This window comes from Pantoea sp. USMM079, assembly GCF_037153115.1.
GTDB classification, from domain to species: Bacteria; Pseudomonadota; Gammaproteobacteria; order Enterobacterales; family Enterobacteriaceae; genus Pantoea; species Pantoea communis.
In genome coordinates, this window is record NZ_JBBCKX010000005.1 from 57,672 (window position 1) to 256,920 (window position 199,249).

Consider the following 199,249-nt stretch of genomic DNA (forward strand, 5'->3'; position numbering starts at 1 on the left):
CGCTGGCCGAACTCTATGCCGACCCAAACATCAACGTGGTCTCCTACTGGACCATGGGCTTTAATCAACATACGCGCGGCGTGTGGGCCAATAACCTGTGCTACAACATCCATCTGCTGACCGGAAAAATCTCGCGCCCCGGCACCGGTCCCTTCTCGCTCACCGGGCAACCCTCCGCGTGCGGAACCGCACGTGAAGTCGGCACCTTCTCGCATCGCCTGCCCGCAGACATGGTGGTGAATAACGATAAGCACCGTGCGACGGCTGAGAAACTGTGGAAGCTGCCGCAGGGCACCATTCCCGCCAAAATCGGCCTGCATGCGGTCGCTCAAGATCGCGCGCTGAAAGACGGCAAACTGAATGCGTACTGGGTGATGTGTAACAACAACATGCAGGCGGGCCCGAACCTGACGCAGGAGCGCATGCCAGGCTGGCGTGATGCACGCAACTTTATCGTGGTGTCCGATCCTTATCCCACCGTCAGTGCTTTGTGTGCGGACTTGATCCTGCCGACGGCAATGTGGGTGGAGAAAGAGGGCGCTTATGGCAACGCCGAGCGTCGTACCCAGTTCTGGCATCAACAGGTGAAAGCACCGGGTGAAGCCAAATCGGATCTGTGGCAGATGGTGAATTTCGCTAAGCGTTTCCGCGTGGCAGAGGTCTGGCCGGAAGCGTTGATTGCCCAACAGCCAGAGCTGCGGGATAAAACCTTGTATGACGTGCTGTACGCCAACGGCCAGGTTAATCAATTCCCGTTGAGCGAAGTGGCCGATGATCGACTGAACGACGAGGCGCGCGATTTTGGCTTCTACATCCAAAAAGGCCTGTTTGAAGAGTATGCCAGCTTTGGTCGCGGACACGGTCACGATCTGGCGCCATTCGATGCCTATCATGAAGCGCGCGGATTGCGCTGGCCGGTGGTGAATGGCAAAGAGACGCGCTGGCGCTACCGCGAAGGCTTTGACAGCTACGTCAAAGCGGGCGAGGGCGTGCGTTTCTATGGCAAACCAGATGGCAAAGCCACCATTTTTGCCCTGCCGTATGAGCCACCCGCTGAAGCACCGGACGCCGAGTACGATATGTGGTTCTGTACCGGCCGCGTGCTGGAACACTGGCACACCGGCACCATGACGCGTCGCGTGCCGGAGCTGCATCGTGCCGTGCCGCAGGCGCTGCTGTATATCCATCCGCTGGACGCCAAAGATCGCGGTTTCCGCCGTGGCGAGAAGGTCCGCGTGGTATCACGCCGTGGCGAAACCGTGGCGACTGTCGAAACGCGCGGACGTAATCAACCGCCAAAAGGGCTGGTGTTTATGCCGTTCTTTGATGCTGGCGTGCTGGCCAACAACGTCACGCTGGATGCCACCGATCCGCTATCGAAGCAGACCGATTACAAAAAATGCGCCGTTAAGCTGGTCAAAATTTAAGGCAGGATGTAATGAAACCCTTATTTACTCTTATCACCGTTGCTGCCCTGACGCTGGGCGGCGTGGTTTACGCGGGTCATGGCGTGGATCTCACACAATCCCCGGAAGTCACGGCCACGCAGCAGGGCACGATCCATCAGCCTAAAGAGCAGAGCCGCAAACCGCTGAACTACGTGAATCAGCCGCCGGTGATCCCGCACAGCGTCGATGGCTACCAGGTGACGAAAAACGTCAACCGCTGCCTGCAGTGCCACGGCACGCAAAGTTACCTGACCACCGGCGCACCGCGCGTGAGCCCAACACACTTTACCGATCGTGATGGCCTGGTGAGCAGCACGGTATCGCCGCGCCGCTACTTCTGTTTGCAGTGCCACGTCCCGCAAACCGATGCTAAACCGGTGGAGGAGAACACCTTTAAACCGGCTAACGGCTTTGGGCAGTGAGGTTATCAATGAAACAGAGATTATTACGCATCTGGCGCTGGTGGCGACGCCCCAGCCGCTTAGCACTCGGCACGCTGCTGATTTTGGGTTTTGCCGGTGGGATTATTTTCTGGGGCGGTTTTAATACCGCAATGGAGATGACCAACCGCGAGCAGTTCTGCATTGGCTGCCATGAGATGCGCAACAACGTGTATCAGGAGTATATGCAGACGGTGCACTACAACAACCGCAGCGGTGTGCGTGCAACCTGCCCGGATTGCCATGTGCCGCACGAATGGGGTCCGAAAATGCTGCGCAAATTGCAAGCCAGCAAAGAGGTGTACGCCAAGATCTTCGGCCTGATCGACACACCGCAGAAGTTTGAAGAGACGCGTATCGAGCTGGCACAGAATGAGTGGCGCAGGATGAAGAACAATAATTCGCAGGAGTGCCGAAACTGCCACAACTTCGAGTATATGGATTTCACCGCGCAGAAGACGGTGGCAGCAAAAATGCACAGCAAAGCGGTGGAGGATGGGCAAACCTGTATTGATTGCCACAAAGGAATTGCGCATCACCTGCCGGATATGAGCGAGCAGAAGAACGGTTTTTGATTTTCGCATTGTCATCAATTCGCGCGATAAATCGCGCCGCTACTTCTCTCTGCACCTTGTCGTAGCGGCGCAACGTATTGCGCGACCGTTCTCGCCCTTCATTGCGCACTGGCCGCACGAATTCAGATAGTTTTCCCTGCACCTTGTCGTAGCGGCGCAACGTATTGCGCGACCGTTCTCGCCCTTTATTGCGCACTGGCCGCACGAATTCAGATAGTTTTCCCCGCCGCTAACGCCTATTATCTCAGGCTCCCTCATTAAGCGGTGGAGCGGCCATGTCGTTAAAGATCAACATCATTAAAGATAAGTTACTGTCAGATAATTACTTTATCCTGCGTAACTTCACCTACGAACTGACCCGTAGCAACGGCGAAGTCATCCGCCACAAACGCGAAGTCTATGATCGCGGCAACGGCGCCACCATCCTGCTTTATAACCGCGATAAAAATACCGTGCTGCTGATTCGTCAGTTCCGCATTGCGACTTACGTTAACGGTAATGCCAGCGGTGAATTGATTGAGACCTGCGCGGGGTTGCTGGATAACGACACGCCGGAAGATTGCATCCGCAAAGAAGCCATCGAAGAGACCGGTTATGAGGTCGGCAAGGTCGAGAAGCTGTTTGAAGCCTACATGTCACCGGGTGGCGTAACAGAAATCGTCCATTTCTTCGCGGCAGAGTATAGCGATGCAATGCGCGCCAATGCCGGTGGTGGCGTAGAAGATGAAGAGATTACCGTGCTGGAATTGCCTTTTCCGCAAGCGCTGGCGATGGTGAAAGATGGCCGCATCCTCGACGGTAAAGCGATTATGCTGCTGCAATATGCGCAGATTGCAGGTTGGTTAAAAGCCTAACCGGTGCATCACTAAGGGCGACTTTCATGGCCGCCCACAGTCATTCAAGCCATCACTTCCAACGGCTCAGGCACACACTCCGGATGGGCCTGCATACGCGCCAGCGCTTCGGCGTACGACGGCATTGAATTAGCCGCACCAGAACGCTCGACACACAACGAAGCAAACGCCGAAGCGAACAGAGCCGCTTGTGGCAGTTCATCGCCAGACGCTAAACGCGCTGCCAGCGCACCGTTAAACGCATCGCCCGCGCCGGTGGTATCCAGCGGTTGTGCCGGGAACAGCGGAATGCGCAGCGGCTGCTGTTCCGCATTGGACAACAGGGCGCCCGCCATCCCCAGGGTAATAATCACCTGACGCGCGCCTTTGCGGTGCATCACTTCTGCGGCTTTCTGCGCACTGGCAAAATCCGTCACCTTTACGCCGGTAATCTGCATCGCTTCGGTGCTATTGGGCGTCAGTAAATCCACCTTCGCCAGCAGTGCATCACTCACTTTTTGCCACGGCGCCGGGTTTAAAATCACAAAGGTGCCACCCGCACGCGCATTATCAATCATGCGCTGAATAGCATTCAGGTTGTTCTCTAGCTGCACCAACAAGATATCTGCTGCGGCTACCGTAGGCTGACAGCGCGACACTTCCGCCGCCGTCACCGTGGTGTTCGCGCCTGGGAACACCGAAATCATGTTCTCAGCATCATCCCCGGCCACATAAATCAGTGCGTTGCCGGTAGGCTTCTCTTTACAGGTAAACAGCGTAATCGCATCAAAGCCGGTTTTCTCGAGGTGACGGCGGGCGAAAGTGCCAAAATCATCATTACCGACCTTGCCGATATAGTGCACGCGCGCCCCGGCACGCAGCGCCGCCGTGGCCTGGTTTGCGCCTTTGCCGCCCGGTCCCATCATGCTGTTATGGGCAGTCAGTGATTCACCCGGCATCGGGAAACGGTTCATCACCGCGACGACGTCGAGGTTGAACGAGCCAAACACACACACTTTTCCTTTCATCATGCACTCCTGAACAGGCGTTCGGCGGCTAAACAGGCACCGCGACAGCCGGTGTGATCGGTGGATTGACTAAACACGATCTTCAAATTGTCACGCGTGGCCGGTGGACGCAGATGCTGCTGAATCTGACTGCGTAACTGCGCCAGCGGGAAGTCCGCCATCGCCAGTACGCCACCGCCCAGAATCAGGTATTCGGGATCGAGAATATTCATCTCGGTAGCAATCAGCTGTGCCAGACGATACACAAACGCCTGCAGTTCCGGATGGTCGCCATGTTGCGTAAACAGCGCCGACATATCGGTGTTAGGCACGTTAGCCTTAGCCCAGTGACTCAACCAGTTGCCAGAAGTCACCGTCTCCGCACAACCCCGATTGCCGCACGGGCAGGGCAGATCGTTCCCGGCAATCGGCACGTGGCCCAATTCCCCCGCGCCGCCGTGCTGGCCGTGATAGAAGCGGCCATTGATCCACAGACTGTTGCCCATGCCGGTACCGGGATACAAACCTACCGCGATATCCGGCAACTGATCCAGCTGCATTAAATCCCACATCATCAGATGGTTAACATCTTTATCCATCGCCACCGGCACGCCTAAACGTTCAGTGAGGATCGCCGCCACTGGCTGATGATCCAGCGCCTGAATAAACGGCAGCGAAATCACCTGCTGACGATCGCGGCTGAGAATGCCGGGCAATCCCAGCATCACGCCGCTCACCGGTTGCTGCTCCAGTGTTTCACTGATTAACTGCCCGAGTGCCGTCAATGCGTCGGGCTGCTGCGCCCAGCTGGCCGTCGGCACCTTGCGGAAGCTGGACCAGATGCGTCCCTCTTCCATCAGCTGCAGACGTGTGCTGGTGCCGCCAATGTCGATGCCCAGCCAGCGTGGAATCATGCGGATACCTTCGCCAGGCCCTGAGCTTCATCAATGCTGTCACGCATCATGTCCCAGGCCGTTGCCAGATCGTCATGGATGTTAAACAGGCCCGAGGTACCGACGATCAGCACTTCTGCACCTGCTCCAACCAGCGTGTTGTAAGTGCGCGTGTTGCAGGAACCATCGATCTCAATCAGATATTTGTGGCCATGCTGCTGCTTCAGGGCTTTCAGTTCCTGCACTTTGGCGACCATTTCCGGGATGAATGGCTGTCCGGCATAGCCAGGATCCACGGTCATCACGGTGATTTTGTCCAGCAGATGAATATAGTGATGGATAAACGATACTGGTGTGGCCGGGTTCAGCACCACGCCGACTTTCTTGCCAAAGCTGCGAATCAGGTTGATCACGCGGAACGCATCGCGGTTGATGGTTTCTGCATGTGGGCAGATGTAGTCGGCACCCGCTTTGGCAATCACTTCAATGAAGTCGGTCGGGTGTTCCACCATCAAATGCACATCCAGCGCCACTTTGGTGTGTGGACGAATCTGCTCAATAAAGAACGGCGACAGCGTGATGTTCTTAACGTAGTGACCGTCCATGATATCGATATGGAGGAAGTCTGCGCGGGAGTCCAGCACTTCCAGCTGGTGCTTGATCTCCATCAGATTCATACACATCAACGACGGGGAGACTTGAATACGCATTAGACTTCCTTTTTTTCGGTCAGAGGATTAAGGGCCGCAGCGAGCTTGCTCAGCTTGACGGCACGATGTTCATTAAAACGGGCTTTGAATTGTTTGAAGGCCAACACCACAATCAGCACTGCGCCCCACATCGCCAGGCTTACGTGCTGGCTGATGTTCATCAGATTGAAACCGGTAGAGAGCACTTGCAGGGCAATTAGCGCCAGTACCACACCCGTAACGCGGCCGAAGCCACCGTTCGGGTCGGTGCCGCCGAGAATAATCGCCAGCACGGTCAGCAGCAGATATGCATCGCCGTAGCCCATACGCGCTGAGTTAAAGCGCGCCATCATGATTAATCCGGCTAACACGCACAGCAGGCTGGAGATGACGTACACCAGTACCACCATGCGATGCGTGTTGATGCCGCTGAACCAGGTGGCGTTAATGTTGCTGCCGCCCATGTAGATGCATTTACCGGCGCGGGTTTTGCCCAGGAACAGCGCCAGCAGCGCAGCGGCAATCAGGAACACCCACAGTGGCAGCGGCATACCCAACAGCGTGTTGGAACCGAGTGCCTGCACCACCGATGGCATGCCGCTGACAGCGGCACCTTTGGTCAGCCAGATGCCGATGCCGTTCAGCGTCATCATGGTTGCCAGCGTCACCAGAATCGGGTGAGCACCAATTCGCGTCACCATCACACCGGTGATGACACCGATAAAGGCAGCAATCAGCATTGCGCCGACGATGGCGATAAACAGCCACAGCAGTTGCTGACCGGTGCCGGCATCGGCGGGCAGGGCGCTCATTAGCGTCCAGGCGATAAACAGTGCGGTCAGGTTAGCGGTAGCGATAATCGCCAGGTTCAGGCCGCCGCTGAGGATGGCGATAAACATTGCCAGCGTTAGCAAGCCCAGTTCCGGCAGCTGGAACGCCATACTCATAAAGGTCGAGTCGGTCATAAAGCGGCCCGGCAGCATGAAGGTGAAGATTGCCAGCGCCAGCGCAATCAGCAGCATCAGGCCAATATTGGTGCCGTCCGGACGCAGAGCAGAGAGTGATTTCATGTGAATGCTCCTGTCAGACGAAACTGACGTCAGTTTCTTTACGTTTTTTGTAGTGAGTCACGGCAATCGCCACCATGATCACGCCGCCTACCACGATGTTCATGAAGTAGTTGGAGACGCCAATCAGGTTGAGGCCGTTCTTCAGGATGGCGATCAGGAACACGCCCATCAGCGTGCCGCTCACCGTGCCTTTACCGCCCATCAGGCTGGCACCGCCGAGTACCGTGGCCGCCAGTACATCCAGCTCGCCACCGACTAACGCATTCGGCACCACTTCACCCATGCGATACACCTGCACCAGCCCGCCAATCGCCGCCATCGCACCGAGCCAGCCGTAAGCGAAAACGTGAATCAGACCGACGCGAATCCCGATACGGCGTGCGGATTCGGCATCGCCGCCCACCGCATACAGCTGGCGGCCGAGGTTGGTTTTGTTGAGCAGCAGCGCGGTAAGTCCGGCAATCACCAGCATGGTGATCAGCGGCAAACCAATCTGGAAACTGTTGCCTTGCCAGGTGAAGGGCAGCACGCTGCGCAGCGTGATCCACCAGTCCGGCAGGGAATAAAGGCTCTTACCGCCGGTCACCCACATCAGCAGACCAAACAGCAGCGACTGCATACTGATGGTGATGATGATCGACACCACGCGCAGCGAGGTAATCAGCAGGGCGTTAATCACGCCAAAGGTGGTGCCGCAGACAATCGCCAGCAGGATGCTCAGCGCCGCGTTATCAAACTGGAACTGCACAAACAGCGAAGCGATCAGGTATTGCACCACCGACGCCACGGCGGCGAAGGAGATATCGATCCCGCCAGTCACCAGCACCACAAACAGGCCGAGGGCAAAAATACCGGTCACCGCGTAACTTTCGGCCAGATCCAGCAGGTTCTGTACGGAGAGGAACTGGTCGCTGGCCACCGAGAAAAACAGGATGAAAGCCAGCAGCACCCACGCCAGCCAGCCTTGACTGGAGTGCGGGCGTAAACGAGAAAAATCAGGCATTGATCACCTCCGCCAGCTGTTCTTGCTCAACGGTATCGGGTTGGTATTCGGCATGAACGGTGCCATCACGGAAGTGCAGAATGCGGTCGCAGTTGTACCAAACCTCTGGCACTTCATCGGAAATCAGAATGATCGACAGACCTTCCTTCGCCAGCTCGTGGATCAGTTGATAGATGCTGGCTTTAGCGCCGACATCCACACCCACGGTCGGCGAGTCCAGAATCAGAATGCGCGGCTGGGTCAGCACCCATTTCGCCAGCACAATCTTTTGCTGGTTGCCGCCGGAGAGGGTAGAGATCGCCAGATTGGGATCGGCCACGCGCACACCGAGCTGTTGAATCCATTGCAGGATCAGCTTGTTTTTGCGGTACTCGTCGATGATGTGAAAACGGTTTTGCAGTTTGTCGAGGATCGGCAGCACCATGTTGTCGGCCACCGATTGCTGCTGTACCAGACCGAGGGTTAAGCGGTCTTCGGAGACATAACCGATACCGGCTTTGATGGCATCTTCATGGCCCCGGAAGCGCACTGGCTTGCTGTCGAGCCAGATTTTGCCGCTATCGGGTTTGGTCATGCCAAACAGCGACAGCGCCAGTTCGGTACGACCGGAGCCGAGCAGGCCGCACAGGCCGAGTACTTCGCCCTGATACAGCTTGAAATTGACGTCATGGTATTGACCGGCGCGTGTCAGGTTCTCGACTTCGAGAATGGCGCGGTCGGCATTACGCGTTGGCGCTTTCAGTTGATAATCGAGTTTCAGCCCGGTCATCAGTTCAGTCAGATGATGTGGCGTCATCTCTTTAGCCGGCCAGCAGCCCATCTTGCGTCCGTCACGGATCACGGTCACGCGATCCGAAATCTCTAATACTTCATCCAGACGGTGGCTGACGAACACCACGCAGATGTTTTTGTCTTTCAGGTAGCGCACAGTGCGCAGCAGTTGGTTTACTTCGGTGCGGGTCAGAGAAGCCGTCGGTTCGTCCATGATCACCAGACGCGCATCAGCGACCAGTGCACGGCAAATCGCCACCTGCTGACGTGCAGCAATCGACAGCGCCGAGACTTTCTCATCCAGATCGAGATCGAATTTCAGTTCTTCAATAATACGGGTTGCCGTTTCACGCAGCTTCGCCTTGCGGTGCCAGCCGAGCAGGCCATTAAGGTTGTGCTCAAAGGCGATGTTCTCGGCCACGCTCAAATTCGGGAACAACGACAGATCCTGATAAATCACCTGGATACCGAAATCACGCGCCTGACGGGTGGTCAGACGCGGGAAGGTCGGGCCATCACCCAGGGTAATGCGGCTGCCACTGTCCGGGGCGTGTACCCCGGAAATGACTTTGATTAAGGTGCTCTTGCCACAGCCGTTGGTGCCAGCCAGGCAGTGCACTTCGCCCGCCAGTAAGCTCAGCGAGATATCGCTCAGTGCGCGGTTGCCACCAAAAGTTTTCGACAGGTTGTCGAGCGCAATTAACGTCTGTGGGATCACCTCTTTCATCATTACAGCCCCATTTTCACCAGTTTTGGCAGGTTTTCTTTATCCAGGCTTTCGGTGTTGTTACCGAGGATGGTGTGGGTCGCCTCGTCAACTTTCACTTTGCCCAGACCGTCGATGGTCATACCGTCGGTGATCGGCTCTTTCTTCTGCATCATGTCGGCGATACGCACGAACACTTCGCCAGCGGTTTGCGGGTTCCAGATGTAGCCGCCTTTGATCGCGCCACGCTGCACCAGTGAAGCACCCTGGCCTGGGCTGAAGGCGCCAATGACGCACACCTGATCAATCTTGTTGCGGTTCATCACTGCACGACCGGCACCGATTGGGCCCTGTGAGCCGAACGCCATAATGCCTTTCAGATCCGGGTATTTGGACATCAGTTCGTTAGTGGTACGGATAGAGTCATCCAGCGATTCGCCGACGCCGAACTTGTCGGTCACCATCTGCATTTTTGGATAGTGCTCTTTCTGGTAGTTCAGCGCGGCATCGGTCCACTGTTGGTGCAATGGCACAGTCAGGCTGCCGACGTACATGGCGTATTTGCCCTCTTCATGCATGCATTTCGCCAGTGCTTTCATATGGTTGATGCCGTGTGTCGGGGCATCCACCAGTTCGAAGTCCCAGTTCGCGCCTTTCTGATCCGGTGATTCGTGGGTGATCACCTGAATGCCGGCTTCACGTGCACGTTTCAGTACCGGTTCCAGCACTTTCGGGTCATTCGGCACTACGCCGATAATGTCGACTTTCTGCGCAATCAAATCTTCAATCGCACGCACCTGCAGGGCAGGGTCGGCGGCGGTTGGGCCTACCATCCATGCATCAATGCCGCGTTTCGCCGCTTCACTCTTGATGCCCGCTTCCATGGCGTTGAACCATGGAATACCGCCAATTTTCACCACGATGCCCATGCGTAATTTGTCAGCAGCGTGCGCGCCGGTAGCGGCAAACAGAGCAAGCAGAGAACAGGCGATAAGATGTTTTTTCATAAAGACTCCGGATTAATTTTTTATAAGCTGCATTGAATTGTTGCGCTGTGAGCAATCAATAATATTGACGCCGTTCCAGGCTAATTCTTGTTCCAGCTCTTTGTCTTTTAATTGGTCAGTGATGAGAAAGTCCACATCGCGATAATGACAAATACGCGCGAATGAGGGCCGCAGGAATTTACTGGCATCCAGCAGCAGATGTTTTCTTTCTGCTGCCAGTAACATCTGTTGTTTTAAATGTGCGTTGTTTTCGTTACCTTCACGTAAATAACCGTCATTGCCTAAACTGCTACAGGAAAAAAAGATCTTATTGATCTGAAATTCCCGTAAAGGCTGCTCAGCGACAACACCGTGGAAATCCTCATAACGGTCAGAATATTCTCCCCCCAGACAGATGGTGCGGATACTGCCGCGCGCCGCAAGGGTTTGCACAATTCTGATAGAGTTGGTTAATACCGTTAATTCAATATCCGGTAGCTGTCGCGCCAAATACCAGCAAGTGGTGCTACTGTCGAGTAATATACAATCGCCGGGGCTGATGAAATCGAGTGCACGTTTGGCTATTGCCATCTTTGCATCTACATGTTCATTCATGCGCTGGCGGAAAGATAATTCATACTCGTTAACACCCCTCGTATTCCCCTGAATGTTAGCGGCTTGTCGTTTTGCTGGTACTGCACCGCCGTGGCTACGTTGCAACAGCCCACGTTTCTCCAGCTGAGTTAAATCACGACGAATAGTTTCTTGCGAAACCTGACACAACGTGACTAATTCAGCGACAATAACCCGACCATTTAAATTTAGTTCGTCAATAATTCGCTGCTGTCTTTCAATCGGCAACATGACTTCCCTCCGATGGCTATAAAGTACTGGATACCGCAGCGGGAAAATGTGGACTGCGCACGAGTCCGCAGTGGTCAAGATGCCCGGCGACGTTAGAGTGATATGGGTTAAATTTTTATGTAAATGAGATATCTATTTTTCATGTAATAGAGATCTGATTCACATAAACACGCGTGTTAGCGCTAAATCGGGGGATCGGTAGCAAACAATTATTACCGTATGAAAACACCTTATCATGACCGAGTATGACCGTTTGTGTGTATTTGACCGATTTGTGATGTGCGCAAAATTGTTTTTAGCTAAACCGCCTCTAAGGGTATGACGTCAATCAAACAGCTGTTTGAGCCATGAGCACGCTTTCAGATAATCATCACTCCACAGTCCGACGAATCCGATTGAGCGGAAATCAGTCGAAATGGATGATGGAATTCTTGCTTCTCCAGCCTCAGATCGCCCTCAGGCGACGGCTTTTTCAGCAGTTAGTACCGCTTTTAGGGCCAGCTCACAGTTTCGGCCTGCTGACCACGTTGTCGTTACGCTATGATTTCCTTTCAAGGAATTTGGGGACCTTTTTTTTTGATGTCTTATTGGATGAAGTCGCTGCTTTTATTGCCCTTTGTGTTTGTCGCGTGCGTTCAGGCTGAGCCATTGCAAAAGTCATTTTCTGACTGGCAGCTCACCTGTAACAACGCGGCTTTTTGCGTGGCACGCAGCTTTCCGGGGGACAACGGATTAGTGATGACCCTATCACGTGGCGCTGGCGTTAACGATCGCCCGCTGCTGCGTATTGATTACGGTAGCGCATACAGCGGAGAGCTGCCCGGCGGACCGCTGAAGGAAAATTTGCTGCTGGATCAACGTCGCCTGACGCCAGACCTCAAACACTGGAGCGTGGAGCCACACCATCTCGCCACCAGTAATGCCATCGCCATCGACGAATTTCTGGCGCAAACGCTGGATGCCCATACTCTGCAGCTGACCTATCAGGCTAAAGCCACTATCCCACTCAGCGGCATGAAAGCCGCGCTATTGTTGATGGATGACGTTCAGGGGCGGGTAAATGGCGCCAGCGCCTGGGTGAAGCGGGGCGATCGCGCGCCATCGGACGTTCCCCCTGTGCCGCAGGTACCGCAACTGCCCGCTCGCTTACCGCAGCCAGCGCCGTTAACTCAGGAAGAAACCAGCGGGTTAATTGATTACGGTACCTGGCGGGTTAACACCGACAACTGTTCGCTCGATCCGCTGAGACGTGAAGTGAGTGTAGCGCCGCTCACCGACACCAAAGCGCTGCTTTTGATCAGTTGTGAAGCCGGTGCCTATAACGTGATTGATTTGGCCTTTGAGGTGACGCGTAGCCAGCCTTACGTTGCTCGCGGGCTGACGTTGACCTTGCCATTCACGCCACCCGGACGCAGTGACAATCAGATGGAGTTGGTGAACGCTGAATTCGATGCCAGCAGCGGTTTGCTTTACACCTTCAGTAAAGGCCGCGGTCTGGGAGATTGTGGTGTCGCCACGCGTTGGCAGTACGACGGAAATGACTTTGTGCTGGCAGAGTATGCTGAAGAGAAAACCTGTGACGCATGGCATAGCAGTGATAAATGGCCCACGCTGTGGGTCAGCCAGCCCCCGTCATAATTCGCACTGCAGATGCGTTGGCTGTTTTCATTCACCCCAGTCACTTACTGATGTAAGCTCCTGGGGATTCATTCAATTGCCGCCTTTCTGCATCACGAACTATCTAGGGAGAAGGTATGGCATTGATCATCATCGGTGAGCCATTTTGATTGCCCACCAACTCCGCCAACAGATTATTCACGCCATCGCTCATCGGTGTGAAGCGTGACAGCGGTGAACGCGTCACCACCACAAATACTCCGACGTTATTCTGTGGCACCATCGCCATGTAAGTAATAAAGCCGCCGCCGCCGCCGGTTTTTTCGATAATCCCTGGACGTCCCTCTTTTGGCCCCATATACACCCAGCCCATGCCTAAGGCATCGGCACGGCCAGGCACATCCATACCTTCCACTTTGGTCAACTGGTCACGGCGATAGATCAGCGTTTGCAGACGATCAACCTGCGGCGTGCGGTGATTAACCGCCGAGTTGAGGAATTGCTGCATCCAGCGGCCCATATCATCCGGCGTTGAATACACGCCACCGCTGCCAATTGCCGCCAGGGTGTTATTGCACGGGCTGGCCCCTTTCTCAGGGATCATCAGGCGTTGGCACTGATCGGGGGATGGCGTAAAGGTGGTGTCTTTCATTCCCAGCGGACGCGTCACCAGCTGTTGCAGCAGGGCGGGATAAGGCGTGCCTGCCGCTTTCGACAGCGCATCACTCAACAGGTCAAAGCCGAGGTTGGAATAGGAGGCTTGTGTTCCCGGCGTGGCTTTCAGTTGCGCACCCTGCAGCCACTGCCAGCGATCGGCTTTGGTTGGCCAGACAAACACGGGACGATGCGGTTTTCCGCCCGGCTGTTCGCGCGGCAGGCCACCGGTATGGGTGGCGAGGTTGATCAGGCGAATCGGCTGACCGTTGTAATTCGGGACGCGTGCGCCAGCCGGAGCATACTTGCTCAACGGGTCATCAAGGCGAATCTGTCCGCGTTCCGCCATTTTGACCATCACTTCGCTGGTCATCAATTTGCTCAGCGAGGCGATACGAATCACGGAGTCGAGCTGAGGGCGCACGTTATTGCCAGGGCTGGTATCGCCAAAGCTGGCAAATACGCGCTGATTGCCATCAATGGCCACCAGCGCCATGCCGGTTGCGCCGCTGCCATAGAAGATGTGCTCGGCATAACGATCAACGATCTGCGAGGCCAGCAGCGGATCGGCTACCGTCTGCGCCATGCTTTTTAATGGAAGCACTGAAACCATTAAGGCCAGTAAAAAAGGAGTACGTTTTTTCAACGGGAAAGCGTCCGCAACAGGATTCGGAGGAAAGCTTATAGTAATCAGTTTGTGCGAGGCGTGAAGAGGGAAGGGAGGATTTTTTTCTGTATCAGGCTGTGATCAAAAAACGGCCCTTACGTCAAAAGACGCAGGGCCGGATCGATTAGTGCGGCTTGAGTAATGCTTCGGTATGGCTCACGATATTTTCCACCGTAAAGCCAAATTCCGGGAACAGCTTGCCTGCCGGTGCAGACTCACCGAAGGTGGTCATGCCGACAATCGCGCCATCCAGGCCGACATACTTGAACCAGTAATCGGCGATACCCGCTTCTACCGCCACGCGCGCTTTTACGCCGGAGGGCAGCACCGATTCGCGGTAGGCTGCATCCTGCTTGTCGAATACGTCGGTGCAGGGCAGAGACACCACGCGCACCTTGTGCCCGCTGGCACCGAGTTTATCCGCCGCGCCCAGCGCGATTTCAATCTCAGATCCGGTGGCGATGATGATCGCTTCTGGCGTGCCCGCGCAATCCTGCAACACATAGCCGCCTTTGGCGATATCGGCCACCTGTGATTTGCTGCGCTCTGGCTGCAGCAGATTTTGACGCGACAGAATCAGCGCGGTCGGGCCATGGTGGCGCTCAACGGCGGCTTTCCACGCCACGGCGGTTTCCACCTGATCGCACGGACGCCAGACGCTCATATTTGGCGTCACGCGCAGGCTGGCGAGCTGTTCCACCGGCTGGTGCGTTGGGCCATCTTCGCCCAGACCAATCGAGTCATGGGTATACACCAGCACCTGGCGCGCCTTCATCAACGCCGCCATACGCACCGCATTACGCGCGTATTCGACAAACATCAGGAAGGTGGCAGTGTAAGGAATAAAGCCGCCGTGATGGGCAATACCGTTGCCAATTGCCGTCATACCAAATTCGCGCACGCCGTAGTGGATGTAGTTACCAGCGATATCTTCTTTGATCGATTTCGAACCCGACCAGATGGTGAGGTTACTCGGCGCGAGGTCAGCAGAGCCGCCCAGCAATTCGGGCAGCAGTTTGCCGTAAACTTCCAGCGTATTTTGCGAAGCTTTACGGCTGGCGATTTTTTGCGGATTGGCCTGCAACTCATCAACAAACGCCTGAGTCGCCTCACTCCATTGCGCGGGCATCCCCCCGTCCAGACGGCGGCTAAACTCAGCGGCGAGATCTGGATGTGCCGCTTTATAGGCCGCAAACTTCTCATCCCAGGCTTTCTCTCGCTGACTGCCGGCTTCTTTGGCATCCCACTGTTGATAAATTTCTTTCGGGATTTCAAACGGTGGATAGTGCCAGCCGAGTTTTTGACGGGTTAAGGCCACTTCCTGCTCGCCCAGTGCCGAGCCGTGTGACTCTTCTTTACCGGCTTTATTCGGCGACCCAAAACCAATGACCGTGCGGCAGATAATCAGCGAAGGCTTGTCGGTGACACTCTGCGCTTCTTTGATGGCGGCTGCGATAGCTTCCGGATCGTGCCCATCAATGCCTGCTGCACTGCCGACGACATGCCAGTTGTAGGCCTCGAAGCGTTTGTGCGTGTCATCGGTGAACCAGCCTTCGGTTTCACCATCAATTGAGATGCCGTTATGATCGTAGAAACCAATCAGTTTGCCGAGGCCGAGGGTGCCGGCCAGCGAGCTGACTTCATGTGAAATACCTTCCATCAAACAGCCATCGCCCATAAACACATAGGTGTAGTGATCGACGATGTCGTGGCCGGGACGGTTAAACTGCGCCGCCAGGGTGCGCTCGGCAATGGCCATGCCCACCGCATTGGCCAAACCCTGTCCCAACGGACCGGTGGTAGTTTCCACGCCTGGCGTATAGCCAATTTCCGGATGGCCAGGGGTTTTGGAATGCAGCTGGCGGAAGTTTTTTAGCTCTTCCATCGGCAGATCGTAACCGGTGAGGTGCAGCAGGCTGTATTGCAGCATCGAACCGTGGCCGTTGGAGAGGATAAAGCGGTCGCGGTCAGCCCACGCCGGATTGTTGGGATTGTGTTTGAGAACGTCGCGCCATAGCACTTCGGCGATATCAGCCATTCCCATCGGCATACCGGGGTGACCGGAATTTGCTTTCTGTACCGCATCCATACTCAAAGCACGAATCGCGTTAGCCAACTCTCTGCGTGAAGACATAGGGTACTCCCTTGTGATTGGGCAATAGCGGACGGGCAGACGCCCGTCCGGCGTGAGAAGTGTGGTGATTTACAGGCGTGATGCCAGCACATCTTCCAGCTTCTGCTGGTCGATGGCGAATTGACGGATGCCGTCAGACAGTTTTTCCACTGCCATCGGATCCTGGTTATGTTCCCAGCGGAACTCCGCTTCAGAGAGCGGAGCAGGCTGGTGGAAGCCTTCGGTTGATGGCTCCAGCTTGCGATCCAGCGGTGCATCGCTGTTCGCCAGCTCTTCCAGCAGGTTAGGGGAGATGGTCAGACGGTCACAACCGGCCAGCGCCTGAATCTGCTCAACCTTACGGAAGCTGGCTCCCATGATCACGGTGCTGTAACGATGCTTTTTGTAGTAATCGTAGATACGACGCACAGATTTCACGCCAGGATCTTCATCCACCACATACGGGTCGAGCGGTTTGCGTGAGTTGTACCAGTCATAAATACGGCCGACGAACGGGGAGATCAGGAACACGCCCGCTTCGGCACAGGCACGCGCCTGCGCAAAGGAGAACAGCAGCGTCAGGTTACACTGGATACCGTTCTTCTCCAGTTCTTCAGCGGCTTTGATCCCTTCCCAGGTTGAGGCCAGTTTGATCAGGATGCGCGAACGATCAATGCCGTTCTCTTCATACATCCGCACCAGTTTCTCCGCTTTGGTGACACACATGCCACGATCGAAGGAGAGGCGCGCATCCACTTCGGTCGACACACGGCCCGGTACGCTTTTCAGAATTTCCATACCGAGGTTGATCGCCACTTTGTCACTGGCGTTGATGATTTGCGTCTCTTTGCTGCCGCCCTGTTTTTTCGCATAGTCGATAGCGTCATCAATCAGATGTTTATAAGCATCGAGACCGGCAGCTTTCAGGATCAACGAAGGGTTTGTGGTCGCGTCTTCCGGGTGGTAATGGCGAATGGATTCGATGTCGCCGCTGTCCGCCACCACGGTGGTGAACTGTTTCAATGCATCTAGCTGGTTCATCGCTTAACTCCTTGATTAGCAATAATGTGGGCAAACGAGTCGTGCCCTTTCCTGTTGAGTCGTGGCTCAACACAGTGCTACAGACGTTGCACGAAGAAAATGCGTTTTCTCTGATTGTGGCGCTGAAGGGCATCTGTCACGGAAGGGGGTGCCTGATCGGTTCAGCTACGTGTTTTGCCACCATTAAGGATAGCAGGCTGCGCCAAAGCCGCAGGCGAAGCCGTGGCAATCTGTGCCCTCGTTCTTTGAGCGCCTTCACCCTCTTTTGTGCCGCAGATTCCTATACTGGTGTTTTTTCAGCCGTGCCAAAGGATGCCAAATGGACGATCAACTCAAGCAAAGTGCGCTCGATTTCCACCAATATCCCACTCCCGGAAAAATTCAGGTTTCCCCCACCAAACCGCTGGCGACGCAGCGTGATTTAGCGCTGGCCTATTCGCCGGGCGTGGCGGCACCTTGCCTGGAGATTGCTGCCGATCCGCTGGCGGCGCACAAATACACCGCACGCGGCAATCTGGTGGCGGTGATTTCGAACGGCACGGCAGTGCTCGGTCTCGGCAATATCGGTGCGCTGGCCGGTAAGCCGGTGATGGAAGGCAAAGGAGTATTGTTCAAGAAATTCGCCGGCATTGATGTGTTCGATATCGAAGTGGATGAGCTGGACCCGGATAAGTTGATTGAGGTGATCGCCGCGCTGGAGCCGACCTTTGGCGGCATCAACCTTGAAGATATCAAAGCGCCTGAGTGCTTTTACATTGAGCAGAAATTGCGTGAGCGCATGAAGATTCCGGTGTTTCACGATGATCAGCACGGGACCGCGATTATCTGTACTGCGGCGGTGCTCAATGGTTTGACCATCGTGAAAAAGGCCATCTCAGATGTGCGGCTGGTGGTGTCTGGCGCAGGCGCGTCGGCGATTGCCTGCCTGAATTTGCTGGTGGCGCTCGGCATGCAGAAGCACAACATTGTGGTGTGTGATTCCAAAGGGGTGATTTACCGCGATCGTGAACCCAATATGACGCCGACCAAAGCCGAGTACGCCATAGAAGATAAAGGCGCGCGTACGCTGGATGAGGTGATTGCCGGTGCGGACATCTTCCTCGGCTGCTCGGGTCCGAAAGCGATGACGCCAGAGATGGTGAAGAAAATGGCACCCAATCCACTCATTCTGGCGCTCGCCAATCCCGAACCGGAGATCATGCCGCCGCTGGCCAAAGAGGTACGGCCGGATGCGATTATCTGTACCGGACGTTCAGATTTCCCCAATCAGGTGAACAACGTGCTGTGTTTCCCGTTTATTTTCCGCGGGGCGCTGGATGTGGGTGCCACGGCAATTAACGAAGAGATGAAACTGGCGGCGGTGCATGCGATTGCGGCCTTAGCGCAGGCCGAGCAGAGCGATGTGGTGGCCTCCGCCTATGATGATCAGGATCTGAGTTTTGGACCGGAATATCTGATCCCGAAACCGTTCGATCCGCGTTTGATTGTGCAGATCGCGCCTGCTGTGGCGAAAGCGGCGATGGAGTCCGGCGTGGCGACGCGGCCCATCGCTGACTTTGATGCCTATCGCGAGCAGCTCACCGAATTTGTGTATAAAACCAACCTGTTTATGAAGCCGATTTTCTCGCAGGCACGCAAAGATCCGAAACGCGTGGTGATGGCCGAAGGGGAGGAGGTGCGCGTGCTGCATGCGACGCAGGAGCTGGTATCACTGGGGCTGGCGAAGCCGATTCTGATTGGTCGCCCAAATGTGATTGCGATGCGTATCCAGAAGCAAGGATTGAAGATTGAAGCGGGCAAGGATTTTGAGATCGTCAACAACGAGTCCGACCCGCGTTTTAAAGAGTACTGGAATGAGTATTACCAGATCATGAAGCGTCGTGGCGTGACGCCGGAAACCGCCCAGCGTGCGGTGATCGGTAATCCAACTTTGATCGGCGCGATCATGGTGCATCGTGGCGAGGCTGACGCGTTAATTTGCGGCACCATCGGCGATTACCGCGAGCATTACGATGTGGTGGAGAAGGTGTTTGGTTTCCGCGACGACGTGAAAGTCGCCGGGGCGATGAACGCACTGCTGCTGCCAAGCGGTAACACTTTTATTGCAGATACCTATGTGAATGAAGATCCCAGCGCGGAACAGCTGGCGGATATCACGCTGCTGGCGGCCGAAACGGTGCGTCGCTTTGGTATTGAACCGCGCGTGGCGCTGCTGTCGCACTCCAGCTTTGGCACGTCTAATGCGCCGGGGGCGCGTAAAATGCGCGAGGCGTTGGCGCTGATTCAAAGCCGTGCGCCGGAACTGGAGATCGACGGTGAGATGCACGGCGATGCGGCGTTGGTGGAGAGTATCCGCCGTGAACTGATGCCCGACAGTCCGCTGAAAGGCACGGCTAATTTGCTGATTATGCCGAACGTGGAAGCGGCGCGTATTAGTTATAACCTGTTGCGTGTGTCGTGCTCGGAAGGCGTGACGGTGGGGCCGGTGTTGATGGGAATTAGCAAACCGGTGCATGTATTGACGCGGATTGCATCGGTTCGGCGCATTGTGAATATGGTGGCGTTAGCGGTAGTGGAGGCGCAGACCGAGCCGTTGTGATGTGATGACGTGGCTAAAGGCTAAAGGCTAAGGGCTAAGGGCTAAGGGCTTAAGGCCTGGGGGGTTGGTGTGGGCCTTAGCCCCTCTGCTGCTGCCGGGCAGTCCTCGCGCCGCTAACGCGGTGCCCTCGGCTTCCACGTCGTGCCTACGGATCGTTCGGGGATCGACCATCCCTGGTCGGCCCCGAACTGATCCACGCATCCCTGCGTGGATCTCCTGGCCCAACGTAAAAGCCTCAGCGCTGCGGATAGCCCTTGCAGCAGCAGAGGGGCTAAGGCCATCAACATTTGTGCCCTTTTTGGCAAAATGCTGAACGCCGCGAGTCGTATTTGTCGTTGCATCGAAAAGCCTCGATGGACTGGAGAGGGGGCTCTTTTCAACAGCACGTAATGGAATTTAGTAGCAGGCTGGGGCCGCTTGGGGGCTGGCATTTCGCAGCGCTGAAAAGAGTGAGGATGCCAGGATAGCCCGCAGGAAGCGGGCGTAAGGCAGACGAACGGCGTGAAGGTACCGCGTCAGCGGCGCGAGGACCGGCAGCCCCCAAGCAGCTCCAGCCAGCGTTATCATCAGATCCAATACGCAGCTTCAAACAGTGTTAAATTCAGATCCTACATGCAGCTAAGGGCAGCATTATCCGCAGTCCAGACGGCATTGCCTTACGATCCACCAACCAGCATTAACACCTGCTTGTATTAAAAAAGGTTATTCACCTAATCCCAGCCAATCCTTCACCGGCAAGAAATCGCTGTAGAGTGCCGCTTCTGGCGTGCCAGCTTCGGTTTGATAATCATATTCCCAGCGCACCAATGGCGGCATCGACATCAAAATCGATTCGGTGCGGCCGCCGGTTTGCAGGCCGAACAGCGTGCCGCGATCCCACACCAGATTGAATTCGACATAACGCCCGCGACGATAGAGCTGGAACTGACGTTCGCGATCGCCCCATGGCAGCGCCTTGCGCTTCGCGACAATCGGTAAATAGGCATCCAGATAACCCTTGCCCACTGCCTGCATAAAATCGAAGCAGTGATCAAAGTCTGGCGTATTCAGGTCATCGTAAAACAGCCCGCCGATGCCGCGCTGTTCATTACGATGCTTGAGGTGGAAATAGTCGTCACACCATTTTTTGTAGCGCGGATAGACGTCTTCACCAAACGGCTGGCACAGGTCAAACGCGGTTTGATGCCAGTGCAGCGCATCCTCTTCGAAACCGTAATAGGGCGTGAGATCGAAACCGCCGCCGAACCACCATACTGGATCGGCACCCGGCTTCTCGGCAATAAAGAAACGCACGTTGGCGTGACTGGTGGGGATGTACGGATTTTCCGGGTGGACGACGAGTGACACGCCCATGGCTTCAAAACTGCGGCCGGCCAGTTCAGGGCGATGTGCGGTGGCAGAGGCGGGCATCTGATCGCCGTGTACGTGGGAAAAATTCACGCCTGCCTGCTCAAACACCGCGCCGTTGCGCAGTACGCGACTGCGTCCGCCGCCGCCGCCTGGACGCTGCCAGTCATCTTCGGCGAAGGTCGCTGTACCATCGGCTGCTGCCAGCTGGGCGCAAATTTCATCCTGTAGCGTCAATAAAAACGCTTTGACGCGGGAAATATCGGGATTGCTCATGAGTCACTCGTTCCGGAAATTTGCCGCGATTCTATCACAGGACAGAGCTACGCCTGGCGACGATCGTACTCGTTGAAGTAATTGACGATACCGTCGGCAATCGCGCTGGCAATCTTCTGGCGAAAGGCAGTGGTACCCAGCAGTTGCTCCTCACGCGGGTTGGTAATAAAGGAAGTTTCGACCAGCACTGACGGAATTGAGGGCGACTTCAACACCGCAAACGCCGCCTGCTCGGTGTGCTGGCTGTGCAGATGATGCACTGGGCGAATTTGATCCAGTACGTGTTTGCCCAGCGTGAGACTATTGCGGATGGTGTCCGTTTGCACCAGATCGAACAGAATCTGGTTCAGGTAGTTATCTTTCTCCTGCACTGCCGCGCCACCGACCTTATCGGCATCGTTTTCGCGCTGTGACATGTAGCGCGCCATGGCGCTACTGGCACCGCGGTTCGACAGTGCGAATACTGACGCGCCGTTGGCATCCGGGCTGGTGTAGCCGTCGGCGTGGATCGACATAAAAAGATTGGCACCGTGCTGGTGCGCGATTTCCACGCGTTGATAGAGCGGAATAAAGTGATCGCTTTCACGCGTCAGTCGCACTTCCACTTTAGGGTGATTTTGCAACAGCGTACGCACGGTGTTGGCGATTGCCAGTACGATATGTTTCTCTTCTGAACCTTCTTCGCCCACCGCGCCCGAATCAATGCCGCCGTGACCGGGATCGATCATCACGATGCGTTTGCCGTTAGTGGCCGGTTTCGGCGGCGTGTGACCTTTGCTGACGCGCAAATCGGCGCTCTCTTCTTTCGCCATCACCGCGCGCGGTGACAGCACCGCCAGCGCCAGGCCAGAGAGAATCAACTGGCGGCGATTGGTCAGCCGCTTCAGCAGTGAAATTTTACTCATAATGGGGTCCCTGACAGAAAATCCTGCCCAGTGTTATATCGTAACAACTGCCTTGCGGCGACTTCACAACCATTTCAGCGCATTACTTTGTATTACACGTTACTAACAGCAATTTAGCCGTTTTTTTCCACCGTTGCGCGGCGGGAGGGTTGCGCCTGGCAAAGAATGCGTGATAATCAGCGAATTGTGCTTAATAGCAGGGTAACGCCGATGGAAATCCGCTCATTCCGCCAGGAAGATTTTGAAGAAGTGATCACGCTCTGGGAGCGTTGCGATCTGTTACGTCCGTGGAACGATCCGGAACTGGATATCGAACGTAAAATGAACCACGATCCGGAGCTTTTTCTGGTGGCGGAAGTCGGCGGCGAAGTGGTCGGCACGGTGATGGGCGGTTACGATGGCCATCGCGGATCGATCTACTATCTGGCGGTGCATCCCGATTATCAGGGGCGCGGCTTTGCTAATGCATTGATGAATCGCCTGGAGAAGAAGTTAATCGCGCGCGGCTGTCCGAAAATCAATCTGATGGTGCGTGAAGAGAACGATCAGGTTCTCGCCTTCTACGAGAAACTCGATTACGAGCCTGTGGACTCGGTGTTACTGGGTAAACGTTTAATCGAAGACCGCGAGTATTAAGCTGCCAATGATGGGGCTGAAATATTTGCCAGACGAATACGATGCAAAAGGGCAGCTACGGCTGCCGTTTCTTTTCTGGCTGATTCTGTTATTGCAGGCGCGCACCTGGATGTTACTGGTGATGGCGGGCGCGTCCCGTCAGCAGGGTAACGATCTGCTGGCGCTGTTCTATCCCGATCGTCAGAGCTTTTGGATTGGATTGGCGCTGGGCATTCCGGCGGCGATGGGCTTACTGTTGACCGGCTATCGTCAACGCTGGCCGCGACTGTGGCAGACCTGGCGACATGTGCTAAGTGTGTCGTTGTTGATCAGCCTGCTGTCGCAGGGCTACTGTCTTTGGCAAGGCGCTTTTCCTGATTCCCCGCTGCCGCTGTTGTTAACCCTGTTTGACCTGCTGGCGCTGGTCTGGCTGCAAACCCATCAGCGCCTGCGCGACTGTTTTCTGCCGGAACATCACATCGAATAAACTTTTTGCCGGTTTGCGACTCCAACAGGCACGCCAATCGGCACAAGAGATCAAGGAGCATTCATGAAAGTTGTTCGTCCCGCACTGCTGGTTAGCGCCATGATGCTGGCAGGTTGCGCCAGTTCAGGTTCCTCTACCGCCTCCAGCGCGAGCGAAAGCCATTGGTATAATCCGCTGAGTTATCACTGGTCGGCACTCAATCCAATGAACTGGTTTGGCGGCTCGCTAACCGTGACCGAACAAGGCGTGGCAGGCTTAAGCAGCACCACCCCGATGTCAGAAGCGGCGATCGGTAAAGCGCTGAACAATGATTATCAGCTGCGTCAGGGCATGCGCACGCAGAATGGCCAGGTGGTTGATTTCTGGCAGGCGCTGGAAGATGGCAAAGTGAAACTGGTGATCAACGGCCAGAGCAGCGTTGAACGCGTTGAAGTGATGGATGCCGATGCAAAGAGTGCAGACGGCAGCAAGATTGGCGATCTGTTTAGCGCCAAATTCAGCAAAGCCTTCGACAACTGCAAACTCACTACCGGATTAGATGCGCGCGATGTTGAGTGCCGTGCTCCGGGCAGTCAGCACATCTCTTATGTCTACAGCGGCGAAGGGCATGGACCAGAGGGATTGATGCCGGCTGACGACACCTTGAAAAGCTGGAAAATCAGCAAAATCGTCTGGCAGCGCTAAGCAAAAAATAATTGCGTTAACGCACAATCACTGTGTGGCTTTCCGGTATGATATGGGCGAAAAATCGTCCTAACTTTCATGCCGGAGAGCAGTGCAGTGTCTCAATTCCAGAGCGGGATCCTGTTGGAACACCGCCGTTTCGCCATTTGGCTAGAAGCTCGTATTACGGGCGATCTCGATGCTGTCCGCCAGGGGAGCAAAACCTTCCTGCAACAACTCGATGCGCTGCAACAGAAATTTGCCGATGCCGGACTGGGCGCGGTGATCGCCTTTGGCGATGCGCTGTGGCGCGATCTGCAAGGTGCGGATTCAGCGCCAGAATTGAAAGCCTTCTCCCCATTGGGCAAAGGCATTGCACCCGCCACGCAACGCGATCTGCTTATCCATATCCAATCTCTGCGTCATGACGTGAATTTCTCGCTGGCACAGGCGGCATTAGCGGCCTTTGCTGACGCCGTGAATATTGAAGAAGAGACCCACGGCTTCCGCTGGGTGGAAGAGCGCGATCTTTCCGGCTTTGTTGATGGCACGGAAAACCCGCAAGGCGATGCGCGTCAGCAGGTGGCAATTATTGCTGAAGGCCCGGATGCCGGTGGCAGCTATGTTTTCACTCAGCGCTGGGAGCACAATCTCAAACTGTGGAATCGTATGGCAGTGGAAAAGCAGGAAGCGATTATTGGCCGCACCAAAGTGGATAATGAAGAGTTGCCGGGCGATCAACGTCCCGCCACCTCGCATCTCAGCCGCGTTGATTTGAAAGAAGAGGGCAAAGGGCTGAAGATTCTGCGCCAGAGCCTGCCGTATGGTTCGGCCAGCGGCACTCATGGCCTGTATTTCATCTCGTACTGCAACCGCTTGTATAACATCGAGCAGCAACTGCTGAGCATGTTCGGCGAGCGTGACGGCAAAATGGATGCGATGCTGCGCTTCACTAAGCCGGTAACGGGCAGCTACTTCTTTGCGCCTGCGCTGGATGCCCTGCAAGCGCTGTAATACGCCAGTGAGCGGCCTTGCGTGCCGCTCACCACGAATCCCGTCTGTTGCATAATCTCTCCCGCCGTCTTATGCCTTTTTAGACTTTGAAATCCCCAAACGATATATAAAACCGTTACTGGTTTGCCCTGAGTTATAAATACACTGACAGCATCTAATGGCATTGGCGATTTCGCCGACGAGCAGGGTGCAGCATGACACTTCCGATTGCGAAAAAATGGATGAGCGGAATCGCCTTGTCACTGGCGTTAGCCGGTGCAGCGCAGGCAACAGAGTTGTTGAACAGCTCTTATGATGTCTCGCGCGAGCTGTTCGTTGCCCTGAATGCGCCATTTGAACAACAGTGGAATGCTGCGCACCCCACTGACAAGCTGACGATTAAACAATCGCATGCCGGGTCATCAAAACAGGCACTGGCTATCTTGCAGGGCCTGCGCGCGGACGTGGTGACTTACAACCAGGTGACGGATGTGCAGGTGCTGCATGATAAAGGCAACCTGATTCCAGCCGACTGGCAAACTCGTCTGCCGAACAACAGCTCACCGTTTTACTCCACCATGGCTTTTCTGGTACGCAAAGGGAACCCTAAGCAGATCCATGATTGGTCGGATCTGGCACGAGACAACGTGAAGCTGGTATTCCCGAATCCAAAAACCTCCGGTAATGGCCGTTATACCTATCTGGCCGCCTGGGGCGCAGCCGACCAGGCGGATGGTAAAGACAAAGCCAAAACCGAAGCCTTTATGACGAAATTCCTGAAAAACGTCGAGGTGTTTGATACCGGCGGCCGTGGCGCGACGACCACCTTCGCCGAACGCGGTTTAGGGGATGTGCTGATCAGCTTCGAATCGGAAGTGAACAACATCCGCAATCAGTACGGCAAAGATGACTACGAAGTCATCGTGCCTAAGACCAATATTCTGGCGGAGTTTCCGGTGGCGTGGGTCGACAAAAACGTCGAGCACAACGGCACCGCTGTCGCGGCCAAAGCCTATCTGAATTTCCTCTATTCCCCTGAGGCGCAGAAAATCATTACCGATTTCTATTATCGCGTGAACAATCCACAGCTGATGGCGGAACAGAAAGACCGCTTCCCGCAGACCGCGCTGTTTAATGTGCAGGATGCCTTTGGTGGCTGGGATAACGTGATGAAAACCCATTTTGCCAGCGGCGGTGAGCTGGATAAATTACTGGCAGCGGGGCGCGGTTGATGTTTGCTTTAGCGCAAAAGCGCGTGCTGCCAGGGTTCGGTCTCAGCCTCGGCACCAGCCTGCTGTTTACCTGCCTGATCCTGCTGTTGCCGATCAGCGCACTGCTGATGCAACTGTCCAACATGACACTGGCACAGTATTGGGATGTGGTTACCAATCCGCAGCTGATTGCGGCGTATAAAGTCACGCTGTTGTCAGCGGGCGTGGCGTCCATCTTCAATGCGTTCTTTGGCATGTTAATGGCGTGGATTCTGACCCGTTACCGCTTCCCCGGCCGCGCGTTGCTGGATGGCTTGATGGATCTGCCGTTTGCATTGCCTACCGCCGTTGCCGGTCTGACGCTGGCGGGGTTGTTCTCGGTGAGTGGTTGGTATGGTCAATGGCTGGCTCATTTCGATATTAAAGTCTCCTACACCTGGTTGGGCATTGCGGTGGCGATGGCCTTCACCAGCATCCCGTTTGTGGTGCGCACCGTGCAACCAGTGCTGGAAGAGTTAGGCCCGGAATATGAAGAAGCAGCGGAAACCCTCGGAGCGACACCGTGGCAGAGTTTCCGCCGAGTGGTGCTGCCGGAAGTGGCGCCCGCGCTGTTAGCCGGCACGGCGTTATCTTTCACGCGCAGCCTGGGTGAGTTTGGTGCGGTTATCTTTATTGCGGGTAACATCGCATGGAAAACCGAAGTCACCTCGCTGATGATTTTTGTTCGCCTGCAAGAGTTTGATTATCCGGCGGCCAGTGCTATCGCCTCGGTCATCATGGCCGCTTCGCTGCTGTTGCTGTTCGCGATTAACACCTTGCAGAGCCGCTTTGGCCGTCGCTTAGGAGGCCACTAATGGCGGAGATTTCGCAGATTAATCACGCTGAGCGTCAGCCGGTGAACTGGGGGAAATGGCTGCTGATTGGCGTGGGCGCGCTGGTCTCTTTCCTGCTGCTGGTGGTCCCGATGATCTCCATCTTTTGGGAAGCCCTGAGCCAGGGGGTTATTGCCTCGCTCTCTAATTTAAAAGATGGTGACATGCTGCACGCCATCTGGCTGACGATTCTGGTGGCGCTGATTACCGTGCCGGTCAATCTGGTGTTCGGTACGCTGCTGGCATGGCTGGTAACGCGCTTTACTTTCCCTGGCCGCCAACTGCTGCTGACGCTGTTTGATATTCCTTTTGCCGTGTCACCGGTGGTGGCGGGGCTGATGTATCTGCTGTTCTGGGGCATCAACGGCCCGGCGGGTGGTTGGCTGGATGCGCACAACATCCAGATTATGTTTGCCTGGCCGGGCATGGTGCTGGCCACTATCTTCGTGACCTGTCCGTTTGTGGTGCGCGAACTGGTGCCGGTGATGTTGAGCCAGGGCAGCAATGAAGATGAAGCCGCGGTGCTGTTAGGCGCATCGGGCTGGCAGATGTTCCGCCGCGTGACGTTACCAAACATTCGCTGGGCGCTGATGTACGGCGTGGTGCTTACCAACGCCCGTGCCATTGGTGAGTTTGGTGCGGTCTCGGTGGTATCGGGATCGATTCGCGGTGAGACCTACACCTTACCGCTTCAGGTTGAATTACTGCATCAGGATTACAACACGGTTGGCGCCTTTACCGCGGCTGCATTGTTGACCCTGATGGCCATTTTGACGCTGTTTCTGAAAAGCGTGGTGCAGTGGCGATTAGAGCATCAGCAGAAGCGCCAACAGGAGGAAAATCATGAGCATTGAGATTAAACACATTAACAAAGCGTTCGGCCGTACGCCGGTGCTAAACGATATCTCTCTGGATATTCCTACCGGCAAAATGGTGGCGCTGCTGGGGCCGTCGGGCTCGGGCAAAACCACGCTGCTGCGCATCATCGCGGGTCTGGAGCATCAGAACAGCGGGCAGATTCATTTCCACGGTAAAGATGTCAGCCGCATTCACGCGCGCGATCGTCAGGTCGGCTTCGTGTTCCAGCACTATGCGCTGTTCCGCCATATGACCGTGTTCGATAACATCGCCTTTGGTTTAACCGTGTTGCCGCGCCGCGAGCGCCCATCCGCCGCTGAAATCAAACAGCGAGTGACGCGCCTGCTGGAAATGGTGCAGTTGGCGCATCTCGCCAATCGTTTCCCGGCTCAGCTTTCGGGTGGACAGAAGCAGCGCGTGGCATTGGCGCGTGCGCTGGCAGTGGAACCGCAGATCTTGCTGCTGGATGAACCTTTCGGCGCGCTGGATGCGCAGGTGCGTAAAGAGCTGCGTCGCTGGCTGCGTCAGTTGCATGAAGAGTTGAAATTCACCAGCGTGTTTGTGACGCATGACCAGGAAGAGGCGATGGAAGTCGCAGACAGCGTGGTGGTGATGAGTCAGGGCAATATCGAACAGGTCGGCACGCCGGATGAAGTCTGGCAGGAACCGGCCACCCGCTTTGTGCTGGAGTTCCTCGGCGAAGTGAATCGCTTCGACGGTGAGGTACACGGTTCACAGTTCCATGTGGGGGCGCATCGCTGGCCGCTGGGCTACACGCCCGCGCATCAGGGCGAAGTTGAGCTGTTCCTGCGTCCGTGGGAAGTCGATATCTCACGTCAGAGCAGCCTGGAAACGCCGCTGCCGGTGCAAGTGCTGGAGATCAGTCCACGTGGCCACTTCTGGCAATTAGTGGTGCAGCCGATCGGCTGGCAGGGTGAGGTCTTCTCCGTGGTCTATGACGGCGATCACACCGCTCCGATTCGCGGTGAACGCCTGTTTGTTGGCCTGCAGCAGGCACGACTGTACAACGGCACGACGCCGTTGCGTCCGGTTGCCTTTGCCGAAAGCGCCTGATATTTTTGACACTCCTTCGGGCGGGACTTTCCCGCCCGATTTATTTGCCTCTCTTCTGTCTGGAATCAAACCGTGACCACACTGGAAAATACCATCGGTAATACGCCGTTGATCAGGCTGCAACGCCTGACGCCCGATAACGGCAGTGAAATCTGGTTAAAGCTGGAAGGCAATAATCCGGCCGGTTCGGTAAAAGATCGTGCGGCCTGGTCGATGATTCACCAGGCGGAACTGCGCGGTGACATCAATCCGGGCGATACCCTGATTGAGGCCACCAGTGGCAATACCGGTATCGCACTGGCGATGATCGCGGCGATGAAAGGCTATAGGTTACGCCTGCTGATGCCGGATAACATGAGCCAGGAGCGGCAGGACGCGATGCGTGCCTACGGCGCGGAATTGATTCTGGTGACGCGCGAACAGGGCATGGAAGGCGCACGCGATTTAGCGCAAGAGATGGCCGATCGCGGTGAGGGCCGGGTGTTGGATCAGTTCAATAATCCCGACAATCCCCTCGGCCACTATCTCACCACCGGCCCGGAAATCTGGCAGCAGACGCAGGGCCGCATGACGCATTTTGTCTCCAGTATGGGCACCACGGGCACCATCACCGGCGTTGGACGCTATCTGAAAGAGTTTGCACCCGCCGTGAAAGTCATTGGTTTACAGCCGCAGGAGGGCAGCAGCATTCCGGGCATTCGTCGCTGGCCTGAAGCTTATCTGCCGGGGATTTTCCGTCCTGAGTTAGTGGATGAGGTCATCGATATGGCGCAGCTGGAAGCCGAAAAAACCATGCGTGCGCTAGCGCAACGTGAAGGGATTTTCTGCGGCGTGAGTTCTGGTGGCGCGGTGGCCGGTGCGCTGCGCATCGCTAATGCCCATCCCGGCAGTGTCGTGGTGGCGATAGTTTGCGATCGCGGTGACCGCTATCTCTCCACCGGCGTGTTCCACTGATCTTCTCTTCCCCGCATTTTATCTGGCCTGCGCGTGCTGTTGTGGTGCGACCGGGCCATTTTTGTCTATAGTCTCCCTGATAATCCTCTGGTGTTGGCACTGTAAGGATCGAGTAAAATCGGCTGCGCTCATTGCCAACTCAGGCCAAAATAGCGGCAATTTTGTACGAGAGATAAAGATGAAAATTCTGCTTGTTGATGACGATGTAGAACTTGGCACCATGCTGAGCCAGTACCTGATTGCGGAAGGCTTTGAAACGCAACTGGTTTTAACCGGAACCGCCGGGATTGAAGGGGCGCTGTCGGGCAACTATACCGCGATGATTCTCGACATTATGCTGCCGGATATGAGCGGTATTGATGTGCTGCGTCAGGTGCGCCAGAACAGCCGTTTGCCGGTGATCATGTTGACGGCGAAAGGCGACAATATCGATCGCGTTATCGGCCTGGAAATGGGTGCGGATGATTATGTACCAAAGCCATGCTACCCGCGTGAGCTGGTGGCGCGTCTGCGTGCCGTACTGCGTCGTTTCGAAGATCAGGCACCGGTTCAGGACAAAAAAGAACTGCTGCGCTGGGGTGAGCTGAGCCTGAATCCGGCCACACGCATCACGGAATGGCAGGGCAAAGCCTTTGATCTGACCGCGTCAGAATTCAACCTGCTGGATCTGCTGCTGCGTGCGCCCGATCGCGTGGTGTCGAAGGACGAATTGTCAGAAAAAGGGCTCGGTCGTCCGCGTGAAGCTTACGATCGCAGCGTGGATGTGCACATCAGCAATATCCGCCAGAAGCTGGCCGCGCTCACCGCCGACAGCATCAACATTGAAACTGTGCGCAGTATTGGTTATCGCATTCGATGAAACACAGCTACCGCGGCCGCATGTTCTGGAAGATCTTACTGGGCTTCTGGATCGTATTTGTCATCATCAGCCAGCTGCTGTGGCTTGGTTTTACGCTTTCCGGTAATCGTCACGAACCACCCGAAATTGTGGCTATCCGTCGTATTGTGAATTTACAGATGGCGTCCGCAGTTTCTGTATTGGAGCGCGGCGGACCGAGTTCACTGGATGACATGATGGCCGATTGGGAACCCAACGACCGCCAGTTCTTCTCAGTCATCCAGCATGATAAACCTGCCGCTACGCCCGGCAATGCGCCGCCGGAAACCTTCAGTGAACCTTTCCATGGTCCGTTCCCGGATATCATCGTCCGTTGGGTGAAAGGGCAGGATGGCAAAGAGTACGAGCTGCGTTACGACGTTAAAGGATTGCGCGAGGATAGTTCGATGGGTGGCGGTGGCCCGCGACGTATCCTCAACATCCCAGAGCCGATGTTCACCTTTGCCGGGGCGCTAGGATTACTGTTCAGCTTATTACTGGCCTGGAACCTGACGCGCCCAATGCGCCAGCTGCGTGAAGGCTTTGCCCGCGTATCCAGCGGCGATTTGTCGGTGCGACTCTATCCGGTCATGCGTCGTCGCCATGATGAACTCTCCAGCGTGGCGCAAGACTTTGATGCCATGGTGGAGCGCCTGGATACGCTGGTGAAGGCGCGTGAGGAATTACTGCACGACATCTCCCACGAACTGCGTTCACCGCTGGCGCGCCTGCAACTGGCAACCGGTCTGGCGCGGCAAACGCCGGAATCAGTGGAATCCTCTCTGAACCGCATCGATGAAGAAGCGCGTCGTCTCGACAAGATGATTGGCGAATTGCTGACGCTATCGCGTGCGGAACATGAAAGTATGCCGGGTGAGCAGTATTTCGATCTCACTGGCCTGCTGCACGCGGTGGTCACGGACGTGCGCTATGAGGCACAGATTCCGGGCGTAAAAGTCGACTTTCAGGTCGATGAGAACGCCGACTACACCGTGCACGGCAATGCCGAGTTGATTCGCCGTGGTGTAGAGAACGTCCTGCGTAATGCGTTGCGCTTCTCGCACAAAGGCCAGCATATCAGCGTGAGGCTACAGGCGGAGAATCAATGGCTGGCGATTCGCGTGCGCGATCAGGGCCCGGGCGTTGACGACGAAAAGCTTTCCAGCATCTTCGATCCCTTCGTACGCGTTAATTCGCCACTGATGGGCAAAGGATACGGCTTAGGGCTCTCCATCGTGCGTAAGGTGATTCTGGCGCACCACGGTGAGGTACAGGCGGTCAATCGCCCTGAAGGTGGCTTAGAGCTAACGTTACGATTGCCACGCTGGAAGCAAGACTGAAGGCTTAAGCGCTCACAATCTAACCGCGTTCTTGTGAATCCATAGCAGCGCGCCCATGCAGTCCGGTTAGCACAGGCAAGCGCGCAATGCATTGCGACTCATACTACGAACCTATTCGCACTAAGCCGTGCATCTAACGCAGTAAAAAGCAGCACGCACTGTGTGGAGTAGGGCAGGACGACCGGGCAGAGGAGCAAAGCGTCCCTCGCCATGGATGGCGAGGGACGAGGCCCAGGGATGGTTTATGCCGTCTTTGCGATCTGCCCGGTCGTCCTGACCGACCGCACTAGCCCTAACGCCACTGCACCATCCCTAACGCCACCGGACCCTGCAGTTCCAGCCAGCCACACAAACAAAAACGGCACCCATTGGGTGCCGTTTTTACTATCCAGACGCTGCTTACTTCTTGATGCGGATAACCGGGGTTTCACCCACAGTTACCTGACCGGAGAGTTTGATCAGATCTTTGATTTCGTCCATGTTCGAAATCACAACCGGCGTCAGCGTGGATTTTGCTTTCTCTTCCAGCAGTGGCAGATCAAACTCGATCACCACGTCGCCTTTTTTCACTTTCTGGCCTTCTTCAGCGATACGCTTAAAGCCTTCACCTTTCAGTTCAACCGTATCGATACCGAAGTGGACGAACAGCTCGATGCCGTTGTCAGACTCGATTGAAAAGGCGTGGTTGGTCTCAAAAATCTTGCCGATAGTACCATCAACCGGTGCAACCATTTTGTTGCCAGTCGGTTTAATGGCGATACCATCACCCACGATTTTCTCAGCAAATACCACATCAGGTACGTCTTCGATATTCACGATTTCGCCTGACAGAGGCGCAACGATATCAATAGTCCCTGACGCGCTCTCTGATTTTTCGCCAAAAAGTTTAGAAAACAAACCCATGATCTTCTCCTAAGCAGTAATTTGGGGCCAGCGTCTCGTGGATCAGCAGAGCGTTTTTTCTTTAATGAACTTGTTCACCAGGTTCATTAAATCTTCCGCTGTGGGTTGAGCCAGAGCCTGCTCCGCCAATGCCTTCGCATCTTCGAAATTAGTATTACGAATAATCTTCTTGATGCTCGGGATTGAAATGGCACTCATGCTGAATTCGTCCAGCCCCATTCCCAGTAACAGTAGTGTAGCACGTTCATCACCAGCCAGCTCACCACACATGCCGGTCCATTTCCCTTCGGCATGTGATGCGTCGATCACTTGCTTAATGAGGCCCAAAACAGATGGCGTCATTGGGTTATAGAGGTGTGAAATCAAATCATTACCACGATCGACCGCCAGAGTATACTGCGTCAGGTCATTTGTCCCAATACTAAAGAAGTCGACTTCTTTCGCCAGATGACGCGCAATCACCGCTGAAGCCGGTGTTTCCACCATAATGCCCACTTCAATGGTCTCATCAAAGGCTTTGCCTTCTTCGCGCAGCTGGGTTTTCAGCAGTTCCAGCTCGGCCTTCAGCGCACGCACTTCTTCCACCGAAATGATCATCGGGAACATAATGCGCAGTTTGCCGAAGGATGAGGCACGCAGGATAGCGCGCAACTGTGCATGCAGAATCTCTTTACGATCCATCGCGATACGAATCGCACGCCAGCCGAGGAACGGGTTGTCCTCTTTTGGCAGGTTCATGTACGGCAGATCTTTATCGCCGCCGATGTCCATGGTACGCACGATAACGGCTTGAGAACCCATGGCTTCCGCCACCGCTTTGTAAGCCTGGAACTGCTCTTCTTCGGTGGGCAGTGAATCACGGTCCATAAACAGGAATTCGGTACGATACAGGCCCACGCCTTCCGCACCGTTGCGCTCTGCACCGGCGACATCGCGCACGGTACCAATGTTGGCGCACACTTCCACCTGATGGCCGTCCAGCGTGATAGCGGGCAGATCTTTCAGTTTCGCCAGTTCGTGCTTTTCAGACAGGTATTGCGTCTGAATCGCTTTCAATTCTTCTTGTTCTGCATCGGTAGGATTAACGTAAATCTTGTTATTCACGCCATCGAGGATCAGGAAGTCACCGTTTTTGATTTGCGTGGTGACGTTACCGGTACCGACAATCGCTGGGATCTCCAGAGAACGCGCCATGATGGACGTATGCGAAGTACGGCCACCGATATCGGTGATAAAGCCCAGCACCTTCTTCAGGTTCAGCTGTGCGGTTTCTGACGGCGTTAAATCTTTCGCCACCAGAATAGATTCTTCTGCGATAGCACCCAGGTCGACAATATGCAGACCGAGGATGTTTTGCAGCAGACGCTTACCGATGTCACGCACGTCTGCCGCACGCTCTTTCAGGTATTCGTCGTCGAGTTCTTCCAACGCCTTGGCCTGGCCATCAATGACAGAGTACGCCGCAGCGTCAGCCGTTGCGTGATCTTTCTTAATCAGGTCGATGATTTCCTGCTCAAGCTCTTCGTCTTCGAGCAGCATGATGTGACCTTCAAAGATCGCCGCTTTCTCTTCACCGAGGGTTTCACCGGCTTTGACACGGATGGCTTCGAGCTGTACTGCCGCTTTGCCACGTCCATCAAGGAAGCGTTGAACTTCTTGCTCAACCTGATCGTCAGTAATTTTTTTACGGCTGATGACGATCTCATCTTCCTTCAGCAGAAGTGCTTTGCCGAAAGCGATACCCGGTGATGCTAAAATGCCTGAAATCATAACCCTACCTTTTAATCACGATGGCTCATTGACCCAATGCGTTGCCACTGTCGCGGAACAGTACTCTAAGGAAGCAAGAACGCGGACAGGTTGTCCGCGATCAAGATATTTGCACTCAATGGGGCAAAGGAGTCGGTTTAGTTGCTTGCCTGAGCGGAATTACTCCAGCTCAGCCATCAGTTTCACCAGGTGCTCAACCGCTTGCTGCTCATCTTCACCTTCAGCAGACAGCGTAACAACCGTACCCTGAGTCAGACCCAGAGTCTGCAGTTTGAACAGGCTTTTTGCGCTGGCAGATTTGCCATTAGAGGTCACAGTGATGTCTGACTGGAAAGCCTTAGCTTCTTTCACGAACTGAGCTGCAGGACGGGTATGAAGGCCGTTAGGTGCGGTAATGGTAACTTCTTGCTGGAACATTCTATTTCCCCAACTTTATCAGGTTTGGTGTTATGGATCTAAAGTCTAGCCTGGAGCCGTCACTTTAGCCTGTATAGGTGCGCTGGTGTGGCATTAAGCTGACCAAAAAATGCGCTTAGTAATGTGCGTCTTTCAGCAGCAGATCAAAAACTGTGCGAAAAGGTCACCTTGCTAAGTATGCCGTGATTCGCCGTTTCGCCAAATCAGTAATTCCATTCAGCTTGATCCACTTCAAAGCCAGATTAATTTCAGGCACCGAAATAATTGGGAGCTTAAATACCAGAGCCGCGTCATTGAAATCAATCTGTCTGGTGATAAAAGTGAGATCTGCGCCACAAAAAAGCACCCATTCGGGTGCTTTTTTCATCGTTTTCAGACTATGGCGGTTACTGCTGCAGCTCTTTTTCAGTGAACAGATCGGCAAACAGGGCGGTACTTAAATAGCGCTCGCCAGAGGAGGGCAGGATCACCACAATATTCTTATTGGCGAATGCTTCGTCTTCCTGCAGTTTCAGTGCTGCAGCCACTGCCGCACCTGAAGAGATACCGGCCAGAATGCCTTCTTCTTCCATCAGCTGACGCGCGGTGCTGATGGCTTCTTCGTTGGTAATCGCAACGACCCGATCAACCAGTTTCAGGTCAAGGTTGCCAGGAATGAAACCTGCGCCGATGCCCTGAATTTTGTGTGGGCCCGGCTTGATCTCTTCACCCGCGATAGCCTGAGCGATAACCGGAGAGTCAGTCGGCTCTACGGCTACAGTGATTAAGTCTTTTTTGCCTTTGGTGTTCTTGATGTAACGGCTCACGCCTGTCAGCGTGCCGCCGGTGCCCACGCCCGCAATGAACACATCCACTTCACCGTCGGTGTCTTCCCAGATTTCCGGGCCGGTGGTTTTCTCATGGATCTCCGGGTTAGCCGGATTGCTGAACTGCTGCAGCAGCACAAATTTATCCGGATCGCTGGCAACGATTTCCTCGGCTTTAGCAATGGCACCTTTCATACCTTTTGCGCCTTCGGTCAGCACCAGATTCGCGCCCAGTGCTTTCAGCAGCTTGCGACGTTCAACAGACATGGTCTCTGGCATGGTCAGCGTGAGTTTGTAACCGCGAGCGGCGGCCACGTAAGCCAGTGCAATACCGGTGTTACCGCTGGTTGGCTCAACCAGTTCAACGCCCGGCTTTAAGATTCCGCGTTTTTCTGCGTCCCAAATCATATTGGCACCGATACGGCATTTGACGCTGAAGCTCGGGTTACGCGATTCGACCTTCGCCAGGATGCGTCCATTACCGATGCGGTTCAGTCGAACCAGCGGCGTATGACCAATTGTCAGAGAGTTGTCTTCATAGATCTTACTCATAGCTCGTCCTTAACTGTATGAAATATTGGGAACCCTCAGAGCATACCTGTTCTTCCGGTGTGCGGAAGGAAAGAAATCGCATATCTATATAGCCCACAACCATAAGCCTTACGCAAAAATGCATAAGGCTTTTTGAAGCTTTAGTGACGTGCATGCTGTAGGCGGTAGCGATCAACCCACATCGCAGTCGCGCCACATACGGCCACTGGCATGATGGCCAGATTCAGAATCGGTATCATGGTGAACAAACTGACCAGCGCGCCAAATTGCATGTTCGCCGTTTTATGCTGACGTAACGCACTACGCATCTGCTGAAAACTCACTTTGTGGTTATCAAACGGATAGTCGCAGTACTGCACCGACAGCATCCACGCGCTAAACAGAAACCATAATACCGGTGCCACCGTTTGTCCAAAACCGGGGATAAAGTAAAGCAGCAGCAGTCCCAGTGCACGCGGTAAATAGTAGCCAAGCTTCTGTAATTCGCGCTTCATGATGCGCGGGATATCTTTAACCATCGCCATCCAACCGCTATCCGGCAGCGGGTGACCGGTGAGGCGACCTTCCAGTTGCTCAGCCAGCAATCCACAAAAGGGGGCGGCAATCCAGTTCGCGATGGTGGAGAAGAAGTAGCTGAATACCAGCACAATCGATATGACGGAAAGCGGCCACAGCAAATAACTGAGCCACTGCAACCAATCAGGGATATGTGACATCAAGGCCGGAATCCACTCTCCGAGCCGTTGAAACAGCCAGATAAAGGCGCCTCCCAGCAGCAAAATGTTCACCAGCAGAGGAATAATGACGTAACGACGAATGCCAGGCAGACGTACCAGTCTCCAGCCTTCGGCAAAGTAATGAATACCATTTAATGATGAGGGCGATTTCTCAACGGGCATAGCGAGCCTTTCTCCTTTATGTGGCGGCGCGAACATCATAACCTGGCTTTTTGTCGGTGGCAGGCGCACTTTGCGCGAAAAATCAGCAAAAAAGCGTGGGGCAGCTATCTTATTTGTCAGAAAATACTGCACAGACTTGCACTTGTTTAGCTGGGCAAATACAGTTAGAGGATAAAGTTTGCCGTGGTGGCAAGGTATTGGAACAACAGAGAATACAATGATGCAGGATTTGCGTCTGATATTAATCGTTGTTGGCGCGATCGCCATAATAGCGTTGCTACTTCACGGACTGTGGACCAGCCGTAAAGAGCGCTCTTCCGTGTTTCGCGATCGCCCGCACAAACGTCTGAAACAGCGCGAAGAAGCGGATGAAGATCTGCTGAGCGAAGAAGATGATGATGGTGTCGGCGAAGTGCGTGTCCGTCGTAATCGTGACGCGCATGTCGAATCCGAATTCGACGCACCTGTGACGAAGCCTGTCAGCGCGCCACGTGCGCCTGAACCTGCGCGTCAGCCATTCCCGCGTCATGAAACCCCATTGATGGGTGATCCGCTGCTGGATGATGAGCCGGAAGTGCGTCAGCCTACCCCTGCGCCTCAGCAGCCGGTAGCAAGACCGGCGCCAGCGCCGCAGCCAAAACCTCAGCCCCAGCCCGTTCAGGCCGATCCGTTATTGGATAATGAGCCACTGTCACCGACTCAGCCTGCGCCTGAATTCCAGGCTGCTGAAGAGCCAGAATACGAAGAAGAAGTGCCGGTTGCTCATGAAGAACCTCAGAAGCCTGCCGCTTCTACCCAGAGAAAAAATGAAGCGGTACTGGTGCTGCATGTTGCCGCCCACGCCGGCGGTGAACTGAACGGTGAAGCTCTGTTGCAAGGTATTTTGCAAGCGGGCTTCCAGTTTGGTGAGATGAATATTTTCCATCGTCACCTGAGCCCAGCGGGCAGCGGCCCTGTGCTGTTCAGTCTGGCAAATATGGTGAAACCGGGTTCCTTTAATCCCGATACCATGGGCGATTTCAGCACGCCAGGTATCTCCATCTTTATGATGGTGCCGTCGTATGGCGATGCGAACCAAAACTTCAAGCTGATGCTGCAATCTGCCCAGCGTATTGCGGACGATGTCGGCGGGGTTGTGCTGGATGATGAGCGTCGCATGATGACGCCACAGAAGCTGGAAACTTATAAAGCGCGTATTCGCGAAGTTATCGGCTGATAGCCGCGAGCAAAATCAAATATTAACGAAACAACCCCCGCATGTCGGGGGTTTTTTATCGGATAAAACACTATGAAATCGGTTCAGGAGCAGATCACCGCGCTGCGCACCTCGTTACGTCACCATGAGTACCTCTATCACGTGATGGATACGCCGGAAATTCCGGATGCAGAATATGACCGACTGATGCAGCAATTGCGTGAACTGGAAGCGGCACATCCCGATCTCATTACCCCGGATTCGCCGACTCAGCGCGTGGGCGCAGCACCGCTGGCCGCCTTCGAACAGGTGCGCCATGAAGTGCCGATGCTGTCACTCGACAACACTTTCGATGAAGCCGGTTTCCTGGCCTTTAATAAACGTGTGCAGGATCGCCTGAAAAGCAGCGATGATTTGACCTACTGTTGCGAACTGAAGCTGGATGGTCTGGCGGTCAGCCTGTTGTATGAAGATGGGCTGCTGGTGCGTGCGGCGACACGCGGTGATGGCACCACGGGCGAGAATATTACCGCCAACGTGCGCACTATCCATGCCATTCCGCTGCGCCTGCACGGCGACAATATTCCTGCACGTGTCGAAGTACGTGGTGAAGTCTTTATGACCGAAGCGGGCTTCGAGAAACTCAATGAGGATGCACGTCGCACCGGCGCGAAAGTGTTTGCCAACCCGCGCAACGCCGCGGCGGGATCGCTACGTCAGCTCGATCCGCGCATTACCGCTAAACGTTCTCTGACTTTCTTCTGTTACGGTTTCGGCCTGCTGGAAGGCGGTGACATGCCCGCCAGCCACTGGCAGCGTCTGCAGCAATTTAAAGCCTGGGGTTTACCGGTCAGCGACCGTATTCGTCTGGCGCATACCGCGGAAGAGGTGCTGGAATTTTATCGTCAGGTTGAGCAGGATCGCCCGACACTCGGATTCGATATTGATGGCGTGGTCATCAAGGTCGATTCGCAGGCACTGCAGGAACAATTAGGCTTTGTCGCCCGCGCCCCGCGCTGGGCCGTTGCTTTTAAATTCCCGGCGCAGGAGCAGATGACCTTCGTGCGCGATGTTGAATTCCAGGTGGGACGTACCGGCGCGATTACGCCTGTTGCGCGTCTGGAGCCGGTGCAGGTAGCCGGCGTGGTGGTGAGTAATGCCACACTGCACAACGCCGATGAAATCGCGCGTCTTGGCCTGCGCATTGGCGACAAAGTGGTGATTCGCCGCGCCGGAGATGTGATTCCGCAGGTGGTCAACGTAGTGGAATCTGAACGACCGGATGATACCCGTGAAATCGTCTTCCCCAGCCATTGCCCGGTGTGTGGCTCGGATGTCGAGCGCGTGGAAGGCGAAGCCGTTACCCGTTGTACCGGTGGGCTGATTTGTGGTGCCCAGCGTAAAGAGGCGCTCAAACATTTTGTTTCTCGTCGTGCGATGGATGTTGACGGCATGGGCGACAAAATCATCGATCAGCTGGTCGAAAAAGAGTACGTACAAACACCTGCCGATCTGTTCCGTCTGACGGCGGGCAAGCTGACGGGACTGGATCGCATGGGGCCGAAATCGGCACAAAATGTGGTGGATGCGCTCGAAAAAGCGAAACTCACCACGCTGCCTCGCTTCCTGTATGCGCTGGGGATTCGTGAAGTCGGTGAAGCCACTGCGGCCAATCTGGCCAATCATTTTGGCGATCTTGAGAAGGTGATGAACGCCGATCTGGATGCGCTGATTGCGGTGCAGGACGTGGGTAAAGTCGTGGCCGCGCATGTGCGCAACTTTATGGAAGAAGAGAGCAATCGCGAAGTCATCCGCGAACTCACCCAAGAGGTGGGCGTGCATTGGCCACAGCTGGAAGTGGTAAATGTTGAAGAGATCGACAGCCCTTTTGCTGGCAAGACCGTGGTGCTGACCGGATCGCTGTCACAGATGAATCGCGATGATGCCAAAGAACGTTTAGTTGCGCTGGGCGCGAAAGTGAGCGGCAGCGTGTCGAAGAAAACAGACTTACTGATTGCTGGCGAAGCTGCGGGTTCCAAACTGGCGAAAGCGCAGGAGCTCGGTATTCCGGTGATTGACGAAGCGGAAATGATTCGGCTGCTGGGAGCCTAACGTGGACAAACATCAGCTGGTTGAAATCGCCAATACCGCTATGCCGTTCGGCAAGTATAAAGGCCGCATGCTGATTGATGTGCCAGAAGAGTATCTGCTGTGGTTTGCGCGTAAAAACGAATTTCCGGCAGGGAAGCTGGGCGAGCTGATGCAGCTGACCCTGGCGATCAAAATAGAAGGATTGCAGGGGTTAGTTAAACCGCTGAAGCGCAGTGAATAACAAAACGGCCCGCAATTGCGGGCCGTTTGCTTAGGATTTTTGTGCTTCGACTTGCTGCTGTGCCAGCCGCTTCTCATTGCCCGCTTTATAGCGTTGAGCGATGAAGGAGCAGACCATCAACTGCACCTGATGGAAGATCATCAGCGGCAGCACGATAATCCCCACTGAGCTGGCCGGGAACAGGATATTGGCCATTGGCACGCCATTGGCGAGACTCTTTTTCGAACCACAGAACAGCACCACGATTTCATCGGCGCGGCTGAAACCAAACAGACGCGAGGCACCCAGGTTAATCGCCAGCGCGGCAAACAGAATCAGCACGCTGCCTGCCAGAATCCACAACAGCGTATCCACACCCACGCGATGCCAGATACCATTGACCACCGCTTCACTGAACGCGGAGTAGACCACTAACAGAATCGAGGTCTGGTCGGTTTTACCAATCAGGCTGCGATGTTTTTCCACCCAGTCGCCAATCCAGCGACGTGACATATGACCAATCACAAACGGCACCAGCAGTTGCAGCATGATTTTGCCAATCTGCTCCAGACCGTTGCTCGGCGCATCGCTATGGACGTTCATCACCAGATTCACCAGCAGCGGCGAGATGAATACGCCCAGCAGGCTGGATGCCGAAGCGGCACAAACCGCAGCCGCCACGTTCCCCCCCGCCATGGAGGTGAAGGCAATCGCAGACTGCACGGTGGCAGGCAGAATACACAGATAAATGAAGCCGGTATAAATCTCTGGCCCGACGTTCACCGGATGCCACCACACCAGCAGCAAGCCAAGAATCGGGAACACCACGAAAGTGCTGCACATGATCCACAGATGCAAACGCCAGTGGCTGCTGCCGGCAATGATTTTCTCGCGTGACAGCTTGGCACCGTGCATAAAGAACAGCAGGGCGATGGCGGCGGTGGTCAGGTATTCAAAGAAATCGACAAACCCGCCTTTGGCCGGGATGAAGCTGGCCAACAGCACAGTGATGATAAGTTTGACCATCATCGGGTCGAGTCGTAAAAAGCCCATTGTTACAATCCGGTTAAAATAAAAAAGATGGTGCTGATTGTGCGCCAGCCAGGTTTAGAAATAAAATTGATTTATTGCATCAATCTATGAGCGATATCGATGAATTACACCTTACGTCAGTTACGCACCTTTGTGGCTGTGGCGCAGCAGGGCAGTTTTAGCCAGGCAGGGCAGGCGATTGGGCTCAGCCAGTCGGCGGTCAGCCACAGTATTAAAGAGCTGGAAGCGGAAATGGGCGTGCGTTTGCTGGATCGCACCACGCGTGAAGTGATGCTGACGGAAGCGGGGCACCAGCTGGCATCGCGGCTGGAACGTTTGCTGGAGGAGTTAAACACGACGCTGCTGGATGTGCGCAGTTACGGTGAGCAGCGCAGTGGCACCGTACGTGTTGCCGCCAGCCAGACACCTTCGGCAAATCTAATGCCGCAGTGTCTGGCGAGTAGCCAGCAACGTTATCCGGATATCCGCGTCATCCTGCACGATCGCGCTCAGCAGTCAGTGCTGCAAAGCGTGCGCAATGCGGAGGTGGATTTTGGCATTGTCATCGGGCCGCTAGGGGATGCCGATCTGGATTACGAAGCGATTTTGCAGGAGCCGTTCTTATTGTTGTGCCATGCGGATGATGTTTTGGCCCAGGTCGAGCGAGCGGAATGGACGATGCTGGCGGGGCGCAACCTGGTTTTGCAGGATTATGCTTCAGGAAGTCGTCTTCTGGTGGATGCGGCGCTGCAGCAGTTATCGATTCAGGTGCAGGTGGTGCAGGAAATTGGTCATCCCGCCACGCTGTTTCCGATGGTGGAAGCCGGTATTGGCATCAGCATTTTGCCTGCGCTGGCGTTACCGCTGCCGGCGGGGCGGAAACTGACGGTGCGACGCCTCTATCCGGAAATCCATCGAAATCTGATGCTGATTAAACGCAAAAATCGCTCTCTGACACCCGCTGCGGAAGCGATCTGGCAGGAAGTGCGCCAACAAGCAGGCCTGCTGGCGCAACAACGTGCTCTCAAACCGGCGTTTTAGACGTAAACGTTGATCTGATTGGTCTCGGTCGGACGGTTAATGCCATCGGCTTTCTGGGCGCTGGTGGCACTTTCCGTCGTGGGCTGCTGTGCTTCTTGTTTCTGTTGTGCTTTTTCTGCTGCCTGCTGCTCGATTTGTGCAATCTGCGCTTCAATCATCTGAATCTGCGATTGCAACATCTGTTCCTGTTCAGATTTTTGCTCATCTGTCAGGGAGTCATCACTGGATAAATCTCTAATTTCTTTGGTGATGCTTTGAATCTGTTTATTCAGGCTGGCAATTTCTGACGTTGAACCGCTACCGCTGCTTGCGGTACTGACACTGCTAACACTTGAGATAGTAGACATGGTTTTCTCCTTGCAATAGACCATTATCGTTATCGGCAAGGGGATAAAACGGCTTGAGCACACAAAGCGTTAAGTGTTTGCAAAGGTTTTGTGAGGGTGGGTAAATAGCAGATAGCAAAAAGGCGCCTTTAGGGCGCCTTTCTACATTGGTGGGTCGTGCAGGATTCGAACCTGCGACCAATTGATTAAAAGTCAACTGCTCTACCAACTGAGCTAACGACCCGAAGTGGTGGGCGATGACGGGCTCGAACCGCCGACCCCCTCCGTGTAAAGGAGATGCTCTACCAACTGAGCTAATCGCCCACTTCGGAACTGCTTAACAAGAGTGTCATCTGACTAAGATATGGTGGGCGATGACGGGCTCGAACCGCCGACCCCCTCCGTGTAAAGGAGATGCTCTACCAACTGAGCTAATCGCCCATATCTTACTCTTCAAACTCTTGTACACTGCGAGCCACTTTTAGAGTGGTGGGTGATGACGGGCTCGAACCGCCGACCCCCTCCGTGTAAAGGAGATGCTCTACCAACTGAGCTAATCACCCCCGCTGTGTGGAGTCGCATTATAGGGATCCTTCGAAGTGAGTCAACGCTTTTTAAAACATAAATGTGCGTTCGCTTTAAATTTAGGCAGCATGCCGCGCTTTTAGCCAATGTGCTGGTTTTATTAGCAGAAAAACGCACTTCAATCTGTGATGCCGCCGCGAGAGTCATTGAGGAAAGCGTCCCACCTGCTAGAATATGCGCACTGTTTTTTCGCGTTAACCCGTTTTTTTGTCATCCAGACAAAGAAACCTGCGCATCTAAGGCAATGCTGAATGAAAATCAAAACTCGCTTCGCACCCAGCCCAACGGGCTACCTGCATGTGGGCGGTGCCCGTACTGCTCTTTATTCCTGGCTTTATGCTCGCCATAACAATGGCGAATTCGTTCTGCGTATCGAAGATACCGATCTGGAACGTTCAACGCCGGAAGCCATTGAAGCCATCATGGATGGCATGAACTGGCTCAACCTGCAGTGGGATGAAGGCCCGTACTATCAGACGAAGCGCTTTGATCGTTACAACGCGGTCATCGATGAGATGGTAGAAGCAGGTACGGCTTATAAATGCTACTGCTCTAAAGAGCGTTTAGAAGCGCTGCGTGAAGAGCAGATGGCGAAAGGCGAGAAGCCACGTTATGACGGCCGTTGCCGTGATAGCCATGAACATCATGCGACGGATGAGCCTTGCGTGGTGCGTTTCCGTAACCCACAAGAGGGTTCGGTGATTTTCGATGACCAGATCCGTGGCCCGATTGAATTCAGCAACCAGGAGCTGGATGATCTGATCATCCGTCGTACCGATGGTTCACCGACCTACAATTTCTGTGTGGTGGTGGATGACTGGGATATGGGCATCACTCACGTGATCCGTGGTGAAGACCACATCAACAACACGCCACGCCAGATCAACATCCTTAAAGCGATTGGTGCAGAAGTGCCAACTTACGCGCACGTCTCCATGATCCTGGGTGATGACAGTAAAAAGCTGTCGAAACGTCATGGCGCGGTGGGTGTGATGCAGTACCGTGATGACGGTTATCTGCCGGAAGCGCTGCTCAACTATCTGGTGCGTCTGGGCTGGTCACATGGCGATCAGGAGATTTTCAGCGTGGCAGAGATGGCCGAGCTGTTTACTCTGGATGCCGTGAGCAAGTCTGCCAGTGCGTTTAACACCGAAAAACTGCAGTGGCTGAACCATCACTACATTAATACGCTGCCGCCAGAATACGTGGCAACGCAGCTGCAGTGGCACATCGAGCAACAGAATATCGATACCCGCACCGGTCCGGAACTGGCGAAGCTGGTGACGCTGCTGGGTGAGCGTTGCAAAACGCTGGTCGAGATCGCGGCCTCTTGTCGTTACTTCTATGAAGAGTTTGAAGCCTTTGATGCTGACGCGGCGAAGAAACATCTGCGCCCTGTTGCGCGTCAGCCGCTGGAAGTGGTGCGTGACAAACTGGCTGCGCTGAGCGACAGCGAGTGGAATGCCGAGAATGTGCACAATGCGATTCAGGGTGCTGCTGATGCGCTGGAATTGGGTATGGGCAAAGTGGGCATGCCACTGCGCGTGGCGGTCACCGGTGCAGGCCAGTCTCCGGCACTGGATGTGACGGTCGAAGCGATTGGCCGCAGCCGCAGCGTAGCCCGTATCGAAAAAGCGCTGGCCTTCATTGCTGAGCGTGAAGCCCAGGCTTAATTGAGTTAGCGGCAGCCTGTAACGTTGCCGCTTCACTTATCGCGGGCATTAAAAAAGCCGGGTGCATGATGCGCCCGGCTTTTTTTAATCTTCTTTAATTCCTAGCCGTTCCAGCACGCCACTTATCCCTTCGCGCAGCAGCAATGCAGCCAGTTGATCTTGCTCAGCGGTCGTCATTTGCTGGACAGAATTAATTAATAACGCAGGTAACGTATTTTGTTGAGCACCGTAATTGGCCGTCGGCTCGGTCGCGTGGCGGGTAGACTGAACAAAGCTTTTTACACGCTCATCAATATGAATCAATCGCGCCTTACCACCCTGTACACCGGGCTTGGGCGTGGTTGTCCAGTTTTCGCGTTTGATCCATTTATTCACCGTTTGCCGACTGTAGCCCGTTTCCAGCGCGAGCTCCTCGGGGGTGAGCCATTCCTTTTTCACGATGCTGTCCCTGTTAAATACATTAGCTGTACATATTACAACAAAACGTAACGGGGAAAAGTAATCAGGCAGGAAAATGCCTCTTGTCTGATGACAAAAGGCATAAATCGGATATTAAGCTTCGCTGGTTTCAGCTTGTGCAGGACGGAAAGCAAGGAAATAGGTGAGACCAACAAATATTGCACCGCCCACGCCGTTGCCGAGGAAGACGGCAATCACGTTTGGCGCAAAGTCTGCCCAGCTCATTTGTCCGGCAAAAATCGCGGCGGGCACAATAAACATGTTGGCTACCACGTGCTGGAAGCCAATGGCCACGAAGGCCATCACCGGGAACCACATGCCAAAGATTTTGCCGACCATATCTTTACTGGCGAAAGCTAACCACACCGCCAGACACACCAGCCAGTTGCAACCAATGCCGGAAATGAAGGCGTGCAGGAAATCCGCATTCACTTTGGCATGCGCAATTGCCACGGTCTTTTTCAGATAATCGCCTTCGGTCATACCGAGCATATGACCAAAGAACCAGGCGACCGCGATGCTGCCAATAAAGTTGGCAATGGTGACCCAGAACCAGTTGCGCAGCACGCTAAAACCGCTAATGCGGCGGGCGAACCACGCGATCGGCAAGGTCATCATGTTGCCGGTCAACAGTTCACCACCGGCCAGAACGGTTAGAATCAGGCCAACCGGGAACACCGCCGCGCCGAGGAAGCCGCCAAAGGAGCCCCATTCAGCAGGCAGTTGGTTGATAACATGCAGATCCAAAAGAAAACCAGTGGCAATAAAGGCACCGGCCATAAAACCAAGGATCAATAAGGTGGAAACAGGCAAACGGCTTTTAGCCACGCCCGCTTGAATCGCCAGTTGGGCGATCTCTTTCGGTGTATGCAGCGACATATTTCACTTTTCTTTTATTGAACAAGGGGAAAATGCTGGCCGGTCAAAGAGTGATATACCCTGGAAGGTTGACCGGTTAATTAGCGCGCTAAGTTTTACACTTACCCGTAACGAACACAAGATTATTCCTAACATCTTTAACCCTGATTTAACCTCGGTTGCAGGGTGTTAAATGCGAAAATACGTTAACGGAATGCACAGTTGCGTTGAAAAAAAGCCATTACGGTAGGGCGTTGCCGCCTTTTTCAGCGATTGAACACAGAACGAGAATTTGGCGTTGACACTCAGGGAGCGGTTTCATATGATGCCGTCCGTCGAGTTAAATCGGCTGTTTTTCGGTGCTGGGGGTATAGCTCAGCTGGGAGAGCGCTTGCATGGCATGCAAGAGGTCAGCGGTTCGATCCCGCTTATCTCCACCAAATCGTTTTTAACGATGCACTGAAAAAGATTTCCAGATGTGGGGGTATAGCTCAGCTGGGAGAGCGCTTGCATGGCATGCAAGAGGTCAGCGGTTCGATCCCGCTTATCTCCACCAAATCTCTGTTCGTCCTGAACAATAGCATCACAATCTAACACTGACTGAATTCATAATTGCTCATTTCGTATGCAGAATGGCGTCATTATTCGTGTGACGACAACTCCCAGCGTTCTGAAATGCGCCCATCTTTTGATATCAAGTTTCTCGACGAATTGCGCCGTAAATCGCGCGTGCTTCTTCCTGTGCGCTGAGATGATCTCACCCATTCAGCACCAGCTGCTCATTAGGGGCGCAATGAATCGCACCGCAGCAGCTTCTCACGCGCTGAGATGATTAAATCCGTTCAGCATTCAGCACTGCATCAGAGTGCGCCATAAATCGTGCCGCCAGAGCTTAGTGTGCACTGAAATTATGCACAATCTGGTCGCGGCGCAATTCATGGCGCTAAGAATTAAGCGGTTGCGGCTTGTTCTTGTGCAGGCAACACGCGGAAGCCGTGCGTGCCATCACGATCCAACTGCGCCACCAGACCGTATTCCCAATCGAGATATGCCTGCATCACAGCAGGTGCGATATCGGTGCCTTCATACGGACGACGATAGCGATCAATCGCCGGAGACAGCAACTGTTGGTCGCCTTGCTCGGTGGGCAGTTGCGCTGCGCGCCAGGCTGCATTGCCGCCCTCCAGTACAAACACCGGCTTGCCGGTGAGTTCTGCCACCTGTTCAACCGCATATCCGGCCAGCAGGCTGCTGCCACAGGTCAGAACATAACGTCGTGCCGCTGGCAGTGCGGATTTGCCCTCTTTTTGCAGCGTTGAACGTAGCAGCCAGCCCGCGCCTGGAATATGGCTGTTGAGGTGATTGGCGCGCGTGGTGAAGTCCAGTACCTGGGTCTGACCTTCTTCCAGCCACTCCGCCAGTTGCTGCGGAGAAATAAACTCGGGCTGCGCAACCGCAGGAACCTGCGCTTTCCAGGCACCGGTGGCACTGAAATCACTGGCCTGCAGCTCTTCCAGCACCGAGACCTGCCAGCCAAGCTGCGCCAGCCAGGAGGCGGTCATATTGGCGCGTACACCATCGTCATCAATCAGTACAATCCGCGCGCCACGCACGCTGGCGTAATGGTCAGTTTCCTGCACCAGCTGTCCGCCTGGAACATGACGACTGCCGGGCAGATGACCCGCCGCATACTCGTCAGCGTCGCGCACATCAAACAGGTAAGTGGTGCGCGGTTCCTGCTGCCAGCGCTTGAGCGTTGCCAGTGGAATACGTTCTACGCCAGCGCGATCGGCAATGCCTCGTGCGTGACTCGCCGCCTGGCGCTGTGCGGTTTCACTGGCATCACCGTAACGGCGTGACTGACCTTTATCCAGATCGTGGCCTGCCAGCGTCCAGCCAATCGTGCCGTTGCGCAGCGCAAACACTGGATTACGGATACCGGCATTAACCAGCGACTGGGTGCCGATGATGCTGCGCGTGCGGCCCGCACAGTTCACGATCACCGTGGTTTCCGGTGATGGCGCGATATCGCGCACGCGCAACACCAGCTCACCGCCCGGCACGCTGGTAGCGCCTGGAATGCTCATGGTCTGGTATTCATCAAAGCGGCGCGCATCCAGCACTACCACATTGGCGTCGCTGTTGATTAAGCTGTGCACTTCATCAGCTGACAGGGAAGGGGTGTGATTGTGATGTTCAACCAGTTCACCAAAGGCTTTGCTCGGTGAATTCACGTCAATAAACAGCTCCCCGCCGGCTGCCTGCCAACCCGTTAAATCCTCTTTTAACAGCGCCACATTGCTGTAGCCCAGCGCGGCAATACGCTCTGCTGCTGCCTGTGCCAGACCCTCGCCGTTATCATATAAAGTGATGGCTGTTGTGGATTGTGGAATGCGGTCCAATAGCTCCAGCTCCAGTTTGGAGAGCGGGATATTCACCGCAAACAGCGGATGGCCGGTGGCAAACAGTGCTTCGTCGCGCACATCAACAATCGCCACTTCCTGCTGCTGACGCAGAGCCTCAAGAATGTCCGCCGCCTGGCGGAAAGGGAAAACGGGTTTACTCATGTGATAGATCCCAAATGTTCGGTAAGTAACGGTTGCTGTAACCGGAGATAAACTGTTTTTCACTGCCGTCTTCGCGATACACCGCGCGTTTGACCGCGCCAATGTTGGCGCCATACACGTGGATGCTGATTGACACGCGATCGTCATAGGCATTGCTGACGCGATGAATATCCCCCACGGTGGGAGAGACGGCTTCGACGTTGCCGGGATCAAGCCGTATCGGCGCACCTTCTGGCTGCAGGCCGTTCGGCCCGGGCTGCCAGGATTGCGATATCTCCGCACCGCGCAGCATGCCAATTAATCCCCATACGCGATGGTCGTGAATCGGGGTTTGCTGGCCAGGCCCCCACACGAAGCTCACAACTGAAAAGCGCTGCCGGGCATCGGCGTACAGCAGATATTGTTGATAGTGTTCGGGATGCGGCTGAGAGTAAGCCTCGTCCAGCCAGTCGTCATGTTGGATCAGCTCGCCCAGCCAGGCGCTGCCCTGTTGCAAAACAGTGGCTTCATCGGGATTCTGGTCGAGCAACGTAGCCAGATTACCGACAAAGTCGCGTAAACGATGATGCTGATAGGCACTCATGATTTATCTCCCGGCGCGCTTTTAGCGACCTGATTGGCCTGAGCCGACAAACTAAAATCAAAGGCTTTACTGACATCGATCGCTTTCGGCAGCACCTGATAGCGATGGAAGAATTCAGCCGATTTTTGCAGGGTGGGGATCAGGCTGGCATCAAACACCAGCGGTCGAATGCGCGCATCGGCTATCCAGCTGCTGGTAATGTTAGTGGGCATATTGAGTGTTTTACCCAGCACGCTGGCGAACTCCTGCGGATGTTGCTGCGCCCAGATTTGTGCCTTAGCCAGGCGCGCCAGCAGATCGGCAATGGCTTTACGTTTACCTGCATCATTGATCGCTTCATCACGCGCCAGCGCATACGAATAGCCCGACATAATGCCTTTGCCACCGCCGTCAGCGACGCGCACCGTACCATCGACGGCGGTGGAGGTGGCGATATACGGCTCCCACGGCGCCCACGCGGATACGGCGCCGGAGGTCAAGGCGGCTCGGCCATCAACAGGTCCAAGGAATCGCAGCGTGACATCGTCTGGTTTTAATCCCGCACGCTCTAGCAAGCCAAGCAGCAGATAGTGGCCCCAGCCGCCACGATTCACCGCGATCTGCTTGCCTTTCAAATCCTGCAAACGGTGAATCCCGGCATCTGGACGCGTCAGCAGCGCGATACTGTCAGGATTGTTTTGCCATGCGCCAACCGCTTTGACCGGCGCGCCAGCCGCAAACACAAACAGGAATGGCAGATCACCGGTAAAGCCGACATCCAGTGCACCGGCATTTAATGCTTCCTGCACCGGTGCACCCGAATCAAAGGCGGTGAGTTTCAGATCGTAGGGCAGATTATTAAGTTCACCTGACGCTTTTAACGCGGCAAAACGATCCCCCTTAACATCGCCCAGGCGCAGTGTGACTTTATCAGCAGCGAACAGCGGAATGAGCGTGGAGAGCGCCAGCGCAACGCCGGTAAAGAGAGTTGCCAGCCGCATCAGGCGCTCCTTTTGTTAGCGGCGTTTAGCGCCGCGACTTTCTCACGCGTCAGCGGAATCAGCTCCTCGCCATATTCCACCGCATCATTCAGCGGATCGAAGCCGCGAATCAGCACACTGTGAATTCCCAGGCGATAGTAATCCAGCAGCGCATCGGAAACCTGATCGGCGGTGCCTACCAGTGCGGTGGAGTTGTAGCCACCCTGTACCAGTTTCGCCACGCCGGTCCATAACACTTTGTCCAGACGATCGCCTTCGTTGGCGGCAGCCAGCAAACGCTGAGCGCCAACACTTTGCGGCTTGGGTTTACCAAAGGCGAAGCCGGTCTCTTGCAACTGCTTCTCGGCCAGTTCACGGATATGCTCGGCACGTTCCCAGGCCTCTTTCTCGGTTTTCCCGATAATTGGACGGAACGAGATATTGAAATCAATCTCACGCCCGTGCTGAGCCGCAGCGGCTCGCACATTGCGCACCGTCTCTTCCGCACCTTTCAGCGGTTCGCCCCACAGGGCAAAGACATCGGCATGGCGCGCAGCGACATCAATCGCTTCCTGAGACGATCCACCAAAGTATATCGGCAGCTTTTTCTGCGCAGGTTTGATGGCGGAAAACGCCTGCTCAGCCTGGTAAAAATGTCCCTTGTGATCATAAGGCTGGCTGGATTCCAGACTCTGCTTCAGCACGGCAAGAAACTCATCGCTGCGCGCATAGCGTTCGGCTTTATTCAGGAAGTCACCATCACGACGCTGCTCGACATCGCTACCGCCGCTGATGATATGCACGGCCAGCCGACCACCGGTCAGTTGATCCAACGTTGCCAGCTTGCGTGCGGCCAGTGTCGGTGCGACAAAGCCCGGACGGTGTGCCAGCAGGAATTTTAGTGTTGAGGTGTGTGCCGCAGCATGTGCGGTCACCAGAAAGCCGTCGGGTTGATCGGACCAATAGCCCACCAGAATGCGATCAAATCCCGCTTCTTCATGGGCGCGGGCGAAACGCGCGATGTAATCTTTATCGAACAGCGGACCGCTGGCGGGAATGATTTCGGAAGCCAGGCGGTGGCCAATCATGCCAAGAAATTGAATGCTCATACGATTCTCCAGATGTGACGTTATGGAGAAAAGCTACGGGCGCAGGCAACCGGGACGGAAATTCAATATTGTGAAAAGGTTTTGCGTCAGGCGGGGAAGCGGCGAATGACGGGGATAAAAGGGGTGAAATGCAAGATAGAACAGAAAGGCATAATTAAGAAGAGAAGGGCGAGCCGCAGCTCGCCCTGAACATCAGAAGGCCAGAACCAGACCGGCGATAGCGGCAGAGAGCACGCTCACCAGGGTTGAACCGTACAGCAATTTCAGGCCGAAGCGAGAAACCACGTTGCCCTGTTCTTCGTTCAAGCCCTTAATCGCACCCGCCACAATCCCGATGGAAGAGAAGTTAGCGAAGGAGACGAGGAACACAGACAGGATACCTTCCGCGTGCGGTGACAGCTGACCAGCAATCTTCTGCAGATCCATCATCGCCACGAATTCGTTAGAAACCAGTTTGGTTGCCATGATGCTGCCGACCTGCAGCGCTTCGCTGGACGGCACGCCCATCACCCACGCAAACGGGTAGAACACATAACCCAGCACACCCTGGAAGCTGATGCCGAAGATCAGGTCAAACAGCGCGTTCAGGCCAGAAATCAGGGCGATAAAACCAATCAGCATGGCGGCAACGATGATCGCCACTTTGAAACCGGCAAGGATATATTCGCCCAGCATTTCGAAGAAGCTCTGACCTTTGTGCAGATCCTGCAACTGCAGATCTTCTTCGCTATCGACGCGGTAAGGGTTGATCAGTGACAACACAATGAAGGTGCTGAACATGTTCAATACCAGCGCGGCCACCACATATTTCGGCTGCAGCATAGTCATATAAGCGCCGACGATGGACATGGAAACTGTCGACATTGCCGTAGCAGCCATGGTGTACATGCGACGCTGTGACATTTTGCCAAGGATATCTTTATACGCGATAAAGTTTTCTGACTGTCCCAAAATCAGAGAGCTTACGGCGTTGAAGGATTCCAGTTTGCCCATACCGTTGACTTTTGACAGCACGGTACCGATGCCGCGGATCACCCAAGGCAGGATACGGAAATGCTGCAAAATACCGATCAGCGCGGAGATAAACACGATCGGGCACAGAACATTCAGGAAGAAGAACGCCAGGCCTTTGTCGTTCATGTTGCCGAATACGAAGTTAGTCCCTTCGGCAGCATACTTCAGCAGATGATCAAACAGACCCGCAAACCCTTTGACGAAGCCGAGGCCCGCTTCAGAGTTAAGGAAGAACCACGCCAGCAAAACTTCGATCACCAGAAGCTGTACGATGTAACGAATACGGATGCTTTTACGATCGTGACTGACCAGTAAGGCCAGTACGGCTACCACCACTAATGCCAAAAGAAAGTGCAAAATATGGGACATGTCGGCTCCAAATTTGAGGAGGGTTGTATTTTGTTGCGTATTCTATGTAACGCGTTACTTAAAAACGAGATCAAAACCACATTATAAGTATTCGGTATCGACAAATTTCTAAGAATAGTCTCACCGCTCACAACCTCTTCACAAAGCCTTCACAAGAAATATCCATAAAAACATTGTCTATAAAATAACCCGGGAGTAGAGTGATTCCTGTTGCAAACATTTTGGCAAGAACTGGCTTTACCGCAAGGTATAGCAATGGCTATACTTCATAGCACCATCTATTATTACGATAACTATAATCAAATTTCACTTGCCTTGAGCGCCCGTTAAGCTGCATGGGTCAACAAGCGTTAGGACAGGGTCCACACTATGTCAGAAAGTCGCACTGCTGAGCGCGCCGCTCGCGGAGCCAGAAAAATCAAGCTCGCGCTGCTTGGCCCTGCCTTCATCGCGGCAATTGGTTATATCGATCCCGGTAACTTTGCCACCAACATTCAGGCGGGTGCGGCCTACGGCTACAAACTGCTGTGGGTGGTGGTCTGGGCCAATGTGATGGCGATGCTGATTCAGCTGATGTCAGCCAAACTTGGCATCGCCACCGGTAAAAACCTTGCCGAGCATATCCGCGATCGCTTTCCACGCCCGGCAGTGTGGTTCTATTGGGTGCAGGCGGAAATCATCGCCATGGCCACTGACCTCGCCGAATTTATTGGTGCGGCACTCGGCTTTAAATTATTGCTGGGGATTTCGCTACTGCAAGGCGCCGTGCTCACCGGCGTCGCCACCTACCTGATTTTGATGCTGCAAAGCCGGGGGCAGAAGCCGCTGGAGTTGGTGATTGGCGGCCTGCTGTTGTTTGTCGCCGCTGCCTATATTGTTGAGCTGTTTTTCTCGCAGCCGAAAGTGAGTGAATTGGTCACCGGTATGGCGTTGCCTTCGCTGCCCACCTCTGACGCCGTGTTCCTCGCTGCCGGTGTGCTGGGTGCCACCATCATGCCGCATGTGATTTACCTGCACTCGGCACTGACGCAACACGGTAACATTGGCAGCAAAGCGGATCGCTACTCGTCCACTAAACTCGATGTGGCGATTGCCATGACCATTGCCGGCTTTGTCAATCTGGCGATGATGGCGACTGCGGCGGCAGCTTTCCACTTCAGCGGGCACACCAGCATTGTGGATCTCGACCAGGCGTATTTGACGCTGCAACCTTTGTTGGGCCGCGCAGCAGCCATTGTGTTTGGATTAAGTCTGGTGGCGGCAGGCTTGTCTTCTACCGTGGTGGGAACACTGGCGGGACAAGTCGTGATGCAGGGCTTTATTCGCTTCCATATTCCGCTGTGGCTACGTCGCACCATCACCATGCTGCCTTCCTTTATCGTGATCTGGGCCGGATGGGATCCAACGCGCATTCTGGTGATGAGCCAGGTACTGTTGAGTTTCGGTATCGCACTGGCATTGATCCCGCTGTTGGCCTTTACCGGCAACCGCGAGTTGATGGGCGATGAGATGGTCAATTCGCGCCTGATGCAAAACGCCGGACGCCTGATAGTGGTGCTGGTGGTGGCATTGAATCTCTATCTGTTGGTCGGTGAGGCGCTCGGCTGGTAACGCTTCGGCTGGTCATGACGAAAAAAAGAAAATCCCGGCTATCAGGCCGGGATTTTTGTATTAATGGTGGTGGTGATCATGCCTGTCATCATGACGATGGTCATGGCGCCAATGCTCACGGCGTTCCCGCTCATGCCAGCGGCGTTCACGCTCACGTTCGTAAGCCTGATGGCGACGCCACTCTTCATGACGCCACCAGCGGTGATCGCTGTAGCGATAACGATCATTCCACCAGCGCGGCTCACGCCAGCGGCCGCCATCCCAATAGTAACCTCGACGGTCGCGATCGCCGAGATGCAGCGTGACACCCGGAGCCAATGTAAGGGTGGCGCTGTTGGCTTCTGCTGTGTGCATCGCCAGGGGTGAAAGTGTTGCCAGCAAGGCGGCAAACAAAATTGCACGTTTCATAACTTCTCCTTTTCAGTGGCTTATCACTGCCACCGTTGCGCTAGTGTGCCACATCGGTCCAGTGTTGCCTTGAGAGTGAGTCTGAAAACGTTGCGGGAAATCTGAATTGAGAATTTTCTGCTGCGGAAAATACCCGGCCTGAGCCGGGTAGGTAAGCGTTTACACTAATATGTTATGAATCGCTTCGATCTCTTCAGTTGTCAGCTCGGGCTGGCTTAGCATCTTAACGGCATCATCAATTTGCGCAGTTTTACTTGCACCAATCAGCACCGAAGTCACGCGTGCATCACGCAGCACCCAGCTCAGCGCCATTTGCGCCAGCTTCTGCCCACGCTGTTGGGCGATCGCCTGCAGCTTACGCACTTTTTCCATCTTCTCTTGCGTCAACTGGCTCTCATTAAGGAATTTACTGCCGCTGGCGGCACGGGAGTCCTCAGGGATGCCTTGCAGATAGCGATCGGTCAGCACACCACCCGCTAGCGGAGAGAAGGCGATGCAGCCGACGCCATTATCACCCAGCACATCCAGTAGACCTTGCTCTTCCGGTGCACGTTCGAACATGGAGTATTTCGGCTGATGAATCAGGCAAGGCGTGCCCAGATCGCGCAGAATGGCAATCGCTTCGGCTGCTTTATCTGCCGGGTAATTGGAAATGGCGGCATACAGCGCTTTGCCCTGACGCACCACCTGATCCAGTGCGCGCATGGTCTCTTCCAGCGGCGTTTCCGGATCGGGACGGTGATGATAAAAGATATCGACATACTCCAGCCCCATGCGTTTCAGGCTCTGATCCAGACTGGAAATCAGATACTTGCGCGAACCCCAGTCGCCGTAAGGGCCGTCCCACATGGTGTATCCGGCTTTGGTGGAGATCACCAGCTCATCGCGCAGCCCGGCAAAATCTTCGCGCAGAATGCGACCAAAATTGGACTCCGCAGAACCCGGCGGGGGGCCGTAGTTGTTGGCAAGGTCGAAGTGCGTGATGCCGCGATCAAAGGCGTGGCGCAGTAATTCACGGCTATTATCGACGCGCGTGCTGTCGCCAAAGTTGTGCCATAAACCCAGCGAAATGGCCGGTAATTTCAGGCCAGTACGGCCACTGCGACGATATTGCATCTGTTGATAGCGGTCGGGATGAGGAAATACAGACATGCAGCGTTCCTGTCTCAAAAGGGGAGAAAGTGACATCAGCATAGCAGTGTATGCGTTTACACTAAGCCGAAACGCGCCGAAGATCGCAACTTACAGAATTTTCTGTCGTCGTAACGATTGCTTGCCACAAATCACCATGCGCTGATGGTGAAAATCTCGCCAATTCAGCCACATCGCTGATACTTCGATCATCCCCTTAAGAAGGAGCTGTCGATGAAAACCCTCAACGTTGGCGACTATTTACTGCACCGTTTACAGCAAGCTGGCATCCGTCATCTGTTCGGTGTGCCGGGTGATTACAATCTGCAATTTCTCGACAGCGTTATCGCTCATCCTGAGATTGCCTGGGTCGGTTGCGCCAATGAACTCAATGCCGCCTACGCGGCGGATGGCTACGGTCGTTGCAACGGTGCTGCTGCACTGCTCACCACGTTTGGCGTGGGTGAACTGAGTGCGATTAATGGGATTGCGGGCAGCTATGCCGAATATGTCCCGGTGATTCATATTGTTGGCGCGCCAGCCAGTCGTGCGCAGCAGCAAGGTGACTGTGTACATCATTCACTGGGGGACGGCGACTTCCATCATTTCCTGCGCATGGCACAAGAGGTAAGTACCGCCAGCGCGGTGCTGACTGCGGATAATGCGGTTGAAGAAATTGACCGTGTGATATCGGAAGCGCTTAACCAGCACCGGCCCGGCTATCTGCTGCTGGCGGTGGATGTCGCGGCGACGGAGATTACGGTGCCTGATGCTCAGCCCGTTGCGCCTGTCCATCAGGAGACCGCCGTTGCGACAGCTTTTGCTGCCGCCGCTGAACGCTTACTGGCTCCTGCACAGCGCGTGGCGTTACTGGCCGATTTCCTCGCTTCGCGTTGGCAATTGCAATCGCCGCTGTTTGCACTCCGCCAACTACGCGCCATTCCCGCCGCTACATTACTGATGGGCAAAGGCGTGCTCGATGAACAGCAGCCCGGCTATGTGGGTACCTACGCTGCCGAAGGCAGCAGCGATGCGGTGCGCCGGGCCATTGAAGAGACGGATGTCACGCTGTGCGTCGGCGTGCGGTTTACCGATACCCTGACCGCCGGTTTCACCCAGCAGTTACCCGCAGAGCGCGTTATCGACCTGCAACCGTTTCACGCCACGGTGGGCGAAGAATGCTTTGCGCCGCTTAGCATGGCGCAAGCCCTCGCCGCATTATTGCCCGTTTATCAACGCCACTGCGTACATTGGGCACTGGCCGACACTGCATCTTGCGAAGAAATTGAGCAAAACGATGATGCGGTAATCAGTCAGCACACATTCTGGCAGGCGATGCAGCGCTTCCTGCTGCCGGGTGATATCATCCTGGCCGATCAGGGCACGGCCGCCTTTGGTGCCGCCGCGCTGCGTTTACCACCGGGCGCAGAATTGCTGGTGCAACCGCTATGGGGCTCGATTGGCTATACTCTACCGGCGACCTTTGGTGCACAAACGGCACAACCTGACCGACGCGTCATTTTGATTATCGGTGACGGTTCAGCGCAGCTGACGATCCAGGAGCTGGGTTCAATGCAGCGTGACGGGCAACAGCCGATTATCTTCCTGATCAATAACGACGGTTACACGGTTGAGCGGGCGATTCACGGCGCTGAACAGCGTTACAACGACATCGCACAATGGAACTGGACTGCGCTGCCACATGCGATGAGCGTAGAGTGTGCGGCACAAAGCTGGCGAGTGAGCGAAACGGTGCAGTTAACGGCGGTGATGGAGCAATTAATGCGTCAGCGTCGCCTGACGCTGGTGGAAGTGGTGATGGAAAAACAAGATCTGCCGCCGCTGTTGCGTAAAGTCACTGCAGCTCTTCACCAGCGCAACGGCGGCTAGCCACTTTCCGGCTTAGGCTTTGTTGTTTTAGACCAGGCGGTGCCTGAAATCCTCACGTACACTCGTTACGCTTCGGTTTCTCCGCATCGTCCGTTTCCTGTGAGGCTGCGTCGATAACGCCTGACGTGATAAGCCCGCAGTTTCGGAAAGTTGCCTCTATACAGTGAAGCCGCGGATTGTCAGGCTGTGCCACGCACCCGAAGTGTTTACGCCCATCGTGCTGGTGGGCGTTATTGTTTTATTGGCAGGCTCTTATATAGTGTCCTGCAATTGTTTATGACCCAAGCGGAGCAGCAGAAGAATGACAAAATACGCCCTGGTCGGCGATGTGGGCGGTACCAACGCCCGTCTCGCCCTGTGTGAGGTGGAAACCGGTGCCATCTCCCAGGCCAAAACATTCTCAACATCAGACTACGACAATCTCGAAGCGGTGATTCGTGCTTATCTCGACGAACAAAAGCTGGACATTAAGCATGCCTGTATCGCAATTGCCTGTCCTATCACCGGTGATTGGGTGGAGATGACCAATCACGATTGGGCATTCTCAACGCGCGAGATGAAAGAACACCTGGCATTCGACAGCCTGGAAATCATCAATGATTTCACCGCCGTGTCGATGGCCATCCCGATGCTGACCGACGATCAAGTGATTCAGTTTGGCGGCAAAGCGCCGGTAGAAGGCAAGCCGATTGCCATTTACGGTGCCGGCACCGGATTGGGCGTGAGCCATCTGGTGCACGTGGATAAGCGCTGGATCAGCCTGCCGGGCGAGGGCGGTCACGTTGACTTCGCCCCGAACAGCGAAGAAGAGGGTGAAATTCTCGAAGTGCTGCGTGCGGAACTGGGTCACGTGTCGGCGGAGCGCGTGCTGTCAGGATCCGGTCTGGTGAATCTCTATCGCGCCATCGTCAAATCTGATAGCCGTGAGCCTGAAAACCTCAAGCCGAAAGATGTCACCGAGCGTGCATTAAAAGATAGCTGCATTGATTGTCGTCGCGCGCTGTCGCTGTTTTGCGTGATCATGGGGCGTTTCGGTGGCAACCTGGCACTCAATCTCGGCACCTTTGGTGGCGTGTACATTGCGGGGGGAATCGTGCCGCGCTTCCTCGACTTCTTTAAAGCCTCCGGCTTCCGCGCCGCGTTTGAAGATAAAGGCCGCTTCCGTGATTATCTGGTCGATATCCCGGTGTATATGATCACGCACGATCAGCCAGGCCTGCTGGGCGCGGGTGCACATTTGCGCCAAACGCTGGGTCGCGTGCTGTAATCTGTTCCGGCGAGCAGCGTCCTGCTGCTCGCTTTACAACCTCATCAACTGGCGAAACGCCTTCACCTTGCTGCGGCTCACCGGCACTTGCGCATCCAAATCGCGTAACTTCACCAGATAGGTATTGTTAAACCACGGCTCAATCTCACGAATTTTACTGAGATTGACGCAGTACGATCGATGACAGCGGAAAAAGAGCGGTTCCGGCAGGCGACTGCAAAATTCACTGATCGCCATCGACATCACATACGCTTCGCGGCGGGTATAAACAAACGTCAGTTTTTCGTGCGCTTCAACATAATAGATATCGTTGATATCTGTCACGATAATGCGCTCATCTTTCACCAGATTAACGGTTTGCGGCGCGCTTTGCTGAGTGGATGGCTGTGCGAGGTGCTGCTGTGCACTGGCCTCCAGCTTGTTCAGCATGGTGATAATACGCGACTCATGATAGGGCTTAAGGATGTAGTCAAACGCATCCAGTTCAAACGCATCCACCGCATGCTCTTTCCATGCGGTGATAAACACTATCAACGGCTTATGCGCAAATTGGTTAATGTTTTGGGCCAGCAGCATGCCATCCAGCGAAGGAATATTAATGTCGAGAAAAATGACATCGACGCGATGGTTTTGCAGATACTTCAGCACTTCCAGCCCATCATCAAAACAGGCTTCGATAGTGATCTGACTGTGCTGCTGGATCATCCAGCTCAACTCTTGCTGAGCAAGAAACTCGTCTTCGACGATAATGGCTTTCACGCGCTGGGTTCCGTGATATGGCTCAACGGTGCAGCCAGACGCTGACCGTTTTTGCTCAGAGTGAAGGCGATTTCCGTTCCCGGATGATGACGCGTGATGCTCAGACCCTGACCGGAAAGCAGTTTCACCCGATGATGCACATTAAGCAGCCCGATTTTGTTACCCGGCATCTCATCGCGTGCCACCCGGCCAATGACCTCTTCACTGATACCCGCGCCCGTATCGCGCACCGCAACGCGCACATAATCACCGAGGTCTTTCACACTCAATGTCACCACCCCTTTGCCACGGCAGGGCTGAATACCGTGCACAATGGCATTTTCCACCAGAGGCTGAATCAGCAAACTTGGCAGCGTGAAGTGCAGATCTTCATCAATGTCATAAATCATCGACAGCTTATCGCCAAAGCGCGCCTGTTCAATCGCGATGTAATCCTTCACCTGCCACAGCTCTTTTTTAATATCGATCAGCTCGTCATCGTTCAGCTCAAGGTTGTAGCGTAAATAGCGCGAAAGATTGATCACCAACTGACGTGCCGTATCTGGATTGAGACGAATGGAAGAGGAGATAGCATTCAGCGCGTTAAACAGGAAGTGCGGGTTAATTTTGCTCTGCAACGCACGCAGTTCCGCTTTGTTCGCCATCTCTCGTAACTGCTCCGCGCGAGATACCTCCAGCTGGGTGGAGATTATTTGCGACAAACCAATAGCCATCTCTTTTAGCGATCCGGTAATGCGATGTGCACGGCGATAATAGATTTTTAGCGTGCCCGTCACTTCCCCTTTTTCCCAAAGGGGAATAACCAGCATCGAGTGAATATCTTTGGTGCGATGCGCCTCATCATTATTCTTGATAATGATTTTGCCGCTCGCGATCGACTGCGCCGTGGTAGGGCTGATGCCATCATCCCCGTTGTGATAGTTATGCTCACCGTAACCAACATAGGCGAGAATCTGCTGAGTATTGGTGATGGCTACGGCATCGGCATGAATATCGCTGCGAATGATATCGCACACCTGACGCAACGATTTGCTATTCACCTGACGAAACAGCGGCAACGTTTTATTGGCTATCTCCAGTGCCAGCTTGGCCTGGCGCGCCGCGATCGCCTCCTTTTCTCCTTCCACGCTCTGCACTAACAGCACAATCAAGCCAATGCTTGATGCACCGAGAATCATCGGTAAAGCGATCTCAGAAACAATCGAAAAGCCCAGCGCCATCGGTCGAGCCCACAGCACAATCAGCAACATGGTGAGGGTTTCGCACAGCATGCCGCCAAGAATACCGGCGCGCCAGTGCTGCTCTTTGCTCACGCGGCGATTAATGACGCCAGAAGCGACACCGGCAATGATACTGGTAATCAGGCAAGGTACGGCCGTGACGCCATCCATATCGATCAGATAACGATGGATGCCCGCGATCACCCCGGTAGCGATACCAACCCACGGGCCAAAAAGAATGCCGCCGGACATCACCGCAATCACCCGCACGTTCAGCAGCGAGCCATCGACGTTAATGCCCGACCAGGTACTGAACAGTGCAAACAGCGAGAAAATCGCCGTCACCACCACTTTCTCTTTAATCGAATGCTCATCTTTTTGCAGCAGCTGACGGAATACCCGCGTGCGGGTAAGGAAGAACAGACAAATCAGCATCAGCGCAGCGCGGTCAAATACCGCCAGCAGCATGTCGAAGTGGGAAGGCAAGGGCATCTCTCGGAGTGAACCTGGGTGAGGGTATGATAAAAAATGTGATCAAGATCTGCCAGCGCCGCGACACCCGCAAAACGCTTCTCATGGTTTAGATCAATTTTCCGGCCAAATTCTCACTGGTGTTTTAAAACAGCAACGCATTCAGCTCAAGGCCAGAACGGGCCAGCCCGAAGAGCAAAGCGTCTGGGCCATGGATGGCCCAGCCGATCTGCAGGGATGCGTGTTGTCTTTGCGATCGGGCTGGCCCATTCTGGCCCTGGCACCCAACCAACAGCGACTATCAACTCAATTCAACTCAACTCAACTCAACTCAACTCCCAACTCCTAAAATCCCCCACACTCCCCAAAAAGAGGAAAACTTGAGTAATAAAAAGAGGATTAGTTATCCCTACGCAGAACGCTGGTTGTAAATCACGCGGTTTGCTATGTTGCCATGAGTTATTTCGCGGAGCGCAGCAATGCAACTTCTTACCCCTCGCTTGTCCCTGACACGCTTACAACCCGAAGACTGGCAAATCTTCAAAGCCGTACACGAAGATCCCGGCACCATGACCTGGGTCAGTGAAATCCCTGACGAAAACGACATACGCCAGCGCTTCACCGAACGCCTCGCGCCCTGGCAAGTCACCAGCTTCCACATGCTGTGCCTGGTGGCACGCCTGCGCGAAACCAATGAACCTATCGGCCTGTTTGGATGCAGTGCCGAATGGCAACCTTATCGACAGGCCGAGGTCGGCTACATGCTCTGCCATCGCTTCACCGGAAACGGCTATGGCAGTGAAGCGCTCAAGGCACTGTGCGACTTCTTGCTACAGGCAGAATTTCATAAACTCAAAGCGCTGGTCATAGAGGGGAATTGGCCGTCCCGACGCATTCTGGAAAAGAATGGTTTCACACTTGAGGGCACCCTTCGGGATAATTATCTGCTAAACGACCAATGGGTAAACGATTGGGTGTTGGGTCGCCTAAATCCGCAACATTAAAAAAATATTCTGTTGCTCTCGACAATTCTGTTATCAGCGCGTTATGTTCTTACCTCGGTCACCGCAGTGACCAGCGTCGCTCGGACGGTCCGGGCGCCTACGTAAACCAGAGGACATCATGGCTGATAACAGCACACCCCGTCGTTTCTCGCGTATTGAACGCCTTCCCCCGTATGTATTTAACATCACCGCTGAATTGAAGATGGCTGCGCGTCGGCGCGGCGAAGACATCATCGATTTCTCAATGGGGAACCCGGATGGACCCACGCCGCCACACATCGTGGAAAAACTCTGTCAGGTAGCGCAACGCGAAGATACGCACGGTTACTCCACCTCGAAAGGTATTCCTCGCCTGCGTCGCGCCATCTCGCGCTGGTACGCAGATCGCTATCAGGTAGAGATCGATCCCGAATCAGAAGCCATTGTCACCATCGGTTCCAAAGAAGGGCTGGCGCACCTGATGCTGGCGACGCTCGATCATGGCGACACTGTCCTGGTGCCCAATCCGAGCTACCCGATTCATATTTACGGCGCAGTGATTGCCGGTGCGCAAGTGCGTTCCGTGCCGCTGGTGGCGGGCGTAGACTTCTTCAACGAGTTGGAACGCGCTATCCGCGAAAGTTATCCGAAACCGAAGATGATGATCCTCGGCTTCCCTTCGAATCCCACTTCACAGTGCGTCGAACTCGACTTCTTCGAACGTGTAATTGCGCTGGCGAAACAGTACAACGTGCTGGTCATCCACGATCTGGCTTACGCCGACATCACCTATGATGGCTGGAAAGCGCCGTCGATCATGCAGGTGCCGGGTGCGCGCGACGTAGCGGTGGAATTCTTTACGCTGTCGAAAAGCTACAACATGGCAGGCTGGCGTATCGGCTTTATGGTGGGTAACAAAGAATTGGTATCCGCGCTGGCGCGTATCAAAAGCTACCACGATTACGGCACCTTCACCCCGCTGCAGGTCGCGGCGATTGCCGCACTCGAAGGTGATCAGCAATGCGTGCGTGATATCGCCGAGCAGTATAAACGCCGTCGCGATGTGCTGGTGAAAGGGCTGCATGAAGCGGGCTGGATGGTCGATCTGCCAAAAGCCTCAATGTACGTCTGGGCGAAAATTCCCGATCACTATGCGCATCTCGGTTCGCTGGAGTTTGCCAAACTGCTGCTGCAGGAAGCCAAAGTGTGCGTCTCACCGGGCATCGGCTTTGGTGACTACGGTGACACCCATGTGCGATTTGCCCTGATTGAAAATAGCGATCGTATTCGTCAGGCGGTACGTGGCATCAAAGCCATGTTCCGTGCGGATGGTATTTTGCCGGGAACGGTAAAAGCGCTGGAAGAAGAAGAGTAAAACTAAGAAGGGCGACTTTGGTCGCCCCGCCTGGCAGGATTTATTTGAGCATCAGCACGAAGGTGCCTACCCAGATTAACAGGAAGAAAGAAACTCCCATCAAAGCATATCTCACAAAACGACTCCTCTGAGCGGTTACCATGCTGGTGATCCCACTCCAGCGTAACCCGAACAGAATAAGAGAAAGGTGAAGTTCATAATCGCTGCACGCTTTCTTCTCAGGTGGTTCCAAGCGAACTCAGAACAGGATCGAGCGCTAATTTACGCGCAATCGATCCGAAAATAAATAGGCCAGTTCTGAGAGATTGCTCACATTTTCATCGGGCGTCAATTTCCGGTATCGCGGACATGCCCACACGCAGTTGTGCCAAATCGGGTTGGTTGGCATCCAGCACAATTTTCACCGGTAAACGCTGCACCACCTTGGTGTAATTACCGGTGGCATTGTCCGGTGAAATGGCGGAGAAGGTCGCGCCCGTCGCCGGTGCAATGCTGTCAACATGACCGGTAAAGGTCTTGCCAGGCAGCGCATCGACTCTCACCACCGCTCTCTGTCCCGGCTGCACATCGGCCAGCTGAGTTTCAAGATAGTTGGCGGTGATATAGGTTTGCTGCAAGGGCACCACCGCCAGCAAACGCGTTCCGGCGCTAACGTAAGCGCCCAATCGCACCGAACGCTGACCCACCATACCGTCTACCGGTGCCACAATCCGCGTATAAGAGAGATTCAACTTCGCCTGATCCACGCTGGCCTGCGCTGCTGTCACATCGGCCTCTGCCTGACGCACGGCCGCTTGTAACACACCAACCTGTTTCATCGATGCAGCCAGTGCAGCTTCACTCTGGCGCACAGCAGCAGACGCTGAACGTTGGGTTGAACTGGCTTTCTGCTGCTCATCTGCGGCAATGGTGCCGCTTTTATACAGCTGGTTATAACGCGCCGCACTCTGTCCTGCGTATTGCGCAGACGCCTGGCTCGCCGCTAAGGTCGCTTTGGCTTCATCAATGGTGGATTGCTGCTGCTCCAGTTGAGCCTGGCTGCTCAGGCGTTTGGCATCGCTGACCTGCAAATTCGCCTGCGCCGTTTCCAGCGCCACGCGGTAATCGCGATCGTCAAGCGTGGCTAGCAGTTCACCCGCTTTCACTCGCTGGTTATCCTGCACATTCACACTGGCGATATAGCCGGACACTTTCGGCGCCACCAGGGTGTAATCCGCATTTACATAGGCATCATCAGTGTGATGATCGTTGCCGGTCATTGATGACCAGACAAAAAAGGCCATGGCCAGCAACACGATTAATAGGGCACTCAACAGCACCGTTCTTTTCAAGGCAAAAGCTTGCATATCAGTTATCTCGACGTCGTCGTAACAGGTTGAATCAGGGTTTGTGGCGGCCAGACACGTTTTGGCAACCAGGCAGTCAGTAGTAAAAGCAGGGCGGCGAAACCAATCAGCATTTGGTAGCAGTCACTCAGGCTGAGCACCATCGCCTGATGCTTCAGCAGGGTCGCGAAACCGCTCAGGTTCTCTGCGCTACTGGCGCTGCCATCCGGTAATAAAGGAAAGCTGCTGCTGGATTGGGCGATGCTGGGCGCGGTCATCAGCCAGGGGCGACTGGCGGCATTGCCCACCAGCACGCTGGAGTGAAACTGTTCCCGGTGGCTGATAAACCATTCCACCAGGGTGCTGGCGGCAATGCTGGAGAAACCGCGCACCGTATTGAACATCGCGGAGGCAAATGGGCCTTCCGGTGGCGCAACCACGCTGGTGGCGCTCATCAACACCGGCAGAATCACCATCGGTTGACCGAAAGCCTGCAAAATTTGGATGACCCAGAAATTCTGTCGCGCCCAGTCACTGGTAATGTTCATGCCCATCAGGCAGGAGATCACCAGCAGCGTCACGCCAGCAGTTAGCATCCAGCGGCAATCAATCCAGCGGATATTGAGCAGTGCTGCCACCAGTGGGGCGATCAGTAATTGCGGCAAGCCGATGGTTAACGCCAGCGGCGCGAATTGCAGTGTGCGAAAACCTTCTACCTGGCCAAGATAGGCCGAGGGCAGTGCGGATCCGGAAAGCGACAGAATCAATACGCCCGCCAGCGCCAGCAAACCGTGTGCGAGATTGTGACGGCGCAGCATCTGCAATTTGAACAGCGGCAACGGGTGAAACCATTCATTAATAAAGAACACAGTCAGCAATGCCAGCGCGCTCAATAATAGCGCCGCAAACAGCGGTGAACTGAGCCAGTCAAGGCGTTCCCCTTGCGTCAGCGCCAGAATCAGCAGCGCCATGCCTGAGCAACCAGTCAGCATGCCGAACAGGTCTATCTGCTTAAAACGCTCGAAGCGCAGCGGGTCTTGAGGTAAGCCCCAGCCAATCAACAGCATGGCGATCAGCATTGACGGGATAACTTGCCAAAACACGAACATCCAGCTCACTTCATCGGTCCAGAAAGCGGCGAGTGTGGCGGCGAGATTGGGACCAAAGGTGGCGGTTAGCGCGTAGGCACCAAGGCCATAAAGTTTGATCGGCGGCGGCAGAAAACGCAGTGCCACGGTCATCAGTAACGGTGGCAATGCACCGCCAAACAGACCCTGAATCACGCGCAGCGCAATAAACAGCGTGGCGTTCGGCATTAAAGGCAGCAGCAAACCGCACAGCATAAAGCCAGCGGAAACCGCCAGAGCAAAACGACGCAGGGAAAAGGTCACGGCAAACCACGGCGCGATCATCATCGCGGCCACTTCTGCCGCCTGATAAGCGGAAATGATCCAGCTGCCTTGATCGTAGCTAATGCTGATGGCGGCACGGATGTCCGCCAACGCAATATCCGTCACGCGGTCATTTAATCCGGAGGTGAGCGCAGCAATCAGCACGCCAACCAATCCCAGCGCCAGGCGCAGGGTAAACGGATGGGGAGCCGGAGCCGCAACAGGCTGGGCGTTCATAACAGGTGTCTCGTTTTATTATTGATGCAGTGTATTGCGATGTGATACATGTCGCATCTTACATCTCGGTATGATGTATTGCAATGTGATACAGGGTGTAAAAGTGCGGTCATTCGCGCTAAAGTAGGGCAGGCCAAAAAGGAACGCACAATGGTTGAACTTCCCTCAAGCCGTGAGGATGAAAAAGCGGGTGGCATTCAGGTCATCGCGCGTGCGGCAAAAATTCTGAATGCGCTGGGTGAACATCCGGGCGGCATGAGTCTGGGCGAAATTGCGCAGGTGGTCGATCTGCCACGTTCAACGGTGCAGCGTATTATCGCCGCGCTGGATAGCGCACAACTGGTACGCAGCAGCGGGGCGGGCGGGCTTCGTCTGGGACCGGCACTGCTCAAGCTGATCTCCAGCGTGCACAGTGATGTGGTCGAAATCGTCCGTCCGTTTCTGGAACAACTCTCCGCCGATATCAACGAAACCGTTTCGCTGGCACGCGCCAGTGGCACGCAGTTAGCGATTGTTCACTATGTGGTGGCATCCCGGGAATTGCGCGTGGTGCCACGCATCGGTTTGAATCTCCCGCTCTACAGCACTTCAGGCGGTCGTGCACTGCTGGCACTGGAAAGTGATGAAGATGTGCGCGTGATGGTCGGCGAAGCGTATAAAGAGTTGACCGAAATGACGGTGAAAACCTTGCCACAACTGCTGGAGCTGATTGCTGAGGTGCGTAACAGCGGTCTGGCCATTGATCGTGGCGAAACGCTTGAAGGAATTTCCACCATGGCGGTGGCGATTGACACGCTATTCGGTCGCTTCTCCATTTCGCTGCTGGTGCCGACGGCGCGTTTTCATAAACAGGAAGCGCGTTATCGTGATGAAATCATGAAATGCAAAGAGGCGCTGATTCGCGAAATTGGCAAAATGACCGCTGTGGAAGGATAACCAACTGATGAAAACCTTGCTGATGGCCATTGATAATTCACCGGTGGCAGAAAAAGTCATCGCGTTAACCATTGAACAGGCGCTGGCGCAACAGGCGCAGGTCACGGTGTTGTGCTGTGTCGATCCCGCTTATTCCTCCTGCAATCAGCCGATCGAAATTGATGCGGGCGAAGATCCGGATGATTTCGTCGCGGCAAAAGATGAACAAAACACCGCTGAAATGGTGGTGCGTCACGCGCTGGCCCCGCTACTGCGTGCCGGGGTGGCTGCCAAAGGTTTGATTCTGGCTGGTGAAGCCGCGGAAACCATTGTGGCGCAGTCCAATGCACTGAAGGCCAGCATGATCATCATCGGTCGCCGTCATCTTTCTCCTTTTAATCGCTTACTTAAAGGTTCGGTGAGTGCGGCTGTGATTGAGCGCGCCAACTGCCCGGTTCTGATTGACGTTCGCAAGGATTAATCACGCTCCATGTTTTCCCTCTTACCTATCACGCTGGCGGCGTTTGCGCTGCTGGCGGTGATTATCATCGTTCTGATCCGCACCACGGCACTCCGCTTATGGCAGGGGTTAGTGCTGTTTTTACTGCCGTTAATCCTGGCGAACATGCTGTGGTTTAGCTGGTTACATCCACGTCAGGAGCGACAGGCGCTGGAAAGCGAGGTGGCAAATCAGTTAAGCCTCGCACCCGGCTATCGTCAGCTCAAAACACAGGAGCCGGCGCTGTGGCAAATGCTTAATCGCGAGTTACTGCACAAGCGTATGGAAGGCGTGCCTGCTGACCAGGCGCTGGGCGAGTTACGTGGATGGCTGATGGATCTGGTTAATCAGCGTATGGCGCGTGCAGATGACGAGACGCTGCTCAATTATTTGCGTGTGTCAGTGCAGGAGATGCAGGCACTGCAGCAACCGGAGCCACAACGCTGCTTCCGCTTCCTTTACCCGCAGGTAAATGGCGGCATCAATTTGCAACAAGCGCTGTCACCGACGTTGTATCAGCGAGATGCCCTGGCGTTAGATTTACTGCTGCAAAACAGTACGGGTGAAGAGCGGCCGATAGATCAGCAGGGCGCGCAACGTGATTTGCAAAGCGTCGTGGAAAAACTTTACGGCAAGTGGGGTGATAAGCTCCAGCAACTCAACATGCCTGCTGATACTGCCGTCGATCGCAGCGCCATGTGCGCCATGTCGATTGATCTTTACAGCGGCATTCTCGCATTGCCTGCCAAACAGTCCGCCAACCTTTTGCGTAAGATGGTCAGCCTTACCGGTTAGGTTTACGCGTAAAAAAAAGCCCGCTCAGCGCGGGCATAAAGGTCACTTTCCGTTTTTTTTCTCGTGTCACCTGGTGTGGTGCAGACTTCGTGCTGTCTGAAAGCATCATGGCATCGGTTAAGTGATATGAAAAACCGTTTGATTTTATTGATTTGATTGGTAAAAACTTTTTAAAAATGACTATTTCGCGCCAGTTTCCTATAGATGCGTGCGGCATTGGCATTTAGACTGCTTCGCCTGGAAGAGGACACCCTAATGAAAAAAATGCTTATTAGCGCACTCGCGCTTTTTATGCTGGCCGGTTGTAGTGTCAGCAAACCCGGTGGATTTGAACGTGTCGATGAAGATAAAAGCTCAAATACCGTGCAATATCGTTATGACCCGCAAACGTTGAATAAAGATGCGATGGAAGTCGATCTGGCGAATTATTGTAACCAGCGTGGATTTGATAAAGTGGAATCGCTGCCGGCACAGGACAGCCATCTGCCCGGATTAAAGAAAGCCTGGTATCAATGTAATTACGCGGTAAAAAGCTAAAAGAAAGGGCGGGATAAATTCCCGCCCTTTTTGTTTTTTTATTATGTGCTGTGTGTGCTTTGCCCAATTACCAATGGCGACCATGATAACCATGGTCATGATGCCAGCCGCCACCGTGGCCCCAGCCCGGTCCGCGACCATATCCGTCATGAACGATACAACCACTCAACATCGTCATAATGGCAACAACCGAAGCAGCTTTAATAAGTGTTTTCATGGAGAGTCCTCCTCTTTTCCAATGAAGCCAGATTACCGGGGAAAAGTGGAGTGAAGATGCAGTAAATGTAGAGTTATTTCTGGATCTATTACCAGATATGTCAATTTAAAGCTAAAAACGTCAAGGCGGGAAATAAACCAATCAGATAAAACCGAATGCCTGATGATAATAACGCGAATAATCTGAAATGCAATCCTAAATAACAGCCGTTCTCAACTCTTAAAACATTACGCAGAAAAGATGGAGAAAATAGGTGCCGCACAGTGATGCGGCATCTGTTGAGATTAATTATGCAGCAAAGGTTCAGTCACGTTTTGACGATTTGGCAGACGGATGCTGAGCGACAACACCAGTGAAATCACCAGCAGTGTCATGATCAAGCTGAAGGTCACGGTAAAACCACCAAACACGGAAGCCACCAGTGAACCCATCACGCTGCCGATACCGAATCCCAGGTAAATCAGCCCGTAATTTTTCGTCAGATTATTGAGACCAAAGAAATCGCTGACCAGGGAAGGGAACACGGTGATGGTGCCACCAAAGCTAAAGGCAACACAGGCCAGTGACAGGAAGAAGGTGGTTTCATTCATCCGGGTAAACAACAAAATGCTCATGCCCACCAGTGAAACGATCTGTGCCAGTGAAATGACGCGAATACGTGCCATTTTATCGGAGAGTACGCCGAGAATAAGACGACCACTCAGGTTAGCAATCGCGATGACAGTCACGGCATTAGCAGCGGTTTGCGTGGTCAAATGGACCATCCCTTCGCCGATGTCTTTCGCTACGCCAATCACATACAGACCGCTCATGCAGGCAGTGAGGAACATCAGTGCCAGCATCCAGTACTGTGGCAAGCGTACGGATTGCGCCAGCGTGTAATCTTTTTCCAGCACTTTCGCGTTACCGCTGCTTTGCTGGATAGGGGCATCACGCATCATCAGCGCACCCACAATGATCATACTCATCGCCAGCACACCCCAAATCATAAAGGTGTTCTCCAGACCATAAGAACTGAGCAACGCGCCACAGATAAATTTGAAGCCGAGGCTACCTAAGCCGTAAGCGCCAATCGAGCAGGCGGAGATTAATCCTTTGCGCTCCGGGAACCACTTCACGCAGTTTGACAGCGTCATCAGGTATCCTGCGCCATCCGCTAAACCGACCAGGATGCCGGCGCTGAGATACAGCATCATCAGGTTATCGGCATGAGCGGTCAGCCAAAAGCCAATCGCCATTAAAATCCCGGCGCCGATGGTGACGTTACGCACACCAAAGCGCTCCTGTAATTTTCCCGCCAGTGACGATGCAATCGCCAGGCCCAGGCTGAGTAAACCAAACGAGAAGGCAACCTGACTGATTGGCGCATCAAGCTTATGCGCCAACTGGCCGTTAAACAGGCTCCAGGTGTAAACCGAACCCAGTGCAAACTGAGTGATGATGGTGCCGATAAGGGTAAGCATGCGGGTGCGCTGCAACTGCGCGGATAGTTCTGTTTTCATTTTTATCTCTCCCCTCAGGGAATGCGGAATCTGCAGCGATAATAGGCAGCTTACGCGCGCGTGGGGCGAAGCAGGGCATCAAGAGACAGGATGAAGGAATGAAATGCAGTAATACGGGTATGAATGGCATTGGGTCACAGTGATGTCAATTTAAGCGTAGCGGTTGCCATGGGTAAGCATGTGTAACCGGGTGTTATAAGCGTACCGATTTCACTGCAAGATGACAGTTTTTTGCCAGGCTTAAGATTCACTCAATAGGAGGAAATATGACAGACCGAGCATATGAATCCGCGTCAAGCGAGGATGAAGTTTGCTGCATCATCGGTCAGGCGGTGATCGAGTTAAGCGATGAGCATCAGCCTGTGAATAAATCCACGCTGTCGCTGAAATTACTGGCTATGGCCGATCGCGACAGAGATGATGAACGCGTTCTGCTTTACTGGATTGCCAGAAAAGCCATCAATAAACCTCACCAGCTCAATATCGGCGTTCAGGGCTGGCGCTAGAGGACCAAAGAGCGGGCGCAATGCCCGCTCTCGCTATTCATGCCAGGCGTAATTTGCGTGCCGTGGGCCAGCGCACAAACATCACCATATTCCCCATCAGAATCATCGACAGACCCACGATGGCATTGCCGTGCCACTGATATCCCTCATAAATAGTCGACAACGTCAGTGCCACCAATGGGAAAAGCAGTGTGCAGTAGGCGGCCTGGCTGGCTCCGATACGACCGACAAGTGTGAAATAAGCGCCAAATCCCAGCACAGAGCCAAAAATGGCCAGATAACTCATCGAACCAAGCCACTGCAAATTCAGCGCAGGCGCTAATGAATCGCCATTCAATAGTGCGATGATTGCCATAACAATTGCACCATATAACATGGCATAGCTGTTGGTAGTTAGCACATCACGTTGACGGCGCTGATGGCGAGTCGAAATCATGTTACCCAATGAGAATCCAAGCGTGCCCAACGCGCTCAGCCCAACGCCCCACAGCAGTTGCGGAGCCGGGTGTGCTGCCTGAATGTCATTCCAGAACAAGGCAACAATTCCCCCCAAACCAAGCACGGCCGCGGGCAACAGGCGAAACGGTGGGCGCTGACGGAAAAAGATCCAGCTGTTGAGCGCGTTATACAGCACGGACATGGAGAAGATGACCGATTCCAGGCCACTGCTGATCCACGCTGCCGCATGATAGAAACAAACGAAGTTGAAGCCAAATACGCAACAGCCTTGCAGTAAGCAGAAAAGGTGATCCTGCTTATCCAGCGGGCGCAGGCGTTTAATCAGCTTCAGGATCACCAGCATCAGTACTGAGGCCAGCAAAAAGCGCCAGAATACCGCCACCAGAACCGGCGTGTTAGCCGCTTCTTGTTGCAGGAATATTGCAATCCAGGTCGTGCCCCAAATCAACACCACCGCAAGGTACAACATAATGTTCATCGCATTCTCTCCAGCAAAATCATTGCCTGAAGTGTGACGATCATGATGGCCATCTGCTTGCACGCGGTTGCGCGCGAATTGCAAAATCTTGCGCTTTTTACACGGATGTCCTGCGTTGGCCTGTTTTCTGGCCGTGGAGATCCGTAAACTGTGCGTTATTAACCTGTGAGTGGATGCCTTTGATGCCCGATTATCAAACCTTCGACATGCTGCAGCGCCATAAAGCGCAATTGCACGATAGCGTGCAGCTTTCGGGTGGCATCAAGTTGGCGGCCTGGTTTAATAGTGGCGATCGTGTCACTAATCTTAGCGATCACCATACGCTCAGCCTGTATACCGCGGATGGCTATGACACCTGGCATAAAACTCAGCATGGTTGGCGCAACGGCGGTGGTCCGGATCGCTTCTGCCTGATGCCTTCTGGTATTGAATCCACCTGGGATTTACGCGCCGATTTGTCGTTCGTGCATCTCTACTGTACTGACGAGCACTTGCGTCATCTTGGCGAACAGATTTGGGATCGCAGCCCCGCCCAACTTAACCTGCATGAAAAGATCTTTGCCGACGACGATCGCATCACGCAACTTTATCGCCATTTCCTGCTGAGCGTTGACTGGCAGCAACCCGCCAATCAATTGATGCTGAGCAGTGCCTCAACGTTGTTAATGACGCATCTTTTGCAGAGCTACAGTGAAGTGCAGTGGCAGGTGCCACAGGTGCGCGGCGGATTAGCCCCCGCGGTATTGCGGCGCGTGTTGGCTTTTATTGATGCACAGTTGGATCAGCCGTTGACGCTGGCGCAATTAGCTGCGGAAGCTTCATTGAGTGAGTATCACTTTGCTCGCATGTTCCGCAGCAGCGTGGGCGAAGCGCCACATCAGTTCGTGATGCGTCGTCGTATGGATACCGCACTGCAACTGCTAAAGTTCAGCGCTCTGCCGTTAACTGAGATCGCGCTGCGCTGCGGTTTCCACTCTTCCAGTCACTTCAGTAACCGTTTCCGCCAGTTGCATGGTGTCACCCCTTCCGCATGGCGCCAAAACGCGCACCAGCTTTGATTCCGCTGTAATTACCTGAAACAGCCAGTTTCTACCTTCGAGAAACATCTCAGATTCATTCACTCTCATGCTAATTGTGATGAACTTTTCTTCGCCTTAGATACAATGCCATCCATTAACATGTTGTTTTTGATGTGATAATTACATGTTTAGCTTATGCGGAGTGGTAACGATGGAAATGCGCGTTTCAAAGCTTGAAGCCGATGTATTTGAAATGAAGGCAGATATTAAAACGTTGAAAACCGATATGGAAACGGTGAAAACCGACCTGGCGGTGATCAAGTCTAACTACGTAACGAAAGCCGATTTACATCAGGAAATCGCTAAAACTCATGTAGAGATCGCCAAAATTCACATAGAGATGACCAAACAAACCAAATGGATCCTGGGTGGAATAATGAGCGCGGCTGGACTCAGCTTAGGTATAGCGCGCTGGCTGTTTTAAGGGATTAGACCTAAAGCCAATATGAGGGAATGATGAACACCGCAAGCTGCCCTTCGTCACATCCAACGTCCATTCGGATTCGCATGTTTACCAGGAGTAGATTTCTGCCTGGGGATGGCATTGCTTATGATCAGAATTATAGTTACCAGGCTGGAGGAAACATGTTTGAAGCGCGCGTTGTAAAACTTGAATCTGACGTCAGTCATATTAGACGTGATGTTGAAGAGCTAAAGGCCGATGTAAAATCAATCGATAGAAACATGGCTGCCGTGCTTGAAAAACTAGAAGGTCTTAAAGAGTCACTCGTTAAAAAGCCTTCGACAGATGCAGTTGATAAAAAGATCTCTGAAGCGAAGTTGGCTGTTTTACTCGGTGTTCCAGCCTTAATCGCTATTGGCACTACGGTCTACAAGTTGATAGCGCATTTCTATTTCTCATGAATACCCGTAGCCGTCTTGGTTTAGTTAAACCCACCGCCACTCATCAAAAATCTTTGCGTGCCAATGATTCGGCGATTGGCTTATATAAAGGGGGATGAGGAGGGCAGCGAACGGCGATATGGTGTCCCCTGCAGGAATCGAACCTGCAACTAGCCCTTAGGAGGGGCTCGTTATATCCATTTAACTAAGGAGACGCGGCGCGCAGTATAGCGTACCGACCAGCAGAATTTAACCGTGTAAATCCTGTTTGCTCAATCTATCAACAATGTCGTGCCACAGATCACTGTTGTTTCTTCTGCGCTTTCTCTTTGCGCTTCTGTTCCGCCTTCGCTTTGGCCTTCGCCGCCTCGCTCATATCGTTGCGAATTTGCGCATGGCTAATCAGTGCAAAAATCAACGTGCCGCCGGTGATATTTCCCAGCAGGGTAGGCAGCGCAAACGGCCAGAGAAAATCCTGCCAGGGCAGTGTGCCGGCAAACACCAGATACAGCACTTCCACTGAACCCACCACGATATGCGCCAGATCGCCGAGGGCAACCAGCCAGGTCATCATCACAATCACCACGATTTTGGCCGCGCCCGCGTAAGGGAACATCCAGACCATGGTGGCGATAATCCAACCTGAAATCACGGCATTGGCAAACATTTCGCTGGGGGAGTTGTCCATCACCTTTTCGCTGATCACGGTGAAGGCCTGGCGAGTTGCCTCGTCAAAAATCGGCATATGATTAAACGCCAATGCGCCGAGCGCCGTACCGATCAAATTTCCTGCCAGCACTATGGCCCACAGACGCAATAACAGCATGAAATTACCGCCAGTGGGTTTGTGCATAACCGGTAATACCGCAGTAACTGTATTCTCAGTGAACAGTTGCTGGCGCGCCATAATGACGATGACAAAGCCGAAGGTATAACCCAGATTCTCCAGCAGGAAACCGCCTGGCACATCGGCCAAATGCACATGGAAAATCCCTTTTGCCATCAGCGAAGCGCTCATGGAGAGCCCCGCAGCCACGGCAGACCATAATAAGGCCATGCCGTCGCGCTCTAGCTCTTTCTCGCCATCCTGGCGGATCTCTTCATGAATGGCAGCAGCCCGTGAGGGCAGGGCATCTTCATCCACTTCAATCTCTTTCCCCTGGTCCTTTTCGTCGCTCTCGACATCATTGTCATGTTCTGAAATGGATGGTGATTGCTTCATGTTTTCCCCTGGTGATAATGCCAACGCGTAATAAGCGTAGACGGTTTTTTCAAGAGCGAAATGTTACGAAGATTCAATTTAAGAGTAACAAGATTTTAACTGAGGCGATTTTTTGCGCAATTCCTTGATCTGATGCGCACGAATACCCCCTTTGGGGGAAGTGAGAGCTACCTCACAGACTTCGGCCCACAGATTCATTGTGGTATTATCCCCGCCTTATTTCACAGCTGCGATTCCCTCTTTCATGCTCGAAGTCATTAATCTCTCATGCGTTCGTGATGAGCGAACCCTGTTTCATGGTCTGAGCTTCCAAGTGCAACCGGGTGACATTGTGCAAATTGAAGGCCCTAACGGGGCAGGAAAAACCTCACTGCTGCGTCTGCTGGCTGGATTAAGCCGGGCAGAAGAGGGCGAAGTGATGTGGCAATCGCAGCCGATTCGTCAGCAGCGCGAAATATGGCATCAAAACTTGCTCTATCTTGGCCATCATCCTGGTGTGAAGTCGGTACTCTCACCTCTGGAAAACCTGCATTTCTGGCACGGCGATCGTGATGAAGAAGTGATTTTCGACGCGCTGGAGCAGGTGAACTTGCTGGGATATGAAGAGGTGCCGGTTGCGCAGTTGTCCGCAGGTCAGCAACGGCGTGTAGCCCTGGCTCGCCTGTGGCTCAGCCCGGCAAAAATCTGGATTCTGGATGAACCGCTCACGGCCATTGATAAAGGCGGCGTGGAAAAATTAATGGCGCGTTTCGCTGAACATGCCGATAACGGAGGCGCAGTGATTTTGACTACCCATCAGGATTTGCCTGATGAGAGTGAACGCGTGCGCAAAATCCGCCTCATCTCGGAGTGGGCTTGATGTTAGGTCGCGTGATTCAGCGTGAGTTGAAAATTGCATTTCGCAGCGGTGCCGAGGTGATTAACCCGCTGTGGTTTTTCCTGATTGTTATCACGCTGTTTCCGTTAGGTATCGGGCCGGATCCTCAGCAACTGGCGCGCATTGCGCCAGGCGTGGCGTGGGTTGCGGCATTGTTAGCCTCACTGCTGGCGCTTGAACGACTGTTCCGTGATGATTTTCTGGATGGTTCGCTGGAGCAACTACTTTTGCTACCGACACCGTTGCCCGTCACGGTGCTGGGAAAAGTGATTGCTCACTGGCTGATTACGGGCTTGCCACTGATTTTACTGTCGCCGCTGGCGGCACTACTCCTGTCACTGGATTTTGCTGGCTGGCGCGCGATGGCGCTGACGCTTTTACTCGGCACGCCAACCTTGAGTTTTCTTGGTGCGATTGGCACCGGTCTGACCGTTGGGCTGCGGCGTGGCGGCGTACTTCTGAGTTTACTGGTATTGCCGTTGTCGATACCTGTTCTGATCTTTGCCAGCGCGGCCATCGATGCCGCCGGTCAGGGATTGCCGATCGGAGGCTATCTGGCAATTCTTGGCGCGATGCTGGCAGTGAGCGCAACACTTTCGCCGTTTGCTACTGCTGCGGCTTTGCGCATTAGTCTGCATTAATCCGTGCTGCCCCAGAGCAGCCGGTATCCGAATTCTTTTTATTGTGAGCTATGCAAATGTGGAAATGGTTACACCAGTGGGCGAAGCCTGAGCGGCTTTACCAGCTATGCGGTCGCTTAATTCCGTGGTTCGCCGTGCTTGGCGTGGCAACGCTGCTGCTTGGTTGGGTGTGGGGCTTCGGCTTTGCACCGGCCGATTATCAGCAGGGCAACAGCTTCCGAATTATGTACATTCACGTGCCAGCCGCGATGTGGTCAATGGGCGTTTACGCATCCATGGCGATTGCCGCGTTTATCGGCCTGGTGTGGCAGATGAAGATGGCGGATCTGGTTTCGGCAGCGATGGCGCCTATTGGTGCGGTGTTTACTTTTATCGCGTTAGTGACGGGTTCCGCCTGGGGCAAACCGATGTGGGGCACCTGGTGGATTTGGGATGCGCGCCTAACCTCGGAACTGGTGCTGCTGTTCATCTATATGGGCGTGATTGCGCTCTATCACTCGTTTGAGGATCGTCGCACCGCCGGTCGTGCCGCAGGCATTCTGATTCTGGTGGGCGTGGTTAACTTGCCCATCATCCACTTCTCGGTACAGTGGTGGAACACCTTGCATCAGGGATCGTCAGGCATTTTGCAGCAGGCAATTGCGCCGAGTATGCGGACGCCGCTGCGTTGGGCCATTCTCGGTTATCTGCTGGTGTTTGGCGCGCTGACGCTAATGCGCCTGCGTAACCTGATCCTGTTCAGCGAGCGCCATCGTCCATGGGCGATCGATGTGGCTCAGGGAGGGCGCAAAGCATGACACCGGCTTTCTCATCATGGAGCGACTTCTTCGCCATGGGCGGCTATGCCTTCTATGTCTGGCTCGCCGTCATCCTCACGTTAATCCCTTTATTCGGTCTGGTGCTGCATACCCTGTTGTTCCGCCGCCGTTTGCTGGCAGAAATTCGCCAGCGTCAATCCAGGGAGCGCCGCATTCGCGCGGCCAAGTCGAAAAAAGCTGCCAGTGAAGCAGCAGGAGAAACCGTGTGAATATCCGTCGTCGTAACCGCCTGTATGTGGTGGTCGCGATTTTGGTCGGCTTAGGCCTGGCCACATCGCTGGTGATGTATGCGCTGCGTTCCAACATTGACCTGTTTTACACCCCGAGTGAAATTCTGTACGGCAAAGGTGAAGCGCATCAGATGCCGGAAACCGGGCAACGTCTGCGCGTCGGCGGCATGGTGATGCCTGGCAGCGTGAAGCGCGATCCGAAAACGCTGGCTGTCTCTTTCAAGCTGTATGACGCCAACGGCGTGATCAGCGTAAGTTACGAAGGCATCTTGCCGGATCTGTTCCGTGAAGGGCAGGGCGTGGTGGCGCTGGGCGTGCTTGAAAGCGGCAACCTGGTCAATGCCAAAGAAGTGCTGGCAAAACATGACGAAAAATACACCCCGCCAGAAATTGAAGATGCGATGAAGAAAAACCACACAGGACCTGCAGCGACTTATCAGCAGGCAGGTGCTCAATCATGATGCCGGAAATTGGCAGCTTTCTGCTTTGCCTGGCGCTGGGACTCGCGCTGCTATTAAGTATTTATCCGTTGTGGGGCGCAACCCGTCAGGATGCACGTTTGATGGCGATGGCACGTCCGCTGGCGTGGGGCATGTTCGCCTGTATCGTTGCCGCCTTCGTGGTGCTGGTACATGCGTTTATCGTTAACGATTTCAGCGTGGCCTATGTCGCCACCAACTCCAACACCTTGCTGCCGGTTTACTACCGCATCGCAGCCACCTGGGGCGCGCATGAAGGTTCACTGCTGCTGTGGGTGCTGTTGCTCAGTACCTGGACGGTAGCCGTCGCGATTTTCAGTCGCGGCATGCCGCAGGATGCACTGGCGCGGGTGTTGTCAGTCATGGGGATGATCAATCTCGGCTTCCTGCTGTTTATTACGCTCACCTCGAATCCGTTTACTCGTACCCTGCCGAACTTCCCGGTTGATGGCAGCGACCTCAATCCGATGCTGCAGGATATCGGGCTGATTTTCCATCCGCCTCTGCTTTACATGGGGTATGTCGGTTTCTCGGTGGCATTTGCGTTTGCTATTGCGTCATTGATGGCAGGGCGTCTCGATACCGCATGGGCGCGCTGGTCACGCCCGTGGACCACCGCAGCCTGGGTTTTCCTGACCATTGGTATCGTGCTCGGTTCTGCGTGGGCCTATTACGAACTGGGCTGGGGCGGCTGGTGGTTCTGGGATCCGGTCGAGAATGCTTCGTTCATGCCATGGCTGGCCGGTACGGCGTTGATGCACTCGCTAGCGGTGACAGAAAAACGGGGTAGCTTCAAATCCTGGACGGTGCTGCTGGCGATCACGGCATTCTCATTAAGCCTGCTGGGCACTTTCCTGGTGCGTTCAGGCGTGCTGGTGTCAGTGCACTCATTTGCTTCCGATCCGGCGCGCGGCATGTTCATTCTCGCCTTCCTGGTAATCGTGATTGGTAGCTCGCTGCTGCTTTATGCCATCAAAGGTGGCAAGGTGCGCAGCCGCGTGCAGAGCGAAGCCTGGTCACGCGAATCCTTCCTGTTGGGTAATAACGTTCTGCTAATTGCGGCCATGCTGGTGGTGCTGCTGGGCACGTTGTTGCCGTTAGTCCATAAGCAGCTTGGACTGGGCAGTATTTCTGTCGGCGAACCCTTCTTCAACACCATGTTTACCTGGTTGATGGCACCGTTCGCTCTGATGCTCGGCATTGGGCCGCTGGTGCGCTGGCGTCGCGATGAGCCGCAGAAGTTGTGGAAACGCCTGGGTGTCGGTTTGCTGGTCACACTGATCTTGTCGATCGCGCTGCCGTGGCTGCTGCAGGACCGCATTGAAGCGATGACAGTGATTGGCTTGCTGATGGCGATCTGGGTGATTCTGCTGACGCTGATGGAACTGCACGAGCGCGCTACCCATCGCCACAGCTTCTTCAAAGGCCTGCGTCATTTAACCCGCAGCCATTGGGGCATGGTGCTGGGTCATTTAGGCGTTGCCGTAACGGTGGTGGGTATCGCTTTTAGCACGCAGTACAGCGTTGAGCGCGATGTGCGCATGAAGTCAGGCGATACCGTGGATATCCACAACTATCACTTCATTTTCCGCGACGTACACAATTTGCAAGGACCGAACTACAGCGGCGGTGTCGCCATTATCGATGTGACGCGTGACGGAAAATTTGAAGCGGTACTGCATGCTGAAAAACGGTTCTATACCGCAGCCCGTACCATGATGACCGAAGCGGCAATCAGCGGTGGTTTCACTCGCGATCTCTACGCGGCATTGGGCGAAGAATTGGATGACGGTTCCTGGGCGGTGCGCATCTATTACAAACCGTTCGTGCGCTGGATTTGGTTCGGCGGCGTGTTTATGGCGGTCGGCGGCCTATTGTGCCTGCTGGACCCACGTTATCGTTCGCGCAAAAAAGCGCAGCAGGAGGAGCTGGCATGAGCAAGAAAATCATGTTCATCCCGTTAGTGCTGTTTCTGCTGCTGGCGGCCGCGCTGTTGTGGCAGTTGTCTCGCAACGCTAATGGGGATGATCCCACGCGTCTGGAATCGGCGCTGATTGGTAAGCCGGTACCGGTTTTCAAACTGGAAGCGCTCGATAAGCCGGGCAAAATCTACGATCAGCAAGTTCTGACCGACGGCAAACCGATCCTGCTCAATGTCTGGGCCACCTGGTGCCCGACATGCCGTGCTGAGCATCAGTATCTCAACACGCTGGCCGAGAAGGGCATTCGCGTCGTCGGGCTGAACTACAAAGATGATCGCACCAAAGCGGTCACCTGGCTGAACACGCTGGGCAACCCTTACGCGCTGAGCCTGTATGACGGTGACGGCATGTTAGGTCTGGATCTCGGCGTCTACGGTGCGCCGGAAACCTTCCTGATCGACGGCCACGGTATTATTCGTTATCGCCATGCGGGGGATATGAATGATCGCGTGTGGAACGAAGAAGTGAAACCACTGTGGGATAAATACAGCAAGGGGGCCGGTGCGTGAAAAGGCTTCTATTGTTAATCGCGGGCATTCTGCTCAGCACCAGCCTGTGGGCTGCCATTGATACTTACCAGTTCGATTCGGTACAGCAGGAAGAGCAGTACCGCGATCTCACCGGTTCGCTGCGTTGCCCTAAGTGTCAGAACAACAGCATTGCCGACTCCAATGCGATGATTGCCGCAGACATGCGTCTGAAAGTGTATGAGCTGATGAAGCAGGGCCAAAGTCGCCAGCAGATCATCGATTATATGGTGGCGCGCTACGGCAACTTCGTCACTTATGAACCACCGGTTACCCCTTCAACGCTGATTTTGTGGGTGGGGCCGGCGCTGTTTGTGGTGCTGGGCGGCTTGATTATTATTCTGCGCAATCGCCGGGGGAAAACCCGTAGCGATCTCGATGACGATGAACAACAACGCCTTGCGGCGATTCTTAAGCGTGACGGGAAGCCGTAATGACTGGATTCTGGATTACCCTGATTATTTTGCTGGTGGCGGCCTCGGCGCTGTTTCTCAGTGCAGGCTGGCGTCAACGTCAAGCCACTAGCGGCGATCGCGATCGTCTGAATACCGATTTCTACCAGCAGCGCCTGCGCGAATTAGCGCGTGATGAAGAGGAAGGCGTGGTTGCCGAGCGCCCGGAGATGGTGCGTGAACTGCAACAAACGCTGCTCACCGATGTGCCGAACGAGCACGCCGCGCGCATCCATAGCAGTAGCCGTTGGGTGCTATTGCCGGGACTGATTGTATTGTTGCTGGTGTCGGTTGGCTTTTACCTGAAGACAGGTGGACTGGCGCAACTGGCCGGTTGGGTTAGCGTGCAGCAGGAATACCCCCAGTTGCGCGCCCGTGTGATGGATCCCAAAGCGGCGCCCTTAACCATGGAAGAGTTGGCTCGCCTACAATTAGGGTTGCGCACCGCTCTGCAAGACGATCCGCAAAACCTCAATGACTGGACGATGCTGGGCCGCCTTGGCATGGTGCTGAATAACGCGACGAATGCCAGCCAGGCCTTCCAGCGTGCATTGCAACTGGCACCTGATAATCTGGAACTGCAGCAGGATTATGCCGAAGTCCTGACGCGCTCCAGCGATCCGCAGGACAACCGCCAGGCCAATGTGATGCTGAAAGATCTGCTAAAACGCGACCATAGCAACGTGCGCACCCTAAGCTTGTTGGCATTTAATGCTTTTGAGCAGCAGCAATATGATCAAGCGATTGGTGCCTGGCAGGTGATGCTGAAGCTTCTGCCCGCGGGTGACAAGCGCATTACCATGATAGAGCGCAGCATTGAACAAGCGAAAACTGATGCGGGACAGCAAAATAGTCACCTGGCATTGACGGTGAGTTTAACTCCGCAGGCAGAAAAAATGTTACCGCAAGGCGGAGTGTTGTATATTTCTGTGTCTGACGGTGTTTCACCGGTGCCTGTGGCTGTGAAGCGTTTACCGCTGAGCCATTTCCCGTTATCGCTCACGCTGGATGACAGCAACGCCATGATGCCCGATCGCCTGCTTTCGGCGCAGCATCAGGTGCAGGTCAGGGTGCGTATTTCGCGCGATGGTAGCGCCAATCCTCAGTCGGGAGACTGGTTTGGCTTAAGCGCGATCACCCCCTGGGATGGTCATCAGCAACTGGCTGTGGAGATTAATCAACAGCAGCCCTGAAGCGATACATTATTCAACCGCACAGGGAGATAAGAATGAATAACCGCCTGACCGGTCTGGCGCTGGCCAGCTTGCTGCTGGTGGGATGTGCCAGTTCCAAACCGGCCGATCCAACGCAGCCTGCCCAGCGTAGCGATCCGCTCGAAGGCTTTAACCGCACCATGTTTAACTTCAACATGAACGTGCTGGATCCTTATGTGGTGCGCCCGGTTGCGGTTGCCTGGCGCGATTACGTGCCGGTGCCTGCGCGCAGTGGTATGAGTAATTTCCTCGGCAACCTGGACGAACCGGCCAGCATGCTGAACTCGATTCTGGTGGGTGAACCGCGCCAGGCAGGAATCCACTTCACGCGTTTCTTCCTCAATACCGTATTGGGCTTGGGCGGATTTATCGATGTGGCGGGCAAAGCGAATCCTGAACTGGCGCGAGAAGTTCCGCACCACTTCGGTAGCACGCTGGGTCGTTACGGTGTGGGCTACGGTCCTTATGTGGTTCTGCCGGGTTATGGCAGCTTCACGGTGCGTCAGGATGGCGGCGACTATGTCGATACGCTTTATCCGGTACTGAGTTGGCTGACCTGGCCGATGTCGATTGGTAAATGGACACTGGAAGGTGTGGAAACACGTGCACAGCTGTTGGATTCCGATGCCATCCTGAAACAGCAGCAGGATCCGTATGCGTTTATCCGCAACGCCTACTTCCAGCGTAATGATTTCCTCGCCAACGGCGGGAAGTTAAAACCGGAAGAGAATCCGAACGCCAGTGCGATTCAGGATGATTTGAAGGACATCGATTCACAGTAATGCCGAATATGGCAGATCTGAAATGGCGACCTTAAGTGTCGCCATTTTTTTAGCTAATTAGTATTAAGTTATGATTAATTAGTCATAGTTAGAATCGCTTCACAGTAATTTTTGGACCTATTCCAATTCCCTTGCTTTTGTACGTTTAAGGTCACAATTACTTAACAAAGTGAACAATACCACTGGCTGACCATTTTCCTGCTCGCTAACGTAGGGTGAATTAAAACGATGTTTTATTTCATTTATTGAGCAAGGAATCGCCATGACGGACAGCACTTCTACCGCAACGAAAACGGCAATACCCGAGCATGAAAGCGCTCAGATGACACTCAGTGTGGGCCAGCGTTGGTTCCAGTTGATGCTAGTGGTTTTAGCCGCAGGGACGATTTATCCGCTTCTCTATCTACGCCAGTATTATCAGCCGACATTGATCGCCTATTTCAGCATCAACGATCTGCAACTTGGCCAGCTCTACTCGATGCTTGGCACTGTATTTGTATTGAGTTATTTACCCAGTGGTTGGCTGGCGGATCGTATTGCCCCGCGCATCCTGATCTGTTTCTCCCTTTTCGCGACCGGACTACTGGGCTTTCTTTATGCCAGCCAACCGCCTTTCCCAATATTGATGCTGATCTTCGCCAGTTGGGGACTCACCACAGGATTAACCTTCTGGTCCGCTGTCATCAAGCGTGTGGGCGCTATTGCTCAGTCTAATGAGCGCGGCAGGTTTTTCGGCATACTGGATGGCGGGCGTGGCATGGTTGAAGCTTCTCTCGCCACGGTCGCGGTGGCTTTGTTTGGCTGGTACGCTTCCCAGGGTTTGGAGCAAACGGGCTTCCGCCATGTGATCCTGATGTACGCCACACTTTGCGTGGTTCTAGCCTTCATTCTCGCTTTTATCCGTGATCCTTCAGTTACAGCGTCTCAGCCACGGGTAGTCGCTCGTCAGGGCAGTCTGTGGCAGGATTTTAAAACCATCGCGGGCAAGCCTAATCTTTGGTTACTTGCCAGCGTGGTGTTCTGCGGTTATCAGCTGTTTTGGTCAACGTACAATTTCTCCGCGTATTTAAGAACATCTGATTATGGTGTCACTGCGGCACTGGCCGCGTTTATTACCGCTGGGAAAATGTGGATGCGCCCGATTGGGGGTATTGGCGGTGGCTGGCTGGCGGATAAAACTTCACGTGCTGGCGTGCTTTGTGGCGTGCTGATTTGTGGTGCTTTGGGCGTCACAGGGCTGATTTTACTGCCATCAGGCATTCCGCATGGGGCCTTAATTGCATTTGTGCTGTTGGTGGGGATGTTCGCCTATGCCGTGCGCGGGCTTTACTGGGCATTACTCGATCGCTGCGATATCCCACCTCACTGTACCGGCTTAGCCATTGGTTTAGTTTCCGTCATTGGCTACTCGCCCGATATCTATCTTCCACTGCTCAGCGGTTACCTCACGCAACATTTTCCTGGCGCGACAGGATACCGATTTTTCTTTGCCTACATCGTTTTTATCACGCTATGCGGCGCTTTTGGTGCCTGGCGTTTACACGTTCGTTTTAAAACCAAAGAGGAAGCCTGATGAAAGTTATCTCAATGGAAACCCATGTGGTTGCCGTCCCTCCACCGCATTTGGGTGGCATGTACTGGCTGTTTGTGAAGTTGAAGACCGATGATGGCATCGAGGGCGTGGGAGAAATTTATGCTGCAACCTTTCACCCGGACGCGATGGTGCCGATCATTCAGGACGTGTTTGAACGCTATCTGTTAGATCAGGATCCGCATCACACCGAACGGCTGTTTCGCCAAACCTACTCAAGTGGTTTCACCCAAAGGCCCGATCTCACCATGATGGGCGTAGTGAGCGGCCTGGAGATGGCCTGCTGGGATATTATCGGTAAGGCGGCGAACAAACCGGTTTATCAACTGCTTGGTGGTTTGGTTCAGCCACGTTTACGCTCCTACACCTATCTGTATCCCACTAATGCGCGAGGAGAATATGATTATGATGATCCAGATCTGGCTGCGGAGTGCGCCGCCGAGAATGTGAGGAAAGGCTTCACCGCCGTGAAGTTTGATCCTGCCGGGCCTTACACAGCCTACTCCGGTCATCAGCTTTCGCTGGAAGTGCTGGATCGTTGTGAGCTGTTCTGTAAGCGCATCCGCGAAGCAGTGGGCAGCAAAGCCGATCTGTTATTTGGCACGCATGGTCAGATGGTGCCTTCATCTGCCATTCGCCTGGCTAAGCGGCTGGAAAAATTCGATCCGCTGTGGTTTGAAGAACCTGTCCCGCCGGGACAACCCGAAGCGATGGGCGATGTCGCGCGGCACACTTCCATTCCCATTGCGGCAGGTGAGCGCCTCACCACCAAATACGAATTCCACCAACTGCTGCAGGCCGGGGCTGCCAGCATCTTACAGATGAATGTGGCGCGCGTCGGTGGATTGCTGGAAGCGAAGAAGATTGCTGCATTGGCAGAAGTGCATTACGCGCAGATTGCCCCACATCTCTATAACGGTCCGGTTGGCGCCGCCGCCAGTATCCAACTGGCCGCCTGTACGCCCAACTTCCTTATCCAGGAGAGCATTGGAACCTGGGATGGCTTCCACGCGACCATCCTTAAACAGCCGATTCAATGGGAAGAGGGCTACATCATCCCTTCAAATGAACCGGGCTTAGGCGTGGAGTTGAATATGGACGTTGTGGCGCAGCACTCGCCGTACCGTCATCGGCGTTTGCATCTGCAAATGGGGGAAAGCCCAGCCGATGTGAAGGATCTGGCGCCGGCAAAAGGATAGCGCAATAAAAAACGGCGACATCACTGTCGCCGTTTTTCACACTGTTTTCAGCATCAGAACTTGTAGTTAAAGTTCGCGCCGTACAGCCAGGCTTTACCTTCGGAGTTAAAGGTGTAAGGGCCTTCTTTCACCGTGACTTTCTGGCCGTGCATGTAAGAGATACCAAGGTCGACTGACGCATTTTCGTTGAAGGCGTAAGAAGCACCGGCACTCAACCACAGACGGTCCTGATCCGGAATTGAGATTGAGCGTTTATCGGCAGGAACCGGGCTGTCATCAAACGCGATACCAGTACGGAACGTCCAGTTATCGTCGTAGAAGTAAGTGGTACCCAGCGCGATGCGATACGCATCCTTGAAGCCTTCATCTTTATAGAACAGCGTCTGACCGTTGCTGCCCGTGGCCTTCAGCTCCTGGAACTGGCTCCAGCTGGTGTAGGTCAGGCTATAGTGTACGGCCCACTGTGGTGCCACTTTATGCCAGCCCGACACTTCCCACATCTCTGGCAGGTTCAGCGTGAGTGAACCCGGAATGGTCTGGCCGCTGGTGCCGTAAGGCAGACCTAAAGCAATCGCCTGCGGTGTACCGTTGTAAGCGGTGGGAATGCTGCTCTTGTAATCGCCGTCAAAGTCAATTTTGACTTCTGAACGATAGGTGAAGCCGAAGCGGTTGTTCTTATCCACTTCATACAGGATGCCAGCGTTCCAGCCGTAACCCCATTCATCACCTTTCAGGTGGGCAACCTGAGTATCCGCTGGCATGCCGACGCGAGCGCCGGCTTCACCCGCATAACGTTCGATTTTTGCTTTAGCGTAAACCGCATCAAAGCCAACACCAAAGCTGAAGTGCTCGTTCAAACGATAAGCGGTGCTAAGGTTAAAGTTACCGGTCATCAGGTCGGTTTTACCACCGTAACCGCCGGCGGTGTAACCGTCATTGAACTCTGTCGCCAGACCATAGTTAGAGGTGACGGATGCGCCTACCCACCACTGATCGTTAATCGGATGAACGTAATGGAGGTTAGGGATCCACTGATTCGGTGCGATGTTTTTCGCATTCAGGCTGTTGCCGGTTGGGCTCTGGCCGCTGATATCCACTTCCGGATCAATATAAACGGTACCGATGGAGAAAGAAGGGCGATCCATCAATGCCATGGTCGCCGGGTTACGACTGGCAGATGCGGCGGTATCGCCCATCGCACCTTCACCCGAATAAGCACGACCTAAACCAATTGCTGAGAATTCATTAAGTTGAAAGCCTGCGGCGTAAACTTGGGAAGAGATAAGCGCCACTGCAGCTGCCACAGCTGACTTTGCAAACAGGTTCTTATGGTTCATGACCACAACCTCATCTAGATTTATTATTAAACGTTGTTACGTCGCGTAACAAAGGACGGCGGATTGTAGGGACTGATGACAAAGGCACATATCAGACCAGTGCGACGAGTATAGGTCTGACCTGTGTATTTGTTGCAATAATGTTTTTTAAATATTTCCGGTTTGATCGATAAAATCAGATCTGCTTAACAAAATCTTGTCGATGCCCATCTAGCATAGCGGTCAAATTTGTTCTGGATCAATTTTTAGTGTGATATTCGTCACTTAGCCGCTGAGTGATAGAAGCCAGGCCGCGCGGGGCGTACACTTTGTGTCAGAAAATGATCCGATTGTGTCGATTTATCGTCAGGAGAAAACAATGACTGATGCCATTAAAAAATGCAGTGCCACGGAAACGGCGGCGTGCTGCTGCGTAGATGTAGGCACCGTAATGGACAATACCGATTGCACGGCGAGCTGGTCTGGCGCTTTTGCCGATCGTCATGCGGCTGAAGCGATGCTGAAGCACCTGACGGACAAAGCGCGTCAGGTTGAATCCGAGCCTTGCGAGATTCACGCAGAATTCGTTGAAGAAGCGCCAGGCCTACGCCTGAATGTTGATTTCACTTTTGCCTGCCAGGCCGAAACCTTGATTTTTCAACTCGGCTTACGCTAATCCTGTCGCTGCCGGAAGCCCTTCCGGCAGCGTTTTCTCTTTTTCGTGTCTTCCCTCGCACTTTTTTTCTTCAGTTATTGGCGACTTAGCAACACCTGGTTAACACTGATGATCAGGTCAGACCTGTTTGGCAATGATGCTACGGTCGTAAATTACAGGTGAGTGCAATGAGCAAAGCGCAGCCGCTGCTGACGCGTCAGGGCGAACGAATCGCCATAACCCATGGATTACGCACGCCTTTCGCCCGTCAGGCGAGTGATTTTCATGGCATTCCCGCGCTGGAGTTGGGGCGCATGGTGGTGTCAGAGTTGATGGCGCGCAGCGAATTGCCGGTCGACGTTATCGATCAACTGGTATTTGGCCAGGTGGTGCAAATGCCGGAAGCGCCCAATATTGCGCGCGAAATCGTGCTGAGCAGCGGATTGAGCGTGCACACTGATGCGTACAGCGTCAGTCGCGCCTGTGCCACCAGTTTTCAGGCGGTGGCGAATGTGGCGGAAAGCCTGATGGCGGGTACCATTGATGCGGGCATTGCCGGTGGTGCAGACTCCTCATCGGTACTGCCTATTGGCGTCAGCAAGACGCTGGCGCGCGCGCTGGTCGATCTCAACAAAGCACGAACCTTCAGCAAAAAGTTGCAAATCTTACGCCGTCTGCGCCCACGCGATCTGTTGCCGGTGCCGCCTGCGGTTGCAGAGTATTCCACCGGCTTACGCATGGGGGATACCGCCGAACAAATGGCGAAAACCCACGGCATCACACGTGAACAACAAGATGCTCTGGCGCTGCGCTCACATCAGCACGCAGCACGTGCCTGGCAGTCAGGCGTGCTGGCGCAGGAAGTGATGGCGGCCTTTGTACCGCCATGGAAAGCACCAATTGAGCAGGACAACAACATTCGCTTTAACGCCAGCGCTAGCGACTACGCAAAATTGCGACCGGCCTTTGATCGTCGCCACGGTTCCGTCACGGCAGCCAACAGCACACCGCTGACCGATGGCGCGGCCGCGGTGATTTTGATGCGTGAAGGCCGCGCACGAGAGCTTGGGATTACCCCGCTTGGCTATCTGCGCAGCTACGCGTTTACTGCGATTGATGTCTGGCAGGATATGTTGCTGGGTCCCGCTTATGCCTCTCCGCTGGCGCTGGATCGCGCTGGCATTACCCTCAACGACCTGACGCTGATCGATATGCACGAAGCCTTTGCGGCACAGACGCTGGCCAATCTGAAAATGTTCCGTGATGAGCGTTTTGCGCGAGAGGTACTGAATCGCCCGCATGCCTTGGGTGAAGTGAATGAAGAACGTTTCAATGTGTTGGGCGGCTCCATTGCTTACGGCCATCCGTTTGCTGCCACTGGCGCGCGTATGATCACCCAAACGTTGCATGAACTGCGGAGACGCGGCGGAGGATTAGGACTGGTGACCGCCTGTGCAGCGGGCGGATTAGGCAGCGCAATGGTTCTGGAGGCCGAATAATGAGCGCATCTGCATTCCATTTACACATGCGCCTCGATCATGTCGGCATCATTACCATCGACGTGCCGGGCGAAAAGATGAACACGCTGAAAGCGGAGTTTGTCCCACAAATAAAAGCGGTGCTGGCTGAAGCGCGCAGCAATCCGAAGCTGGCGGGATTAGTGCTGATTTCGGGTAAAAGCGATAACTTTGTCGCCGGTGCGGACATCAGCATGATCGCCGATTGCCAGACGGCAGAAGAAGCGGAAGCTTTAGCCCGCCAGGGGCAAGAGGTAATGGCGGAGATTGCGGCGCTGCCTTTCCCGGTGGTCGCGGCGATCCACGGTACCTGTCTCGGCGGCGGGCTGGAGTTGGCGCTGGCCTGCAGCGCACGTATCTGTACGCTGGATGATAAAACCCGCCTGGGGCTGCCGGAAGTGCAGTTGGGTCTGTTACCTGGCTCAGGCGGGACGCAGCGTCTGCCAAAACTGATTGGGGTGCCGCAAGCGCTACCGCTGATTCTGAGTGGTAAGCAGCTGCGTGCTAAACAGGCACTGAAACTGGGTATCGTTGACGATGCAGTGCCTCAATCCATCTTGCTGGAAACGGCGATTGCGCGTGTGCATAAAGGAAAGGTTGTTCGCCGTGAGTTGTCACGTCGCGATCGTCTGATGCAGGCGCCACTGGCGCGCTCGCTGTTATTCGCGATGGCAAAACGGCAAACCGACCGCAAAACGCAGGGGAATTACCCGGCGGCGGATCGCATTCTGCAAGTGGTGCGCACGGGGTTGGAGCAGGGCAGCCACGCCGGACACGCGGCGGAGGCGCGCGCCTTCGGCCAGCTGGCGATGACCCCTGAATCTGCGGCACTGCGCAGTCTGTTTTTTGCCTCGACCGCGATCAAGAAAGAAGCGGTGGCCGAGGCTGAACCGCGCGCATTAAAACACATCGGCGTGCTCGGTGGCGGATTGATGGGCGGGGGTATTGCCAGCGTAACGGCGCTGAAAGCCGGTTTTCCGGTGCGAATTAAAGACGTCAATCTCAATGGTGTGAACCATGCATTGCAATACAGCTGGGACCTGCTGAGTCAAAAAGTGAAGCGGCGCCAGCTGAAACCCGCTGAGCGTCAACAACAGATGGCGCGCATCAGCGGCGGTATCGATTTTCAGGGGTTCAGCCAGCGCGATCTGGTGATTGAAGCGGTATTTGAGGATTTGACGTTGAAGCAGCAGATGGTAGCGGATATCGAAAGTCATTGTCAGCCGCACACTATCTTTGCTTCCAACACCTCTTCGTTGCCGATTGGTGATATTGCCGCCAACGCGCAGCGCCCAGAGAATGTGATTGGTCTGCATTACTTCAGCCCGGTGGACAAAATGCCGCTGGTGGAGGTGATTCCGCATGCGGGCACCTCGGCTGAAACGCTGGCGACCACGGTTCAGCTGGCGCGTCAGCAAGGCAAAACAGCGGTGGTGGTGGCCGATAAACCCGGTTTTTACGTCAACCGCATTCTCGCGCCCTATATAAATGAAGCCATGCGCTGTTTGCTGGAAGGGGAGCCGGTGGACCATATCGATCGCGCGTTAGTGAAGTTCGGTTTTCCTGTCGGGCCGTTACAGTTGCTGGATGAAGTGGGCATTGATGTCGGCAGCAAAATCAGTCCGATTTTGCTGCAGGCTTATGGCGAGCGTTTCAGCGCACCCGAGGCGGTCAATGCCATCCTGGCTGATGGCCGCAAAGGGCGCAAAAACCAGAAAGGATTTTACCTTTACAACGCGGCTCGCTGGCCGGGAAAACGCAAAGTGGATGCCTCAATCTATGACCTGATTAGCGTCAAACCGCAGGCAAAGCAGAGCGAAGAACAGATTGCGCAACGCTGCGTGATGATGATGCTGAATGAGGCCGCACGCTGTCTGGATGAGTCCGTGGTGCGCAATGCTCGGGATGGTGATATCGCGGCGGTATTTGGCATCGGATTCCCGCCTTTTCTCGGCGGGCCGTTCCGCTATATGGATCAACGCGGCGTCAGCCAAATCGTCAATACATTACGTGCATTAATGCAGCAACATGGTGATCGTTTCGCGCCCTGTGGCGCTTTAATGGCAATGTCAGAAGCGCAAACGAATTTTTACACTTCTGCACAAATATGAATAGGCGCACAGATTCAGCGGGTTAGTTATGGTGCCATGAAGAAGGTGGTGCGGCACCATTCTGAGATGTGCTTATTTAATAAACAACCGGTTGACTATACTGAAGCCATTGGGGTAAAACACAGCGTTCATTCGCAGAATGAAGCGTCTGGTGCTGTGGTACCCGACGATATCGACAAACAACAGCGGTGCTTTATGCAAGTTTTTATCATGCGTCATGGCGATGCAGCTCTGGAAGCAGCGAGTGATTCAGTGCGCCCACTCACAATCTGTGGCTGTGACGAATCGCGCCAGATGGCGAGCTGGCTAAACGGCCAGGCGCTGGATATCGAAAGGGTGTTAGTGAGCCCTTATCTCCGTGCAGAGCAGACGCTCGCCACGGTTCGTGAGGCACTGAAGCTGCCAGAAGGGCAGGACGTGCTACCAGAACTGACGCCAGGTGGCGATCCGGGCATGGTGGCCTGTTATCTGCAGGCGCTGGCGCAGCAGGGTGTGAAATCAGCCTTAGTCATTTCGCATCTGCCGCTGGTGGGCTATCTGGTGTCAGAGCTTTGCCCGCAGGAAGCGCCACCGATGTTTGCTACGTCGGCAATTGCTTATGTGAACTTTGATGCAGACGCCTGTGAAGGCAAACTGGAGTGGCAGGTCAGCCCGTCAAAACTGGCCAAAGCGATGTAATGTCGCCAAAAGTCATATCTCTATGGGCCGCCTTCTGCGGCCCTTTCCTTTTTAAGGATTAAGGCAGCTCCGGTGGTTGCCACTCTTCGACTTCAATCAGCACCAGCAACGCGGCATCGCCGCCAAACAGCTTAGGTGCCTGGTGAAATGCCATCACATGCGGATGTTGCGCCAACCACAGCGGTGTTTGCTGCTTGAGGATGTGCTTGCCGTGTCCGGTCATTACGCTGGCACAGAACAGATGTTCACGGCGGCAGGCGGCAATGAGCGCCCCCAGCTCTTGTTTGGCCTGCTGCTGTCTTAAACCATGAAGATCGAGAAAAATTTCCGGCGTGTAATCGCCGCGTCGCAATTTCTTCAGCTCGTAATGACTGACATCCGCGCGCACATAACGCATCGGCCCCTCGCTGGAGAGCAAAGGCTGAAACTCATCTGAGAAGTAGTGAGTGTTATCGGCTTGCTCGGAAAGCAGTCTTTTCAGCGGGACTTCGCGGGTTTTCACTACCGGTTTGTGCACGATAGTGTCTTGTTTCAGCTTACGCGTTCCGCTCATCAACTCACGAAACAGCGCCTGATCGTCCTGGTTTAGGGGCGTCTTCTTACTCATGGCTCAAAATAGGGTTAGAGGGCTGGTTAACAGCCGGTGGCATACCTTAACGCTTAGCGTTAACAAATGTCAGCTTTTTCGCCTCGCTGCGCTGAATTCTGCCCGGCTTCGTGGCACACTATCGGCCGATTGATTTTAAGGCCTGCGGAGGGCTACGTGGACAAGATTTTCGTCGATGAGGCAGTGAGTGAACTGCACACCATTCAGGATATGCTGCGCTGGGCTGTCAGCCGTTTTTCGGCGGCAGGCATTTGGTACGGCCACGGCACGGATAATCCCTGGGACGAAGCAGTCCAACTGGTTCTGCCCACGCTCTGGCTGCCGCTGGATATCCCTGAAGATATGCGCAATGCGCGCCTGACGGCCAGCGAGCGTCACCGCATTGTTGAACGTGTGATTCGCCGCGTTAACGAGCGCATTCCGGTGGCTTATCTCACCAACAAAGCCTGGTTCTGTGGTCACGAGTTCTATGTCGATGAGCGCGTATTAGTGCCGCGTTCACCGATTGGTGAGCTGATTGAGAACCGTTTTGCCGGTCTGGTTGGTGAACAACCGCACCACATTCTCGATATGTGTACCGGCAGTGGCTGCATCGCGATTGCCTGTGCTTATGCCTTCCCGGAAGCGGAAGTCGATGCGGTGGATATCTCCACGGATGCGCTGGCGGTGGCGGAGCAAAACATTGAAGAACATGGGTTGATCCACCACGTTACGCCTATTCGTGCCGATCTGTTCCGTGGTCTGCCGCAGGTGAAATATGATCTGATCGTCACCAATCCACCGTACGTGGATGCGGAAGATATGGACGATCTGCCGAATGAATATCGCCACGAACCGGAACTGGGCCTGGCAGCAGGCAGTGATGGTCTGAAGCTGGTGCGCCGAATTCTCGCCTGTGCGCCGGATTATCTGAGTGAGCAGGGCGTGCTGATTTGCGAAGTGGGCAACAGCATGGTGCATATGATGGATCAGTACCCGGATGTGCCGTTTACCTGGCTGGAGTTCAATAACGGCGGTGACGGTGTGTTTATGCTGACGCGCGAGCAGATCGTCGCGGCACAGCATCACTTCTCCTTCTACAAAGACTAAAAATGGGGCGAGACATCGCCCGCAACATCGCAACAAGGAACCACAATGGCCGGTAACAGCATTGGACAAGTTTTTCGCGTAACCACCTTTGGCGAGTCGCATGGTATTGCGCTGGGCTGCATCGTTGATGGCGTGCCGCCAGGCATTCCTCTTACGGAAGCGGATATTCAGCACGATCTCGATCGCCGCCGCCCGGGCACATCGCGCTACACCACCCAGCGCCGTGAACCGGATCAGGTGAAAATTTTGTCCGGCGTGTTTGAGGGCGTCACCACCGGCACCTCTATCGGCCTGCTGATTGAAAATACTGATCAGCGTTCACAGGATTACGGCGCAATCAAAGATCTGTTCCGCCCCGGCCATGCGGATTACACCTACGAGCAAAAATATGGCCTGCGCGACTATCGCGGCGGTGGCCGTTCCTCTGCGCGTGAAACCGCGATGCGCGTGGCGGCGGGTGCGATTGCCAAAAAGTATCTGCAAATGAAGCACGGCATTCAGGTACGTGGTTATCTGGCACAGATTGGTGATGTAGCCTGCGAGCTGAAAGACTGGAGCATTGTTGAAGAGAACCCGTTCTTCTGCCCGGATGCTTCGAAGCTGGAAGCGCTGGATGAACTGATGCGCGGCCTGAAGAAAGAGGGTGACTCGATCGGCGCTAAAGTCACGGTGATGGCAGAGAACGTGCCACCGGGACTGGGCGAGCCGGTGTTTGATCGTCTGGATGCCGATCTGGCGCATGCGCTGATGAGCATTAACGCAGTGAAAGGCGTGGAAATTGGAGACGGTTTCGCGGTGATTAACCAGCGCGGTAGCCAGCATCGCGATGAGATTCGTGCCGACGGTTTCCAGAGCAACCACGCGGGTGGCATTTTGGGTGGCATCAGCAGCGGCCAGACCATCAGTGCGAACCTGGCAATGAAACCGACTTCCAGCATCACCGTGCCGGGTAAAACCATCACCCGTGAAGGCGAAGAAGTGGAGATGATCACTAAAGGTCGCCACGATCCTTGCGTGGGCATTCGCGCGGTACCGATTGCCGAAGCGATGATGGCGATTGTGTTGATGGATCACCTGCTGCGTCAGCGTGCGCAGAACGGTGACGTCAACAGCAGCGTTCCGCGCTGGTAAGCCACGGATGCGCCGCCTGCTCACCACCGTTGCCGCGCTGTTGTGCAGTGCGACCGTGTTTGCTGCCACGCCCTGGCAGCAAATCCATCAGCCCATTGCTGGCAGCCCACAGTCGATTGGCGGGTTCGCCAACGGCTGTATTGTCGGTGCACAGCAACTGCCACTCAATTCACCCAATTATCAGGTCATGCGTCAGGATCAGCGGCGTTATTTCGGCCATCCCGATCTGATTGCCTTTATTCAGCGTCTCAGTACCCAGGTGCATCAACTGCAGCTGGGGCAGGTGTTGATTGGTGATATGGGCATGGCGGCCGGCGGGCGCTTCAGCAGTGGGCATGCCAGCCATCAAACCGGGTTGGATGTCGATATCTGGTTGCAGCTGCCGCAAAACCGCTGGACGGCGCAGCAGCTGCTGAAGCCACAGCCACTGGATTTGGTGGCACCGGATGATAAACAAGTGATTGCGCGTCATTGGCAGCCGCAGATCGACAGCCTGATCAAGCTGGCGGCGAAAGATAATGAAGTGACACGTATCTTTGTCAATCCGGCGATTAAAAAGCAGCTTTGTGCGGATGCCGGAAGCGATCGTGCATGGCTGAATAAAGTGCGCCCGTGGTTTGCCCATCGTGCCCACATGCACGTGCGTCTGCGCTGTCCGGCAGGCAGTCTGGAGTGTGAAGATCAGGCTGCACCGCCGCCGGGTGATGGTTGTGGTGCAGAGTTAGACAGTTGGTTCCTGCCGAAAAAACCGGGTAGCACGCCGCCTGTGAAGAAAACGCCGCCGCCGTTGCCGCCATCCTGTCAGGCACTATTAGATCGTCATTTACTCTAGCCTTGACGCTTCCTGTTGCAGCAGCATTGGCAACGTTCTCTCTCCCAGGCACAGATGTTTGTGAGACCAGGAGAGAGCACGGATGCCCAGCCTGCAATAAGAATGGTCGGGTTAACTTTACGAGAAAAAAATGGACCTCTTTGTTGTTAGCCCACTATTGCTGGGCGTGTTGTTTCTGGTTGCGGTGCTGGCAGCGTTTATCGACTCCATCGCCGGCGGCGGTGGCTTACTCACCGTTCCTTCATTACTCGCTGCGGGACTCTCTCCTGCTCAGGCTTTAGCCACCAATAAGTTACAGTCGGTGGGCGGTTCTTTCTCTGCCAGCCTCTACTTTGTGCGGCGCGGCGCGGTGAATCTGCGCGAACAGCGGCTGAACATTGCCATGACCTTTATCGGTGCGGTGTGTGGCACGGTGCTGATTCAGCATATCCAGGCGGATGTACTACGACAGATTTTGCCGCTCCTACTGATCAGCATCGGTTTATGGTTCCTGTTAATGCCGCGGCTGGGCGAGTCGGACCGTGAGCATCGCCTGCAGGGGATCGCTTTTGCGCTGGTCGGCGGTGGTTGCGTCGGTTTTTACGACGGCTTTTTTGGTCCGGGTGCCGGTTCATTCTATGCATTGGCGTTTGTGACGCTATGTGGCTTCAATCTTGCCAAGGCCACCGCCCACGCCAAAGTCCTAAATTTCACCTCCAATTTCGGCAGTCTGCTGTTCTTTATGTTCGGCGGAAAGGTAGTGTGGGGCACGGGCGTGATCATGTTGATTGGCGCATTCGTGGGCGCGCGTATCGGCGCCAGACTGGTGCTGAGCCGGGGTCAGAAGCTGATCCGCCCGATGGTGGTGACTGTATCCGCTATGATGAGCGCCAAATTATTGTGGGATAGCCATGGCAGCGCGTTGCTGGCGTGGATAGCCACGCTGTAAAGCAGTACTCGTCAAGAACGGCTGCCAATGCGACAATGGCGCTAATTTTTTTAAAGATTAAAATATTATGAGTACAGAACATCATTACCAGCAGCTGGTGGATATTTTTGATGGCTGCTTTGTTGAAGACTTTCAGACCCGTCTAATTAAAGGCGATGACGAACCTATCTATCTTCCAGCGGATGAGGAATCGCCGTGGAACCGCGTGGTGTTTGCTCACGGTTTCTACGCCAGCGCGCTGCACGAAATTTCTCACTGGTGTATTGCCGGTGAAGCGCGCCGCAAGCTGGTGGATTTTGGTTATTGGTACTGCCCGGATGGGCGGGATGCGCAAACGCAAAGTCAGTTCGAGTCAGTGGAAGTCAAGCCACAGGCGCTGGAGTGGCTGTTCTGTGTCGCGGCGGGCTTTCCCTTCAATGTCAGCTGTGACAACCTCGAAGGCGATTGTGAACCCGATCGCATCGCGTTCCAGCGCAAGGTCCATGCTCAGGTGATGACTTATTTTGAGCAGGGTATCCCGGCACGTCCGGCACGTTTTATCGATGCGTTAGCCAGCTATTACGGTACGCCAGCGCTGACGGCGGCACACTTCCCGTGGCCGGAAGATCTGTGATTCGCAAACATATTATTAATGACCCAAAGTCACCCGCGTTGCAGCATAACGGCGAATGAACGACCCCCGGGAACGCGAACCAGCGTGTAACGGGGCAAGAGCGTGAAGCCAGCGCAGTAGCGGCGCGGCGTATCAAGGGCAATAAGGAACAAGACGATGATCGTAGAATTCGAATCCCGCATCCTGGCATTGATTGACGATATGGTTGATCACGCCAGTGACGACGAGCTATTTGCCGGTGGCTATCTGCGTGGTCATCTGACCCTGGCGGTGGCTGAGATTGAAATCAGCGGTGAGCACACACCCGAAGCGCTGCAAATCCATGTGACCAACAGCCTGCAAAATGCGATTGCGGCGGGTGAACTGTCACCGCGCGATCAGGCGCTGGTGATTGGCATGTGGGATAATTTGTTCCAGCAGGCGCGTCAGACCGCCTGATAAGTCGGGGCGGCCGCTCGCCCCGCCATCCTAGCGTCCCGCTTTCTTACCTTTCAGCAGTTTTCTTACCCAGTAACGATTCGGATTCAATGCCGCCAGCGTGGTGATATCCAGCGGTTGCGGCTCACCACTCATCTGTGCCGCCAGTACTTCCGCCGCCAGCGGCGCGCTGCACAAGCCGCGTGAACCCAGCGCACCCAGCACAAATAAACCGGCATGAACCGGTGCATCGGCAAGGGTTTCACCCCGTGCTCGCTGCCCCGGCAAATCAGCATATTGCGCCAGCGTTGCGGCGTAATCAGGCGCGCTGCCACTCATCGGTAAGTGATCGCGCGTGGCGCAGCGCACGCCAACACGCGCCTCGTTATCACTGATATCCACCTGCTGTGGCCACTCTGCATCCGGCAGGCAGTTCACCAGGCGCTGGCGATTTTCCTGCTGATCGTCAGCACGGAAATCGGTTGTGGTATCGCCGCGATGGTAGCTGGCCCCGATGCAGTGGGTGTTGAAATTCGGGCTGACTGGCGTGAGATAGCCGTCATAGCAGAGTACGGTATTTAACGCGCCCAGCTCAGGATTGGTCGGCACATGACTGACCTGACCCGCCACCGCGTAAACGGGCAAGTCTTTGCTTTGCTCAATTTCCAGCAGCGCATGGCCATTGGCGAGCACCACCTGCTGATGATTTACCGAGGGTTGCTCGCTGAAGTTCAGGGTCCACCCCTCAGTCGTCGTTTCCAGCGTGGTGACGCGATGCAGCCAGTGCAGGCGTAAACCCAGGTTTTGCGCATGCTCCAATAGGTTGCTGGTCAGTTGCGACGGAGAGAGCCAGCCGCCCTGAGGATAGAAAATGCCACCACTACCGGTATCGACGCCCGCTAATTGCTGCGCGTCCTCCTGACTTACGCCGTACGCCACATCATGCGGCAATCCCATCTCCAGCATCTGGGCAATTTTATCGGCACTTTTACTGTCCCAGCCGAGTTGCAACACACCGCTCCAGTCATGCTCGAACATTACCGATAGCTGGTCGTACAAACGGCGGGCAAAGGTGAACGCTGCAGGGAAAAACGTGGCGAGAGCGGGATCGTGCTGATTAAGCAGCGGGTAAAGTGCGCCCTGACGATTGCCGGAAGCACCCAGCGCGGGCGCAGCATCGGCGCAATAAAGTGTGACCTTCCAGCCGCGGCGCAACAGCGCCAGCGCCAGTACGGCACTCGCCACGCCACCGCCAACCAGCGCCACTTCCTGAGTGCGAGCCGCAGGGCGGGCATACCACGGTTGGCTATGGGGCAGGGCAGCAACCTGCTCCATTACGCCCGTTAGCATTTCGCGTTTGTGACCAAAGCCTTTGCGCTTAGCCACGGTAAAACCTGCTTCTTGTAATCCCCGACGGACAAACCCTGCCGAGGTGAAGGTCGCCAGCGTCCCACCCGGCCGGGCCAGACGGGCCATGGCGGCGAATAGTTCCGGCGTCCACATCTCCGGATTTTTAGACGGCGCAAAACCATCTAAAAACCATGCATCCACCTGAGCATTAAGACTGTCATCAAAGGTATTAATTAGCGCGTTAATATCACCGAGCCAGAGATCGAGCGTGACTTTACCGTTGTTGAACAGTAAACGCTGGCAACCCGGCAGCGCCTGTGGCCACTGTTGCTGTAACTGTTCTGCCCAGTGCGCCAGCTCAGGCCAGTGTGCGTGCGCTGCGACCAGATCGGTTTGCGTCAGTGGGAATTTTTCGCAGCTAATGAAGTGCAGACGCTTAAGTGTCGCGTCGGGATGTTCGCTACAGAAGCGATCGAACGCTTGCCACAAGGTAAGAAAGTTCAGACCTGTCCCAAAACCGCTTTCCGCGACAATAAAAATATCGCGAGAATGTTGAGCGAAACGGAGAGGAATTTGGTTGCCGTTGAGGAAAACATAGCGCGTCTCCTCCAACCCGTTGTCGTTGGAGAAATAGACGTCATCGAATGCTCGGGAAACAGGTGTACCCTGATCATTCCAGTTTAATTGCGCGTGTTCAACCGGGGCTAATTTCACGGGAAAGGCTCGTTTTTCAGGCAGTGGCGCGATTTTAACGACTGCCGTCACATGACGCAAATTTACAAAAGGAAATGGCTGATCGGACTTGTTCGGCTTACAACTGTAAGCTAGAGTGCACGTCAATCCAAAAGAAGTGGAATGAGGACTATTGAATGAAACGTGCAGTGATTACTGGCCTGGGTATCGTTTCCAGCATTGGTAATAACCAGCAAGAAGTGCTGGCTTCTCTGCGTGAAGGCCGTTCGGGTATCACCTTCTCTGAAGAGATGAGAGATATCGGTATGCGCAGCCACGTATGGGGCAACGTCAAACTGGATACCAACGGGCTCATCGATCGCAAAATCGTGCGTTTCATGAGTGATGCTTCAATCTACGCTTACCTGTCTATGGCGGAAGCGATTCAGGATTCCGGCCTGACTGACGAGCAGTATCAGAACAACCCACGCGTGGGTCTGATTGCCGGTTCAGGCGGCGGTTCTCCGCGTTATCAGGTGTTCGGTGCTGACGCAATGCGTGGCCCGCGCGGCCTGAAAGCCGTTGGCCCTTATGTGGTGACCAAAGCCATGGGTTCAGGTGTATCAGCTTGTCTGGCTACCCCATTCAAAATCCACGGTGTGAACTACTCAATCAGCTCTGCTTGTGCTACTTCCGCACACTGCATCGGTAACGCGGTTGAGCAGATTCAGTTGGGCAAACAGGACATCGTGTTTGCTGGCGGCGGCGAAGAGCTGAGCTGGGAAATGGCCTGTGAGTTCGATGCGATGGGCGCACTGTCCACCAAATACAACGAAACGCCAGAAAAAGCCTCTCGTACTTACGATGCGAACCGTGATGGTTTCGTGATCGCTGGCGGCGGCGGCATGGTGGTGGTTGAAGAGCTGGAACATGCTCTGGCACGTGGCGCACACATTTACGCAGAAATCGTTGGCTACGGCGCGACTTCTGACGGTGCTGATATGGTGGCACCATCAGGCGAAGGCGCAGTGCGTTGCATGAAGATGGCGATGCAGGGCGTTGACACCCCAATCGATTACCTCAACACCCACGGTACTTCTACACCTGTCGGTGATGTGAAAGAGCTGGGTGCGATTCGCGAAGTGTTTGGTGACAACTCACCGTACATTTCTGCTACCAAAGCCATGACCGGTCACTCACTGGGTGCAGCGGGCGTGCAGGAAGCGATCTACACCTTGCTGATGCTGGAGCATAGCTTCATCGCACCAAGCATCAACATCGAAGAGATTGATGAAGCGGGTAAAGGCCTGAACATCGTGACGCAGCCGACTGAAAAAGCGCTGACCACCGTGATGTCCAACAGCTTCGGTTTCGGCGGCACCAACGCCACCTTAACCATGCGTAAGCTGCCAGCTTAATAGCGTGATCACCGTTTTCCAGGGGCCGGTTTATCCGGCCCCTGTTGTTTTTGACAATTCACCCGCCGCTTGCCTACACTCTTCACATCTTGCCTGAAACAAAATAATCGTTTGCGCACAGTATGAACCAAACAACCCGTTTTCGCCTGAATACAGGGTGCGAACGTATGTTGGTTTTGCCTGTCGTGCACGCTCTGAACAAGGAGTTCATACCATCATGACCACGGCTGCTGATACGCAGACGCAATCTGTGCTGCCTTTGGGTTGCATATCCTTTGCGGTATTTCTCACTTATTTAACCGCAGGGCTGGCGCTCCCGGTTATCCCGCTGTACGTGCATCAGGAATTGGGCATGAGCAACCTGATGGTGGGTGTGGCGGTGGGCATTCAATTCTTCGCCACGTTGCTGACGCGCAGCTTTGCCGGACGCCGAGCCGATCAGCACGGTGCCAAGCTCACCACCCAACACGGTATGATCGCCATCGCGCTGGTGGGCGTGGCGTATCTGGCGGCGGCGATGCTGCCGGTTTCGCCGTGGGCAAAATTTGGTTTGCTGGCAGTGGGGCGTTTGTTACTCGGATTTGGTGAAAGCTTGCTGCTCACCGGTAATCTGACCTGGGGCATGGGGTTGGTGGGAAGCAAACGATCCGGCCTGGTGATGTCGTGGAACGGTATGGCGATTTATGGATCGCTGGCGGCGGGCGCGCCGCTGGGTTTGTTGATCAATCAACATGGCGGATTCGCGGCACTCGGTGCTGTCGCGCTGCTGTTGCCACTGCTCTCGCTGGCGATCAATAGCTGGGTCACTAAAGTGCCGGTGGTGGGTGGCGAACGTCCTTCTCTGTTCAGCGTGGTGAAAACCATCTTCCAACCCGGCATGGCGCTGGCGTTACAGGGCACCGGCTTCGCCGTGATCGGCACTTTTACCTCGCTCTATTTTGCCGCAGAAAACTGGGGCAATGCCGGTTTTGCCCTGACCGCATTTGGCTGTGCTTTTGTATTGGTGCGTGTTTTCTTTGGCGGCCTGCCGGATCGTCATGGTGGCGTCCGCGTCGCAATGATCTCGCTGCTGGTGGAAACTGCCGGTTTGCTGGTGCTGGCGTGTGCAAGCTCTGGCTGGATGGCGCTGGTAGGCGCCGCGCTCACCGGCTGCGGCTGTTCACTGATTTTCCCGGCGCTCGGCGTCGAGGTGATCAAACGTGTCTCGCCGCAAATTCGTGGCACGGCGCTGGGCGGTTTCTCTGCTTTCCAGGATATCGCTTACGGTGCCAGCGGCCCACTGACCGGCCTGCTCGCCACGGCGTTGGGTTATGGCTCGGTCTACCTTGCGGGTGCCTGCTGCGCAGCCCTGGGCATTCTCGTCACCTGGTCGTTTGCGCGTAGCGCGACAACAGCGTAACCAGCTTATCGCAGGCGCTGACAATCTCACCTGGCGTCAGCGCGGCAAAGCCCAGCAGCCAGCCCGATTGCGGCTGACTGTTGCTGTACAACGGCGACAGACGTGGCAGCAGCAGACCGATTTCCCTCGCCTGTTGCGTGAGCTGTGCTTCCTCACCCTGATGCAATGCTACCGTCAGCTGTAGCCCGCCAGACGCCTGTAGCGGCGTCAACCACGGCTGCAGGCGCGTGTTGATCTGCTCCAGCAATCGGTCGCGGCGGCTGTGGTAAAGCTGGCGCATCAGCCGCAGGTGGCTGGCAAAATGGCCTTGTTGGAGGAACTCAGCGGTAATCGCTTGTGGCAACAGCGCGCTGTGCCCATCCAGAATGCTGCGCGCGCGACCCATGGCATCTACCAGTGCTGGCGGCACGACCATCCACGCCAGCCGCAGGGAAGGGAAGAGCGTTTTGGAAAAAGTGCCAAGGCAGATAACCCGGCTGTTATCCTCCAATCCCTGTAAGGCGGGAAGCGGGCGATCGTCATAGTGAAACTCACTGTCGTAATCATCCTCAATTAACCAGCTTTGCTGCTGGTGCGCCCAGTCGAGCCACTGCAGGCGGCGGGCAAGGCTCATCGCGGTGCCGGTGGGATAGTGATGTCCCGGCGTCAGATAAACCAGCCTTGCGTCTCCTTCAAGCGGCATCGCTCCTTCGCTATCCAACGGCATCGCACGGCAGTGTGCACCCGCAGCGAGGAAAGCGTTACGCGCGCCGGGATAGCCTGGCTCCTCAAGCCACACTTCATCATTGGCATCCAATAACATCAGTGCCAGTAACTGCAGGGCCTGCTGTGAACTGGTTAGGATGACGACTTGCCCGGCAGCACAGCGCACCCCGCGTGATAACGCCAGATAATCTGCCACCGCCTCACGAAGCGGCATAAAGCCCAGCGGATCGCCATAACCCATCACCTGGCTGCCCAGCGAGCGCTGAACGCTGTTACTGATCCGGCGCCATTGCGTATGCGGGAAAGCGCGTAATTCAGGCGAACCGGCGGCAAACGCATGGGGGAACGGCGGATCCTGGCAGCCACCGGTTGCTAATATTTGCTCACCACGCCGTGAGAAACGAGGTGAGTTATGTGCGGGTGTGGTCGCCGCCCGTGCAGGCATTGCAATCGATACAAAAGTCCCCCGACCCGCCCGCCTCTCCAGATAGCCTTCACTCTCCAGCTGCGCATAAGCGGCTTCCACCGTCACCCGCGACAGCGACAAATCCTCGGCTAACTGACGGCTGGAGGGTAAGCGTTGTTGATGGTGCAAATGGCCGCGGGTTATGGCCTCACGTAGCGTATGGCATAAACGTTCACGTAAGCCGCCGGATGACGTGTGATTAAACAGGGCTAAAAAAGAGTGGCGCATGCTGGTCTTATCACTGTGTGAAAAGTGGTATCAGATTGCAGACCACTTTGCCGTAAACTCAGGGAAAATTACACAAGGAGAATGCGATGTCATCAGTCTTACTCTTCCCGCCCGCGGATCCTCAGGAAAGCGTGGCGTATCTGCAGCACAAACTGAGTTATTACACCGATGCCTGGGATTTGGCAGAGGATCTGGCGCAAGGCGTCAATGCGATAGTGGTGGTTGATGCGCGATCCACTGATGTCTATCAGGCAGGGCACATCACCGGGGCGATTTCGTTTCCGCATCGCACTATGAATGCCGACTCCACCGCACAGTTGGATCGCAGTAAGGTGTATATCACATACTGCGATGGCATCGGCTGCAACGGTTCGACTAAAGCGGCATGGAAACTGGCTTCGCTGGGTTTTCAGGTCAAAGAGTTGATAGGTGGACTGGATTTCTGGAAACGCGATGGGCATCCATTAACGTGGGGAACATCGCCGGGCGAGTGGCCACAGGCCGCACCCGGCGCGCACTGTGGCTGCTAAATTACAGGAACAGCCAGAGTAAAAAGAAGAACAGTGCCAGGCCCAGAATCAATGTCAGTGCCGGGCGCTGAGCCAGTGGGCGCGGTAATATCTCGATCCACGGCGACCAGATCGGCTGGGGGCGCAGATCGCTGGCGGCGTGCGGCTGCTCCAGCGTTTTCTCGACGCGGCGGCTAAACAGCAAGTTGAGAAGATCTTGCGTTTGCGCGGGCGTCAGTACCGTCTGCGGCGTGGCCTGAAAGCGCTGCTGGCTGTAATCCTCCAGCAGCCGTTGCTCGTCATGCGTCAGCGGCTGCTTCAGCGAAGTTTCCAGCATTTGTAAGGTCGGTGCGCTGTGTTGACCCAATGTCTGACGTACCTGCAAATATTGTGTCAGCAGCGGGAAGTGGCGAGAGGGAATTGGATCGCCACTCTTCAGATTGACCAGTTTCAGCGCTTCAGACAGCAGCTTGACCGGTGATTCGCCGGTCGTGGCCGCGAGACGCGTAACCTGTTGATTCAGCGATTGCTGTTCAGCTGGCAGCAGCGTGCGATCGGACGCGCGCGTTTGCTGCGGCTGCGGGATCGCCATCTGCCCATTTTGCAGCATGGTCAGCACCTGATGTAACTGGTCTTGCGACAGCGCACTCAGCACCGTTTGGTTAAATTGCTGACGAATAAAATCACTCACCGCCTGGCGATTATTGCCCTGCGGCAGCTTCTCCAATAGCTGCTGCAACAGCTGACGCGTGGCAAGGCTGTTCTGTACCTGGGTTAAACGCCCATTCAAATGCTGCTCGGCAGCAGGAAAATGACGCGATTGCAGCTCAGCATCATTCTTTACGCCCACTTCATGGCGTACGCCAGCCCACAATTCCGGAGCTTTCAAGGTGCTGAGTGACATGATGCGCACAATCAGACGTTCCAGCGTGGTGCGCTGGGCAGGGGAGAGTGGCTGTTCGCCCGCCGGTCCGCCAGGACGAGTGGGGCCAGTCGCGTTAGTGAGCGTTGTACGATCGCCCGCGGGCACACCGGGACCGCTGAGAGGTTGCATGGCGGAATCCTTGAAAAACGAGGTCAGATCCGGGTGCGCCGGAAAAAAGAGGCCATATGATAGCAAAAGCCCCCGGGAAATCCACGGGGGCAGTGAGGGGAAATCGCGTCAGTTCTGGATTTATTCAGCTTCAGCCAGTTTGAGACGCTTACGACGCCAGCGTTTCCACAGTGGCGGCACGATCAGGACAGCGATCGCCAACACCAGCAACACTTTGCAGATCAGGCTTTCCCATAGAATCGGTAGGTTGCCGTTACTGATGGAGAGCGCACGGCGCAGGTTTTGCTCCAGCATCTCTCCCAGTACGAAGCCCAGAATCAGCGGCGACATCGGGAAATCCATTTTACGCAAGATATAGCCAAAGATACCCAGTCCGACCATCAGCAACAGATCAAAAGTGGTACTGTGTACGGCGTAAACGCCCACTGCAGAGATCGCGGCGATGGCGGGTACCAGGAACCACAGCGGGATGGTCAGCATGCGGGCGAAGATGTTGATCATCGGGATGTTCATGATCAGCAGCATGACGTTGCCAATCAGCAATGCTGCAATCAGACCCCAGACGATATCCGGCTGTTCGGTAAACATCGCCGGGCCGGGTGTGATGTTGTACAGCGTCAGCGCACCGACCATCACCGCTGTGGTGCCGGATCCCGGAATACCCAGCGTCAGCATCGGAATAAAGGAGCCGCAAGCTGAGGCGTTGTTGGCCGCTTCAGGCGCTGCCACACCGCGAATATCCCCTTTACCAAACTGGTCACTGCCGCTGATTTTCTTCTCGCTCATATAAGCGATGGCACTGGCGATGGTGGCACCGGCGCCGGGCAGTACGCCAACAAAGAAGCCGATAAAGGAGGAACGTAAGGTGGCACCGGTTGCCTGCGCCGCTTCTTTCATGTTGAACATCATGCGGCCACTGGCGCGAACCACTTTCTGCCCGCTGCTGGTGGATTCCAGCATCAGCAGTATTTCACTGACAGAAAACAGCCCGATCACCACGACCACAAACTGGATACCGTCGGAGAGGTGCACGCTGTCGAAGGTGAAACGATAGACGCCGGTATTGGCATCGACGCCAACGGTGGCCATACCCAAACCGATCAGCGCGGCTAAAAACGATTTCAACGGATTGTGGCTCATCATGCTGCCCAGACAGGCAATCGCAAACACCATCAGCGCGAAATACTCCGCCGGACCAAAGGCCAGTGACCAGTTGGCCAATATAGGGGCAAAGAGAATAATGCCGAGAATCGCGATAGTGGATCCAATAAATGAACTCACTGCTGAGATCGACAGGGCCACGCCAGCTTTGCCCTGTTGCGCCATCGGGTAGCCATCCAGCGCCGTCATGATTGCCCCGGCATCGCCTGGCACGTTAAGCAAAATAGAGGAGATACGACCACCGTACTCGCAACCGATGTAGACCGTAGCAAGCAGGATCAGCGCGGACTCGGCAGGTAAGTGCAGAGCAAACGCCAGCGGCATCAGGATCGCGACACCGTTAATCGGCCCGAGTCCGGGCAGTAGGCCAACAATGGTGCCAATAAAGCAGCCGATGAGTGCGATCATCAGGTTTTCCGGCGTCATCGCAACGGCAAACCCTTGCATCAGAAAAGACCAGGTATCCATGTGAGACTCCCGTTAATTGAACCAGCTGCCGACGGGCAAGGTGACATCGAGCAGGCGGTCAAAGGCATAAAACAGTGCTATGCCCATCACCACTCCGGACACCGCAGCCGCCCACCAGCGCGCGCCAAACAACAGCCCAATGCCAAAGGTCAGCAGCGTGGTGCATGCAGCAAAACCCAGACGCTCAAACAGCCAGCCATATACCATCAGCATGACGCACATCAGCACTAACTTTTTCAGTGTGGCGGCGGAAGGCCACTGCACCAGATCGGGTTTGCGCAGTAACATCATCACGGCGCAAATCGCCATTAATCCCAGCAGCAGCATCGGGAAAGGGCGTGGGCCGACCGGTTCATAGCTGTATTCACTCTGGATTTGCCAGGCAATAAACAGCCCGGCAATGCACAGCAGCAGCCAGATACCAGCGAAGATACGATCGCTCATCATCGACTCCGTTATTTGGCCAGGCCAAAGGATTTGGCTTTTTCGCGATAATCAGCCACCTGTTTTTTCACGTAGGCATCCAGCTCGCTGCCGAACATGTTGAATTCAAACAGTCCGCGCATATCTCGCTGTTGCTGGAATTCTTTGGTGGTCACCAACTTTTTGAACGCGTCTTCCCACCACTGATATTCCGCGTCAGTCACTTTCGGACCGAGGTAATAGCCGCGAATAATCGGCCACTCGACGTTGTAGCCTTGCTCTTTGGCAGTCGGCACACTCGCCAGTTCACCCGGTAAGCGTTTGTCAGACATCACTGCCAGCACGCGTAACTTGCCGGCTTGCAAATGTGGCACCATCTCGCTCATATCCCCGGAGACCACCTGAATATGGTTGCCAAGCAGAGCCGTTACCGGCTCGCCACCGCCCTCAAACGCGACATAGCGCATCTTGCGTGGGTCGATGCCCGCTTCGCGAGCCAGCAGGGCGGTTTTCATCCAGTCCTGACTACCGATCGATGCACCTGCGCCGACCACCACTTTGGTGGGATCGCTCTTCATGGCTTCCATCAGTTCACCGAGGTTTTTCCATGGGGCGTCATTGCGTACCGCGACGATGCCATAATCGGTGCCGACGGCAGCCAGCCACTTCACGTCACTTTCTGAATAGCGGCCAAACTTGCCCTGAGAGAGATTGAGCAGCGAACCGCCGGAGAAGGCCACCAGCGTGCCTGCTTCGGCGGGGCGCTGAGCAATGATGGCGTTGTAAGCCACCGCTCCCACACCGCCGGGCATATAGGTCACGCGCATCGGTTTACTGATTTCGCCGGTTTCCTGCATGGAAACCTGAATCAATTTACAGGTCAGATCAAAGCCACCGCCGGGTTTGGCGGGGGCGATACATTCTGTCCGGTCTGGCGCTTCCGCCAGCGCAGAAGAGATCGACAAAGCCACGAGGGTTGAGGCGAGGGCGAGGGGTAAGATTTTTTTCATTATTCGCTCCATTCATGCTTCCAGAGTGTGACAACTGCCGAACATTCGGCGTTGCTGAATTGTTAATGGTGTAACCTTTCATTTACCTTTCAGTGCTCGGGAAAAGTATCAGGATGTGATATGCGTCTCTTACTGGTGGAAGATACGGTTGACCTGGCCAGCTGGCTGCAAAAAGCGCTGACACAGAAAGGCTTTGCCGTGGATTGGGTCGCGGATGGCCTGGCGGCAGACCATGTGTTGCAGAGCGAAGACTATGCGGTGGTGGTGCTGGATGTATCACTGCCACGGCTGGATGGTCTGGCGGTGCTGGCGCGTTTGCGTAAGCGTGGGCAAACCACGCCGGTATTGTTGCTCACGGCCAAAAGTGCGCTGGAACAGCGCGTGCAGGGCCTCAATGCGGGCGCGGACGACTATCTCACTAAACCCTTTGAACTGGATGAGCTGGAAGCGCGCCTGCGGGCGTTGTTGCGTCGCAGCCAGGGACAGACTGCGCAATCGCAGACCGTGGGCCAACTGGAACGCGACGGCGAAGGCTATTTTCTGCTGAATCATAAACCGTTGATGCTCACCCCGCGTGAAGCCAGCGTGCTTTCGACTTTGATGCAACGCCCTGGACGTCCGGTGTCACGTCAGCATCTTTATGAACAAACCTTTACCCTAACCGATGAAGCCAGCCTGGAAAGCATTGAGCTGTATGTGCATCGGGTGCGGAAAAAGCTGCAGGGCAGCGATGTCGCGATCGTGACGCTACGTGGGCTGGGATACAGTCTGGAGTGCCAGCCGTGCGCCTGAGCCATTCGCTGCGTGGTGAACTGTTGCTGTGGCTGGGCGCTCCGTTGATGCTGCTGTGGGGGTTGTCTGTTTATACTCATTACCAGAGTGCGCTGCAGGCGGCGAATCAGGCTTACGATCGTTCACTTCTCGCCTCGGCACGCACGGTGGCAGAAAGGCTGGTGGTGCGACAGAACCATTTGGAGGTGGATGTGCCCTGGGTGGTACTCGACAGCTTTGAGCGCAACATGAATGACCAGTTGTTCTATCAGGTGATATCACCGCAAGGCAAAACTCTTTCAGGTTATCCCGATCTGCCCCCTTTACCGCGCAATGCGCCGCTTTCTGAAGCCTATCCCGCTTTAGTGCACTTTTACGATGGCAGCTATCGTAAGCAGCCGATTCGGATTGCGGCGTTATGGCAACCGGTAAACGAGCAGGGCGTAGAGGGGATGGCGCTGGTTCTGGTGGCGGAAACCCTGAATTCTCGTCATGGGTTTGCGGAAGGATTACTGCGCACCGCGTTGATCAGTCAAAGCTTTCTGGTGTTGATTACTCTGCTGTTAGCCAGCCTGTTATTACGCAAAGTGTTGCGGCCGCTACGTCGGTTATCGCGCATCATGCTACGTCGTGCGCCCGGCGAATTGACGCCATTGCCGTCGTTATTGCCCTGGTCGGAATTGCAGCCGCTGATTATTGCCTTTAACCGGCATCTGGAACGACTGCGCGGTTTACTGGCACGTCAGGAACGTTTTAGCGCCGACGTTTCACACCAACTGCGTACGCCGCTCACCATTTTAAAAACCCAGGTTGGCGTTGCGCTCAACAGTGATGATCCTGCGCAGTGGCGCGAAAGTCTGCTCGGCATGCGCCATACGCTAAACGATACGGTGCAACTTACCGATCGGCTGTTGCAGCTGGCGCAAATCAAAGCCCGGCACGGTGAGGACAAGCCTTTTTCTCGGGTCAGTTTGAATGAAATTGTGGAACAGGCATGTTTCAGCAGCTATGCCGGCGCGCGCCACAAACACATCGATCTGGGATTTGAAGGCGACATTCCCTGTGTGGTGCAAGGCGATGGCTTATTACTGGCCGAACTCTGTGCCAACCTGCTGGACAATGCGATTAAATACACGCCAGAAGGCGGGATCGTCACGGCGCGATTGCGGGAGAAACAGCTGGAAATTGAGGACAGCGGGCCGGGCATTAGTGCGGCACAACAGCATCAGGCATTGCAGCCGTTTGGTCGCCTGGATAATGCCAGCCAGCCCGGTGCGGGCATCGGGCTGGCGCTGGTCAAAGATATTTGTGCCTGGCACGGTGCGCAGTTGCTGCTGGATCGCAGCCCGCAACTGGGCGGGCTGCGCATCATCATCAGCTTTCGCTGAGCTGAACGGTGCGTTCACGTGGCTTGCGCAGCGGTGTTTTCAACCGTTGCGCCAGAATCACTCCCACCAACGTCATGCCACCGCCAATCCAGTGATAGGCGTGCAGTTGCTCATGCAGGAACAGCACGGCAATGATGGCGGTGAACGCGGGCACAAAATTCATAAAAATGGTGGTGGTACTGGCACCGAGACGTTGCACACCAAGGATCCACAAGAACGGCGCGATAATGGACGCGAAAAGCCCGGCAAACAGCACCAGCGGAATGTTATGCAAGTTCAGCGTGACGTCCGGTGCGCGCAAGAATCCAGGCAGTAACAGCAACACACCAAAGAAAATCTGCACGTACAGGCTCTGCCAGGTCGGCAGAGGGATCGCCCAGCGTTTGGTCAGCACACCGTAAAGCGCATACGAGGTGGAAGCCGCCAGCATCATCAACTCGCCGTTGCCCAGACGCTGATTCAGCAACTGAGCTGGATTCCCTTCACTCACCAACCATACCAAACCGGCAAAGGACAACAGGCCGCCGATCAAAATGCCACGCGTCGGCGCAAGGCGTAAAACGAACAGGCTGAGCAGAATGGTCAGTAACGGAATCGTGGCACCCAATATACCCATCATCACCGCCGACACGCTGTGGGCGGCATAGTAGGCGAGACTCTGATAAAGCACCATGCCCAACAGGCCGAGGATCAATAATCGCCAAAGATTGGCCTTCACGGCATGGCGATGGCGCCACACGCCGGGCAGGCTGAAGGGGGCCAGCACAATGAGCGCCAGCAGCCAGCGATAAAAGGAGATGGCGGCAGGATCGATGCTCCCGGCAGAGAGTTTGCTGACAATGGTGTTGATCGACCAGATCATCACCGCAATCAACGGAAACAGTAAATTCATCGTACGACTCCTGAGTTTAATCGCGAATAGTTTACATTTGACCGGTTTTATTCAGATAGTTAAAATCGGACAATATTCGTTAGTGACCGGACAGAATGAATTTACAGATCGAGTATCAGCCGCCGATTGATGCGCCGCTACTGCGCTATTTTATGCGCTACGAGCAGGCTAACGCGAAAACTGAATATCTCCCGCATCTGCACAGTTGGGGTCAGGTGATTTTTGTCACCAGCCACGTGCTGGAGATGGAAGTGGAGGGGGAACGGTTATTAACGCCCGCTGATATGCCGATCTGGATCCCGCCAGAACAGCGCCACAGCAGCTATAACCATTGCCATGCCCAGTTCCGCACCTTCAATCTCGCAGCCGATCTCTGTGCGGGGATGCCCGACAATGCCTGTTTACTGCACGTTGATGCGATTGTGCACGCCATCATGAATGATTTTGCACAGCGTGAGTTGGAGCAGCCTCAAACCGAAGCGGACTGGCGACTGTGTGAAGTCTTGATTGATCGTCTGCGTCAGGCACCGGTGCACACCAGCTATTTGCCGTTGTCGGACGACAAATTTCTCGCGCCTATTTTGCGCGCGCTGGAAGAAAATCCCGGCGATAACACCACGCTGGCACAATGGGCGAAGCGTGTGTTCACCACCGAGCGTACGCTGGCGCGACGTTGTCAGCAGCAGTTGAAGATGTCTTTCAGCGAATGGCGGCAGCGTTTACGGTTTTTGCGTGCCATTGCGCTGCTGGAGCAGGGTTGCAGCGTGCAAGGCATTGCACACGAACTGGGCTATAGCTCGTCATCAGCCTTGATTGTGATGTTCCAGCAGCAGGCCGGCACCACGCCGGATCGCTATCGCAGCCGGTTAGGTTAATCCCCGGCTTTATGTAAGAATACGCGCCTCAAAACGCCTCAGCAGACAGGACCGCCGCAGTGAAAATTCTCGTCGATGAAAACATGCCTTACGCTCGTGAACTCTTCAGTCGCACGGGTGAAGTATTGGCCGTGCCGGGACGTCCGTTACCCGAAGCAGAGTTACAGGATGCCAGCGGACTGATGGTGCGCTCGGTGACTAAAGTGAATGCGGCGCTGTTGGCCGGTACGCCGGTGAAGTTCGTTGGCACCGCCACGGCTGGCACTGATCATGTGGACGATGCTTCTTTGGCGGCCGCCGGAATCGCCTTCTCGGCGGCACCCGGCTGTAACGCAATTGCGGTGGTGGAGTATGTGTTCTCCTCCTTACTGCTGCTGGCCGAACGCGATGGTTTTGAACTGCGCGATCGTACCGTAGGTATTGTCGGCGTGGGCAATGTAGGGGGGCGTTTGCAAAAACGTCTTGAAGCCTGGGGGGTGAAAACCCTGCTGTGCGATCCGCCGCGTGCGGATCGTGGCGATCAGGAAACGTTCCACACGCTGGATGAGCTGGTGGCGCAGGCCGATATTCTGACCTTCCATACGCCGCTATTTAAAGACGGCCCCTATAAAAGCTGGCACCTGGCCGATATGGCACTGCTGATGGCACTCCAACCCAACACCATTCTGATCAATGCCTGCCGTGGCCCGGTGGTGGATAACGCCGCGCTGCTTGAAGTGTTGAAAATGCGCAGCGACCTCAGCGTGGTGCTGGATGTGTGGGAGCCGGAGCCGGATCTGAACCTCGATCTGCTGGACAAAGTCGATATCGCCACGGCACATATCGCGGGCTATACGCTGGAAGGCAAGGCGCGTGGCACCACTCAGGTATTCGAAGCCTGGTGCGCGTTTATCGGCCAGCCGCAACAGGTCGCGCTGGAGTCTCTGTTGCCTGCACCGGAATTTGGCACCATTACGCTGCACGGCAAGCTCGATCAGCCAACGCTGAAACGACTGGTGCACCTGGTGTATGATGTGCGCCGCGACGATGCGCCACTGCGAAAAGTGGCTGCCAAACCGGGCGAGTTTGATCGCCTGCGCAAGCAGTATGAAGAGCGTCGTGAATGGTCGTCACTGCAGGTGAAATGTGATGATGCCGATAGTGCCGCGATGCTGGAAAAGCTCGGTTTCTGCGCCAGTTTGTAAAGTTAAATCAATCCCCTGCGTTTTCGCGCGGGAAAAGTCTTAAATGTCAGGCGGTGTCATCACCGCCTTCTGTTTTTATGTCATTGTCTGGAGTAAACCAACATGTCTGACGGCTGGAATATTGCGCTATTAGGCGCAACAGGCGCAGTAGGGAACGCTGTACTGGAATTGCTGGCAGAACGCCAGTTCCCGGTTGGTGAATTGTATCTACTGGCGAGCGAAAACAGCGCCGGTGAAAGTGTGCGTTTTGATGGTCGCACCCTGCGCGTACAGGATGCGGCTGAATTTGACTGGACGCAGGCGCAGCTGGCGTTTTTCGCTGCCGGACGTGAAGCTTCCGCGCGTTACGCGGATGAAGCCGCAAGCCAGGGTTGCCTGGTGATCGACAGCAGCGATCTGTTCGCGCTGGAGCCGGATGTCCCGCTGGTGGTGCCTGATGTGAACCCGCAGGTGCTGGCCGATTATCGCAATCGCAACATCGTGACGGTGGCCGATGCGCTGGTAAGCCAGCTGTTAAGCGCTATCAAACCGCTGGTGGATACGGCGGGGTTAAGCCGTTTGCAGGTGACCAATCTGATGTCGGTTTCCAGCCACGGTAAAGCGGCAGTGGATGGCCTGGCAGGCGAAAGTGCACGTTTGCTGAATGGTGTACCAGCAGATGAGCACTATTTTGGTCGTCAGTTGGCGTTCAACCTGTTGCCGCAGTTAGCGGATAGCCATGGCAGCGTGGAGAGTGAACGTCGTCTGGTGGATCAGGTGCGCAAAGTGCTGCAGGACGAAGGCTTGCCAATTGCCGTCAGCAGCGTGCAGGCGCCAGTGTTTTACGGCAACACGCAGATTGTGCATGTCGAAAATTTACGTCCGCTGTCAGCCGAAGAAGCGCGAGATGAACTGGCGCGTGCTGATGACATCAACCTCAGTGAGGACGGTGAATATCCGACGCCCGTCAGCGATGCATCAGGCAATGATGCGCTGAGCATTGGCAATGTGCGTAATGATTACGGTCTCCCTGAGCTGCTGCAATTCTGGTCCGTGGCTGACAACGTTCGTTTCGGCGGCGCACTGATGGCGGTAAAAACCGCTGAGAAATTGGTGCAGGAGTACTTCTATTAATGTTGTCTGAAGAAACGACATTTAAGCTGGCGTTAGGCATTGAGTACGACGGCAGCCGTTACTACGGCTGGCAGCGACAGAACGAAGTGCGCAGCGTGCAGGAAAAGCTGGAAAAAGCGCTGTCGAAAGTGGCGAATCACCCGGTGGTGGTGTTCTGCGCCGGACGCACGGATGCCGGTGTGCACGGTACCGGGCAAGTGGTGCATTTCGAAACCACCTCGCAGCGCGCCGACAGCGCCTGGACGCTGGGCGTCAATGCCAACCTGCCGGATGACATCGCGGTACGTTGGGTGAAAGCGGTGCCGGAGGAATTTCATGCCCGCTTTAGCGCCACCGCGCGTCGTTACCGCTATGTGATTTTCAATCAGCGGCTGCGACCGGCGATTCTTGGCAACGGCATCACCCATTTTTATCATCCGCTGGATGTCGAGAAAATGCAGCGTGCCGGTCAGTGTTTAATTGGCGAGAACGACTTTACCTCGTTCCGTGCGGTGCAGTGCCAGTCGCGCACGCCGTGGCGCAACGTGATGCACCTTAACGTCACACGTTACGGACCTTATGTGATTGTCGATATCAAAGCCAACGCGTTCGTGCACCACATGGTGCGCAATATTGTCGGCAGCCTAATGGAAATTGGCTGCGGCAACCAGCCGGAAAGCTGGATGGCTGAGTTGCTGGCGGCAAAAGATCGTACTCTGGCGGCAGCGACCGCTAAAGCCGAGGGGTTGTATTTGGTGGCGGTGGATTACCCATCTCACTTTGCGTTACCTCAGCCTGCGTTGGGACCGTTGTTCCTCGCAGATTAATTTAAATGAGTAAGGATGTTTGGGAGCCGGAACATTATGGAATTCATCCACTTTTTGATCGACTTTATTCTCCATATTGATGTGCATTTAGCCGAACTGGTGGCGCAGTACGGCGTCTGGATTTACGCCATTCTGTTCCTGATCCTGTTCTGCGAAACCGGCCTGGTAGTCACGCCTTTCCTGCCAGGGGATTCGTTACTGTTTGTTGCTGGCGCGCTGGCGGCACTGCCGGGTAACGATCTCAACGTGCATTTAATGGTCACGCTGCTGGTGATTGCTGCCATCCTCGGCGATGCGGTGAACTACACTATTGGTCGGTTGTTCGGTGAGAAGTTGTTCAGCAATCCGAACTCGAAAATTTTTCGTCGCAGCTATCTGGATAAGACCCACGCCTTCTACGATCGCCACGGTGGCAAAACCATTATACTTGCGCGCTTTGTACCAATCGTGCGAACCTTTGCCCCCTTTGTGGCGGGGATGGGACACATGTCTTATCGCCACTTTGCGCTCTTCAACGTGACGGGCGCACTGCTGTGGGTGCTGTTGTTCTCCTATGCCGGTTACCTGTTTGGTGATTTGCCGGTGGTACAGGAGAACCTAAAACTGCTGATTGTTGGCATCATTGTGGTCTCAATTTTGCCAGGCGTGATTGAAGTATGGCGCCATCGCCGTCAGGCACGTCAGCAGAAGCCACAGTAAGGCTGTCACCAGATTTTTATCCACAGCGTGAACGGGTTGTGGTTTAATGAGCGACATTTACGGCCTGCTGAAGGTGATTTCAGCAGTCACAAGAAGACTGGACCAGGTCAGCATTAAACAGAAAGGTCATCAATGAGCTGGATTGAACGCATACTGAATAAAAGTACCACCACGCCAACGCGCAAAGCCAGTATCCCGGAAGGGGTCTGGACCAAATGCGATAGCTGTGGTCAGGTGCTGTACCGCGCCGAACTGGAGCGTAACCTCGAGGTCTGCCCGAAGTGCGACCACCACATGCGCATGCACGCCCGTGAGCGTTTGCACTCCATGCTGGATGAAGGTTCTCTGGTTGAATTAGGCAGCGAGCTGGAACCGAAGGATCTGCTCAAGTTCCGCGATTCTAAGAAGTACAAAGATCGTCTGGTTGCCGCGCAGAAAGATACCGGTGAGAAAGATGCTCTGATCGCCATGAAAGGCACCCTGCACGGTATGCCAGTGGTGGCGGTGGCTTTTGAGTTCTCCTTTATGGGCGGCTCAATGGGCTCTGTGGTTGGCGCGCGCTTTGTGCGTGGCGTTGAGCAGGCACTGGAAGATAACTGCCCGCTGATCTGCTTCTCTGCCAGTGGCGGTGCCCGTATGCAGGAAGCGTTACAGTCGCTGATGCAGATGGCAAAAACCAGCGCAGCGCTGGCGAAAATGCAGGAGCGCGGCTTGCCGTACATCTCCGTGCTGACCGACCCTACCATGGGCGGTGTGTCTGCCAGCTTCGCGATGCTGGGCGATCTGAACGTGGCGGAACCGAAAGCGCTGATCGGCTTTGCCGGTCCACGCGTTATCGAACAGACCGTGCGTGAAAAACTGCCACCGGGCTTCCAGCGCAGTGAATTCCTGATCGAAAAAGGCGCGATCGACATGATCATCCGTCGTCCGGAAATGCGCTTTAAGCTGGCCAGCCTGCTGGCGAAAATGATGAACCTGCCAGCGCCGCTGCAGGATGGTGATCAGCCTTCCACGGCTGTGCCAGAGAGCAACGAGGCCTGACAGGCAACGAAAAGCGGTGGTTAAACGCTTTTCACCAATGAACCGTAAACACCCAGTCATTCGAGTTGCAGCAAGGCGGCAAACGAATGAATCCCCCGGCAGCTTACCCAGTAAGGGATCGGGGGTGATTGAGTGCAGCCCACGCCGCTGCGGCTTGAATGACGATGTGTAAGATGAGTAAACGGGACACATGGACACTCTGCAGCTTCCTCAAGCCACGTCGCCTTTGGCCACGTGGCTTCATTATCTTGAACACCTGCATTCACAGGCCATCGAATTGGGCCTGGATCGTATTCAACGGGTCGCCGCACGCCTTGATCTGCTAAAACCCGCTCCGTTTATCTTCACCGTTGCCGGTACCAATGGCAAAGGCACCACCTGCCGCACGCTGGAAACGCTGTTGATGGCCGCAGGCTATCGCGTGGGCGTGTATAGCTCGCCGCATCTGGTGCGCTACACCGAACGCGTGCGCGTGCAGGGCTCCGAGCTGGATGAAGCGCTGCACAGCGCCAGTTTCGCCAGTATTGAAGCTGGACGCGGTGACATTTCACTCACCTACTTTGAATTCGGCACCCTCTCTGCACTGAATCTGTTCCGTGAGGCCAATCTTGATGTGGTGATCCTCGAAGTCGGCCTGGGCGGACGTCTTGATGCCACCAACATCGTGGATGCGGATGTGGCGGTGATCACCAGCATCGCGCTCGATCACACCGATTGGCTGGGGCCGGATCGCGAAAGCATTGGTCGCGAAAAAGCCGGCGTGTTCCGTGGTGGCAAACCTGCAGTCGTCGGTGAAGCCGATATGCCGCACACCATCGCCGAAGTCGCGGCGGAGAAGGGCGCGCAGCTGCTGCAAATCAACCGTGACTGGCAGTGGCAGAAGCAGGAAAATAGCTGGACGTTGCAGGATAGACACGGTGAACTGCGCGACCTGCCGTTGCCGCAGGTGCCGTTGCCCAATGCGGCGACCGCGATCACCGCGCTGCGCGCATCAGGACTCAATGTCAGCGAAGCGGTGATCCGCGAACACCTGCCTCTGGCGATTCTGCCCGGACGTTTCCAGACGGTGAGTGAAGCACCACGCGTGATTCTCGATGTGGCACATAATCCGCATGCGGCGCATTATCTGGCTTCACGTCTGGCGGAGTTGCCGAAAAGCGGTAAAGTGCATGCAGTGGTCGGCATGTTGCATGACAAGGACATCGCGGGGACGCTGGCCGCGCTGGCACCGCAGGTGGATCGCTGGTTCTGTGCACCGCTTGACGGTCCGCGTGGCGCCACCGCCGATGAGCTGATCGCCCACCTTGAAGGTGGCAATGCGTATGATAACGTCGATGCAGCATGGCAGGCAGCGCGTCAGCAAGCCGCGCCTGAGGATGTGATTCTGGTGTGTGGTTCTTTCCACACCGTTGCACAGGTTATGGAATCGATGTCAGCGGAGAATGGCAGTGGCAAGTAAGTTTCAAAATCGCTTAGTCGGTACCGTCATTTTGGTGGCGATTGGCGTCATCGTGCTGCCGGGGCTGCTCGACGGCAAGAAAAAGCATTACAAAGAAGAGTTCGCGGCGATTCCGCTGGTGCCAAAGCCGGACGATCAGCAGGATAGCGAAATGGTGCCGCCGGTGACGCAACCGCTCCCGGCGCAGCCGCCGGAAGGGGCGAGCACGGCGCAAACCCCGGATAACGGTAAAGCCAGCAGCTCGGCCAGCAATGGCAATGCGCAACCGGTGCAGAACAGCGAGCCTACGCTGGTGACACCGCCGCCGGTGCATCAGCAGACGAAGCCGGTTGAGCAGCCGAAGCCAAAAGTGGTCGAGCAGCCCAAACCTAAGCCGGTTGAACAGCCGAAGCCAAAACCGGTCGAACAACCGAAGCCCAAAGTGGTAGAACAACCGAAACCGGTTGAGCAGCCAAAAGCGGTCGAAACACCGAAACAGAGTGAACCGGAAGCGGCTCCTGCGGGGCAGGCGTTTGTGGTTCAGCTGGGTGCGCTAAAGAACGCGGCCAAGGTCAGTGAGATTGTGGCGCAACTGCGTCTGTCAGGATATCGTGCCTTTACCGTGCCATCCACGCCGGTGCAGGGACAAATCACGCGCATTTATGTGGGGCCGGATGCCTCAAAAGCGAAGCTGCAGAGTTCGCTGAGTGAGCTACAAAGCATCTCCGGGCTCGGTGGCGTGGTGAAACCGTACGGCACGCGTTAATGCTGTGATAAGCCGCGCCGATAGCAGTAAAAGGCGCGGTATAGCACAAGCGGTTAAGCGAAAATGTTGTGGTAAAGCTGTTTTATATCAGTTAGTTGAATTGCTGATTTTACTCAGGGCGAGGAAAGTTTTTTTCATCGCCCTTTTTATGGATACAGAACCGGAAAACCCTACGCAAACGTTTTCTTTTTCTGTTAGAATGCGCCCCGAACTGGATGCAGGGGTGCATAAGCACTGGGTTGGAAGCGTTCATGATCTGGATTGATTACGTCATTATTGCGGTAGTTGGTTTTTCGGCTCTGGTCAGCCTGATTCGTGGGTTTGTCCGGGAAGCCTTATCTCTCGTTACCTGGGGATGTGCGTTTTTTGTCGCCAGTCATTACTACACCTACCTTGCAGTCTGGTTTACAGGTTTTGACGACGAACTGGTTCGCAACGGCATCGCGATAGCGGTGTTATTCGTTGCCACTCTGATTGTGGGTGCCATCGTGAACTATGTGATCGGCTCGCTGGTGGAAAAAACCGGCTTGTCGGGAACCGACAGGGTGTTGGGGGTCTGTTTCGGGGCGTTGCGTGGCGTGCTGATTGTTTCCGCTATGCTCTTCTTCCTCGATACATTCACCGGCTTTTCCAAAAGCCCGGACTGGCAACAGTCGCAACTCATTCCCCAGTTCAGTTACATCATCAGGTGGTTTTTCGATTACCTGAAAAGCACGTCCAGTTTTATACCCCGGTAACGCCACCGGGAGTGCGGCCAATGAGGAAATGACAACATGTGCGGTATTGTTGGTATCACCGGTTTTATGCCAGTAAACCAGTCGATCTATGACGCGTTAACGGTGCTGCAGCACCGCGGGCAAGATGCCGCCGGCATTTGTACCATCGATGCGCTTAACTGCTTCCGTCTGCGTAAAGCGAATGGCCTGGTGAGCGATGTCTTCGAAGCACGCCACATGCAGCGTTTGCAGGGTAATATCGGGATTGGCCATGTTCGCTATCCAACCGCGGGCAGTTCCAGCGCTTCTGAAGCGCAGCCTTTCTACGTAAACTCCCCGTATGGCATCACGCTGGCGCACAACGGCAACCTGACCAACGCGCACGAACTGCGTAAGCATCTGTTCGAAGTGGGTCGCCGTCACGTTAACACCACCTCTGATTCTGAAATCCTGCTGAACATCTTTGCGCAGGAGCTCGACCGTTTCCAGCATGACCCGCTGGAAGCTGACAACATCTTTGCTGCGGTAGCGGCAGTGCACCAACAGGTGCGCGGCGCTTACGCAGTGGTTTCGATGATTATTGGCCATGGCTTAGTTGCGTTCCGCGATCCGAACGGGATTCGCCCATTAGTGCTGGGTAAACGCGTGATTGCTGATGGTCGCACCGAATATATGGTGGCGTCAGAAAGCGTGGCACTGGATACTTTAGGCTTCGAGTTCATCCGCGATGTGGCGCCTGGTGAAGCGGTGTACATCACCGAGCAGGGCCAGCTCTCCACGCGCCAGTGTGCTGAGAATCCCAAAACCAACCCTTGCCTGTTCGAATATGTCTACTTTGCGCGTCCAGACTCCTTCCTTGATAAGGTGTCGGTCTACAGCGCACGTGTGCGTATGGGCACCAAACTCGGTCAGAAAATTGCCCGCGAATGGGAAGATCTGGATATCGATGTGGTGATTCCTATCCCGGAAACCTCCACGGATGCCGCGCTGGAAATCGCCCGTATTCTCGACAAGCCATATCGTCAGGGCTTCGTGAAAAACCGCTATGTGGGCCGCACCTTTATCATGCCAGGCCAGCATATGCGTCGTAGCGCGATTCGCCGCAAACTGAACGCCAACCGTGCTGAGTTCCGTGATAAGAACGTGCTGCTGGTTGACGACTCCATCGTGCGTGGCACCACGTCTGAGCAGATCATTGAAATGGCGCGCGAAGCCGGTGCAAAACGTGTTTACCTGGCGTCTGCCGCACCGGAAATTCGTTTCCCGAACGTCTACGGTATCGATATGCCGAGCGCTACCGAACTGATCGCGCATGGTCGTGAAGTGGAAGAAATTCGTCAGCTGATCAAAGCCGATGCGCTGATCTTCCAGGACCTCAATGATCTGATCGAAGCAGTACGTGAAGAGAACCCGGATATCGCACAGTTTGAGTGCTCGGTATTCAACGGCGTTTACGTCACCAAAGATGTCGACCAGCAGTACCTCGAGTATTTGCAGTCACTGCGTAATGACGATGCGAAAGCGATTCAGCGTCAGAACGAAGTGGAAGGTCTGGAGCTGCATAACGAAGGCTAACCGCCTCATGGTGCTCATCTTTAACAGGGCGGGGGAGACTCCGCCCTGTTTGTTTTTGTATTTTTGCTCAGTGAGCGGCTATCATTGCCGCAATCTGAACGGGCAGGGCTGAATAATGAAACGACTGATCATTGGTATTTCCGGCGCCAGTGGCGCGATATACGGCGTGCGATTGTTGCAAGTGCTGCAACCTTTGGCCGATGTGGAAACCCATTTGGTGATCAGTCCGGCTGCGCGTCAGACGTTATCGCTGGAAACGGATTACAGCCTGCGTGATGTGCAAGCACTGGCTGATGTGGTGCATGACGTACGTGATATCGCTGCCAGCATCTCATCAGGTTCCTTCAAGACACTTGGCATGGTGATTTTACCCTGTTCAATGAAAACCCTTTCCGGCATCGTGCACAGCTACAGTGATAGTTTGCTGACGCGCGCCGCCGATGTGGTGCTGAAGGAGCAGCGTAAACTGGTCCTGTGCGTGCGCGAAACGCCGCTGCATCTTGGGCATTTACGCATGATGACCACGGCCGCGGAATTGGGCGCACTGATCATGCCGCCGGTGCCCGCTTTTTATCACCGCCCACAAAAAATTGAAGATCTGGTCGATCAAACCGTCAATCGCGTCATTGATCAATTTGATATTGAGCTGCCGCAAGACCTGTTTACCCGTTGGCATGGCGCATAATGGTGCAATTTTGCACTAACTGTGTGCAATTTCGCGTGCCCGATCACTCTTCGTGCATCTTGTGCACCAAAAGTTAACAATGTCGCTTTTTCTTCCTCACGTCGCTGTTATATTTCCCTCACAAACTAAGTGCTTGCGCCCCTGAAGGGCGCGGTATTTAGTGCGCCTGAGCACGCTTTCGCCGTTTTGCATAACTGGCATGAAACCTGCAAATCATTCAGCGCAAACACACATCACGACCATATAACAATAAGCACTTCACTTGAGGGTTACCTATGAAAAAGCGAGTTCTGGCTCTTTCCCTGATGCTGGCCATGTCCAGCGCTGCGAGCGTGTTCGCTGCGGTACCAAAAACGCTGCGCATCGGGACAGACCCGACCTACCCGCCGTTTGAATCCAAGAATGCGCAAGGCCAGTTAGTCGGCTTTGACATCGATCTGGCGAACGAAATCTGTAAGCGTATCGAGACCAAATGTACTTATGTGGAAAGTGATTTTGATGCACTGATCCCGTCGCTGAAAGCGAAGAAGATCGACGCTATCATCTCTTCTCTCTCCATCACCGAGAAACGTCAGGAAGAGATCGCCTTCTCTGAAAAACTTTACGCCGCCAATGCGCGTTTAGTGGCGAAGAAAGGTTCCAGCCTGCAACCGACCATCGAATCGCTGAAAGGTAAAAACATTGGTTTGCTGCAGGGCACCACTCAGGAAACCTACGCCAACGAAAACTGGCGTCCTAAGGGTGTCACTGTAACGCCATACGCCAACCAGGATCTGGTGTATCAGGATCTGGATGCAGGTCGTATCGATGCGGCTTTCCAGGATGAAGTGCAGGCGAGCGAGGGCTTCCTAAAACAGCCAGTGGGCAAAAACTATGCGTTTGCCGGTCCAGCGGTTAAAGATGACAAAATCTTTGGTGTCGGTACTGGTATGGGTTTGCGCAAAGACGATGCCGATCTGAAAGCAGCCATCGACAAAGCGTTCGATGCCATGCGTAAAGATGGCACCTACGACAAGATTGCGAAGAAGTACTTTGATTTCAACGTGTACGGCGATTAATTGTCCTGTTTTCTGACCTTGATGATTGATTTGCAGCAGGGTTGGTCATAACTATTCACTCCGGGCGCTTACTTATGTAAACTCCCGGGGTTCATACGCTTGCCGCCATCTACCCTGTGATTCAAATCCTGGTCAGGACTGTCCGTTAGTTGGGCAGCGTTTGTTATTTTCCCTCACGACAGGATCGAACCCATGCTGTATGGCTATTCTGAAGTAATCCTAAAAGGCACCCTGGTGACCCTTGAGCTGGCACTCAGCTCCGTGGTGCTTGCCTTAGTGCTTGGCTTAATGGGCGCTGGCGCCAAACTCTCTCGCAGTCGCCTGCTGGTGATGATTGCTGAAGGCTACACCACCTTAATCCGCGGTGTACCTGATCTGGTTTTGATGTTGCTGATCTTCTACGGTCTGCAAATCGCTCTCAATACGGTCACTGATGCGCTGGGCATGGCGCAGTTTGATATCGATCCGATGGTGGCCGGTATCATCACACTTGGCTTCATCTATGGTGCCTATTTCACTGAAACCTTCCGGGGTGCTTTCCTCGCTGTGCCAAAAGGGCAGATTGAAGCGGCTACCGCTTTCGGTTTCACCGGTTCGCAAACTTTCCGTCGTATTTTGTTCCCGGCGATGATGCGTTTTGCGTTACCAGGTATTGGCAATAACTGGCAGGTGATTCTCAAAGCCACAGCGCTGGTGTCGCTGCTGGGGCTGGAAGACGTGGTGAAAGCCACGCAGCTGGCGGGTAAAAGTACCTGGCAGCCGTTCTACTTCGCGATCGTCGCGGGGGTGATTTATCTGGTGTTTACCACGCTGTCGAACGGCGTGCTGTGGTGGCTTGAACGCCGCTACACGGTGGGTGTGAAAAGGGCAGAGCTATGATCGATATTATTCAGGAGTATTGGAAACAGCTGCTCTGGACAGATGGTTACCGTTTTACCGGCGTCGCCATTACGTTGTGGTTGTTAATTCTTTCCGTGGTGATCGGTGGTTGTATGGCGGTGTTGCTGGCGATTGCGCGTGTATCGCCAAATCGTTATATCTCAACGCCCGTCTGGCTGTTCACCTATGTCTTCCGTGGTACGCCGCTGTATGTCCAGCTGCTGGTATTCTATTCCGGCATGTATACGCTGGAAGTGGTGAAAGGATCGGAGCTGCTGAATGCCTTCTTCCGCAGCGGCCTGAACTGTACGCTGCTGGCCTTTACGCTGAACACCTGCGCTTACACCACCGAAATTTTTGCCGGGGCCATTCGCGCGGTTCCCCATGGCGAAATTGAAGCGGCACGCGCTTACGGTTTCTCCCCGTTTAAAATGTATCGCTGCATCATACTACCGTCGGCGCTGCGTACCGCGCTGCCAGCCTACAGTAATGAAGTGATCCTAATGCTGCACTCCACCGCGCTGGCATTTACTGCCACGGTGCCAGATCTGTTGAAAATCGCGCGTGATATTAACTCGGCGACCTACCAGCCGTTTACCGCGTTTGGCATCGCTGCGGTGCTGTATCTGATTATCTCTTACGTGCTGATTAGCCTGTTCCGCAAGGCGGAACGCCGCTTCCTGGCGCACGTGAAACCTTCTTCATCGCATTGAGTATCACTATGGCTGACAACAAATTAAGCGTTACCGAACTGCACAAGCGTTACGGTGAACATGAAGTTTTGAAAGGCGTATCACTGCAGGCGAACGCCGGCGATGTGATCAGCATTATTGGCTCGTCCGGTTCCGGGAAAAGTACCTTCTTACGCTGCATTAACTTCCTCGAAAAGCCGAGCGAAGGCACCATTTCGGTTAACAACGAGCAAATCAATCTGGTGCGCGATACCGATGGACAGCTGAAAGTGTCCAACAAAGAGCAGCTGCGTTCACTGCGCACTCGTCTGACTATGGTGTTCCAGCACTTTAATTTGTGGAGCCATATGACGGTGCTGGATAACGTCACCGAAGCGCCAATCCAGGTGCTGGGGCTGAGCAAAGCCGAAGCGCGTGAGCGTGCGATTAAATATCTGGATAAAGTCGGCATTGATGAGCGTGCGCGTGCTAAATATCCGGTGCATCTTTCAGGCGGTCAGCAGCAGCGTGTGTCCATTGCCCGCGCCCTGGCGATGGAGCCGGAAGTGCTGTTATTTGATGAACCGACTTCTGCGCTCGATCCCGAGTTAGTCGGCGAAGTGCTGCGCATCATGCAGAAACTGGCTGAAGAGGGTAAAACCATGGTGGTGGTGACGCATGAGATGGAGTTTGCTCGTCATGTTTCCAATCACGTGATTTTCCTGCATCAGGGCAAGATTGAAGAGCAGGGCTCGCCAGATGAGCTTTTCGGCAACCCGAAAAGCCCACGTTTGCAGCAGTTCCTGTCAGGATCGCTGAAGTAAATTTTGCACGATGGTTAAGGCGATGGAAGCGGGGGCAGAGGAGTAAAGCATCCCGCGCCAGGGATGGCGCGGGCTGAGGCCCAGGGATGGTTTATGCCGTCTTTACGATCTGCCCCCCGCTTCCTGAGCAGGCGCTGAAAACTCACTCCCGCAGTAACCTCAACGCCGTATCTTCATCGGTTACCAGTCCCGATACCCAGCCGCCCTGCAAGGCAGCCCGAATCGCCGGGTACTTACGCTCGCTGCCGGAAAAACCAATAATCTTGCGCTGTGTCTGGCTCTCCAGCAATACGCTGGTCAGTAGCTCATCGGTTTCGCCCCACACGCGCTCACCTTGCTGATTGAAAAAGTGACCGAGCATTTCGCCCACCACGCCGCGTGCATTCAGTGCCTCAACCTGTGCATCGGTGATAAATCCTTCGGCATTTAACGGACAACCCGGCATCACTTCCCCAATCCCCACAAAAGCCACGTCCGCCTGCAATGCGCGATCGGTGACGCGCTGATACACCTGATGCTGCACCCACATCGCTTTATCTTGTGGTGTGTCGGCGTACAGCGGCGCAGGAATGAAGAAATATTTGCCCTGCATCTTTTCGGCCATTTTCAACGGCACATCGTAGCGTGTACCGGAATCATCGCGTGCAATCGCCCCAATCATCGAAACGCACTGATGCTGCGGACGATCCACCCACGGCAATGCATCGATCATTGAGCGTAGAGTCTTGCCCGAACCAATGCCAAACACCTGCGGCGTTTCCTCATTGATGAACTGTGACATCACCGCCGCGCCTTCCACCGCCAGCATTTGTTGAATGGCGTCATCATTCAGATTGGCCGATGGCACCACGCGGCACAGATCCAGACCAAATTTCTCCTGCACCTCGCGCGCCAGCTGCAAACAGTGGGTGACGGGATGATCGATTTTTACGCTCACCATGCCCATCTCGCGTGCGCTGGAGACCAGACGCTGCGCCACCTGGCGTGACAATCCCAATGCCTGCGCAATCTCTTGCTGCGTGACGCCTGCAACGTAGTACATCCACGCGGCACGTGCGGCCAGCTCCTGCTTTTTCTCTTCTCTGCTCATCACGCTGTTCCGTCAAAACTGATGCGACATCTTAGCGCGTGTTTTACGAAAAGCACTAACTGAGCAAAAGCCCTAAAAAAGAGCAAATGTATTATTTGTGATAAGGCTCGCAGAACGATCCTCGCCACGCACACTATGCTACCTGTCATCGGGCAAATGCCCTGTCTTGTGGCAAATGTTTAATTGAGGCGATTATGACCAATCAATCAGTGTGGATGCACATCGGCGCGGGATCTTTCCATCGGGCACATCAGGCGTGGTATCTGCATAAACTGCGCGAGCAGGGGGACGAAAGCTGGAGCATCGCGCTCGGCAATATTCGCAATGACGCGGTGCCGTTGCTCAATCAGCTCGCGGCGCAGAATGGCGAATATGTGCTGGAAACCGTGACGCCAGAAGGTGAGCGCGATTACGAAACCATCACCTCGCTGCGCAAAATCTTGCCGTGGGACAGTGAAATTAGCGCGCTGGTTGAGCAGGGGGCCAATCCGCAAACCCGTGTAATTGGCTTTACCGTGACTGAAGCGGGCTACTACCTGACACCTGAATTTAAATTGGATCTCAATCAGGCAGACGTGAAGGCCGATCTGGGTGGCGACATCCGCACTATTTATGGCGCACTCAGCCGCATCCTGACAGCGCGTGTTGCACAAGGTGGCGCGCCGGTCACACTGCTGAACTGTGACAACCTGCGCCATAACGGCGAGCGTTTCCGTGAGGGGTTCCTCGCCTTCCTTGCCGCCAAAGGCGATACCGCGCTGGCAGATTGGGTGCGCACGCAGACCACTTCACCGAATACCATGGTCGATCGCATCACACCGCGCCCTACGCCGGATGTGGCGGAGCGCGTGCAAGCCGCAACCGGCAAACAGGATGGGGCAGCGGTGATGGCGGAATCCTTTATTCAGTGGGTGATTGAGGATGACTTTATTGCCGGTCGCCCCGCGCTGGAAAAAGTCGGCGTTGAGCTGGTCGAATCGGTGCTGCCGTGGGAAGATGCGAAAATCCGCATCCTCAATGCGACACATGCCGCGATTGCCTGGGCGGGCACGCTGATTGGTCTGAACTATATCGATGACAGCACGCGTCATCCGGCGATTTATCAACTGGCGCACGACTATGTCACCCAGGATGTCATTCCCTCTCTGTCGCCCAGCCCGCTTGATTTAGCCGATTACCGCGACGTGGTGCTGGCCCGCTTTAGCAATCCATACATCAAAGACACCAACCAGCGCGTGGGCGCTGATGGCCTGTCCAAAATTCCCGGCATGGTGACGCCAACCCTGCAAGAGTGCTACCAGCACGGTGCGCAGCCCAGTGCAACAGCGGTGATTCCGGCACTGTTCTTCCTGTTCATGCAGCGCTGGGCCAATGACGATCTGCCGTATTCCTATCAGGATGGTGCGCTACAGGCCGATGCGCTGCGTAACCAGTTCGCCAGTGCCGATCCGCTGAAGGCCTTCCTGAGTGACAGCGCGCTGTTTGCGGAACTGGCCAACGATAAGGCGTTTCACGCGCTGGTGACCCGTCGTGTTGAAAGTTTGCAGCAGTGGCTCAAACAGCCAGAACTGGCGGCGGTGTAATCATGTATCTCGGCATCGATATCGGCACCTCAGAACTTAAAGCGCTGATCGTTAATACACACGGCGAGATTGTGGCGTCTCAGCACGCCACGCTAGCTGTGCAGCGCCCACATCCCCAATGGGCAGAACAGGATCCCGAACGCTGGTGGCAAGCCTGCACTGAAGTGCTGGCGGGATTACGTCATCAATCCCCTGATGCGTGGGCCGCGATCCGTGCCATCGGCTTATCCGGTCAGATGCATGGCGCTGTACTGCTGGATGCGGACGGCAAGGTGTTGCGTCCATGCATCTTGTGGAACGACACGCGCAGTGCGCCGCAGTGTGATGTGCTGCGTAAATGCTATCCGCAGATGATGGCGATCAGCGGCAACATGATCATGCCCGGCTTCACTGCGCCGAAACTGCGCTGGGTGGCTGAGCATGAGCCAGCAATCTTCAGCCGCATCGATAAGGTTTTGCTGCCAAAAGATTACCTGCGCTGGCGTCTTACCGGGCGCTTTGTCAGTGAACCTTCCGATGCTGCCGGCACGTTGTGGCTGGATGTGGCGCAGCGTGATTGGTCTGATGAACTGCTGGGAATAACGGGCCTGACGCGCGCGCAGATGCCTGAGCTGGTAGAAGGCAGCGCGGTGAGTGGCCGCTTGCAAGCGGCACTCGCGAGCGAGTGGGGCTTATCCACTTCGGTGACGGTGGCCGGTGGTGGTGGTGACAATGCCGCTTCAGCGGTCGGTGTGGGTGCGGTCAATCCCGGTGATGCCTTTATCTCATTGGGCACGTCCGGCGTGATCTTCGTGGTGAACGATCGCTTACAGGCCGATCCTCAATCTGGGGTGCATGCATTCTGCCATGCGTTACCGGGCCGCTGGCATCAGATGAGTGTGATGCTCAGCGCCGCCAGTTGTCTGCGCTGGCTGTGCAATCTGCTGTCGGTAAGCGAAAGCCAACTGATGGAGGAGATGGCACAGCTCAGTGATGAACAACTGCGCCGCGCACCGGTTTTCCTGCCTTATCTGTCAGGCGAGCGTACACCGCATAACGATCCTGACGCCTCCGGTTCTTTCTTCAATCTACGCCATGAAACGCCGCGTGCCTTGCTGGGCTATGCGGTGATCGAAGGTGTGGCATTTGGGCTGGCGGATGGGTTAGCCGTGCTCGGTGACGCTCAGCATCACATTCAGCAATGCAGCCTGACCGGCGGTGGTGCGCGTAGCACGCTGTGGGCACAGCTAATTGCCGATGTGCTGCAACTGCCTATCGTCACCCACCCGGCCAGCGCATCCGGTGCACTGGGCGCCGCGCGTTTAGCGTGGCTGGCGGATGGCGGTCTTGAGAATGAGGTGTGTCTGAAACCGGCGATACAGGCGCGCTACCAACCGGACGTGACGCGCGGTGCGGTGCTGCAAAAGCGGCTGCGTCTGTTCCGCGAACTCTACATCCAACAACAACAGGTGCGCAGCTTGCTGCCTGCATAACGGCTTACCAAACAGAAGGTGATGGTGATGCAATCGAACGAATACTGGTTTGGCTTACCGAAAAAGATGTTCTGGGGCTTCCTCGCTATCGCGATTTTCATGGCGGGTGATGGCTTTGAAATGGCGTTTCTGTCGCGCCATATCACCGACATGGGCTTTACACCTGCGCAATCTGCGGTGGTGTTTACTTTCTATGGTTTAGCGGCGGCGCTGGCGGCCTGGGCGTCGGGCGTGGTGGCTGAGCTGATCACCCCGCAGCGCGCGATGATGATTGGCTTTGTGCTGTGGATCGTGATGCATGCGCTGTTTATGTCGCTGGGGCTTGGTCTGCGCAACTATCCGCTGATGGTGCTGTTCTACGGCATCCGCGGGCTGGCTTATCCGCTGTTTATCTACTCGTTCATGATGATGCTGGTGCAGGTCTTGCCACGTGAGAAACTGGCAGCAGCAACCGGCTGGTTCTGGGCAATGTATTCCGTCGGCATCGGCGTGGTCGGCAGCTATTTGCCAAGCCTGACCATTCCGATGCTGGGGGAAACCGGGACGCTGTGGCTGGCGATTATCTGGGTGGCCTGTGGTGGAATTCTGGCGTACTTCAGTCTGCGCAACGTGCCGGTGGATCGCTCACGTGTGAATTTGCCGATGCGTGACAAAATGACCGAGATGTCGCGGGCCGTGACCATCCTGTTCACGAATCAGCACGTGTTTTATGCCTGCCTGATTCGCATCATCAACACGCTGTCGCTATTTGGTTTTGCCATCATCATGCCACTGCTGTTTGTTGATCGTCTCGGCTTCACCATCTCTGAATGGCTGCAGATCTGGGCGGTGTTCTTCTTCGTCACCATCTTCACCAACATCTTCTGGGGCATCACCGGTGAGAAGCTAGGCTGGATCCGTCAGGTACGCTGGTTCGGTTGTTTGGGAATGGCGATTTCCAGCCTGATGTTTTACTACCTGCCGCTGTATGCCGGTCACAACTTCTGGGTGGCGCTGATTCCGGCAGTGATGCTGGGGATCTTTGTGGCGGCGTTTGTGCCGATGACGGCGGTGTTCCCGACGCTGGAGCCGCATCACAAAGGTGCCGCCGTCTCGATCTACAACTTGTCGGCGGGCCTGAGCAATTTCGTGGCACCAGCCATCGCTTCAGTGATGTTGCCGTTCTTTGATATTGTCGGGGTGGTATGGGCTTACACCGCGCTGTATGTGTTTGCGGGCGTGCTGACATTTATTATTCGCGTGCCGCAGCCGGGGCATACCCGAGAGCAGAGGGCGGTGAAATCGCGAGTCGCGGAGCAGCGTAGCTAATGGAAAAACGGCGGCCCAGGGCCGCCGTCTGTTTATCAGACCACATCCTGTAGCGCTTCCTGCAGATCATACCAACGGAAGCCAAAACCCGACTCCTCCAGCCGTTTCGGTAACACGTGTTGTCCACCAAGCACCAATACCGCGGATTCACCCATCATCAATTTAATCGCACTGGCAGGCGTGCGCATAAACGCCGGTCGATGCATCACGTGGCCGAGAGTGGCGGCGAACTGCTCATTGCGCACCGCATAAGGCGCAACCATATTGAACGGTCCGCTTAGGTCGTTATTGTCGATCAGCCAGATGATCGCGTTAACCAGATCGTCAATGTGAATCCACGGCAGATACTGCTTACCACTGCCAATTGGACCGCCGACGCCCAGTTTGAACGGCAGCTTCATTTTTGCCAGCGCGCCGCCTTCCTCTGCCAACACTACGCCAGTACGTAATAAGCAAACGCGGGTGCGATCGCTCTGTGCATTAAGCGCCAGCTGTTCCCAACGTGCACACAGGGCATGAGTGAACTCATCGTGACCGGGATCGTCTTCCGTTAATACCAAATCGCCGGTATCACCATAAAAGCCGGTTGCGGAACCTGAGATTAAAAAATGCGGTGGGTTGCTGCTGGCATGGATCAGTGAAACGATTTGCTCTGTCATTTGCCAGCGACTTTCACATAGCCGCTGCTTCTGTTGTTCGGTCCAGCGCTTATCCGCGATCGGTTCGCCCGCCAGATTAATCACGCCATCAATACTGTCGAGATCGGTTTGCTGATTGATACCGGACCATAGCGAAACGCGAGGATCCAGTTTGTCCCGTGCCGCCGCGACATCTCGGGTGACGACGTTCACCTGATGCCCGAGCAACAGCAGGCGCGGTATCAGATGGCGGCCTATCAAACCTGTGCCACCGGTAATAAGCAGGTGCATGCTGAGCCTCCTTGTAATTTATTTTCTGCTCAGACTGATCATAGAAGAGAAGCGCACGGATAGCGTGACAGCGCTTACGCTAATGAAGAAAAAGGGAAAGTTTGTGTTGGTCTTAAGGTCAAAGATCCGACCAGCACACCATTGCCTTAACAAATAAAAATCGGTAAATAGAAAGCACACCTGATGCTTATTGAGGCAGCCGATGAACTATCCATCCATCACCTTGTGGTCCGATGCATCCTTTTTCAGCCCTTACGCCATGTCTGTCTACGTTGCACTCACCGAGAAAGGCATTCCTTTCACCCTAAAGCGCGTGGACCTGGCGCAAAACGCCCAGCTTGATGATGACTACCGCGCGCTGTCGCTGACGTGTCGCGTACCTACGCTGCAGATTGATGATCTGGTGCTCAATGAATCTTCAGCGATTGCTGAATACCTCGAAGAGCGTTTTCCGGCCCCTGAATTTGAGCGTCTCTATCCACGCGATCGTGAAAAGCGTGCGCACGCGCGTGAAGTGCAGGCGTGGTTGCGCAGTGATTTAATGGCGCTGCGTGCTGAGCGTCCGACGGAAGTGCTGTTTGCCGGCGAGCGCTTTGCGCCATTAACCCCGGCAGGCGAGCAGGCGGCAAGCAAATTGATCGCGGCGGTTCAGCGTCTGCTTCCGGATGGACAACAAAACCTGTTTGGTGAATGGTCGATTACCGACACCGATTTGGCAGTGATGATTAACCGCCTGGCACTGCATGGCGACACGTTACCGGTGAAATTGCAGCATTACGCCGAGTTTCAGTGGCAACGTGCGTCAGTGCAATTGTGGCTGGCCGAATCGGGTAAATCGCGCTAAGCACGAAGAGCCTTGCGGAGGCGAAAAGAACGCTTTACCTTACCGCTCATTCTAATAAGGCATCGCAAACAGGCGCGTGCTGGGCACGCCGAAAACAGAAAAGGGTTACGGATGGTGGATCAAACGGCAGATAGCGGTATCGAGTGGGTTGATATCGTTAGTGAAGAGAACGAAGTCATTGCGCAGGCCAGCCGTGCGCAGATGCGTGCGCAGAATTTGCGTCATCGTGCGACCTACATCGTGGTACATGATGGTATGGGCAAAATTCTGGTGCAGCGTCGTACTGAAATCAAAGACTTCATGCCGGGTATGCTCGATGCGACCGCCGGTGGCGTAGTGCAGAGTGGTGAAGACATGCTGGAATCTGCCCGCCGTGAAGCGGAAGAAGAGTTAGGGATCGCCGCAGTGCCGTTTGCCGAGCATGGTAAATTCTACTTCGAAGATGAGCACTGCCGCGTCTGGGGTGGATTGTTCAGCTGTGTGTCACATGGCCCATTCGCCATGCAGGAAGAAGAAGTGGATGAAGTGTTCTGGATGACGCCAGAAGAGATCACTGCACGCTGCGATGAATTCACCGACGACTCGCTCAAAGCCGTATCACTGTGGCTGAGCCGCAACAGCGATGCCGCGCGTCGCAAGCAGAGCAGCGAATCCTGATTCCCGCGACGTTCGAACAAGGCGCCCAACGGCGCCTTTGTTATTTCTAATGCTCACGTAAAATGTCTTTGAGCAGTTGCAGTGCCTTATCAAACTGTGGCTGCGGAATCGTCAGCGGGTAAAGGAATCGGATCACATTACTGTGCACGCCGCAGGTCAGCAAAATCAGCCCTGCTGCCAGTGCCTTTAACTGAATCGCTTTGGTGATTTCGGCTGATGGACGGCCTGAAGCATCCTGAAACTCTGCTGCGATCATCGAACCGTAACCGCGCACTTCCGCGAGTGACTGACAGCCTGCATCGCGCAAGGTAGCACTGAGCTGTTCGCCCAGTTGGTTAGCGCGAGCGCACAACTGCTCCTCCTCAATGATATCCAGCACCGCATGTGCTGCCGCTATCGCGGGTGGACTGCCCGCATAGGTGCCGCCCAAACCGCCCGGCTCGGGTGCATCCATCACTTCGGCACGCCCGGAGACCGCTGATAACGGAAACCCGCCCGCCAGACTTTTTGCCATGGTGATCAAATCTGGCTGCACATCGTAATACTCACTGGCGAACAGCTTGCCGGTGCGTGCAAAACCGCTCTGAATCTCATCGGCGATTAACAAAATGCCGTGACGATCGCATAAGGCACGTAAAGCAGATACAAACGCTGGTGGCGCAATATAAAAACCGCCTTCGCCCTGCACGGGTTCGAAAATGATCGACGCCACCTGCTGTGGGCTGATATCACTGCGGAAAATCGCTTCCAGACTCTCTAATGCCTGATGTACGCTCACGTTGTGCAGCGCATTAGGATACAGGGCGTGAAATACCGAACCGGCAAACGGCCCAAAGCCGGTTTTGTAAGGCACGACCTTACCCGTCAGTGACATCGTCATATGGGTGCGCCCGTGGAATGCGCCTGTGAACGCAATAATGCCGGGACGGCCCGTCGCCGCGCGGGCAATCTTCACCGCATTCTCTACCGCTTCTGCACCGCTGGAAAAGAAGGTGGTTTTCACCTCGCCACTAATGGGCACGCGCTGGTTAAGCCGCTCAGCGAGATGAATATAATTCTCGTAAGGGATAACCTGAAACGCGGTATGGGTAAAGCTATCCAGCTGCTGCTGCACGGCCGCCATCACTTTCGGATGACGATGCCCGGTATTCAGCACCGCAATGCCTGCCGCGAAGTCAGTGTATTCGCGCCCATTCTGATCCCACACCGTGGCATTTTTCGCCTTCACCGCATAAAAATCACACATCACACCCACACCGCGCGGCGTGGCCTTCAATCGACGACGGTGCACATCACTGTTGCTCATCATTCACCTCGCAATTCACGGGAGCCTGAGATCAGTGTGATCGTCAGGATGTTTTTTTGCCAGTGAACCACTCTGACAAACAGTAAGAATGCTGAGGTGTGCACCACAAAAGTGATGATGAAGTGTGAAGGGCAGGGAAGAAGAGTGCCCACTGAAACGCACGATAAATTCTCCCCTGACAAACAGTAAGAATGTAGAGGTATGCACCCCTAAAGCGATGATGAAGTTTGAAGGGCAGGGAAGAAGAGTGCTCACTGAACGCACGACAAATCCTCCCTGACAAACAGTAAGAATGTAGAGGTATGCACCCCTAAAGCGATGATCAAGTTTGAAAGACAGGGAAGGCCAGTGCGAAGAGCGAAGCGTCCGCGCCATGGACGGCGCGGCCGATCTGCAGGGATGCGTTAATCCTTCGCGATCGGACTGGCCTTCCCTGTCGTTTACACCGGGCATTCAGCGACAATTGCACCCAGCCCACAGCAACAATAGCACCCAGCCCACAGCGACAATTGCACCCAGCCCAGAGCAACAACAGCACCCAGCCCACAGCAACAACTACACCCACCCCTCAGCAACAACTGCACCCAGCCTTCACCACCCACCAATCTTAAAACAAAAAAAAGAGCACAAGGTCTAACCCTCATGCTCTCCACATTCAGCGGCAAGAAAAAGAAATTAGCCTTCCGCCTGCTGTGACTGAATCGCGGTCAGTGCGATGGTATAAACAATGTCATCCACCAATGCGCCACGTGACAAATCGTTCACCGGCTTACGCATACCTTGCAACATCGGCCCGATAGAAATCAGGTCTGCCGAACGCTGTACCGCTTTATAAGTGGTATTGCCGGTGTTCAGATCCGGGAAGATAAACACGGTCGCACGGCCTGCAACGGCAGAGTTTGGTGCTTTCGACTTCGCGACATCTTCCATAATCGCAGCGTCATACTGCAACGGACCATCGATCACCAGATCAGGACGTTTCTCCTGCGCGATACGCGTCGCTTCGCGTACCTTCTCAACGTCGCTACCCGCACCGGAGTTACCGGTTGAGTAGGAAATCATCGCCACGCGTGGATCGATACCAAAGGCTTTGGCGGAATCCGCAGACTGAATCGCGATCTCTGCCAGCTGTTCTGGATTCGGATCCGGGTTAATCGCGCAGTCACCGTACACCAGCACCTGCTCAGGCAGCAGCATAAAGAACACGGAAGACACCAGTGAACTGTTTGGCGCGGTCTTGATCAACTGCAACGGCGGACGAATGGTATTGGCGGTGGTATGAACAGCACCTGACACCAAACCGTCCACTTCACCGCGCTCCAGCATCATGGTGCCGAGCATCACGTTATCTTCCAGCTGCTCCTGCGCGACCACTTCGGTCATGCCCTTGCTCTTACGCAGTTCAACCAAACGTGGCACATAATTCTCGCGCACCACTTCTGGATCGACAATCTCAATACCTTCACCCAGCACCACACCCTGAGCGGCAGCCACACGCTGGATCTCATCCGGGTTACCCAACAGTACACAAGATGCAATGCCACGCTCGGCACAAATCGCAGCGGCTTTCACGGTACGTGGCTCGTCGCCTTCTGGCAGCACAATGCGTTTGCCTGCTTTACGTGCCAGCTCGGTCAGTTGATAACGGAAGGCTGGTGGAGACAGACGACGGCTACGTTCGGAAGTCGCAGTGAGTGATTCCACCCAATCGGCATCGATAAAGCTGGCCACATACTCCTGCACCTTCTCAATGCGCTGGGTATCATCTGCAGGCACTTCCAGATTAAAGCTCTGCAGGCTCAGTGAGGTCTGCCAGGTATTGGTTTTCACCATAAACACCGGCAGGCCAGTCTGGAAGGCACGCTCGCACAGACGCGCAATTGGTGCTTCAATCTGATAACCACCGGTCAGCAACACAGCACCGATCTCAATACCGTTCATGGCGGCGAGACAAGCTGCAACCAGCACGTCTGGACGATCGGCCGATGTCACCAGCAGTGAACCCGGACGGAAGTGCTCCAGCATATGCGGAATGCTACGTGCGCAGAACGTCACCGATTTCACGCGGCGGGTCTGGATCTCACCTTCGTTAATGATCTCTGCATTCAGATGACGGCACATATCGATGGCACGCGTGGCGATCAGATCGAAACTCCACGGCACACAACCCAAAATCGGCAATGGGCTGTTAGCAAACAGCTGCTTAGGATCGATATTGGCAATATTTGCTTTCGTCGAATCATCGAAAATTTCAGACAGGTCAGGGCGCGTACGACCCTGCTCATCCACTGGCGCATTCAGTTTATTAATGATCACGCCGGTGATGTTTTTGTTCTTACTGCCGCCAAAGCTGCTTTGCGTTAATTCAATGCGCTCTTTCAACTGCGCAGGCGAATCATTGCCCAGTGCCGTCACGAACACGATTTCCGCATTCAGGGTCTTGGCGATTTCATAGTTCAGTGAAGAGGCAAACTGATGCTTACGGGTTGGCACCAGTCCTTCAACCAACACCACTTCTGCGTCTTGCGCATTAGCGTGGTAGTTAGCAATGATCTCTTCCATCAACACGTCTTGCTGGTTCGAACCCAACAGTGACTCAACGCGTGACATCTGCAGCGGTTCAGCGGCAGGGATTGCGGAGTTCTTACGAATGATGGTGGTGGTCTGATCGGGCGCATCGCCGCCAGCACGTGGCTGGGCAATCGGCTTGAACACGCTCAGGCGAACGCCTTTGCGCTCCATGGCACGAATCACGCCGAGGCTGACGCTGGTCAGGCCGACGCTGGTGCCGGTAGGGATGAGCATGATTGTACGTGACACTATAAAAACCTCTCAGGTGTTGCAGACTAGCCAAAACAACTCCGTCAGCCTGAGCTGACGGAGAGAAGTGTATTTAGGCGGTCAGACGCGCGGCGTCCTGGGCGATAACCAACTCTTCGTTGGTTGGGATCACCACGGCCGGGCGGGTGCCCTCTTTGTTGATAAAGCCAGACTTACCGAAGCGGGCCGCGAGGTTACGTTCGTGATCCACTTCAAAGCCCAGCAGACCCAGTTTCGCCAGCGCCAGCTCACGCACCATCGCCGCGTTCTCACCGATACCACCGGTGAACACCACGGCATCCAGACGACCTTCCATCAGCGCGGTGTAGCTGCCGATGTATTTCGCCAGACGATGGCAGAACACGTCCATCGCACGCTTGGCATCTTCCTTGGTCGCGTAGTTGTCTTCAACATAGCGGCAGTCACTGGTGACTTCGGTCAGACCCAGCAGACCAGACTCTTTGGTCAGCAGTTTATTGATTGCATCCACACTCATACCGAGGGTGTCATGCAGAAAGAACACGATAGCCGGGTCGATATCACCACTGCGGGTGCCCATCACCAGACCTTCCAGCGGCGTCAAACCCATAGAAGTATCGACGCACTGGCCGTTACGGATTGCAGAGACTGAACCGCCGTTGCCGAGGTGGCAAGTAATGATATTCAGTTCATTAACTGGCTTGTTCAGCATTTTGGCGGCTTCCTGCGTCACGTAGTAGTGGCTGGTGCCGTGTGCGCCGTAGCGACGAACGCCGTGCTCTTTGTACAGTTTGTACGGCAGGGCATAAAGATATGACTCTTCCGGCATAGTCTGATGGAATGCCGTATCAAAAACCGCCACATTCTTATCTGACAGATGAGGGAAGTTCTTCAGTGCTTCGTCGATACCGATCAGATGCGCCGGGTTGTGCAGCGGAGCAAAAGAGGAAGCATCTTTAATGCCCTGAATCACCGATTCATCAATGATCACCGATTGAGTCAGCTGCTCGCCGCCGTGAACGATACGATGGCCGATTGCAGCGATTTGTGCCGAAAGCTCTGGTTTTTGTGCCAGAATAGTTTTAACAATGAAGTTCAGCGCTTCACTGTGCGCTGCACCTGCGCCGAGAGGCGCTTCTTGTTTGCTGCCTTCCAGTTTCCATTTGATACGCGCTTCAGGTAAATGGAAACACTCCGCCAGACCTGACAGATATTCGTCACCGGTGGCTGGATTGAGGATGGCAAACTTAAGTGAAGAGCTGCCGCAGTTCAGAACCAGTACTAACTTCGTTGACATGGAAGTACCTATTGATTAAAGAGTGGCTAAAAATAACGCAATCAGACTAACAGCGTAGCCCATGAATGCTGGTAGATTAATGATTAACATCATGCGGTAGTCAAAAAGAGACCGACATGCAAAAAAATTTCGGTAATTTTACGCAGATTTTTGAATTCTGCTTAGCGAAACATGGCTCTAAACCGCTCTTTTATTGAGCTGAAGCTTCCGGTAATGTTGCTAAAACGGCGTCAGAATACCCACTGTCACCCGCAAAGACAAAATCTTTTGAAGGATGTCACGTAAAGTTGTGTAGTTATCATTTTATTTTAATCGTTGCAGAATTAGTTGAGGTCTATCATGGCGAATGACACAAGCAATCCCGGCTGGTTTGGTTTATTCCAGAACGGTCAGCGTTACATGAAGACCTGGCCAGCCGATAAGCGACTGGCCCCCATGTTCCCGGAAAACCGCGTGGTGACGGCAACGCGTTTTGCCATCCGCTTTATGCCCCCGCTGGCGATATTCACCCTGACGTGGCAAATCGCCATGGGCGGACAGTTGGGACCGGCGATTGCCACCGCACTGTTTGCTTGCAGTCTGCCGATGCAGGGATTGTGGTGGCTGGGTAAACGCTCTATCACGCCATTGCCGCCGACGTTGCTGCACTGGTTCCACGAAGTGCGCGCAAAACTGGAAGAAGCGGGACAAGCGATTGCCCCCGTTGATGGTAAACCGACTTACCAGGCGCTGGCCGATGTGCTGAAGCGCGCCTTCAAACAACTCGACCGTACCTTCCTCGACGATCTTTGATCGATCATCCCCTTTTACTGCCAGAGAATGTGTGCAGTAACCGGGTTTAAATCAAAGAAAAGTGATGCGGGCAAACACGCATCGCTTTCCTTGTGTAATCATTTATCCATTGTTTAAATCTTAAGCGGCCGTGATGGCCCGGGAGCGAAACGTGGAAATGACCCATGCACAACGACTGATCCTCTCCAATCAATACAAAATGATGGCGATGCTTGAGCCGGAAAATGCGGAGCGCTATCGCCGCTACCAGACCATCATCGAACGGGGCTACGGCCTGCAACTGCGCGAACTCGACAAAGAGTTTGGCGAGCTAACGGAAGCCACCTGCCGCCAACTCATCGATATTATGGAAATGCACCATGCGCTGCATGTCTCCTGGTCGAACCTGAAAGAAGGCAATAGTATCGAAGAGCGCCGTCTGGCGTTTCTCGGCTTTGATGCGGCCACCGAGGCGCGCTATCTCGGCTATGTGCGCTTTATGGTGAACGTCGAAGGACGCTACACCCATTTTGATTCTGGAACTCACGGCTTCAATGCTCAGACGCCGATGTGGGAAAAATACCAACGTATGCTGGCGGTGTGGCACACTTGTCCGCGTCAGTATCATCTTAGCGCGAACGAAATCGCGCAGATTCTCAATGCCTGAATAAGGAGCGACGCGTGGAGTACAGGGGTTTTCTGTTTGATTTGGACGGTACGTTGGTGGATTCGTTGCCTGCGGTGATCCGCGCATGGTCATTGTGGGGCGAGCGCCAGGGTCTTGCGGCGGAAGAAGTCCTGAACTTCATACACGGTAAGCCAGCGATCAATTCACTGCGCCATTTTATGGCAGGCCAGTCTGAAGAGGCGATTCAGGCGGAGTTTATGTGGCTTGAGCGTTTAGAAGCAGAAGACACGCAGGGCGTGCAAGCGATTCCGGGGGCAAAGGCATTGCTCGCCACACTCAACGAACTGCAGATTCCCTGGGCGATAGTGACCTCAGGATCTATCCCGGTCGCTCACGCGCGTCACAAAGCGGCGGGTTTACCGATGCCGGAAGTGTTCATTACCGCAGAAAACATCAAATTGGGTAAACCGAACCCGGAGCCGTATCTGCTGGGTGCTGAACGCCTGGGACTGCCTGCAGCGGAATGCGTTGTGGTTGAAGATGCGCCCGCCGGCATTATTGCCGGGCTGGAGGCGCGCAGTGCAGTGGTTGCTGTTAATGCCCCCACGGATGCCCCGCGCCTGAATGAAGTGACCTGGCAGGTGAAAACACTGGAACCGCTGGTGGTTTCACCTACAGAAAACGGCATGTTTACGCTTTCTGCCAACGTCTGACAGAACGGGCCATAGCGGCCCGTTTTTTATAATGGGGTATCCTGCGAAATTTCATCCAGCGACAGGCTAAAGCTTGGAATGAATATCTCTACAAAGTAATCCATTTCAGGGGAACGACGCTGTGACAGTGTTTTCTCCAGACGTGCCTTAGCAAGCAAAAACTCGTTATTTCCTGCTGACAGCTCTTCCAGACATTTCACGTAGGCGCACAGCGCGTCAGCCTGCTTCACCACCGCTTGTTCACTCTCGCTATGCAAATGCTCGTCAATCAACGGACGGTAGGCATCCTGCAATTCCGGCGGCAACATCTCGATCAACTTCTGCTGAGCGATCTTTTCGATCTTTTTGTACTCATGAGCAATTTGCGCGTTGTAATACTTCACCGGCGTGGGTAAATCACCGGTCAGCACTTCACTGGCATCGTGATACAGCGCCAGCATCGCAATACGCTCTGCATTGAGATTGCCGTTAAATTTTTTGTTTTTGATGATGGCCAACGCATGCGCCACCATCGCCACCTGAAGACTGTGTTCAGAGACATTTTCGGTGCGAACGTTGCGCATCAATGGCCAGCGATTGATCAGTTTAAGACGGGAGAGATGAGCGAAAAAGTGGCTACGGGTCATAGACGGTTCCTGTTCTCACGGCGGGGAAGGAGTGCCTTCCCCGAGATGAAAACAGTATATACCCTTCATACTTCGGGTTGCATGTACGTTAGCTGCGTTCACTTACCCAAGTCGCTCACGCAGGTAAGCAACCTGGATTCATTCACTTGCTGCCTGCATGCATTGCGGGTCAGTGTGTCAGACTACTGACGATAGCCTTGCAGGAAACGACCAAATTTATTGATCGCCATTTCCAGATCATCAACACGTGGCAAGGTGACGATGCGCACGTGATCCGGCCATGGCCAGTTAAAGGCGGTACCCTGAACCAGTAGCACTTTCTCTTGTAACAGGAAATCCAGCACCATTTTTTGATCGTCAAAGATGTTGAATTTCTTGGGATCGATGCGCGGGAACATGTACAAAGCGCCTTGCGGTTTCACGCAGCTGACGCCCGGAATGTCGTTGATCAATTCCCAGGCACGTTGGCGCTGTTCATACAAACGACCACCAGGTGCAATAAACTCGCTGATGCTTTGATAGCCACCTAACGCCGTTTGAATCGCATGCTGAGCAGGCACGTTGGCGCACAAACGCATCGACGCCAGCATCTCCAGCCCTTCGATATAGCCCTTAGCGTGTTTCTTCGGACCGTTTAACACCATCCAACCCTGACGGAATCCCGCAACACGGTAGGTTTTAGACAGGCCATTAAAGGTCACGGTCAGCAGATCCGGCGCCAGTGCCGCAATCGAATGGTGCTGTGACTCGTCATACAAAATCTTGTCGTAGATTTCGTCAGCGAAAATGATCAGGTTGTGCTGACGCGCAATCTCCACCACTTCCATCAGCAGTTCTTTGCTGTACACCGCACCCGTTGGGTTGTTCGGGTTAATGATGACGATGCCACGCGTGCGCGGGGTGATCTTACTGCGGATATCGTCCAAATCCGGGAACCAGCCCGCAGACTCATCACACAGATAATGCACAGCTTTACCGCTCGACAGCGACACGGCTGCCGTCCATAACGGATAATCTGGCGCAGGTACCAGCATCTCATCACCACTGTTCAGCAATGCTTGCATCGCCTGCACAATCAGTTCAGAGACACCGTTACCAATGTAGATATCTTCGACGGTAACATCGCGCATATCACGCGCCTGGTAGTGCTGCATAATCGCTTTACGCGCCGAATACAGCCCTTTTGAATCACAATAGCCTTGCGAACTCGGCAGGTTGCGAATCACATCAACCAGAATTTCATCAGGGGCTTCAAAACCAAACGGGGCAGGGTTGCCGATGTTGAGTTTGAGAACTTTATTACCTTCTTCTTCCAGACGCTTAGCTTCTTTCAGTACCGGGCCACGGATGTCATAACAGACATTTTCCAGCTTGCCGGATTTATCAATTTGAAAATTCATCGTTACCGCCTTAACGGGCAGAGTCCTTTAACCTGCCACCAAAATCAAACCTGCCCAATTTACTCCTCTCACTGTCACAAAAGAAGGGCGGCTTAAGGTTTTGGCGCGTTTGCCAATGATTCCTGTCTTGGGTGGCGTAAAACGCAGTTTGCGAAGGTTAATCTGGTTAATAACTCTATTGTTTGATTTTTTTGTAATATAAAATGCTGCTGGTTTGTGCTGGCACTGTAAAGCCGCTAATCCATGGGTAATGGAGGTCATTAAGAAATTTTTTATTTACATCCTGCAAAAAAAACCATTAGCGACCTGATGAAATAGTTAAAGAAATCTTGTTGGATGTCGAAGAACTAAACAGTGCCGTTGCAGCCATCGCTGGTGCCATTAAATGTCACGCATTCTTAATCAGTTTAAGGTGGCAGCATGAAGCGCTGCGAAGTGACCTATTCTGATAACAGCAGCAGGTTAAATAGCATTTACACTGTAACTTTAACGCGGCTGCAGCAGTTTAAGAACCTGGGGGGTTAAAAAATGAGCGCTGTTGTGGCAGGATGTGGCGGAAAAGGGGTTTGGTCAAAAAATGCGATGATTTGATCGAAAACATTTCCCTTTAAAGCGTAAAAATGATTAAGTATAATTTATTATTTGATGCACTTTATCGCTTCGCATCAGCATAACATGATGTTATCTCTTTTTGACCCGCAGGCCGTTTTCGCGGGAAACTAGACAACTACGCAGCTTCCAGCATCTGTGCGACATACGTCTTCGTACCCGAAGTTGTTCTGTCTTATTAGACGGCACTCCTCTGAATACAGAGTGACGTATCCGTCGGCATCCGCCTGACACGATTTTTCCATGACAGCTCCACACAGGGCTGTCATTAAGCACCATTACCTCTTATCTATTTGATAAGTAGGGTAATACACCAGGGTAGTAGTTTTAAAAAATCTTATAAGTGAAGAAAAAACATGACTAATGCAAATCGTCCGATACTGAATCTCGACCTCGATCTGCTGCGTACTTTTGTTGCTGTTGCTGACTTGAATACTTTTGCGGCGGCGGCTGCAGCAGTGTGCAGAACGCAATCCGCAGTAAGTCAGCAGATGCAACGTCTGGAACAATTGGTAGGTAAAGAGCTGTTTGCCAGACATGGACGTAATAAACTGTTGACGGAGCATGGCATCCAGTTGCTAGGCTACGCCAGAAAGATCCTTCGTTTCAATGACGAAGCGTGCACCTCTTTAATGTACAGCAACATCCAGGGCGTACTGACCATCGGCGCCTCCGATGACACTTCCGATACCATTCTGCCGTTCCTGCTTAACCGCGTAACGTCGGTCTATCCGAAGCTGGCCATTGATGTGCGCGTCAAACGCAACCCGTTCATGATGGAAATGCTGAATCAGGGTGAGGTTGATCTGGTTGTCACCACGTCCAGTCCTGGTAATTTCACCCATCAGGTCCTGCGTACCTCACCGACGCTTTGGTACTGTGCTGCGGATTATATCTTCCAGCGCGGCGAAGCCATTCCACTGGTACTGCTGGATGAACCAAGTCCGTACCGTGACATGGCGATCGATCACCTGAATGAAGCGGGCATCCCATGGCGCATTTCCTATGTTGCATCAACGCTGGCAGCAGTGCGTGCGGCAGTGAAAGCGGGTCTGGGTGTCACAGCACGCCCGGTTGAGATGATGAGCCCAGAGCTGCGTGTAATGGGTGCGGCTGAAGGGCTGCCGGTATTGCCCGATACTCAGTACCTGCTGTGCCGTAATCCAGACAGTGATAACGAGTTGGCGCTTGCGATCTTCAACGCGATGCAGTCCACCAACGATCCTTACAATCTGACGGCAAATCCAGATGGCACCCTGCTGCTGGATGACGAAGAGTAAGGTCAACAATAGCGGGTTATTCCTTCACGTTGGAATACCAGTTAATTGTTAAAACTTATTAAAATGAGCCTTAGACTGATAAACATCAGCTAAGGCTTTTTTTATGCATTTTAATTCACGCTTTCTAACGCGATTCACCACCAATAATTTTCCTCTCTTCCTGAAAAATGATAATTGTTCCATTTTTACTCAAAATGGAACTTCTTTATCATTCCGTGCCATCTTTCCCAGGGCATTTGCCTGTACCAATCGCCGATTTTTACAGCAAAAAACACCATTATGTGTTCTGGATCAAAAAAATACCCCCTATAAGGGGGGGGAAATCCCCGTAAGACCTGTCAAAATATGATTGTTAAATGCACGATCCATGCATGTGAATACCCGCTACACTAAAATTAACCTCACAAACTGAAGCGATTTAGCTGGTATGATGGGGTTCATTTGTTAATAATATGCTACGGGTGTTAATTAATGTTTGGATGCTTTTGTCAAAGTTGACAAAAGGTTATAGAAAGGAGTAAAAAACCCCATAAAATTGCTGCTTATTTGATAATGACAGCATAGTTTACAAGGTTTTTTATCCTTCCCTTGAATTCATGTGGTGTGTTTGCTGCAACAGTGCAGGATGCCAGCGCCACTTTTGATGAGTAAGCAAAGAGTATGTCGACAACCACAGAAGTGATCGCTCATCACTGGGCGTTTATTGTTTTTATTGTTATTGCATTTGGCCTGTGTGCCTTCATGTTGACCGGCGGTTGGTTGTTAGGTGGTCGTGCGCGGGCACGCCATAAAGACACCCCGTTTGAATCGGGTATCGAATCCGTCGGTGATACCCATATTCGCCTCTCCGCTAAATTCTATCTGGTTGCGATGTTCTTCGTTATTTTCGACGTCGAAGCCCTCTATTTATACGCCTGGTCGACTTCAATCCGTGAGAGCGGATGGGTCGGCTTTGTCGAAGCCGCAATTTTCATTTTGGTGCTATTGGCAGGCCTGGTTTATCTGGTGCGCATCGGTGCACTGGATTGGGCTCCTGCGCGTCGTCGCGTAGTGGTCAAATCAATTCCGGTCAGTCACAACCACACCAACCCTCATAAGCAGTAAAAGCGAGGCAATAAGATGGACTACACGCTGACACGCGTAGACCCGAACGGCGGCGGTGATAACGATCGCTATCCGCTGCAGAAACAGGAGATTGTTACCGATCCTCTGGAGCAGCACGTTCATCGCAGCGTCTATATGGGCAAGCTCGAGCATGCCCTGCATGACATGGTGAACTGGGGTCGTAAAAACTCTCTCTGGCCGTACAACTTCGGTCTTTCCTGTTGCTACGTGGAAATGACCACGTCATTCACTGCGGTGCATGACGTGGCGCGTTTTGGTGCGGAAGTCATGCGCGCCTCCCCACGTCAGGCTGACTTTATGGTGATCGCCGGTACGCCGTTTACCAAAATGGCGCCGGTTATTCAGCGTTTGTATGACCAGATGCTGGAACCGAAATGGGTGATCTCCATGGGTGCTTGTGCAAACTCGGGCGGCATGTACGACATCTATTCTGTGGTGCAAGGCGTGGATAAATTCCTGCCGGTTGACGTGTACATTCCGGGCTGCCCACCGCGTCCTGAAGCTTACATGCAAGCGCTGCTGCTGCTGCGTGAGTCGATTGGTAAAGAGCGCCGTCCACTGTCGTGGGTGGTGGGTGATCAGGGCGTTTATCGCGCCAATATGCAGCCAGAGCGTGAGAGAAAACGCGGCGAGCGTATTGCCGTCACTAACCTGAGAACGCCAGACGAAGTCTAAGCTTCCCGTACACGGATGGCACAACGGCCGCAGCAGAACATCACAATTTAATGCGCGCCGCCATCCTGACGCCTTCTTTTAGCGCCTGATTACAGGCCGGAATGGTGAGTAACGTATGACAGATTTAACCACGCAAGATCTCGCTCAGCCTGCATGGCAAACCCGCGACCATCTGGATGATCCAGTGGTCGGCGAGCTGCGTAACCGTTTTGGGCCGGATGCCTTTACCGTTCAGGCCACCCGCACCGGTATTCCGGTCGTCTGGGTGAAACGTGAACAGTTACTGGAAATTGTCGAATTCCTGCGTAAGCTGCCAAAGCCGTACGTCATGCTGTATGACTTGCACGGTTTCGATGAGCGTTTACGTACCCACCGCGCCGGTTTACCTGCCGCGGATTTCTCCGTTTTCTATCACCTGCTTTCGATTGAACGCAACCGCGACATCATGCTCAAGGTGGCGCTGTCTGAAAACGATCTGAATGTGCCGACCATCACCAAAATCTTCGCCAATGCCAACTGGTATGAGCGCGAAACCTGGGAGATGTTTGGTATCACCTTTAATGGTCACCCGCACCTGACGCGCATCATGATGCCGCAGACCTGGGAAGGCCATCCGCTGCGTAAAGATTACCCGGCGCGTGCCACTGAGTTCGACCCGTTCGAACTGACCAAACAGAAAGAAGATCTGGAAATGGAGGCGCTGACCTTCAAGCCTGAAGACTGGGGCATGAAGCGTAGCACCACCAATGAGGACTTCATGTTCCTCAACCTGGGTCCGAACCACCCATCAGCACACGGTGCCTTCCGTATCATCCTGCAGTTGGATGGCGAAGAGATCGTCGACTGCGTGCCGGATGTCGGTTACCACCATCGTGGTGCTGAAAAGATGGGCGAGCGCCAATCCTGGCACAGCTACATTCCGTACACCGACCGTATCGAATATCTCGGCGGCTGCGTGAACGAGATGCCTTACGTGCTGGCGGTGGAAAAATTAGCCGGCATCACCGTGCCGGATCGCGTCAACGTGATCCGCGTGATGCTGTCAGAGCTGTTCCGTATCAACAGTCACTTGCTGTACATCTCCACCTTTATCCAGGACGTGGGCGCCATGACGCCGGTGTTCTTCGCCTTCACCGACCGTCAGAAAATTTATGACGTGGTTGAAGCGATTACCGGTTTCCGTATGCACCCAGCCTGGTTCCGCATCGGCGGTGTGGCACACGATCTGCCGAAAGGGTGGGAGCGTCTGCTGCGTGAGTTCCTCGATTGGATGCCGAAGCGTCTGAAAGAGTATGACAAAGCCGCACTGCGCAATACCGTGTTGATGGGCCGTTCGCAGGGCGTTGCAGCCTATAACATGGACGAAGCGCTGGCGTGGGGCACCACTGGTGCTGGCTTACGTGCCACCGGTCTCGACTTTGACGTGCGTAAATGGCGTCCCTATTCAGGTTATGAAAACTTCGATTTTGAGATCCCTGTTGGCGCAGGCATTAGTGATGCCTACACCCGCGTTCAACTGAAAATGGAAGAGATGTGGCAGTCACTGCGCATTCTGGAACAGTGCCTGAAAAACATGCCGGAAGGCCCGTTCAAAGCGGATCACCCGCTGACCACGCCGCCACCAAAAGAGCGCACGCTGCAACACATCGAAACCCTGATCACGCACTTCCTGCAAGTTTCGTGGGGCCCGGTCATGCCGGCCAACGAATCCTTCCAGATGATTGAAGCGACTAAAGGGATCAACAGCTACTACCTGACCAGCGATGGCAGCACCATGAGCTACCGCACCCGTGTGCGTACGCCAAGCTTCCCGCACCTGCAGCAGATCCCATCGGTGATCCGCGGCAGCCTGGTATCCGACTTGATCGTATACCTCGGTAGTATCGATTTTGTTATGTCAGACGTGGACCGCTAATTATGCACGATCAAAAAATTGCCATTCACACTATCGACCCTGATGAGGTCTTTGTGCTGAGCGAGACCGAGCACCACGCTATTGAGCACGAAAAACACCATTACGAGGATGCACGCGCCGCCTCAATTGAAGCGTTGAAGATCGTGCAGAAGCAGCGTGGATGGGTGCCAGATGGCGCCATCAATGCCATTGCTGAAGTGCTGGGCATTCCAGCCAGTGACGTAGAAGGTGTGGCGACGTTTTACAGCCAGATCTACCGCACGCCGGTTGGCCGTCACGTCATTCGTTATTGCGACAGCGTGGTGTGCCACATCACCGGTTTCCAGGGCATTCAGGCTGCGCTTGAGCAGAATCTGAATATCAAGCCGGGCCAGACCACAGCCGATGGCCGCTTTACCCTGCTGCCGACCTGCTGCCTGGGCAACTGTGACAAAGGCCCAACCATGATGGTGGATGAAGATACCCATGTTCATCTGACCCCGGAAGGCATCGCCAATCTGCTGGAGCAGTATCAATGACCATTAAACAGATCATTCGTACTGCGGAAACGCATCCACTCACCTGGCGTCTGCGCGACGACAAGCAGCCGGTGTGGATCGATGAATATCGCAGTAAAAACGGTTATGTCGGCGCTGATAAAGCACTGAAAGGCATGAGCCAGGACGAAATCGTCGCGGCAGTGAAAGACTCCGGTCTAAAAGGTCGCGGTGGCGCAGGCTTTAATACCGGCCTGAAGTGGAGCCTGATGCCGAAAGACGAATCCATGAACATCCGTTACCTGCTGTGTAACGCCGATGAAATGGAGCCGGGCACCTATAAAGACCGCCTGCTGATGGAGCAAATGCCGCACCAGTTGGTGGAAGGTATGCTGATCAGTGCGTTCGCCTTGAAAGCCTATCGTGGCTACATCTTCTTACGTGGCGAGTACATCGAAGCGGCCGTGCATCTGCGCCGTGCGATTGCCGAAGCCACCGAAGCGGGATACCTCGGTAAAAACATCCTCGGTACCGGTTTCGATTTTGAACTGATCGTGCACACCGGCGCGGGACGTTACATCTGTGGTGAAGAGACCGCGCTGATCAACTCACTGGAAGGTCGTCGTGCGAACCCGCGTTCTAAGCCACCGTTCCCGGCGAGTGCGGGCGTGTGGGGCAAGCCAACCTGCGTCAACAACGTGGAAACCTTGTCCAACGTCCCAGCCATCTTCCTCAACGGCGTTGACTGGTACAAGAACATCTCTACCAGCGAAGACACCGGTACCAAAATGATGGGCTTCTCAGGCCGCGTGAAAAATCCAGGCGTGTGGGAACTGCCGTTTGGCACGACCGCGCGTGAGATTCTGGAAGATTATGCCGGTGGCATGCGCGATGGCCTGAAATTTAAAGCCTGGCAGCCAGGCGGTGCGGGTACGGATTTCCTGACCGATCAACACCTTGATCTGCCAATGGAATTTGCCAGCATCGGTAAAGCCGGCAGCCGTTTAGGCACGGCATTGGCGATGGCGGTCGATCATGAAATCGGCATGGTTTCGCTGGTGCGTAATCTGGAAGAATTCTTTGCGCGCGAGTCCTGTGGCTGGTGTACGCCATGCCGTGATGGTTTGCCATGGAGCGTGAAGATCCTGCGTGCGCTGGAGCAGAAAAAAGGCCAGCCGGGTGACATCGAAACCCTGCTGCAACTCTGTCGCCAACTCGGCCCAGGGAAAACCTTCTGTGCCCACGCACCGGGTGCCGTTGAGCCATTGCAGAGCGCGATTAAATATTTCCGTGAAGAGTTTGAAGCCGGCATTGCGCCGCAGGTGTTTGGCAATACCCGATCGATCGGTGGTATTCAGCCCAACCTGCTGAAAGCGCGCTGGTAATCAGCCGCCGTACACGGAATTCACCCTGCGCCGACACGGCGCGGGGGACAGAATTAGATGTTTAACGCTCGTCTTAGGGCGAGCCTTACGGAAGCATGTTCACTATGGCTACAATCCATGTAGACGGTAAAGAATATGATGTGAACGGAGCGGACAACCTGTTGCAGGCGTGTCTCTCTCTGGGCCTTGATATTCCTTATTTTTGCTGGCATCCGGCGCTGGGAAGCGTGGGAGCCTGCCGCCAGTGTGCGGTGAAGCAATTCCAGAATGCCGAAGATACCCGTGGTCGTCTTGTTATGTCATGCATGACACCGGCGTCGGACGGCACCTTTATTTCCATCGACGATGGCGAAGCGAAAGAGTTTCGTGAAAGCGTGGTGGAATGGCTGATGACCAACCATCCGCACGACTGTCCAGTGTGCGAAGAGGGCGGTAACTGCCATCTGCAAGATATGACGGTGATGACGGGCCACAGCTTCCGTCGTTACCGCTTCACCAAACGTACGCACCAGAATCAGGATCTCGGCCCGTTCATCTCCCATGAAATGAACCGCTGTATCGCCTGCTATCGCTGCGTGCGTTACTACAAAGATTACGCAGACGGCAAAGATCTCGGCGTTTACGGTGCCCACGACAACGTTTACTTCGGTCGCCCGGAAGATGGCACGCTGGAGAGCGAGTTCTCCGGTAACCTGGTCGAGATCTGCCCGACCGGCGTATTCACCGATAAAACGCACTCCGAACGCTACAACCGTAAATGGGATATGCAGTTCGCACCGAGCATCTGCCAGCAGTGCAGCGTGGGTTGTAACACCAGCCCAGGCGAGCGTTATGGTGAATTGCGTCGTATCGAAAACCGTTACAACGGTACCGTAAACCACTACTTCCTGTGTGACCGTGGTCGTTTCGGTTATGGCTATGTGAACCGAAAAGATCGTCCACGTCATCCAGTACAGAAGCGCGGCAACGATTGGGTTAGTCTGAATGCCGAACAAGCGGTGAATGCCGCGGCTGACGTACTGCGTCAGGCGAAGCGTGTGATTGGGATTGGATCACCGCGTGCCAGCATTGAAAGCAACTTTGCGCTGCGTGAACTTGTCGGTGCGAAAAACTTCTCCACCGGTATGCCTGCCGCTGAGCAAGCACGCGTTGAGTTGATGCTGAAAGTGCTGCAGGAAGGCGGTATTTACACGCCATCACTGCGCGAAATCGAAAGCTACGATGCGGTGCTGGTGCTGGGTGAAGACCTGACTCAGGTCGGTGCGCGTGTCGCACTTTCTGTGCGTCAGGCGGTGAAAGGTAAAGCACGTGAAATGGCAGCAGCCCAGAAAGTGGCTGACTGGCAGATCGCGGCGATCCTCAACATTGGTCAGCACGCCAAACATCCGCTATTTGTCACCAACGTTGATGAAACCCGTCTTGATGATATCGCGGCGTGGAGCTATCGCGCACCGGTGGAAGATCAGGCTCGTCTCGGCTTCGCTATTGCCAATGCGCTCGATGAAGCCGCTCCAGCCGTCAGTGGCTTTGACAGCAAACTGAATGGCAAGCTGGATGTGGTGGTACAGGCGTTAGCCGGTGCCAAAAAACCACTGATTATTTCTGGTACTCACTCTGGCAGCACCGCGATGATTGAAGCGGCCGCCAACGTGGCAAAAGCACTGAAAGGTCGCGGTGCCGATGTCGGCATTACCTTCCTTGCCGGTGCAGCTAACAGCTTTGGTCTCGGCCTGATGGGCGGTCAATCGCTGGATAGCGCGCTGGAACAGCTGGATAAAGGCGAAGCGGAAGCGCTGGTGGTGTTGGAAAACGATCTTTACCGCCATGCACCGAAAGCCACCGTGGATGCGGCTTTGCACAACACCGCACACGTGATTGTGGTTGATCATCAACGCACTGCGACGTTGGAGAAAGCCGGTCTGGTGCTCTCGACGGCGAGCTTCGCAGAGAGTGATGGCACCTCGATCAACCAGGAAGGCCGCGCACAGCGTTTCTTCCAGGTTTACGATCCGTCTTATTACGACAACAGCATTGTGATGCTGGAGAGCTGGCGCTGGCTGCACTCGCTGCACAGCACTGTTGAAAGCCGTCAGATTGACTGGACGCTGCTGGATCACGTGATCGATGCCACCGTTGCAGCATTGCCACAGCTGAAAGGTATTAAAGACGCGGCGCCGGATGCAAGCTTCCGTATTCGCGGTCAGAAACTGGCGCGTTCACCGCATCGTAACAGTGGCCGTACCGCGATGCGTGCCAATATTAGCGTGCACGAACCGCGTCAGCCGCAAGACAAAGACACCATGTTTGCCTTCTCAATGGAAGGTAACAACCAACCAGGCGCACCACGTTCGCAGATTCCATTCGCCTGGGCTCCAGGCTGGAACTCCCCGCAAGCATGGAACAAGTTCCAGGCTGAAGTCGGTGGCAAACTGCGTCATGGCGATCCGGGTGTGCGTCTGTTTGAAGCGAGCGAAGGATCACTGCCGTGGTTCACCGCCGTGCCAGAAAGCTTTGTTGAAGGCAGCCAATATCGCGTTGCACCTTACTATCAGCTGTTTGGTAGTGAAGAGATGACTCAGCGTTCACCGACCTTCCAGAAGCGTATGTCGCCAGCTACGCTGGTGATTAACCCGGCTGATGCGGAGAAACTGGGCGTCAATAACGGCTCTGCGGTTGAACTGGTTTGTGCCGGTGAAACGCTGCGTCTGCCAGTACGCTTCTCCACTTCCCTGCAAGCAGGGCAGGTGGGTCTGCCGCTGGGTATGCCAGGTGTGCCGCCGTTCCTCTCAGGTGCGCAAGTTGACAAACTGCAGGAGGCAGCACAATGAGCTGGCTGACACCGGACGCTATCGACATCCTCATCCAGATCCTGAAAACCATTGTGATTCTGCTGGTGGTGGTGGGTTGTGGTGCCTTTATGAGTTTCGCCGAGCGTCGTCTGCTCGGCTTATGGCAGAACCGTTATGGACCGAACCGTGTTGGCTGGGGCGGCTCACTGCAGCTCGCCGCTGACATGATCAAAATGTTCTTCAAAGAGGACTGGGTTCCGCCGTTTACCGACCGCTTCATCTTTACTCTGGCACCGGTTATTGCCTTTGTATCGCTGCTGCTGGCGTTTGCCATCGTGCCAGTTTCACCGACCTGGATGGTGACAGACCTGAATATCGGTCTGCTGTTCTTCCTGATGATGGCCGGTCTGGCGGTTTACGCCGTGCTGTTCGCCGGTTGGTCGAGTAATAACAAATACTCACTGCTGGGTGCAATGCGTGCTTCCGCGCAGACGCTGAGCTACGAAGTGTTCCTGGGCCTGTCGCTGATGGGTGTGGTGGCGCAAGCCGGTTCATTCAACATGAACGCCATCGTCGAGAGCCAGACGCACTTGTGGAACATCATTCCGCAGTTCTTCGGCTTCGTGACCTTCTGTATCGCGGGCGTCGCGGTTTGTCACCGTCATCCGTTTGACCAGCCAGAAGCGGAACAGGAACTGGCCGATGGTTACCACATCGAATATGCCGGTATGAAGTTCGGTCTGTTCTTCGTCGGTGAATACGTGGCGATCACCACCGTTTCAGCGCTGATTGTCACGCTGTTCTTCGGTGGCTGGCACGGTCCATTCCTGCCGCCATTCATCTGGTTCGCCCTGAAAACGGCGTTCTTTATGGTGATGTTTATCCTGATTCGTGCTGCGCTGCCGCGTCCACGTTATGACCAGGTGCTGTCGTTCGGCTGGAAAGTGTGTCTGCCGTTGACGTTATTGAACCTGCTGGCGACCGCCGCAGTGATTCTGTACAGCGCGCAGTAAGGGGTTTTGAGATGACTTTAAAAGATATTGTCGTTGGCTTCGGCACGACAGTGCGCAGTATCTGGATGATAGGCATGCATGCCTTCGCCAAGCGCGAAACCCAGATGTATCCAGAAGAACCGGTTTACCTGCCGCCGCGCTACCGTGGCCGTATCGTGCTGACGCGCGATCCGGACGGCGAGGAGCGCTGTGTTGCCTGTAACCTGTGTGCGGTAGCCTGTCCAGTGGGTTGTATCTCACTGCAGAAAGCGGAAACGGTTGATGGTCGCTGGTATCCGGAGTTCTTCCGCATCAACTTCTCACGCTGCATCTTCTGCGGTCTGTGCGAAGAAGCCTGCCCGACCACGGCGATTCAGCTGACCCCCGATTTTGAGCTGGGTGAGTTCAAGCGTCAGGATCTGGTGTACGAGAAGCAGGACCTGCTGATTTCCGGTCCGGGTAAATATCCGGAGTACAACTTCTATCGCATGGCGGGTATGGCGATCGACGGGAAAGAGAAGGGCGAAGCGGAAAACGAAGCCAAGCCAATCGACGTCAAAAGCTTGTTACCTTAAGGAGCCAGGTATGGAATTTGCGTTTTATCTTTGCGGACTGGTGGCGGTGCTGACGACATTGCGCGTTATCACTCACACCAATCCGGTACATGCGCTGCTGTACCTGATTGTTTCGCTGCTTTCGATTGCGGGCGTGTTCTTCTCAATGGGCGCTTACTTTGCCGGTGCGCTGGAGATCATCGTTTACGCCGGTGCCATTATGGTGCTTTTCGTGTTCGTGGTGATGATGCTGAACCTGGGCAAAACCCAGCAGGACCAGGAGCGCGAGTGGCTGAAGCCTTCGCTGTGGATTGGGCCTGGCATCATCTCCCTGTTGCTGCTGGTGGTGATGATTTACGCCATTAGTACCGCGCACGATCAGGGCATTGATGGCACCGTCATCGATGCCAAAGCGGTGGGTATCAGTCTGTTTGGTCCTTACGTACTGGCGGTTGAGCTGGCGTCAATGCTGCTGCTGGCCGGTCTGGTGGTGGCCTTCCATATCGGACGTGAAGAGCGTCAGGGCGAAGTGCTGAGCAATCGCCATGCTGATGCACATGCGAATAAGGAGGATCACGCATGATCCCGTTACAACACGGCCTGATGTTGGCTGCTGTGCTGTTTGTTCTCGGCCTGACCTCGCTGGTACTGCGCCGCAATTTGCTATTTATGCTGATTGGTCTGGAGATCATGATCAACGCCGCGGCACTGGCGCTGGTGGTAGCAGGGAGCTACTGGGGACAAGCTGACGGCCAGGTGATGTACATTCTGGCGATCAGCCTCGCGGCGGCGGAAGCCAGCATCGGCCTGGCCCTGCTGCTCCAGCTCTATCGTCGTCGTCAGACGCTGAACATTGACACAGTGAGCGAGATGCGCGGATGAATCTTCTCTATTTAACCGTATTATTTCCGCTGATTGGCTTCCTGCTATTGGCGTTTTCCCGTGGTCGCTGGTCGGAGAATCTGTCGGCAGCGGTGGGAATGGGATCGGTCGGTCTGGCGGCGTTGACCACCGTTTTCGTTGGTATGGATTTCTTCAGTAACGGCCAACAGCCTTTTACTCAGGCGTTGTGGACATGGATTCAGGTCGGCCACTTTGATATCAAAGTGAACCTGGTACTGGACGGCTTGTCTCTGACCATGCTGTCAGTGGTGACCGGCGTCGGCTTCTTCATCCACATGTTTGCTTCCTGGTACATGCGCGGTGAAGAGGGCTATTCACGCTTCTTCGCTTACACCAACCTGTTCATCGCGAGCATGGTGGTGTTGGTGCTGGCCGACAACCTGATGCTGATGTATCTCGGTTGGGAAGGCGTGGGCCTCTGCTCTTATCTGCTGATTGGCTTCTACTACAGCAATCCAGAAAACGGCAAGGCGGCGATGAAAGCGTTCATCATCACCCGCGTCGGTGACGTGTTCCTCGCATTCGCACTGTTCATTCTCTATAACGAACTGGGTACGCTGAACTTCCGCGAGCTGGTGGAACTGGCGCCGGCGCATTTCGCCGCTAACAACCACATGCTGCAGTGGGCAACCCTGATGCTGTTGGGCGGTGCGGTCGGTAAATCTGCACAGTTGCCACTGCAAACGTGGCTGGCTGATGCGATGGCGGGTCCTACGCCGGTATCAGCTCTGATCCACGCCGCCACCATGGTAACCGCGGGTGTTTACCTGATTGCGCGTACCCATGGCCTGTTCCTGCTGACGCCGGAAGTGCTGCATCTGGTGGGTATAGTGGGGGCGATTACGTTGGTGCTGGCAGGCTTTGCCGCGCTGGTGCAAACCGATATCAAACGCGTGTTGGCTTACTCCACCATGAGTCAAATCGGCTACATGTTCCTCGCGCTGGGCGTGCAGGCATGGGACGCGGCCATTTTCCACTTGATGACGCACGCCTTCTTCAAAGCACTGCTGTTCCTTTCTTCTGGTTCGGTCATTCTGGCCTGCCACCACGAGCAGAACATCTTCAAAATGGGCGGCCTGCGTAAGAGCATCCCACTGGTGTACACCTGCTTCCTGGTCGGCGGCGCTGCGCTGGCGGCACTGCCGCTGATTACCGCAGGTTTCTACAGTAAAGATGAAATCCTGTTTGGTGCGCTGGCGAATGGTCACATCAATCTGATGGTGGCGGGTCTGGTCGGTGCATTCCTGACCTCGATCTACACCTTCCGCATGATCTTCATCGTGTTCCACGGCGAAGAGAAAATTCATGCGCACGCGGGCAAAGGCATCACTCACCATCTGCCACTGATTGTGCTGTTAGTGCTCTCCACCTTCGTTGGCGCCATGATCACGCCACCGCTGGCGGGCGTGCTGCCGCAGAATGAATTCGGTGAGGGCGGAAAAGTGGCGCTGGAAATCACCTCAGGCGTGGTCGCGATTGTCGGCATCCTGATTGCTGCTGCCCTATGGCTTGGCAAACGCCAGCTGGTCACCAGTGTTGCCAATAGCGCGCCGGGCCGTTTCTTCGGCACCTGGTGGTTCGCGGCATGGGGCTTCGACTGGCTGTATGACAAGGTGTTTGTAAAACCTTATTTGGGCATTGCCTGGCTGCTGAAGCGCGATCCGCTGAACTCACTGATGAACCTGCCTGCGCTGTTGTCGCGCATTGGTAATAAAGGCCTGGTGGTGAGCGAGAACGGTTACGTGCGCTGGTATGTGGCTTCCATGAGTGTCGGTGCCGTGGTGGTACTGGCGCTGATGCTGGTGATTTAAAGATTGATGAGCGGGGGCGAGAGAATCAAGGATTCTCTCATCCCAGAAGCGAATGTGAAAAATTGCCTGAATGACGAAGCGTTATTGATGTAGCCCGTTTCGTTGCCGTCAGTGTGCAGCAACCCAAGCGTATTTTGTACGTGAGGGTGGCGAGCGCTGACGGTGATGAACGTGGCAAGCAAGATAGCTCGAAATCAGGTTGAAAAAAGGGAAGTATGCCGTGCTATTACCTTGGCTAATAATCATACCTTTTGTTGGGGGTCTGCTTTGCTGGTTAGCAGAGCGCCTCGGCGCAAAAGTGCCGCGTTGGATCGCCATGATCACTATGGGGCTGACGCTGGCACTCGGTCTGCAGTTGTGGCTGCAGGGAGGCTATTCACTCACCCAGGCTGCAGGAATGCCGCAGTGGCAGTCGACTTTCTCGGTGCCATGGATTCCACGCTTCGGTATTAACTTCCATCTGGCTATTGACGGTTTGTCGCTGCTGATGGTGGTGCTGACCGGCCTGCTGGGTTTGATGGCGGTGCTCTGTTCCTGGAATGAAATCGAGAAGTATCAGGGCTTTTTCCACCTCAACCTGATGTGGATCCTCGGTGGTGTGATTGGCGTGTTCCTCTCCATCGACATGTTCCTGTTCTTCTTCTTCTGGGAAATGATGCTGGTGCCGATGTACTTCCTCATCGCGCTCTGGGGTCACAAAGCCTCTGACGGTAAAACGCGTATCAGTGCCGCAACCAAATTCTTCATCTATACCCAGGCTTCGGGTCTGGTGATGTTGATTGCGATTTTGGCGCTGGTATTTGTGCACTACAACGCTACGGGCGTCTGGACCTTCAGCTACGAAGAACTGCTGAAAACGCCAATGTCGCACACCGTTGAATATCTGCTGATGCTCGGCTTCTTTATCGCTTTCGCAGTGAAAATGCCAGTGGTGCCCCTGCACGGCTGGTTGCCGGATGCGCACAGTCAGGCACCGACAGCCGGTTCGGTTGACCTCGCAGGAATCTTGCTGAAAACGGCGGCGTATGGTCTGCTGCGTTTCAGCCTGCCACTGTTCCCGAATGCTTCCGCAGAGTTTGCGCCGATTGCTATGTGGCTCGGTGTACTGGGTATCTTCTACGGTGCCTGGATGGCGTTCTCGCAGACGGATATCAAACGTCTGATTGCTTACACCTCCGTTTCGCACATGGGCTTCGTGCTGATTGCTATCTACACTGGCAGCCAGCTGGCGTTCCAGGGCGCGGTGATTCAGATGATTGCTCACGGCCTGTCCGCCGCAGCACTGTTCATCTTGTGTGGGCAGCTTTATGAGCGTCTGCATACCCGTGACCTGCGCCAGATGGGCGGTTTGTGGGGACGTATCAAATGGATTCCAGGCCTGTCGCTGTTCTTCGCGGTGGCCAACCTCGGTATGCCAGGCACCGGTAACTTTGTCGGCGAATTTATGATTCTGACCGGCAGTTTCCAGGTGGTGCCGGTGATTATCGTGATTGCCACCTTTGGTCTGGTGTTTGCCTCGGTGTATTCGCTGGTGATGATGCAGCGCGCTTACTACGGCGAAGCGAAATCGAAAGCTCCGCTGCCGGGCATGTCACCGCGTGAATTCATGACGATCGGCGTGCTGGTGGTGCTGCTGGTTCTGCTGGGTGTTTATCCACAGCCGATCCTTGATACCTCTCACGCTGCGATGAGCAATATTCAGCAGTGGTTTACCGCTTCAATTTCAACTACAAGGCCGTAATTCGCCATGACAATAACTCCTCAACATCTGATTGCGTTACTGCCGCTGTTGATCGTCGGATTGACGGTGGTGGTGGTGATGCTGTCCATTGCGTGGCGACGCAACCACTTTGTTAATGCCACGCTGACGGTGATTGGCCTGAACGTGGCGCTGTTTTCACTGTGGTTTGTCGGTCATGTCGGTGCCATGGATGTCACGCCGCTGCTGCGCGTTGACGGTTACTCAATGTTCTACACCGCGCTGGTGCTGCTGGCCAGCCTCGCCACCTGCACCTTTGCTTATCCGTGGCTGGCCGGTTTCCCGGACAACAAAGATGAGTTCTATCTGCTGGTGCTGATTGCGGCGCTCGGTGGCATCGTGCTGGCGAGTGCCAACCATCTGGCGGCGCTGTTCATCGGTATTGAACTGCTGTCACTGCCGCTGTTTGGTCTTATCGGTTACGCATTCCGTCAGAAACGTTCGCTGGAAGCGGCACTGAAGTACATGATTCTGTCCGCTGCAGCGTCCTCGTTCCTGATCTTTGGTATCGCGCTGATTTATGCCGATTCTGGCAGCCTGAGCTTTGTGCAACTGGGTAAAAGCCTGAATGACAGCATGATCCAACAGCCGCTGCTGCTGGTCGGTTTGGGCATGATGATTATCGGCCTCGGCTTTAAGCTGTCACTGGTTCCGTTCCACCTGTGGACACCAGACGTTTATCAGGGTGCGCCTGCGCCGGTTTCAACCTTCCTGGCCACCGCCAGCAAAATCGCCATCTTTGGTGTGGTGATGCGCTTGTTCCTGTACGCGCCAGTGACGGACAGCGAAGCCGTGCGCACCGTGCTGGGTGTTATCGCCTTTGTGTCGATTCTGTTCGGTAACCTGATGGCGATTTCGCAGAGCAACATCAAACGTCTGCTCGGTTACTCATCGATCGCGCATCTTGGCTATTTGCTGGTGTCGCTGATTGCGGTGAAAACCCATCAGCTGTCACTGGAAACGGCGGGTGTGTACCTGGCGGGTTACCTGTTCAGCAGCCTCGGCGCGTTCGGTGTGGTCAGCCTGATGTCCAGCCCGTACCGTGGCCCGGATGCGGATACGCTTTACTCTTACCGTGGTCTGTTCTGGCATCGTCCAATTCTGTCAGCGGTCATGACCGTTATGATGCTGTCTCTGGCCGGTATCCCGATGACGCTGGGCTTCATTGGTAAGTTCTATGTCATTGCTTCCGGTGTGAACGCGCATCTGTGGTGGTTAACCGCGGCAGTCGTTGCCGGCAGTGCGATCGGTCTTTACTACTATCTGCGTGTGACGGTGAGCCTGTACCTCAGCCCACCAGAAATGCACACGCGCGATCGTGACACGCCAGCCAACTGGGCGTTCACCGCCGGTGGTGTGGTGGTGCTGATCTCGGCGATTCTGGTGCTGCTGCTGGGTGTCTATCCTCAGCCACTGATTTCGCTGGTGCAGATGGCTCAGCCGCTGATGTAAATGCGCTTTGACCTCAGAAATCAGGCCCAAGGGCCTGATTTTTTTTGCCTGTAATCTGAGAATGCGATCACGACAAGGCAATGCGGCAACCCTGTACGGCTGCTCAATCCCCGCGCGCTGTGATACTCTCAGGAGATCACTTTTTTCGCTCAGACAAGGAAGCATCATGGAAATGCAATGGCTTGATTGCCACCACAGTGAACTGAGTGCACAGCAGTTATATACCGTGCTGGCACTGCGCAATCACGTATTCATTGTGGAGCAAAACTGCCCCTATCAAGACGTAGATGGTCAGGATTTGCGAGCAGAGAATCGCCACATCATGGGCTTCCTTGACGGCAAATTATTGGCCTACGCTCGTGTGCTTACGCCCTCACTGGACAGCGCCCCGGTGATGATTGGTCGCGTGATCGTGTCAGAAGAAGCGCGTGGCCTGAAGTTGGGCTATCGACTGATGGAGAAAGCGCTGGAGAGCTGCGATACCCATTGGCCGCAACGCACTATTTATTTATCGGCGCAGGCCCATCTGGAAGGGTTTTACGGTCGTCTTGGCTTCAAAGCGGTGGGGGACGTTTACATGGAAGATAACATTCCACACATCGGTATGCAGAAAGCGTAATGGCGAGGAATACTCCTCGCCATTTATACCCGTCATACTTCAAATTTCCGGTGAGTTGGCTGCCTGGCTCACCCGAATCACTGACTTGAGTCAGCTCATCGGGCTCTTGTTTGCTGCCTTCCTGAAATTCGAACTTTTTAGGGGATATCAGCCCGGCGTCATCTGTCGGTCATCGGTGTATTTACGCTGATCCGGCGGCGGTGGGAAGTACTGATACAGCCAGGTTTCACTTAAGGTCTCATCTTTGGTGCGCAGGAACAGGCGCATATCCACCGGCTTAGTGGAGTCACTGTTCGGGTACCAGTCAAACAGAATACGGTAACCGTTAAGCGGCTCCACATACAGAATCTCAACCTGCTTGATGGTACCCGCATTCACGGTGATCACCGGCTCAATACCTTTAGGCGCTGCGGCTTTCAGGTCGCCACCGACAAAATCAATCGCAAAGCGACGGCACCACTGATCAGGGAAGTGTTCGCCTGGCGCCCAACCTTCTGGGAAGCCACCAATACCGGTACGTGTGGCATCCACGCGCGCCAGCCCGCTGCGCACTGGCGGCAGTTGGCTCCAGTACAGTTTGTACTGGAAGTTAAATTCGCTGCCCGCTTTGACCGGCTCGGTTGGCTGCCAGAAACACACCACGTTATCCAGTGTTTCACCAGTGGTCGGGATCTCCATCAGATTGATGGCGCCTTTACCCCATTTGCCAATTGGTTCGACCCACAGGCTAGGACGTTTGTCATACCAGCCAATCACATCCTGATAATCTTTGAAGTCATGATTGAGCTGCAACAGGCCGAAACCACGTGGGTTTTCATCTTCATAGGCATTGAACTGCAAGCGCTGCGGGTTGTTCAGCGGGCGCGCAATCCACTCGCCTTTACCGGTCCACATTGCCAGACGATCGGAGTCATGGATTTGTGGATGATAGGTATTACACATGCGACGCTCGTTGGTGCCGCAGCTAAACATACTGGTCATCGGCGAGATGCCGAGCTGACGAATGTCGTTACGAGCAAACAGGTGGTTTTCCACCTCCATCACCACGCGTTTCTCTTCGCAGTGGATAGTGAACTTGTACGCACCGGTGACGCTGGCGCCGTCCAGCAGCGCATAAACCACAAAGGTGGTATCGTCGGCTTTCGGTGTTTCAAACCAGAAGGCGGTAAAGTCCGGAAACTCTTCGTGGCCGTTGCTAAAGGTATTTACCGCCACACCGCGCGCTGACAAGCCGTACTGGAAGGTTTCATCAACCGCACGGAAGTAGCTCGCGCCGAGGAACGAGACGATATCGCGACGCGCCAGTTCTGGTTTTTTAAACGCGCGGAAACCGGCGAAGCCTAAATCGGTTTTGCCGACCAACTGCTGGGTATCGACGTTAGCGTTGTGATAGTTAAACAGTTCGGGGCGGAAGTGGATTTCGCGCGCTTCACGGCTATCGGCATCCACGGAGAACATGCGGATACGACGTTTAAAGCCCATCCCCACGTGGAAGAACTGCACATCTAATTCGCGATCGGGAATGTTGTTCCACAGCGAATGGTTGGCATCGTACTGAATTTCGTTGTAAGCCTGCGGTGTCAGATTGGCCAGGGTGTCAGGAAGCGGGCCGGGTGCGCCGCCCCAGGGCTGTTTCGCCAGCGCGGATGCTTTCTTTTTCAGTGAGTCGAAATCGAAGCGCACTGCGGTGCCGTCGGCGATGCCATCATCGGCCCAGGCGGACTGCGCAAACAGCGAGGAGAGCCCGGTCATGCCGCTTGCGGCAGAGAGGGCCATGGACGCTTTCATAAATTTTCTACGATTCATGCCGGAAATCTAATCCTTAGCTGCTCTGGTGTGTTGTGACTGTCGTAAGACGCATTGCGTCTGGCTACAAGGGGATACGACAGTCGCGAAATTAAAAAATTCAGTCTGACGAAAATTTATCAGATTAATCAAATAAGCGAAGCAGAATTCACGCGGCAACAGCGCGGATTACGCAACTTTGCATTGAGTCGAGCAAAAACCAGCGTAATCCGAATCCCTTGCGTGCAGCAAATACCGAATTTATGACTATAGTTAAACGACGATAAGTGACGAGCATGGAGGAAGTATAACGTGTCATCTTCAGATCAATTTGAAACTCGCCTTGATGACGACCTGGCGCTACTGACAGAAACTTTGGAAGAAGTACTGAAATCGTCGGGTGATCCGGCCGATCAAAAGTACATCGAATTGAAACTTAAAGCGGAACAAGCGCTGGAAGACGTGAAGAATCGCGTTAGCCAGGCTTCTGACAGCTATTATTACCGTGCCAAAAAAGCGGCCTACCGTGCCGACGATTATGTGCATGAAAAACCGTGGCAGGGGATCGGCATTGGCGCCGCCGCTGGCCTGTTTGTCGGTTTACTGTTGGCCCGCCGCTAAATTGTCGGGGCGTAACGCCGGTTACGCCCGATTCCTCTTTTTTACCGCGTTATCCCTCTCATTTGTCTCGAATCCTTGTTTCGCATCAACGGCGATTGTGTTTCGCGTGCGCGCTTTCTACAGTAAAGCGACAGGGATAAGGAGAAAGTAACGTGATACGTGTTGAAATGCTCTCAACGGGCGATGAAGTGTTGCATGGGCAGATTGTCGATACGAATGCCGCATGGCTGGCGGATGTGCTGTTCCAGCACGGTTTGCCTATGACCAGCCGCAGTACCGTTGGCGATGCGATGTCCTCGCTGGTGGAGACGCTGCAGAGTCGCAGCCAGATTGCTGATGTGCTGATTGTGAACGGTGGCCTTGGTCCAACCAGCGACGATCTCAGTGCGCTGGCCGCTGCCACCGCGTGTGGCACCGAATTGGTGATCCAGCAGGAATGGCTGGAGAAGATGGAAGCCTGGTTTGCCAGCCGTGGACGCATCATGGCGCCGAGCAACCGCAAGCAGGCGGAAATTCCGGCGAATGCCGAGCTGATTGATAATCCAGTGGGTACCGCGTGTGGCTTTGCACTTCAGCTCAATCGCTGCTGGATATTCTTCACGCCGGGCGTGCCGTCCGAATTTAAAGTGATGGTCGAGCAGGAGATCATTCCGCGTTTGAAAGCGCGTTTTGATTTACCTGAGCCGCCGCTGTGTTTGCGTCTGACTACCTTTGGTCGCGGCGAGAGTGACATTGCTGCCGAACTGGAGCCGTTACCGTTGCCGGAAGGTGTGGTAATGGGCTATCGCTCATCAATGCCAATCATTGAAATCAAACTCACCGGACCGGCCAGCCAGCGCGTGGCGATGGAGCAGGCGTGGCAGCAGGTTAAGCTGCTGCTGGCGGAATGCACTATCTTCGAAGGCACTGAAGGTTTGCCTGCTTTGTTAGCGCGTGAGTTGCAACAGCGTGGTTTCCGGCTGGCGCTAAGCGAGCAATATACGGCGGGATTGCTCAACTGGCAGCTGGCATCAGCAGGCGTGCCGCTCAGCGCAGCAGAGATTCTGCCTCCTCATGATGAACCGCTGGAATCCCAGGTCGAGCGCACGCGCAATCTGGCAGCACATCACGGCACGGTATTGGCGCTGTCGGTGGGCAATCTGGAAGAGGGCGAAGTAGCGATTGCGCTGCATACGCCGGAAGCCAGCTGGGGCCAGCGCGTGAAGTTCACCCATGGGCGTCACAATGTTGAAACCCGGCAGAAAGTCGTGGCGATGATGGCGATGAACATGCTGCGCCGCTGGCTGCACGGCAGTGAAGTCAGTACCGGGCATGGCTGGATTGATGTGCTGGAAGCCGTGAAACAGTAACTGCGTGGGCAGACGTTGCCATGAATTTCACCGGGGCGCCATTGATGGCGACCCGGTGTTTAAATCTCGATCTCAATCTCCCCTTTGGCGCGACAGCAGCAGGGCAAAATCTCACCCTTCTGAATAAACGCCAATGGGGTTTCCGCGTAAGCCACTTCGCCTTTTAGCAAGCGCATGCGGCATGAACCGCAGTAGCCTTCACGGCACTGAAACTCTACGCAAACATTGTGCGCTTCCAGTGCCGTCAACAGATTGGGATGATCTTCTGCGCACTCCAGCCGGGAGCCGGAACTGCGCAGAATAACAACAGAACGACTCATGCTTACAGCTGGAAGTCGTTGAAGTCGTCTTCGCCGACTTCGGCATCAATCTGACCCACCAGGTAAGAACTGACTTCCACTTCCTGTGGTGCCACCTGCACGTTATCTGATACCAACCAGGAGTTGATCCATGGAATCGGGTTAGAACGCGTCTGGAACGGCAGATCGAGGCCAACCGCTTGCATGCGGATGTTGGTGATGTACTCAATGTACTGGCACAGAATGTCTTTATTCAGACCGATCATCGAGCCACCGCTGAACAGATAATCTGCCCACTCTTTCTCTTGCTCGGCGGCTTTCTTGAACAGGTCGAAACACTCATCACGGCACTCGGCGGCGATCTCTTTCATTTCAGGATCATCTTCACCGGTGCGCAGCAGGTTCAGCATGTGCTGAGTGCCGGTCAGGTGCAGAGCTTCATCGCGCGCAATCAGTTTGATGATTTTGGCGTTACCTTCCATCAGCTCGCGCTCGGCGAAGGCGAATGAACAGGCGAAGCTGACGTAGAAGCGAATCGCTTCCAGTGCGTTAACGCTCATCAGGCAGATATACAGCTGCTTTTTCAGCGCACGCAGATTCACGGTCACGGTTTTACCCGCCACTTCGTGCGTGCCTTCTCCCAGCAGATGCCAGTAGCTGGTCATCTCGATCAGGTCGTCGTAATACTTCGAGATATCCTGTGCGCGCGCCAGAATCTGCTCGTTAGTGACGATGTCGTCAAACACCAGTGAAGGATCGTTGACGATGTTACGGATGATATGGGTGTAAGAGCGCGAGTGGATGGTCTCAGAGAACGCCCAGGTTTCGATCCAGGTTTCGAGTTCTGGAATCGAAATCAACGGCAGCAGGGCCACGTTAGGGCTGCGACCCTGAATGGAATCCAGCAGCGTCTGGTATTTCAGGTTGCTGATAAAGATGTGTTTTTCGTGATCTGGCAGCGCCTGATAATCGATACGATCGCGTGAGACGTCCACTTCTTCCGGACGCCAGAAGAAGGAGAGCTGTTTTTCGATCAGTTTTTCAAAGATGTCATATTTCTGCTGGTCGAAACGGGCAACGTTCACTGACTGGCCGAAGAACATCGGTTCTAACAGCTGGTCGTTTTTGTTCTGCGAAAATGTGGTGTAAGCCATGGCTAAGTCCAAAAGTGATGAGGGCCGACCATTGCCGGCCCTGACAAGATAGGGCGTCTGACTAATTAAATCTTACAAGCGCCGCTTTCGCAGCCGTCATCCTGAATGGAAGGAGCCAGGTCGTCCTGCGCATCTTCCGCACCATCACGGGTGTTTTGGTAGTACAGGGTTTTCACGCCAAATTTATACGCGGTCAGCAGATCTTTCAGCAGCTGTTTCATTGGCACTTTGCCATTGGCAAAACGGCTTGGATCATAGTTGGTGTTCGACGAAATCGCCTGATCGATAAATTTCTGCATCACACCAACCAACTGTAAGTAACCGTCGTTAGAGGGCATTTCCCACAGCAGTTCGTACTGATCTTTCAGACGCTCATACTCTGGCACCACCTGACGCAGAATACCGTCTTTGGATGCTTTGATGCTGATGTGACCGCGCGGTGGCTCAATACCGTTGGTGGCGTTTGAAATCTGCGAAGAGGTTTCAGACGGCATCAGGGCAGAGAGCGTGGAGTTACGCAGACCGTGCGTAATGATCGACTCACGCAGACCTTCCCAATCCAGGTGCAACGGCTCGCTGCAAACGGCGTCGAGATCCTTTTTATAGGTGTCGATCGGCAGAATGCCCTGTGAGTAGGTGGTCTCTTTGAACCACGTACAGGCACCTTGCTCTTTTGCCAGCTCGTTCGAGGCTTTCAGCAGGTAGTACTGGATCGCTTCAAAGGTTTTATGCGTCAGGTTGTTGGCGCTGCCATCAGAATAACGCACGCCGTTTTTCGCCAGATAATAAGCGTAGTTGATCACGCCAATACCCAGAGTACGACGACCCATTGCGCCGCGTTTTGCCGCCGGGATGGGGTAATCCTGGTAATCCAGCAGTGCATCCAGTGCACGTACCGCGAGGGTCGCCAGCTCTTCCAGATCGTCGAGGCTGTCAATCGCACCAAGGTTAAACGCAGACAGCGTACACAGGGCAATTTCGCCGCTTTCATCATTGACGTCGTTCAGCGGTTTGGTCGGCAGCGCGATTTCCAGGCACAGGTTAGACTGGCGGACGGGCGCGATAGCCGGATCAAACGGGCTGTGGGTGTTGCAGTGATCGACGTTCTGGATGTAGATACGGCCAGTAGAAGCACGTTCCTGCATCATCAGTGAGAACAGTTCAACTGCTTTCACGCGCTGTTTGCGGATGCTGTCGTCTTTCTCGTATTTGGTGTACAGACGCTCGAACTCGTCCTGATCGGCGAAGAACGCATCGTAAAGGCCAGGCACGTCAGACGGGCTGAACAGAGTGATGTCTTCGCCTTTCAGCAGGCGGGTATACATCAGCTTGTTGATCTGTACGCCGTAATCCATGTGGCGCACGCGGTTGCCTTCAACACCACGGTTGTTTTTCAGCACCAGCAGGCTTTCCACTTCCAGATGCCACATCGGGTAGAACAGGGTGGCTGCACCGCCACGTACGCCGCCTTGTGAGCACGACTTCACTGCCGTCTGGAAATGTTTATAGAACGGGATGCAACCGGTATGGAAGGCTTCGCCGCCACGGATTGGGCTACCCAGCGCACGAATGCGACCAGCGTTGATACCGATACCCGCACGCTGCGACACGTATTTTACGATAGCGCTGGAGGTGGCATTGATGGAATCAAGGCTGTCACCGCATTCGATCAAGACGCAAGAGCTGAACTGACGCGTTGGGGTACGCACGCCAGACATGATTGGCGTCGGCAGTGAGATTTTGAAGGTCGACACGGCATCATAGAAGCGACGCACGTAATCCATACGCGTCTCACGCGGATAACCGGAGAACAGGCATGCGGCAACCAGAATATACAGGAACTGGGCACTCTCGTAGATTTCACCGCTCACACGGTTCTGCGCCAGGTATTTCCCTTCCAGCTGCTTCACCGCAGCGTAAGAGAAGTTCATGTCGCGCCAGTGGTCGATGAAGCCGTCCATCTGCTCGAACTCTTCTACGCTGTAATCTTCCAGCAGGTGACGGTCGTATTTGCCCATCTCAACCATTTTCACGACCTGATCGTACAGCTTCGGCGGCTCAAACTGGCCGTACGCTTTTTTACGCAGGTGGAAGATGGCGAGGCGAGCAGCCAGATACTGGTAATCCGGCGCATCACGGGAGATCAGGTCTGCAGCGGCCTTGATGATGGTCTCATGGATATCAGAAGTACGAATTCCATCGTAGAACTGAATGTGGGAGCGCAACTCAACCTGAGACACGGAGACGTTATTCAGCCCTTCAGCGGCCCAATCCAGTACCCGGTGAATCTTATCGAGATCAATGCGCTCCTGGCGGCCATCGCGTTTAGTAACGAGCAGACTTTGGTTCATGTCGCGTGTTTACCTGTCCATGAAAGAGTGAGTTATCCCCCATCTATTCACAAGGTCTATGCACAAGCCGCTCGTTGTGAGTAAGCCTGTGGATAAACACTATATATAGGGGGTGCGGGAAGTTTGAACAACAATATGGTGAGTATTCTAGTCAGCATTCTGATCATCACAAGAGTTGATTTTCGCGAAAAAATCCGTCCAGGGGGGTAGCGAAATTCCTGGATCCCCATTCCGTAAGGCCTGCCAATGGTGTCAACTGCCAGCGACTTTTTTTTCACTTTTTGATCGAGCGCGTGTTTATTGCTCAAAGGTTCTCATCACGGATATTTCTGAAGTCAAAAAAGCCCTGACAAGGCCGCCAGTAGCGAACTTATCTAAAATTGCTTATGAATTTTTTGTGACCAATCCAGCCTACAAAAATGCGTGGTACGCGTCTAAAAGGAAATTGATCTGGATAGCAGTGAGTTACAAACCTGGTGCTTTCCACATCGAGGTGGTTAACCCACTGTCCACCAGGGTGAGTTGGTCGGCATAGACTTTCTGCCAGTTGGCTTTTTGCTGTTGATAGAGTTGGTGGTGTTCTGCGTTGGGGTGAAATTCGCGCTCCCAGCGTACTAATGCTTGCCCGGTTTCCTGCAAACTGCGGTAAACCCCAGCGGCGACGCCAGCCGCAATCGCGCAGCCCAGGGCGGTGGCTTCTTTCACCTGCGGCACTTTGACCGTCAGCCCCGTGACATCGCTCAAAATCTGGCTCCACAATTTGCCCTTCGCACCGCCTCCGGCAAACACTATCTGTGAGGTTTGGACACCGGAAAAGGCGGCCACCTGATCCAGATTGCAGGCCGAAACAATCGCGGCATTCTCTTCCAGCGCACGGAAGAGCGTCTGTTTATTGCAGCGTTCGGGGTCGATGGAAAGATTAATAAAGGAGGGCGCAGCGTGATACCACTTGTTGAAGTGCATTGCATCTGAGAACACCGGCATCACGCCCCACGAACCTGCGGGGACGCGTGCCGCCATCTCTTCCAGCAGGCTGTAGCAATCCACACCCAGTCGCTCCGCCAGCAGTTTCTCTTCACCGCAAAAGGCATCACGGAACCAGCGCATCGTGAGGCCGGTAAAGAAACTGATCGCTTCCGCCTGTGCCATACCGGGGATCACATGCGGATTCACGCGAATGTTCATTTGAGGATCAATCTGCGGCTGCGGCAAGTTCACGACTTGTTGCCAAAAGGTGCCCCCCAACACAGCGGTTTCACCCGCATTCACTACGCCTAACCCCAGTGTCCCCAACTGCACATCACCGCCGCCCATGCCAACCACTGTGCCTTGCGCCAGCCCACACTGACGAGCGGCTTCGGCTGTCACGGTTCCCAGTTGCGTACCGGTTTCGGCCACCGGAGACAATATATCGCCGCGCAAACCCGCCATCTCCAGCAAATCAGGCCGCCAGTTTCGGGTGCGTAAATCCAGCAGGCCGGTGGTGCCCGCGTTGGAGGGATCCACTGCCAGTTCGCCACTCAGGCATTTTGCCAGCCAGTCGCTGATCATCGACAGCGTTGCCGCCTGACGATAAATATCGGGTCGATGATGCGCCAGCCATAACAGGCGTGGCATTGCCCCAAGTGCCAGGGTTTGCCCTGAGCACTGATAGATTTCACGCTCAAACTCGCCGTGATGAATCTCTTTCAGCTCACTCACCTCGCGGCTGGCACGGGCATCCACGTTGGCGCAGGCCCAAATTGCTTCGCCGGCTTTGTTATAGAGCACGATCCCTTCGCGCATCGAGCAGCAGGCCACGCTGCGAATCGCGCTGGCTGGCAACTGCGACTGTTGCAGCACCTGCTGAATACACTGACAGGCGAGTGACCAATTGTGGCTCAGATCAAACTCCATCGATCCCGGCACATCGGGCAGGGCGAGATGACGCCATTCAGCTTGCGCCACGGCGACCTGCTCACCCTGAAGATTGAAAATCACGGCGCGAATACTGCCAGTACCGGCGTCGAGCGCCATCAAATGCGGGGCGTGTGAATGTGTCATCTCAGTATCTCCAATGGAAAACCTGACTGCCTTTATTCCGCCCCGCCGCGAGGCGATTAGAGCAATGCCAATATTGAGCGGGCCGTTCCTTCTTCTGTTACCAGAGCATTAATACGGCCACCTTCCAGCGCAGCAAGAATGGCCTCTGCTTTATCAGGGCCACCCGCGACCCCCATCACCATAGGAATTGCCGCCAGTTCTTCAGGGCTAACCGCAATCAGCTCTTCATGAATAGGCATGGCCTCCGCTAACCGCCCATCGGGTCGCATGAAATAGCCAAGGATGTCGCCAACTGCGCCTCTACGTGCATACATCAGCTGCTCGCCCTCGCTGATATAACCAGAGCGCAATATAGTGGCTTCCTGCTTCTGACTTAATGCACCGATGCCCACAATGGCCACATCGGCGGCGCAAGCAGCGAGCATGACATCTTTCACACTCCGCTCCTGGCGTAGGATCTGAGCAACGTTGGCGCTGGATGCGCGCAGCGGGGCCGGAATAATACTGATACCGCAGGCTGCATCTAACTGCCCAAGGCCTGTCATATAGGGGCCGACGCCACCCGATAGCGTCACCATGCGAATCTGTTGCGATGAAATAAAGCCACTGAGGTGTTGCAAGGTATTCATACTGGTCTCACCAAATCCAACAGCCAGTAATTGCTGTGGTTGGAGAACCGACATCAGCATCTGAGCAGCACCGACACCCAGTCTCTGACTCAAATTAGGGCTGTCTAACTGTGGCAGTACACGTATCTGCTTTAAGTTAAAGCGCTGCTGCAATGCATGTTCGAGTGTTAAACACCCTTCATAGCGTGAATTGATCTGTACACGAATTACCCCAGACTGACGCCCTTTCTCCAGCAGGCGTGACACTTTGAGGCGCGTTAAACCGAGTCTTTCACCGATTTCGTTTTGCGTCAGGCCGTCGTGATAATAGAACCAGGCAGTGCGCGCAAGGAGTTCTTCTTCGCCCATACCGTTATCCACAATAAGTCCCGTAGCCGGGGTACGATCGCTTTTCATGATGAACACTTTATAAAATTAAAATCAATTGTTCGTTTTGACTTGTTAATTAAATGTGACGTTGGTGGCAGTTATCACATCCTGTCATTATTCAGCATAAGCTTTTGAGAAAGGAAAACACAATCTGTGACCACGCCGTGAGTTTTCTGTGGAGAGCTTAACCAGGATTGTGAACATAATGTTATTTGAAAATCATTTGTTCTTCTGGCGGCAATGGGGCGGGAGAAGGTCATGGGACAATCCAACGTGTTACTTGAAATAACACAGCTCAGTAAGGCGTTCTCCGGTGTAACGGTGCTTAAAAGTATCGATTTTCAGTTATGTAGTGGCGAGATTCATGCCTTACTCGGCGGAAATGGTGCGGGTAAATCAACGTTAATGAAGATCATTGCCGGAATTGAACAGGCCGACAGCGGTTCAGTGTTATTAGCCGGAACACGGCTTTCACTCATGACACCCGCGCAAGCCCATCGATGCGGCATCTATCTCGTACCGCAGGAGCCTTTGCTGTTTCCCAGCTTAACCGTACGCGAAAACATTATGTTCCGACTACCTCATGCGCAGGCTGATATGCGCAAGCTTGAACGCTTGCTCGTGGAGATGGACAGTACCCTACCGCTGAACGCGCTGGCAGGTACGTTGGCGGTCGCCGATCAACAGCAAGTCGAGATATTACGTGGCTTGATGCGTGATGTGCGCGTGTTAATTTTTGATGAACCTACCGCCTCACTCACGCCGATTGAAAGTGAGCGTTTATTTCGTCTGGTGCGTCAGTTGGCACAGCAAGGTGCGGGGATTATCTTCATTTCTCATAAGTTGCCAGAAATTCGCGCGCTGGCTCACCAGGTCAGCGTGATGCGTGATGGCTGCATTGTTCTACAAGGCGCGATAGCGGATTGGGATGATGAGGCCCTGGTGGCGGCCATGATGCCGCAGGAGCCAGCAGCCCGGTTAAGTGCTGAACAGCAACTTTGGTTGCAAGCAGGAGCCACGTTTTCTGACCAGCACAACGAGCAATTAATGCGTGTTCATGAGCTCAGCGGGGAAGGTTTTCGTCACGTTTCTTTTGAAGTCAAAACAGGTGAAATTCTGGGATTGGCGGGGATCGTTGGCGCGGGCCGCACTGAACTGGCGGAAACCTTGTATGGTTTACGCGAAGCCAGCAGCGGTACTGTGCATCTTCAGGATATCCCTCTGTTGCCCCTCTCTACGGCTCGCCGGTTGCAGGCTGGGTTGGTTTATTTGCCCGAAGATCGCCAACGCTCAGGGCTCTATCTGGACGCCCCCTTAACCTGGAATGTCACGGCTTTGACGCTTCCGCAGCGCAGATGGTGGCTACGACCACAGCTTGAGAAAGCTATTCTGACACGTTATCAGCGGGCGCTGGGCATTCGACTGAATGATTCGTCTCAGATAGCGCGAACGCTGTCGGGGGGCAATCAGCAAAAATTGTTATTGGCGAATTGTCTGGAAGCGATGCCAAAGGTGCTGATTGTGGATGAGCCAACACGCGGGGTAGATGTCAGCGCCCGTGCTGATATCTACCAACTGCTTCGCTCCGTTGTTGCACAGCAGGTAGGGTTGGTGATCATCTCTTCGGATTTGGATGAAGTCGCGCTGTTGGCCGATCGTGTCGTGGTGATGCATCAGGGGGAGCTGGTGGGCGAGCTATCCGCATCGGCTGTCAGTGCTGAAAATATCCTGCACATGGCGTGGGGACAGGCCCGGCAAACCTCTGGAGTCAGCCCATGTTGAGATACCTGCAAACTCACCGTGAACTCACCACGCTGCTGGCGATTGTACTGCTGTTCATCATGCCATTCGTGCTGGACCGGCAGAGTCTCAGTTTGCAGTGGGTGGGCATGATTTTTGGCAGCGCGCAGATTGCGATTCTCTTGGCGATGGGCGCCACACTGGTGTTGCTGACGCGCAATATCGATGTCTCTTGCGGATCGACCATGGGGCTGTGTGCCGCCGTGCTCGGTATCTTGCTTAATCAGGGAATGGGATTACCACTTGCCTGCTTATTCACACTTATCACCGGCATGCTCGCGGGCTGCTTTAATGGCGTGTTAGTCACGGGGCTGCGCATTCCGGCCATTGTGGCCACGCTGGGCACGCTGGGGCTTTATCGTGGATTGATGTTGCTGTTAACCGAAGGTAAATGGATTGAGGGATTGCCGGAACAGCTTAAAACGCTGGCCGCACCGCTGGCATTGGGCGTTTCACCGCTGGGCATGCTGATTTTGCTGTTGGTGGTGTTAATGACGTTGCTACTGGCACGAACATCAGCAGGTCGTCACTTTTATGCCACGGGTGACAACTTGCAAGGTGCGCGTCAACTGGGAGTGCCCGTTAATCAGGTACGCATTTTAGCCTTCACTGCAAACGGGGCGCTGGCGGCGTTAGCGGGGATCGTTTTCGCGGCACAAATTGGCTTCGTGCCCAACCAAACGGGCACGGGCATGGAGATGAAAGCGATTGCCGCCTGTGTGCTGGGTGGCGTTAGCTTACTCGGAGGCACCGGGACCTTAATAGGCGCGGTGCTGGGTGCGTGGTTTTTGACGCAAATCGACAGCGTACTGGTGTTGCTGAGATTACCGGCCTGGTGGAATGATTTCATATCAGGGCTGGTGCTATTGGCGGTGTTAGTGATTGATGGGCGGGTACGCAAAGCGTTAACCCAGCGCTTACATCGGCAGAAGTACGCACGTTTTCTCACTGCACCGCCAAGGAAAACACGTTCTTCGTCTTCAGCTCCACGTCAGGGAGCCATCGAATGAAACACGCATTGAATTGGGAAAGTGCTCTGGCCTTGTTACTGGTATTGGAGATTTTACTTTTTGGCTGGGCGAACCCGCACATGCTGAATATTGAAACACTCCTGTTTAGTACCAGTGATTTTATTACCGTGGGCATCGTAGCGTTACCGTTGACTTTGGTCATCGTCAGTGGCGGCATCGATATCTCCTTTGCTTCTGTTACTGGGCTATGCGCTATTGCGCTGGGCGTCATGCTGCAAAGTCAATGGCCGTTACCGCTTGCCTTGCTCTGCACCTTAATTCTGGGCTTCCTGTGCGGCTGCTTTAATGGATTCTTGATCCTTTGGACGGGAGTTAATCCTTTAGTCATCACCTTGGGGACACTGTATTTGTTCGGCGGCGGCGCTTTGCTTTTGTCGGGGCTGGCTGGGGCATCGGGGTTTGAAGGTATTGGTAATTTCCCGGACGCGTTTACCAATTTAGCTAACCTGACACCTTTAGGCATTCCGATGCCACTGCTGTTGTTTGTTCTACTTAGCTTGGTGTTTTGGGGGGTGATGCATCGCACGCGTACAGGGCGGTATATTTTTTTGTTGGGGCAAAACGCGTGTGCAGCGCGCTACGGTGCGTTACCTGTCAATCGGACGCTATTCCTGCTGTATGGCTTAGTTGGGCTGGCATCAGCAATAGCGGCTGTGGTGATGAGTGCCTATTTCGGATCGGCACGTGCTGATTTAGGGACGCCGCTATTAATGCCCGCGATCACTGCGGTGGTGTTAGGCGGGGCCAATATCTACGGCGGGGCGGGTTCGGTTATGGGGACGGCGCTCGCCACGCTGGTCATCGGTTTTTTGCAGCAGGGTTTGCAAATGGTAGGGGTGTCGAGTCAGGTCAGCAATGCGCTTTCTGGCGCACTCTTGATCTTTGCGGTGATTGGACGCTCCTGGAGCCTGAATCCAGGCATTGTGCGCCAAATGTGGCGGCGAATCCGTGTTCGAATGGCACGTCGCCCCGCATCATACCGGGAGTCTTAATCATGAAACTGCAGAAATTATCGCTCGCGCTTTGTTGCCTGTTAGGAACATGTATGAGTATTCAAGCCGCCGAACGCATTGCCTTCATCCCTAAACTCGTGGGGGTAGGGTATTTCACCAGTGGTGGTAAAGGTGCGACTGATGCAGGAAAAACCTTGGGCGTCGATGTCACCTACGATGGTCCAACAGAACCCAGTGTTTCTGGACAGGTGCAGATGATCAATAACTTCGTTAACCAAGGTTATAACGCCATCGTTGTGGCTGCGGTATCGCCAGATGGACTCTGTCCGGCATTGAAACGTGCAATGCAACGTGGGGTAAAAGTCCTGACATGGGATTCTGATACCAAACCTGAATGCCGTTCAATCTACATTAATCAGGGCACACCGACGCAGTTGGGGGGCATGCTGGTGGATATGGCGTCGAGTCAGGTGACAAAAGATAAAGCCAAAGTCGCGTTCTTCTATTCAAGCCCCACGGTGACTGACCAAAATCAATGGGTCAAAGAGGCGAAGGCCAAAATCGCTAAAGACCACCCCAACTGGGAAATTGTTACGACACAATATGGCTATAACGATGCCACCAAATCATTGCAAACCGCAGAGGGTATCCTGAAGTCGTGGCCAGATTTGGACGTGATTATCGCACCTGATGCCAATGCACTGCCCGCCGCCGCGCAGGCAGCAGAAAATCTGGCACGCAAAGATGTCACCTTGGTTGGATTTAGCACCCCGAATGTGATGCGCCCCTATGTGAAGCGGGGCACGGTGAAGCAGTTTGGTCTGTGGGATGTGGTTAAGCAGGGCAAAATTTCCGTGGCAGTCGCCAACCAACTGTTGAAAGGGGAGCTGAGTCCCGGCGATACGCTTGATGTACCCGATGTGGGTAAAGTGACGGTCTCTGATAACAGCGTACAAGGCTACAATTACGAGGCAAAAGGGAATGGTATTGTGCTACTGCCTGAGCGCGTAGTGTTTACCAAAGACAACATTGACAACTATGACTTCTAGGAGCCGTGTGATGGAAGTAACACTGGTGGAGATCAACGTCAAACCCGACTGTATCGACGAATTTTTGCGGGTATTTAAGCTCAATCATTTAGGTGCACTGCAGGAGCCTGGTAACCTGCGTTTTGACGTTTTGCAGGACAGTAGTGAAGCGACACGCTTCTTTATTTATGAAGCTTATGCCGATGAAGCAGCGGTGTTGGCGCACAAGAAAACGCCGCACTATCTGGCCTGCGTCGAGGCGCTAGAGGCGCTGATGAGCGAACCGAGAAAGAAAACCGCGTTTAAGGGGATTTTTCCCGAGTAAGGGCGTTGATCATTTCGTCTTAACACTTACTGGCGTGACGTGTTGGCTCTTGAATAAGCAATTGCCAACAGATGCACCACTGCCACAGAGACGATCCAAAGCCATCATCAACGTTTAGGGCCAGTAAAGCCCCGCCCGAAGAGCAAAGCGTCCGCCGCAGGGATGCGGCGGCCGATCTGCATGGATGCGTGTTTCCTTTGCGATCGGGCGGGGCTTTACTGGCCGACGCACGGTCCCCACAGCAACCAGCAACCAGCAACCACGCACCGTCCCCACAGCAACCACTCAATCCTGACGATGTGTATGCACCATATAGTTCACATCCACACCACGTCCCAACCGGAACTGATTGGTCAGCGGATTATAATGCAGGCCGATCATGCCCATCTCACGCAATGGCGTCTCATCAACCCAATTCAGCAACTCCGCCGGACGGATAAACTTCTTCACGTCATGTGTACCGCGCGGCACCATGCGCATCACATATTCGGCACCAAACACCGCCAGCAACCACGCCTTGGGATTACGGTTAATGGTCGAGAAGAACACTTCGCCGCCCGGTTTAACCAACTGCGCACATGCCAGCACCACAGAACGCGGATCCGGTACGTGCTCCAGCATCTCCATGCAAGTCACCACGTCATAGGCGCCCGCATGGCTAATCGCATGGTTTTCCACTGTCTGCTGCACATAGTTCACGCTTACACCGCTCTCCAGCGCATGCAACCGTGCTACTTCCAGCGGCTCCGCACCCATATCCAACCCGGTCACGTTGGCTCCTTCACGCGCCATGCTCTCCGCTAAAATACCGCCGCCGCAGCCGACATCCAGCACCTTCTTACCAAACAAACCATTGCTGTGCTGGGCAATCCAGCCAAGACGCAGGGGATTGATGCGGTGTAACGGCTTAAACTCACCCTCTAAATCCCACCAGCGCGATGCGACCGCTTCAAACTTGGCAATCTCAGCATGGTCGACGTTTTGGCGGCTTTCCTGCGGTTGTTCACTCATTGAATCACGACTCCTGACAAAATATTCCCTCAGTATAAACGCTTAACTCTTGCTAGCGCATCTCTCACCTGCAAGGAAAAGCGGCATTAAACCCTGCTTTACGTTCACCGAGGGCAACCACTGTGATATACTTTCGCACCATTAAAAACCGGCATTATGTAGAGGGATAGCGGCTCCATGAGCGACCTTGCGAGAGAAATTACACCGGTCAATATCGAAGAAGAGTTAAAAAACTCCTACCTCGATTACGCCATGTCGGTCATCGTTGGCCGAGCTTTACCCGATGTGCGTGATGGCTTGAAGCCGGTGCACCGCCGTGTGCTTTTTGCCATGAGCGAACTGGGTAACGACTGGAACAAAGCTTATAAGAAATCGGCCCGTGTGGTCGGTGACGTGATCGGTAAATATCACCCACACGGTGATTCCGCGGTATACGAAAGTATCGTTCGTATGGCCCAGCCGTTCTCCCTGCGCTACATGCTGGTAGATGGTCAGGGTAACTTCGGTTCCGTTGATGGCGACTCCGCCGCAGCGATGCGTTATACCGAAGTGCGTATGGCGAAGATCTCTTCTGAACTGCTGGCGGACCTCGAAAAAGAGACCGTCGATTTTGTGCCGAACTACGATGGCACCGAGCAGATTCCTGAAGTGCTGCCGACCAAAATTCCTAACCTGCTGGTGAACGGCTCGTCCGGTATCGCCGTAGGTATGGCGACCAACATTCCACCGCATAACCTGACGGAAGTGATCAACGGCTGCCTCGCCTTTATCGAAGACGAAGACATCACTGTTGAAGGCCTGATGGAACACATCACCGGCCCTGACTTCCCAACTGCGGCATTTATCAACGGTCGTCGCGGTATCGAAGAAGCCTATCGCACCGGTCGCGGTAAGATTTATATCCGCGCACGCGGTGAGATTGAAACCGACGCAAAAACCGGCCGCGAAACCATCATCGTCAATGAAATCCCGTATCAGGTAAACAAAGCGCGCCTGATCGAGAAAATTGCCGAGCTGGTGAAAGAGAAGCGTGTGGAAGGCATTAGCGGCCTGCGTGATGAATCCGATAAAGACGGTATGCGTATCGTTATCGAGATCAAACGCGATGCGGTCGGTGAAGTGGTGCTCAACAACCTCTATTCCCTGACGCAACTGCAAGTCTCCTTCGGCATCAACATGGTGGCACTCCATCAGGGCCAGCCGAAGATCATGACGCTGAAAGGCATCATTGAAGCCTTCGTGCGCCACCGCCGTGAAGTGGTGACGCGCCGTACCATTTTCGAACTGCGCAAAGCGCGTGACCGTGCACACATCCTTGAAGGTCTGGCCATTGCGCTGGCCAACATCGATCCGATTATCGAACTGATTCGTCGCGCACCAACGCCAGCTGAAGCGAAAGCGGGCCTGTTGGCACAGCCATGGGATCTGGGCAACGTAGCCACCATGCTGGAGCGTGCGGGCGATGACGCAGCACGTCCAGAGTGGCTGGAAGCGCAGTTCGGTATTCGTGACGGTCAGTACTACCTGACTGAACAGCAAGCTCAGGCAATTCTAGATCTGCGTCTGCAGAAACTGACCGGCCTTGAGCACGAAAAGCTGCTCGACGAATACAAAGAGCTGCTGGACCAGATCGCAGAACTGATCCACATCCTGCAGAGCGCCGAGCGTTTGATGGAAGTCATCCGCGAAGAGCTGGTGGCAATGCGCGACCAGTTTGGTGATGAACGTCGTACTGAGATTACCGCCAACAGCGCCGACATCAACATTGAAGATCTGATTAATCAGGAAGATGTTGTGGTCACGCTGTCACATCAGGGTTATGTCAAATATCAGCCGCTGACTGACTATGAAGCGCAGCGTCGTGGTGGCAAAGGCAAATCCGCAGCACGTATTAAAGAAGAAGACTTTATTGATCGTCTGCTGGTGGCCAACACCCATGATACCATTCTGTGCTTCTCCAGCCGTGGCCGTCTCTACTGGATGAAAGTTTACCAGCTGCCAGAAGCGAGCCGTGGCGCGCGCGGTCGCCCAATTGTTAACCTGCTGCCGCTGGAAGCCAACGAACGTATCACCGCCATTCTGCCGGTGCGTGAATACACCGAAGGCTTCAATATCTTCATGGCGACCGCTGACGGTACCGTGAAGAAAACTGCCCTGCAGGAATTCAGCCGTCCACGTAGCGCCGGTATTATCGCCATCAACCTGCGTGAAGATGATGAATTGATCGGTGTTGCGCTGACCAACGGTAGCGATGAGGCCATGCTGTTCTCTGCTGCGGGTAAAGTGGTGCGCTTCTCTGAGACTGCGGTTCGCGCCATGGGCCGTTCGGCCTCTGGTGTTCGTGGTATCAAGCTGGCTGAAAGCGATAAAGTGGTTTCACTGATCGTGCCACGTGAAGAGGGTGCCATCCTCACTGTGACGCAAAATGGTTACGGTAAACGTACAGCGAATAGCGAATACCCAACCAAGTCGCGTGCAACCCAGGGTGTGATCTCGATTAAAGTCACCGAACGTAACGGACCGGTCATCGGTGCGGTGCAGGTGGTGGATGGCGATCAGATCATGATGATTACCGATGCCGGTACGCTGGTGCGTACACGCGTATCGGAAGTCAGCGTGGTCGGCCGTAACACCCAGGGCGTGATTCTGATTCGTACCGCGGAAGACGAAAACGTGGTGGGTCTGCAACGTGTTGCTGAGCCGGTGGAAGAAGAAGAACTCGACGCCATCGACGGCAGCGTCGCGGAAGGCGAAGACGATATCGCGCCGGAAGTGGACAACGACGACGACGCACCCGAAGCGGACGAAGAAGAGTAATCCGCAGCGGTGAACAACAGCGGCAGGTCAGGGCAACCGACCTGCCGTTTTTTATCTGAGTTTTACTCCCAAAGTCGCGCACCAACTGGCTTTTTCGGGCCGATAAAGCTAGTGTATGAGGGTTTTTCAACTTCCTGACAACCCCTTACCGCCAGTGAGTCTCTTTTGAAATATCTCGTCTCCTTTCGCACTACGCTTCGCATCTCGCGCTATCTGTTCCGTGCGCTGGCGCTGCTGCTTTGGACGTTGGGTGCGTTGCTGACTACCTTCTTCATCATCAACGTACTGCACGAAAAAGAGAACGCGGTTCGCCAGGAATTTGACACCAATTATGGCCAGGCGGAATGGTATGTACGCCACTCGGCCGACGTCATGCGTGAACTGAAATACATCACCGAAAACCGCTTAAGTAACAGTAGCAACGGTTTGGACGTGCTGAATGGCCTGCCTGCCGGTAAAAGTACCTTGCCACAGTTCACGCCGCTGTTTTCTGATGGTGATTGCACTTCAATGAGTAACACCTGGCGTAACTCGCTCGATTCGCTGGGTTACTTCATCAACTACTGGAAAAGTAACTTCACCTCCGCTTACGAACTCAACCGGGTGTTCTTTATTGGGGGTGAAAATCAGTGTCTGGCCGATTTCGCCATTGGTAACAACAATTCAGTCGATCGTGAACGGAGCCTAAAAGCCCTGCGCGAGCGGGTGCTGCACTATCGCAGCGGCAATGAAGAAGAGCGGCGCAATCCGATGTACTGGATTACGCCGAGCAGCCAGCCTGGTGTCGGTAATTTCTACATGGTGATGCCGGTGTATGTGGCCAACAAGCTACAGGCGTTGCTGGGCGTGGAACAAAATATCCGTCTTGATGAGTTTATTCAGCCGGGCGGCTTGCCGCTGGTTGCCACCATTACTGATGAGAACTACCGTCCGTTGCTGAGTTCGCGTCGCGGTGGCCCCGGCTACTCTTTTGACGATCTGCCGGATGACAGCACCTGGTTTGGTTATCTTGATAGCTATCGCCAGTTAGTCCTGAAGAAACCGCTGCCGCCGTCCAATCTTAACGTGGTGTGGTCACTCTCTACTGACGTGCTGGTGGATCAGCTCAAGCTGATGCTGATTAACGCGCTGTTGCTGAATATCTTCAGCGCATTGATCCTGTTCACGCTGGCATGGATATTCGAACGCCGTATGTTCCTGCCAGCGGAAGATAACGCACATCGGCTGGAAGAGCACGAGCAGTTCAACCGCAAAATTGTCGCTTCGGCGCCGGTCGGCATCTGTATTTTGCGCACCAGCGACGGCACCAATATTCTGAGTAACGAACTGGCTCACAACTATCTGACGCTGCTGACGCAGGAAGATCGTCAGCGCCTCAATGAGATCATCGGGGGCCAGCAGGTCAACTTTGTCGATGTGCTCACCGGTACCAATACCAACCTGCAAATCAGCTTTGTGCATTCACGCTATCGCAATGAAAACGTAGCGATTTGCGTGCTGGTGGACGTTTCAGCGCGTGTGCGCATGGAGCAGTCGTTGCAGGAGATGGCGCATGCGGCAGAGCAGGCCAGCCAGTCCAAATCCATGTTCCTTGCCACCGTCAGTCACGAACTGCGCACCCCGCTGTACGGCATCATCGGTAACCTCGACCTGCTGCAAACTAAGTCGTTGCCAAAAGGTGTGGAATCGCTGGTGACGGCGATGAACAACTCATCGAGCCTGCTGCTTAAAATCATCAGTGATATTCTCGACTTCTCGAAAATTGAGTCGGAGCAGCTGAAGATTGAGCCGCGCCCGTTCTCGCCGCGTGAGGTGGTCAATCACATCGCCAGCAACTATCTGTCGCTGGTGGTGCGTAAACGTCTAACGTTATATGTGATGATCGAAAATGATGTGCCGCTGACGATGGATGGCGATCCAATGCGTCTGCAGCAGGTCATTTCTAACCTGCTGAATAACGCGATCAAGTTCACCCATACCGGCTGCATTATTCTGCATGCTTATGTCAAAGATGGGTATTTAGCCTTCCGCGTGCGCGATACCGGCGTCGGTATTCCAGCGAAAGAAGTGACGCGTCTGTTCGATCCCTTCTTCCAGGTGGGCTCTGGCGTGCAGCGCAACTTCCAGGGCACCGGGCTGGGTCTGGCGATCTGTGAAAAGCTGATCAACATGATGGACGGTGATATTGAGGTCGACTCTGAGCCGGGCATGGGTAGCCAGTTTATCATCCGTATCCCCATTTACGCTGGACAACAGCCTGCGCCGCCGCTGCTGGATGGTTTGCAGGAAAAAGCCATCTGGCTGGATATGCGCAATGATTATCTCGCGGTCTTCCTGCTGCGTCTGTTACAGCAACAGGGTATTGCGATCGCGCATTATCAGGGTAATGCCGGTAGCGACGATGTGATTATTAGCGACCATCAGGATACGGTGTCACAGGCCGTGCGCGCGCAGATTCACATCTGCGGTCAGCACATCGACATGCCGCAGGAAACCGCGCCGGGTCAGTGGGTGCAGAGCAGTGCGATGCTGCACGATCTGCCTTCATTACTTGGCCGCATCTATCGCCTCAATATTGATAGCGAAACCAGCACGCCGTTGCAGTTGGCCGCACCGCAAGAGGCCAACCGTTACGATGACATTATGGTATTGATTGTTGATGATCACCCAATTAACCGTATGTTGCTCTCCGAGCAACTCGGCACACTGGGCTATCAAACCAAAACCGCACAGGATGGGGTCGATGCGCTGAACGTGCTAAGCCGTAATCATATTGATATTGTGCTGAGTGACGTCAATATGCCGAATATGGATGGTTATCGCCTGACGCAGCGCCTGCGTCAGTTGGGCCATGCCTTCCCGGTGATTGGGGTGACAGCCAATGCGTTGGCAGAAGAGAAGCAGCGCTGTATGGATGCCGGGATGGATAATTGCCTATCCAAGCCTGTTACGCTTGATGTGTTGAAATCGACGTTGGCAATCTATTCCGAGCGGGTAAGAAAAAGCAGGAAAGGGTAGTACAGAAGAACAGGCGCACCGAAGTGCGCCTTTTTACATCTTAATCTCTTTCAACCTGAGTCGCGCTCACGGAAGAGAGGTAATTCAGCAGGGCGATATCATTTTCCACCCCGAGCTTCATCATCGCCGATTTCTTCTGGCTACTGATGGTTTTGATACTGCGGTTCAGTTTTTTAGCGATTTCCGTTACCAGGAAACCTTCGGCAAACAGGCGCAGAACTTCACTCTCTTTCGGCGACAGACGTTTGTCTCCGTAACCGCCAGCACTGATTTTCTCCAGCAGTTTCGCCACGCTTTCAGGCGTATATTTTTTGCCTTTCTGCAGGGCTGCCAGCGCTTTTGGCAGATCGGTCGGTGCACCTTGCTTCAGTACAATCCCTTCGATATCCAGATCCAATACGGCGCTCAGGATCGCTGGGTTATTGTTCATGGTCAGAACGATAATTGAGAGATCCGGATAGTGACGTTTGATGTACTTAATCAGTGTGATGCCATCACCGTATTTCTCGCCTGGCATAGAGAGATCGGTAATCAGAACGTTAGCATCCAGTTTGGACAAGCTGTTAATCAGTGCTGTTGAGTCTTCAAACTCACCTACAACGTTGACCCATTCGATCTGTTCCAGAGACTTACGGATACCGAACAGAACAATCGGATGGTCATCGGCAATAATTACATTCAGGTTATTCATCTTATGGGTTACCTTGCTGCAGCAGTTGGTTGACGTATGCGTCAATTTCACTGGTGATATTTATAATGGTTAAATCTTCACATAGTTTTATGTGATTTTCTAACTCTTCACAAAGCTGTTTACCTGGAACCAGATTTAGCATGGCGAACACGCCTTTCAGGCGATGTGCAGTCTGAGCAAGCGAGGGATAATCCTTCTCCGCTGCCTCAGTATACAGTCTCTTCACATCAGGCGGTACTGTCTCGGTAAACAGCTGGAAATAGCCTCCGCTCAACAGCGGCGTGGCAGCCTCATCTTCACTACTTTCCTCCATCAAATCATGAGCCATTTGCTTTTCAATCAGTGCCAGCAGCGCGTCAAGCAGCGCATTGCTGAGATTGAAATTGACCCGGTATTGCTGATCGTTCAATGCGTGGTGACCCATTTCGTCACCGGCTAATAGCAGAGCCCAGCCATTGAGGCGGGCGGGATCGTCAGTGATCAGCACATCATGATCCTGACCGGATAAACGTTCGTCAGAGGTCAGGCAATTCGCTCCCCAGTTTTCTAACTGGCGGCAAACAATTTTGTGCACATCCTCGACGGCGATATCGACCAGTGCGGTCACGCCTTCCAGCAGCTTCTCTTCCTGCTCGCCTTGCAGTTCCAGCGCGAGGGGCAGCTGAATATTATAGCGTGTGCCGATATCGGGTTTGGCGATGATCTCCAGCTGGCCACCCATCTGCTTGCACAGCTGCTTGCAGAGGAAAAATGCCATGCCAGAGGCCTGACCGTAACGATCCTGGGTGGTTTCGCCCAGATACGGGAAATCAACATTGGCCAGCTCATCGACGCTCAGGCCGGAGCCGGTATCCACCAGTTGCAGCAGCACTGAGTTCGGTTTGTTCTCGCTGGCCTTAATCTCCAGCGTAATTTTGCCCCACTGCGTGGTGGTGAGCGCATAGTGCATCAGGGTGGTCAGGACTTTGCGCAGTGCACGACGATCGCCAAAGCGCATCTCGTCGTTGGCCAGATGGTTGTTGACCACCAGCGCCAACCCTTTACGGCGCATCAGCGGTAGGCTTTCCAGCGCAATGTCATCCAGCAACTCCTGCAAATTGAACACGCTGGCATCCGGCGACCAGTCGTGTGCTTCCAGGCGGTTCAGCAACACAATGTCATCGACCAAACGAGACAGGCCCTGACTTTCATCAAGCAAATCCAGCACGCTTTCGTCTTCATCACGCTGACTGAGTTTCACCAGTTGCACCACCATACTCTCTAGCGGACGGTTGAGGGCGTGACCGAGATTTTGCATCAGCTGCTGACGCATCTGATGATTACGATCCAACACCTGCTGTGCCTTCTGCAGTTTTTTATTCACCAGCAATTCACGGTCCTGATCGCGCATCATAAACAGCTGAGTATGCGGTGACAGCACGCTACGGGCGTGGCGGATCTCATACACCTCGTTGTTGATGGTGGCCTGCAGCACGCCCTGATGCTGATCGGACATATTGATGATTTTCTGCAGGTTCAGATGGGGCAACAGATGCTCGGCAATCTTGTTGCTCAACAGCGTGCGATTGGTAGCGAAGTCATACACCAGCAAACCCACCGGCAGGCTCGCAACAATCTCTTCATTCAGCATGCGCAGCGAATCCAATTCGGCGCTTTGGTTCTCGTTCGGGCGCAATGACTGCTGACGCAATAAAGTAATGCCGGCAATCGAGAGCAGTAACAGCACCAGATTGATCAACAGCGGCCACATCAGATTATGCAGGGTATCCAAAGCGAGGCTGGTGAGCGGCACGCGATATACTAACTGTAACGAAGTGCTGGGCAGTGACGCCGCAATGACGAGATTAGGATTCGCCAGTGAAACAGATGTCGTTTCGCTGGTGGCATCGTCGCTGCTGGTGCTGGAAGATTGCGTGGCATCCTGAATCAACTGGAAATTTTCCAGTGGCATGCTGTGCGGGATCAAATCGTTGATCGGCAGATCAAAAGCGACCACCGTGGCGAGGTGACCAGGCTGGTTGAAGGTGGTGCGCAGGGTAAAGTAGTGATCGTTCTGCCAGGCGAAATGACGCAGCGGTGAGAAGCTTTCACGTTCGTCCAGCGCATTGGCCTGTTGCAGCATCTCGGCACGGCGGCTGTCGACCAGCGTATTGATGGCGCTCTCTTTATAACGCGTTGCCATATCTTTTAATGGCAGCGTCGAGATCATGATCAGGCTGTTGTCCTGGCCATTGAGGAAATACATCGACCAGGTGGGATTCTCTGCGCCCCACAGCGTATCGAGGTAGTTGGACATGCGCATCGTCATATCCAGCGTGCTGCTGTCGTGGGAGCCAAAGATCAGCGCCTCCGTTTTACGGCGCGTCTTTTCCAGGTAGTAAACATCCGGGCGCAGGCGGGTTTCCAGAAGATTGGTGTTGGGTGCAGATCCGGCCGCACTGGTGGCGAGATTTTCATAAATCTGCCAGGTCGCGAAACGCGAAGCGTCGATGCGTTTTTGTACGGCACGCGCTAAATCGGTCATCGCGTAACGCTTCTCAGTAAGCCAGGCGTTAACACTGTTGTGCACCATAGCTCCCAGGGCCAGAAATAGCACCAGGTTGAACACCACGAAGAAGCGGGTGACGTTACCCGAGGTCAGCGGAAATTTGTAAGGCAGCATAGTGTCTCAGGATCCTGCGATTAGCGCGCCACCAGGCGAGCACTGGCGGCAACGGCCAGCAGCAGCAGGGCGATCAATAAAAATGCGCCACTCAAACTGAGCCACTGGGAAATAAATCCGATTAGAGCCGGACCTGAAAGAATACCTGCATAGCCTAATGTTGTCATGGCAGAAATCGCCAGATTCGACGGCATATCGTGTTGATTCCCGGCCGCATTAAACAGCATTGGCACGGTGTTGGCTAAGCCGAATCCCACCAGCAGGAAAGCCAGCAGTGCAACCTGTGGCCACGGCAGTAACACCGCCAGCGTCATACCCGCTGCAGCGGCTAACGCACCCGTGACCATGACGGGATAGCGACCAAAACGTTGAATGACTTTATCACCGGTGAGACGGCCAATTGTCATCGCCACGGAGAAGATGGCATAGCCCAATCCCGCATGTGCTACGTCCATCTCTGTGTTTTGCAGTAACAGCAGTGCGCTCCAGTCAAGCACCGCGCCTTCTGCCAAAAACAGAATGAAGCACAGTAACCCCAGGAAAGCGACCCAACCGCGTGGGATCACCAGCCAGGGTTGATCGGGCTGATGCAACCGTTCAGTCATTAACGTTGGCAGGCTGATCACCAGCAGCACCACGATTAACACCATCACCACCGCGACAGCATGCAGGGGCGAGAGACCACTGGCCAGCAACAAACTGACGCTACCGGCACCAATAATCCCACCCAGGCTGAAGAAACCATGGAAACCCGACATCATCGGCTTGCGTGCCGCTTTCTCCACTTCAACGGCCTGCACATTCATGGCGACATCCAGCATGCCTAACCCGGCACCGAAGATCATCAGTGCCGCAGCCATCAACCACATCACATTTAGCAGAGTGAGCAGTGGCAGGATCGCCAGCACCACTAACGTGGAACATAACATCACCCGACGGCCGCCCACGCGGGCAATCAGCGCACCGGTAATCGGCATCGCTGCTAGCGATCCCACACCGAGACACAGCAGCAGCCCACCTAACGATGCGCCGCTCAGTGCCAGACGCTGGCTGGCAAAGGGCACCAGTGGCGCCCATGCCGACATGCAAAGTCCGGCGATCAGAAAGACGATGCGTGTACCCATGTTGACACGCTGATGCAAATGATTGTGCTGTGCGGCGTCCAGTGCTGTCATAAAAGTCTTTTTCAATAGCCGTCAAAGCGACGAAGTTTAGCATTAAAGCTGACGTCTCACCGCAGTTCAGAACCGATGAGTTCAGAAAAGATGAGCGCCAGAAACAGGCATATTACCGAGTTTTGACGTGGCGTGACGCTTTTCCAGAACTTTCCTGGCACCTTCACGGCCTTCCTGCCGCGATCAATCGGTCGCAAATTGAAATTTCATGATGGAAAAGGATGAATATAAAATCATCATCGGTAATAAATCAGCGCTGCACTTTGCCTTAACCAATTGAATAAGAGAAGACTCATGTAGGCTAATAGGAGAGAGTCTGGGCCAGTGCATATTCCAGTATTCTTCATTACGCACAGAAATTAACATTGCAGAATGATGGCTATCGATTGAACAAAAAGTGCGAAAAATAGCTAATAATGCGCCCGAGAGATTGAGTTAATTTAACCCAATCAACTAACTTTACTTAAAATTACGCGGGGATGAGTGATTTTGGCAAAAAAAATGCCGGACAAAAATGTCCGGCGGGAATTAGGGTAAAACAACTCATTCGGGGTGAATGAAGGGAATAATGAAATAAATGATGATAGCGGGAGTAATTGTATGCGCTGAAGTGAATTTAGTTTTATCATTCAGTGCGGCAGGGCGTGTCAATTTAAGTTGTTGTTATTAAATGTATAAATAATCGATTACCAATATGTGCTGTATTCTTTGTTGATCCGTGCTGATTATTAGTTCCACGATATTTACATTTGGAAATAACTATTAAATACAATGAAACACTTTTGGAAATTTAGTATCATTTTCGTGATAGATTATTGCCCCGTATAAAATAACAATGGCTTGCCGGCTGAATTTTTAATCGTTCAGTTTGCAGTGGCATAAATAAAGGCACATTAAAGAGGGTAATAAAATGAAACGTCGCGTTCTCTCCCTGATGATCCCTGCATTGCTGGTTGCAGGTTCAGCAAGCGCAGCTGAAATTTACAACAAAGATGGCAACAAATTAGACCTCTACGGTAAAGTCGATGGTCTGCACTATTTCTCCGACAACTCAGGTTCAGACGGTGATCAGTCTTACCTGCGTTTCGGCTTCAAAGGTGAAACTCAGGTTACAGACCAACTGACCGGTTACGGCCAGTGGGAATACCAGGCTGCCCTTAACACCTCTGAAAACGAAGGCACCGCCAACAGCTTTACGCGTGTCGGCTTTGCCGGTGTTAAATTCGGTGATGCCGGTTCATTCGACTACGGTCGTAACTATGGCGTGATCTATGATGTTTCGGGCTGGACTGACGTATTGCCAGAGTTCGGTGGCGATACCTACGGCGCGGACAACTACATGTTCCAGCGCGGTAACGGCATGGCGACTTACCGCAACACCAACTTCTTTGGCCTGGTGGATGGCTGGAACTTTGCAGTCCAGTATCAGGGCAAAAATGACAACCCAACTGAATCCTCTAGCGGTCGTGATGTGCTGGGTGAGAACGGTGATGGTTACGGCCTGAGCACCACTTATGACATCGGCTCCGGTTTCGGTATCGGTGCAGCGATGTTCCAGTCTGACCGTACTAACAACCAGAACACCGGCGCTATCCTGGGTCGTGGTGATAAAGCTTCTGCTTACACCGGTGGCCTGAAATATGACGCCAACAACGTGTATCTGGCCGCGATGTACACCCGTTCGTACAACGCGACGCGCTTTGGCTCAAGCGATGCGACCTCATACGGTTATGCGGATACGGCGGATAACTGGGAATTGGTGGCACAGTACCAGTTCGACTTCGGTCTGCGTCCATCTCTGGCGTTCGTTTCTTCTCGCGGCAACGTAGAGGGTTATGGCGATCAGAACCTGAAAAAATATGTTGATGTGGGTGCGACTTACTACTTCAACAAAAACATGTCGACCTATGTTGATTACCAGATCAACATGCTGGATGACAACAACTTCACCAATGCGGCCGGTATTAACACCGACGACATTGTGGCACTGGGTCTGGTTTACCAGTTCTAAGTTGCAGGCTCTGCAGGGCGCGCCACGGTGCGCCCTCGGCGGCCTTCGGGTCGCCGCTACTGCATCTGTTGCATTAACGCACTTAGTCATACCTCCACGATCTCCTTTGCCTGTTTCCTCCTCTGTATTCGCACAATGGCACCGTCGACCAGCAACATCATCTGTGCAGCCTTAAACTGCCTTTATGCTGGCAACTTCTCAGGGATTTTCTTTTTTAACGGCTGACCGATAGCGGCAGAAGAGTCTTTGTTTCACTGTAAGGCAGGAAGACGCCCGGATGACCATCCGGGCCTGGGCGAGCGGAGTGATGAGATTACGATACAGGGCGCCATTTTTTGGCTTTTGGCGCGGGCACTCCCGACGTATGGGGCGTGGGTGTGCTGCCTTCCATTGCGACGCCTGCCAGCGTAAACGCGGAGAAGCGCAACCAGTGTTGCCAGGTTTGTTGGGTTTTTGTCTTATCCATTTTGCACCTCGCTGATGTTCAACTCACTCTCAACGGTGCAGAATTCATGCCAGGTCACCGCTCTCAGCGCCACGCGGCCTCAATCTGATTTGCTACACTCCGGCAGCGCTGAAGCGGTGCATATCATTAATCCATGGTGCAAAAATTTAACGTTTGCGCGAGGGGTAATGCTGAATCAGGCGATGGCGATAGTGTTGCCAGCAGCGGAAAGTCCCGAAGATGAACAGAACGGCGGATACAGCGAGAATCATAAAAATCATCTGTCGCTCCTGTGCGGTTGGGGGGCTTGAACGCTCAATGCTGTGCAAGTCAGGTATGAACATCAAGCAGCTTTAGCCTGTTTTACAAGCGGTTTATGCTTTGAAACAGGATGAATTAATGAGTTACAGATGAGGAAGTGATGAGTATTAAGAATATTCTGCTAATTGGTGTTATGACCAGCGCGTTGTTCGGCTGCGACCAGCAGGCCTCCCGTAGCGCACTGGTGCTGGAAGGGAAAACCATGGGCACCCAGTGGCGCGTCAGCCTGGCGGGCGTCGATCCCCAACGGCAGGCCGCTTTGCAGCAGGCTATTCAGCAGCAGCTTGATCGTGATGATCATGAACTCTCCACCTGGAAGCAGGATTCAGTTTTGTCGCGCTTCAACCAGTATCAGGGTGATCAGCCGCAGCCGGTGAGCGCGGATATGGCGGATATCGTGGTTAAAGCCCTGCGCATCGGTCATAAAACCGAGGGTGCGATGGATATCACCGTCGGCCCGCTGGTCAATTTGTGGGGGTTCGGGCCCACGAAACAGCCTGCGCACACCCCGAGCCAGGCGCAGATTGACGCAGCGAAAGCGCAAACCGGCTTACAACATTTGCATGTGATCCAGAGCGTGGAGGGGCAGTGGTTGCAGAAAGATCTGCCCGCGCTGGATGTCGATCTTTCGACCATGGGGGAGGGATATGCCACCGATCATCTGGCACGATTGATGGAGCAGCAGGGCATTACCGACTATCTGGTGTCGGTGGGGGGCGCAGTACTAACCCGTGGGCAGAATGCAAGCAATCAACCCTGGCGTGTGGCGATCCAGAAACCCACCGATCGTGAAAACGCCGTCGAAGCGCGCGTTGACTTACAGGGGCACGGAATCAGCACCTCAGGCAGCTATCGCAACTATTATGAACTGGACGGCAAACGCATTTCGCACGTGATCGATCCCGCGACCGGACGCCCCATCGAACATAAACTGGTGTCGGCCACCGTGATTGCGACTACCGCGCTAGAAGCCGATGGCTGGGATACCGGGTTGATGGTGCTGGGCAGCGAACGGGCACAAGCGTTGGCAATCAAGGAACATTTGGCGGTTTATCTGATCAGCAAGCAGGGTGACGGCTTTAGGCACTGGATGTCACCCCAGTTCAAATCCTTCCTGATCGATCAGGAAAGCAAATAACGGCAGGAGGCGCAGATGTTGGATCTGTTTAGTGAAGAAGCACCCTGGCAGGAACCGTTAGCGGAAGGCGCGGTGATTTTACGGCGCCGCGCGCGCGATGAAGCGGACGCATTGCTGGCGGCGATACAGGAGATTGCCGGGCAAAATCCCTTTGCTCACCGCATCACGCCGGGCGGGCATCGCATGTCGGTGGCAATGACCAACTGTGGCGACTTAGGCTGGTCAACGGATTCGCGCGGCTACCAATACACGGAGCAGGATAATGCCAGTGGGCACAAATGGCCGCCGATGCCTGGGCTGTTTCGCACGCTGGCGCAACAAACTGCGCAGGAAGCGGGATTCCCCGGCTTTAACCCGGATGCCTGCTTAATCAACCGCTACGAACCCGGTGCCAAACTCACGCTGCATCAGGATAAAGACGAGAAGGATCTGCGTCAGCCGATTGTTTCGGTGTCATTAGGCCTGCCAGCGGTGTTCCAGTTTGGTGGTTTTGAGCGCGGTGATGCCACGCAGCGGGTGCTGCTGGAGCACGGTGATATCGTGGTGTGGGGCGGCCCCTCACGCCTGCGTTATCACGGCATTCTGCCGCTCAAACCCGGTATTCACCCGGCAGCGGGCGCCTTTCGCTTTAATCTCACTTTCCGCCGCGCCCACTAACGGCGCGGTGAATGAGAATTAATCTTGCTATCATCCGGAGCGCCATTAAACTGCAGGCTGCTTGGTTGACCTCCGGAATCTGTTAATGGCATTGCTGCATGTGGTTTATCGCCAGTATCGCTGGCCTTTTATTGGCGTCATTCTGCTTACGCTGTTAAGCGCCGCGCTCGGCATCGGCTTAATCGCCTATATCAATAACGAGCTGATCGTCGCGGTGAATACCTCGATTTCTGTGCTGCCGAGTTTTCTGGGGCAGCTGTTTCTGCTGATGGCGGTGACGCTGGGATCGCAACTGGCGTTGACTCAGCTTGGTCATCACTTTGTCTGGCGCCTGCGCGGCGAATTCATCAAACGTATCCTCGATACACGCGTCGAACGCATTGAGCAGATAGGTAACGCGCAACTGCTGGCGGGACTCACCAGTGATGTGCGTGCCATCACCATCGCCTTTGTCCGCCTGCCGGAACTGATTCAGGGCATCATTATTACCCTGGGTTCCGCGCTCTATCTGGCGTGGCTGTCACCTAAAATGCTGCTGATCACCTCGCTGTGGTTAGTGATCACGCTGGTCGGCGGCTGGCTGCTGGTGTCACGCGTTTATCAACACATGGCGAAGCTGCGTGAAATCGAAGACGATCTCTATCGTGATTTCCAGACCATTATTGAAGGACGCAAAGAGCTACAGCTCAACCGCGAGCGCGCTCAACTGATTTACGACAACGTCTATCAGGAAAACGCCACAAGCTATCGTCATCATATCGTTCGTGCCGATACCTTCCATCTCAGCGCGGTTAACTGGTCAAATATCATGATGCTGGGCGCGATTGGCATTGTGTTCTTTATGGCTAACGGTCTGGGTTGGGCGAACACGGCGGTGGCCGCCACCTATTCACTGACGCTGCTGTTCCTGCGCACGCCGTTACTGGCGGCGGTGGGTGCCTTGCCGACCTTGCTCAGTGCGCAGGTCGCCTTCCGCAAAATCAATACCTTCGATCTCGCACCTTATGATGCACAGTTCAAAGCACTGCTGCAGGTGAGTGACTGGCAAACGCTGGAACTGCGTGATGTCTGCTTCCATTATGGTGAGCACGGTTTCCAGGTTGGCCCGATTAATCTGACGCTGCGTCGCGGCGAGTTAGTGTTCCTGATTGGGGGTAACGGCAGTGGCAAGTCAACGCTGGCGATGTTGCTGACCGGGCTTTATCAGCCTCAATCGGGCAGTTTGCTGCTGGATGGCAAAGTGGTTGACTGGCATAACCTCGATGCTTACCGCAAACACTTCTCAGCGGTGTTTACCGATGTGCATTTGTTTGATCGCCTGATCAGTCACGGCGGTCAGCCAGCGAATCCTGGGCTGGTGCAGCAGTGGCTGGAACGCCTGAAGATGCAGGATAAACTGAAGCTGCAAGGCAATAAGGTGCTGAATCTGCAGCTCTCTAAAGGGCAAAGCAAGCGACTGGCGTTGCTGCTGGCAGCGGCAGAGGAACGCGACATCTTGCTGCTGGACGAGTGGGCTGCCGATCAGGACCCGCATTTCCGCCGCATCTTCTACCGCGAACTGCTGCCCTGGCTGCAGGAGTCGGGCAAAACCGTGTTTGCTATTAGCCATGATGATCACTACTTCATTCACGCCGACCGCTTGCTGGAGATGCGCGAAGGCCAGCTGAGTGAACTCACCGGTAACGAACGTGAGATGGCCACGCTAGATGCGGTGAAGCGCACCGACACTGGCCATTAACATCTGTCGGGAAAGCTTAGCAAAAAGCCTTATTGGGCAAGGTGTTGCCAGGCGAGTAAGGTGAGTTTCAACAGAGATTCCTCGTCTCTGTCTCCCTGGAACACTTCTGTCGTCTTGTGTTGTCACCGGCTTAGATTGATTCTGAGCCGGTTTTTTTATGGGTTATTCAGGGGATGAGCGATCAGCGTGATAACGCGGTCGCCGCGTCGCCAGAAGTGCGCCTGCAGGCGAGTACCGGCGTTAAACTCGCGTGAAAAGTCCTGCGTCAACGTGAGCGTGGCGCGGCCTTGCGTCAAATCCCACTCCAGCAACTCCGCTTGCAGAAAATCCATCGGCTGATGCAACTGTGGCCACAACGCTTTATAGACACTCTCTTTCAGTGAAAAAAGCAAAGTGGCCGCCGCTGCAAACGGCAGTGCAGCGGCGGTTAACCGTTGACGCTCTGCACGGCTCATCAGCATCTCCGCCGTTTCCTCTGCGGTCTGTTCTGCCATCACTTGCTCGACATCAACGCCTATACACAGGGGCGCCTGCGTTGCCGCGATGACGGCCATTTGCTGCGAATGCGAGAGTGAGGCCTGAATCCCCACCGGCCATACAGGCGAGCGATCGGGCGCATTACGCAGGATAAAGTCAGGCATAGCGAAGCGCGCCAGCATCTGTTGTGCCAGCCAGCGACTGGCTAAATGCTCAGCTTTACGCTTGGTGACGGCACTGTGTAACGCCAGTGGTAGCGGGAGCTGCCAGTGTTGATGCAGATCGCTGTGCCATGCCTGCTGATTAAATTCACACCACGCAATAGGGAGCGGAGAACTTGTCATAGCCGCAGCGGTAATAAACGGAGAGGGGGGCAGTGCCAGGGGAATTTCAGAAGCAAACATTAAGCATCACGGCTGACGGTTAAAACGCTATTTTTACCCGTCAGCCGTGAAAAGAGCAAGCCAAAGCGGCTCACCCACGTTTAGTGATTAGGCGGAATTGACATGCCTTTGATCTGTACCACAAAGTGCTCGTTGCCTTTGGTTATACGCGCACCGCGGTCACACCACCGCGAAGCCAGGCGGAAAAAATCGTCGCTGCCGATATCGTAAGCCAGTTCAACTTTACTGATACCTGAATGCAGGAGTTCTTCCGCGTCCTGCAGGTTTTTAGCTTTGATGACCATAATAAGTGTCCATCGAAAAACAGGAAGGATAAGAGTAATTAAACTGTATGACAGTTTTGTTTCAATCAGATGAAATGCTGTCATATTTGACGAAAAATGTGATCCCGCTCCGCTTTGATTGCTTTCGGTAACTGACTGATTATTTCCGAGAAGATTTCCCACTCAGGCCGTTTTACGATAATACTGAATGGGTTAACCAAGGAGGTTGTTATGGAAATACCGCGTCTGGAAACGCCCCGTTTACTGCTGCAACCGCTGCGAAGCGAAGATGCGATTCAGGTACAGCAGGTTTTCCCGCGCTGGGAAATCGTGCGGCATCTGATCGGTTCTGTGCCCTGGCCTTATCCCGCTGATGGCGCCCGTCAATATATTGAGGGTATGGCGCTGCCTGCAATGAAAGCAGGGCAGGCGTGGCACTGGAGCCTTCGCCATCGATCTGATCCCAACAGTCTGATTGGTTTAATCTCACTACGTCTGGGGCCGGAAGATAACCGGGGATTCTGGTTGGTGCCTGAATGGCAGAAGCAGGGATTGATGAGTGAAGCCTGCGCAGCAGTCACCGAATTCTGGTTTATCCATCTCGACCAGACGCGTCTGCGTGTGCCTAAGGCGATGGATAATCTGGCTTCTCGTCGCATCTCGGAACGCACTGGCATGCGGTTAGTGGATACCTATCGCAAAACTTTTGTTGAGGGCGAGTTACCTGCGGGCACCTGGGAGCTGACGCGTGACGAGTGGCTGTCGCAGCGTGATAAAGGGTAGCGGCCTTCAGAAAGCAAAAAAGCAGCCTTAAGGGCTAATGCCAGTCAGTTAAGCCTGACTGGCATTTTTTCTTCTGGCTGTCGGATATTTATAGGGCCTCTCTTTCACCACCCTTGGGAACGAGCGCTCCCGTCGTCCCGGTAGTCTGACCATCTCTGCTATCGAACTTACGTCCTTTACCAGTTCCGGGATACGCCCAGGCGAAGCG

At 54.4% G+C, this 199,249-nt stretch carries 183 protein-coding genes, 7 tRNA genes and 1 pseudogene (1 of these 191 running past the window's edge); 116 read left to right on the forward strand and 75 right to left on the reverse strand.

Annotation, left to right across the window (positions count from 1 at the left end; genetic code table 11):
- The 4 genes from napA to nudK all read left to right on the forward strand — a co-directional run.
- On the forward strand, positions 1-1,427 hold the 3' portion of the coding sequence (gene napA, locus WFP70_RS09915) for a nitrate reductase catalytic subunit NapA (RefSeq protein ID WP_337023355.1). The gene continues 1,060 nt to the left of window position 1, outside the view; only the last 1,427 of its 2,487 coding nucleotides appear in the window; its start codon lies beyond the left edge, outside the window; the stop codon is at positions 1,425-1,427.
- A gap of 11 nt (positions 1,428-1,438) precedes the next feature.
- Complete coding sequence (gene napB / locus WFP70_RS09920) at positions 1,439-1,870, forward strand: nitrate reductase cytochrome c-type subunit (RefSeq protein WP_337023354.1); 432 nt, start codon at positions 1,439-1,441, stop codon at positions 1,868-1,870.
- An 8-nt stretch (positions 1,871-1,878) separates the two neighbouring features.
- On the forward strand, positions 1,879-2,463 hold the full coding sequence (gene napC, locus WFP70_RS09925; RefSeq protein WP_034825804.1) for a cytochrome c-type protein NapC: 585 nt from the start codon (positions 1,879-1,881) through the stop codon (positions 2,461-2,463).
- A gap of 275 nt (positions 2,464-2,738) precedes the next feature.
- Positions 2,739-3,317: a GDP-mannose pyrophosphatase NudK gene (gene nudK, locus WFP70_RS09930; RefSeq protein ID WP_097118572.1), complete on the forward strand. Its 579-nt coding sequence runs from the start codon at positions 2,739-2,741 to the stop codon at positions 3,315-3,317.
- A gap of 44 nt (positions 3,318-3,361) precedes the next feature.
- On the opposite strand, the gene WFP70_RS09935 is transcribed toward nudK, so the two are convergent.
- From WFP70_RS09935 to WFP70_RS09970, 8 genes are read right to left on the reverse strand one after another with little or no spacing between them, the layout of a single operon-like run.
- Positions 3,362-4,324, reverse strand: coding sequence for a ribokinase (locus WFP70_RS09935; RefSeq protein ID WP_034825823.1), 963 nt, complete (start codon positions 4,322-4,324; stop codon positions 3,362-3,364).
- Positions 4,324-5,217 carry an allose kinase gene (gene alsK / locus WFP70_RS09940; RefSeq protein ID WP_337023353.1) on the reverse strand — a complete coding sequence of 298 codons (894 nt, stop codon included), beginning with the start codon at positions 5,215-5,217 and terminating at the stop codon, positions 4,324-4,326. Before alsK ends, WFP70_RS09935 begins: the two co-directional genes overlap by 1 nt.
- Positions 5,214-5,906, reverse strand: a complete 693-nt coding sequence (gene alsE / locus WFP70_RS09945) for a D-allulose 6-phosphate 3-epimerase (protein ID WP_038645526.1) — start codon at positions 5,904-5,906, stop codon at positions 5,214-5,216. Before alsE ends, alsK begins: the two co-directional genes overlap by 4 nt.
- A complete protein-coding gene (locus WFP70_RS09950) occupies positions 5,906-6,955 on the reverse strand; it encodes an ABC transporter permease (RefSeq protein ID WP_058959087.1) in 1,050 nt (349 codons plus the stop codon). The genes alsE and WFP70_RS09950 overlap by 1 nt, the downstream gene beginning before the upstream one ends.
- Positions 6,956-6,968: 13 nt before the next feature.
- Entirely contained in the window at positions 6,969-7,958 is a 990-nt protein-coding gene (locus WFP70_RS09955; protein WP_034825832.1) for an ABC transporter permease, read from the reverse strand.
- On the reverse strand, positions 7,951-9,456 hold the full coding sequence (locus WFP70_RS09960; RefSeq protein ID WP_034825973.1) for a sugar ABC transporter ATP-binding protein: 1,506 nt from the start codon (positions 9,454-9,456) through the stop codon (positions 7,951-7,953). Before WFP70_RS09960 ends, WFP70_RS09955 begins: the two co-directional genes overlap by 8 nt.
- 2 nt (positions 9,457-9,458) lie before the next feature.
- Complete coding sequence (locus WFP70_RS09965) at positions 9,459-10,442, reverse strand: substrate-binding domain-containing protein (RefSeq protein ID WP_034825834.1); 984 nt, start codon at positions 10,440-10,442, stop codon at positions 9,459-9,461.
- A gap of 12 nt (positions 10,443-10,454) precedes the next feature.
- Positions 10,455-11,285 carry a DeoR/GlpR family DNA-binding transcription regulator gene (locus WFP70_RS09970; protein ID WP_034825836.1) on the reverse strand — a complete coding sequence of 277 codons (831 nt, stop codon included), beginning with the start codon at positions 11,283-11,285 and terminating at the stop codon, positions 10,455-10,457.
- A 579-nt stretch (positions 11,286-11,864) separates the two neighbouring features.
- Between WFP70_RS09970 and WFP70_RS09975 the strand changes: the two genes are divergently transcribed.
- Complete coding sequence (locus WFP70_RS09975) at positions 11,865-12,923, forward strand: DUF1176 domain-containing protein (RefSeq protein WP_034825838.1); 1,059 nt, start codon at positions 11,865-11,867, stop codon at positions 12,921-12,923.
- Positions 12,924-13,026: 103 nt separating this feature from the next.
- Here the strand turns inward: WFP70_RS09975 and ampH are convergent, their stop codons facing one another.
- From ampH to tal, 3 genes are all read right to left on the reverse strand, one after another.
- Positions 13,027-14,202, reverse strand: a complete 1,176-nt coding sequence (gene ampH / locus WFP70_RS09980; RefSeq protein ID WP_337023352.1) for a D-alanyl-D-alanine-carboxypeptidase/endopeptidase AmpH — start codon at positions 14,200-14,202, stop codon at positions 13,027-13,029.
- Positions 14,203-14,347: 145 nt separating this feature from the next.
- Positions 14,348-16,357, reverse strand: a complete 2,010-nt coding sequence (tkt, locus tag WFP70_RS09985; RefSeq protein ID WP_337023351.1) for a transketolase — start codon at positions 16,355-16,357, stop codon at positions 14,348-14,350.
- A 69-nt stretch (positions 16,358-16,426) separates the two neighbouring features.
- Positions 16,427-17,377, reverse strand: coding sequence for a transaldolase (tal, locus tag WFP70_RS09990; RefSeq protein ID WP_337023350.1), 951 nt, complete (start codon positions 17,375-17,377; stop codon positions 16,427-16,429).
- A gap of 319 nt (positions 17,378-17,696) precedes the next feature.
- Here tal and maeB point away from each other — a divergent pair, with 319 nt between their 5' ends.
- Positions 17,697-19,976 carry an NADP-dependent oxaloacetate-decarboxylating malate dehydrogenase gene (maeB, locus tag WFP70_RS09995; protein ID WP_034825845.1) on the forward strand — a complete coding sequence of 760 codons (2,280 nt, stop codon included), beginning with the start codon at positions 17,697-17,699 and terminating at the stop codon, positions 19,974-19,976.
- A gap of 702 nt (positions 19,977-20,678) precedes the next feature.
- On the opposite strand, the gene hemF is transcribed toward maeB, so the two are convergent.
- The gene (gene hemF, locus WFP70_RS10000; protein ID WP_097118566.1) at positions 20,679-21,599 is read right to left on the reverse strand and encodes an oxygen-dependent coproporphyrinogen oxidase; all 921 of its coding nucleotides are present in this window, start codon (positions 21,597-21,599) and stop codon (positions 20,679-20,681) included.
- A gap of 47 nt (positions 21,600-21,646) precedes the next feature.
- The gene (gene amiA / locus WFP70_RS10005; RefSeq protein WP_097118565.1) at positions 21,647-22,504 is read right to left on the reverse strand and encodes an N-acetylmuramoyl-L-alanine amidase AmiA; all 858 of its coding nucleotides are present in this window, start codon (positions 22,502-22,504) and stop codon (positions 21,647-21,649) included.
- Between the two features lie 210 nt (positions 22,505-22,714).
- Here amiA and WFP70_RS10010 point away from each other — a divergent pair, with 210 nt between their 5' ends.
- The 11 genes from WFP70_RS10010 (at position 22,715) to WFP70_RS10060 (ending at position 32,448) form a co-directional block, all read left to right on the forward strand.
- Positions 22,715-23,140: a GNAT family acetyltransferase gene (locus WFP70_RS10010; protein WP_337023349.1), complete on the forward strand. Its 426-nt coding sequence runs from the start codon at positions 22,715-22,717 to the stop codon at positions 23,138-23,140.
- 7 nt (positions 23,141-23,147) lie between these two features.
- The gene (locus tag WFP70_RS10015) at positions 23,148-23,606 is read left to right on the forward strand and encodes a DUF2919 domain-containing protein (protein ID WP_337023348.1); all 459 of its coding nucleotides are present in this window, start codon (positions 23,148-23,150) and stop codon (positions 23,604-23,606) included.
- 63 nt (positions 23,607-23,669) lie between these two features.
- Complete coding sequence (locus WFP70_RS10020; protein ID WP_097118563.1) at positions 23,670-24,290, forward strand: RpoE-regulated lipoprotein; 621 nt, start codon at positions 23,670-23,672, stop codon at positions 24,288-24,290.
- A 96-nt stretch (positions 24,291-24,386) separates the two neighbouring features.
- Positions 24,387-25,283, forward strand: a complete 897-nt coding sequence (locus tag WFP70_RS10025) for a Dyp-type peroxidase (RefSeq protein WP_337023347.1) — start codon at positions 24,387-24,389, stop codon at positions 25,281-25,283.
- Positions 25,284-25,477: 194 nt separating this feature from the next.
- Entirely contained in the window at positions 25,478-26,494 is a 1,017-nt protein-coding gene (locus WFP70_RS10030) for a sulfate ABC transporter substrate-binding protein (RefSeq protein WP_337023346.1), read from the forward strand.
- The gene (gene cysT, locus WFP70_RS10035; protein WP_034825859.1) at positions 26,494-27,327 is read left to right on the forward strand and encodes a sulfate/thiosulfate ABC transporter permease CysT; all 834 of its coding nucleotides are present in this window, start codon (positions 26,494-26,496) and stop codon (positions 27,325-27,327) included. The genes WFP70_RS10030 and cysT overlap by 1 nt, the downstream gene beginning before the upstream one ends.
- Complete coding sequence (cysW, locus tag WFP70_RS10040; RefSeq protein ID WP_160869744.1) at positions 27,327-28,199, forward strand: sulfate/thiosulfate ABC transporter permease CysW; 873 nt, start codon at positions 27,327-27,329, stop codon at positions 28,197-28,199. The genes cysT and cysW overlap by 1 nt, the downstream gene beginning before the upstream one ends.
- Positions 28,189-29,277: a sulfate/thiosulfate ABC transporter ATP-binding protein CysA gene (gene cysA, locus WFP70_RS10045; protein WP_283215498.1), complete on the forward strand. Its 1,089-nt coding sequence runs from the start codon at positions 28,189-28,191 to the stop codon at positions 29,275-29,277. Before cysW ends, cysA begins: the two co-directional genes overlap by 11 nt.
- Before the next feature lie 72 nt (positions 29,278-29,349).
- Complete coding sequence (gene cysM, locus WFP70_RS10050; RefSeq protein ID WP_337023345.1) at positions 29,350-30,231, forward strand: cysteine synthase CysM; 882 nt, start codon at positions 29,350-29,352, stop codon at positions 30,229-30,231.
- 178 nt (positions 30,232-30,409) lie between these two features.
- Positions 30,410-31,090 carry a response regulator transcription factor gene (locus WFP70_RS10055; protein WP_034825869.1) on the forward strand — a complete coding sequence of 227 codons (681 nt, stop codon included), beginning with the start codon at positions 30,410-30,412 and terminating at the stop codon, positions 31,088-31,090.
- Positions 31,087-32,448 carry an ATP-binding protein gene (locus tag WFP70_RS10060; protein WP_097118557.1) on the forward strand — a complete coding sequence of 454 codons (1,362 nt, stop codon included), beginning with the start codon at positions 31,087-31,089 and terminating at the stop codon, positions 32,446-32,448. The genes WFP70_RS10055 and WFP70_RS10060 overlap by 4 nt, the downstream gene beginning before the upstream one ends.
- A gap of 399 nt (positions 32,449-32,847) precedes the next feature.
- Here WFP70_RS10060 and crr read toward each other — a convergent pair whose 3' ends face one another.
- The 6 genes from crr to cysZ all read right to left on the reverse strand — a co-directional run bounded on the left by crr (position 32,848) and on the right by cysZ (position 37,795).
- Entirely contained in the window at positions 32,848-33,351 is a 504-nt protein-coding gene (crr, locus tag WFP70_RS10065; RefSeq protein ID WP_034825872.1) for a PTS glucose transporter subunit IIA, read from the reverse strand.
- A 42-nt stretch (positions 33,352-33,393) separates the two neighbouring features.
- A complete protein-coding gene (gene ptsI, locus WFP70_RS10070) occupies positions 33,394-35,121 on the reverse strand; it encodes a phosphoenolpyruvate-protein phosphotransferase PtsI (protein ID WP_034825874.1) in 1,728 nt (575 codons plus the stop codon).
- Between the two features lie 159 nt (positions 35,122-35,280).
- The gene (ptsH, locus tag WFP70_RS10075) at positions 35,281-35,538 is read right to left on the reverse strand and encodes a phosphocarrier protein Hpr (protein WP_034825876.1); all 258 of its coding nucleotides are present in this window, start codon (positions 35,536-35,538) and stop codon (positions 35,281-35,283) included.
- A 163-nt stretch (positions 35,539-35,701) separates the two neighbouring features.
- Positions 35,702-35,905 carry a hypothetical protein gene (locus tag WFP70_RS10080; RefSeq protein ID WP_160869738.1) on the reverse strand — a complete coding sequence of 68 codons (204 nt, stop codon included), beginning with the start codon at positions 35,903-35,905 and terminating at the stop codon, positions 35,702-35,704.
- 19 nt (positions 35,906-35,924) lie between these two features.
- Positions 35,925-36,896 (reverse strand): cysteine synthase A, encoded by a 972-nt coding sequence (gene cysK / locus WFP70_RS10085; protein WP_034825880.1) that lies wholly within the window; start codon positions 36,894-36,896, stop codon positions 35,925-35,927.
- Between the two features lie 140 nt (positions 36,897-37,036).
- The gene (gene cysZ, locus WFP70_RS10090) at positions 37,037-37,795 is read right to left on the reverse strand and encodes a sulfate transporter CysZ (RefSeq protein WP_058959067.1); all 759 of its coding nucleotides are present in this window, start codon (positions 37,793-37,795) and stop codon (positions 37,037-37,039) included.
- 217 nt (positions 37,796-38,012) lie between these two features.
- Between cysZ and zipA the strand changes: the two genes are divergently transcribed.
- From zipA to WFP70_RS10105, 3 genes are all read left to right on the forward strand, one after another.
- Positions 38,013-39,011: a cell division protein ZipA gene (gene zipA / locus WFP70_RS10095; protein WP_337023344.1), complete on the forward strand. Its 999-nt coding sequence runs from the start codon at positions 38,013-38,015 to the stop codon at positions 39,009-39,011.
- Between the two features lie 72 nt (positions 39,012-39,083).
- On the forward strand, positions 39,084-41,102 hold the full coding sequence (ligA, locus tag WFP70_RS10100; protein ID WP_058959065.1) for an NAD-dependent DNA ligase LigA: 2,019 nt from the start codon (positions 39,084-39,086) through the stop codon (positions 41,100-41,102).
- A gap of 1 nt (position 41,103) precedes the next feature.
- Positions 41,104-41,322: a DUF3820 family protein gene (locus WFP70_RS10105; protein ID WP_038645584.1), complete on the forward strand. Its 219-nt coding sequence runs from the start codon at positions 41,104-41,106 to the stop codon at positions 41,320-41,322.
- A gap of 30 nt (positions 41,323-41,352) precedes the next feature.
- On the opposite strand, the gene WFP70_RS10110 is transcribed toward WFP70_RS10105, so the two are convergent.
- Complete coding sequence (locus WFP70_RS10110) at positions 41,353-42,354, reverse strand: bile acid:sodium symporter family protein (protein WP_337023343.1); 1,002 nt, start codon at positions 42,352-42,354, stop codon at positions 41,353-41,355.
- Positions 42,355-42,453: 99 nt separating this feature from the next.
- On the opposite strand from WFP70_RS10110, the gene WFP70_RS10115 reads away from it, so the two are divergent.
- Positions 42,454-43,374, forward strand: a complete 921-nt coding sequence (locus WFP70_RS10115) for a LysR family transcriptional regulator (protein WP_058959064.1) — start codon at positions 42,454-42,456, stop codon at positions 43,372-43,374.
- Here the strand turns inward: WFP70_RS10115 and WFP70_RS10120 are convergent.
- The 5 genes from WFP70_RS10120 to WFP70_RS10140 all read right to left on the reverse strand — a co-directional run bounded on the left by WFP70_RS10120 (position 43,371) and on the right by WFP70_RS10140 (position 44,263).
- On the reverse strand, positions 43,371-43,721 hold the full coding sequence (locus WFP70_RS10120) for a FlxA-like family protein (protein ID WP_337023342.1): 351 nt from the start codon (positions 43,719-43,721) through the stop codon (positions 43,371-43,373). The genes WFP70_RS10115 and WFP70_RS10120 overlap by 4 nt on opposite strands.
- Before the next feature lie 147 nt (positions 43,722-43,868).
- A tRNA-Lys gene (locus WFP70_RS10125) sits at positions 43,869-43,944 on the reverse strand.
- Between the two features lie 4 nt (positions 43,945-43,948).
- Positions 43,949-44,024: transfer RNA gene (locus tag WFP70_RS10130), tRNA-Val, on the reverse strand.
- 41 nt (positions 44,025-44,065) lie between these two features.
- Positions 44,066-44,141, reverse strand: a tRNA-Val gene (locus tag WFP70_RS10135).
- A 46-nt stretch (positions 44,142-44,187) separates the two neighbouring features.
- A tRNA-Val gene (locus WFP70_RS10140) sits at positions 44,188-44,263 on the reverse strand.
- Positions 44,264-44,536: 273 nt separating this feature from the next.
- Between WFP70_RS10140 and gltX the strand changes: the two genes are divergently transcribed.
- On the forward strand, positions 44,537-45,958 hold the full coding sequence (gene gltX / locus WFP70_RS10145) for a glutamate--tRNA ligase (RefSeq protein WP_337023341.1): 1,422 nt from the start codon (positions 44,537-44,539) through the stop codon (positions 45,956-45,958).
- Between the two features lie 84 nt (positions 45,959-46,042).
- Here gltX and WFP70_RS10150 read toward each other — a convergent pair whose 3' ends face one another.
- Complete coding sequence (locus WFP70_RS10150; RefSeq protein WP_337023340.1) at positions 46,043-46,396, reverse strand: YfeC-like transcriptional regulator; 354 nt, start codon at positions 46,394-46,396, stop codon at positions 46,043-46,045.
- Positions 46,397-46,510: 114 nt separating this feature from the next.
- On the reverse strand, positions 46,511-47,296 hold the full coding sequence (locus WFP70_RS10155; protein WP_160869730.1) for a formate/nitrite transporter family protein: 786 nt from the start codon (positions 47,294-47,296) through the stop codon (positions 46,511-46,513).
- Positions 47,297-47,639: 343 nt separating this feature from the next.
- On the opposite strand from WFP70_RS10155, the gene WFP70_RS10160 reads away from it, so the two are divergent.
- Positions 47,640-47,715 (forward strand) — tRNA-Ala (locus WFP70_RS10160).
- Positions 47,716-47,755: 40 nt separating this feature from the next.
- Positions 47,756-47,831, forward strand: a tRNA-Ala gene (locus WFP70_RS10165).
- Positions 47,832-48,225: 394 nt separating this feature from the next.
- On the opposite strand, the gene WFP70_RS10170 is transcribed toward WFP70_RS10165, so the two are convergent.
- From WFP70_RS10170 to WFP70_RS10190, 5 genes are all read right to left on the reverse strand, one after another.
- A complete protein-coding gene (locus tag WFP70_RS10170) occupies positions 48,226-49,842 on the reverse strand; it encodes a rhodanese homology domain-containing protein (protein ID WP_337023339.1) in 1,617 nt (538 codons plus the stop codon).
- Positions 49,835-50,425 (reverse strand): cysteine dioxygenase, encoded by a 591-nt coding sequence (locus WFP70_RS10175; RefSeq protein WP_337023338.1) that lies wholly within the window; start codon positions 50,423-50,425, stop codon positions 49,835-49,837. Before WFP70_RS10175 ends, WFP70_RS10170 begins: the two co-directional genes overlap by 8 nt.
- Positions 50,422-51,405: an ABC transporter substrate-binding protein gene (locus WFP70_RS10180; protein ID WP_337023337.1), complete on the reverse strand. Its 984-nt coding sequence runs from the start codon at positions 51,403-51,405 to the stop codon at positions 50,422-50,424. Before WFP70_RS10180 ends, WFP70_RS10175 begins: the two co-directional genes overlap by 4 nt.
- Positions 51,405-52,493 (reverse strand): LLM class flavin-dependent oxidoreductase, encoded by a 1,089-nt coding sequence (locus WFP70_RS10185; RefSeq protein WP_337023336.1) that lies wholly within the window; start codon positions 52,491-52,493, stop codon positions 51,405-51,407. The genes WFP70_RS10180 and WFP70_RS10185 overlap by 1 nt, the downstream gene beginning before the upstream one ends.
- 192 nt (positions 52,494-52,685) lie before the next feature.
- The gene (locus tag WFP70_RS10190) at positions 52,686-53,876 is read right to left on the reverse strand and encodes a NupC/NupG family nucleoside CNT transporter (protein WP_034825912.1); all 1,191 of its coding nucleotides are present in this window, start codon (positions 53,874-53,876) and stop codon (positions 52,686-52,688) included.
- Between the two features lie 369 nt (positions 53,877-54,245).
- On the opposite strand from WFP70_RS10190, the gene WFP70_RS10195 reads away from it, so the two are divergent.
- Positions 54,246-55,487, forward strand: coding sequence for an Nramp family divalent metal transporter (locus WFP70_RS10195; RefSeq protein WP_034825925.1), 1,242 nt, complete (start codon positions 54,246-54,248; stop codon positions 55,485-55,487).
- Between the two features lie 60 nt (positions 55,488-55,547).
- Here WFP70_RS10195 and WFP70_RS10200 read toward each other — a convergent pair whose 3' ends face one another.
- Both WFP70_RS10200 and mgrA read right to left on the reverse strand, forming a co-directional pair.
- A complete protein-coding gene (locus tag WFP70_RS10200) occupies positions 55,548-55,895 on the reverse strand; it encodes a DUF2502 domain-containing protein (protein WP_182056558.1) in 348 nt (115 codons plus the stop codon).
- A 159-nt stretch (positions 55,896-56,054) separates the two neighbouring features.
- Positions 56,055-57,047, reverse strand: coding sequence for an L-glyceraldehyde 3-phosphate reductase (gene mgrA, locus WFP70_RS10205; protein WP_337023335.1), 993 nt, complete (start codon positions 57,045-57,047; stop codon positions 56,055-56,057).
- Positions 57,048-57,260: 213 nt separating this feature from the next.
- On the opposite strand from mgrA, the gene WFP70_RS10210 reads away from it, so the two are divergent.
- Together WFP70_RS10210 and glk are read left to right on the forward strand one after the other, a co-directional pair.
- Positions 57,261-58,916, forward strand: coding sequence for an alpha-keto acid decarboxylase family protein (locus tag WFP70_RS10210; RefSeq protein WP_337023334.1), 1,656 nt, complete (start codon positions 57,261-57,263; stop codon positions 58,914-58,916).
- Positions 58,917-59,217: 301 nt separating this feature from the next.
- Entirely contained in the window at positions 59,218-60,183 is a 966-nt protein-coding gene (gene glk / locus WFP70_RS10215; RefSeq protein WP_160869928.1) for a glucokinase, read from the forward strand.
- A gap of 33 nt (positions 60,184-60,216) precedes the next feature.
- Here the strand turns inward: glk and WFP70_RS10220 are convergent, their stop codons facing one another.
- Both WFP70_RS10220 and WFP70_RS10225 read right to left on the reverse strand, forming a co-directional pair.
- On the reverse strand, positions 60,217-60,942 hold the full coding sequence (locus tag WFP70_RS10220; protein WP_097116535.1) for a LytR/AlgR family response regulator transcription factor: 726 nt from the start codon (positions 60,940-60,942) through the stop codon (positions 60,217-60,219).
- On the reverse strand, positions 60,939-62,630 hold the full coding sequence (locus WFP70_RS10225; protein WP_337023374.1) for a sensor histidine kinase: 1,692 nt from the start codon (positions 62,628-62,630) through the stop codon (positions 60,939-60,941). Before WFP70_RS10225 ends, WFP70_RS10220 begins: the two co-directional genes overlap by 4 nt.
- 482 nt (positions 62,631-63,112) lie before the next feature.
- On the opposite strand from WFP70_RS10225, the gene WFP70_RS10230 reads away from it, so the two are divergent.
- Together WFP70_RS10230 and alaC are read left to right on the forward strand one after the other, a co-directional pair.
- A complete protein-coding gene (locus WFP70_RS10230) occupies positions 63,113-63,637 on the forward strand; it encodes a GNAT family N-acetyltransferase (RefSeq protein WP_097116537.1) in 525 nt (174 codons plus the stop codon).
- A 118-nt stretch (positions 63,638-63,755) separates the two neighbouring features.
- Entirely contained in the window at positions 63,756-64,991 is a 1,236-nt protein-coding gene (gene alaC / locus WFP70_RS10235) for an alanine transaminase (protein ID WP_038645618.1), read from the forward strand.
- A 40-nt stretch (positions 64,992-65,031) separates the two neighbouring features.
- On the opposite strand, the gene ypdK is transcribed toward alaC, so the two are convergent.
- From ypdK to WFP70_RS10250, 3 genes are all read right to left on the reverse strand, one after another.
- Positions 65,032-65,106, reverse strand: a complete 75-nt coding sequence (gene ypdK, locus WFP70_RS10240; protein WP_100701370.1) for a membrane protein YpdK — start codon at positions 65,104-65,106, stop codon at positions 65,032-65,034.
- Positions 65,107-65,308: 202 nt separating this feature from the next.
- Positions 65,309-66,337 (reverse strand): HlyD family secretion protein, encoded by a 1,029-nt coding sequence (locus WFP70_RS10245; protein ID WP_337023333.1) that lies wholly within the window; start codon positions 66,335-66,337, stop codon positions 65,309-65,311.
- A gap of 5 nt (positions 66,338-66,342) precedes the next feature.
- On the reverse strand, positions 66,343-67,944 hold the full coding sequence (locus tag WFP70_RS10250; RefSeq protein ID WP_337023332.1) for an MFS transporter: 1,602 nt from the start codon (positions 67,942-67,944) through the stop codon (positions 66,343-66,345).
- Between the two features lie 150 nt (positions 67,945-68,094).
- On the opposite strand from WFP70_RS10250, the gene WFP70_RS10255 reads away from it, so the two are divergent.
- The 4 genes from WFP70_RS10255 (at position 68,095) to WFP70_RS10270 (ending at position 70,690) form a co-directional block, all read left to right on the forward strand.
- Positions 68,095-68,880, forward strand: coding sequence for an IclR family transcriptional regulator (locus tag WFP70_RS10255; RefSeq protein WP_034825209.1), 786 nt, complete (start codon positions 68,095-68,097; stop codon positions 68,878-68,880).
- 7 nt (positions 68,881-68,887) lie between these two features.
- A complete protein-coding gene (locus tag WFP70_RS10260) occupies positions 68,888-69,340 on the forward strand; it encodes a universal stress protein (RefSeq protein ID WP_034825207.1) in 453 nt (150 codons plus the stop codon).
- A 9-nt stretch (positions 69,341-69,349) separates the two neighbouring features.
- Positions 69,350-70,153, forward strand: coding sequence for a hypothetical protein (locus WFP70_RS10265; RefSeq protein ID WP_337023331.1), 804 nt, complete (start codon positions 69,350-69,352; stop codon positions 70,151-70,153).
- Positions 70,154-70,408: 255 nt separating this feature from the next.
- Positions 70,409-70,690, forward strand: a complete 282-nt coding sequence (locus WFP70_RS10270; protein ID WP_038645632.1) for a lipoprotein — start codon at positions 70,409-70,411, stop codon at positions 70,688-70,690.
- Between the two features lie 67 nt (positions 70,691-70,757).
- On the opposite strand, the gene WFP70_RS10275 is transcribed toward WFP70_RS10270, so the two are convergent.
- Both WFP70_RS10275 and WFP70_RS10280 read right to left on the reverse strand, forming a co-directional pair.
- The gene (locus WFP70_RS10275; RefSeq protein ID WP_166934934.1) at positions 70,758-70,907 is read right to left on the reverse strand and encodes a hypothetical protein; all 150 of its coding nucleotides are present in this window, start codon (positions 70,905-70,907) and stop codon (positions 70,758-70,760) included.
- A gap of 284 nt (positions 70,908-71,191) precedes the next feature.
- Positions 71,192-72,409 (reverse strand): L-lactate MFS transporter, encoded by a 1,218-nt coding sequence (locus tag WFP70_RS10280; RefSeq protein ID WP_337023330.1) that lies wholly within the window; start codon positions 72,407-72,409, stop codon positions 71,192-71,194.
- Between the two features lie 266 nt (positions 72,410-72,675).
- Between WFP70_RS10280 and WFP70_RS10285 the strand changes: the two genes are divergently transcribed.
- Positions 72,676-72,915, forward strand: a complete 240-nt coding sequence (locus WFP70_RS10285; RefSeq protein ID WP_034825199.1) for a hypothetical protein — start codon at positions 72,676-72,678, stop codon at positions 72,913-72,915.
- 37 nt (positions 72,916-72,952) lie between these two features.
- Here WFP70_RS10285 and WFP70_RS10290 read toward each other — a convergent pair whose 3' ends face one another.
- On the reverse strand, positions 72,953-73,852 hold the full coding sequence (locus tag WFP70_RS10290) for a DMT family transporter (RefSeq protein WP_337023329.1): 900 nt from the start codon (positions 73,850-73,852) through the stop codon (positions 72,953-72,955).
- Positions 73,853-74,034: 182 nt separating this feature from the next.
- On the opposite strand from WFP70_RS10290, the gene WFP70_RS10295 reads away from it, so the two are divergent.
- From WFP70_RS10295 to WFP70_RS10305, 3 genes are all read left to right on the forward strand, one after another.
- Complete coding sequence (locus WFP70_RS10295; protein WP_337023328.1) at positions 74,035-74,910, forward strand: AraC family transcriptional regulator; 876 nt, start codon at positions 74,035-74,037, stop codon at positions 74,908-74,910.
- 172 nt (positions 74,911-75,082) lie between these two features.
- On the forward strand, positions 75,083-75,355 hold the full coding sequence (locus WFP70_RS10300) for a hypothetical protein (RefSeq protein WP_034825196.1): 273 nt from the start codon (positions 75,083-75,085) through the stop codon (positions 75,353-75,355).
- Positions 75,356-75,516: 161 nt separating this feature from the next.
- On the forward strand, positions 75,517-75,795 hold the full coding sequence (locus WFP70_RS10305) for a hypothetical protein (RefSeq protein ID WP_337023327.1): 279 nt from the start codon (positions 75,517-75,519) through the stop codon (positions 75,793-75,795).
- A 119-nt stretch (positions 75,796-75,914) separates the two neighbouring features.
- On the opposite strand, the gene WFP70_RS10310 is transcribed toward WFP70_RS10305, so the two are convergent.
- Both WFP70_RS10310 and WFP70_RS10315 read right to left on the reverse strand, forming a co-directional pair.
- Positions 75,915-75,989: transfer RNA gene (locus WFP70_RS10310), tRNA-Arg, on the reverse strand.
- Positions 75,990-76,075: 86 nt separating this feature from the next.
- Entirely contained in the window at positions 76,076-76,996 is a 921-nt protein-coding gene (locus tag WFP70_RS10315) for a formate/nitrite transporter family protein (RefSeq protein WP_337023326.1), read from the reverse strand.
- A gap of 244 nt (positions 76,997-77,240) precedes the next feature.
- On the opposite strand from WFP70_RS10315, the gene ccmA reads away from it, so the two are divergent.
- The 12 genes from ccmA to WFP70_RS10375 all read left to right on the forward strand — a co-directional run bounded on the left by ccmA (position 77,241) and on the right by WFP70_RS10375 (position 87,788).
- The gene (gene ccmA, locus WFP70_RS10320; protein WP_337023325.1) at positions 77,241-77,855 is read left to right on the forward strand and encodes a cytochrome c biogenesis heme-transporting ATPase CcmA; all 615 of its coding nucleotides are present in this window, start codon (positions 77,241-77,243) and stop codon (positions 77,853-77,855) included.
- Positions 77,855-78,514 (forward strand): heme exporter protein CcmB, encoded by a 660-nt coding sequence (gene ccmB, locus WFP70_RS10325; protein ID WP_038649973.1) that lies wholly within the window; start codon positions 77,855-77,857, stop codon positions 78,512-78,514. Before ccmA ends, ccmB begins: the two co-directional genes overlap by 1 nt.
- A 56-nt stretch (positions 78,515-78,570) precedes the next feature.
- Positions 78,571-79,311: a heme ABC transporter permease gene (locus tag WFP70_RS10330; protein ID WP_034825278.1), complete on the forward strand. Its 741-nt coding sequence runs from the start codon at positions 78,571-78,573 to the stop codon at positions 79,309-79,311.
- Positions 79,308-79,541 carry a heme exporter protein CcmD gene (ccmD, locus tag WFP70_RS10335; RefSeq protein WP_034825187.1) on the forward strand — a complete coding sequence of 78 codons (234 nt, stop codon included), beginning with the start codon at positions 79,308-79,310 and terminating at the stop codon, positions 79,539-79,541. The genes WFP70_RS10330 and ccmD overlap by 4 nt, the downstream gene beginning before the upstream one ends.
- Complete coding sequence (ccmE, locus tag WFP70_RS10340; protein ID WP_337023324.1) at positions 79,538-80,023, forward strand: cytochrome c maturation protein CcmE; 486 nt, start codon at positions 79,538-79,540, stop codon at positions 80,021-80,023. The genes ccmD and ccmE overlap by 4 nt, the downstream gene beginning before the upstream one ends.
- Positions 80,020-81,978, forward strand: a complete 1,959-nt coding sequence (locus WFP70_RS10345; RefSeq protein ID WP_045831554.1) for a heme lyase CcmF/NrfE family subunit — start codon at positions 80,020-80,022, stop codon at positions 81,976-81,978. Before ccmE ends, WFP70_RS10345 begins: the two co-directional genes overlap by 4 nt.
- The gene (locus WFP70_RS10350) at positions 81,975-82,532 is read left to right on the forward strand and encodes a DsbE family thiol:disulfide interchange protein (RefSeq protein WP_337023323.1); all 558 of its coding nucleotides are present in this window, start codon (positions 81,975-81,977) and stop codon (positions 82,530-82,532) included. The genes WFP70_RS10345 and WFP70_RS10350 overlap by 4 nt, the downstream gene beginning before the upstream one ends.
- The gene (locus WFP70_RS10355; protein ID WP_034825179.1) at positions 82,529-82,984 is read left to right on the forward strand and encodes a cytochrome c-type biogenesis protein; all 456 of its coding nucleotides are present in this window, start codon (positions 82,529-82,531) and stop codon (positions 82,982-82,984) included. Before WFP70_RS10350 ends, WFP70_RS10355 begins: the two co-directional genes overlap by 4 nt.
- Positions 82,984-84,195 (forward strand): c-type cytochrome biogenesis protein CcmI, encoded by a 1,212-nt coding sequence (gene ccmI, locus WFP70_RS10360; RefSeq protein ID WP_097116547.1) that lies wholly within the window; start codon positions 82,984-82,986, stop codon positions 84,193-84,195. The genes WFP70_RS10355 and ccmI overlap by 1 nt, the downstream gene beginning before the upstream one ends.
- Before the next feature lie 35 nt (positions 84,196-84,230).
- Positions 84,231-84,998 carry a phospholipid-binding lipoprotein MlaA gene (mlaA, locus tag WFP70_RS10365; protein WP_045813678.1) on the forward strand — a complete coding sequence of 256 codons (768 nt, stop codon included), beginning with the start codon at positions 84,231-84,233 and terminating at the stop codon, positions 84,996-84,998.
- A 262-nt stretch (positions 84,999-85,260) separates the two neighbouring features.
- The gene (locus WFP70_RS10370) at positions 85,261-86,571 is read left to right on the forward strand and encodes an MFS transporter (RefSeq protein WP_337023322.1); all 1,311 of its coding nucleotides are present in this window, start codon (positions 85,261-85,263) and stop codon (positions 86,569-86,571) included.
- Positions 86,571-87,788, forward strand: a complete 1,218-nt coding sequence (locus tag WFP70_RS10375; protein ID WP_337023321.1) for a mandelate racemase/muconate lactonizing enzyme family protein — start codon at positions 86,571-86,573, stop codon at positions 87,786-87,788. The genes WFP70_RS10370 and WFP70_RS10375 overlap by 1 nt, the downstream gene beginning before the upstream one ends.
- A 53-nt stretch (positions 87,789-87,841) precedes the next feature.
- Here WFP70_RS10375 and fadL read toward each other — a convergent pair whose 3' ends face one another.
- Positions 87,842-89,125 (reverse strand): long-chain fatty acid transporter FadL, encoded by a 1,284-nt coding sequence (gene fadL / locus WFP70_RS10380; protein WP_034825171.1) that lies wholly within the window; start codon positions 89,123-89,125, stop codon positions 87,842-87,844.
- Between the two features lie 358 nt (positions 89,126-89,483).
- Between fadL and WFP70_RS10385 the strand changes: the two genes are divergently transcribed.
- The 4 genes from WFP70_RS10385 (at position 89,484) to sixA (ending at position 94,065) form a co-directional block, all read left to right on the forward strand.
- Positions 89,484-89,780 (forward strand): YfcZ/YiiS family protein, encoded by a 297-nt coding sequence (locus WFP70_RS10385; RefSeq protein ID WP_072226461.1) that lies wholly within the window; start codon positions 89,484-89,486, stop codon positions 89,778-89,780.
- Between the two features lie 167 nt (positions 89,781-89,947).
- Entirely contained in the window at positions 89,948-91,258 is a 1,311-nt protein-coding gene (fadI, locus tag WFP70_RS10390) for an acetyl-CoA C-acyltransferase FadI (protein ID WP_034825169.1), read from the forward strand.
- A complete protein-coding gene (gene fadJ, locus WFP70_RS10395) occupies positions 91,258-93,387 on the forward strand; it encodes a fatty acid oxidation complex subunit alpha FadJ (protein WP_337023320.1) in 2,130 nt (709 codons plus the stop codon). The genes fadI and fadJ overlap by 1 nt, the downstream gene beginning before the upstream one ends.
- Positions 93,388-93,582: 195 nt before the next feature.
- Positions 93,583-94,065 carry a phosphohistidine phosphatase SixA gene (sixA, locus tag WFP70_RS10400; protein ID WP_034825272.1) on the forward strand — a complete coding sequence of 161 codons (483 nt, stop codon included), beginning with the start codon at positions 93,583-93,585 and terminating at the stop codon, positions 94,063-94,065.
- Between the two features lie 58 nt (positions 94,066-94,123).
- On the opposite strand, the gene smrB is transcribed toward sixA, so the two are convergent.
- Positions 94,124-94,672, reverse strand: coding sequence for an endonuclease SmrB (gene smrB, locus WFP70_RS10405; protein WP_160869177.1), 549 nt, complete (start codon positions 94,670-94,672; stop codon positions 94,124-94,126).
- A gap of 156 nt (positions 94,673-94,828) precedes the next feature.
- On the opposite strand from smrB, the gene prmB reads away from it, so the two are divergent.
- From prmB to WFP70_RS10435, 6 genes are all read left to right on the forward strand, one after another.
- Positions 94,829-95,761 carry a 50S ribosomal protein L3 N(5)-glutamine methyltransferase gene (gene prmB, locus WFP70_RS10410; RefSeq protein WP_160869175.1) on the forward strand — a complete coding sequence of 311 codons (933 nt, stop codon included), beginning with the start codon at positions 94,829-94,831 and terminating at the stop codon, positions 95,759-95,761.
- A gap of 45 nt (positions 95,762-95,806) precedes the next feature.
- Positions 95,807-96,892 carry a chorismate synthase gene (gene aroC, locus WFP70_RS10415; RefSeq protein WP_058959027.1) on the forward strand — a complete coding sequence of 362 codons (1,086 nt, stop codon included), beginning with the start codon at positions 95,807-95,809 and terminating at the stop codon, positions 96,890-96,892.
- A gap of 7 nt (positions 96,893-96,899) precedes the next feature.
- Positions 96,900-97,724 carry a penicillin-insensitive murein endopeptidase gene (gene mepA, locus WFP70_RS10420; RefSeq protein WP_337023319.1) on the forward strand — a complete coding sequence of 275 codons (825 nt, stop codon included), beginning with the start codon at positions 96,900-96,902 and terminating at the stop codon, positions 97,722-97,724.
- A gap of 130 nt (positions 97,725-97,854) precedes the next feature.
- Positions 97,855-98,652 (forward strand): sulfite exporter TauE/SafE family protein, encoded by a 798-nt coding sequence (locus WFP70_RS10425; RefSeq protein ID WP_337023318.1) that lies wholly within the window; start codon positions 97,855-97,857, stop codon positions 98,650-98,652.
- A gap of 67 nt (positions 98,653-98,719) precedes the next feature.
- Positions 98,720-99,265 (forward strand): elongation factor P hydroxylase, encoded by a 546-nt coding sequence (locus WFP70_RS10430; protein ID WP_034825153.1) that lies wholly within the window; start codon positions 98,720-98,722, stop codon positions 99,263-99,265.
- Between the two features lie 156 nt (positions 99,266-99,421).
- Positions 99,422-99,703 carry a YfcL family protein gene (locus WFP70_RS10435; RefSeq protein ID WP_034825151.1) on the forward strand — a complete coding sequence of 94 codons (282 nt, stop codon included), beginning with the start codon at positions 99,422-99,424 and terminating at the stop codon, positions 99,701-99,703.
- A 30-nt stretch (positions 99,704-99,733) separates the two neighbouring features.
- On the opposite strand, the gene mnmC is transcribed toward WFP70_RS10435, so the two are convergent.
- Entirely contained in the window at positions 99,734-101,746 is a 2,013-nt protein-coding gene (gene mnmC, locus WFP70_RS10440) for a bifunctional tRNA (5-methylaminomethyl-2-thiouridine)(34)-methyltransferase MnmD/FAD-dependent 5-carboxymethylaminomethyl-2-thiouridine(34) oxidoreductase MnmC (RefSeq protein ID WP_337023317.1), read from the reverse strand.
- A 155-nt stretch (positions 101,747-101,901) separates the two neighbouring features.
- On the opposite strand from mnmC, the gene fabB reads away from it, so the two are divergent.
- Together fabB and WFP70_RS10450 are read left to right on the forward strand one after the other, a co-directional pair.
- A complete protein-coding gene (gene fabB, locus WFP70_RS10445) occupies positions 101,902-103,122 on the forward strand; it encodes a beta-ketoacyl-ACP synthase I (RefSeq protein ID WP_034825147.1) in 1,221 nt (406 codons plus the stop codon).
- Positions 103,123-103,339: 217 nt separating this feature from the next.
- Entirely contained in the window at positions 103,340-104,521 is a 1,182-nt protein-coding gene (locus tag WFP70_RS10450; RefSeq protein WP_337023316.1) for an MFS transporter, read from the forward strand.
- Here the strand turns inward: WFP70_RS10450 and pdxR are convergent.
- Positions 104,484-105,920 (reverse strand): MocR-like pyridoxine biosynthesis transcription factor PdxR, encoded by a 1,437-nt coding sequence (gene pdxR / locus WFP70_RS10455; protein WP_337023315.1) that lies wholly within the window; start codon positions 105,918-105,920, stop codon positions 104,484-104,486. The two genes, WFP70_RS10450 and pdxR, sit on opposite strands and share 38 nt — an antisense overlap.
- A gap of 86 nt (positions 105,921-106,006) precedes the next feature.
- Between pdxR and WFP70_RS10460 the strand changes: the two genes are divergently transcribed.
- Positions 106,007-106,450 (forward strand): rhodanese-like domain-containing protein, encoded by a 444-nt coding sequence (locus tag WFP70_RS10460; RefSeq protein WP_182057492.1) that lies wholly within the window; start codon positions 106,007-106,009, stop codon positions 106,448-106,450.
- A gap of 1 nt (position 106,451) precedes the next feature.
- Here WFP70_RS10460 and flk read toward each other — a convergent pair whose 3' ends face one another.
- The 4 genes from flk to WFP70_RS10480 all read right to left on the reverse strand — a co-directional run bounded on the left by flk (position 106,452) and on the right by WFP70_RS10480 (position 110,545).
- Positions 106,452-107,483: a flagella biosynthesis regulator Flk gene (gene flk, locus WFP70_RS10465; protein ID WP_058959022.1), complete on the reverse strand. Its 1,032-nt coding sequence runs from the start codon at positions 107,481-107,483 to the stop codon at positions 106,452-106,454.
- 120 nt (positions 107,484-107,603) lie between these two features.
- Entirely contained in the window at positions 107,604-109,112 is a 1,509-nt protein-coding gene (locus WFP70_RS10470) for a tripartite tricarboxylate transporter permease (RefSeq protein ID WP_034825138.1), read from the reverse strand.
- A 12-nt stretch (positions 109,113-109,124) separates the two neighbouring features.
- Complete coding sequence (locus WFP70_RS10475; protein ID WP_034825136.1) at positions 109,125-109,556, reverse strand: tripartite tricarboxylate transporter TctB family protein; 432 nt, start codon at positions 109,554-109,556, stop codon at positions 109,125-109,127.
- Between the two features lie 11 nt (positions 109,557-109,567).
- Positions 109,568-110,545 (reverse strand): Bug family tripartite tricarboxylate transporter substrate binding protein, encoded by a 978-nt coding sequence (locus tag WFP70_RS10480; protein WP_034825134.1) that lies wholly within the window; start codon positions 110,543-110,545, stop codon positions 109,568-109,570.
- 120 nt (positions 110,546-110,665) lie between these two features.
- Here WFP70_RS10480 and tctD point away from each other — a divergent pair, with 120 nt between their 5' ends.
- Positions 110,666-111,337: a transcriptional regulator TctD gene (tctD, locus tag WFP70_RS10485; protein ID WP_097116562.1), complete on the forward strand. Its 672-nt coding sequence runs from the start codon at positions 110,666-110,668 to the stop codon at positions 111,335-111,337.
- Complete coding sequence (locus WFP70_RS10490) at positions 111,328-112,704, forward strand: sensor histidine kinase N-terminal domain-containing protein (protein ID WP_160869159.1); 1,377 nt, start codon at positions 111,328-111,330, stop codon at positions 112,702-112,704. Before tctD ends, WFP70_RS10490 begins: the two co-directional genes overlap by 10 nt.
- On the opposite strand, the gene WFP70_RS10495 is transcribed toward WFP70_RS10490, so the two are convergent.
- Positions 112,691-113,596, reverse strand: a complete 906-nt coding sequence (locus tag WFP70_RS10495) for a DMT family transporter (protein WP_058962344.1) — start codon at positions 113,594-113,596, stop codon at positions 112,691-112,693. The genes WFP70_RS10490 and WFP70_RS10495 overlap by 14 nt on opposite strands.
- Positions 113,597-113,691: 95 nt before the next feature.
- Here WFP70_RS10495 and WFP70_RS10500 point away from each other — a divergent pair, with 95 nt between their 5' ends.
- The 15 genes from WFP70_RS10500 to hisP all read left to right on the forward strand — a co-directional run bounded on the left by WFP70_RS10500 (position 113,692) and on the right by hisP (position 127,926).
- Entirely contained in the window at positions 113,692-114,471 is a 780-nt protein-coding gene (locus WFP70_RS10500; RefSeq protein ID WP_160869157.1) for an AraC family transcriptional regulator, read from the forward strand.
- Between the two features lie 59 nt (positions 114,472-114,530).
- Positions 114,531-115,655, forward strand: a complete 1,125-nt coding sequence (gene pdxB / locus WFP70_RS10505; protein ID WP_337023314.1) for a 4-phosphoerythronate dehydrogenase PdxB — start codon at positions 114,531-114,533, stop codon at positions 115,653-115,655.
- A 102-nt stretch (positions 115,656-115,757) separates the two neighbouring features.
- Positions 115,758-116,768, forward strand: a complete 1,011-nt coding sequence (locus tag WFP70_RS10510; RefSeq protein WP_058962341.1) for an aspartate-semialdehyde dehydrogenase — start codon at positions 115,758-115,760, stop codon at positions 116,766-116,768.
- Positions 116,768-117,574, forward strand: a complete 807-nt coding sequence (truA, locus tag WFP70_RS10515; protein WP_097116567.1) for a tRNA pseudouridine(38-40) synthase TruA — start codon at positions 116,768-116,770, stop codon at positions 117,572-117,574. The genes WFP70_RS10510 and truA overlap by 1 nt, the downstream gene beginning before the upstream one ends.
- A gap of 36 nt (positions 117,575-117,610) precedes the next feature.
- A complete protein-coding gene (locus WFP70_RS10520) occupies positions 117,611-118,273 on the forward strand; it encodes a DedA family protein (protein WP_034825120.1) in 663 nt (220 codons plus the stop codon).
- Positions 118,274-118,405: 132 nt separating this feature from the next.
- Entirely contained in the window at positions 118,406-119,314 is a 909-nt protein-coding gene (accD, locus tag WFP70_RS10525; RefSeq protein ID WP_337023313.1) for an acetyl-CoA carboxylase, carboxyltransferase subunit beta, read from the forward strand.
- A gap of 190 nt (positions 119,315-119,504) precedes the next feature.
- A complete protein-coding gene (gene folC, locus WFP70_RS10530) occupies positions 119,505-120,773 on the forward strand; it encodes a bifunctional tetrahydrofolate synthase/dihydrofolate synthase (protein WP_337023312.1) in 1,269 nt (422 codons plus the stop codon).
- On the forward strand, positions 120,763-121,518 hold the full coding sequence (gene dedD, locus WFP70_RS10535; protein WP_160869149.1) for a cell division protein DedD: 756 nt from the start codon (positions 120,763-120,765) through the stop codon (positions 121,516-121,518). Before folC ends, dedD begins: the two co-directional genes overlap by 11 nt.
- 251 nt (positions 121,519-121,769) lie before the next feature.
- Positions 121,770-122,255 (forward strand): colicin V production protein, encoded by a 486-nt coding sequence (gene cvpA / locus WFP70_RS10540; RefSeq protein ID WP_034825265.1) that lies wholly within the window; start codon positions 121,770-121,772, stop codon positions 122,253-122,255.
- A gap of 36 nt (positions 122,256-122,291) precedes the next feature.
- A complete protein-coding gene (gene purF / locus WFP70_RS10545; protein ID WP_337023311.1) occupies positions 122,292-123,809 on the forward strand; it encodes an amidophosphoribosyltransferase in 1,518 nt (505 codons plus the stop codon).
- A gap of 115 nt (positions 123,810-123,924) precedes the next feature.
- The gene (locus WFP70_RS10550) at positions 123,925-124,494 is read left to right on the forward strand and encodes a UbiX family flavin prenyltransferase (protein WP_038645698.1); all 570 of its coding nucleotides are present in this window, start codon (positions 123,925-123,927) and stop codon (positions 124,492-124,494) included.
- Between the two features lie 275 nt (positions 124,495-124,769).
- A complete protein-coding gene (argT, locus tag WFP70_RS10555) occupies positions 124,770-125,552 on the forward strand; it encodes a lysine/arginine/ornithine ABC transporter substrate-binding protein ArgT (RefSeq protein WP_034825110.1) in 783 nt (260 codons plus the stop codon).
- A 192-nt stretch (positions 125,553-125,744) separates the two neighbouring features.
- Entirely contained in the window at positions 125,745-126,431 is a 687-nt protein-coding gene (locus WFP70_RS10560) for a histidine ABC transporter permease HisQ (protein WP_038645701.1), read from the forward strand.
- Positions 126,428-127,144, forward strand: coding sequence for an ABC transporter permease (locus WFP70_RS10565; protein ID WP_034825106.1), 717 nt, complete (start codon positions 126,428-126,430; stop codon positions 127,142-127,144). The genes WFP70_RS10560 and WFP70_RS10565 overlap by 4 nt, the downstream gene beginning before the upstream one ends.
- Positions 127,145-127,152: 8 nt before the next feature.
- Entirely contained in the window at positions 127,153-127,926 is a 774-nt protein-coding gene (gene hisP, locus WFP70_RS10570; RefSeq protein WP_038645703.1) for a histidine ABC transporter ATP-binding protein HisP, read from the forward strand.
- Between the two features lie 142 nt (positions 127,927-128,068).
- Here the strand turns inward: hisP and WFP70_RS10575 are convergent, their stop codons facing one another.
- Positions 128,069-129,016: a sugar-binding transcriptional regulator gene (locus WFP70_RS10575; RefSeq protein WP_160833453.1), complete on the reverse strand. Its 948-nt coding sequence runs from the start codon at positions 129,014-129,016 to the stop codon at positions 128,069-128,071.
- 194 nt (positions 129,017-129,210) lie between these two features.
- Here WFP70_RS10575 and dalD point away from each other — a divergent pair, with 194 nt between their 5' ends.
- From dalD to WFP70_RS10590, 3 genes are read left to right on the forward strand one after another with little or no spacing between them, the layout of a single operon-like run.
- Complete coding sequence (gene dalD, locus WFP70_RS10580; protein WP_337023310.1) at positions 129,211-130,599, forward strand: D-arabinitol 4-dehydrogenase; 1,389 nt, start codon at positions 129,211-129,213, stop codon at positions 130,597-130,599.
- 2 nt (positions 130,600-130,601) lie between these two features.
- Positions 130,602-132,071: a xylulokinase gene (gene xylB / locus WFP70_RS10585; RefSeq protein ID WP_337023309.1), complete on the forward strand. Its 1,470-nt coding sequence runs from the start codon at positions 130,602-130,604 to the stop codon at positions 132,069-132,071.
- Positions 132,072-132,098: 27 nt separating this feature from the next.
- Positions 132,099-133,379, forward strand: a complete 1,281-nt coding sequence (locus WFP70_RS10590) for an MFS transporter (RefSeq protein WP_337023308.1) — start codon at positions 132,099-132,101, stop codon at positions 133,377-133,379.
- A gap of 35 nt (positions 133,380-133,414) precedes the next feature.
- Here the strand turns inward: WFP70_RS10590 and WFP70_RS10595 are convergent, their stop codons facing one another.
- A complete protein-coding gene (locus WFP70_RS10595) occupies positions 133,415-134,308 on the reverse strand; it encodes a TIGR01777 family oxidoreductase (RefSeq protein WP_337023307.1) in 894 nt (297 codons plus the stop codon).
- A 202-nt stretch (positions 134,309-134,510) separates the two neighbouring features.
- On the opposite strand from WFP70_RS10595, the gene yfcF reads away from it, so the two are divergent.
- On the forward strand, positions 134,511-135,152 hold the full coding sequence (gene yfcF / locus WFP70_RS10600) for a glutathione transferase (RefSeq protein WP_337023306.1): 642 nt from the start codon (positions 134,511-134,513) through the stop codon (positions 135,150-135,152).
- A gap of 111 nt (positions 135,153-135,263) precedes the next feature.
- On the forward strand, positions 135,264-135,809 hold the full coding sequence (gene yfcD, locus WFP70_RS10605; RefSeq protein ID WP_034825091.1) for an NUDIX hydrolase YfcD: 546 nt from the start codon (positions 135,264-135,266) through the stop codon (positions 135,807-135,809).
- Between the two features lie 46 nt (positions 135,810-135,855).
- Here the strand turns inward: yfcD and WFP70_RS10610 are convergent, their stop codons facing one another.
- The 3 genes from WFP70_RS10610 to ackA all read right to left on the reverse strand — a co-directional run bounded on the left by WFP70_RS10610 (position 135,856) and on the right by ackA (position 141,211).
- Positions 135,856-137,115 carry a 4-aminobutyrate--2-oxoglutarate transaminase gene (locus tag WFP70_RS10610; protein WP_337023373.1) on the reverse strand — a complete coding sequence of 420 codons (1,260 nt, stop codon included), beginning with the start codon at positions 137,113-137,115 and terminating at the stop codon, positions 135,856-135,858.
- Between the two features lie 675 nt (positions 137,116-137,790).
- Complete coding sequence (pta, locus tag WFP70_RS10615) at positions 137,791-139,935, reverse strand: phosphate acetyltransferase (RefSeq protein ID WP_337023305.1); 2,145 nt, start codon at positions 139,933-139,935, stop codon at positions 137,791-137,793.
- Positions 139,936-140,008: 73 nt separating this feature from the next.
- A complete protein-coding gene (ackA, locus tag WFP70_RS10620; protein WP_097116577.1) occupies positions 140,009-141,211 on the reverse strand; it encodes an acetate kinase in 1,203 nt (400 codons plus the stop codon).
- A gap of 339 nt (positions 141,212-141,550) precedes the next feature.
- On the opposite strand from ackA, the gene yfbV reads away from it, so the two are divergent.
- The 3 genes from yfbV (at position 141,551) to WFP70_RS10635 (ending at position 143,323) form a co-directional block, all read left to right on the forward strand.
- On the forward strand, positions 141,551-142,003 hold the full coding sequence (gene yfbV, locus WFP70_RS10625) for a terminus macrodomain insulation protein YfbV (protein ID WP_034825085.1): 453 nt from the start codon (positions 141,551-141,553) through the stop codon (positions 142,001-142,003).
- A 151-nt stretch (positions 142,004-142,154) separates the two neighbouring features.
- Positions 142,155-142,649 (forward strand): YfbU family protein, encoded by a 495-nt coding sequence (locus tag WFP70_RS10630; protein WP_337023304.1) that lies wholly within the window; start codon positions 142,155-142,157, stop codon positions 142,647-142,649.
- 14 nt (positions 142,650-142,663) lie between these two features.
- Positions 142,664-143,323, forward strand: a complete 660-nt coding sequence (locus tag WFP70_RS10635) for a sugar phosphatase (protein WP_058961295.1) — start codon at positions 142,664-142,666, stop codon at positions 143,321-143,323.
- A 26-nt stretch (positions 143,324-143,349) separates the two neighbouring features.
- Here the strand turns inward: WFP70_RS10635 and yfbR are convergent, their stop codons facing one another.
- From yfbR to WFP70_RS10650, 3 genes are all read right to left on the reverse strand, one after another.
- On the reverse strand, positions 143,350-143,949 hold the full coding sequence (gene yfbR / locus WFP70_RS10640) for a 5'-deoxynucleotidase (RefSeq protein WP_034825080.1): 600 nt from the start codon (positions 143,947-143,949) through the stop codon (positions 143,350-143,352).
- Positions 143,950-144,131: 182 nt separating this feature from the next.
- A complete protein-coding gene (locus tag WFP70_RS10645) occupies positions 144,132-145,349 on the reverse strand; it encodes a pyridoxal phosphate-dependent aminotransferase (RefSeq protein ID WP_034825078.1) in 1,218 nt (405 codons plus the stop codon).
- A 27-nt stretch (positions 145,350-145,376) separates the two neighbouring features.
- Positions 145,377-145,610 (reverse strand): hypothetical protein, encoded by a 234-nt coding sequence (locus tag WFP70_RS10650; protein ID WP_337023303.1) that lies wholly within the window; start codon positions 145,608-145,610, stop codon positions 145,377-145,379.
- A 704-nt stretch (positions 145,611-146,314) separates the two neighbouring features.
- Between WFP70_RS10650 and lrhA the strand changes: the two genes are divergently transcribed.
- From lrhA to WFP70_RS10725, 15 genes are all read left to right on the forward strand, one after another.
- Positions 146,315-147,238 carry a transcriptional regulator LrhA gene (gene lrhA / locus WFP70_RS10655; protein WP_034825076.1) on the forward strand — a complete coding sequence of 308 codons (924 nt, stop codon included), beginning with the start codon at positions 146,315-146,317 and terminating at the stop codon, positions 147,236-147,238.
- Positions 147,239-147,898: 660 nt separating this feature from the next.
- Positions 147,899-148,342 carry an NADH-quinone oxidoreductase subunit A gene (locus tag WFP70_RS10660; protein ID WP_034825074.1) on the forward strand — a complete coding sequence of 148 codons (444 nt, stop codon included), beginning with the start codon at positions 147,899-147,901 and terminating at the stop codon, positions 148,340-148,342.
- Between the two features lie 15 nt (positions 148,343-148,357).
- A complete protein-coding gene (locus WFP70_RS10665) occupies positions 148,358-149,038 on the forward strand; it encodes a NuoB/complex I 20 kDa subunit family protein (RefSeq protein ID WP_007889318.1) in 681 nt (226 codons plus the stop codon).
- A gap of 115 nt (positions 149,039-149,153) precedes the next feature.
- Positions 149,154-150,953 carry an NADH-quinone oxidoreductase subunit C/D gene (gene nuoC / locus WFP70_RS10670; RefSeq protein ID WP_097116580.1) on the forward strand — a complete coding sequence of 600 codons (1,800 nt, stop codon included), beginning with the start codon at positions 149,154-149,156 and terminating at the stop codon, positions 150,951-150,953.
- 2 nt (positions 150,954-150,955) lie between these two features.
- Positions 150,956-151,471, forward strand: coding sequence for an NADH-quinone oxidoreductase subunit NuoE (gene nuoE, locus WFP70_RS10675; protein WP_058961298.1), 516 nt, complete (start codon positions 150,956-150,958; stop codon positions 151,469-151,471).
- Between the two features lie 2 nt (positions 151,472-151,473).
- Complete coding sequence (gene nuoF / locus WFP70_RS10680; RefSeq protein WP_176505727.1) at positions 151,474-152,814, forward strand: NADH-quinone oxidoreductase subunit NuoF; 1,341 nt, start codon at positions 151,474-151,476, stop codon at positions 152,812-152,814.
- Positions 152,815-152,918: 104 nt separating this feature from the next.
- Positions 152,919-155,642 carry an NADH-quinone oxidoreductase subunit NuoG gene (gene nuoG / locus WFP70_RS10685; RefSeq protein ID WP_337023302.1) on the forward strand — a complete coding sequence of 908 codons (2,724 nt, stop codon included), beginning with the start codon at positions 152,919-152,921 and terminating at the stop codon, positions 155,640-155,642.
- The gene (gene nuoH, locus WFP70_RS10690) at positions 155,639-156,616 is read left to right on the forward strand and encodes an NADH-quinone oxidoreductase subunit NuoH (protein WP_045813644.1); all 978 of its coding nucleotides are present in this window, start codon (positions 155,639-155,641) and stop codon (positions 156,614-156,616) included. Before nuoG ends, nuoH begins: the two co-directional genes overlap by 4 nt.
- Before the next feature lie 11 nt (positions 156,617-156,627).
- The gene (gene nuoI, locus WFP70_RS10695) at positions 156,628-157,170 is read left to right on the forward strand and encodes an NADH-quinone oxidoreductase subunit NuoI (protein ID WP_034825061.1); all 543 of its coding nucleotides are present in this window, start codon (positions 156,628-156,630) and stop codon (positions 157,168-157,170) included.
- 10 nt (positions 157,171-157,180) lie between these two features.
- On the forward strand, positions 157,181-157,732 hold the full coding sequence (nuoJ, locus tag WFP70_RS10700; protein WP_337023301.1) for an NADH-quinone oxidoreductase subunit J: 552 nt from the start codon (positions 157,181-157,183) through the stop codon (positions 157,730-157,732).
- On the forward strand, positions 157,729-158,031 hold the full coding sequence (nuoK, locus tag WFP70_RS10705; RefSeq protein ID WP_034825057.1) for an NADH-quinone oxidoreductase subunit NuoK: 303 nt from the start codon (positions 157,729-157,731) through the stop codon (positions 158,029-158,031). The genes nuoJ and nuoK overlap by 4 nt, the downstream gene beginning before the upstream one ends.
- Positions 158,028-159,863: an NADH-quinone oxidoreductase subunit L gene (gene nuoL, locus WFP70_RS10710; protein WP_337023300.1), complete on the forward strand. Its 1,836-nt coding sequence runs from the start codon at positions 158,028-158,030 to the stop codon at positions 159,861-159,863. Before nuoK ends, nuoL begins: the two co-directional genes overlap by 4 nt.
- 220 nt (positions 159,864-160,083) lie before the next feature.
- Positions 160,084-161,604 (forward strand): NADH-quinone oxidoreductase subunit M, encoded by a 1,521-nt coding sequence (nuoM, locus tag WFP70_RS10715; RefSeq protein ID WP_034825053.1) that lies wholly within the window; start codon positions 160,084-160,086, stop codon positions 161,602-161,604.
- Positions 161,605-161,610: 6 nt separating this feature from the next.
- The gene (nuoN, locus tag WFP70_RS10720) at positions 161,611-163,074 is read left to right on the forward strand and encodes an NADH-quinone oxidoreductase subunit NuoN (protein WP_034825051.1); all 1,464 of its coding nucleotides are present in this window, start codon (positions 161,611-161,613) and stop codon (positions 163,072-163,074) included.
- Positions 163,075-163,240: 166 nt separating this feature from the next.
- Positions 163,241-163,693, forward strand: coding sequence for a GNAT family N-acetyltransferase (locus WFP70_RS10725; protein WP_097116582.1), 453 nt, complete (start codon positions 163,241-163,243; stop codon positions 163,691-163,693).
- A gap of 147 nt (positions 163,694-163,840) precedes the next feature.
- Here WFP70_RS10725 and WFP70_RS10730 read toward each other — a convergent pair whose 3' ends face one another.
- Positions 163,841-165,499 (reverse strand): glucan biosynthesis protein D, encoded by a 1,659-nt coding sequence (locus WFP70_RS10730; RefSeq protein ID WP_045813641.1) that lies wholly within the window; start codon positions 165,497-165,499, stop codon positions 163,841-163,843.
- A gap of 291 nt (positions 165,500-165,790) precedes the next feature.
- On the opposite strand from WFP70_RS10730, the gene elaB reads away from it, so the two are divergent.
- Together elaB and WFP70_RS10740 are read left to right on the forward strand one after the other, a co-directional pair.
- Positions 165,791-166,099: a stress response protein ElaB gene (elaB, locus tag WFP70_RS10735; protein ID WP_034825045.1), complete on the forward strand. Its 309-nt coding sequence runs from the start codon at positions 165,791-165,793 to the stop codon at positions 166,097-166,099.
- 152 nt (positions 166,100-166,251) lie between these two features.
- Complete coding sequence (locus tag WFP70_RS10740) at positions 166,252-167,448, forward strand: nicotinamide mononucleotide deamidase-related protein YfaY (RefSeq protein ID WP_337023299.1); 1,197 nt, start codon at positions 166,252-166,254, stop codon at positions 167,446-167,448.
- Between the two features lie 59 nt (positions 167,449-167,507).
- On the opposite strand, the gene yfaE is transcribed toward WFP70_RS10740, so the two are convergent.
- From yfaE to lsrR, 5 genes are all read right to left on the reverse strand, one after another.
- Positions 167,508-167,768, reverse strand: a complete 261-nt coding sequence (gene yfaE, locus WFP70_RS10745; protein ID WP_058961303.1) for a class I ribonucleotide reductase maintenance protein YfaE — start codon at positions 167,766-167,768, stop codon at positions 167,508-167,510.
- A gap of 2 nt (positions 167,769-167,770) precedes the next feature.
- The gene (gene nrdB, locus WFP70_RS10750; RefSeq protein WP_034825039.1) at positions 167,771-168,901 is read right to left on the reverse strand and encodes a class Ia ribonucleoside-diphosphate reductase subunit beta; all 1,131 of its coding nucleotides are present in this window, start codon (positions 168,899-168,901) and stop codon (positions 167,771-167,773) included.
- A 65-nt stretch (positions 168,902-168,966) separates the two neighbouring features.
- Positions 168,967-171,252, reverse strand: a complete 2,286-nt coding sequence (gene nrdA / locus WFP70_RS10755; RefSeq protein ID WP_337023298.1) for a class 1a ribonucleoside-diphosphate reductase subunit alpha — start codon at positions 171,250-171,252, stop codon at positions 168,967-168,969.
- A gap of 465 nt (positions 171,253-171,717) precedes the next feature.
- Entirely contained in the window at positions 171,718-173,295 is a 1,578-nt protein-coding gene (lsrK, locus tag WFP70_RS10760; protein WP_034825035.1) for an autoinducer-2 kinase, read from the reverse strand.
- Positions 173,296-173,351: 56 nt separating this feature from the next.
- Positions 173,352-174,320: a transcriptional regulator LsrR gene (lsrR, locus tag WFP70_RS10765; protein WP_337023297.1), complete on the reverse strand. Its 969-nt coding sequence runs from the start codon at positions 174,318-174,320 to the stop codon at positions 173,352-173,354.
- A 231-nt stretch (positions 174,321-174,551) separates the two neighbouring features.
- Here lsrR and lsrA point away from each other — a divergent pair, with 231 nt between their 5' ends.
- The 5 genes from lsrA to lsrG are packed head-to-tail and all read left to right on the forward strand — an operon-like array spanning position 174,552 to position 179,430.
- The gene (gene lsrA, locus WFP70_RS10770) at positions 174,552-176,075 is read left to right on the forward strand and encodes an autoinducer 2 ABC transporter ATP-binding protein LsrA (protein ID WP_337023296.1); all 1,524 of its coding nucleotides are present in this window, start codon (positions 174,552-174,554) and stop codon (positions 176,073-176,075) included.
- Entirely contained in the window at positions 176,069-177,103 is a 1,035-nt protein-coding gene (lsrC, locus tag WFP70_RS10775; protein WP_337023295.1) for an autoinducer 2 ABC transporter permease LsrC, read from the forward strand. The genes lsrA and lsrC overlap by 7 nt, the downstream gene beginning before the upstream one ends.
- A complete protein-coding gene (gene lsrD, locus WFP70_RS10780) occupies positions 177,100-178,116 on the forward strand; it encodes an autoinducer 2 ABC transporter permease LsrD (RefSeq protein ID WP_337023294.1) in 1,017 nt (338 codons plus the stop codon). Before lsrC ends, lsrD begins: the two co-directional genes overlap by 4 nt.
- Positions 178,117-178,118: 2 nt before the next feature.
- Entirely contained in the window at positions 178,119-179,126 is a 1,008-nt protein-coding gene (gene lsrB / locus WFP70_RS10785) for an autoinducer 2 ABC transporter substrate-binding protein LsrB (protein ID WP_337023293.1), read from the forward strand.
- 10 nt (positions 179,127-179,136) lie between these two features.
- A complete protein-coding gene (gene lsrG, locus WFP70_RS10790; protein ID WP_337023292.1) occupies positions 179,137-179,430 on the forward strand; it encodes a (4S)-4-hydroxy-5-phosphonooxypentane-2,3-dione isomerase in 294 nt (97 codons plus the stop codon).
- Positions 179,431-179,715: 285 nt separating this feature from the next.
- On the opposite strand, the gene ubiG is transcribed toward lsrG, so the two are convergent.
- Positions 179,716-180,441, reverse strand: a complete 726-nt coding sequence (gene ubiG / locus WFP70_RS10795) for a bifunctional 2-polyprenyl-6-hydroxyphenol methylase/3-demethylubiquinol 3-O-methyltransferase UbiG (RefSeq protein WP_337023291.1) — start codon at positions 180,439-180,441, stop codon at positions 179,716-179,718.
- Positions 180,442-180,618: 177 nt separating this feature from the next.
- On the opposite strand from ubiG, the gene gyrA reads away from it, so the two are divergent.
- Both gyrA and rcsC read left to right on the forward strand, forming a co-directional pair.
- Positions 180,619-183,258 carry a DNA topoisomerase (ATP-hydrolyzing) subunit A gene (gene gyrA, locus WFP70_RS10800; RefSeq protein ID WP_034825018.1) on the forward strand — a complete coding sequence of 880 codons (2,640 nt, stop codon included), beginning with the start codon at positions 180,619-180,621 and terminating at the stop codon, positions 183,256-183,258.
- 165 nt (positions 183,259-183,423) lie between these two features.
- On the forward strand, positions 183,424-186,276 hold the full coding sequence (gene rcsC, locus WFP70_RS10805; protein WP_337023290.1) for a two-component system sensor histidine kinase RcsC: 2,853 nt from the start codon (positions 183,424-183,426) through the stop codon (positions 186,274-186,276).
- A 40-nt stretch (positions 186,277-186,316) separates the two neighbouring features.
- Here rcsC and rcsB read toward each other — a convergent pair whose 3' ends face one another.
- From rcsB to WFP70_RS10820, 3 genes are read right to left on the reverse strand one after another with little or no spacing between them, the layout of a single operon-like run.
- Complete coding sequence (gene rcsB, locus WFP70_RS10810) at positions 186,317-186,967, reverse strand: response regulator transcription factor RcsB (protein WP_034825012.1); 651 nt, start codon at positions 186,965-186,967, stop codon at positions 186,317-186,319.
- A gap of 1 nt (position 186,968) precedes the next feature.
- Complete coding sequence (gene rcsD, locus WFP70_RS10815; protein WP_337023372.1) at positions 186,969-189,626, reverse strand: phosphotransferase RcsD; 2,658 nt, start codon at positions 189,624-189,626, stop codon at positions 186,969-186,971.
- 23 nt (positions 189,627-189,649) lie between these two features.
- Positions 189,650-190,804, reverse strand: coding sequence for an MFS transporter (locus WFP70_RS10820; RefSeq protein WP_034825009.1), 1,155 nt, complete (start codon positions 190,802-190,804; stop codon positions 189,650-189,652).
- Between the two features lie 910 nt (positions 190,805-191,714).
- On the opposite strand from WFP70_RS10820, the gene ompC reads away from it, so the two are divergent.
- Positions 191,715-192,815, forward strand: coding sequence for a porin OmpC (gene ompC / locus WFP70_RS10825; protein ID WP_337023289.1), 1,101 nt, complete (start codon positions 191,715-191,717; stop codon positions 192,813-192,815).
- 313 nt (positions 192,816-193,128) lie between these two features.
- On the opposite strand, the gene WFP70_RS10830 is transcribed toward ompC, so the two are convergent.
- Positions 193,129-193,281 (reverse strand): hypothetical protein, encoded by a 153-nt coding sequence (locus WFP70_RS10830; RefSeq protein WP_166934724.1) that lies wholly within the window; start codon positions 193,279-193,281, stop codon positions 193,129-193,131.
- Positions 193,282-193,681: 400 nt separating this feature from the next.
- Between WFP70_RS10830 and apbE the strand changes: the two genes are divergently transcribed.
- From apbE to WFP70_RS10850, 3 genes are all read left to right on the forward strand, one after another.
- Entirely contained in the window at positions 193,682-194,719 is a 1,038-nt protein-coding gene (apbE, locus tag WFP70_RS10840) for an FAD:protein FMN transferase ApbE (RefSeq protein ID WP_337023288.1), read from the forward strand.
- Between the two features lie 15 nt (positions 194,720-194,734).
- Positions 194,735-195,376, forward strand: coding sequence for a DNA oxidative demethylase AlkB (alkB, locus tag WFP70_RS10845; protein ID WP_337023287.1), 642 nt, complete (start codon positions 194,735-194,737; stop codon positions 195,374-195,376).
- An 85-nt stretch (positions 195,377-195,461) separates the two neighbouring features.
- Positions 195,462-197,114 (forward strand): multidrug ABC transporter permease/ATP-binding protein, encoded by a 1,653-nt coding sequence (locus WFP70_RS10850; RefSeq protein WP_337023286.1) that lies wholly within the window; start codon positions 195,462-195,464, stop codon positions 197,112-197,114.
- A gap of 155 nt (positions 197,115-197,269) precedes the next feature.
- On the opposite strand, the gene WFP70_RS10855 is transcribed toward WFP70_RS10850, so the two are convergent.
- Both WFP70_RS10855 and WFP70_RS10860 read right to left on the reverse strand, forming a co-directional pair.
- Positions 197,270-197,995 (reverse strand): 4'-phosphopantetheinyl transferase family protein, encoded by a 726-nt coding sequence (locus tag WFP70_RS10855; protein ID WP_337023285.1) that lies wholly within the window; start codon positions 197,993-197,995, stop codon positions 197,270-197,272.
- Positions 197,996-198,075: 80 nt separating this feature from the next.
- A complete protein-coding gene (locus tag WFP70_RS10860) occupies positions 198,076-198,279 on the reverse strand; it encodes a hypothetical protein (RefSeq protein ID WP_034824993.1) in 204 nt (67 codons plus the stop codon).
- Between the two features lie 210 nt (positions 198,280-198,489).
- On the opposite strand from WFP70_RS10860, the gene WFP70_RS10865 reads away from it, so the two are divergent.
- A complete protein-coding gene (locus WFP70_RS10865; RefSeq protein ID WP_337023284.1) occupies positions 198,490-199,041 on the forward strand; it encodes a GNAT family N-acetyltransferase in 552 nt (183 codons plus the stop codon).
- Positions 199,042-199,089: 48 nt separating this feature from the next.
- Here WFP70_RS10865 and WFP70_RS10870 read toward each other — a convergent pair.
- A pseudogene (locus WFP70_RS10870) lies at positions 199,090-199,249 on the reverse strand (IS4 family transposase); the annotation flags it as partial.

Bases quoted from the DNA above. Each gene is read 5' to 3' on its own strand.
- napB (WP_337023354.1), top strand. From the start codon at position 1,439: ATGAAACCCTTATTTACTCTTATCACCGTTGCTGCCCTGACGCTGGGC.
- napC (WP_034825804.1), top strand. From the start codon at position 1,879: ATGAAACAGAGATTATTACGCATCTGGCGCTGGTGGCGACGCCCCAGC.
- nudK (WP_097118572.1), top strand. From the start codon at position 2,739: ATGTCGTTAAAGATCAACATCATTAAAGATAAGTTACTGTCAGATAAT.
- WFP70_RS09935 (WP_034825823.1), bottom strand. From the start codon at position 4,324: ATGAAAGGAAAAGTGTGTGTGTTTGGCTCGTTCAACCTCGACGTCGTC.
- alsK (WP_337023353.1), bottom strand. From the start codon at position 5,217: ATGATTCCACGCTGGCTGGGCATCGACATTGGCGGCACCAGCACACGT.
- alsE (WP_038645526.1), bottom strand. From the start codon at position 5,906: ATGCGTATTCAAGTCTCCCCGTCGTTGATGTGTATGAATCTGATGGAG.
- WFP70_RS09950 (WP_058959087.1), bottom strand. From the start codon at position 6,955: ATGAAATCACTCTCTGCTCTGCGTCCGGACGGCACCAATATTGGCCTG.
- WFP70_RS09955 (WP_034825832.1), bottom strand. From the start codon at position 7,958: ATGCCTGATTTTTCTCGTTTACGCCCGCACTCCAGTCAAGGCTGGCTG.
- WFP70_RS09960 (WP_034825973.1), bottom strand. From the start codon at position 9,456: ATGAAAGAGGTGATCCCACAGACGTTAATTGCGCTCGACAACCTGTCG.
- WFP70_RS09965 (WP_034825834.1), bottom strand. From the start codon at position 10,442: ATGAAAAAACATCTTATCGCCTGTTCTCTGCTTGCTCTGTTTGCCGCT.
- WFP70_RS09970 (WP_034825836.1), bottom strand. From the start codon at position 11,285: ATGTTGCCGATTGAAAGACAGCAGCGAATTATTGACGAACTAAATTTA.
- WFP70_RS09975 (WP_034825838.1), top strand. From the start codon at position 11,865: ATGTCTTATTGGATGAAGTCGCTGCTTTTATTGCCCTTTGTGTTTGTC.
- tkt (WP_337023351.1), bottom strand. From the start codon at position 16,357: ATGTCTTCACGCAGAGAGTTGGCTAACGCGATTCGTGCTTTGAGTATG.
- tal (WP_337023350.1), bottom strand. From the start codon at position 17,377: ATGAACCAGCTAGATGCATTGAAACAGTTCACCACCGTGGTGGCGGAC.
- maeB (WP_034825845.1), top strand. From the start codon at position 17,697: ATGGACGATCAACTCAAGCAAAGTGCGCTCGATTTCCACCAATATCCC.
- hemF (WP_097118566.1), bottom strand. From the start codon at position 21,599: ATGAGCAATCCCGATATTTCCCGCGTCAAAGCGTTTTTATTGACGCTA.
- amiA (WP_097118565.1), bottom strand. From the start codon at position 22,504: ATGAGTAAAATTTCACTGCTGAAGCGGCTGACCAATCGCCGCCAGTTG.
- WFP70_RS10010 (WP_337023349.1), top strand. From the start codon at position 22,715: ATGGAAATCCGCTCATTCCGCCAGGAAGATTTTGAAGAAGTGATCACG.
- WFP70_RS10015 (WP_337023348.1), top strand. From the start codon at position 23,148: ATGATGGGGCTGAAATATTTGCCAGACGAATACGATGCAAAAGGGCAG.
- WFP70_RS10020 (WP_097118563.1), top strand. From the start codon at position 23,670: ATGAAAGTTGTTCGTCCCGCACTGCTGGTTAGCGCCATGATGCTGGCA.
- WFP70_RS10030 (WP_337023346.1), top strand. From the start codon at position 25,478: ATGACACTTCCGATTGCGAAAAAATGGATGAGCGGAATCGCCTTGTCA.
- cysT (WP_034825859.1), top strand. From the start codon at position 26,494: ATGTTTGCTTTAGCGCAAAAGCGCGTGCTGCCAGGGTTCGGTCTCAGC.
- cysW (WP_160869744.1), top strand. From the start codon at position 27,327: ATGGCGGAGATTTCGCAGATTAATCACGCTGAGCGTCAGCCGGTGAAC.
- cysA (WP_283215498.1), top strand. From the start codon at position 28,189: ATGAGCATTGAGATTAAACACATTAACAAAGCGTTCGGCCGTACGCCG.
- WFP70_RS10055 (WP_034825869.1), top strand. From the start codon at position 30,410: ATGAAAATTCTGCTTGTTGATGACGATGTAGAACTTGGCACCATGCTG.
- WFP70_RS10060 (WP_097118557.1), top strand. From the start codon at position 31,087: ATGAAACACAGCTACCGCGGCCGCATGTTCTGGAAGATCTTACTGGGC.
- crr (WP_034825872.1), bottom strand. From the start codon at position 33,351: ATGGGTTTGTTTTCTAAACTTTTTGGCGAAAAATCAGAGAGCGCGTCA.
- ptsI (WP_034825874.1), bottom strand. From the start codon at position 35,121: ATGATTTCAGGCATTTTAGCATCACCGGGTATCGCTTTCGGCAAAGCA.
- ptsH (WP_034825876.1), bottom strand. From the start codon at position 35,538: ATGTTCCAGCAAGAAGTTACCATTACCGCACCTAACGGCCTTCATACC.
- WFP70_RS10080 (WP_160869738.1), bottom strand. From the start codon at position 35,905: ATGAAAAAAGCACCCGAATGGGTGCTTTTTTGTGGCGCAGATCTCACT.
- cysK (WP_034825880.1), bottom strand. From the start codon at position 36,896: ATGAGTAAGATCTATGAAGACAACTCTCTGACAATTGGTCATACGCCG.
- cysZ (WP_058959067.1), bottom strand. From the start codon at position 37,795: ATGCCCGTTGAGAAATCGCCCTCATCATTAAATGGTATTCATTACTTT.
- zipA (WP_337023344.1), top strand. From the start codon at position 38,013: ATGATGCAGGATTTGCGTCTGATATTAATCGTTGTTGGCGCGATCGCC.
- ligA (WP_058959065.1), top strand. From the start codon at position 39,084: ATGAAATCGGTTCAGGAGCAGATCACCGCGCTGCGCACCTCGTTACGT.
- WFP70_RS10110 (WP_337023343.1), bottom strand. From the start codon at position 42,354: ATGGGCTTTTTACGACTCGACCCGATGATGGTCAAACTTATCATCACT.
- WFP70_RS10115 (WP_058959064.1), top strand. From the start codon at position 42,454: ATGAATTACACCTTACGTCAGTTACGCACCTTTGTGGCTGTGGCGCAG.
- WFP70_RS10120 (WP_337023342.1), bottom strand. From the start codon at position 43,721: ATGTCTACTATCTCAAGTGTTAGCAGTGTCAGTACCGCAAGCAGCGGT.
- gltX (WP_337023341.1), top strand. From the start codon at position 44,537: ATGAAAATCAAAACTCGCTTCGCACCCAGCCCAACGGGCTACCTGCAT.
- WFP70_RS10155 (WP_160869730.1), bottom strand. From the start codon at position 47,296: ATGTCGCTGCATACACCGAAAGAGATCGCCCAACTGGCGATTCAAGCG.
- WFP70_RS10170 (WP_337023339.1), bottom strand. From the start codon at position 49,842: ATGAGTAAACCCGTTTTCCCTTTCCGCCAGGCGGCGGACATTCTTGAG.
- WFP70_RS10175 (WP_337023338.1), bottom strand. From the start codon at position 50,425: ATGAGTGCCTATCAGCATCATCGTTTACGCGACTTTGTCGGTAATCTG.
- WFP70_RS10180 (WP_337023337.1), bottom strand. From the start codon at position 51,405: ATGCGGCTGGCAACTCTCTTTACCGGCGTTGCGCTGGCGCTCTCCACG.
- WFP70_RS10185 (WP_337023336.1), bottom strand. From the start codon at position 52,493: ATGAGCATTCAATTTCTTGGCATGATTGGCCACCGCCTGGCTTCCGAA.
- WFP70_RS10190 (WP_034825912.1), bottom strand. From the start codon at position 53,876: ATGTCCCATATTTTGCACTTTCTTTTGGCATTAGTGGTGGTAGCCGTA.
- WFP70_RS10195 (WP_034825925.1), top strand. From the start codon at position 54,246: ATGTCAGAAAGTCGCACTGCTGAGCGCGCCGCTCGCGGAGCCAGAAAA.
- WFP70_RS10200 (WP_182056558.1), bottom strand. From the start codon at position 55,895: ATGAAACGTGCAATTTTGTTTGCCGCCTTGCTGGCAACACTTTCACCC.
- mgrA (WP_337023335.1), bottom strand. From the start codon at position 57,047: ATGTCTGTATTTCCTCATCCCGACCGCTATCAACAGATGCAATATCGT.
- WFP70_RS10210 (WP_337023334.1), top strand. From the start codon at position 57,261: ATGAAAACCCTCAACGTTGGCGACTATTTACTGCACCGTTTACAGCAA.
- glk (WP_160869928.1), top strand. From the start codon at position 59,218: ATGACAAAATACGCCCTGGTCGGCGATGTGGGCGGTACCAACGCCCGT.
- WFP70_RS10225 (WP_337023374.1), bottom strand. From the start codon at position 62,630: ATGCTGCTGGCGGTATTTGACCGCGCTGCGCTGATGCTGATTTGTCTG.
- WFP70_RS10230 (WP_097116537.1), top strand. From the start codon at position 63,113: ATGCAACTTCTTACCCCTCGCTTGTCCCTGACACGCTTACAACCCGAA.
- alaC (WP_038645618.1), top strand. From the start codon at position 63,756: ATGGCTGATAACAGCACACCCCGTCGTTTCTCGCGTATTGAACGCCTT.
- WFP70_RS10245 (WP_337023333.1), bottom strand. From the start codon at position 66,337: ATGCAAGCTTTTGCCTTGAAAAGAACGGTGCTGTTGAGTGCCCTATTA.
- WFP70_RS10250 (WP_337023332.1), bottom strand. From the start codon at position 67,944: ATGAACGCCCAGCCTGTTGCGGCTCCGGCTCCCCATCCGTTTACCCTG.
- WFP70_RS10255 (WP_034825209.1), top strand. From the start codon at position 68,095: ATGGTTGAACTTCCCTCAAGCCGTGAGGATGAAAAAGCGGGTGGCATT.
- WFP70_RS10260 (WP_034825207.1), top strand. From the start codon at position 68,888: ATGAAAACCTTGCTGATGGCCATTGATAATTCACCGGTGGCAGAAAAA.
- WFP70_RS10265 (WP_337023331.1), top strand. From the start codon at position 69,350: ATGTTTTCCCTCTTACCTATCACGCTGGCGGCGTTTGCGCTGCTGGCG.
- WFP70_RS10270 (WP_038645632.1), top strand. From the start codon at position 70,409: ATGAAAAAAATGCTTATTAGCGCACTCGCGCTTTTTATGCTGGCCGGT.
- WFP70_RS10275 (WP_166934934.1), bottom strand. From the start codon at position 70,907: ATGAAAACACTTATTAAAGCTGCTTCGGTTGTTGCCATTATGACGATG.
- WFP70_RS10280 (WP_337023330.1), bottom strand. From the start codon at position 72,409: ATGAAAACAGAACTATCCGCGCAGTTGCAGCGCACCCGCATGCTTACC.
- WFP70_RS10285 (WP_034825199.1), top strand. From the start codon at position 72,676: ATGACAGACCGAGCATATGAATCCGCGTCAAGCGAGGATGAAGTTTGC.
- WFP70_RS10290 (WP_337023329.1), bottom strand. From the start codon at position 73,852: ATGAACATTATGTTGTACCTTGCGGTGGTGTTGATTTGGGGCACGACC.
- WFP70_RS10295 (WP_337023328.1), top strand. From the start codon at position 74,035: ATGCCCGATTATCAAACCTTCGACATGCTGCAGCGCCATAAAGCGCAA.
- WFP70_RS10300 (WP_034825196.1), top strand. From the start codon at position 75,083: ATGGAAATGCGCGTTTCAAAGCTTGAAGCCGATGTATTTGAAATGAAG.
- WFP70_RS10305 (WP_337023327.1), top strand. From the start codon at position 75,517: ATGTTTGAAGCGCGCGTTGTAAAACTTGAATCTGACGTCAGTCATATT.
- WFP70_RS10315 (WP_337023326.1), bottom strand. From the start codon at position 76,996: ATGAAGCAATCACCATCCATTTCAGAACATGACAATGATGTCGAGAGC.
- ccmA (WP_337023325.1), top strand. From the start codon at position 77,241: ATGCTCGAAGTCATTAATCTCTCATGCGTTCGTGATGAGCGAACCCTG.
- ccmB (WP_038649973.1), top strand. From the start codon at position 77,855: ATGTTAGGTCGCGTGATTCAGCGTGAGTTGAAAATTGCATTTCGCAGC.
- WFP70_RS10330 (WP_034825278.1), top strand. From the start codon at position 78,571: ATGTGGAAATGGTTACACCAGTGGGCGAAGCCTGAGCGGCTTTACCAG.
- ccmD (WP_034825187.1), top strand. From the start codon at position 79,308: ATGACACCGGCTTTCTCATCATGGAGCGACTTCTTCGCCATGGGCGGC.
- WFP70_RS10345 (WP_045831554.1), top strand. From the start codon at position 80,020: ATGATGCCGGAAATTGGCAGCTTTCTGCTTTGCCTGGCGCTGGGACTC.
- WFP70_RS10350 (WP_337023323.1), top strand. From the start codon at position 81,975: ATGAGCAAGAAAATCATGTTCATCCCGTTAGTGCTGTTTCTGCTGCTG.
- ccmI (WP_097116547.1), top strand. From the start codon at position 82,984: ATGACTGGATTCTGGATTACCCTGATTATTTTGCTGGTGGCGGCCTCG.
- mlaA (WP_045813678.1), top strand. From the start codon at position 84,231: ATGAATAACCGCCTGACCGGTCTGGCGCTGGCCAGCTTGCTGCTGGTG.
- WFP70_RS10370 (WP_337023322.1), top strand. From the start codon at position 85,261: ATGACGGACAGCACTTCTACCGCAACGAAAACGGCAATACCCGAGCAT.
- WFP70_RS10375 (WP_337023321.1), top strand. From the start codon at position 86,571: ATGAAAGTTATCTCAATGGAAACCCATGTGGTTGCCGTCCCTCCACCG.
- fadL (WP_034825171.1), bottom strand. From the start codon at position 89,125: ATGAACCATAAGAACCTGTTTGCAAAGTCAGCTGTGGCAGCTGCAGTG.
- WFP70_RS10385 (WP_072226461.1), top strand. From the start codon at position 89,484: ATGACTGATGCCATTAAAAAATGCAGTGCCACGGAAACGGCGGCGTGC.
- fadI (WP_034825169.1), top strand. From the start codon at position 89,948: ATGAGCAAAGCGCAGCCGCTGCTGACGCGTCAGGGCGAACGAATCGCC.
- fadJ (WP_337023320.1), top strand. From the start codon at position 91,258: ATGAGCGCATCTGCATTCCATTTACACATGCGCCTCGATCATGTCGGC.
- sixA (WP_034825272.1), top strand. From the start codon at position 93,583: ATGCAAGTTTTTATCATGCGTCATGGCGATGCAGCTCTGGAAGCAGCG.
- smrB (WP_160869177.1), bottom strand. From the start codon at position 94,672: ATGAGTAAGAAGACGCCCCTAAACCAGGACGATCAGGCGCTGTTTCGT.
- aroC (WP_058959027.1), top strand. From the start codon at position 95,807: ATGGCCGGTAACAGCATTGGACAAGTTTTTCGCGTAACCACCTTTGGC.
- mepA (WP_337023319.1), top strand. From the start codon at position 96,900: ATGCGCCGCCTGCTCACCACCGTTGCCGCGCTGTTGTGCAGTGCGACC.
- WFP70_RS10425 (WP_337023318.1), top strand. From the start codon at position 97,855: ATGGACCTCTTTGTTGTTAGCCCACTATTGCTGGGCGTGTTGTTTCTG.
- WFP70_RS10430 (WP_034825153.1), top strand. From the start codon at position 98,720: ATGAGTACAGAACATCATTACCAGCAGCTGGTGGATATTTTTGATGGC.
- WFP70_RS10435 (WP_034825151.1), top strand. From the start codon at position 99,422: ATGATCGTAGAATTCGAATCCCGCATCCTGGCATTGATTGACGATATG.
- fabB (WP_034825147.1), top strand. From the start codon at position 101,902: ATGAAACGTGCAGTGATTACTGGCCTGGGTATCGTTTCCAGCATTGGT.
- WFP70_RS10450 (WP_337023316.1), top strand. From the start codon at position 103,340: ATGACCACGGCTGCTGATACGCAGACGCAATCTGTGCTGCCTTTGGGT.
- pdxR (WP_337023315.1), bottom strand. From the start codon at position 105,920: ATGCGCCACTCTTTTTTAGCCCTGTTTAATCACACGTCATCCGGCGGC.
- WFP70_RS10460 (WP_182057492.1), top strand. From the start codon at position 106,007: ATGTCATCAGTCTTACTCTTCCCGCCCGCGGATCCTCAGGAAAGCGTG.
- flk (WP_058959022.1), bottom strand. From the start codon at position 107,483: ATGCAACCTCTCAGCGGTCCCGGTGTGCCCGCGGGCGATCGTACAACG.
- WFP70_RS10470 (WP_034825138.1), bottom strand. From the start codon at position 109,112: ATGGATACCTGGTCTTTTCTGATGCAAGGGTTTGCCGTTGCGATGACG.
- WFP70_RS10475 (WP_034825136.1), bottom strand. From the start codon at position 109,556: ATGAGCGATCGTATCTTCGCTGGTATCTGGCTGCTGCTGTGCATTGCC.
- WFP70_RS10480 (WP_034825134.1), bottom strand. From the start codon at position 110,545: ATGAAAAAAATCTTACCCCTCGCCCTCGCCTCAACCCTCGTGGCTTTG.
- tctD (WP_097116562.1), top strand. From the start codon at position 110,666: ATGCGTCTCTTACTGGTGGAAGATACGGTTGACCTGGCCAGCTGGCTG.
- WFP70_RS10495 (WP_058962344.1), bottom strand. From the start codon at position 113,596: ATGAATTTACTGTTTCCGTTGATTGCGGTGATGATCTGGTCGATCAAC.
- WFP70_RS10500 (WP_160869157.1), top strand. From the start codon at position 113,692: ATGAATTTACAGATCGAGTATCAGCCGCCGATTGATGCGCCGCTACTG.
- WFP70_RS10510 (WP_058962341.1), top strand. From the start codon at position 115,758: ATGTCTGACGGCTGGAATATTGCGCTATTAGGCGCAACAGGCGCAGTA.
- truA (WP_097116567.1), top strand. From the start codon at position 116,768: ATGTTGTCTGAAGAAACGACATTTAAGCTGGCGTTAGGCATTGAGTAC.
- WFP70_RS10520 (WP_034825120.1), top strand. From the start codon at position 117,611: ATGGAATTCATCCACTTTTTGATCGACTTTATTCTCCATATTGATGTG.
- accD (WP_337023313.1), top strand. From the start codon at position 118,406: ATGAGCTGGATTGAACGCATACTGAATAAAAGTACCACCACGCCAACG.
- folC (WP_337023312.1), top strand. From the start codon at position 119,505: ATGGACACTCTGCAGCTTCCTCAAGCCACGTCGCCTTTGGCCACGTGG.
- cvpA (WP_034825265.1), top strand. From the start codon at position 121,770: ATGATCTGGATTGATTACGTCATTATTGCGGTAGTTGGTTTTTCGGCT.
- purF (WP_337023311.1), top strand. From the start codon at position 122,292: ATGTGCGGTATTGTTGGTATCACCGGTTTTATGCCAGTAAACCAGTCG.
- WFP70_RS10550 (WP_038645698.1), top strand. From the start codon at position 123,925: ATGAAACGACTGATCATTGGTATTTCCGGCGCCAGTGGCGCGATATAC.
- argT (WP_034825110.1), top strand. From the start codon at position 124,770: ATGAAAAAGCGAGTTCTGGCTCTTTCCCTGATGCTGGCCATGTCCAGC.
- WFP70_RS10560 (WP_038645701.1), top strand. From the start codon at position 125,745: ATGCTGTATGGCTATTCTGAAGTAATCCTAAAAGGCACCCTGGTGACC.
- WFP70_RS10565 (WP_034825106.1), top strand. From the start codon at position 126,428: ATGATCGATATTATTCAGGAGTATTGGAAACAGCTGCTCTGGACAGAT.
- hisP (WP_038645703.1), top strand. From the start codon at position 127,153: ATGGCTGACAACAAATTAAGCGTTACCGAACTGCACAAGCGTTACGGT.
- WFP70_RS10575 (WP_160833453.1), bottom strand. From the start codon at position 129,016: ATGAGCAGAGAAGAGAAAAAGCAGGAGCTGGCCGCACGTGCCGCGTGG.
- dalD (WP_337023310.1), top strand. From the start codon at position 129,211: ATGACCAATCAATCAGTGTGGATGCACATCGGCGCGGGATCTTTCCAT.
- xylB (WP_337023309.1), top strand. From the start codon at position 130,602: ATGTATCTCGGCATCGATATCGGCACCTCAGAACTTAAAGCGCTGATC.
- WFP70_RS10590 (WP_337023308.1), top strand. From the start codon at position 132,099: ATGCAATCGAACGAATACTGGTTTGGCTTACCGAAAAAGATGTTCTGG.
- WFP70_RS10595 (WP_337023307.1), bottom strand. From the start codon at position 134,308: ATGCACCTGCTTATTACCGGTGGCACAGGTTTGATAGGCCGCCATCTG.
- yfcF (WP_337023306.1), top strand. From the start codon at position 134,511: ATGAACTATCCATCCATCACCTTGTGGTCCGATGCATCCTTTTTCAGC.
- yfcD (WP_034825091.1), top strand. From the start codon at position 135,264: ATGGTGGATCAAACGGCAGATAGCGGTATCGAGTGGGTTGATATCGTT.
- WFP70_RS10610 (WP_337023373.1), bottom strand. From the start codon at position 137,115: ATGAGCAACAGTGATGTGCACCGTCGTCGATTGAAGGCCACGCCGCGC.
- ackA (WP_097116577.1), bottom strand. From the start codon at position 141,211: ATGTCAACGAAGTTAGTACTGGTTCTGAACTGCGGCAGCTCTTCACTT.
- yfbV (WP_034825085.1), top strand. From the start codon at position 141,551: ATGGCGAATGACACAAGCAATCCCGGCTGGTTTGGTTTATTCCAGAAC.
- yfbR (WP_034825080.1), bottom strand. From the start codon at position 143,949: ATGACCCGTAGCCACTTTTTCGCTCATCTCTCCCGTCTTAAACTGATC.
- WFP70_RS10645 (WP_034825078.1), bottom strand. From the start codon at position 145,349: ATGAATTTTCAAATTGATAAATCCGGCAAGCTGGAAAATGTCTGTTAT.
- WFP70_RS10650 (WP_337023303.1), bottom strand. From the start codon at position 145,610: ATGACCTCCATTACCCATGGATTAGCGGCTTTACAGTGCCAGCACAAA.
- lrhA (WP_034825076.1), top strand. From the start codon at position 146,315: ATGACTAATGCAAATCGTCCGATACTGAATCTCGACCTCGATCTGCTG.
- WFP70_RS10660 (WP_034825074.1), top strand. From the start codon at position 147,899: ATGTCGACAACCACAGAAGTGATCGCTCATCACTGGGCGTTTATTGTT.
- WFP70_RS10665 (WP_007889318.1), top strand. From the start codon at position 148,358: ATGGACTACACGCTGACACGCGTAGACCCGAACGGCGGCGGTGATAAC.
- nuoC (WP_097116580.1), top strand. From the start codon at position 149,154: ATGACAGATTTAACCACGCAAGATCTCGCTCAGCCTGCATGGCAAACC.
- nuoE (WP_058961298.1), top strand. From the start codon at position 150,956: ATGCACGATCAAAAAATTGCCATTCACACTATCGACCCTGATGAGGTC.
- nuoG (WP_337023302.1), top strand. From the start codon at position 152,919: ATGGCTACAATCCATGTAGACGGTAAAGAATATGATGTGAACGGAGCG.
- nuoH (WP_045813644.1), top strand. From the start codon at position 155,639: ATGAGCTGGCTGACACCGGACGCTATCGACATCCTCATCCAGATCCTG.
- nuoI (WP_034825061.1), top strand. From the start codon at position 156,628: ATGACTTTAAAAGATATTGTCGTTGGCTTCGGCACGACAGTGCGCAGT.
- nuoJ (WP_337023301.1), top strand. From the start codon at position 157,181: ATGGAATTTGCGTTTTATCTTTGCGGACTGGTGGCGGTGCTGACGACA.
- nuoK (WP_034825057.1), top strand. From the start codon at position 157,729: ATGATCCCGTTACAACACGGCCTGATGTTGGCTGCTGTGCTGTTTGTT.
- nuoL (WP_337023300.1), top strand. From the start codon at position 158,028: ATGAATCTTCTCTATTTAACCGTATTATTTCCGCTGATTGGCTTCCTG.
- nuoN (WP_034825051.1), top strand. From the start codon at position 161,611: ATGACAATAACTCCTCAACATCTGATTGCGTTACTGCCGCTGTTGATC.
- WFP70_RS10725 (WP_097116582.1), top strand. From the start codon at position 163,241: ATGGAAATGCAATGGCTTGATTGCCACCACAGTGAACTGAGTGCACAG.
- WFP70_RS10730 (WP_045813641.1), bottom strand. From the start codon at position 165,499: ATGAATCGTAGAAAATTTATGAAAGCGTCCATGGCCCTCTCTGCCGCA.
- yfaE (WP_058961303.1), bottom strand. From the start codon at position 167,768: ATGAGTCGTTCTGTTGTTATTCTGCGCAGTTCCGGCTCCCGGCTGGAG.
- nrdB (WP_034825039.1), bottom strand. From the start codon at position 168,901: ATGGCTTACACCACATTTTCGCAGAACAAAAACGACCAGCTGTTAGAA.
- nrdA (WP_337023298.1), bottom strand. From the start codon at position 171,252: ATGAACCAAAGTCTGCTCGTTACTAAACGCGATGGCCGCCAGGAGCGC.
- lsrK (WP_034825035.1), bottom strand. From the start codon at position 173,295: ATGACACATTCACACGCCCCGCATTTGATGGCGCTCGACGCCGGTACT.
- lsrR (WP_337023297.1), bottom strand. From the start codon at position 174,320: ATGAAAAGCGATCGTACCCCGGCTACGGGACTTATTGTGGATAACGGT.
- lsrA (WP_337023296.1), top strand. From the start codon at position 174,552: ATGGGACAATCCAACGTGTTACTTGAAATAACACAGCTCAGTAAGGCG.
- lsrC (WP_337023295.1), top strand. From the start codon at position 176,069: ATGTTGAGATACCTGCAAACTCACCGTGAACTCACCACGCTGCTGGCG.
- lsrD (WP_337023294.1), top strand. From the start codon at position 177,100: ATGAAACACGCATTGAATTGGGAAAGTGCTCTGGCCTTGTTACTGGTA.
- lsrB (WP_337023293.1), top strand. From the start codon at position 178,119: ATGAAACTGCAGAAATTATCGCTCGCGCTTTGTTGCCTGTTAGGAACA.
- lsrG (WP_337023292.1), top strand. From the start codon at position 179,137: ATGGAAGTAACACTGGTGGAGATCAACGTCAAACCCGACTGTATCGAC.
- ubiG (WP_337023291.1), bottom strand. From the start codon at position 180,441: ATGAGTGAACAACCGCAGGAAAGCCGCCAAAACGTCGACCATGCTGAG.
- gyrA (WP_034825018.1), top strand. From the start codon at position 180,619: ATGAGCGACCTTGCGAGAGAAATTACACCGGTCAATATCGAAGAAGAG.
- rcsB (WP_034825012.1), bottom strand. From the start codon at position 186,967: ATGAATAACCTGAATGTAATTATTGCCGATGACCATCCGATTGTTCTG.
- WFP70_RS10820 (WP_034825009.1), bottom strand. From the start codon at position 190,804: ATGACAGCACTGGACGCCGCACAGCACAATCATTTGCATCAGCGTGTC.
- ompC (WP_337023289.1), top strand. From the start codon at position 191,715: ATGAAACGTCGCGTTCTCTCCCTGATGATCCCTGCATTGCTGGTTGCA.
- WFP70_RS10830 (WP_166934724.1), bottom strand. From the start codon at position 193,281: ATGGATAAGACAAAAACCCAACAAACCTGGCAACACTGGTTGCGCTTC.
- apbE (WP_337023288.1), top strand. From the start codon at position 193,682: ATGAGTATTAAGAATATTCTGCTAATTGGTGTTATGACCAGCGCGTTG.
- alkB (WP_337023287.1), top strand. From the start codon at position 194,735: ATGTTGGATCTGTTTAGTGAAGAAGCACCCTGGCAGGAACCGTTAGCG.
- WFP70_RS10850 (WP_337023286.1), top strand. From the start codon at position 195,462: ATGGCATTGCTGCATGTGGTTTATCGCCAGTATCGCTGGCCTTTTATT.
- WFP70_RS10855 (WP_337023285.1), bottom strand. From the start codon at position 197,995: ATGTTTGCTTCTGAAATTCCCCTGGCACTGCCCCCCTCTCCGTTTATT.
- WFP70_RS10860 (WP_034824993.1), bottom strand. From the start codon at position 198,279: ATGGTCATCAAAGCTAAAAACCTGCAGGACGCGGAAGAACTCCTGCAT.
- WFP70_RS10865 (WP_337023284.1), top strand. From the start codon at position 198,490: ATGGAAATACCGCGTCTGGAAACGCCCCGTTTACTGCTGCAACCGCTG.